At 60.6% G+C, this 230,686-nt stretch carries 208 protein-coding genes, 3 tRNA genes and 4 rRNA genes (2 of these 215 only partly in view); 116 read left to right on the forward strand and 99 right to left on the reverse strand.

What is annotated here, in order from left to right; all coding sequences use genetic code 11:
* Both BW992_RS06110 and BW992_RS06115 read left to right on the forward strand, forming a co-directional pair.
* Window positions 1-1,878, forward strand: partial view of an immunoglobulin-like domain-containing protein gene (locus tag BW992_RS06110; protein ID WP_076405769.1) — the 3' portion only. It extends 11,961 nt beyond the left edge of the window; 1,878 of the gene's 13,839 nt are visible here — the last part of the coding sequence; the start codon falls outside the window, past its left edge; the stop codon is at window positions 1,876-1,878.
* A 118-nt stretch (window positions 1,879-1,996) separates the two neighbouring features.
* Window positions 1,997-2,335 (forward strand): tryptophan synthase subunit beta, encoded by a 339-nt coding sequence (locus tag BW992_RS06115; protein ID WP_072398992.1) that lies wholly within the window; start codon window positions 1,997-1,999, stop codon window positions 2,333-2,335.
* A 54-nt stretch (window positions 2,336-2,389) separates the two neighbouring features.
* On the opposite strand, the gene lapD is transcribed toward BW992_RS06115, so the two are convergent.
* Together lapD and lapG are read right to left on the reverse strand one after the other, a co-directional pair.
* The gene (lapD, locus tag BW992_RS06120) at window positions 2,390-4,336 is read right to left on the reverse strand and encodes a cyclic di-GMP receptor LapD (RefSeq protein ID WP_072398991.1); all 1,947 of its coding nucleotides are present in this window, start codon (window positions 4,334-4,336) and stop codon (window positions 2,390-2,392) included.
* 14 nt (window positions 4,337-4,350) lie between these two features.
* On the reverse strand, window positions 4,351-4,971 hold the full coding sequence (gene lapG, locus BW992_RS06125; RefSeq protein ID WP_442961962.1) for a cysteine protease LapG: 621 nt from the start codon (window positions 4,969-4,971) through the stop codon (window positions 4,351-4,353).
* A 274-nt stretch (window positions 4,972-5,245) separates the two neighbouring features.
* Between lapG and BW992_RS06130 the strand changes: the two genes are divergently transcribed.
* From BW992_RS06130 to BW992_RS06150, 5 genes are all read left to right on the forward strand, one after another.
* A complete protein-coding gene (locus BW992_RS06130; RefSeq protein WP_072398993.1) occupies window positions 5,246-5,935 on the forward strand; it encodes a GntR family transcriptional regulator in 690 nt (229 codons plus the stop codon).
* Between the two features lie 676 nt (window positions 5,936-6,611).
* Window positions 6,612-7,388: a DUF3050 domain-containing protein gene (locus BW992_RS06135; protein ID WP_072398989.1), complete on the forward strand. Its 777-nt coding sequence runs from the start codon at window positions 6,612-6,614 to the stop codon at window positions 7,386-7,388.
* Window positions 7,385-8,317 carry a diiron oxygenase gene (locus BW992_RS06140; RefSeq protein ID WP_076405771.1) on the forward strand — a complete coding sequence of 311 codons (933 nt, stop codon included), beginning with the start codon at window positions 7,385-7,387 and terminating at the stop codon, window positions 8,315-8,317. The genes BW992_RS06135 and BW992_RS06140 overlap by 4 nt, the downstream gene beginning before the upstream one ends.
* A 10-nt stretch (window positions 8,318-8,327) precedes the next feature.
* Window positions 8,328-11,750, forward strand: a complete 3,423-nt coding sequence (locus tag BW992_RS06145) for an amino acid adenylation domain-containing protein (protein WP_076405773.1) — start codon at window positions 8,328-8,330, stop codon at window positions 11,748-11,750.
* A 31-nt stretch (window positions 11,751-11,781) separates the two neighbouring features.
* The gene (locus BW992_RS06150; protein WP_072398986.1) at window positions 11,782-12,246 is read left to right on the forward strand and encodes an SRPBCC family protein; all 465 of its coding nucleotides are present in this window, start codon (window positions 11,782-11,784) and stop codon (window positions 12,244-12,246) included.
* Between the two features lie 173 nt (window positions 12,247-12,419).
* On the opposite strand, the gene BW992_RS06155 is transcribed toward BW992_RS06150, so the two are convergent.
* Window positions 12,420-14,300 (reverse strand): methyl-accepting chemotaxis protein, encoded by a 1,881-nt coding sequence (locus BW992_RS06155; protein WP_076405775.1) that lies wholly within the window; start codon window positions 14,298-14,300, stop codon window positions 12,420-12,422.
* A gap of 254 nt (window positions 14,301-14,554) precedes the next feature.
* On the opposite strand from BW992_RS06155, the gene BW992_RS06160 reads away from it, so the two are divergent.
* The 3 genes from BW992_RS06160 (at window position 14,555) to BW992_RS06170 (ending at window position 18,621) form a co-directional block, all read left to right on the forward strand.
* Window positions 14,555-15,055: a sigma-70 family RNA polymerase sigma factor gene (locus BW992_RS06160; RefSeq protein WP_072398984.1), complete on the forward strand. Its 501-nt coding sequence runs from the start codon at window positions 14,555-14,557 to the stop codon at window positions 15,053-15,055.
* The gene (locus BW992_RS06165) at window positions 15,045-16,034 is read left to right on the forward strand and encodes a FecR domain-containing protein (protein WP_072398983.1); all 990 of its coding nucleotides are present in this window, start codon (window positions 15,045-15,047) and stop codon (window positions 16,032-16,034) included. Before BW992_RS06160 ends, BW992_RS06165 begins: the two co-directional genes overlap by 11 nt.
* Window positions 16,035-16,119: 85 nt before the next feature.
* A complete protein-coding gene (locus BW992_RS06170) occupies window positions 16,120-18,621 on the forward strand; it encodes a TonB-dependent siderophore receptor (protein ID WP_076405777.1) in 2,502 nt (833 codons plus the stop codon).
* Window positions 18,622-18,814: 193 nt separating this feature from the next.
* Here the strand turns inward: BW992_RS06170 and BW992_RS06175 are convergent, their stop codons facing one another.
* Window positions 18,815-19,888, reverse strand: coding sequence for a fatty acid desaturase (locus BW992_RS06175; RefSeq protein ID WP_076405779.1), 1,074 nt, complete (start codon window positions 19,886-19,888; stop codon window positions 18,815-18,817).
* A 100-nt stretch (window positions 19,889-19,988) separates the two neighbouring features.
* Between BW992_RS06175 and BW992_RS06180 the strand changes: the two genes are divergently transcribed.
* Window positions 19,989-20,993: an AraC family transcriptional regulator gene (locus BW992_RS06180; protein WP_072432203.1), complete on the forward strand. Its 1,005-nt coding sequence runs from the start codon at window positions 19,989-19,991 to the stop codon at window positions 20,991-20,993.
* 31 nt (window positions 20,994-21,024) lie between these two features.
* Here the strand turns inward: BW992_RS06180 and BW992_RS06185 are convergent, their stop codons facing one another.
* Entirely contained in the window at window positions 21,025-21,711 is a 687-nt protein-coding gene (locus BW992_RS06185; protein ID WP_072398979.1) for a Crp/Fnr family transcriptional regulator, read from the reverse strand.
* An 88-nt stretch (window positions 21,712-21,799) separates the two neighbouring features.
* Between BW992_RS06185 and BW992_RS06190 the strand changes: the two genes are divergently transcribed.
* Complete coding sequence (locus BW992_RS06190) at window positions 21,800-22,324, forward strand: Mpo1 family 2-hydroxy fatty acid dioxygenase (protein ID WP_072432201.1); 525 nt, start codon at window positions 21,800-21,802, stop codon at window positions 22,322-22,324.
* A 143-nt stretch (window positions 22,325-22,467) separates the two neighbouring features.
* On the opposite strand, the gene BW992_RS06195 is transcribed toward BW992_RS06190, so the two are convergent.
* From BW992_RS06195 to dibA, 9 genes are all read right to left on the reverse strand, one after another.
* The gene (locus BW992_RS06195; RefSeq protein ID WP_076405781.1) at window positions 22,468-24,687 is read right to left on the reverse strand and encodes a GMC family oxidoreductase; all 2,220 of its coding nucleotides are present in this window, start codon (window positions 24,685-24,687) and stop codon (window positions 22,468-22,470) included.
* Window positions 24,684-25,208: a sorbitol dehydrogenase gene (locus BW992_RS06200; RefSeq protein WP_076405783.1), complete on the reverse strand. Its 525-nt coding sequence runs from the start codon at window positions 25,206-25,208 to the stop codon at window positions 24,684-24,686. Before BW992_RS06200 ends, BW992_RS06195 begins: the two co-directional genes overlap by 4 nt.
* Entirely contained in the window at window positions 25,205-26,569 is a 1,365-nt protein-coding gene (locus tag BW992_RS06205; protein ID WP_072398975.1) for a cytochrome C, read from the reverse strand. Before BW992_RS06205 ends, BW992_RS06200 begins: the two co-directional genes overlap by 4 nt.
* 283 nt (window positions 26,570-26,852) lie before the next feature.
* Complete coding sequence (locus BW992_RS06210; RefSeq protein WP_072398974.1) at window positions 26,853-27,842, reverse strand: sulfate/molybdate ABC transporter ATP-binding protein; 990 nt, start codon at window positions 27,840-27,842, stop codon at window positions 26,853-26,855.
* Window positions 27,843-27,845: 3 nt separating this feature from the next.
* On the reverse strand, window positions 27,846-28,715 hold the full coding sequence (gene cysW / locus BW992_RS06215) for a sulfate ABC transporter permease subunit CysW (RefSeq protein ID WP_072432197.1): 870 nt from the start codon (window positions 28,713-28,715) through the stop codon (window positions 27,846-27,848).
* Window positions 28,716-28,728: 13 nt separating this feature from the next.
* Window positions 28,729-29,547: a sulfate ABC transporter permease subunit CysT gene (gene cysT / locus BW992_RS06220; protein WP_072398972.1), complete on the reverse strand. Its 819-nt coding sequence runs from the start codon at window positions 29,545-29,547 to the stop codon at window positions 28,729-28,731.
* A gap of 144 nt (window positions 29,548-29,691) precedes the next feature.
* Entirely contained in the window at window positions 29,692-30,705 is a 1,014-nt protein-coding gene (locus BW992_RS06225) for a sulfate ABC transporter substrate-binding protein (protein ID WP_076405785.1), read from the reverse strand.
* Between the two features lie 126 nt (window positions 30,706-30,831).
* Window positions 30,832-31,014, reverse strand: coding sequence for a sulfur starvation response protein OscA (oscA, locus tag BW992_RS06230; RefSeq protein WP_003186967.1), 183 nt, complete (start codon window positions 31,012-31,014; stop codon window positions 30,832-30,834).
* Between the two features lie 207 nt (window positions 31,015-31,221).
* Complete coding sequence (gene dibA, locus BW992_RS06235; RefSeq protein WP_072398970.1) at window positions 31,222-33,129, reverse strand: phosphodiesterase DibA; 1,908 nt, start codon at window positions 33,127-33,129, stop codon at window positions 31,222-31,224.
* Window positions 33,130-33,274: 145 nt separating this feature from the next.
* Between dibA and desA the strand changes: the two genes are divergently transcribed.
* Window positions 33,275-34,459, forward strand: a complete 1,185-nt coding sequence (gene desA / locus BW992_RS06240; protein ID WP_072432196.1) for a delta-9 fatty acid desaturase DesA — start codon at window positions 33,275-33,277, stop codon at window positions 34,457-34,459.
* Between the two features lie 198 nt (window positions 34,460-34,657).
* Entirely contained in the window at window positions 34,658-35,647 is a 990-nt protein-coding gene (locus BW992_RS06245; RefSeq protein ID WP_072398968.1) for a GGDEF domain-containing protein, read from the forward strand.
* Window positions 35,648-35,680: 33 nt separating this feature from the next.
* On the opposite strand, the gene BW992_RS06250 is transcribed toward BW992_RS06245, so the two are convergent.
* The 3 genes from BW992_RS06250 to gabD form a co-directional block, all read right to left on the reverse strand.
* On the reverse strand, window positions 35,681-36,898 hold the full coding sequence (locus tag BW992_RS06250; protein WP_072432195.1) for an HDOD domain-containing protein: 1,218 nt from the start codon (window positions 36,896-36,898) through the stop codon (window positions 35,681-35,683).
* Window positions 36,899-37,039: 141 nt separating this feature from the next.
* A complete protein-coding gene (gene gabT, locus BW992_RS06255) occupies window positions 37,040-38,317 on the reverse strand; it encodes a 4-aminobutyrate--2-oxoglutarate transaminase (RefSeq protein WP_072398966.1) in 1,278 nt (425 codons plus the stop codon).
* Window positions 38,318-38,486: 169 nt separating this feature from the next.
* Window positions 38,487-39,929 carry an NADP-dependent succinate-semialdehyde dehydrogenase gene (gene gabD / locus BW992_RS06260; RefSeq protein ID WP_072398965.1) on the reverse strand — a complete coding sequence of 481 codons (1,443 nt, stop codon included), beginning with the start codon at window positions 39,927-39,929 and terminating at the stop codon, window positions 38,487-38,489.
* A 350-nt stretch (window positions 39,930-40,279) separates the two neighbouring features.
* On the opposite strand from gabD, the gene BW992_RS06265 reads away from it, so the two are divergent.
* Window positions 40,280-40,356: transfer RNA gene (locus tag BW992_RS06265), tRNA-Arg, on the forward strand.
* A gap of 59 nt (window positions 40,357-40,415) precedes the next feature.
* Here BW992_RS06265 and BW992_RS06270 read toward each other — a convergent pair.
* From BW992_RS06270 to BW992_RS06290, 5 genes are all read right to left on the reverse strand, one after another.
* Entirely contained in the window at window positions 40,416-40,997 is a 582-nt protein-coding gene (locus BW992_RS06270) for a hypothetical protein (RefSeq protein ID WP_072432194.1), read from the reverse strand.
* Window positions 40,994-41,566, reverse strand: a complete 573-nt coding sequence (locus BW992_RS06275; RefSeq protein WP_072398963.1) for an RNA polymerase sigma factor — start codon at window positions 41,564-41,566, stop codon at window positions 40,994-40,996. Before BW992_RS06275 ends, BW992_RS06270 begins: the two co-directional genes overlap by 4 nt.
* Window positions 41,567-41,673: 107 nt before the next feature.
* Window positions 41,674-43,338: a vWA domain-containing protein gene (locus BW992_RS06280; RefSeq protein ID WP_076405787.1), complete on the reverse strand. Its 1,665-nt coding sequence runs from the start codon at window positions 43,336-43,338 to the stop codon at window positions 41,674-41,676.
* 142 nt (window positions 43,339-43,480) lie between these two features.
* Window positions 43,481-44,062 (reverse strand): hypothetical protein, encoded by a 582-nt coding sequence (locus BW992_RS06285; RefSeq protein ID WP_076405789.1) that lies wholly within the window; start codon window positions 44,060-44,062, stop codon window positions 43,481-43,483.
* Between the two features lie 167 nt (window positions 44,063-44,229).
* Window positions 44,230-45,222 carry a zinc-dependent alcohol dehydrogenase family protein gene (locus BW992_RS06290; protein ID WP_072432192.1) on the reverse strand — a complete coding sequence of 331 codons (993 nt, stop codon included), beginning with the start codon at window positions 45,220-45,222 and terminating at the stop codon, window positions 44,230-44,232.
* A gap of 107 nt (window positions 45,223-45,329) precedes the next feature.
* Between BW992_RS06290 and BW992_RS06295 the strand changes: the two genes are divergently transcribed.
* Window positions 45,330-46,208 carry a LysR family transcriptional regulator gene (locus BW992_RS06295; RefSeq protein ID WP_072398959.1) on the forward strand — a complete coding sequence of 293 codons (879 nt, stop codon included), beginning with the start codon at window positions 45,330-45,332 and terminating at the stop codon, window positions 46,206-46,208.
* A 41-nt stretch (window positions 46,209-46,249) separates the two neighbouring features.
* On the opposite strand, the gene BW992_RS06300 is transcribed toward BW992_RS06295, so the two are convergent.
* From BW992_RS06300 to BW992_RS06305, 3 genes are all read right to left on the reverse strand, one after another.
* Entirely contained in the window at window positions 46,250-47,563 is a 1,314-nt protein-coding gene (locus tag BW992_RS06300; protein ID WP_076405791.1) for an MFS transporter, read from the reverse strand.
* 35 nt (window positions 47,564-47,598) lie between these two features.
* Entirely contained in the window at window positions 47,599-47,772 is a 174-nt protein-coding gene (locus BW992_RS27055) for a hypothetical protein (RefSeq protein ID WP_168199064.1), read from the reverse strand.
* 132 nt (window positions 47,773-47,904) lie between these two features.
* Window positions 47,905-48,465 (reverse strand): YbhB/YbcL family Raf kinase inhibitor-like protein, encoded by a 561-nt coding sequence (locus BW992_RS06305; RefSeq protein ID WP_072398957.1) that lies wholly within the window; start codon window positions 48,463-48,465, stop codon window positions 47,905-47,907.
* A gap of 138 nt (window positions 48,466-48,603) precedes the next feature.
* Here BW992_RS06305 and BW992_RS06310 point away from each other — a divergent pair, with 138 nt between their 5' ends.
* Entirely contained in the window at window positions 48,604-50,139 is a 1,536-nt protein-coding gene (locus BW992_RS06310; RefSeq protein ID WP_076405793.1) for an FAD-dependent oxidoreductase, read from the forward strand.
* Between the two features lie 91 nt (window positions 50,140-50,230).
* Here BW992_RS06310 and pgaD read toward each other — a convergent pair whose 3' ends face one another.
* The 14 genes from pgaD to BW992_RS06385 form a co-directional block, all read right to left on the reverse strand.
* Window positions 50,231-50,731: a poly-beta-1,6-N-acetyl-D-glucosamine biosynthesis protein PgaD gene (gene pgaD, locus BW992_RS06315; RefSeq protein WP_072398955.1), complete on the reverse strand. Its 501-nt coding sequence runs from the start codon at window positions 50,729-50,731 to the stop codon at window positions 50,231-50,233.
* Window positions 50,728-52,083, reverse strand: a complete 1,356-nt coding sequence (gene pgaC / locus BW992_RS06320; protein ID WP_072398954.1) for a poly-beta-1,6-N-acetyl-D-glucosamine synthase — start codon at window positions 52,081-52,083, stop codon at window positions 50,728-50,730. The genes pgaD and pgaC overlap by 4 nt, the downstream gene beginning before the upstream one ends.
* Before the next feature lies 1 nt (window position 52,084).
* Window positions 52,085-54,082, reverse strand: a complete 1,998-nt coding sequence (pgaB, locus tag BW992_RS06325) for a poly-beta-1,6-N-acetyl-D-glucosamine N-deacetylase PgaB (protein ID WP_076405795.1) — start codon at window positions 54,080-54,082, stop codon at window positions 52,085-52,087.
* A gap of 12 nt (window positions 54,083-54,094) precedes the next feature.
* The gene (gene pgaA, locus BW992_RS06330) at window positions 54,095-56,575 is read right to left on the reverse strand and encodes a poly-beta-1,6 N-acetyl-D-glucosamine export porin PgaA (protein WP_076405797.1); all 2,481 of its coding nucleotides are present in this window, start codon (window positions 56,573-56,575) and stop codon (window positions 54,095-54,097) included.
* Window positions 56,576-56,815: 240 nt separating this feature from the next.
* Window positions 56,816-58,321, reverse strand: coding sequence for a YdgA family protein (locus BW992_RS06335; protein WP_076405799.1), 1,506 nt, complete (start codon window positions 58,319-58,321; stop codon window positions 56,816-56,818).
* A gap of 155 nt (window positions 58,322-58,476) precedes the next feature.
* Entirely contained in the window at window positions 58,477-59,112 is a 636-nt protein-coding gene (locus BW992_RS06340; protein WP_072398950.1) for an NADH:ubiquinone oxidoreductase subunit N, read from the reverse strand.
* Window positions 59,113-59,293: 181 nt separating this feature from the next.
* Window positions 59,294-59,409, reverse strand: a 5S ribosomal RNA gene (gene rrf / locus BW992_RS06345).
* Between the two features lie 108 nt (window positions 59,410-59,517).
* A 5S ribosomal RNA gene (rrf, locus tag BW992_RS06350) occupies window positions 59,518-59,633 on the reverse strand.
* Window positions 59,634-59,791: 158 nt separating this feature from the next.
* A 23S ribosomal RNA gene (locus BW992_RS06355) occupies window positions 59,792-62,683 on the reverse strand.
* Between the two features lie 251 nt (window positions 62,684-62,934).
* Window positions 62,935-63,010: transfer RNA gene (locus BW992_RS06360), tRNA-Ala, on the reverse strand.
* A gap of 27 nt (window positions 63,011-63,037) precedes the next feature.
* Window positions 63,038-63,114: transfer RNA gene (locus tag BW992_RS06365), tRNA-Ile, on the reverse strand.
* A 65-nt stretch (window positions 63,115-63,179) separates the two neighbouring features.
* Window positions 63,180-64,716 (reverse strand): 16S ribosomal RNA (locus tag BW992_RS06370).
* The 16S, 23S and 5S rRNA genes sit together here with 2 tRNA genes alongside, the layout of an rRNA operon.
* A gap of 615 nt (window positions 64,717-65,331) precedes the next feature.
* On the reverse strand, window positions 65,332-66,552 hold the full coding sequence (locus BW992_RS06380; RefSeq protein WP_076405801.1) for a CaiB/BaiF CoA transferase family protein: 1,221 nt from the start codon (window positions 66,550-66,552) through the stop codon (window positions 65,332-65,334).
* A 13-nt stretch (window positions 66,553-66,565) separates the two neighbouring features.
* The gene (locus tag BW992_RS06385; protein WP_076405803.1) at window positions 66,566-67,747 is read right to left on the reverse strand and encodes an acyl-CoA dehydrogenase; all 1,182 of its coding nucleotides are present in this window, start codon (window positions 67,745-67,747) and stop codon (window positions 66,566-66,568) included.
* A 156-nt stretch (window positions 67,748-67,903) separates the two neighbouring features.
* Between BW992_RS06385 and BW992_RS06390 the strand changes: the two genes are divergently transcribed.
* The 10 genes from BW992_RS06390 to BW992_RS06435 all read left to right on the forward strand — a co-directional run bounded on the left by BW992_RS06390 (window position 67,904) and on the right by BW992_RS06435 (window position 77,716).
* A complete protein-coding gene (locus tag BW992_RS06390) occupies window positions 67,904-68,818 on the forward strand; it encodes a LysR family transcriptional regulator (RefSeq protein ID WP_072459685.1) in 915 nt (304 codons plus the stop codon).
* A gap of 417 nt (window positions 68,819-69,235) precedes the next feature.
* Window positions 69,236-70,357: a Re/Si-specific NAD(P)(+) transhydrogenase subunit alpha gene (locus BW992_RS06395; protein ID WP_076405804.1), complete on the forward strand. Its 1,122-nt coding sequence runs from the start codon at window positions 69,236-69,238 to the stop codon at window positions 70,355-70,357.
* Window positions 70,358-70,372: 15 nt separating this feature from the next.
* On the forward strand, window positions 70,373-70,696 hold the full coding sequence (locus tag BW992_RS06400) for an NAD(P) transhydrogenase subunit alpha (protein ID WP_003187010.1): 324 nt from the start codon (window positions 70,373-70,375) through the stop codon (window positions 70,694-70,696).
* Complete coding sequence (locus tag BW992_RS06405; protein WP_072398026.1) at window positions 70,696-72,132, forward strand: NAD(P)(+) transhydrogenase (Re/Si-specific) subunit beta; 1,437 nt, start codon at window positions 70,696-70,698, stop codon at window positions 72,130-72,132. Before BW992_RS06400 ends, BW992_RS06405 begins: the two co-directional genes overlap by 1 nt.
* A 199-nt stretch (window positions 72,133-72,331) precedes the next feature.
* Window positions 72,332-73,825, forward strand: coding sequence for an acetyl-CoA hydrolase/transferase family protein (locus BW992_RS06410; protein WP_072459684.1), 1,494 nt, complete (start codon window positions 72,332-72,334; stop codon window positions 73,823-73,825).
* A 318-nt stretch (window positions 73,826-74,143) separates the two neighbouring features.
* Complete coding sequence (locus BW992_RS06415) at window positions 74,144-74,359, forward strand: DUF1127 domain-containing protein (RefSeq protein WP_072398028.1); 216 nt, start codon at window positions 74,144-74,146, stop codon at window positions 74,357-74,359.
* A 320-nt stretch (window positions 74,360-74,679) separates the two neighbouring features.
* Window positions 74,680-74,997: a DUF2388 domain-containing protein gene (locus BW992_RS06420; protein ID WP_072398029.1), complete on the forward strand. Its 318-nt coding sequence runs from the start codon at window positions 74,680-74,682 to the stop codon at window positions 74,995-74,997.
* A 105-nt stretch (window positions 74,998-75,102) separates the two neighbouring features.
* Window positions 75,103-75,411: a DUF2388 domain-containing protein gene (locus BW992_RS06425; protein ID WP_072398030.1), complete on the forward strand. Its 309-nt coding sequence runs from the start codon at window positions 75,103-75,105 to the stop codon at window positions 75,409-75,411.
* 26 nt (window positions 75,412-75,437) lie between these two features.
* Window positions 75,438-75,758 (forward strand): DUF2388 domain-containing protein, encoded by a 321-nt coding sequence (locus tag BW992_RS06430; RefSeq protein ID WP_072398031.1) that lies wholly within the window; start codon window positions 75,438-75,440, stop codon window positions 75,756-75,758.
* Window positions 75,755-77,716 (forward strand): DUF7844 domain-containing protein, encoded by a 1,962-nt coding sequence (locus tag BW992_RS06435; protein WP_076405806.1) that lies wholly within the window; start codon window positions 75,755-75,757, stop codon window positions 77,714-77,716. The genes BW992_RS06430 and BW992_RS06435 overlap by 4 nt, the downstream gene beginning before the upstream one ends.
* A gap of 120 nt (window positions 77,717-77,836) precedes the next feature.
* Here BW992_RS06435 and trpA read toward each other — a convergent pair whose 3' ends face one another.
* Window positions 77,837-78,649: a tryptophan synthase subunit alpha gene (gene trpA / locus BW992_RS06440; RefSeq protein ID WP_072398033.1), complete on the reverse strand. Its 813-nt coding sequence runs from the start codon at window positions 78,647-78,649 to the stop codon at window positions 77,837-77,839.
* The gene (gene trpB / locus BW992_RS06445) at window positions 78,649-79,881 is read right to left on the reverse strand and encodes a tryptophan synthase subunit beta (protein WP_072398034.1); all 1,233 of its coding nucleotides are present in this window, start codon (window positions 79,879-79,881) and stop codon (window positions 78,649-78,651) included. Before trpB ends, trpA begins: the two co-directional genes overlap by 1 nt.
* Window positions 79,882-79,992: 111 nt before the next feature.
* Between trpB and BW992_RS06450 the strand changes: the two genes are divergently transcribed.
* Entirely contained in the window at window positions 79,993-80,889 is an 897-nt protein-coding gene (locus BW992_RS06450) for a LysR family transcriptional regulator (protein WP_076405808.1), read from the forward strand.
* Here BW992_RS06450 and BW992_RS06455 read toward each other — a convergent pair.
* A complete protein-coding gene (locus BW992_RS06455; protein ID WP_072398036.1) occupies window positions 80,883-81,209 on the reverse strand; it encodes a DUF883 family protein in 327 nt (108 codons plus the stop codon). The genes BW992_RS06450 and BW992_RS06455 overlap by 7 nt on opposite strands.
* A gap of 153 nt (window positions 81,210-81,362) precedes the next feature.
* On the opposite strand from BW992_RS06455, the gene BW992_RS06460 reads away from it, so the two are divergent.
* A complete protein-coding gene (locus tag BW992_RS06460; protein ID WP_072398037.1) occupies window positions 81,363-81,578 on the forward strand; it encodes a dodecin in 216 nt (71 codons plus the stop codon).
* A 117-nt stretch (window positions 81,579-81,695) separates the two neighbouring features.
* Window positions 81,696-81,917 (forward strand): DUF1161 domain-containing protein, encoded by a 222-nt coding sequence (locus BW992_RS06465; protein WP_072398038.1) that lies wholly within the window; start codon window positions 81,696-81,698, stop codon window positions 81,915-81,917.
* 53 nt (window positions 81,918-81,970) lie between these two features.
* Here the strand turns inward: BW992_RS06465 and BW992_RS06470 are convergent, their stop codons facing one another.
* Window positions 81,971-82,972 (reverse strand): LLM class flavin-dependent oxidoreductase, encoded by a 1,002-nt coding sequence (locus BW992_RS06470; RefSeq protein ID WP_072459683.1) that lies wholly within the window; start codon window positions 82,970-82,972, stop codon window positions 81,971-81,973.
* Between the two features lie 238 nt (window positions 82,973-83,210).
* Here BW992_RS06470 and BW992_RS06475 point away from each other — a divergent pair, with 238 nt between their 5' ends.
* On the forward strand, window positions 83,211-83,642 hold the full coding sequence (locus tag BW992_RS06475; RefSeq protein WP_072398040.1) for an OsmC family protein: 432 nt from the start codon (window positions 83,211-83,213) through the stop codon (window positions 83,640-83,642).
* Between the two features lie 140 nt (window positions 83,643-83,782).
* Complete coding sequence (locus tag BW992_RS06480) at window positions 83,783-84,016, forward strand: DUF1161 domain-containing protein (protein ID WP_072432238.1); 234 nt, start codon at window positions 83,783-83,785, stop codon at window positions 84,014-84,016.
* A gap of 6 nt (window positions 84,017-84,022) precedes the next feature.
* Here the strand turns inward: BW992_RS06480 and BW992_RS06485 are convergent, their stop codons facing one another.
* Window positions 84,023-84,448 carry a PA0061/PA0062 family lipoprotein gene (locus tag BW992_RS06485; protein WP_072398042.1) on the reverse strand — a complete coding sequence of 142 codons (426 nt, stop codon included), beginning with the start codon at window positions 84,446-84,448 and terminating at the stop codon, window positions 84,023-84,025.
* A gap of 182 nt (window positions 84,449-84,630) precedes the next feature.
* Window positions 84,631-85,044 (reverse strand): PA0061/PA0062 family lipoprotein, encoded by a 414-nt coding sequence (locus BW992_RS06490; RefSeq protein ID WP_072398043.1) that lies wholly within the window; start codon window positions 85,042-85,044, stop codon window positions 84,631-84,633.
* A 61-nt stretch (window positions 85,045-85,105) separates the two neighbouring features.
* Here BW992_RS06490 and BW992_RS06495 point away from each other — a divergent pair, with 61 nt between their 5' ends.
* On the forward strand, window positions 85,106-86,200 hold the full coding sequence (locus tag BW992_RS06495) for an aminopeptidase (RefSeq protein ID WP_076405810.1): 1,095 nt from the start codon (window positions 85,106-85,108) through the stop codon (window positions 86,198-86,200).
* Between the two features lie 642 nt (window positions 86,201-86,842).
* Here BW992_RS06495 and BW992_RS06500 read toward each other — a convergent pair.
* The gene (locus BW992_RS06500) at window positions 86,843-87,283 is read right to left on the reverse strand and encodes a hotdog fold domain-containing protein (protein ID WP_072398046.1); all 441 of its coding nucleotides are present in this window, start codon (window positions 87,281-87,283) and stop codon (window positions 86,843-86,845) included.
* A 133-nt stretch (window positions 87,284-87,416) separates the two neighbouring features.
* Between BW992_RS06500 and BW992_RS06505 the strand changes: the two genes are divergently transcribed.
* On the forward strand, window positions 87,417-88,028 hold the full coding sequence (locus BW992_RS06505; protein WP_072398047.1) for a TetR/AcrR family transcriptional regulator: 612 nt from the start codon (window positions 87,417-87,419) through the stop codon (window positions 88,026-88,028).
* A 99-nt stretch (window positions 88,029-88,127) separates the two neighbouring features.
* Here BW992_RS06505 and BW992_RS06510 read toward each other — a convergent pair whose 3' ends face one another.
* Together BW992_RS06510 and BW992_RS06515 are read right to left on the reverse strand one after the other, a co-directional pair.
* A complete protein-coding gene (locus tag BW992_RS06510; RefSeq protein ID WP_076405812.1) occupies window positions 88,128-88,778 on the reverse strand; it encodes an HAD family hydrolase in 651 nt (216 codons plus the stop codon).
* 72 nt (window positions 88,779-88,850) lie between these two features.
* Entirely contained in the window at window positions 88,851-89,396 is a 546-nt protein-coding gene (locus BW992_RS06515) for a gamma carbonic anhydrase family protein (RefSeq protein ID WP_072398056.1), read from the reverse strand.
* A 62-nt stretch (window positions 89,397-89,458) separates the two neighbouring features.
* Between BW992_RS06515 and prlC the strand changes: the two genes are divergently transcribed.
* The 3 genes from prlC (at window position 89,459) to BW992_RS06530 (ending at window position 93,946) form a co-directional block, all read left to right on the forward strand.
* Window positions 89,459-91,537 carry an oligopeptidase A gene (prlC, locus tag BW992_RS06520; RefSeq protein ID WP_165888011.1) on the forward strand — a complete coding sequence of 693 codons (2,079 nt, stop codon included), beginning with the start codon at window positions 89,459-89,461 and terminating at the stop codon, window positions 91,535-91,537.
* Window positions 91,534-91,812 carry a YheV family putative zinc ribbon protein gene (locus BW992_RS06525; RefSeq protein WP_024778466.1) on the forward strand — a complete coding sequence of 93 codons (279 nt, stop codon included), beginning with the start codon at window positions 91,534-91,536 and terminating at the stop codon, window positions 91,810-91,812. Before prlC ends, BW992_RS06525 begins: the two co-directional genes overlap by 4 nt.
* Window positions 91,813-91,924: 112 nt before the next feature.
* Entirely contained in the window at window positions 91,925-93,946 is a 2,022-nt protein-coding gene (locus tag BW992_RS06530; RefSeq protein ID WP_076405814.1) for a M3 family metallopeptidase, read from the forward strand.
* Here the strand turns inward: BW992_RS06530 and BW992_RS06535 are convergent.
* On the reverse strand, window positions 93,927-94,601 hold the full coding sequence (locus BW992_RS06535) for a phosphatase domain-containing protein (RefSeq protein WP_076405816.1): 675 nt from the start codon (window positions 94,599-94,601) through the stop codon (window positions 93,927-93,929). The genes BW992_RS06530 and BW992_RS06535 overlap by 20 nt on opposite strands.
* A 194-nt stretch (window positions 94,602-94,795) precedes the next feature.
* Between BW992_RS06535 and BW992_RS06540 the strand changes: the two genes are divergently transcribed.
* From BW992_RS06540 to BW992_RS06550, 3 genes are all read left to right on the forward strand, one after another.
* Complete coding sequence (locus BW992_RS06540) at window positions 94,796-95,854, forward strand: PA0069 family radical SAM protein (protein WP_072398059.1); 1,059 nt, start codon at window positions 94,796-94,798, stop codon at window positions 95,852-95,854.
* Between the two features lie 212 nt (window positions 95,855-96,066).
* A complete protein-coding gene (locus BW992_RS06545) occupies window positions 96,067-96,798 on the forward strand; it encodes a carbonic anhydrase (RefSeq protein WP_072398060.1) in 732 nt (243 codons plus the stop codon).
* A 92-nt stretch (window positions 96,799-96,890) separates the two neighbouring features.
* Complete coding sequence (locus tag BW992_RS06550) at window positions 96,891-98,420, forward strand: SulP family inorganic anion transporter (protein WP_076405817.1); 1,530 nt, start codon at window positions 96,891-96,893, stop codon at window positions 98,418-98,420.
* Window positions 98,421-98,546: 126 nt separating this feature from the next.
* On the opposite strand, the gene BW992_RS06555 is transcribed toward BW992_RS06550, so the two are convergent.
* Window positions 98,547-99,197 (reverse strand): hypothetical protein, encoded by a 651-nt coding sequence (locus tag BW992_RS06555; protein ID WP_076405819.1) that lies wholly within the window; start codon window positions 99,195-99,197, stop codon window positions 98,547-98,549.
* Window positions 99,198-99,570: 373 nt separating this feature from the next.
* Between BW992_RS06555 and coxB the strand changes: the two genes are divergently transcribed.
* From coxB to BW992_RS06575, 4 genes are all read left to right on the forward strand, one after another.
* Window positions 99,571-100,698, forward strand: coding sequence for a cytochrome c oxidase subunit II (gene coxB, locus BW992_RS06560; protein WP_072398070.1), 1,128 nt, complete (start codon window positions 99,571-99,573; stop codon window positions 100,696-100,698).
* A gap of 82 nt (window positions 100,699-100,780) precedes the next feature.
* Complete coding sequence (gene ctaD / locus BW992_RS06565; protein ID WP_072398072.1) at window positions 100,781-102,373, forward strand: cytochrome c oxidase subunit I; 1,593 nt, start codon at window positions 100,781-100,783, stop codon at window positions 102,371-102,373.
* Between the two features lie 122 nt (window positions 102,374-102,495).
* Window positions 102,496-103,047, forward strand: coding sequence for a cytochrome c oxidase assembly protein (locus BW992_RS06570; protein ID WP_072398074.1), 552 nt, complete (start codon window positions 102,496-102,498; stop codon window positions 103,045-103,047).
* Between the two features lie 24 nt (window positions 103,048-103,071).
* The gene (locus tag BW992_RS06575; RefSeq protein WP_053149528.1) at window positions 103,072-103,959 is read left to right on the forward strand and encodes a cytochrome c oxidase subunit 3; all 888 of its coding nucleotides are present in this window, start codon (window positions 103,072-103,074) and stop codon (window positions 103,957-103,959) included.
* Between the two features lie 8 nt (window positions 103,960-103,967).
* Here the strand turns inward: BW992_RS06575 and BW992_RS06580 are convergent, their stop codons facing one another.
* Window positions 103,968-104,171 carry a twin transmembrane helix small protein gene (locus BW992_RS06580; protein WP_072398076.1) on the reverse strand — a complete coding sequence of 68 codons (204 nt, stop codon included), beginning with the start codon at window positions 104,169-104,171 and terminating at the stop codon, window positions 103,968-103,970.
* 70 nt (window positions 104,172-104,241) lie between these two features.
* On the opposite strand from BW992_RS06580, the gene BW992_RS06585 reads away from it, so the two are divergent.
* Genes BW992_RS06585 through BW992_RS06605 form a run of 5 tightly spaced genes read left to right on the forward strand, consistent with a single transcriptional unit; the run spans window position 104,242 to window position 108,147 of the window.
* Window positions 104,242-104,979 (forward strand): SURF1 family protein, encoded by a 738-nt coding sequence (locus tag BW992_RS06585; protein WP_076405821.1) that lies wholly within the window; start codon window positions 104,242-104,244, stop codon window positions 104,977-104,979.
* Window positions 104,945-105,538, forward strand: a complete 594-nt coding sequence (locus BW992_RS06590) for a hypothetical protein (RefSeq protein ID WP_072398080.1) — start codon at window positions 104,945-104,947, stop codon at window positions 105,536-105,538. The genes BW992_RS06585 and BW992_RS06590 overlap by 35 nt, the downstream gene beginning before the upstream one ends.
* 10 nt (window positions 105,539-105,548) lie before the next feature.
* Window positions 105,549-106,628, forward strand: a complete 1,080-nt coding sequence (locus BW992_RS06595; protein ID WP_072398090.1) for a COX15/CtaA family protein — start codon at window positions 105,549-105,551, stop codon at window positions 106,626-106,628.
* Window positions 106,616-107,515: a heme o synthase gene (gene cyoE / locus BW992_RS06600; RefSeq protein ID WP_072398092.1), complete on the forward strand. Its 900-nt coding sequence runs from the start codon at window positions 106,616-106,618 to the stop codon at window positions 107,513-107,515. The genes BW992_RS06595 and cyoE overlap by 13 nt, the downstream gene beginning before the upstream one ends.
* Window positions 107,512-108,147: an SCO family protein gene (locus BW992_RS06605; protein WP_076405822.1), complete on the forward strand. Its 636-nt coding sequence runs from the start codon at window positions 107,512-107,514 to the stop codon at window positions 108,145-108,147. Before cyoE ends, BW992_RS06605 begins: the two co-directional genes overlap by 4 nt.
* Window positions 108,148-108,299: 152 nt before the next feature.
* Here BW992_RS06605 and BW992_RS06610 read toward each other — a convergent pair.
* A protein-coding gene (locus tag BW992_RS06610) for an IS3 family transposase (RefSeq protein ID WP_231991107.1) occupies window positions 108,300-109,435 on the reverse strand; the annotation gives its coding sequence in 2 pieces (ribosomal slippage) (window positions 108,300-109,186 and window positions 109,186-109,435; 1,137 coding nt in all).
* A gap of 627 nt (window positions 109,436-110,062) precedes the next feature.
* On the opposite strand from BW992_RS06610, the gene BW992_RS06620 reads away from it, so the two are divergent.
* Window positions 110,063-110,425 (forward strand): DUF6124 family protein, encoded by a 363-nt coding sequence (locus BW992_RS06620; protein ID WP_072459507.1) that lies wholly within the window; start codon window positions 110,063-110,065, stop codon window positions 110,423-110,425.
* Between the two features lie 853 nt (window positions 110,426-111,278).
* On the opposite strand, the gene BW992_RS27170 is transcribed toward BW992_RS06620, so the two are convergent.
* The 3 genes from BW992_RS27170 to BW992_RS06630 form a co-directional block, all read right to left on the reverse strand.
* A complete protein-coding gene (locus tag BW992_RS27170; RefSeq protein WP_231991108.1) occupies window positions 111,279-111,635 on the reverse strand; it encodes an IS110 family transposase in 357 nt (118 codons plus the stop codon).
* Window positions 111,629-112,270, reverse strand: coding sequence for an IS110 family transposase (locus BW992_RS06625; protein ID WP_231991109.1), 642 nt, complete (start codon window positions 112,268-112,270; stop codon window positions 111,629-111,631). Before BW992_RS06625 ends, BW992_RS27170 begins: the two co-directional genes overlap by 7 nt.
* Before the next feature lie 200 nt (window positions 112,271-112,470).
* Window positions 112,471-113,622: an alpha/beta hydrolase gene (locus tag BW992_RS06630; RefSeq protein WP_083526390.1), complete on the reverse strand. Its 1,152-nt coding sequence runs from the start codon at window positions 113,620-113,622 to the stop codon at window positions 112,471-112,473.
* Between the two features lie 334 nt (window positions 113,623-113,956).
* On the opposite strand from BW992_RS06630, the gene BW992_RS06635 reads away from it, so the two are divergent.
* Window positions 113,957-114,652 (forward strand): DUF1963 domain-containing protein, encoded by a 696-nt coding sequence (locus BW992_RS06635; RefSeq protein WP_076405830.1) that lies wholly within the window; start codon window positions 113,957-113,959, stop codon window positions 114,650-114,652.
* Between the two features lie 73 nt (window positions 114,653-114,725).
* The gene (locus BW992_RS06640; protein ID WP_072459510.1) at window positions 114,726-115,208 is read left to right on the forward strand and encodes a hypothetical protein; all 483 of its coding nucleotides are present in this window, start codon (window positions 114,726-114,728) and stop codon (window positions 115,206-115,208) included.
* Between the two features lie 118 nt (window positions 115,209-115,326).
* Here BW992_RS06640 and BW992_RS06645 read toward each other — a convergent pair whose 3' ends face one another.
* Window positions 115,327-116,166 (reverse strand): SDR family oxidoreductase, encoded by an 840-nt coding sequence (locus BW992_RS06645; protein WP_076405832.1) that lies wholly within the window; start codon window positions 116,164-116,166, stop codon window positions 115,327-115,329.
* Between the two features lie 86 nt (window positions 116,167-116,252).
* Between BW992_RS06645 and BW992_RS06650 the strand changes: the two genes are divergently transcribed.
* The 3 genes from BW992_RS06650 (at window position 116,253) to BW992_RS06660 (ending at window position 118,508) form a co-directional block, all read left to right on the forward strand.
* Complete coding sequence (locus tag BW992_RS06650; protein WP_072459512.1) at window positions 116,253-116,651, forward strand: winged helix-turn-helix transcriptional regulator; 399 nt, start codon at window positions 116,253-116,255, stop codon at window positions 116,649-116,651.
* Window positions 116,652-116,893: 242 nt separating this feature from the next.
* Window positions 116,894-118,042 carry an ImmA/IrrE family metallo-endopeptidase gene (locus BW992_RS06655; RefSeq protein ID WP_076407329.1) on the forward strand — a complete coding sequence of 383 codons (1,149 nt, stop codon included), beginning with the start codon at window positions 116,894-116,896 and terminating at the stop codon, window positions 118,040-118,042.
* Complete coding sequence (locus BW992_RS06660) at window positions 118,029-118,508, forward strand: DUF4411 family protein (protein WP_072432252.1); 480 nt, start codon at window positions 118,029-118,031, stop codon at window positions 118,506-118,508. Before BW992_RS06655 ends, BW992_RS06660 begins: the two co-directional genes overlap by 14 nt.
* 66 nt (window positions 118,509-118,574) lie before the next feature.
* Here BW992_RS06660 and BW992_RS06665 read toward each other — a convergent pair whose 3' ends face one another.
* Entirely contained in the window at window positions 118,575-119,741 is a 1,167-nt protein-coding gene (locus BW992_RS06665; RefSeq protein WP_076405834.1) for an MFS transporter, read from the reverse strand.
* A 94-nt stretch (window positions 119,742-119,835) separates the two neighbouring features.
* Here BW992_RS06665 and BW992_RS06670 point away from each other — a divergent pair, with 94 nt between their 5' ends.
* Window positions 119,836-120,729 (forward strand): LysR family transcriptional regulator, encoded by an 894-nt coding sequence (locus tag BW992_RS06670; RefSeq protein WP_076405836.1) that lies wholly within the window; start codon window positions 119,836-119,838, stop codon window positions 120,727-120,729.
* A 164-nt stretch (window positions 120,730-120,893) separates the two neighbouring features.
* On the opposite strand, the gene BW992_RS06675 is transcribed toward BW992_RS06670, so the two are convergent.
* The 5 genes from BW992_RS06675 to BW992_RS06695 all read right to left on the reverse strand — a co-directional run bounded on the left by BW992_RS06675 (window position 120,894) and on the right by BW992_RS06695 (window position 125,653).
* Complete coding sequence (locus BW992_RS06675) at window positions 120,894-121,703, reverse strand: alpha/beta fold hydrolase (protein WP_076405838.1); 810 nt, start codon at window positions 121,701-121,703, stop codon at window positions 120,894-120,896.
* A 65-nt stretch (window positions 121,704-121,768) separates the two neighbouring features.
* Entirely contained in the window at window positions 121,769-122,635 is an 867-nt protein-coding gene (locus BW992_RS06680) for an alpha/beta fold hydrolase (RefSeq protein ID WP_072398150.1), read from the reverse strand.
* Window positions 122,636-122,744: 109 nt separating this feature from the next.
* Window positions 122,745-123,392: a ferric reductase-like transmembrane domain-containing protein gene (locus tag BW992_RS06685; protein WP_072398151.1), complete on the reverse strand. Its 648-nt coding sequence runs from the start codon at window positions 123,390-123,392 to the stop codon at window positions 122,745-122,747.
* 210 nt (window positions 123,393-123,602) lie between these two features.
* On the reverse strand, window positions 123,603-124,916 hold the full coding sequence (locus BW992_RS06690) for an ATP-binding protein (RefSeq protein ID WP_076405839.1): 1,314 nt from the start codon (window positions 124,914-124,916) through the stop codon (window positions 123,603-123,605).
* A complete protein-coding gene (locus BW992_RS06695; RefSeq protein WP_072398154.1) occupies window positions 124,913-125,653 on the reverse strand; it encodes a response regulator in 741 nt (246 codons plus the stop codon). The genes BW992_RS06690 and BW992_RS06695 overlap by 4 nt, the downstream gene beginning before the upstream one ends.
* 275 nt (window positions 125,654-125,928) lie before the next feature.
* Here BW992_RS06695 and BW992_RS06700 point away from each other — a divergent pair, with 275 nt between their 5' ends.
* Window positions 125,929-126,195, forward strand: coding sequence for a DUF2790 domain-containing protein (locus BW992_RS06700; protein ID WP_072398155.1), 267 nt, complete (start codon window positions 125,929-125,931; stop codon window positions 126,193-126,195).
* Between the two features lie 9 nt (window positions 126,196-126,204).
* Here BW992_RS06700 and BW992_RS06705 read toward each other — a convergent pair whose 3' ends face one another.
* From BW992_RS06705 to def, 5 genes are all read right to left on the reverse strand, one after another.
* Window positions 126,205-126,516 (reverse strand): tetratricopeptide repeat protein, encoded by a 312-nt coding sequence (locus tag BW992_RS06705; protein ID WP_072398157.1) that lies wholly within the window; start codon window positions 126,514-126,516, stop codon window positions 126,205-126,207.
* A 176-nt stretch (window positions 126,517-126,692) separates the two neighbouring features.
* Window positions 126,693-128,066 carry a Trk system potassium transporter TrkA gene (trkA, locus tag BW992_RS06710; protein WP_072398176.1) on the reverse strand — a complete coding sequence of 458 codons (1,374 nt, stop codon included), beginning with the start codon at window positions 128,064-128,066 and terminating at the stop codon, window positions 126,693-126,695.
* Between the two features lie 24 nt (window positions 128,067-128,090).
* On the reverse strand, window positions 128,091-129,401 hold the full coding sequence (gene rsmB / locus BW992_RS06715; protein ID WP_076405841.1) for a 16S rRNA (cytosine(967)-C(5))-methyltransferase RsmB: 1,311 nt from the start codon (window positions 129,399-129,401) through the stop codon (window positions 128,091-128,093).
* Window positions 129,398-130,357: a methionyl-tRNA formyltransferase gene (fmt, locus tag BW992_RS06720; protein ID WP_072459516.1), complete on the reverse strand. Its 960-nt coding sequence runs from the start codon at window positions 130,355-130,357 to the stop codon at window positions 129,398-129,400. Before fmt ends, rsmB begins: the two co-directional genes overlap by 4 nt.
* 71 nt (window positions 130,358-130,428) lie before the next feature.
* Window positions 130,429-130,935: a peptide deformylase gene (gene def / locus BW992_RS06725; RefSeq protein WP_072398190.1), complete on the reverse strand. Its 507-nt coding sequence runs from the start codon at window positions 130,933-130,935 to the stop codon at window positions 130,429-130,431.
* Window positions 130,936-131,113: 178 nt separating this feature from the next.
* On the opposite strand from def, the gene BW992_RS06730 reads away from it, so the two are divergent.
* The 3 genes from BW992_RS06730 (at window position 131,114) to BW992_RS06740 (ending at window position 133,952) form a co-directional block, all read left to right on the forward strand.
* Window positions 131,114-132,139: a LysM peptidoglycan-binding domain-containing protein gene (locus tag BW992_RS06730; RefSeq protein ID WP_076405842.1), complete on the forward strand. Its 1,026-nt coding sequence runs from the start codon at window positions 131,114-131,116 to the stop codon at window positions 132,137-132,139.
* Between the two features lie 80 nt (window positions 132,140-132,219).
* Complete coding sequence (dprA, locus tag BW992_RS06735) at window positions 132,220-133,320, forward strand: DNA-processing protein DprA (protein WP_072398194.1); 1,101 nt, start codon at window positions 132,220-132,222, stop codon at window positions 133,318-133,320.
* A 74-nt stretch (window positions 133,321-133,394) separates the two neighbouring features.
* Window positions 133,395-133,952 (forward strand): L-threonylcarbamoyladenylate synthase, encoded by a 558-nt coding sequence (locus BW992_RS06740; RefSeq protein ID WP_014335849.1) that lies wholly within the window; start codon window positions 133,395-133,397, stop codon window positions 133,950-133,952.
* Window positions 133,953-134,109: 157 nt separating this feature from the next.
* On the opposite strand, the gene BW992_RS06745 is transcribed toward BW992_RS06740, so the two are convergent.
* Window positions 134,110-135,087: an NADPH:quinone reductase gene (locus BW992_RS06745; protein WP_072398196.1), complete on the reverse strand. Its 978-nt coding sequence runs from the start codon at window positions 135,085-135,087 to the stop codon at window positions 134,110-134,112.
* 164 nt (window positions 135,088-135,251) lie between these two features.
* Here BW992_RS06745 and hemF point away from each other — a divergent pair, with 164 nt between their 5' ends.
* Together hemF and aroE are read left to right on the forward strand one after the other, a co-directional pair.
* Entirely contained in the window at window positions 135,252-136,166 is a 915-nt protein-coding gene (hemF, locus tag BW992_RS06750; protein WP_072398198.1) for an oxygen-dependent coproporphyrinogen oxidase, read from the forward strand.
* A gap of 13 nt (window positions 136,167-136,179) precedes the next feature.
* Window positions 136,180-137,001, forward strand: coding sequence for a shikimate dehydrogenase (gene aroE, locus BW992_RS06755; RefSeq protein ID WP_076405844.1), 822 nt, complete (start codon window positions 136,180-136,182; stop codon window positions 136,999-137,001).
* A gap of 128 nt (window positions 137,002-137,129) precedes the next feature.
* On the opposite strand, the gene BW992_RS06760 is transcribed toward aroE, so the two are convergent.
* The 3 genes from BW992_RS06760 to betC form a co-directional block, all read right to left on the reverse strand.
* On the reverse strand, window positions 137,130-138,698 hold the full coding sequence (locus BW992_RS06760) for a SulP family inorganic anion transporter (protein WP_072398202.1): 1,569 nt from the start codon (window positions 138,696-138,698) through the stop codon (window positions 137,130-137,132).
* Window positions 138,699-138,898: 200 nt separating this feature from the next.
* Window positions 138,899-139,819 (reverse strand): choline ABC transporter substrate-binding protein, encoded by a 921-nt coding sequence (choX, locus tag BW992_RS06765; protein ID WP_072398204.1) that lies wholly within the window; start codon window positions 139,817-139,819, stop codon window positions 138,899-138,901.
* Window positions 139,820-139,834: 15 nt separating this feature from the next.
* A complete protein-coding gene (gene betC, locus BW992_RS06770) occupies window positions 139,835-141,349 on the reverse strand; it encodes a choline-sulfatase (protein WP_072398229.1) in 1,515 nt (504 codons plus the stop codon).
* A gap of 114 nt (window positions 141,350-141,463) precedes the next feature.
* On the opposite strand from betC, the gene BW992_RS06775 reads away from it, so the two are divergent.
* Window positions 141,464-142,414 (forward strand): choline sulfate utilization transcriptional regulator, encoded by a 951-nt coding sequence (locus BW992_RS06775; RefSeq protein WP_072431298.1) that lies wholly within the window; start codon window positions 141,464-141,466, stop codon window positions 142,412-142,414.
* A 33-nt stretch (window positions 142,415-142,447) separates the two neighbouring features.
* Here BW992_RS06775 and BW992_RS06780 read toward each other — a convergent pair whose 3' ends face one another.
* Window positions 142,448-143,107, reverse strand: coding sequence for an NAD(P)-dependent oxidoreductase (locus BW992_RS06780; protein ID WP_076405846.1), 660 nt, complete (start codon window positions 143,105-143,107; stop codon window positions 142,448-142,450).
* A gap of 84 nt (window positions 143,108-143,191) precedes the next feature.
* Here BW992_RS06780 and BW992_RS06785 point away from each other — a divergent pair, with 84 nt between their 5' ends.
* The 10 genes from BW992_RS06785 (at window position 143,192) to BW992_RS06830 (ending at window position 154,270) form a co-directional block, all read left to right on the forward strand.
* Window positions 143,192-143,530, forward strand: coding sequence for a DOPA 4,5-dioxygenase family protein (locus BW992_RS06785; protein WP_072398234.1), 339 nt, complete (start codon window positions 143,192-143,194; stop codon window positions 143,528-143,530).
* A 428-nt stretch (window positions 143,531-143,958) separates the two neighbouring features.
* Window positions 143,959-145,266, forward strand: a complete 1,308-nt coding sequence (locus BW992_RS06790; protein WP_072398236.1) for a CitMHS family transporter — start codon at window positions 143,959-143,961, stop codon at window positions 145,264-145,266.
* A 75-nt stretch (window positions 145,267-145,341) separates the two neighbouring features.
* Window positions 145,342-146,109 carry a TerC family protein gene (locus BW992_RS06795; protein ID WP_072398238.1) on the forward strand — a complete coding sequence of 256 codons (768 nt, stop codon included), beginning with the start codon at window positions 145,342-145,344 and terminating at the stop codon, window positions 146,107-146,109.
* A gap of 311 nt (window positions 146,110-146,420) precedes the next feature.
* A complete protein-coding gene (locus tag BW992_RS06800) occupies window positions 146,421-148,079 on the forward strand; it encodes a Na/Pi cotransporter family protein (RefSeq protein ID WP_072398240.1) in 1,659 nt (552 codons plus the stop codon).
* A gap of 60 nt (window positions 148,080-148,139) precedes the next feature.
* Window positions 148,140-149,516 (forward strand): M16 family metallopeptidase, encoded by a 1,377-nt coding sequence (locus BW992_RS06805; protein WP_076405848.1) that lies wholly within the window; start codon window positions 148,140-148,142, stop codon window positions 149,514-149,516.
* A 158-nt stretch (window positions 149,517-149,674) separates the two neighbouring features.
* Complete coding sequence (locus tag BW992_RS06810) at window positions 149,675-150,700, forward strand: DUF5924 family protein (RefSeq protein WP_076405850.1); 1,026 nt, start codon at window positions 149,675-149,677, stop codon at window positions 150,698-150,700.
* Between the two features lie 52 nt (window positions 150,701-150,752).
* Entirely contained in the window at window positions 150,753-151,901 is a 1,149-nt protein-coding gene (locus tag BW992_RS06815) for an ABC transporter permease (protein ID WP_076405852.1), read from the forward strand.
* Window positions 151,898-152,701 (forward strand): ABC transporter ATP-binding protein, encoded by an 804-nt coding sequence (locus BW992_RS06820; RefSeq protein ID WP_072398264.1) that lies wholly within the window; start codon window positions 151,898-151,900, stop codon window positions 152,699-152,701. Before BW992_RS06815 ends, BW992_RS06820 begins: the two co-directional genes overlap by 4 nt.
* A gap of 1 nt (window position 152,702) precedes the next feature.
* Window positions 152,703-153,641, forward strand: coding sequence for an MlaD family protein (locus BW992_RS06825; protein WP_072398266.1), 939 nt, complete (start codon window positions 152,703-152,705; stop codon window positions 153,639-153,641).
* On the forward strand, window positions 153,638-154,270 hold the full coding sequence (locus BW992_RS06830) for an ABC-type transport auxiliary lipoprotein family protein (protein WP_072431300.1): 633 nt from the start codon (window positions 153,638-153,640) through the stop codon (window positions 154,268-154,270). Before BW992_RS06825 ends, BW992_RS06830 begins: the two co-directional genes overlap by 4 nt.
* Before the next feature lie 3 nt (window positions 154,271-154,273).
* Here BW992_RS06830 and BW992_RS06835 read toward each other — a convergent pair whose 3' ends face one another.
* The 5 genes from BW992_RS06835 to BW992_RS06855 form a co-directional block, all read right to left on the reverse strand.
* A complete protein-coding gene (locus BW992_RS06835; protein ID WP_072398269.1) occupies window positions 154,274-155,503 on the reverse strand; it encodes a nucleoside recognition domain-containing protein in 1,230 nt (409 codons plus the stop codon).
* A 285-nt stretch (window positions 155,504-155,788) separates the two neighbouring features.
* Entirely contained in the window at window positions 155,789-157,120 is a 1,332-nt protein-coding gene (gltP, locus tag BW992_RS06840) for a glutamate/aspartate:proton symporter GltP (RefSeq protein WP_072398271.1), read from the reverse strand.
* Between the two features lie 704 nt (window positions 157,121-157,824).
* On the reverse strand, window positions 157,825-158,289 hold the full coding sequence (locus BW992_RS06845) for an inhibitor of vertebrate lysozyme family protein (protein ID WP_072398273.1): 465 nt from the start codon (window positions 158,287-158,289) through the stop codon (window positions 157,825-157,827).
* Between the two features lie 2 nt (window positions 158,290-158,291).
* Window positions 158,292-158,456 (reverse strand): DUF1328 domain-containing protein, encoded by a 165-nt coding sequence (locus BW992_RS06850; RefSeq protein WP_003177151.1) that lies wholly within the window; start codon window positions 158,454-158,456, stop codon window positions 158,292-158,294.
* A gap of 81 nt (window positions 158,457-158,537) precedes the next feature.
* Window positions 158,538-158,825, reverse strand: coding sequence for a hypothetical protein (locus tag BW992_RS06855; protein WP_072398274.1), 288 nt, complete (start codon window positions 158,823-158,825; stop codon window positions 158,538-158,540).
* A gap of 471 nt (window positions 158,826-159,296) precedes the next feature.
* Between BW992_RS06855 and algB the strand changes: the two genes are divergently transcribed.
* Both algB and BW992_RS06865 read left to right on the forward strand, forming a co-directional pair.
* Window positions 159,297-160,643, forward strand: a complete 1,347-nt coding sequence (gene algB, locus BW992_RS06860) for a sigma-54-dependent response regulator transcription factor AlgB (protein WP_072398276.1) — start codon at window positions 159,297-159,299, stop codon at window positions 160,641-160,643.
* Window positions 160,644-160,653: 10 nt separating this feature from the next.
* The gene (locus BW992_RS06865; RefSeq protein WP_076405854.1) at window positions 160,654-162,444 is read left to right on the forward strand and encodes an ATP-binding protein; all 1,791 of its coding nucleotides are present in this window, start codon (window positions 160,654-160,656) and stop codon (window positions 162,442-162,444) included.
* 38 nt (window positions 162,445-162,482) lie between these two features.
* On the opposite strand, the gene BW992_RS06870 is transcribed toward BW992_RS06865, so the two are convergent.
* The 7 genes from BW992_RS06870 to BW992_RS06905 form a co-directional block, all read right to left on the reverse strand.
* On the reverse strand, window positions 162,483-164,096 hold the full coding sequence (locus tag BW992_RS06870) for an EAL domain-containing protein (RefSeq protein WP_072431374.1): 1,614 nt from the start codon (window positions 164,094-164,096) through the stop codon (window positions 162,483-162,485).
* A 75-nt stretch (window positions 164,097-164,171) separates the two neighbouring features.
* Window positions 164,172-164,951, reverse strand: coding sequence for an N-acetylmuramoyl-L-alanine amidase (locus BW992_RS06875; protein WP_072398284.1), 780 nt, complete (start codon window positions 164,949-164,951; stop codon window positions 164,172-164,174).
* 102 nt (window positions 164,952-165,053) lie between these two features.
* Window positions 165,054-167,057 carry a diguanylate cyclase gene (locus BW992_RS06880; RefSeq protein WP_076405856.1) on the reverse strand — a complete coding sequence of 668 codons (2,004 nt, stop codon included), beginning with the start codon at window positions 167,055-167,057 and terminating at the stop codon, window positions 165,054-165,056.
* On the reverse strand, window positions 167,054-167,932 hold the full coding sequence (locus BW992_RS06885) for an endonuclease/exonuclease/phosphatase family protein (RefSeq protein WP_072398286.1): 879 nt from the start codon (window positions 167,930-167,932) through the stop codon (window positions 167,054-167,056). The genes BW992_RS06880 and BW992_RS06885 overlap by 4 nt, the downstream gene beginning before the upstream one ends.
* 16 nt (window positions 167,933-167,948) lie before the next feature.
* A complete protein-coding gene (locus tag BW992_RS06890; RefSeq protein WP_072398287.1) occupies window positions 167,949-168,590 on the reverse strand; it encodes a thiol:disulfide interchange protein DsbA/DsbL in 642 nt (213 codons plus the stop codon).
* A 195-nt stretch (window positions 168,591-168,785) separates the two neighbouring features.
* Window positions 168,786-169,397: a c-type cytochrome gene (locus BW992_RS06900; RefSeq protein ID WP_072398289.1), complete on the reverse strand. Its 612-nt coding sequence runs from the start codon at window positions 169,395-169,397 to the stop codon at window positions 168,786-168,788.
* Between the two features lie 46 nt (window positions 169,398-169,443).
* On the reverse strand, window positions 169,444-169,734 hold the full coding sequence (locus BW992_RS06905; RefSeq protein WP_072398290.1) for a c-type cytochrome: 291 nt from the start codon (window positions 169,732-169,734) through the stop codon (window positions 169,444-169,446).
* A 191-nt stretch (window positions 169,735-169,925) separates the two neighbouring features.
* On the opposite strand from BW992_RS06905, the gene yihA reads away from it, so the two are divergent.
* Window positions 169,926-170,567 (forward strand): ribosome biogenesis GTP-binding protein YihA/YsxC, encoded by a 642-nt coding sequence (gene yihA, locus BW992_RS06910; protein ID WP_072398291.1) that lies wholly within the window; start codon window positions 169,926-169,928, stop codon window positions 170,565-170,567.
* A 371-nt stretch (window positions 170,568-170,938) separates the two neighbouring features.
* On the opposite strand, the gene polA is transcribed toward yihA, so the two are convergent.
* Complete coding sequence (gene polA / locus BW992_RS06915) at window positions 170,939-173,707, reverse strand: DNA polymerase I (RefSeq protein WP_072398292.1); 2,769 nt, start codon at window positions 173,705-173,707, stop codon at window positions 170,939-170,941.
* 74 nt (window positions 173,708-173,781) lie between these two features.
* On the opposite strand from polA, the gene BW992_RS06920 reads away from it, so the two are divergent.
* Together BW992_RS06920 and BW992_RS06925 are read left to right on the forward strand one after the other, a co-directional pair.
* Complete coding sequence (locus BW992_RS06920) at window positions 173,782-174,069, forward strand: DUF2782 domain-containing protein (RefSeq protein WP_072398293.1); 288 nt, start codon at window positions 173,782-173,784, stop codon at window positions 174,067-174,069.
* Between the two features lie 63 nt (window positions 174,070-174,132).
* Window positions 174,133-175,083 (forward strand): homoserine kinase, encoded by a 951-nt coding sequence (locus tag BW992_RS06925; protein ID WP_072398294.1) that lies wholly within the window; start codon window positions 174,133-174,135, stop codon window positions 175,081-175,083.
* A 172-nt stretch (window positions 175,084-175,255) separates the two neighbouring features.
* On the opposite strand, the gene BW992_RS06930 is transcribed toward BW992_RS06925, so the two are convergent.
* The gene (locus BW992_RS06930; RefSeq protein WP_072398295.1) at window positions 175,256-176,182 is read right to left on the reverse strand and encodes a zinc ABC transporter substrate-binding protein ZnuA; all 927 of its coding nucleotides are present in this window, start codon (window positions 176,180-176,182) and stop codon (window positions 175,256-175,258) included.
* 66 nt (window positions 176,183-176,248) lie between these two features.
* Here BW992_RS06930 and zur point away from each other — a divergent pair, with 66 nt between their 5' ends.
* From zur to BW992_RS06950, 4 genes are read left to right on the forward strand one after another with little or no spacing between them, the layout of a single operon-like run.
* Window positions 176,249-176,731, forward strand: coding sequence for a zinc uptake transcriptional repressor Zur (gene zur / locus BW992_RS06935; RefSeq protein ID WP_076405858.1), 483 nt, complete (start codon window positions 176,249-176,251; stop codon window positions 176,729-176,731).
* On the forward strand, window positions 176,731-177,513 hold the full coding sequence (gene znuC, locus BW992_RS06940; protein WP_072459528.1) for a zinc ABC transporter ATP-binding protein ZnuC: 783 nt from the start codon (window positions 176,731-176,733) through the stop codon (window positions 177,511-177,513). The genes zur and znuC overlap by 1 nt, the downstream gene beginning before the upstream one ends.
* The gene (gene znuB, locus BW992_RS06945; RefSeq protein ID WP_072431304.1) at window positions 177,506-178,294 is read left to right on the forward strand and encodes a zinc ABC transporter permease subunit ZnuB; all 789 of its coding nucleotides are present in this window, start codon (window positions 177,506-177,508) and stop codon (window positions 178,292-178,294) included. The genes znuC and znuB overlap by 8 nt, the downstream gene beginning before the upstream one ends.
* Before the next feature lie 37 nt (window positions 178,295-178,331).
* On the forward strand, window positions 178,332-179,045 hold the full coding sequence (locus tag BW992_RS06950; protein WP_072398299.1) for a PA5502 family lipoprotein: 714 nt from the start codon (window positions 178,332-178,334) through the stop codon (window positions 179,043-179,045).
* An 87-nt stretch (window positions 179,046-179,132) separates the two neighbouring features.
* Here the strand turns inward: BW992_RS06950 and katE are convergent, their stop codons facing one another.
* Together katE and BW992_RS06960 are read right to left on the reverse strand one after the other, a co-directional pair.
* Window positions 179,133-181,271, reverse strand: a complete 2,139-nt coding sequence (katE, locus tag BW992_RS06955; protein WP_076405860.1) for a catalase HPII — start codon at window positions 181,269-181,271, stop codon at window positions 179,133-179,135.
* Between the two features lie 220 nt (window positions 181,272-181,491).
* Complete coding sequence (locus tag BW992_RS06960) at window positions 181,492-183,378, reverse strand: RICIN domain-containing protein (RefSeq protein ID WP_148049133.1); 1,887 nt, start codon at window positions 183,376-183,378, stop codon at window positions 181,492-181,494.
* A gap of 403 nt (window positions 183,379-183,781) precedes the next feature.
* Here BW992_RS06960 and BW992_RS06965 point away from each other — a divergent pair, with 403 nt between their 5' ends.
* From BW992_RS06965 to BW992_RS06980, 4 genes are all read left to right on the forward strand, one after another.
* On the forward strand, window positions 183,782-184,789 hold the full coding sequence (locus BW992_RS06965) for a methionine ABC transporter ATP-binding protein (protein WP_072398302.1): 1,008 nt from the start codon (window positions 183,782-183,784) through the stop codon (window positions 184,787-184,789).
* Complete coding sequence (locus BW992_RS06970; protein ID WP_072398303.1) at window positions 184,789-185,463, forward strand: methionine ABC transporter permease; 675 nt, start codon at window positions 184,789-184,791, stop codon at window positions 185,461-185,463. The genes BW992_RS06965 and BW992_RS06970 overlap by 1 nt, the downstream gene beginning before the upstream one ends.
* Window positions 185,464-185,541: 78 nt before the next feature.
* Complete coding sequence (locus BW992_RS06975; RefSeq protein ID WP_072398304.1) at window positions 185,542-186,315, forward strand: MetQ/NlpA family ABC transporter substrate-binding protein; 774 nt, start codon at window positions 185,542-185,544, stop codon at window positions 186,313-186,315.
* 173 nt (window positions 186,316-186,488) lie between these two features.
* Entirely contained in the window at window positions 186,489-186,863 is a 375-nt protein-coding gene (locus tag BW992_RS06980) for a lysozyme inhibitor LprI family protein (protein ID WP_083526393.1), read from the forward strand.
* Window positions 186,864-187,017: 154 nt separating this feature from the next.
* Here BW992_RS06980 and BW992_RS06985 read toward each other — a convergent pair whose 3' ends face one another.
* On the reverse strand, window positions 187,018-187,728 hold the full coding sequence (locus BW992_RS06985; RefSeq protein WP_076405864.1) for a glutathione S-transferase: 711 nt from the start codon (window positions 187,726-187,728) through the stop codon (window positions 187,018-187,020).
* 148 nt (window positions 187,729-187,876) lie between these two features.
* On the opposite strand from BW992_RS06985, the gene BW992_RS06990 reads away from it, so the two are divergent.
* From BW992_RS06990 to BW992_RS07005, 4 genes are all read left to right on the forward strand, one after another.
* Window positions 187,877-188,440 carry a TetR/AcrR family transcriptional regulator gene (locus tag BW992_RS06990; protein WP_072431310.1) on the forward strand — a complete coding sequence of 188 codons (564 nt, stop codon included), beginning with the start codon at window positions 187,877-187,879 and terminating at the stop codon, window positions 188,438-188,440.
* A gap of 136 nt (window positions 188,441-188,576) precedes the next feature.
* On the forward strand, window positions 188,577-189,704 hold the full coding sequence (locus tag BW992_RS06995) for a GGDEF domain-containing protein (protein WP_072459532.1): 1,128 nt from the start codon (window positions 188,577-188,579) through the stop codon (window positions 189,702-189,704).
* Window positions 189,705-190,100: 396 nt separating this feature from the next.
* Complete coding sequence (locus BW992_RS07000) at window positions 190,101-190,520, forward strand: organic hydroperoxide resistance protein (RefSeq protein WP_072398308.1); 420 nt, start codon at window positions 190,101-190,103, stop codon at window positions 190,518-190,520.
* A gap of 33 nt (window positions 190,521-190,553) precedes the next feature.
* Window positions 190,554-190,922 (forward strand): hypothetical protein, encoded by a 369-nt coding sequence (locus BW992_RS07005; RefSeq protein WP_076405866.1) that lies wholly within the window; start codon window positions 190,554-190,556, stop codon window positions 190,920-190,922.
* 116 nt (window positions 190,923-191,038) lie between these two features.
* On the opposite strand, the gene BW992_RS07010 is transcribed toward BW992_RS07005, so the two are convergent.
* The 4 genes from BW992_RS07010 to tag form a co-directional block, all read right to left on the reverse strand.
* A complete protein-coding gene (locus tag BW992_RS07010) occupies window positions 191,039-191,827 on the reverse strand; it encodes an SDR family NAD(P)-dependent oxidoreductase (RefSeq protein WP_072397578.1) in 789 nt (262 codons plus the stop codon).
* A gap of 247 nt (window positions 191,828-192,074) precedes the next feature.
* Entirely contained in the window at window positions 192,075-192,800 is a 726-nt protein-coding gene (locus BW992_RS07015; RefSeq protein ID WP_076405868.1) for a hypothetical protein, read from the reverse strand.
* 342 nt (window positions 192,801-193,142) lie between these two features.
* On the reverse strand, window positions 193,143-194,030 hold the full coding sequence (locus BW992_RS07020; RefSeq protein WP_072397575.1) for a lysophospholipid acyltransferase: 888 nt from the start codon (window positions 194,028-194,030) through the stop codon (window positions 193,143-193,145).
* Between the two features lie 43 nt (window positions 194,031-194,073).
* Window positions 194,074-194,631: a DNA-3-methyladenine glycosylase I gene (gene tag / locus BW992_RS07025; protein WP_072397573.1), complete on the reverse strand. Its 558-nt coding sequence runs from the start codon at window positions 194,629-194,631 to the stop codon at window positions 194,074-194,076.
* 81 nt (window positions 194,632-194,712) lie between these two features.
* Between tag and glyQ the strand changes: the two genes are divergently transcribed.
* The 4 genes from glyQ (at window position 194,713) to BW992_RS07045 (ending at window position 199,119) form a co-directional block, all read left to right on the forward strand.
* A complete protein-coding gene (gene glyQ, locus BW992_RS07030) occupies window positions 194,713-195,666 on the forward strand; it encodes a glycine--tRNA ligase subunit alpha (protein ID WP_053253611.1) in 954 nt (317 codons plus the stop codon).
* Complete coding sequence (gene glyS / locus BW992_RS07035; RefSeq protein ID WP_072397562.1) at window positions 195,663-197,714, forward strand: glycine--tRNA ligase subunit beta; 2,052 nt, start codon at window positions 195,663-195,665, stop codon at window positions 197,712-197,714. Before glyQ ends, glyS begins: the two co-directional genes overlap by 4 nt.
* Window positions 197,715-197,724: 10 nt before the next feature.
* Window positions 197,725-198,258, forward strand: coding sequence for a D-glycero-beta-D-manno-heptose 1,7-bisphosphate 7-phosphatase (gmhB, locus tag BW992_RS07040; protein ID WP_072397560.1), 534 nt, complete (start codon window positions 197,725-197,727; stop codon window positions 198,256-198,258).
* Window positions 198,259-198,339: 81 nt separating this feature from the next.
* Window positions 198,340-199,119, forward strand: a complete 780-nt coding sequence (locus tag BW992_RS07045) for a lysophospholipid acyltransferase family protein (protein ID WP_072397558.1) — start codon at window positions 198,340-198,342, stop codon at window positions 199,117-199,119.
* 118 nt (window positions 199,120-199,237) lie between these two features.
* On the opposite strand, the gene BW992_RS07050 is transcribed toward BW992_RS07045, so the two are convergent.
* Window positions 199,238-200,779 carry a sensor histidine kinase gene (locus tag BW992_RS07050; RefSeq protein WP_072397556.1) on the reverse strand — a complete coding sequence of 514 codons (1,542 nt, stop codon included), beginning with the start codon at window positions 200,777-200,779 and terminating at the stop codon, window positions 199,238-199,240.
* 246 nt (window positions 200,780-201,025) lie between these two features.
* On the opposite strand from BW992_RS07050, the gene BW992_RS07055 reads away from it, so the two are divergent.
* A complete protein-coding gene (locus BW992_RS07055; RefSeq protein ID WP_072397591.1) occupies window positions 201,026-201,760 on the forward strand; it encodes a response regulator transcription factor in 735 nt (244 codons plus the stop codon).
* Window positions 201,761-201,837: 77 nt separating this feature from the next.
* On the opposite strand, the gene gabP is transcribed toward BW992_RS07055, so the two are convergent.
* From gabP to dnaA, 5 genes are all read right to left on the reverse strand, one after another.
* The gene (gene gabP, locus BW992_RS07060; RefSeq protein WP_072397554.1) at window positions 201,838-203,232 is read right to left on the reverse strand and encodes a GABA permease; all 1,395 of its coding nucleotides are present in this window, start codon (window positions 203,230-203,232) and stop codon (window positions 201,838-201,840) included.
* 307 nt (window positions 203,233-203,539) lie between these two features.
* Window positions 203,540-205,957 (reverse strand): DNA topoisomerase (ATP-hydrolyzing) subunit B, encoded by a 2,418-nt coding sequence (gene gyrB / locus BW992_RS07065; RefSeq protein WP_072397589.1) that lies wholly within the window; start codon window positions 205,955-205,957, stop codon window positions 203,540-203,542.
* A gap of 5 nt (window positions 205,958-205,962) precedes the next feature.
* Window positions 205,963-207,066: a DNA replication/repair protein RecF gene (gene recF, locus BW992_RS07070; RefSeq protein ID WP_072397553.1), complete on the reverse strand. Its 1,104-nt coding sequence runs from the start codon at window positions 207,064-207,066 to the stop codon at window positions 205,963-205,965.
* Between the two features lie 51 nt (window positions 207,067-207,117).
* On the reverse strand, window positions 207,118-208,221 hold the full coding sequence (dnaN, locus tag BW992_RS07075) for a DNA polymerase III subunit beta (protein WP_072397551.1): 1,104 nt from the start codon (window positions 208,219-208,221) through the stop codon (window positions 207,118-207,120).
* Between the two features lie 39 nt (window positions 208,222-208,260).
* The gene (gene dnaA, locus BW992_RS07080) at window positions 208,261-209,784 is read right to left on the reverse strand and encodes a chromosomal replication initiator protein DnaA (protein ID WP_072459073.1); all 1,524 of its coding nucleotides are present in this window, start codon (window positions 209,782-209,784) and stop codon (window positions 208,261-208,263) included.
* Between the two features lie 564 nt (window positions 209,785-210,348).
* Here dnaA and rpmH point away from each other — a divergent pair.
* The 21 genes from rpmH to glmS all read left to right on the forward strand — a co-directional run.
* Window positions 210,349-210,483, forward strand: coding sequence for a 50S ribosomal protein L34 (gene rpmH, locus BW992_RS07085; protein WP_003213577.1), 135 nt, complete (start codon window positions 210,349-210,351; stop codon window positions 210,481-210,483).
* A gap of 16 nt (window positions 210,484-210,499) precedes the next feature.
* Complete coding sequence (rnpA, locus tag BW992_RS07090; RefSeq protein ID WP_197685723.1) at window positions 210,500-210,901, forward strand: ribonuclease P protein component; 402 nt, start codon at window positions 210,500-210,502, stop codon at window positions 210,899-210,901.
* Window positions 210,894-211,139 carry a membrane protein insertion efficiency factor YidD gene (yidD, locus tag BW992_RS07095; protein WP_072397545.1) on the forward strand — a complete coding sequence of 82 codons (246 nt, stop codon included), beginning with the start codon at window positions 210,894-210,896 and terminating at the stop codon, window positions 211,137-211,139. Before rnpA ends, yidD begins: the two co-directional genes overlap by 8 nt.
* A gap of 2 nt (window positions 211,140-211,141) precedes the next feature.
* Window positions 211,142-212,824: a membrane protein insertase YidC gene (gene yidC / locus BW992_RS07100; protein WP_076405870.1), complete on the forward strand. Its 1,683-nt coding sequence runs from the start codon at window positions 211,142-211,144 to the stop codon at window positions 212,822-212,824.
* A gap of 78 nt (window positions 212,825-212,902) precedes the next feature.
* Window positions 212,903-214,273 (forward strand): tRNA uridine-5-carboxymethylaminomethyl(34) synthesis GTPase MnmE, encoded by a 1,371-nt coding sequence (mnmE, locus tag BW992_RS07105; protein ID WP_076405872.1) that lies wholly within the window; start codon window positions 212,903-212,905, stop codon window positions 214,271-214,273.
* A 672-nt stretch (window positions 214,274-214,945) separates the two neighbouring features.
* Window positions 214,946-216,838, forward strand: coding sequence for a tRNA uridine-5-carboxymethylaminomethyl(34) synthesis enzyme MnmG (gene mnmG, locus BW992_RS07110; protein ID WP_072459071.1), 1,893 nt, complete (start codon window positions 214,946-214,948; stop codon window positions 216,836-216,838).
* Window positions 216,835-217,479: a 16S rRNA (guanine(527)-N(7))-methyltransferase RsmG gene (rsmG, locus tag BW992_RS07115; RefSeq protein ID WP_072397511.1), complete on the forward strand. Its 645-nt coding sequence runs from the start codon at window positions 216,835-216,837 to the stop codon at window positions 217,477-217,479. The genes mnmG and rsmG overlap by 4 nt, the downstream gene beginning before the upstream one ends.
* 18 nt (window positions 217,480-217,497) lie before the next feature.
* Window positions 217,498-218,295, forward strand: a complete 798-nt coding sequence (locus tag BW992_RS07120) for a ParA family protein (RefSeq protein ID WP_072397510.1) — start codon at window positions 217,498-217,500, stop codon at window positions 218,293-218,295.
* A 9-nt stretch (window positions 218,296-218,304) separates the two neighbouring features.
* Window positions 218,305-219,177 carry a ParB/RepB/Spo0J family partition protein gene (locus BW992_RS07125; protein WP_072397508.1) on the forward strand — a complete coding sequence of 291 codons (873 nt, stop codon included), beginning with the start codon at window positions 218,305-218,307 and terminating at the stop codon, window positions 219,175-219,177.
* A 148-nt stretch (window positions 219,178-219,325) separates the two neighbouring features.
* On the forward strand, window positions 219,326-219,733 hold the full coding sequence (locus BW992_RS07130) for a F0F1 ATP synthase subunit I (protein WP_072397497.1): 408 nt from the start codon (window positions 219,326-219,328) through the stop codon (window positions 219,731-219,733).
* 16 nt (window positions 219,734-219,749) lie between these two features.
* Complete coding sequence (gene atpB / locus BW992_RS07135; RefSeq protein WP_072397495.1) at window positions 219,750-220,619, forward strand: F0F1 ATP synthase subunit A; 870 nt, start codon at window positions 219,750-219,752, stop codon at window positions 220,617-220,619.
* 134 nt (window positions 220,620-220,753) lie between these two features.
* A complete protein-coding gene (gene atpE, locus BW992_RS07140) occupies window positions 220,754-221,011 on the forward strand; it encodes a F0F1 ATP synthase subunit C (protein WP_003097235.1) in 258 nt (85 codons plus the stop codon).
* Window positions 221,012-221,069: 58 nt separating this feature from the next.
* Complete coding sequence (locus BW992_RS07145) at window positions 221,070-221,540, forward strand: F0F1 ATP synthase subunit B (protein ID WP_072397493.1); 471 nt, start codon at window positions 221,070-221,072, stop codon at window positions 221,538-221,540.
* 12 nt (window positions 221,541-221,552) lie between these two features.
* A complete protein-coding gene (locus tag BW992_RS07150; protein WP_072397491.1) occupies window positions 221,553-222,089 on the forward strand; it encodes a F0F1 ATP synthase subunit delta in 537 nt (178 codons plus the stop codon).
* 21 nt (window positions 222,090-222,110) lie between these two features.
* Window positions 222,111-223,655, forward strand: a complete 1,545-nt coding sequence (atpA, locus tag BW992_RS07155) for a F0F1 ATP synthase subunit alpha (RefSeq protein ID WP_072397489.1) — start codon at window positions 222,111-222,113, stop codon at window positions 223,653-223,655.
* 50 nt (window positions 223,656-223,705) lie between these two features.
* Window positions 223,706-224,566 carry a F0F1 ATP synthase subunit gamma gene (atpG, locus tag BW992_RS07160; protein ID WP_072397487.1) on the forward strand — a complete coding sequence of 287 codons (861 nt, stop codon included), beginning with the start codon at window positions 223,706-223,708 and terminating at the stop codon, window positions 224,564-224,566.
* 27 nt (window positions 224,567-224,593) lie between these two features.
* A complete protein-coding gene (gene atpD, locus BW992_RS07165) occupies window positions 224,594-225,970 on the forward strand; it encodes a F0F1 ATP synthase subunit beta (protein WP_053149215.1) in 1,377 nt (458 codons plus the stop codon).
* Window positions 225,971-226,015: 45 nt separating this feature from the next.
* Window positions 226,016-226,441 carry a F0F1 ATP synthase subunit epsilon gene (locus BW992_RS07170; protein ID WP_072397485.1) on the forward strand — a complete coding sequence of 142 codons (426 nt, stop codon included), beginning with the start codon at window positions 226,016-226,018 and terminating at the stop codon, window positions 226,439-226,441.
* Window positions 226,442-226,555: 114 nt separating this feature from the next.
* On the forward strand, window positions 226,556-227,923 hold the full coding sequence (gene glmU, locus BW992_RS07175) for a bifunctional UDP-N-acetylglucosamine diphosphorylase/glucosamine-1-phosphate N-acetyltransferase GlmU (protein ID WP_072397483.1): 1,368 nt from the start codon (window positions 226,556-226,558) through the stop codon (window positions 227,921-227,923).
* 201 nt (window positions 227,924-228,124) lie between these two features.
* Complete coding sequence (locus BW992_RS07180) at window positions 228,125-228,901, forward strand: DeoR/GlpR family DNA-binding transcription regulator (RefSeq protein WP_072397481.1); 777 nt, start codon at window positions 228,125-228,127, stop codon at window positions 228,899-228,901.
* Window position 228,902: 1 nt separating this feature from the next.
* Window positions 228,903-230,686 carry the 5' portion of a glutamine--fructose-6-phosphate transaminase (isomerizing) gene (gene glmS, locus BW992_RS07185; RefSeq protein ID WP_076405874.1) on the forward strand. The gene runs 49 nt beyond the window's last position, so 1,784 of the gene's 1,833 nt are visible here — the first part of the coding sequence; it begins with the start codon at window positions 228,903-228,905; the stop codon falls past the right edge of the window.

Genomic DNA, 230,686 nt, shown 5'->3' on the forward strand with positions numbered 1-230,686 from the left:
GGCGGCATGCCGCAAGGCAGTGTGCTGAGCGACGGCGACGGCCACACCGCGACCGTGGGCGCCAACGGCGAAGCCTCGGTCACGGGCTGGAACCTGGGCAGCCTCAACCTGACGCCTCCATCCTACTTCAACGGCCAGATCAACCTGACCGTGACGTCGACCTCCACCGAAGCCCTTGGCGGATCGGCGGTCACCACCGCGCAGATCCCGGTAACGGTGCATCCGGCGGTCTACAACGCGGCCACCGCCACCTCCGGCAGCGACAATTTCACGGGCACCGACGGCAACGACGTGATTGTCGCCGACATTGGCGGTCTGACCGTGGTACCGGGCGTCAACTACAACATTGCCTTCATGGTTGACAGCTCCGGCAGCATGAGCGAGTCGTCCCTGACTGCCGCCAAGAACTCGCTGACGTCGGTGTTCAACACCCTCAAGCAGAGCATGGGCAACAACTCGGGCACGGTGAACATCTTCCTGGCGGACTTCGACCGCCAGGTGAACAAGACCGTTTCGGTCAATCTCAAGGACCCGAATGCGCTGACCCTGCTCAAGAACGTCCTGGACTCCATGGTGTCCGGCGGCGGTACCAACTACGAAGACGTGTTCAAGACCACGGCCAACTGGTTCAAGAGCACCGAGGCCACGAGCAACACCGGGGCGAAGAACCTCACGTACTTCATCACCGATGGCCAGCCGACGTTCTACCAGGCCGGCGAGCAGACGAACCCCGACCTCTATAACGGCGTGAAGCTCGACAGCCTGATCACCACGACCAATTACAAGTTGGGCCAGACATTCAGCGCCGACCTGGACAGCACCCACCGTGTGCAGGTCGACGAGTCCGGCAATGTCTCGTTGCTGACCTGGAAAAAATCCTGGGGCGGCTACTGGAGCGAGGAGTCCCTGGGCACGCTGCACGCCCAAGGGGACGGTACCTACGAACTGTCGTACCGCGACGGCACCGGCAGCAGCACCGACTCGGCCACCACCAGCAACTCTCTCAGCGCTTTCGCGCTGCTGAGCTCGGTGTCGGGCGTGGAAGCGATCGGCTTGAACAAGGACGTCACCCTGACCGACCTCAAGCCGTACGACTCCGATGGCAAGCCGCAGACCAACATCGACCCCAAAGACCTGGCCAACTCCATCATTGGCCATACCGAAGCGACGCTCCCGGGCTCCGACACGGTCAATGGCGCCGACGGCAACGACATCCTGTTCGGCGACCTGGTGAGCTTCAACGGCATCGCCGGCGAGGGTTACCAGGCCATCCAGTCGTTCGTGGCCCAGCAAAGCGGCGTCGACGTCAGCAAGGTCACCACCGCCAACGTGCACCAGTACATCACCGAGCACTACACCGCGTTCGATGTGTCCGGTGCCCACGATGGCAACGACACGCTGCTGGGCGGCGCTGGCAATGACATTATCTTCGGCCAGGGCGGCAACGACTCGCTCGATGGCGGCAAGGGCAATGACATCCTGCTCGGCGGCAACGGCAACGACATCCTGATCGGCGGCAAAGGCAACGACACCCTGATCGGCGGCCTGGGCGGCGACACCTTTGTGTGGAAATCCGGCGACACCGGCACCGACGTGATCAAGGACTTCAAGGCCAGCGAAGGCGACCGGATCGACCTGAGGGATCTGCTGCAGGGTGAAACCGGCAGCACCATCGATCACTTCCTGAAGATCACCACGGTCGATGGGGTGTCGTCGTTGCAGGTCAGCACCACCGGCCAGTTCAACGCGGCCAACGGCGCAGCCGCCACGCCGGACGTGACGATCAAGCTCGAAGGCAACAACTGGTCGAACGTCAACCTCAACTCCCTGATCGCCGGCAGCGATCCGACCATCAAGGTCGATCACAACAACAGTTGACCTGAGCACACCCCAGGAGAGAGCGCTTGCTCCTTCTCCTGGGGATAAGGGTTCATACTCCCGCACAGTTGGCCTATGCTGCCCAGCATGACGCCGCTTCATACATGAGGGATGCCCGATGTTTTATGTGCAACGCGATGCACAAGGCCTGCTGGTGCGCGTGGAGGCCAGCGCTTATGCCGAGGCCACCGAAACCCTGCCGGCCGACAATCACGAGATCCAGGACTGGTTCGCCAACCAGGCGGTAGAGAACAGCCTCAAGCAGCTCAAGCAGAGCGACCTGGAGATGATTCGGGTACTCGACGACCTGATCCAGGTCCTGACAGCCAAGGGCGTCATCCGCGTCACCGACCTGCCGCCGGCGGCCCAGGCCAAGCTGATGGACCGCAACCAGGCCCGGGAAGCGCTGGGCGGGCTGAGCCGCTTGATCGATGACGATGAGAAAGGGTTGATCTAGCCGGGCTGACTGATCCTTCCCTTGCTCTGCATGGGAACGATCAGTGGTTCAGGATCACACCCAACGCCGGGGTTCGCCCACCAGTTGCCCCTGCACGCCGAACAACCCCATCTCGCGAATCACCGCCAGTTCCCCTTCGGTCTCCACCCGCTCGGCAATCAAGGGCAGGTCGATGCTGTGGGCGGCGCGCTGGATGGCTTCGATGAACAGACGCTTGTCGCTTTCCTGGTCGATGGCGCGGATGTAGCTGCCGTCGATTTTCAGGTAGGCCAGTCCCAGCCGCGACAGGTTGCCGATCATGCTGAACCGTCCACCGAAACGCTGCAGGCTCAGGGAGAAGCCCAGTTCGCGCAGGCGTCGGGTCAGTTGTTCCAGCACCGCTTGCTCGGGCAGTTGCTCTTCGCCGATCTCCAGCGTCAGGCGCGGCCCCAGGTTGGAATGGGCGCGCAGGATCTCGAAGATCCTGTTCAGTGCCTGGGGGTCGGCCAGGGTAGCGGAGGACAGGTTCAATGCCAGGGCTTGCTCGTGCCCGGCCATCTGCTTGAGCACCTGTTCGAGCATCAGGCGATCCAGCCGCGCAGTCCAGCCGAAACGCTCCAGCCAAGGCAGGAAGCGCCCGGCCGGGATGGTCTGGCCCTGGTCGTCGAGCAGCCGCGACAGCACTTTGTAATGCAGCACCAGCTGGGTGTCCTGGGCGGCCACCACCGGCTGGAAATACAACTCGAACCGCTGATTGCTCAACGCCTGGTCGAGCAGCGTGTGCCAGGCATGGTGATCGTCACCGACGCTGGCCGACGCGCTGTGTTCGAGACAGGCCCAACCGGGTTCACCCTGGCTTTCAGCCTGTGCCAGGGCCTGGTCGCCCAGTTGGAGCACCGCTTGTGGCGAATCGCCGTGGACGAACGGCGCCAGCCCGATGGAGGCCACCGACGCCACGTCGGTCGCGCCGGTGGCGTGAAGGCTTGCCAACGCCGCTTCGAGATTCTGCGCCAGCTGCAGCGCCTCTTCACGTACCAGGCCCGGCGCCAGCACGGCGAATTCGCCGCCGCGGATGCGGGTCACCAGGTTGTGGGTTTCAGGGTAGCGGGCACACTCACGCAGCAATTGTTCGCCCACGGCCTTGAGCAGTTGGTCGGTACGCTGCCCGCCCAGTCGCTGGTTCAGCCCGGCCAGGTCCTTGACCCGCAGCAGCAGCAGATAACCGGAACTGGCCTGCTCCGGATTGCTCACCCGGGCATTGAGCTGCATCTCGAAATAACGCCGGTTGGCCAGGCCCGTCAGGTTGTCCTGGTAGGACTCGACCCGCAGTTTTTCACTGCGCTCGGCCTGCTCCTCGAACAGCGCCTTGAGCTTCTCGACCATCTGGTTCATCGCCTGCACCACGCGACGCAATTCAGGGGTACGCGGCAGCTCCGGCAGGCTCAGGAACTCGCGACGAGCGATGGCATGGGACTGGTGCACCATGTAGTCCAGGGGCTTGAGCTGACGCCGCAGCAGCAAGGCCCCCAGCACCGCGCTCACGGCGCCGCACAGCAACAGCCAGCCCAGGCTGCCCAGGGCGCTCTGCCAGAGCTTGGCGAGGGCGAACATCGGGTGGCTGACCACTTCGACCCGCGCCGCCTGCTCCCAGCCGCGGCTGACGATGGCATCGCCACCGGCCGGCTCCAGGCCGATGAGCTTGACGAACCACTGCGGCACGCTGCCGGCGTCCGGCACGCCGGTGCGCTCGACGAGGGTCTTGTCGGTGGCCACGTCGACCACGCGGATGCTGGCGTAATAACCGCTGTCGAAGATGGAGCTGACCATCAGCTCCACCATCGCCGGATCGTCGATGTTCGGTGTCAACGACAGCGCCAGCGCCGTGGCCGCGTCCTGGGCATGGGAACGCAGCTGATTGACGTATTGGGTCCGCGAGCTCTCCAGGCTGACCATGAAGCTGCCGCTGAAGGCGACCACCAGGAACAGACAGATAGCGATCAACAGTTGTTTGAACAAGGACATCTGAGCGCGCGCTCCTAGTTAGTCTCGACCGGAAAACCTTCGGCCTGCATTTTCTTCAACACATCCTGCCACCGGGACAGGCGCTTGGTGTCACTCACTTTCTTGTTGCCCTTGGTGCCCGGCAGCCATAGCCCTTCGGCATTGAAAGAGTAGACCGGCAGCAGGTCGGTCCGCTGGCTGGCCGGCTGGATGCCGTCGATCAGGCTGTCGAGCACCAAGGGCATGGCATCGGGGGTGGCGTAGTAGGTCAGTACCATATGTGCCCGGTTCTGCCGCAGCGCCTTGACGTAGGTGATGCGCAGCTTGTCGCTGGACACCCCGAGATGGCGCAGGCTGAAATACTTGGCGATGGCGTAGTCCTCGCAATCGCCGGCGCCCTTCCACAGGGCCTGGATGGGGGTTTCCCAATAGTCGACTTCACGCCACAGGTCGATGTCTTCCACGTAGCGCACCTGCTTGTTGAAGAACAGGTTCACCACCTTGAGCTGTTCCAGTTCCGGGATCTGCTTCTGGGTCGCCAGCAGCTGTTGCCAGGCATCGATCCGTTGCTGTCCTTCGCCCAGCGGCCCGTACAACCCTTGGGCCCGCCGGCTGATCTGGGCGAAGTCCCAGTCGGCCCGCAGGCCACCCAGCATGAGGCCGGCCAGCAACAATGCCGAACACAACCAGCGCAAGGACCTGAGGACTGTGGAAGGTGCAGCCAAGGGAAATACGTCCGGAAAAGGGCCGTGGGGAAATTCGTTGGATGGTGCAGCCTGGCCCGGGAAAAGACAATGGCAGGGTGAAATCATCCCAGGCGCGCTAAACTTTAGTTCAGGAACCGGAGCCGTCAGATTTTGACGGCATGAGAAACTGTAACTAGTGTTGGCTTGGATCCAATTTCGTTACTACCAGCCAGGGTGCGTTGTCGTGACACAGAAGCCCAAGCCGTTAAGCACTATCCAGGTGAACAAGCCCGTCCCTGCGGCCCAGGCACGTTCGATCATCGAAGGCTCCCTGCGCGAGGCCATTCTCGATGGACGCCTGCCCCGTGGCACCGCCCTGCGCCAGCAGGAACTGGCCGACCTGTTCGGCGTGAGCCGCATGCCGGTGCGCGAGGCATTGCGCCAGCTCGAGGCCCAATCGCTGCTCAACGTGGTCCAGCACAAGGGCGCCGTGGTGGCCCCGCTGATCACCAACAATGCCATCGAGACCTATGCATTGCGCGCAGTCCTCGAAGCCTTCGCCTTGCGCCTGTCGATCCCGCTGCTCGACGCCGACGACCTGGCCCAGGCCGCTCGATACATCGACCAGTTGGAAGCGCAAACCGATCACGCCGAAATCGGCCGGCTCAACCGGCTGTTCCACATGTCGCTCTACCACAAGGCCCCCAACAGCAAGCTGTTGGACCTGGTGGAGCGCGAGCTCAATGAAGAAGAGCGTTTCCTGCGCTTCCACCTGTCTTCGATGGGGCTGGGCAAGCTGACCCAGGACGATCATCGTGCCCTGCTCGAGGCGGCGGCAGCCAAGGATATCGACCATGCGGTGGCGTTGCTGGAGCACCATCTGGAAAAAGCCTGCGTAACCATCCGACGGTACCTGGAGCAGTCGCAGGACTGACCTCACCCGCCAAGCCATCGACGTATCACTTTCTTACACATCCCTCCTACCCGTCTTGCCGCCTGCCTGACGGGCTTGGCCGCCGCCGCGCCTCATCGTCGCACCAGCCCAATGGCACTGCCGCCGATTTGGGCTCACTCTTGCGTTTGTCGATTCAAAAAACAGACCTGAAGAAGTCAGCGCCCGGCGTCAGCCAGGCGAATCGAAGCCACCACGCAAGGAGCGTCGCCCAACCGGCGGGAGGATCGTATGTCCGAACGACTTCCGGCCCTTAAAAACCCAAACTTCTTATTCCCTGTCCCCTGAAGTGCTCCGGGTGAGGCATTCACTCGAACTATTCGATTCTGATCGCTATAAATCGGAAGGAGCTTCTTCGCCCCAATAAAACTTATATAAAAAGTTTTACAAGCACTACTCGCACCCAATAAAAGTACAACTTCAAATAATTAAAAAAGTTCTTGCCGCTTACTTGTTTCGTGTATTAGTTTTTTCTACGTCGCGCTTCCATCGACGCTGAAAAACCTCACAGAGAAACCAGAAACAAAGGCCGCAAAGCCAGCAGCACGCAATTACTGCGAACACTTTAGTTATTCATGGACTCCGGTTCAGGCACCCGCTCGCCTTGATTAAATCTCGAGCCACCTTCCGGTCAAACATCATTGATGAGGACGTTCCAATGCAGCCAACCAAAGAGCAACTTATCCTGAAGAAACGTGAACTTGGCCTACATCCGGTTTTTTCCGAAATAACTTCAATCGACCTGTTGCGCCGCTTTATGGAAAGTCACGTGTTTGCCGTGTGGGACTTCATGTCGCTGACCAAGCGGCTGCAACGGGAACTGACCTGCGTCCAGCTACCCTGGCTGCCACCCGCCGACCCCCATGCCGCCCGGCTGATCAACGAGATCGTCCTGGGCGAAGAATCGGACGATCGTCCGGGGGCGGGCTATTGCAGCCATTTCGAACTGTACCTGGACGCCATGCGTGAGGTCGGTGCGGACACCCGGGCGATCGAGCGATTCATTGCCTTGCAACAGGAAGGCGTCAATCCCGATACCGCGCTGGACAGTGTCGAGGTGGAGCCAGCGGCGGCGCGGTTCGTCCGCCAGACCCTGCATACCGCCTTGCACGCCCCGGCCCACAGCGTGGCGGCCGCGTTCGTACACGGTCGTGAAAGCGTCATCCCGCAAATGTTCCAGCGGATGCTGGACGACTGGGGCATTGGCCTGGACCAGGCGCCGACGTTTCGCTATTACCTGCAACGGCACATCGAGGTGGATTCGGAAGATCACGGCCCGGCCGCGGAAAAACTGCTGGCCCGGCTGATCGACGGCGACCCGCAGCGCGAGACCGAAGTGCTGTCCGCCGCGCTCGCCGCGGTTCACAGCCGTGCGGCCTTGTGGGACGGCTTGCACGAAAGCATGACCCAACCGGTCGCGCAGGTGATGCCATGAGCGCGGTCCAGTACCAGTCCTTCGCCGACGCCTGGGAAACCCGCGCCACGATCCGCACCCGGCCTCGACGCTGCGTGGAAAACGACGACAAGTTGATTTTTCCCATGAGTCGTCAACCGCTGGTGCACAGCCAGACCTTTCTCAGTCATTGCCCGCAATTGCGCGACTTTGCCTTGGTGCAGAGTCTCTACAAATTCATCAACGATGTGGTGATCTTCGAGACTGAACTGGTGGACCACACCGCCCGGCGCATTGCCAAGAATCGTTTCGGCATCGAGTTCCCGTTCGCCTGCCGCTACGACGCGATGACGGTGGTGGTGGACGAGGACTATCACGCGCTGGTGGCCATGGATTTCATGCAGCAGACCATCGACATGACCGGCATAGAACCGATCCCGTTGCCTGCACAGATCGAGTTGAGTCGCGCCATACCGGCGACCCTGGCCCAGGCGCCCGGGCATTTGCTCAGCGCCGTGGAGCTGATCTGTATCGCCATTGCCGAAAACACCGTGACCAACGACGTGGCAGCCTTCGCCCGGGACGATTCGGTCAAGGCGTCGATCAAGGGACTGATGGCCGATCACCTGCTGGACGAAGGCCGGCACTCGGGTTTCTGGACGCGACTGGTGCAGATGTACTGGCGCACCGCTTGCGAAGAAGACCGCGAAGCGATCGCGCGCCTGATGCCCGGCTTCATCGTCCAATACCTGGCGAGCGACCTGCAGCAGGCTTTCGATTTCGAGTTGATCGCTCACCTGCCCGTCGACGAATCCGTGCGCCAGTCGCTGCGCGAAGAGGCCGGCGCACTGGCCTATCCCATCAATCGCTTTCACCCGCTGGTGGGCAACATCACGCGGTTTTTCCGCGGCAGCTCGATGCTCGCCTCGCCCTGCGTGCGTGAGGCCCTGGCCGACTACCTGACCCCATGAGGAGAAGCCGATGAGACGTCTCGAAATCGCAGTGTCTGGCACCAGCCTGGCCATGGCCGAACTGGCCCGCGAACTTGAATTGCACGGCCACGGTGTCGTCCACTTCCAATCTCCGGCCGACCCTGGCGCGGTCGACCTGTTGATCGACGATGCGACCGTGCCTGGCGCCATTGCCGCCCGTTCGCACCTTCACGTGCGGATGGCGTTACTGGCCGTGCCCGGCGAAGTCCTGCCGCAACCGGTGGTGGTGTTTCTCGACGCCGGGCAGCGTCCGTTATGCCGGGAGGTCGTCGCCCCGGAAAGCTCGGGCAACGGCCAGTCGTTGCGGTTGCGCACAGTGGCCGTGGTAGTGGAACACGCGGCGCGCCTGGTCAGCCATTTGTCACGGGACGAAGCCTGCTTCGCTCACTGGTCGACGGCCCCGGCCGATACCGTCGAGTCCCCCTTGCACGGCCTCGATATGCTGGAGGCGCTGGCCTTCGAGCACCGGCTCAACGGTCCAGCGGTGCCGTGGCTGCTGGCGGCCGCCGAGGTGCCGGTCATGCACGACATCGAACAGCGCATGCTCGATGACGCAACCCGATCGGCGCTTTGGGTCGAAGGCCGGCTCATCGATTACCGAGACTTGCGTAGCCTGGCGTTGAGGTTGCAGCAAGCGATACTGGAGCGGATCGGTCCATGCACTTCCCCCAGGGTGATCGGCGTCTGCCTGCCCAAGTCCGCGCCGCTGTATGCGGCCATTCTCGCGGTGCTCGGTTGCGGCGCCGTGTACCTGCCCCTGGACCCGCAACACCCGGCGCAGCGGCGGCGCTTCATCCTGGAGAATGCCGCCGCCGACCTGCTGCTGCACGATGGCGACTGCGACCTGGGCGAACTGGCGATGCCTGCGTTGGACGTGCAACGACTGCCATCGTCCCGGCCTGGCTTTCCCGCCTCGCTGATCCGCCGCAGGGTGGAGGTCGACGAGCCGGCCGTGGCGATCTACACCTCCGGCACCACCGGCCGGCCCAAGGGGGTATTGCTCAGCCATCGCAACCTCAGCCACTTCTGTGCCTGGTACGCCGATTATGTCGGGTTGCAGCGAGACAGCAGGGCCCTGCAGTTTTCCACCATCAATTTTGATGCGTCGTTGCTGGATATCCTGCCGACCTTCCGCCAGGGCGCGCTGTTGGTGATACCCGACGAGGACCAGCGTCGCGACCCGCGGCGGTTGGTGACATTGATTCGTGAGCAGCATGTCACCCACGCCTTCCTTCCGCCGGCGCTGCTGAGTGTGATGCCGCTGGATGCACCGCTGGGCCTGGAGCACCTGATCACTGGTGGGGATGTCTGCGAGCCGTTCGTGATCGAGCGCCTGGCGCCGCAGTGCCAGTTCCATAACATCTACGGCCCGACCGAAACCACCGTGCTCGCCACCACGCGACAATTCGCCGTGGGCGACAACAACCGCAACCTCGGCGTGGCCATCGCCAACGCTCGCCTGCTGATTCTGGATGAGCACCGGCAACCGGTGCCCCAGGGCACACCCGGCGAGCTCTACATCGCCGGACCGGGGGTAGGCCTGGGTTATCTGAATGACCCGGCGCTGACTGCGGGCCGCTACCTCGACCTCACACTGCCCGGCGAGAACACCCTGCGCACCTACCGTACCGGGGATATCGGCCAGTGGACCGACAACGGCATCGTGCTCTGCGGCCGGCGCGATAACCAGGTGAAGATCCGCGGCTTCCGGGTCGAGCCGGAAGAGATCGAGCATTGCCTGCGGCAAAGCCATTGGTTTCGGCAAGTGGCGGTGGGGGTGGATGAGCGGCGACGGATCCTGGCGTTTCTCGTCCATCCCCGGGAAGACCGGCCCGGCGCCGCGCTCCAGGCCTTGCGCGAGCATGTGCAACAGACGCTGCCCGCCTACATGCATCCCGCCGCCTACGTCGAATTGCCCAGCCTGCCCTACACCAGCAATGGCAAGGTCGACCGCCGGGCCCTGCTTGCCCTGCCGGTGCAGGTATCGTCCTCAGGAGAGCATCGACAGCCACAGAACCCACTGCAGGCACAGTTGCGACAGCTGTGGGCCGAGCTGCTGGAGTTGCCTGCCGAAGACATTGCCATCGATGAGAGCTTCTTCAACCTGGGGGGACATTCGATCCTGCTGTCGCAGATGTTGCTGAATATCCACCAGGCGTTCGGCCGCAGCCTGTCGATCAATCGCTTCATCGAAGCGCCCACCCTGATCACCCTGGCCAAGTTGCTCGACGATCCCGGAGCAAGTGGCGCATCGGTCCTCAGCCCGCAGGCGTTCATCGATGCCGAGGCCGAACTGGACATCGATCCGTTGCCCATCAGCCAGTGCGGGGATGTGCACAAGGTGGTGGTGACGGGAGCCAACAGCTTTCTCGGGGTGCACATTGTCGAGGCCTTGCTGGCCTGGGGTGCCACGGAGGTGGCCTGCCTGGTGCGTCCATCCGCCAGGCACAGCGCCGCCGAACGTTTTGCCCAAGCCTTGCAGGACAACCGCCTGACCCACCTGGACCTGAGTCGGGTCAGCGTCCATGCCGCCGACATCACCCAGCCGCAACTGGGCCTGCCCGATGACGTCTATGCCCGTATCGACCAGACCTTCGGCGCGCTGGTGCACAACGCTGCCCACGTCAATCACGTGCTCGACTACGAGTCGCTGGCACGGGACAACGTGGAACCGATCTTCGAATGCCTGCGCCTGTGCGAAGGACGCAGCAAGAAGGTCTTCAACTTCATCTCCACCCTGTCGGCCTCCAGTGCCCTGGACGCCGACGGCCAGGTCCTGGAGCAGCCCGCCGCAGCGACGCCGCCGATCTACATCAAGAACGGCTACAACCTGTCCAAATGGGTGGGCGAACGGATCCTGCAACGGGCCCGGGAGCGTGGCGTGCGGGTCAATCTGTTTCGCCCCGGCAACATCAGTTTCAACAGCCTGACCGGGGTCTGCCAGCCCCACAAGAATCGCCTGATGCTGATGCTCAAGGGCTCGATCCAGTTGGGCCAGGTACCGGCCCTGTCACTCAACTTCGACTTGATGCCGGTGGACTTCCTGGCCCGCTTCATCGCCTTCCACGCCAGTCGCTACCAGCCGACCCAGGCGGTGTTCAACCTGCACAATCCCGAGCCTTTGAGCTGGGACGCCTATGTGGCGTCGTTCCGTGAAAGCGGTCGCGAGTTTTCCCTGGTGAGCGTCGCGGACTGGCAGCGGCAACTGGGCCGCGTCGATGCCGACAACGCGCTGTTCGGGGTACTGGGCTTCTATCTCAACGGGTTCGAGGAAGACATCGGCGACATCTCGATGATCCGTCATGACAACGCCCGGACCGGCGTACGACAGATGGGCGCCCGCTACCCGGAAAAGTCCCCGGCGCTGCTGCGCCGCGGCGCCGACTACCTCAAGGCCATCGATTTCATCTGAAACACCCAACCGCAAAAAAAGGAGCAAGACCATGAAGACATTCCAACCCGACACCCTGATCAGGAACCCCCGGGCCTGCCACGTCGAAACCTCGGTGGAGGTCGCCGACGATGCGGCCCGCGTCTGGGAACTGGTGGGTGATTTCGGTGGCTTCAACCGATTCATCCCGGCGCTTGCGCGCATCGAAATGACCGGCGAGGGCGTGAGGTCCCTGCGCAAGAAATTCTTCGCCGATGGGCAGAACCTGGTGGTGGAGCAGCTCAACAGCCGCGACGACCAGGCCATGCACATGACCTGGACACTGGTCTACAACACCCTGGGCATCGATAACCTGTGGGCATCGATGCAGGTCGAGCCCTTGGCGCCGAAGCGCTGTCGCGCCACCTGGACCATCATCGCCGACCACACCGACGCCCATACGCCCTCGGGCTTCAGGGACTTCCTGCAGGGCTTCGCCGATGAGGCGATGGGCAATGTGCAGGGAATGTTCACGTAAGCACCAGCCCCTTGCTCGCGAAGGTGGTGATGCAGTCGGCGGTGATGCCCGCTGTACCGACGTCATCGCGAGCAAGCTTTCGCATTGAGTCGCAGCGAACTCAAGATCCAGGCTAACCGCCAATCCCCTTGGGGTGCGAGCTTGCTCGCGATGGCGGTGGCCCGGCGACTGGGTCAGATCTTGAAGCTGTCCACCAGTTGCTTCAGGCGGTTGGCCTGCTGGGACAAGGCATCGCAATCCTTGAGGGTCTCATTGAGATTGGCCACGCTTTGCTGGTTCAGCAGGTTGATCTGGCTGACGTCCATGTTGAGAGTTTCCACCACGGCGCTCTGCTCTTCGGTCGCGGCGGCGACCGACTGGTTCATGCCGTCGATTTCGCCGATGCGCTGCGTCACGCTGACCAGCCGCAGGCCGGCCTGGTTGGCGACCTCCACGCTTTCAGCGCTGGATGCCTGGCTGGCGTTCATCGTGGTCACCGCTTCACGGGAACCCACCTGCAGGGAGGTGATCATCTTGTGGATCTCTTCCGCCGACTCCTGGGTGCGGTGCGCCAGGTTGCGCACCTCATCGGCCACCACCGCGAAACCGCGCCCGGCTTCGCCGGCACGGGCTGCTTCGATGGCGGCGTTCAGGGCCAGCAGGTTGGTCTGCTGGGAGATGCCCTTGATCACATCCAGGATGTGCCCGATGTTGTCGGTGCTGGCGTTCAGCGTTTCGATCTGGGTGCAGGAGAGGCTGATTTTCTCCGACAGTTCGGACATCGCCTGGATGGTTTTTTCCACCACCTGGCGGCCGTCTTCAGCCTGTTCGCTGGCACCGCTGGCATGCTGCGAGGCATCGGCGGCGTTGCGAGCGATTTCCTGGGTCGCGGCCCCCAACTGATTGATGGCCGCCGCCACGCTGTTGGTGCGGGCACTCTGCTCATCCGAACCTATGATCGACGCGTTGGACGAAGTCATCACCCGCTGCGACAAGTCGTGCACCTGCCGGGTAGCGGAGGAGACTTCAGCGATCGAGGCGTGGATACGTTCCACGAACTGGTTGAACGAGCTGCCCAGCTCACCGAACTCGTCCTTGCTCTGCACCACCAGGCGCCGGGTCAGGTCGCCTTCGCCCTGGGCGATGTCCTGCATGGCGCGTCCCATGGTGGTGAGCGGGCGCATCAGCACCTGGATCAACAGGCTCAGCAGCAGCGCAATGGCCGCCACCGCGACGAACATCGCAATCAGCGCCGAGGTACGGAACTGGCTCAGCGGTGCATAGGCCTTGTCCTCATCGATCGACAGGCCGATGTACCACTGCGCATTCGGCAGGCCCGCCACCTGTGTGAACGAGAGGATCCGGTCCTGTCCGTTCAGTTCCACTTCCTGGATGCCTTTCTCGATGCGCACCGGCGTGCCGGGGTAGATGTCCTTGAGGTTCTTCATCACCTGGTCCTTGTCCGGACTGACGATGACCTGACCGTCGCCGCTGACCAGGAAGGCATACCCGATGCCGCCGAAATCCACCGAGTTGATGATTCTCACCAGGGTTTCCAGGCTCAGGTCACCGCCCACCACGCCCAGCAGCTCGCCGTTGCGTTTCACCGGCAGGGCAATGGTGACCACCAGGCCGCCGACCGCGGCCATATAGGGCGGGGTCAGCATGGTGCGGTCGGCGGCGACCGCCTGTTTGTACCAGGGACGCTGGCGCGGGTCGTAGCCGTCGGGCATCTTCGCGTCGGGGCGCTGGGTGAACACACCGTTGGCCTGGCCCACGTAGGTGAACTGGAAATTGGAGGTCAGCGCCGGCTGGTCCACAAGCCCCGGCAGGTCGGCACTGACGCCTTGATGGGCGATGTTCTGCGCCAGGTTTTCCAGCACCAGCACCCGGCCGCTCATCCAGTTCTGGACGCTGCTGGCCGTCAACTCGCCGGATTGCTCGATGGACGATTCGAGACTGCGGCCGATGGTGTTGCGCTGCAGATAATCGTTGTAGAGGGTGAACAGGGCGAAAGCCAACACTACTACACCAGAGGCGGCCAGCAGGATCTTATGGCTGAACTTTAGATTCATCGATGAGGACTTCTTCTGCAGAGAGTGGGGGTGCATTCCGGGTTGCAACATTCCATGTGACAGCGCGGGCGGGAGGGAACCCCGCTCCATTTTGGTGCACGCATATTCCTCTGTCGGCAAGTTCGGGAAAAAAATTAGGACTTTAAAAAACTGGGCGACGGAAGGCCGCGACAGTCGAACGGTGGTTGCAAATTCTCCGGACGCTGATGACAATGCGACCTATTATCATTTGTGACACCCAGGGCGTCGCGTTCATGTCATCTCCCGAGTTTGCAGTGCAGGCGCTCTACATCAACCATCACGGCTGGCTTCATACCTGGTTGCGCAATCGGCTCGGCAACGCCGCGGATGCGGCGGACCTGGCCCAGGATACGTTCGTGCGCCTGCTGCAGCGCACCGAGCGCCTGGAACTCAAGGCCCCGCGTGCCTTTTTGCGTACCATTGCCCAAGGCCTGGTCATCGACCACTGGCGGCGGGAAGAGATCGAGCGGGCATACCTCGAAACCATAGCCCATCTGCCGGAAGCCGAAGTCCCTGGCGCCGAAGCCCAGGCCCTGATCCTGGAACTGCTGGAGGCCATCGCCAGGATGCTCGAAGGCCTGAAGCCAAAGGTGCGCCGGGCCTTCCTGCTGGCCCAATGCGAAGGCCTGACCTACAAGCAGATCGCCGAACACATGGGCATTTCCCTGCGCTCGGTGGAACGTTATGTCGCCGATGCGCTGTATCACTGTTACGTGTTGCGCTATGACCACTGACCCCATGGGCCGCCGCAACGGACCCTCGCAGCAAGTGGTCAGGCAAGCGATCAATTGGGTGCTGCGCCTGCGCAACCACGCCGCTCATCCGAGCCTGCGTCAACAGTGCGAGGTCTGGCGCGCTGCCCATCCCGAACACGAACTGGCCTGGCAGCGGGTGCAATCGCTGCACAGCGAACTGACCTCGAACCTGCGAGCCGTGCCCGGCGCCCACATCGCCCTCGAAACCCTGGAGAACAGCGCCCGGCGACTCGACCGCAGGCAGGCCTTGAAACTGCTTTCTGGCGTGGCACTGGTGGGCTGCGCCGCGTGGTTGGGCAAAGACCTGGGCGGGCAGCCATGGACCGCCGATTTCGCAACCGCCACCGGCGAACGCCGAGGCTTCCAGTTGCCGGACGGAACACGGCTCGAACTCAACACCCACAGCGCCGCCGATCTGGATTACACCTCGCAGCAACGCCTGATCACCCTGGCCCGCGGTGAAATCATGGTCACCTGCGGGCGCGATCCGGCGCGACCGTTGCTGGTACGAAGCCGACAGGGATTGTTCGAAGGCCAGGAGGGACGCTTCATCGTGCGCCAGGACAGCGATTGCACGCGCCTGAGTGTCAGCAGTGGCCGGGTGGTGATCCGTTCCCACACTGGCAGCGATGGCGCGCCGATCCAGGTGAATGCCGGGCAGCACTATCTCGTTTCCGCCTCCACGGCGACCGTGGCACCGCCGCTGGACATGGACGCTGGTGCATGGGCGGACGGATTGATCGTCACCCGCAACATGCGCCTGGAGGACTTTCTCAACGAAGTAGGACGCTACCGCCGGGGCTACCTCACATGCGCCGCATCGATCGCCGACTTGCGGCTGTCGGGCGTCTTCCGCCTGGAGGACACCGACAGGCTGCTGGCCGTCCTGCCTCGCACGCTCGGGGTGCAGATACGTTATCGGACCCGCTGGTGGGTCACGGTGGAACGCCCTGCCTGATTTTTTGGCGGGTTTTGGGCGGCTGTCCGGCTAGGAAGGTAAGCAACGCTTTTCTGCCTTCAGCGACTCCAACGGAAACCTGTAAATGACTGAGCGCGTACACTTCAAGACCCCCTTTGGCGGCTCCTCGGACACCGGCCTGCTGCGCCAGGCCATCCGCGCCGCGCTACTGACCACGGCGCTGAGTGCCGGCGTCGCGCCGATGCTGGCGGTCGCCGCCGACAGCGTCAGCACCAGCCGCCAGAGCTACAACATTCCCGCCGGCCCCCTCAGCGATGTGTTGAACCAGTTCGCGCGCCAGGCGGGCATCACCCTGGCCAGTACCCCGGAGCAGACCCGTGGCGTGCAGTCCCCTGGCCTGCAAGGCGAATATTCGGCAGACCAGGCCCTGAGCCATCTGCTCAGCGGTTCAGGACTGGTTGCCGTCAGCCAGGACGGCAGCAGTTATGTCCTGCAGACCGAGGCCGAGGTCAGCACCCTGGCGCTGCCCACCACCGATATCAAGGGCTTTGCCCTGGGTAATGCCCTGGGCAGCATGGAGGGCTACAACGCCACCCACAGCCAGGTCGCCACCAAGACCAGTACCGCCCTGCGGGAAACCTCCCAAAGCGTATCGGTGGTCACCCGCGAGCAGATGGACGACCAGGGTGCACAGACCGTGTCACAGGCCATGCGTTATACCCCAGGCGTATTGACCAACCCCTACGGCGCCACCCACCGCTACGACTACGTGGCGATGCGCGGCTTCAACGATGGCTCGGTGGACAACATCTACCTCGACGGCCTCAAGTCCATGGGCGACAGCGGCACCTACAGTTCGATCCAGATCGATCCGTATTTCCTGGAGCGGGTCGATATCCTCAAGGGACCGTCCTCGGTGCTCTACGGTCGCAGTTCTCCTGGCGGACTGGTGGCGCTCACCAGCAAGAAGCCCTTGTACGAGGCCTATCACCAGATCCAGGCGTCGGTCGGCACCCAGGGCCAGCGCGGCATGGGCTTCGACTTCACCGGCCCGGTGGACGACGACAAGCGCATCGCCTATCGCCTGATCGGCCTGGCGGACACGTCCGACACCCAGTTCGACCATAACAAGGAAAAGCGCTTCGCCCTCGCGCCCACCGTGAGCATCGACTTCACCGAAGACACCTCGCTGACCCTCCAGGCCTACCTGCAACATGACCCCGACGGCGGCTACCATGGCGGCATGCCGGCCGACGGTACCCTGCACCAGCGCAACGGCCGACGGATTTCCGAGAATTTCTTCGAGGGCGAACCGGGGGTCGATCGCTATGAGCGTGACCAGCAATCGTTCGGCTACCAGTTCGAGCACCGTTTCAATGATGTCTTCACCGCCCGGCAGAACTTCCGCTACCTGGATTCGGAGGTCAAGAACGACCAGGTCTATGCCTACGGCTGGACGACGCCCACCAGCAACGAGCTCAATCGCTATTACACCGGCGCCGAAGAAAAGCTCCACGCCTTCATCGTCGATAACATGCTGCAAGCCGAATTCTTCACCGGCGCGACCAAACACACCGTGCTGATGGGCGCCGACTACCAGCGGCGCAAGACTGTGGTGGACTGGACCAGCGGCAGCCTGGCGCCGATCAACGCCTTCGATCCGGTCTACGGCAACTCGACCATCACCTACTCCAGCCCCACCAGCTATCTGCGGCGCCTGGAGCAGACTGGCGTCTACCTGCAAGATCTGGTGGAAATGGACAAATGGCGCTTCTCTCTCGGCCTGCGCCAGGACTGGGTCGAGACCTCGGATGAAAACCGCATCGCCGAATCCGGTCGCCCGCAAGGCACCGAAATCAACGACAAGCGCACCAAGCTCACCGGTCGCGCCGGCGCCTTGTACTTGTTCGACAACGGCCTGGCGCCGTACATCAGCTATTCCGAGTCGTTCAACCCCAACTCCTACGCCGACAGCGCCGGCAATCCACTGCCACCCACCGATGGCAAGCAATGGGAACTGGGCTTGAAGTACCAGCCACCGGGCACGGATGACTTGTACACGGCGTCGCTGTTCCGCATCGACCAGGAAAACCTGGCGACCAAGCTGCCCCAGGAGAACTTCTACCGCGCCGTGGGTGCCGTGCGCTCCCAGGGCCTGGAACTGGAAGCGCACCTGCAGTTGACCGAGCAGCTCAAGCTGCTGGGCAGCTACACCTTCACCGATATCGAATACTCGAAATCAATGGTCAGCACCCTGAGTACCCCCACCGACATCATCGAAAACAAAGGCAACTCACCGACCCAGGCCCCGCGCCACATGGCATCGGTGTGGGCCGACTACAGATTCGACAGCGGCGCCCTCGATGGCCTGCGACTGGGCGGTGGCGTGCGATATGTCGGCTACAGCTGGGCCGATGCGGAGAACACCATGAAAGTGCCCTCCTACACGCTGTTCGATGCTTCGGTGGGGTATGACCTGGGCAAGGTCGGCTTGAAGGGCATGGACGTTCGCCTGAACGCCAACAACCTGACCAACGAAACCTACGTGGCCTCCTGCGCCAGCTTGAGTTACTGCTACATGGGCGAAGAACGCAACGTGGCGGCTACGGTGAGTTATCAGTTCTGACTCATTCTTCAGGTCACCCACGCCCCCCCCTGTGGCGGGGGGATTTATCCCCGCTGGGCTGCGCAGCAGCCCTTTGACTGCCGCCTCGTGGTGTCAGGCCTGATTGCACTCAACCTTTTTGGGGCCGCTGCGCGGCCCAGCGGGGGTAAAGTCCCTCGCCACGGGTTGTTTTCCATCCCTGAAATTGTGCACCTCAAACCCGAACGGCCTTGCCTTCCTCCCGCACCACACCCTCCTGGCGCACGAACCGATTCGCCCGCCCGAACGTGCCAACGTCATTGAACCGCACGCCCATCTCCCGCATCACCTGGTGAGCCACCGGCACCGTCAGTTGGCGAATGTAGAACGGCTCCTTCACCACGAAATGATGGATCCCGTGACTACTGCCGAAGTTGAAGCAGAAAGCTTGCAACGGCCACAACCACCAGGGATTGAGCACCTGGGTCTGCTGGATGACATTGCCTGGCTCGATGTCGCCGTAGTAGTGCATGTTCGAGCTGATGAAGTGCAGGCAAAAGGTACGCAATACATTCGGGCCGATGATCACCACCGCGGCGATGTCGATCACGTGCATGACCGACAACGTGGTCGCCGACCAATCGATCGACGTACCCATCAGGCTCGCGACGCCGTTGGCCCCATGAAAACCGAGGAACACATACCAGGCGCCCCAGTGCAGCAACGCCAGCGGGAAGTACACCTTCAGCGTGCGCTTGAGAATGCTGCGCCTGTGGGCCCAGGTCCTGGCCCGAAGCAGGCGGATGAACGCCGACATGACGTTGTCCCCCACCATCAGCAGCCTCGCCAGCCCCCAGGGCTCGCCGTTGGTGATGGCCCGCTCTTCCAGGTCGGCTTCGCTGCCGGATACCTTGTGGTGATTGAGGTGCAGGTGGCGGCGGATCCACGGGTTGATGGTGCTCGGCCGCGCCAGCCAGACCAGCCCCATCATCAGGTTATGGGGCAGGCGTTGCTTGCGAAAATACATGCTGTGGATCAGGTCATGCTCCAGCTCATGGGTCAGGGAGGCGAAAAAGGCGTTGAGCAGCAAGCACGCCCAGCCGGCCAGATGCCCGTTGATATAGAGCAGCGCCGATCCGATCATCCCCGCCAGGGCGAACGTCAGGATGCCAGCTCCCATCGCATCCTGATGCCGCAGGATCGGATAACGCTGGCGTAACTCATCGCCCCGGGCCAGCACGACCTGGCGGATATGGGCGGCGCGTTGTTGTGCATTCAATCGGTCGGGACTTGCGCAAGTGCCGTGCATGGCTTACATCCTCTGATAACGATGTGCTCATCCTGACGGGCGTTGTTCCACAGGGTAGTAGCCGTAGACGCCAACCTGTTGACCGCAAGCGCCAATTGTCATGACTGAACCGACCACCCTTGCCAGCTGGACCCGGGCCCTGCGCAAACAGCTCGATGCGCTGGGGCTGGACAGCCACGCCCTGTGCCTGGAGGCCGGCCTCGACCCACAATTGATGGACGACCCGAACGCCCGCTACCCGCTCTCGGGCACCAGTCGCCTGTGGACCCTGGCCGTACAGGCCAGCGGCGATCCGGCCATCGGCCTGCGGGTATCGCGCTTCGTCAGTCCCACCACGTTCCACGCACTGGGTTACGCCCTGGTGGCCAGCGGCAGCCTGCGGGAAGTGTTCGAGCGGATCGTGCGCTACCACCCGGTGGTCAGCGACGCGCTGACGCTGCAATTGCGTCGCTGTGAAGACCGCTACCGCTTCAGCCTCGACACGCCCCAGGACCACCCGGCCCCGGCCTTCGAAGCCCTCGATGCATTCGCCGCGATCTATGTGCGCACCTGTCGCAACCGGCTGGGTCGCGACTATGCGCCGTTGGCAGTCTACCTGCGGCGGCCGGAGCCGGCGGACCCCGAGCCCTGGCATAAAGTGTTCCGCTCGCCGGTGCATTTCGCCGCCGCGCAGGATTGCCTGGAGTTCAGCCTCGCCGACTTCGACAGGCACCTGGACGACGCCAACCCGGAATTGGCCGAACACAACGAAACGGTACTCAAGCGCACCCTCGCCCAGCTCCAGCCACTGACCTGGGAACGCAAGGTGCGGGCCGCTATCGAGGCCCAGTTACCCGAAGGCGAACCCAGCGCCGAACGCATCGCCCAGACCATGCACCTGAGCCTGCGCAGCCTGCAACGACACCTGGCCGACGAAGGCTGTCGCTTCGATGCCTTGCTCAACGAATGCCGGGAGAACCTGGCGCTGCTGCACCTGCGCGATCCCCAGTGCTCGCTGAGCGAAGTCGGCTACCTGCTGGGCTTTGCCGATGCCAGCAGCTTCAGCCGCGCCTTCAAGCGCTGGACCGGCATGACCCCGGGGCAGTTTCGCGAGGGGCTGCGCTGAACCGGATGCGTGCGCCTCGAACTGCCGTCGTTCAGGTCCTGGTCAGGGCCCGCAAACCCTCGATGTCGAGAATCTCGATCTCGCCATAGCCCAGGTGAAGAATGCCCTGGCTCTGCAGGTCCTTGAGGATCTGGTTGGTGGTCTGGCGCGACAGCGATACCATCAGTGCCAGCTGCTCCTGGGGCAGTTGCAGGACCTGGCGCACCGCGTCGGTCTCGCCGTAGCCTTCGGCGATCAGCAGCAGGCGATGAGCCAGGCGAGCCGGGGCGGGCATCAGGCTCAGGTGCTCCAGGTTGATGAACGTGAGGCGCAGCTTGTGGCTCATCAACAGCGCAAGATGCCGCCAGTAGACCGGTTGCGCCTGCAGCAACGCCAACAGTGCCGCCTGGGGCAGGTGCAGCAGGGTGCACGGGCCGACACACACGGCGTCATGGGTCCGCGGCTGGCCGTCGAACAGGCAGATTTCCCCGAACCAGTGGGGCGCCTCGATCACACTCAGCAGTGCCTCCTTACCCTGCTCGTTCACCGCGCCTACCCGTACCGCGCCTTCCAGCACGGCATACAGGCCGCACGGCGGATCGCCGCGCTTGAACAGCCGATGGCCTGGCAGCAGGCGGCGCTCGCGGGCCATGTCCAGCAGGCTACTCTGTAACTCAACGGGCAAGTGGCTGTACCAGTGGCCGGCCATCAGCGGTAAGTGCCAGGGATGCGAATTCATGGAAACTCCGGGACAAGTGTCGGCTAACTGACAGAGCGTCGTGCAAGACCTGATGCATCATGCGGGCATCACCACAGGAGGAACAACAATGAAAAGCCTCGTCGATCATCTCAGTCAATACGCCACCTATCACCGCGATCCTCGCAATATCGCCACTCACTTCGTTGGCATTCCGCTGATCTTCGTCGCCGTCGCCGTGCTGCTGTCGCGGCCGGGCTGGTCGTTGGGTGCGCTCATGCTGTCGCCGGCCCTCCTGGTAGCGGCAGCCAGCGCCTGGTTCTATCTGCGGCTGGAGTTGCGCCTGGGTGCGCTGATGACCGTACTGCTGGGCCTGGCCGTATGGCTGGGCCAGATCCTGGCCATGCAAAGCACTCCTGTGTGGCTGGTCAGCGGCCTGGGCATGTTTGTGCTGGGCTGGGTGATCCAGTTCGTCGGCCACTATTACGAAGGCCGCAAGCCGGCATTCGTCGACGATCTCTCCGGCCTGATCGTGGGGCCGTTGTTCGTGGTGGTGGAAGCAGGTTTCCTGCTGGGGCTTCGCGGTGACCTGAAGCGGGCCATCGAAGAGCGCGCCGGGCCCGTGGCGATGCGCAACCAGCGCTCGGCGGCGTGAAAAGAACACGCCATATCCAACTGCCCCTCTGTGGAAGCGCGCTTGCTCGCGATTGCGCTCGGCCAGGCACATCCGTGCCGACTGACCCACCGCTATCGCGAGCAAGCTCGCTCCCACAGGAGTTAGGCCTTACCACTCAAGCGTTACAGCGCACCGAACTCGACCCGGATGGTCAGGGCGCCGGTGTTATCGCTCAAGCCAGCTCCGTGCTGCCCGGTCAAATCATCATTGATGCACAGTTGCAGTTCCCCTTGCTGGTTTCCTGGAACCTGCGCCAGATCCCCTACCAGGAACGGCGCTCCGCCGTCGCCCACACGACCGATCAGGGCGCCTTCGGCAGCACCGGGCAAGGCATAGCTGCTGTAGTCGATGTGCCTCGAACCACCCTTCCCATCGACATTGCCGCCTTGCGGGCTGGCACACCATAAGCCGCTGACGTAGCGAACCAGGCGCGGCACCAACCCGTTGACCTGCACACCGGTGCCCTGCCAGGCAACGTTGGATTGGACCTGCATCGTCACCGCCTTCAGGTCGTTGGCCACGGTGTCTGCGGCCAGGAACGACAACGCTGCGATGGTCAGGCTCGGATTCGAGGTCCCGCTACTGGGGAAAACACCATCGCCCACCAGGAACAGGTTCTTGTGATCCCAACTGCGCTGGTCCTTGTCGACCACCGATGTGGCCGGGTCACTGCCCATGCGATAGGTACCCATCAGGTGCCCGGCACCTTGGAAGCTCATAGGTTCGTTTCCGTAAGTGAACGTCCCTGGCGTAAGCGGTTTGGTCAGCTCCACGGCGCCGAGCAGGTCTTTGATAATGTGAGTGGCCAGCCGTTTTGCTTCCAGGAACCCCTTCTGGGTGTACTTGGACAATTCATAGTGGATTTCCGGCCGGGGGATACCGAGCAGGTCCTTGTAGTCGGCCGACGGCACGATGTAGCACTTGGCGTTATCCGGATCGTCTTCCACCTGCTCCACCAGGAACGCGATGCGGAACTGCCGGACGAAGATGTCGTTGAGTTTTTGCACCAGCGCTGTTCCATAAAGCGCCTCGGTAGCGGCTTTGGAGTCTTGGTCCGACTTCACCGGGTTGACGCCGTTGTTGTTCGTACCGTCGATAAAATCGGCCACCGTGTCGTAGGGATCGTTTGCCGGCCAGTTCCAGCCCTCGTTGCCGATCTCGATACGCCACGCCGCGCGTTCGCTGCGAAAGGCACCGTCACGCAAGCTCTCGATACCCGCGGTGGACAGGGGACCACGGTAGGGAAAAATCGCCTTGCCTTCAGGCATCAGCCCCCAAGCCAGGTAGATCGGGTGGTCGGCCAGGTTACGCCCCACCTGACCGCTGCTGTTGGCCACGCCCTTGGGCCAGGCGGGCGTGGCGGAGTTGAGCAATAGCTTGGGGGTTTCGATGGCATGGGCGGCGATGACATAACGTTGAGCAATGGCCTCGCCAAAGCCGGTCATCGGTCCATCACCCAATTGATACTGCTTGAATTCCACACCGAAGATGGTGCCGTCCAACCCTACGTTCAACTTGGTGGCAACCGTCCTGTACAGCACCTTGACCTTGCCGGTGGCCAGGGCCTTGTTCATCGTCACGGTGGCGTCGTACTTGGCCTGGATCGGGCAGATCGGTGTGCAGTTGGTATTGCCGGCACACACCCGGCGCCCCGCGTAGGGTTGGGAGTTGCGTCCGGCCGGCGTCGGGCTGACCACCAGCGGCAAGCCATCGAAGGTCTGCCCCGTCACCGCCGCGACAAAACTGCCGTCGACCAAGGACAACGGAATGCTGTGCATGGGAAATTCATAGCCCTCGGGAAACGTCATGCCCAGGTAGGCCTGGTCGGCGACGTTGGCCGAGACGCCGATTTCCGCTTCGGCCCGGCAATAGGCGCTCTGCAGGTCATCGTAGCCGATAGGCCAGTCCACCCCGACGTTGTATAGGGACCGCAGGCGAAAATCGTTCGGCACCATGCGCAGGCAGGTCCCGACCCAGTGCCAGGTGGTCCCGCCGCCGACTCGCTCATAAGTGCTGGTGAAAGGCATCGGGCCCTTTTGCACCAGGTAACTGACCTCTGGTTTGTCCCATCCCAGGATCAGGTCGGCGATGGTCGCACGCGGGGCGTTCTGGCCGGCCGGGTTGCGGGGCGGGTCCAGGGTGGTGACCGGTGGATAGGGCGATTCCGGGGTTTTCAGCGTGGTGGTGTAGAACCGCTCCAGGTATTGCGTCCGATTGGCAGGAATCTCCGGTCCCGACTCGAGCACCAGCACTTCCACGCCGGCCATGGCCAGTTGATAGGCAACGATACTGCCCGCCAACCCGGCGCCTACGATCACTACTTCGGCTTGTTCAATAGTCATGACCGGTCTCCTTGTTGTGCTTTGGAAGACGTGCTGGCGGGTACGCCGGTCAGGTCCTCCAGGCTCGACGGCTGTTCATTCCAGTAGCCGAAGAACGATTCGCTGTAACCCATGGGGTGGGCCTGGGCCACTTTCCACGCCCAGCTGTAGATGTAGGCCTGGTCGGATACCACCGCCGAGTCACCCTTTTTGTAGTTACCGGCGTCATAGGGTTGGTACCACACACCCAGAAACCACAGTTTCATGATGGCTCGCGCGGCTTGCGCGGCCTGGGTCGCCGCCGGCGCAGTCCCGGCCATCAGCACGCGCCGGGCGATCTCGTCCGGCGGCACCTTGTCGGCCGCCAGCGTGGCGTATTGCGCCAGCAGCGGGTCGAGTACCGCGTGGGTGATCCGTGGGGTGACGTAATCGAGAAAAAGCGGCGGCAAACCCACCGGATCGAGCTGTGGCGCCAGGCGTTCGACGGGAATACCGGTCAGGGCCGACGACAGGCCGACGAAATTGTCCAGGTCAACGCTCATTGCTTGGCTCCTTGTCCGGTGGTGGACTGTGCGCGTTCGAGCAAATAGGTGAAGTCCGCGAAGCTGGTACGCGGAGATTCGGTGACATGAGTAGCGGCGTTGCCATGGCAAGCCATGCAGCTGGAGGAAGCCTGGGGCGTGGTGCCCTGGATGTAGGTTTCCAACGTGGCATTGGCCAGGAACGACGGAGCAGGATTGCCCAGGGGGTTGGCGGCCGAGATCTGGCAGTCGGGCTGTGGTGTAGCGGTCGGCCACTGGGTGCTGATCAATTGATAATTGGCCCACACACTCTGCGGATTGACCGTGCGCAGCAGCGCCTGGTAGGTGGTGTTCAAGGCCTTGGTGGCGTCGGTCAACGGCACCTCGCGCACGATCTGCGAAGGTGTCGCCTTGACAGCCGGGTTCCAGGGCCGTGGCGGGGGCTGGTTGATCGTACTGTCGCTGGAGGCGTTGTAGAACAGGTACGGCCCTGTCCGCTGCGCCACTGGGGTGGATTGCTCCGGCACGTTGTTCACATGCTCGAATGTCGACCAGACCCACTGCGGTGCGCTGGCGGTCTTGTGGACGATGTGCAGGCCCACCAATCCGACCGACTGGGAGGCACACGACTGCTCGACAATCGGCCCGTGGCTCGGATCGCTGTTGCCCGGCGTGTAGACCAACGCATCGACCGTGTGGAAATCCTGCGGGCGGTCATTGGCACCCAGCACCTTCCACGAGGCCTTCACCATCACGGAACCGACCTGGCTCGTGTCGTTGGAGCCACAACTGAACGCCACCGCGTTTTTCGGGTTGCTGGCGAAGAACTTCTGCTGGCCTTCGATGCTGTACAGACCGTTGTCGACGATACCGTTGAACATCGATTGATTGACCACGATTTCGTTGCGCGTATAGACACCGTTCTGATCCACCAGCGGGCCGCTTTCGAAGGGCTGGATGAACTCATCCAGCACGTCGGGGACCTTGCCCATCTGTTGCAACAGGCGGCCCGGCTTGAGCTGCTTGCAGACTTCAGGAAGTGTCGCCGGAGCGTCCCAGGGCAAGGGCGCCTGCCCCTTGGCACGAAAGATCTGGTAGCTCTCCTTCCAGCTCTCCCAGACCGTGGCTCCATCCTGTTTCCCGATGGAAGTGCCGGTGTCGGGAGCGCCGTTATCCAGCGCAGGCCAGTTCAGGGCGATGAAGGTCTGCCACGACAGCGTGTCGAAATTGTCCTGCAGGCTGGCCAGCGAGATCGGTTGGGTGGCCGTGACATCGAAGGGTATCTGCGGTGATAGCGCGGGGGCGGCGCTGGCGGACGGGCACAGCAATACACTCAACAAGGCACAGCCCAGCGGGCCATGCCGACTGACTTCCATTCTCATGCTTTCTCTCCTTGGCATCAGGGTGCCAGGAGAAATCACCGGTCCGTCGTGGACTCTTACTTGCCTCCTGGCAGGTCAGAGTCTAGGTAGGGTTTGATGAGAGAATTGCGGCAGAAATAGAATCAATCGAAGCAAAGCCAGGCGGCATTATTCGGATCGCAGCGAACAGCGAGGACGCCATCGCAGGCGAGCCTCGCTCCCACACAAGGATTGAAGTGAATCCGGAATCTGCCCACGAGGCCGATCCATTGCGGGCTTGCTCCCCCAGGGATCAGCGCCGCCTTCACAGGTTGGCGACTTTCTGCCAGACCTTCGGCTTGAAGAACAGCGTCTCGCCCTTGGCCAGGCCCACCAGGCTGTCGTGATCCTTCACCACTTCGGCTTCGATCAGCTCGCTCTGGCCTTCCACTTTCAGAGTCACCCGGGTGGTCGCCCCCAGCGGACGGATATCCCGCACCTCGGCGGCATGGTGGTCTTCCAGTTCCGAGCGCGACAGCGAGACTTCATGGGGACGGAACAGCACATGCCGATCCTCACCCAGGTGCAGGCGGTTCGAGTCGCCGAGGAAGTGGTACACGAAATCGCTGGCCGGGTTCTCGTAGACGTCCCCCGGCGAGCCGATCTGCTCGATCACCCCCTTGTTCATCACCACGATCCGGTCAGCCACTTCCATGGCTTCTTCCTGGTCGTGGGTCACGAACACCGAGGTCAGGTTGATATCCTCGTGCAGCCGCGCCAGCCAGCGACGCAGCTCCTTGCGGACCTTGGCATCGAGGGCACCGAATGGTTCGTCCAGCAACAGCACCTTCGGTTCCACTGCCAGGGCGCGGGCCAGGGCGATACGCTGGCGCTGGCCGCCGGACAGCTGCTCGGGGTAGCGATCGGCGAGCCAGTCCAGTTGCACCATGTTCAACAGTTCGTGAACCTTGGTCGCGATCTGGCTTTCGTTCGGACGCTGGTTCTTGGGCTTCATCCGCAGGCCGAAGGCGACGTTGTCGAATACCGTCATGTGGCGGAACAAGGCGTAGTGCTGGAACACGAAACCGACATTGCGATCACGCACGTCATGGCCGGACACGTCCTCGCCGTGGAACACGATGTTGCCCTGGTCAGGGGTTTCGAGGCCGGCGATGATCCGCAGCAGCGTGGTCTTGCCACAACCCGACGGGCCCAGCAGCGCTACCAGCTCGCCGCTCTGGATGTCCAGGCTGATATTGTCCAGGGCCTTGAAGGCATTGAAATTCTTGCTGACGTTACGGACTTCGATGGACATGACTTATTCCTCCGCGGCGCTGGCGCGCAGGCGGTTGATTCGGTTTTCGCTCCACTGCTTGAGCAGCAGGATCAAGAGCGCCAGGATCAGCAACAGGCTCGCCACGGCGAACGCGGCCACATGGTTGTATTCGTTGTAGAGAATCTCGACGTGCAGCGGCAGGGTGTTGGTCACCCCGCGAATGTGCCCGGACACCACCGACACCGCGCCGAACTCGCCCATGGCCCGGGCGGTACACAGCACCACGCCGTAGATCAGGCCCCACTTGATGTTCGGGACGGTGACATGCCAGAACATCTGCCAGCCATTGGCCCCCAGCAGGCGCGCGGCTTCTTCTTCCTGGGTCCCTTGTTCCTGCATCAGCGGGATCAGCTCCCGGGCCACGAACGGAACGGTGACGAAAATTGTCGCCAGCACGATGCCCGGCAAGGCGAACACGATCTGGATGTCATGGTCCGACAGCCACGGCCCGAACAGGCCCTGGGCGCCGAACATCAGCACGTAGACCAGGCCCGCGATCACCGGCGATACCGAGAATGGCAGGTCGATCAGGGTCACCAGCATGCTCTTGCCGCGGAACGAGTATTTGCTCACGCACCAGGCGGCGCTGACGCCGAATACCAGGTTCAACGGTACCGAGATCAGCACCGCGATCACCGTAAGCTTGAGCGCCGACAGGGCGTCGGGTTCGAGGATCGCCGCGAAGAACGTCCCCAGGCCCGACTTCAGGCCCTGGGACACCACGATGAACAACGGCAACAGCAAAAACAGTGCAAAGATCAGCCAGCCGAGGCCGATCAGGATGCGCCGCGAAACCGCGCTGCCGCGACGGGCTGCGTTGGTGGAAGCGGCGGCAATGGACGATTGGGACATTTTTCGCGCCTCCTCAAGGGGTTTCGATGCGCCGCTGCAGCAAGTTGATCAGCAGCAACAGGACGAAGGAAACCACCAGCATCAGCACGCCGATGGAGGTGGCGCCGGTGTAGTCGTATTGATCGAGCTTGACCATGATCAGCAACGGCAGGATCTCGGTTTTCATCGGCATGTTGCCGGCGATGAAAATCACCGAGCCGTATTCGCCCACGCCACGGGCAAAGGCCAGGGCGAAGCCGGTCAGCCAGGCTGGCAGCAACGCCGGCATCAGGATGTGGCGGAACACCTGCCAGGGCTTGGCACCAAGACAGGCCGCCGCCTCTTCCACCTCACGGGGAATATCGGCCAGCACCGGCTGTACCGTACGCACCACGAACGGCAGCGTCACGAAGGTCAGCGCCAGGGTGATGCCCAGCGGGGTGTAGGCGATCTTGAAGCCCAGGTCGGTGGCGAACTGGCCGACCAGGCCGGTCGGCGCATACAAGGCGGTCAGGGCGATACCGGCCACGGCGGTGGGGAGGGCGAATGGCAGGTCGATCATCGCGTCGATGACCTTGCGGCCTGCAAAGGTGTAGCGCACCAACACCCAGGCCAGCAGCGTGCCGATCACGCCATTGATGATCGCGGCACACAGTGCCGTGCCGAAACTGAGTTTCAGCGCCGCCAGCACTCGTGGCGCCGAAATGATCGTCCAGAACTGATCCCAGGTGAGTTGGGCGGCATGCACGAACATGGCCGCCAGCGGTATGAGCACAATCAGACTGAGGTACACCAGGGTGTAGCCCAGCGTCAGCCCGAAGCCGGGTATGACGGGGGATATGCGACGCGACATAGAGGTCCTTGGTTTACTGTGGGAGCGAGCTTGCTCGCGATAGCGGTGCATCAGCCAACATCGATGCGTGAACCGACGCCATCGCGAGCTAGCTCGCCCCCACAGTTTGTGGCTTAACTGGCAGACACTAAGACAGACCGCAGCTTACTGCGCCTGATAGATCTGGTCGAACACGCCGCCATCGTTGAAGAACTTCGGCTGGGCGGTTTTCCAGCCACCGAAGTCCTTGTCGATGGTCACCAGCTCCAGTTTCGGGAACTGCCGGGCGTACTTGGCCGCCACTTCCTTGTCCCGGGGACGATAGAAGTTCTTCGCGGCAATTTCCTGTCCGGCCGGGCTATAGAGGTGCTTGAGGTACGCTTCGGCGATCTCCAGGTTGCCCTTTTTCTCGGCGTTCTTGTCCACCACCGCCACCGGTGGTTCGGCAAGGATCGACAGCGATGGGACGACGATGTCGAACTTGTCGGCGCCACCGTCCTCTTTCAATGCCAGGAAGGCTTCGTTTTCCCAGGCCAGCAGCACATCGCCCTGGCCGTTGTTCACAAACGTAATGGTCGAGCCGCGGGCACCGGTGTCGAGGATAGGTACGTGCTTGAACAATGCCTGCACGTATTCCTTGGCCTTGGCTTCGTCTCCGCCATTGGCCTTCAGGCCATAGGCCCAGGCTGCGAGGAAGTTCCAGCGAGCGCCGCCGGAGGTCTTGGGATTCGGGGTAATGACCGACACGTCGTTCTTGATCAGGTCGCCCCAGTCCTTGATGCCCTTGGGGTTGCCCTTGCGCACCAGGAATACGATGGTGGAGGTGTAGGGCGTGCTGGCCTCAGGCAGGCGCGTCTGCCAGTCCGCCGGCAGGGACTTGCCCAGCTTGGCGATTTCGTCGATATCCCCGGCCAGGGCCAGGGTCACCACGTCGGCCCGCAGCCCATCGATCACCGCCCGGCCCTGCTTGCCCGAACCACCATGGGATTGCTGGATCTTCACGGTGTCGTCCGGGTGCGCTTTCTTCCAGAAACTGGCGAATTCGGCGTTGTAATCCTGATACAGCTCGCGAGTCGGGTCGTAGGACACATTGAGCAGCTCGTAATCCTTGGCAACCGCGGAACCCGCGAAAACAGCGCTGGCCAGTGCGGCCAAGGCATAACGACGAATCGACGACATGGTGAAAGCTCCTGGGATTCTGGTTTTTATGGCTTTTTGAAATCGACTTGCCCGAAGAAAAGACCGCTGCCTGCGGCAGCTCTCTACGCCAAGCCCCCGGTAGAGGCAGCCGCAGGCGGCGATCCTTCAGCTCGGTTTATGACTGGGCTGCTGCAGACGGAATTTTTCCTTGCGCTCGATCTGGACCACCTGCGCGTTATGCACGGTGATTTCCACCGCGCCGAAACGCAGATCGCGCAATGCGCTCTGGATCTCCCGCAAAATGGTTGCTTCGTCCTGGCCGTCAACGCTACGTAGGGATGCGCTCATCATGCTGCTCCTTGAATGGATGCCGGGCAGTGGGCGGCACTGCGCGTGGCGTGGGAGCCATACTAGATAAGGCGGGATATTCTTAAAAATACTATTTAAGAATTTTTATATAACCAATTTTCAGGTAGCGTCAGAAGCGAGCCTGCTCATCAGGAGCCAGGCGCTTTTCCCCTGCCGATCCGCCATCGCGAGCAGCCTGCTGTAGCCTCAAGCGATGGCTGGAGCGTGCGCCCAATCCAGTTGCTGCATGGGCACGGGCCGGCCGAACCAGTAGCCCTGGCCCAATCCGCAGCCCTGCTCCAGCAGGAAAGCCGCCTGCTCGCGCTGCTCGATGCCTTCGGCATGCACCTGCATGCCCATGCTTCGGGCCAGGGCGATGATCACCCGGACGATAGCCGCGTCATCCTCATCCCACGGCAACCCGGCGACGAAGCCCTGGTCGATCTTGAGTTTCTGCACCGGCAAGCGCTTGAGCCGCAACAACGACGAATAGCCGGTGCCGAAATCGTCGATCGCCAGCCGCACGCCCAACTCCCGCAAGCGATGCATCTGCTCCAGCGCCACCTCAGGGTCATCCATCACCGCGCTTTCAGTCACTTCCAGCTCCAGAAACGCCGGATCCAGACCCGTGTCATGCAGCACACTGGCGACCTGTTCATACAGTTCGCGATGGGCAAACAATCGACTGGATACGTTTACCGCGACGAACGACAGCACCACGCCCTCCCGCTGCCACTGGCACATCTGCTGGCAGGCCTTGGCCATGACCCAGGCATCGATCTGGGCGATCAGGCCGGTGCGCTCGGCGATGGGAATGAACCCCGCCGGCGATATCAGCCCACGCACAGGATGCTCCCAGCGCACCAGCGCCTCGACACCGATCAGGCGACCGGAGGTCAAGTCATGCACCGGCTGGTAATGCACCCGCAATTCCTGCTGCTGGAGGGCGCGACGCAGTTCGGAAGCGATTTCCACACGTTGCTGGGCATGGGCGGTGAGTTCTTCGGTGTACAAGGCGTAGCCGTCGCGTCCGGCACTCTTGGCCTTGAACAGCGCCGAGTCGGCATTGCGCAGCAGTTGCCCGGCGTTCAGGGCATCGCCGGGAAACAGGCTGATGCCAATGCTGGCATTGATGAACAGGGCATGGCCGTCGAGCCGCAACGGCTCTCTCAAGCCATCGAGGATGCGCTGGGCAAGGACTGCCGCCTGGCCGGGCTGGGAACAGTTTTCCAGCAGCACGGCGAATTCGTCGCCGCCCAGGCGCGCCAGGGTGACGCCCGGCGCGAAAAGCCCGCGGAAGCGCTCGGCCACGCCTTTGAGCAACTCATCGCCGATGGTGTGCCCCAGGCTGTCGTTGATGTTCTTGAAATGATCCAGGTCCACCAGCAGCAGCGCACAACCACGCTTGTGCTGTTGCGCCGAGGCCAGGGCCTGTTCCGCACGGTCGGTGAACAGCACGCGGTTGGGCAGGCCGGTCAGCGGGTCGTAATGGGCCAGGTGGGCCAGCTCATGTTGAGAATCCTTGATCGCACTGATGTCGGAAAACACCGCGACGTATTGGCTGACTTGGCCGCTGTCGTCGGTGATGGCGCGGATCGTCTGCCATTGCGGGTAGATCTCACCGCTTTTGCGCCGGTTCCAGATCTCGCCGCTCCACTCACCGTTGTTTGCCAGGGACGCAAACATGTCCTGGTAGAAGTCCAGGCCGTGACGGCCTGACTTGAACAGGCTCGGACGCTGGCCCAGCACCTCGCCCCGGTCATAACCGGTGATCGCCATGAAGGCTCGGTTCACGTGCACGATCAGGCCGTCGCGGTCTGTCACCAGCACCCCTTCGCGGGTGCAATCGAAGACAGCGGCAGCCTGGCGCAGGCGCTCGCGATCGGCGCGCGGCACACCCTCTCCCACCGCCCGGGATCTGCGTACCCATACAAGGAACATCAGCCCGGCACTGATCAGGATCCAGGTATAGCCGTTGATCAGTTGCCAGCGAAGCCTGTCGGCGGATTGATCGAAGAAACTGCTCAATAAATAACCAACCAACTGCAGCCAGACGACTGACAGCACGAGATAGAGCAGTGTGCCCCGCAAGGCAATACGGTGATAAACAGTCATCGGTCGTCCATGTCCCTACCAAGAGGCCGGGATTATAGAGGAAGAAACATTCTGCCACTCTTATCTGAAAGGCCGACTGGTTTTATCTGCAGGGCCGGAGATAATGCAGCGGCTGTTTCTATCTTTATCGAGGGCCCTATAGCCTATGTGGTACGAAGGTTTTCTTGGCTTGTCGCCCTGGTCACTGGTGGCGGTCACCCTGCTGATGACCCATGTCACGATCATCAGCGTCACGGTCTACCTGCACCGTTATTCGGCTCATCGCTCCCTGGAGCTCAATGCCGGTCTCAAACATTTCTTCCGTTTCTGGCTGTGGCTGACCACAGGGCAGAACACCCGCGAGTGGACCGCCATCCACCGCAAGCACCACGCCAAGTGCGAAACCGTCGACGATCCCCACAGCCCGGTCGTCAAGGGGCTCTCCACCGTGCTGCGCAAAGGCGCCGAGTTGTACCGCGCCGAGGCGGAAAACCCGGAGACCCTGCGCATCTACGGCAAGAACTGCCCCGAGGACTGGATCGAGCGCAATCTCTACAGTCGCTTCCCGCTGCTGGGCGTGGCACTCATGGGCCTGATCGACCTGTTGCTGTTCGGCACCATCGGCATCACCATCTGGGCCATCCAGATGATGTGGATTCCGGTCTGGGCCGCCGGCGTGGTCAATGGCCTGGGCCATGCCGTGGGCTACCGCAATTTCGAGTGCCGCGACGCGGCCACCAACCTGGTACCGTGGGGCATCCTGATCGGCGGCGAAGAGTTGCACAACAACCACCACACCTACCCCAATTCCGCCAAGCTGTCGGTTCGCAAGTGGGAATTCGACCTGGGCTGGGCCTGGATTCGGGTATTCAGCTTCCTGGGCCTGGCCAAGGTCCAGCGGGTCGCGCCCATCGCCCACCGGATCAAGGGCAAGGGACACCTGGACATGGACACCGCCATGGCGATCCTCAACAACCGTTTCCAGATCATGGCCCAGTACCGCCGGCTGGTCATCGCGCCGCTGGTCAAGCAGGAGCTGGAAAAGGTCGATCACTCGGTACGCCACCAGTTCCACCGGGCCAAACGCCTGCTGTCGCGGGAAACCAGCCTGCTGGATGACCGCCACCATGTGCGCATCCAGAACATGCTGGAGCACAGCCAGGCGCTGAAGACAATCTACGAGAAACGGCTGGCCTTGCAGCAGATCTGGGTCAAGACAAGCAGCAATGGCCACGACATGCTCGCGGCCATCAAGGAGTGGGTCCACGAAGCCGAAGCCAGCGGCATCCAGTCCCTGCGGGACTTTGCCGACCAGCTCAAGACCTACTCGCTGCGTCCCGCCACGGCCTGACACTCATCTGTGGTGAGGGGATGAACCCCTCGCCACAGGTTCAGCAGTCATGACTTGGTTGACTGCCCCCGCCCTTCGTCGCCTGAAAAGGAACTTCGCCCGCAATCCCCTATCTCAAGAGCACTTCGCCATCCAGGCGGGCTTTGGAGCAAGCGCGTGCGAACCTACAACACTGCACGCTCTTTGAGATTTGTGCCGATGGTCGACAAGAACCTGCAGGATTCATCCCAACCTCATTGGCCGGAAGCGGCCCAGATGCTCATGGCGCTCATGCATGCCAAGGGCGAGGTGGCGCGCCTGAGCGAACGCGAACAACTGTTCAGCTCGTTGCTGGTCAGCGTCAATGCGGTGCTTTGGGCGTTCAACTGGGAAACCCGGCAGCTACTGTACGTCAGCCCCGCCTACGAGCGGATCTTCGGTCGCCCCGCCGGCCTGGTACTGGCTGATTTCAATGAGTGGCGCGATGCAATCTATCCCGACGACCTGGACTACGCCGAACGCAGCCTGGCCGAAGTCCTGGTGAAGGGGGCCGTGGAAGACCGCGAATACCGCATCATCGCCGCCGACGGCCAGATCCGCTGGCTGAGCGACAAATGCTTCATCAACCGCCAGGCCGACTCGGGACAACCGGTGATCGTGGTCGGCATCGCCGAAGACATCACCGAAAAGAAGCTGCTGGAAAGCGAGCTGCAACGGTTGGCCACCACCGATGTGCTGACCCAGAGCAGCAACCGTCGACACTTCTTCGAATGCGCCCACCGCGAATTCGAGCAGGCACGACTGCAGGGAACCCCCATGGCCTTCCTGTTGCTGGATATCGATGATTTCAAGGTGATCAACGACACGTACGGCCATCAGGAAGGGGATATCGTGTTGCAGAAAATCGCCGAATGCGGGCGGACCGTGCTCCGACGTGGCGACCTGTTCGGGCGCATTGGCGGCGAAGAATTCGCGGCGGTGTTTCCCGGCTGCCCTCCAGACATGGCGATGCAGGTGGCCGAGCGTCTGCAGAGGGAAATCCAGCGCCTGACCTTCCGCAATGGGGAGCAGGGCTTCGGGATTACCGTCAGCCAGGGCCTGACAGGCATCACCGACGAAGACCAGTCCCTCGACAACCTGTTCTCCCGCGCCGACGCCGCCATGTACGAGGCCAAGCGCCAGGGCAAGAATCGCATCATCGCCGCCTGAGTAACCTGCGTCCTGGAGAGTTGGCGGGTCAGCCTATTTTCGGCGCAAGCGCATCAACTCAGGCAACCCGATCTTCAGCAAACGCGCCGTACGGCCTCGAGCCAGTTCTTCGAGCCCCTCGTGCTCGGTCAGGCGGGCCATCTGCGCCGCCATGTTCATCACCAGCGCTTCACGCGAATACACCCCGCCCCCGAGACCATAGACCGCCGCGATCAGCTCCCGCAGTTCCAACGGCAGGCGCCAGCGGGTACGCAATGCCGAGCCGAAGCCGGCGCCATGCCGTTCCAGGGCGTTTCCCACTTCTTCCGGCTCATCCAGTTCGCCACCGGCCTGCTTCCACTCCTCCAGGCAACGCAGCACCGCCAGCTCGCCCAGGCGATGCAGCAGCCCGGCGCAATAACAGCGCTCCGGCTCCAGGTCCAGCAACCGGGCGATTGTCCGGGCATACTCGGCGGTGTGCAGCGACAACGCCCAATAACGTTCGGCGTACTCTGCCAGGCATGGGACGCTGAGTCGGGCACAGCGCTTGAGCGTCAGGCCGAGGATCAGGTTCATGCTCTGGCCGGTGCCGAGCTGGTGCAATGCCTGGGCGACAGTCTGCACCGGTCCGCCGCCCTGATGCTGGGCGGCGCTGTTGGCCGCCGCGATCAGCACGGCGGTGATCTGCGGATCGGTGCGCAGCTCCTCCTCCAGCAGCTTGAGGTCCAGTCCGCCGGGGTTGAGGCTGCGCTTGATCGCCACTTGCACATCGGCCAGCAGCGGCGCGCCTTCGGACAGATCGCGCCGACGTTCGAGAAACGCACCCAGGGTCTGCGCCGTGCCGGGAGCCGGCGCATCGCCAGGGGCTTCTTGCGCACCGCTTACCAACAAGCCTTGCAGACGCTGGGTCAGGTTTTCCCGGTTCAGAGGTTTGGTCAGATACGCCGTCGGCGCCAGCGGCAACACCTCACGCACGCTGGCGGTGTCGTTGCGCCGGCTCACCAGGATGAACGGCAATACCGGCGTGCGTTGCTGGTTGCGCAGCCCGCGCAGGATACTCAGGCCATCCACGCCCGGCAGTTCCCAGTCGGCGATCACCAGGTCGTATGGACTGTGCGCCAGTAGCTCAAGGGCCTTGCGCCCTTCGTCACAGGTGTCCACCTGCGCATCGCAGCGCACGTGCGAGAGCACCTCCTCCAGCAGCTCCCGGGACGCCGGGTCGGCCTCGGCGATCAGAACACGGGGTACAGCAGGTAAATCCACAGCAGTCATGCAGCATCGCTCCCTTGCCATACATGCACCTTAGACAATGGCAGCCATTCCAGACAGCTCAAAATCCCGGCATCGGCACCCAGGCATGAAAAAACCCGCTTCGCAGCGGGTTTTTTGTGGATCAACGCACAGCCCGGGGCATCAGAGTTCGGAGAAGCACTCTTCGATGATGGCCAGGCCCTTGTCCAGTTGCTCATCCGGCGACGTCAGTGGCACCAGCACGCGCAGGACGTTGCCGTAGGTACCGCAGGACAGCAGGATCAGCCCCTTGTCGCGAGCCTTGGCCACCACCTGCGCCACAGCCGCAGCGTTCGGCTTGTGGGAGTCGCCATCCTCGAACAGCTCCACGGCGATCATCGCACCCAGGGCACGGACTTCGCCGATCACCGGGTACTTCTTCTGGATGGCCTTCAGACCACTGACCAGACGTTCGCCCACGGCCTTGCAACGATCGAGCAAGTGTTCTTCTTCGAAGACTTCCATTACCGCCAGCGCGGCGGCGCAGGCAATCGGGCTACCGGCGTAGGTACCGCCCAGGCCACCCGGTGCGATGGCATCCATGTATTCGGCCTTGCCGCACACACCGGCCAGCGGGAAGCCGCCGGCGATGGATTTGGCGAACGTGGTCAGGTCGGCGGCAACGCCCATCTGTTCCATGGCGAAGAAGGTACCGGTACGGCCGGCGCCAGTCTGGACTTCGTCCGCGATCAACAGGATGCCATGCTGGTCGCACAAGGCGCGCAGACGCTTCATGAATTCCTTGGGCGCCACATAGAAGCCACCCTCGCCCTGTACCGGCTCGATGATGATCGCGGCGATGTCACGTGGCTCGGCGTCGTTCTTGAAGATGCGCTCGATGCTGGCGATGGAATCGTCGATGCTCACGCCGTGCAGCTCGTTCGGGTACAGCGCGCGGAAGATGCCGCCTGGCATCAGGCCCATGCCGGCCGAGTACGGTACGACCTTGCCGGTCAGGCCCAGGGTCATCATGGTGCGACCGTGGTAAGCACCGGTGAAGGCGATCACACCGGCACGGCCGGTGGCGGCACGGGCGATCTTCACGGCGTTTTCCACGGCTTCCGAACCGGTGGTCACCAGCAGGGTTTTCTTGGCGAAATCACCGGGCACCTTGGCGTTGATTTTTTCGCACAGTTCCACGTACGGCTCGTAGGCCAGGACCTGGAAGCAGGTGTGGGTCAGCTTGTTCAGCTGTTCGGTCACCGCGGCGATGATCTTCGGATGCACGTGGCCGGTGTTCAGCACGGCGATGCCACCGGCGAAGTCGATGAATTCACGGCCTTCGACGTCGGTTACCGTAGCGTTCTTCGCGGATTCGGCGAAGATCGGGTGGATCTGGCCGACACCACGGGGAACAGCAGCGGTGCGGCGGGCCATCAAGTCAGCGTTAGTCTTGCTCATTACAGTCCTCATTCGCAGCTCAGGGCGGCGCGGGTAAAGGAATACGCGGCGGGGAGGCCACGGCGACAGCATGCGATGATCGACTGTCGCGGGGTTCCGGCCGCAAGAAACAGAACGGGTGAAGCACGCAAAGGGACAGCGCTCTCGTGCCCTTTGCGCTTGAAGCGGATCAGATACCCAGGCAGAGGTACTTGATTTCCAGGTAGTCCTCGATGCCGTACTTGGAACCCTCACGGCCCAGGCCCGAAGCCTTGATGCCGCCGAACGGCGCGACTTCGTTGGAAATCAACCCGGTGTTGACGCCGACCATACCGTATTCCAGGGCCTCGGCCACGCGGAACACACGGCCCAGGTCGCGGGCATAGAAGTAGGAAGCCAGGCCGAACTCGGTGTCGTTGGACATCGCGATCACTTCGGCTTCGTCCTTGAAGCGGAACAGCGGCGCCAGCGGGCCGAAGGTTTCTTCCTTGGCCACGGCAGCGTCTTTCGGCACATTGGTCAGGATGGTCGGCTCGAAGAAGTTGCCTTGCATCGGCTTGCCACCGGCCAATACGGTCGCGCCTTTGCCGACGGCATCGGCAATGTGTTCCTGCACCTTGGCAACGGCTTTTTCATCGATCAGCGGACCGGTGGTGGTGCCATCGTCCAGGCCGTTGCCGATCTTGAGCTTGGCCACTGCCGCCTTGAGTTTTTCCGCGAAGGCGTCGTACACCGAATCCTGGATGTAGAGACGGTTGGCGCAGACGCAGGTCTGGCCGTTGTTGCGGTACTTGGAGATGATCGCGCCTTCGACGGCCTTATCCAGGTCTGCGTCGTCGAACACGATGAACGGCGCGTTGCCGCCCAGCTCCAGGGAAACTTTCTTGATGTCCTTGGCGCATTCGGCCATCAGTTGGCGACCGATCTCGGTGGAGCCGGTGAACGATAGCTTGCGCACGATGGGGTTGCTGGTCAGCTCGCCACCGATGTCGCCGGCGCTGCCGGTGACCACGCTCAGTACACCCTGTGGAATGCCGGCACGGTGCGCCAGCTCCACCAGGGCCAGGGCCGAGAACGGCGTCTGGGACGCCGGCTTGATGACCATGGTGCAACCCGCGGCCAGGGCAGGGCCGGCCTTGCGAGTGATCATCGCAGCCGGGAAGTTCCAAGGGGTGATGGCGGCGGTCACGCCGATCGGCTGCTTGATCACGATCAGGCGCTTGTCGGGCTGGTGCCCGGGAATCACGTCGCCGTAGATGCGCTTGGCTTCTTCGGCGAACCATTCGATGAAGGAAGCGGCATAGACGATTTCGCCCTTGGCTTCGGCCAACGGCTTGCCCTGCTCCAGGGTCATCAGACGACCGAGGTCGTCCTGATTTTCGATCAGCAGTTCATACCAGCGGCGCAGCTTGTTGGCGCGTTCCTTGGCGGTCAGGGCACGCCAGGCCGGCAGCGCCTTGTCGGCGGCTTCGATCGCGCGACGGGTTTCGGCAGCGCCCATCTTCGGCACCGTGCCCAGCACTTCGCCCGTAGCCGGGTTGGTGACTTTGATTGTCTGACCATTGTCCGCATCGACCCAAGCGCCATCGATAAAGGCTTGCTGGCGGAACAACTGGGTGTCTTTAAGCTGCATGTCGGCTTTCCTTAACAGCACCGCGCGCACGCGGAGCGAATTAGAGTTGTAGAAAGGCGCCTTATGGGCTGCCGTCAGGGAAATCATTCACCGGGCTGAAGCACAGAAATAACGCACAACAAGCATAGACGTGCGGTTCAGCACCCAGACAAGAGCGTTTGAAATCTCAAACGAATCCTAGGGCCGATAGGGGTGAAGGACAATAGGCTGTTCGAAAAAAAGAACGAAAAAGCCGAATTTGCCTGTTTTTTCTGATCAGCGTAGCCGATGCCCGCCCAAGGGCAGGAAAACACCGGCGAATCAGCAGCATGGACGCCCGGCATGCTTATGAGTATCATGGCGCCCGCGTTGCACCAGTAGCTCAGCTGGATAGAGTACTGCCCTCCGAAGGCAGGGGTCGTGGGTTCGAATCCCGCCTGGTGCGCCATATACAGCAAAGCCCCATGTCGCCAGACCTGGGGCTTTTTTGTGGGCGTCGAAAAAGCCTTAACGCCCCTGCAACGCCTCCAACCGCGCCGGCAGGTCTTCCTGGGGAAAGCGCGCGTGCAGCGCCAGCAGTTTCTCATCGGCAGCCCTGTTCTGCCCCGCCTGGCGCAAGCGCAGGATTTCCAACAGCTCGTTCTCCAGCGACAGCGGTGCGGCGGGTTTGCTCATCTTCGCCGCGGGCCGATCCGCGGGGACCTGGGCCATTTCCGCCTGGGGCGCCATGCGCGCCATTGGCGCGGGAGCGGGCGCAGGGGGTGGTGCCTCCGCGATAACCGCAGGGGCCTGTCGGTCGGCGGAAAAGTCCAGCGTTGCTGGCGCTTGCCGGGGCTCAGGCGCGCGCAGTACCAGGCCGATCATCAGCGCCACACCGGCCAGGCTGGCGAACGCGACCTGCCAGCGGGGCCGTTGGCAGGCCAGCAGCCAGCGCTGCCACAGGCTCGGCTTGGGTGCCGGCGCCTCGCGGCGGGCGGCGGCCAGGATGAATGCGTCCAGCGAGGCGGGCGGCTCGCCGCCGGCATGTTCGCGAAAATGCTCGATCATCAGGTCGTCCTGGGGATCCTGGGTGTGTCTGGAGTCGTTCATGCGGGTACCTCATCGGCCAGCAGCCGATGCAATTTCTGCTGGGCGTAACGCAGGCGGCTTTTCACCGTTTCCAGCGGGGCGCCGGTCAGGGTAGCGATCTGTGGCAGTTCCAGTTCGCCGTGCAGGCGCAACAGGAAGACTTCCCGCTGATCCTCGGGCAGGGCCTGCAAGGCAGCGTCCAGGCGAGCCTGGTCGCGACTCAGGCTCAACTGCCGTTCGGGACCGTCGGCGTCGTCGGGTTGCCTGTGAAGCTGTTCGTCGTAGCTGTCGTGCAGCGGGTTATGAACGCCGTGTTTGCGCCAGTGGTCGATCAAGCGATTGCGCGCAATCTGGAACAACCAGGTACGAAAACTCGCCTGTCCTTGTGGCTGGGTGGAACTGCGGATCAGGCTGAGCCAGGTGTCCTGGAAGACCTCTTCGGCCAGCTCGGCCTTGTTGCTCAATGACAGTAGGAAACGATAAAGCCCCTGCCGATGGCGGGCGTACAAAGCTTCAAAACATGCCCCGTCGCCGTTGCGGTAACGGGCCAGCAGCGATTCGTCGCTGGGAGAATCCATCGTAGCGGGCATGTGGGTGGCGAACTCCTTTCGGTGTGGACGCAGTCTTGCAGACAACAAGGGCCAACTGTGGGAGCGAGCAGGTTCGCTCCCACAGTTGGTCCTCGTTGTGCTTGGGATCAGTGCTTGGCCGCAGGCTTGAGGCTCTGGGCCAACTCGACCATCTGCACGAACTCGGCACGCAGCCCGAACGGGTCATCGCCCCGGGCGGAGCGGGCCAGTCGAGCGGTGTCCTTCAAGCTCATGGCGCCAGTGTAGCGTCCATCGCCCTTGAGCTGCTGGGCGAAGGCGGCCACGGCGGCCGAGAAGCGCAAGTCTTCGCTGGCCTCGCCCTTTTCCTGCGCCGCAACCACAGGATGCTCGATCAACCGGCTGACACCGCCCTCGGCGGGCTTGTAGCGTACCCGCAACATGGCCAGCTCCCCCGATTGAACGTCCTGCCTGGCAACGCTGCCGTAGCGCAACGGCTCCAGCCAACCCTGCTCGCCCTTGGGCACGATTTCATACAACGCCGTCACGGTGTGCCCGGCACCGATTTCGCCGGCATCGACCTTGTCGTTGTTGAAATCCTCGCGCTTCAGTGCACGGTTCTCATAACCGAGCAAACGGTATTCGCTGACCTGGGCCGGGTTGAACTCCACTTGCAGCTTCACATCCCGCGCCACCACCGCCAGGGTCGAGCTGAGCTGGTCCACCAGCACCTTGCGCGCTTCGAGCAGGTTGTCGATGTAGGCGTAATTGCCATCCCCGGCGTCGGCCAGTTGCTCCATCAGGTGTTCGTTGTAGTTATCCACGCCAAAACCCAGCGTGGTCAGGGACACGCCGCTTTTGCGCTGGTCCACCGCCATCTGCTTGAGGCTGTCGAAGTCACTGATGCCGACGTTGAAGTCGCCATCGGTAGCCAACAGGATGCGGTTGATGCCGTTGTCGATATAGCTCTCCCGGGCCAGCTGGTACGCCAGCTCGATGCCCGAGGCGCCAGCGGTGGAACCGCCCGCGTTCAGTTGATCGATGGCAGTGCGGATCCTGGCCTTGTCCCGACCCGAGGTGGGTTTGAGCACCACCCGCGATTCGCCGGCATACACCACCAGGGACACACGATCCTGGTCGCGCAGTTGGTCCACCAGTAGCTTCAAGGTGCTTTTGACCAGCGGCAGGCCCTCGCGACGATCCATGGAACCGGAAACGTCCACCAGAAAGACCAGGTTGGCCGGCGCCAGCTCCGCCACCGCACGATCGGAAGCCTTGATGCCGATGCGCAGCAGACGGGTATGAGGATTCCAGGGCGAGGGTGCTACCTCGGTGGTCACGCCGAACGGCGAGCCGTCGGTGGGCAGCGCGTAATCGTAGGGAAAGTAGTTGACCATTTCCTCCAGTCGCACAGCGCCTTCAGGCGGCAGGCGGCCCTGATTGAGGAAACGTCGCACATTGGCATAGCTGCCGGTGTCGACATCCGCACCGAAGGTCGACACGGGGGTTTCGGCGACACTATGGACAGGGTTATCCGGCAGCTTCTCGTATTGCTCCCGCGGTTCGGTGCGGTAATCCCCGACGATGGCATCGTTCGCCACACTCGGGGCGACCACCGATACCGGGGCGGCCATGCGCTTGGTCAGCGGTTGGCGAGTGTGGGCAGCCTCGTTTTGTAGCACCGGGCTGGGAGCCACCGGTTCGACCGGCTTGGGGGCCTCTCGGGAAGACAACCCACAACCGGCCAGCATCACCAATAAGGTCATGGCAAAGCCCTGGGCAGCGGGACGCAGGAATGGACAGGGACGGGACATGGGCTGAACCTCGTGAATGAATGATCCGTTCACAAGCTCAGACGAGGGGTATCGGGGATTCGGGTTAAGTGCCGGGCATTATTTTACGGCGCTCTGCAATCGCAGGCCCGGCCCCCCGAAGGCGACCAGGCATGCAAACCGACTAGCGGGACGGAATGGCCTGCAGGTCATCGGCGATAAAGCGGCTCAGCACCCCGGTGTAGTAACCCTCGACGTCGGCATTACCTTTGTTGGTCAGCGCCCCCATCATGCTTTTCATATTCTGCATCTGGCCCATCGCGCCTGCAGGCATCAGCCCTTCGCGGGCCTGGGCAAAGTGCAGTACTTCGGCACCGGCCTTCTTGACCTTGACCTGATAGCTGAAATCGACGCTGGCGAGGTACGTGCCGTCGGCAACGATCTTGCTCATGAAGCCGCCCTGGGTGTCCTGGATACGGCGTGTGTAGACGGCGTTCACATCCAGCAGGTAATCGGCGGTTTCCTTGCTGTCGGCATAGCGATTACCGTCGAGCAGGCGGACGATCAGGTCGGAGTGCAGCTGGTCACGGACTTTGTCGTCAGGCAGAAAACGCTCGTTCTTGCCTACGACTTCAACATTGAACGTGTCGATCCAATAGGTGGCGGTCTTGGGGATGGTCAGGGGGGCGGGAGAAATATAGTAGTCCGGCTTGGAGGCACAGCCCGCCATGAGGCAAGCGGCAAGCAACAGTGCAAAAACGCGCATGTCTGAATTCGTCCCTGGAAAGTGAAGAGTAAAAACCGGCGGCATTCTAAGGGAGCCGAGCGTTTCTCACGTCACCTTTTTCACTTGCATGCGCATTTTTTCAGCGAAACGTCATCAAGCCAGCAAAGCCCAGGTCCTGGAGACTGGGCTTTGCTGGCTTCCATGGCTCACATGTCAACCACCGTCTTCCCTGCGCCAAGCCCCTGGGCCACTTGCTTGAACGCGTCGTTCACGTCGTCCAGGCCAAACCGATGTACGTCCACCTTGATCCGCAGTTGTCCGGCTTCGACCAGTGCCGCCGCCTGCCGCAGGATCTGCCCGTGGTGCTCGCGCCCCTTGCCGGTCAGCAGGGGCATCAAGGTGAACACCCCAGAATAACTCGCGCCTCGAAACGACAGCGGTGCCAGGCTGTGCTGCCCCCACCCCAGGCAACTGAGCACGTGACCGGTGTACGCCTTCACGGCGCTGAACGACGCATCCAGGGTCGAGCCGCCAACGGTGTCGTAGACAATATCGAAGCCTTCGTCATCGGTGTGCAGGCGCACGTAGCTGTCGGTGTCCTGGATCCGGTAATCGATGGCGGTGGCCCCCAGCTCGCGAATGAAGTCCAGGCTGCCGGCCGAGCCGGTGGCATAGACCTTGGCGCCTCGGGCCTTGGCGATTTGCACGGCCATCTGGCCGACACCGCCGGCGCCGCCATGGATCAGCACCTGTTGACCGGCCCGGACGTTGGCGCGATCGACCAGGCCTTCCCAGGCCGTGATGAAGACCAACGGCAAGGCTGCTGCTTCACGCATGCTCATCGACCGGGGCTTGGGTGCGATCAGCGACGCATCGACGGCAACGTATTGGGCCAGGGCGCCCTGGATTCCGCCGATTCCGGCAGCCATGCCAAATACCTCATCTCCACGGGTGAAGTCAGTGACGCCATCGCCCAGCTCGACGACCGTGCCGGCCAGGTCGATTCCCAGCACTGCGGGCAGCGGTTGACGGGCATGGGCGCCGCCTCCCGTCGCTATCTTGGTATCCAGCGGATTGATGCCGGCGGCATGGACCTTGATCAAGACCTGTCCCTTGCCGGGCACGGGCCGGGCAACAGGGCGGACGACCAAAGGGGCCTGGGCGGTTTCAGCGATGGCGGCGAGCATGGTGTCGTTCATGTCAGTGACCTCCAATGAGTGGGTGGAGTACATGTTGCAACCCACGATGCATTCCGATAAGTAAGCAAGCACGGATAGGTTTTATTCCATGAAGAGGCCAAATTCCGATGGATCTGTTCGACGCGATGCAGGTATTCGTACGGGTGGTGGAGCGCGGCTCGTTCTCGGCTGTCGCCAGGGAACTGAACCTGGGCCAACCGGCGGTGAGCAAGCAGGTCCGTGCGCTGGAGCGGCATCTGGGTGGCGCGTTGCTTGCCCGCAGCACCCGCCAGCTTGCGCTGACCGACCAGGGCCAGCGTTTCTACGCGCAAAGCAAGGAGATACTCGCCAGCCTGGACGCGGCCCGGCTCAGTTTCGCCAGCGGACAGGAAGAGATCGCCGGCCCCTTGCGTGTGGCGGCGCCAGTCAGCTTCGGGCGGCTATGCATCGCGCCGCTGCTGGGCGAGTTCCTGGCGCGCCATCCCAAGGTGCGGATCGACCTGCGGCTCAATGACCAGAACGAAGATGTGCTGAAGGAAAACATCGATCTGGCCATTCGCATCGGCGCGGTTAAGAACGAAGGGCTGGTGGCCGTCTCCCTCGGCGACAGTCCGCGCCGGGTCTACGCGTCTGCGGCCTATCTGCAGCGATACGGCACGCCGCTCGAGCCGGCGGATCTGATCCACCATAACTGCCTGGGCTTTACACTGCTGGAGCACTACGACACCTGGCGTTTCGACCAGGAAGGCAGGCAACACTGCGTGACGATCAAGGGCAACGTCACCAGCAACAGTAGCGAGGCCATTCGGGAAATGGTGCTGTCGGGCCTGGGCATTTGCCTTTCACCCCAGTGGTTGTTTGCCGCCGACCTGCGTCAGGGAGCCGTGTCGCAGCTGCTTGAGGATTACCAACCAACCGCCCTGCCCATCAACGCAGTCTTCAGCAGCGACCGCCGACGCTCGGCACGTACCCGGGCCTTTGTGGACTTTCTGCGCGAACGCCTCTGATGAGGCTGACCGGGCCCGCGGCAGGGCGTCGTCGCGCAAACCTAGGACTCACACACCAACGGCGATAGCGCCGACTTCGTGGCCCGCCCCGAAAAATACGCCGCCGCACCCACCCCCACCGCGCCCATGACCCCGCAATAGGCCACACACACCCATGGGCTCCAGGGCACCAGCGCAATCAGCAGCAACGGCGTCATGCTGGCCCATAGCGCATAGGCGATGTTGTAGGTGAACGAGATGCCGGACACACGGATCCTGGCCGGGAACAGGTTGACCATCACCGAAGGCACCGCCCCCACCACGCCACAGCACAGGCCTGCCACAGCGTAGGCCAGGCCCAGCCAGGCACCGCCGCCGATCAGGCTGGCGTAGAGCAGCGCAATGCCCAGCGGCAGCAGCAGACTGTAGAGCATGACCGCGCGCCAGGCGCCGATGCGGTCGACGATAAGGCCGGCGAGGACGCAGCCGATGTTCAGGAAAACGATGCCCAGGCTACTCAGGGCGAACGTCTGGCCAGGAGTCATGCCGAAGCTCTTCTGCATGACGGTCGGGGTGATGACCACGAACACCACCACGGCGGAGGTCAGCACGCATGTAAGGATGGCGGCAGGCAACAAGGCGTGGCGATAGTCGCGCAGCACGGTGCGCAGGGGCAGTTCCGCCGCGCCTTCACGGTTGGCTTGCAGGGCCATGAAAATCGGTGTTTCGCTCAGCCAGCGACGCAGCCAGACTCCGATCACACCAAAGACGCCACCCAGCAGGAAAGGCAGCCGCCAGGCATAGTCGAGAATTTCCTCAGGAGTGAACAGCCGTGCCAGCGCCGTGGCGGTCAAGGCGCCCAACAAGTAGCCGAACGTCAGGCCGGCCTGGAGGAAGCCCAGGGCGTAGCCTCGGTGTCGCGGCGGTGCGTGTTCGGCCACGAACACCCAGGCACTCGGCACCTCGCCCCCTACCGCCGCCCCTTGCAGGATGCGCAACGCCAGTAACAGCAACGGCGCGAAATAACCGATTTGCGCGTAGGTCGGCATCACACCGATGAGCAGGCACGGCAAGGCCATCATCAGGATGCTCAGGCTGAACACCCGCTTGCGTCCCAGGCGATCGGCAAAATGCGCCATGAGAATGCCGCCCAAGGGGCGAGCCAGATAGCCGGTGGCAAAGATTCCGAAGCTTTGCAGCAAGCGCAACCATTCGGGCATTTCCGGGGGGAAGAACAGCTGGCTGAGCGTCAGGGCGAAGAAGACGAAAATGATGAAATCATAGATCTCCAGCGCGCCGCCGAGGGCGGCCAGGCCCAGGGTCTTGTAGTCGGACCGGCTGAATCGGTCGCCTGGTAGATGAGTTGTGGCAGTCATAGGCAGATAGCAGAAAGTTGAGTGAGGACGACCGTTCAGTCGTCGCCCCGGTTGTCCATGGGTCGAACCGGTGGTTGACCTGGCTCGGCGTCTTCGGCCTCATCTTCAGGCAGGTAATCCTTGCGACTGCGCGCGATGGCCTGGCGTATTTCGTCGCCCTTGGTGGGGCAGTTCTTCAGGCGGGCGATGCCGTCGGGTTTCTGCGTCATCGCCATCTCCGGCAGTGATCAGGGGCTCGATAGTGCTCGCTTTTGCCGCCTGATGCCAATTTTGTGATGAGGGCCGCCTGGCGGCCCGGGGAATATCGGCCTTCCCGCCACGAATGACGGGGGCGTTCCGGATCAGCGGTGGTAACGACGCACCACGCTGCTGTTGCGCAACACATGGCCTTTGATCTTTTCCATCAATTGGGCACGGGTCAGGCCGGCAGGCAGCGCTTCGGGTGGCAAGTCCAGGGCGTAGATCTGGATCAGGTAATGGTGGGCGCTGTCACCGACAGGTGGACAAGGGCCGATATAGCCATGGGTATTCTTGCTGTTGGTGCCGCTCACGCCTTCCAGCGCCGACTTGGCACCCACGCCTGCCGGAATCTGCCGCGTGGAGGCCTTGATGCCGTAATGCACCCAATGGTCGACGCCCTGGCCTTTCTGACCATCCGGATCATGCATGACGATGGCGTAGCTGAGGGTGCCGGGCGGGCCGGCGTTCCAGCTCAGGGCCGGGGAAACGTTCTTGCCGCCGCAATTGTTCGCATCGCTGGCGGCCGCTGCGGTGAAGAGGCGGTCGTCCGACACACCGGGAATGCTGAGGGTGAAGCGCTCCTGCGCCTGGACGGTTGCCTGTGCGCACAACACGAGGGCAACGGCGGCCAGCCAGGGAGCAAGTGAGGTCAATCGAGTCATACCGGGCACCTTATGCGGTTCAGGCCATGGACGGCTTGCGAACTATAGCCGCAGCGCCCGCCGGGTTGCAGTGACAATTACGCTGAACCTCGTTCCGGTCCTTCGGTTCTAATGGGAAACGCCTGCCGGAGACCGACCATGCCTGTGCATCAAGTCGCCCGCTTCGCGGATGTGCGCGAGGACCGCGGCCTCGAAGTGAAGATCAACGACTCGACCATCCTGCTGCTGCGCGCAGGCGACCAGGTACGTGCTTTCCAGGGCAGATGCCCACACGCCGGGGCGCCCTTGGCCAAGGGCGCGGTGTGTCATGGAAGGCTGATCTGTCCCTGGCACAAGGCGGCGTTCCGGGCAGAAGACGGCGCCCTGTGCGAACCGCCGGCCTTCGATAGCCTGGCGCGCTATCACGTCGAAGTGAAAGGCGACGAGGTCTGGGTCGATGATCAACCGTTGCCGGCCGAGAAAATCCCGCCGGCCGACGACTCACGCACCTTTGTCATCATCGGCGCCGGTGCCGCCGGTACGGCTTGCGCGGCGGCGTTGCGGGAGAAAGGCTTCGGCGGCCGCATCCAGATGATCGACCGTGAAGCGGGGGCCGGATATGACCGCACCGTGCTGAGCAAATATGTCCTGGCCGGCGACATGAGCGTCGACGAAACGCCACCGCTGCGCGATGACACTTATTTCATCCAGCAACGTATCGAACGGATCCAGGGCGAAGTCACTGGCCTGGATTGCGACTCCCGCCGGATCAGGCTCGCCGATGACCGGTGGCTGGAATACGACGCCGTGCTGATCGCCACCGGCGGCTCCCCCAGGATTCCGGATCTGCCGGGCATCGATCTGCCGCAGGTGTTCGTATTGCGCAACCTGGAACATACCCGGCAAATCCTTGAGAACGCCCGAGCGGGTCAACGAGCGGTGATCATCGGCGACAGTTTCATTGCCATGGAGGTTGCCTCATCGCTGCGCAAGCGCGAGCTGAGCGTCACCGTGCTGGCTCGCCATCCCGTACCGTTCGCCAAGCAGTTGGGCGAGAGCGTCGGTCAGGCGATCCTGGCCCGCCATCGGGCCAATGGCGTGGTGTATCACACCGATGGCGAAGCGGCGCGGATCGAAGGCCGCGGCCAGGTGGAAGCCGTGGTGCTGGATAACGGCCAGCGCTTTGCAGCGGACCTGGTGATTGTCGGTATCGGCGTGCGTCCGGCCACCGAGCCGTTCATTGAACTGCCCAGGGAAAAGGACCAGTCTGTGAGGGTCGACGCGGGCATGCGCGTGACCGATGGGGTATGGGCCGTCGGCGACATCGCGACCTTTCCCCTCGACGGCCAGCCCCGACGCATCGAACACTGGCGCCTGGCCCAGCAACAGGCGCGCATCGCCGCCGCGAACATGCTCGGCGGGGATGAACACTACCTGGATGTACCGTTTTTCTGGACCTATCACTTCGGCAAACGCTACGACTACCTCGGCCATGCCGAGCAGTGGGACGAGGTGCAATTCAAAGGCACGCCTGAACATCCGCCCTTCATCGGCCTGTTGGGCAAGAACGGCGTCGTCGCCGCCGCAGTGGCCTGTGATGAAGGCCGGGCCATGGCGGCGTTGGCCCAGCGCATGAAGCAACCATTGCCGGTAGACGAGGCGTGGCGACTTATTCGTGACTTCTCGACGCTTTGAGCCGACCGGCGCAGCAAACCGTGACGTTCGTGCCTTGTGCTGCATTGCCCCATCCTTGGAGCGGGCTTGCCTGCGAAGGCGATACCAACCCCTACGCGGGATGATCAGCCAGATGGATCACTCCCGAATGCTCCAGCGGCGCCAAAGGCGGCGGTTGCAGTTCCTTGGGGAGCACATGGAAATGCGGCACGACATGGCTGATGTCGCCGTCCTGGTTGTTATGAATGATCTTCGAACCAGGCTGGCGCAGGGTGTCCAGGCGCTCATCGGTCAATTTGAAACTCTCGCTCAGGCGTCGATCGTCCACCACCGGCGCCGGTAGCCGGCGCTGGGCGAAACGGCCGCTCTTGCGCTGCTGGTAACGTGCCCAGCCAATCAGGATCAGCGCATTGACCAGCGCCACCCAACCGTAGATCTGCAGCGTCCCGAGGGTTTCCAGCCACGCGCCTCCCAGGCGTGGGCCTGCGTGGCCGTCGAATAGCGGCCATAACCCGTTGATCAGCAGGTACAGCAGTCCGATCCACGCAAGCACGGTAAAACACACATCGATGATGACCAGAAAAGGTCGCTGGCGGGTCCTGATAATTTTCATCGGATCACTTCCTCTTCTTGCTCACCGAACGGTTTGATGCCGCGGTCCGGACTGATCCAGCGCGCACGCTTCTGATGCTGTCCGAACAATACTTTGGGAAAGCTCACCAGGGTCGTGAACAGGCTGATCAGCCAGAACACCAGTGGATACCAGACCACCCAGAACATGATGTGCCACAGGCCTTTTTCGTAGCGGCGATCGATCAGGATGCTCACGGCGAACTGCATCAGGCACACCACCGCCAGCAACAGTCCGGTGAAGGCCGGCGGCATCAGGTGGTCCACGGCGATGGCCGCCGGCATCTCGACGAATTTGCCGGCGCCCCAGAAAACCACCGACAGCAGGAAGGTGAACGCCCACCCGGTGGACAGGCAATATTCGAACAGCAGCGGCCACAGGTAACGATGCCGGTATTGCCAGATGCCGCGAATGTTCTTGAACAGCACCTCGGCACCGCCCTGGGCCCAGCGCAGCCGTTGCCGCCACAGACCGCGCAGGGTTTCGGGCATCAGGATCCAGCACAGCGCCCGGGGCTCGTAGAAGATGCTCCAGTGATCCAGTTGCAGCTTCCAGCTGATGTCGATGTCCTCGGTGATCATATCCGGGCTCCAATAGCCGACCCGGTGCAGGGCCGTGCGCCGGAAGGCGACGATCACGCCGGAGACGGTGAAGATCCGTCCGAAGACCCGCTGCGTTCGCTTGATCAAGCCAATGATCGAAGAAAACTCCCCCACCTGGACCCGGCCCACCAAGGTGGAGCGGGTGCGGATGCGCGGGTTGCCGGTCACGGCGCCAAGGCGGGCATTGTCCAGCATCGGCGCCACCAGGTAGGCGCAGGTATTGGGCGCCAGCAGCGCGTCACCGTCGATGCACACCAGGTATTCGCTGCGCGCGGCGATGGCGCCCATGCGCAGGGCCACGGCCTTGCCCTGATTCTCTGCCAGGTGCAGCACGCGCAGGCGTGGGTCTTGCGTCGCCAACTGATCCAGTACCGCGCCGGTGCTGTCCTTGGAGCCATCGTTGATGGCGATCACTTCGATGTTCGGGTAGTGCTGGCCCAACGCTGCGTGGATGGTATCGGCAACGTTGTCGCCTTCGTTGAAGCATGGAACCAGGATGCTGATCAGCGGCTCGCCGGCCAGGGGCGGCGGCAGGGTGTCATCCTTCCATGGCCAGTGGCGCTCCCAGTGCAGCCAGAAATACAGGCCACCGGCAATCCATAAACCGGACATGAACAGCGGGTAGAAGAATACGAAGTCCATCAGAAATTGCCCGGTGACCAGGAAGATCAGGCCCAGGGGTACCCCAAGGACAATCGCCAGCACCAGCAGGGCGAGCAGTCTGTCGAGCATGTCAAGGATTCCACTTGTTGGAGAGCGCAGGGCGCACGGTTTTCACGGCGGGCTGGTCTTCGATGAAGTTGTCCGGGTAGTAGCCGAAACTGGTCACGCCCTGGCGTTTCAACACGCCCATCCATTCGGCCAGTTGTTCACCGTCGATGTCCTTGGCCGGTTGGCTGTGCCAGTCCCGTGCCTGCAGTTCGAACACGGTGCGCTGGAGCGCGCCGGGACGAGCCTTGACCGTGTTGACCAGGCGTTCGAGCCAGGGGCCGGACTGCCGGCGAGTCTGCTTTTCCATCAACGGCATGGCCATCGGTGCCGTCCAGTCGTAGGCACCAAGGAAGTCGTCGAGATTCTGGGCAAACCAGGCCTCGCTTTCAGGGTTGAGCATGGGCTCGGCGAACAGATTGCGGGCCGTCTGCACCTGCGGGCCACGGATCGCCCGGACCTTGGCAGTGAGCTCCTGGGTGAAATCGATCAGGTAGCGACTCTTGAAGCGAGTCCAGCGCTGCATGGCCGCCGGATCGTCCCGCAGGGCTGCGATGGAGGTCGAGAGGCCGTTGGCGGCATAGACCTTCAAGGCAGCGGGGCCGGCATCCTCGAAGTCGGAGAACACCGCGTCGTCATGGTACAGAACGCCGTCCACCGAACTCATTCGCGCCATGTCCTCGTAGATCTCGCCGATCACATGCCGAACCTTCGGGTCGAAGGGTGACAAGCGGACGTACTGATCCTTGGCGATGCCGGTCCTGCCAGTCTCCGGGTCCCAACGCTGCACGCGCGGCAGCTTCGAGTCCAGGGCAAAACCGAGCACGGGCATCCAGGCGAAAACCTTGGCGTTCGCTCGGGTTTTCAGTTGCCATGCCACCCGGTCGAACAAGTCTGCCCGTACGGGCAGGTGACGGTTGGGGAAGTACAGCGAGTGCACCAGGCCGTCACCTTTAGGGTCGGCGAAAGCCTGCAGGAACACGGTATTGGCGCCCAGGTCATAGATGCGCTGGATCAACTTGCCGACGTTGGCTTCCTGTTGCACGGGATCCGGGTCATAGACGTAATCCAGGTCGACATGGACCACTCGCATCGGGTCCATCGTCTGCACCGAAACCATGCTTTCGGCGAAGTGCGCGCCATCCGGATCGGAAGCCACCAGGAAGCGCGGCCCGCTCATCAGGTTGGAGAGGCTGTCGAGGCCATCCTCCAGCGTCAGGGCCATCTGATAGCCGTGGTCGCCAATCACCTGCAATGCGGTACCGTCCGCTTCCCCGTACGGCCAGACCCAGACGCGCGGATTGTAGCCGGCAACCTTGCGGATCTTTTCGGAAATCGCCGCCACGTCCTGGCGCAGGCGAGCCTGGAAGTCGGCTTCGGTTTCATAGCGTCCGGTGGCGGGATCGTAGCGTCGGGTTGTCGCCGCGGGCTGCTGGTTGCCTTGCGGATTGGCAAGCACGCCTTTGTGATTGGCATCGGTATGCGCGGCGATTTCCACCAGGCCAGACTTGGAGACCTCGCGGATCTGCTCCCAGGTGAGGAACTCCGAACGCTTGCGCGGCACACCGGCGAAGTCCACCGTCTGGTTCGACGGCGTATCGATCCAGCTGCCCACCGGAGCCAGGATCGCCGGCCAGTTATAGGCACGCAGGATCGGCATCACGCGGGTGTAGAAACTGGAGTAACCGTCGTCGAAACTCAGTAACACCGCCCGTGGCGGCAACTGCGGACCGCCGTTGCGGGCTGTGATGATCTGGTCCACCGTGACCGGCTGATAGTTGTTTTCCCGCAGCCAGGCCAACTGTTCGATCAGGCGCTCGGTGCGCACGGCCACCAGCGCCTGGTCCGGATCACGGTCGTTCACATCGTGGTAGGCGATGCCAAGTACGTGGTTCTTTGGCCAGGGCGCCTCGTTGGCCGCCAGCGGGCGCTGCGAAGGGGGCGTGAAGGCCGGGGCCTGCTGGGCACAGGCGCTGACCAGCAAGACGCCCAGCAGAAGGATGAATCGCGAAATGACAGGCATCTTCAAACTCTTCTAGAAGCGATAGGTGAGGTCGACAAGCAGGCGCAGATCGCTCTCGCGATCGCCGTCGTAGGGGCGGTTGAGCCAGCTCAGCGCGGCACCGGCCTCGAGCACATCGTTCCAGATCAAACGCTGGCCGTAGCCCAGCAGGCCCATGGCACCCGTACCATGGTCGCGCTGGCTGTAGGTGCCGGCGCCGACCTGGAACTGCTGGCTCCAGGTGGTCTCATAGCGGCGGTGCAAAACATGGTTGGCGGTCAGGGTGGGCATCACGCCCAGGTCCGACTTGGGGTTGAAGTACGGGACTTGGTCGGTTCCACTGTTGCGGCTGGCGCTCACTTCCAGGCCCAGCTCCACCTGCAGCCGAGGGGCGCTGTAAAGTCCTTCGCGGCCACTCAGCAAAGCCTCGAGACGATTGTTGCCATCGCTGAAATGGGACGGGCTGACGGTCAGTCGCCACTCACGACTCTCATGGGCACGCCAGCGAACGAAACCACTGCCACCGTTGGCGCGGATGCCGCTGTTGAGGGCTCTCAACGGCGTGTTCGCCGAGAGGTAATCCAGGCTGCCGCCGTACTGCCAGTGATCGTCGATATCCCGGGCCACGGCCAAGCGTGCGCCCTGTTTATCGCCAGAACCGTAGGCGTGATTCGAGACTTCCGCCTCCAGCGTCATGTCCCGGGTGCGCCGTTCCACACCAAGGCGCTGCCAGCGGTGATGGCCGGTCCCTTCCTCGAAATCCCCCGTGGCGTAGCCGGCGCCGCCGAACAGTCGCCAGTCTTCGTCGATGGGTGGGCTATAAAGCAAGGTCTCGATGCCAAAATCCCGGCTGCCGGTCACCGCGCCGGCCTCACCGTTGCCACCACCGTAGCTCTTGCCGGTGTAGGCTTCGATACGCAGCTCGGCCATGTCGTGCACCTCGCGCTGGCGTTGCAGGCGCTTGACGTGAGCGTTCTCCGGGTAGCGGGCCACCACATCGTCAGTCAGCGCATCCAGTTGCCGCCACTCCTGCAACTCCATGGCGGTGCGGGCCTGGGCGACCTCCAGGTCGCGGTTGCGCGGGGTGGTCGTCTCGACCTCCTTGAGCAGGTTTTCCGAGCGTCGCGGCCATTCGCGGGCCCGGTACAGATCGGCCTGGGCCAGGCGCAAGCCGATGTTGCCCGGTCCCTGATTGACCAAGGTGTCCAAGCTCGCTTCGGCAGAGGGATAATCCGCACCGTAGGTACCAGCCTGGGCAGCCAGCAGCTGGGCATCCATCCATTCATCGTTGGGGTTACCGATGGGCAGCCCCTTGAGCTCGACGCGCGGACGCTGGGACTTTGCCAGATCCTCGGCCAAGGCCCGGGCCTCCTCTGACTTTTCGCTTTCCAGCAGGGCGTAATAAAGTGCCGTGCTGTCCTCGAAGCGATCCGCCGCATCGGCGTCCGGCGCCGTCAGGACCTGACGATAGAGATCGACGGCGATTTCGGGCTGGCGTTGCTCGAGATAGGAGGACGCCACCCAGCGCAACGCATACGTGGGGATGCTCACTCCCTCGGCGCGCAACTTCTGGTATTCGGCGATCACCTCTGCCCGATAAGCGCGAGCGTTCAGAGCGCCCATGCGGTCGATACGCCAGCGGAGCACATCATCGTGAGCCTCGGCTACCGGCGTCCAGGTCGCAAGCAATTTGTCGTAATCGGCCAAGGCACGATCAGCGATGACAAAACGCTCTTTTTCACTGCGGGTGGCCATGTCCGCCAGGCGAACCCGCTCAGCGGCCACATCGCCTTCCAGGCGCCGCTGTACACCACGCTCGATCAACCCTGGCTGCAGACGGGCCAGGCGCAACGCCGGCTCCGGCAGACGAGCCCGTTGCAGGGCGTCGATATATTCCCGGGCGATTTCAGGCTTGTTGCCGGCGCGAGTGAAGGCCTGGTCATATTCGAACAGCGCCTCATGGGGATTGCCGGCACGTGTCAGTGCATAGCCCAGGGCCATGCGACGCATCGGATCTTCGGGCTTGGCGGCAACCATGGCCCTGGCACGAGCAACGGCTTCGTCGGGCTTGCCCGCGTCAGCCTGGGTCAATGCCAGGCCGAGCTGCAGGTCGGGGTTGCGGGGATCTTTCAACAGCGCCTGGCGATAGACTTCGACAGCCAGATCCCAGCGTTTGAGATTACGATAAGCCCGAGCCGTAGCGCTCAGCGCCTGGACTGGCAGATCGCGATAGCGACCCTGGCTTTCATAAACCTGCACCACTTCGGCATCCAGACCGGCCCAGCTGGCGATCTGCAGATGATCGCTGATCTGCGCGGTACTGGCCTGGCCGACCGGCACCCCGCGCAACGCAACCAAGGCGGGCGCATGACGACCGGCACGGGCGTCACGAACCGCTTCGTCATAGGCGGTATCGGCAAAGCCCAGTACAGGCCAGCACAATTGGCTGCACAGCACGACGCCAAACAACGGGCGCAAACCACATTGAATAAAAGGACCTACGGTACGCGGCATTCGTCAGCACCCTTACATGGCCAGCCGGGTCGCAGTGCCCCCTTGCCCATCACACAGGAAGCCGGATCAAAGGAATCCAGCCAAGCTCTAATGGGCTAAGTCTTGCATCCCCATGCGGGTCATTTTTCGGAACGCAACAATTCTTCAGAATCCGTCAGATTTGCTAACCCCTTGTGAGCGGACAAAAAAAACCGGCCCGTGCGCAATGCACGGACCGGTTCTGGATGTCGCTGGCGAGAATTACTGAACAGCGACGCCGCCACCTACCTGATTCATCACGAAAGTGGTGAACTGCTCTACAGTCATCTTCTGGCCATTGAAGTCGACCTGATCGTTGGCATAGCGCAGCCTGGTCACCACGTCATTGCCTTCCAGGGTAGCCAGCTGAGTGCCGACTGCCATCGCACTGAACATGTCGCTGGTGGCCGTCGCCTGATCGGCGATCAACTTGGCGTCGGTCTGACCTTCCATTCGTGCCTGTACGGTCGCCAGGTCAGCCAGCATCGGCTTGGACACCTTCACGTTGAGCTCCAACAGTGCGAGCAGTTGCCGCCCCAGTTCGTCAGGTGGCAGGTCCATGGACTGAGGCTTGGCCAGGTTAATGACCAGGCTGGCGCTGCTCTCGCCGTTAGGAGTGCTGAACGCCAGTTTTTCCACCGCCACTTGAGGACTGCCGGCCAGGATCTTTTCAAGATCAGCCTTGACCTGCTTCTCTTCTGCCTCGGTCAGGTTCAGCTCTGGAGCCGGCTCGCCTGCTTCAGCGGCCTCGGCTGCGGCCTTTTCATAAGGCTGCAGCTTGGTCTGATAGAGCTGCATCAGTGACATCGTAGCGGGAACGTCCAGGTTCTTCAGGCTCAGCGCCATGTGTGCCGAGCCGATAGCCTTCTCGTTGAACGACAACTCGCCGATTTTGTAATCGGCACGCCCCGAAGCATTGGTGCCGCTCTCGGTGCTGCTGTTCTTCATCTCCAGATTCTTCAAGCCCACCACCGACTTCTGCTCACCGAAGATGGCCTTGGTATTGCTCAGGATCACGGCGTTCTCACCCAGGTAATAGCCGTAAGAACTCTTGCTCAGGTTGCTGGCGAGCGTCAGCCCGTTGAGTTCAACCTGTACCGGGCTTTGATCCTCTGCGACGGTGGTCAGCTTGAGGTTGTCCATGTAGCCATCGAGCTTGATCTTCTCGGCCTGGGCGCTGGCGGCCAGGTCAAACTTGAGGCCAGAGAAGATCAGATGGGATTGCTCATCCAGCTTGGTGTCCAGGGGCAGCAGCTCCAAGGTACCGTTGACCGACTGATCGTAACCCAGGTTGAACACGCCTTTGACCGGCGACTTATCCTTGGCGGCGGCAAACCATTTATCGGTCAGCGGGTTGCGCTCGATTTCTGTATGGCTGGTCGCCATGACCGGCAGCCACTTGAGTGTCATCAAGCGCGAAAATGGCAGCGGTCCATGTTCGATATTGTCTACCAGCTGCAACTCGACCGCTTCGCCGCCAAACATCTCGCCTTCACCCTTGAGGCGATAACGGGCGGTGCTGCTGAAAATCCCTCGCTCCAGCGAAACCAGTTCAATGGAGGACGAACTGTTGGAACCGGTCAGGGCAATCGCCATCTGCTTGTTACTGTCGGCAATCGCGTTCTGCAGCACTCCTTCGAGCTTGGTGCCGGTGTACCAGGCGCCGCCCGCGCTGATCGCACCGACAACCACAACGATTCCCAGGAGTACGCTTGCTGATTTATTCATGAGTGACCCGATCGATATCCATTGGTTGAAAGTCGCCGTCTTCCCTGGCCCGCGAAAGGGGGTGGCTCGACGCCGTGAAGTGCGGGGGAGATTACCATCAGGCCCCTTGGAGGCCCAATGTTTAAAGGGGGAAAAGCGAATTCTTGAGAGGTGGTCTACGAATATTGGACTTCAATCTCGTCGAGTTGGTGATCGAAAGTCCTGAGCCGTGCCGTCCAGGTGTACACCAACACTTCAAAGTCGCGGTTGATCACCGCAGCGCCCGATGACTCGGCGCGAGGGTCACAGAAGTCCAGTTGATAACGCTCACGAGCCATAGCGTTGGCGACATCACACAACTCACGGGCATTGTTGAGCCAATGCCAACCTTCTTGCGCGACTTGCTTATCCAGGGCAGCGCATTGGACTTTCAGGGCCTCGAGACTTTTTTCCAGCGGGGTGCCGGTGAGTTCCCCCATGACCTCCTGGAATGTACGGCCTGGCTGCCAGTAACTGCCCCAGAAGTAACGATCGAACACTGTTTCGACCCGCCGTAACGCTACCTTGGTATCCCAGATCAGCACCAGGGTCTTGCCTTGGTCCAGGTGTTTCTTCTTGATGCGTTGGCCTTGCACCGATGCCCAGGCCACGACAGCGATGGAAATTACGCCAATGAGGGCGGAAGCGCTGTCTAAAAAAATCAGTGCTTTTTCGATCTGGTGAGTCAGCATGACACCATAGAAATAAGTAGCCGAAAGCAGCACCAATGCCGCGATAGCGCACCAGAACCCGGGAGCATAAGGGTTTTTCATTATTGGAATCCCCATGACCAGTGGCACATAGACCTCACGGGCTTGTTTTTTTGCCGATGCCCGACATTCACAGCATAGCAACGGCCTCGGAGTTTGCTGGTCGTCGGGCGTCTCTCCGATCACCGGGCCCAAACGACAAAACCCCTGTCTACGTCAGCAGACAGGGGTTTTGGGAATTCAATCTTGACGATGACCTACTCTCACATGGGGAAACCCCACACTACCATCGGCGATGCATCGTTTCACTTCTGAGTTCGGGATGGGATCAGGTGGTTCCAACGCTCTATGGTCGTCAAGAAATTCTGTGACCGGCCCGTCCAACGGCAACGTGCCGGTAAAAAATCAGCAACTTCTACTAAAACAAAACCCCTACCTGCGTCAGCAGATAGGGGTTTTGGAATTTAATCTTGACGATGACCTACTCTCACATGGGGAAACCCCACACTACCATCGGCGATGCATCGTTTCACTTCTGAGTTCGGGATGGGATCAGGTGGTTCCAACGCTCTATGGTCGTCAAGAAATTCGGTAGCCAGCGCGTGCCTTACGGTCACGTTCCAGCGAATGGGTATGCGATAGTTTGTGTGTTGCCTGCAGCACGTTCGAACTTTCGGTTCGTTTCGTCTTCACAACACCGCAATCTGGTCTCTGTCGAGTCGACAGATTGCTTGGGTGTTATATGGTCAAGCCTCACGGGCAATTAGTACAGGTTAGCTCAACGCCTCACAGCGCTTACACACCCTGCCTATCAACGTCGTAGTCTTCGACGGCCCTTCAGGGAGCTCAAGGCTCCAGTGAGATCTCATCTTGAGGCAAGTTTCCCGCTTAGATGCTTTCAGCGGTTATCTTTTCCGAACATAGCTACCCGGCAATGCCACTGGCGTGACAACCGGAACACCAGAGGTTCGTCCACTCCGGTCCTCTCGTACTAGGAGCAGCCCCTCTCAAATCTCAAACGTCCACGGCAGATAGGGACCGAACTGTCTCACGACGTTCTAAACCCAGCTCGCGTACCACTTTAAATGGCGAACAGCCATACCCTTGGGACCGGCTTCAGCCCCAGGATGTGATGAGCCGACATCGAGGTGCCAAACACCGCCGTCGATATGAACTCTTGGGCGGTATCAGCCTGTTATCCCCGGAGTACCTTTTATCCGTTGAGCGATGGCCCTTCCATACAGAACCACCGGATCACTAAGACCTACTTTCGTACCTGCTCGACGTGTCTGTCTCGCAGTCAAGCGCGCTTTTGCCTTTATACTCTACGACCGATTTCCGACCGGTCTGAGCGCACCTTCGTACTCCTCCGTTACTCTTTAGGAGGAGACCGCCCCAGTCAAACTACCCACCATACACTGTCCTCGATCCGGATAACGGACCTGAGTTAGAACCTCAAAGTTGCCAGGGTGGTATTTCAAGGATGGCTCCACGCAGACTGGCGTCCACGCTTCAAAGCCTCCCACCTATCCTACACAAGCAAATTCAAAGTCCAGTGCAAAGCTATAGTAAAGGTTCACGGGGTCTTTCCGTCTAGCCGCGGATACACTGCATCTTCACAGCGATTTCAATTTCACTGAGTCTCGGGTGGAGACAGCGCCGCCATCGTTACGCCATTCGTGCAGGTCGGAACTTACCCGACAAGGAATTTCGCTACCTTAGGACCGTTATAGTTACGGCCGCCGTTTACCGGGGCTTCGATCAAGAGCTTCGCGTTAGCTAACCCCATCAATTAACCTTCCGGCACCGGGCAGGCGTCACACCCTATACGTCCACTTTCGTGTTTGCAGAGTGCTGTGTTTTTAATAAACAGTCGCAGCGGCCTGGTATCTTCGACCGGCGTGGGCTTACGCAGCAAGTGCTTCACCCTCACCGGCGCACCTTCTCCCGAAGTTACGGTGCCATTTTGCCTAGTTCCTTCACCCGAGTTCTCTCAAGCGCCTTGGTATTCTCTACCCAACCACCTGTGTCGGTTTGGGGTACGGTTCCTGGTTATCTGAAGCTTAGAAGCTTTTCTTGGAAGCATGGCATCAACCACTTCGTCACCCAGAGGGTAACTCGTCATCAGCTCTCGGCCTTGAAACCCCGGATTTACCTAAGATTTCAGCCTACCACCTTAAACTTGGACAACCAACGCCAAGCTGGCCTAGCCTTCTCCGTCCCTCCATCGCAATAACCAGAAGTACAGGAATATTAACCTGTTTTCCATCGACTACGCTTTTCAGCCTCGCCTTAGGGACCGACTAACCCTGCGTCGATTAACGTTGCGCAGGAAACCTTGGTCTTTCGGCGTGGGTGTTTTTCACACCCATTGTCGTTACTCATGTCAGCATTCGCACTTCTGATACCTCCAGCAAGCTTCTCAACTCACCTTCACAGGCTTACAGAACGCTCCTCTACCGCATCACTTACGTGATACCCGTAGCTTCGGTGTATGGTTTGAGCCCCGTTACATCTTCCGCGCAGGCCGACTCGACTAGTGAGCTATTACGCTTTCTTTAAAGGGTGGCTGCTTCTAAGCCAACCTCCTAGCTGTCTAAGCCTTCCCACATCGTTTCCCACTTAACCATAACTTTGGGACCTTAGCTGACGGTCTGGGTTGTTTCCCTTTTCACGACGGACGTTAGCACCCGCCGTGTGTCTCCCATGCTCGGCACTTGTAGGTATTCGGAGTTTGCATCGGTTTGGTAAGTCGGGATGACCCCCTAGCCGAAACAGTGCTCTACCCCCTACAGTGATACATGAGGCGCTACCTAAATAGCTTTCGAGGAGAACCAGCTATCTCCGAGCTTGATTAGCCTTTCACTCCGATCCACAGGTCATCCGCTAACTTTTCAACGGTAGTCGGTTCGGTCCTCCAGTCAGTGTTACCTAACCTTCAACCTGCCCATGGATAGATCGCCCGGTTTCGGGTCTATTCCCAGCGACTAGACGCCCTATTAAGACTCGCTTTCGCTACGCCTCCCCTATTCGGTTAAGCTCGCCACTGAAAATAAGTCGCTGACCCATTATACAAAAGGTACGCAGTCACCCAACAAAGTGGGCTCCCACTGCTTGTACGCATACGGTTTCAGGATCTATTTCACTCCCCTCTCCGGGGTTCTTTTCGCCTTTCCCTCACGGTACTAGTTCACTATCGGTCAGTCAGTAGTATTTAGCCTTGGAGGATGGTCCCCCCATATTCAGACAAAGTTTCTCGTGCTCCGTCCTACTCGATTTCACTTCTAAGATCCTTTCGCGTACAGGGCTATCACCCACTATGGCCGCACTTTCCAGAGCGTTCCGCTAAAATCAAAGAAGCTTAAGGGCTAGTCCCCGTTCGCTCGCCACTACTAAGGGAATCTCGGTTGATTTCTTTTCCTCAGGGTACTTAGATGTTTCAGTTCCCCTGGTTCGCCTCTTGCACCTATGTATTCAGTGCAAGATAACCATCTTGTGATGGCTGGGTTCCCCCATTCAGACATCTCCGGATCACAGTCTGTTTGCCGACTCCCCGAAGCTTTTCGCAGGCTACCACGTCTTTCATCGCCTCTGACTGCCAAGGCATCCACCGTATGCGCTTCTTCACTTGACCATATAACCCCAAGCAATCTGGTTATACTGTGAAGACGACATTCGCCGAAAATTCGTACGCTTGCTCTACGAGCAACTCACAAATTTTACCTTAGCCTGAACCGTTACCAGTGAAAGTAACGTCCAGTCTATCTTTCTATCACATACCCAAATTTTTAAAGAACGATCTAATCAAAAGACTAGAAATCAACATTCATCACCGTTCGGTGGAATGCTCATTTCTAAGCTTTAAACGTTGGTGCCAATCGGTAATGGTGGAGCCAAGCGGGATCGAACCGCTGACCTCCTGCGTGCAAGGCAGGCGCTCTCCCAGCTGAGCTATGGCCCCGTATCGCTACAGGGTACACCATGAAATTGGTGGGTCTGGGCAGATTCGAACTGCCGACCTCACCCTTATCAGGGGTGCGCTCTAACCAACTGAGCTACAGACCCAATCGTCTTCTTCAATGAATCAAGCAATTCGTGTGGGAGCTCATGCAGCAGCTGCTGTCGTCGATTAAGGAGGTGATCCAGCCGCAGGTTCCCCTACGGCTACCTTGTTACGACTTCACCCCAGTCATGAATCACACCGTGGTAACCGTCCCCCCGAAGGTTAGACTAGCTACTTCTGGTGCAACCCACTCCCATGGTGTGACGGGCGGTGTGTACAAGGCCCGGGAACGTATTCACCGCGACATTCTGATTCGCGATTACTAGCGATTCCGACTTCACGCAGTCGAGTTGCAGACTGCGATCCGGACTACGATCGGTTTTGTGGGATTAGCTCCACCTCGCGGCTTGGCAACCCTCTGTACCGACCATTGTAGCACGTGTGTAGCCCAGGCCGTAAGGGCCATGATGACTTGACGTCATCCCCACCTTCCTCCGGTTTGTCACCGGCAGTCTCCTTAGAGTGCCCACCATTACGTGCTGGTAACTAAGGACAAGGGTTGCGCTCGTTACGGGACTTAACCCAACATCTCACGACACGAGCTGACGACAGCCATGCAGCACCTGTCTCAATGCTCCCGAAGGCACCAATCCATCTCTGGAAAGTTCATTGGATGTCAAGGCCTGGTAAGGTTCTTCGCGTTGCTTCGAATTAAACCACATGCTCCACCGCTTGTGCGGGCCCCCGTCAATTCATTTGAGTTTTAACCTTGCGGCCGTACTCCCCAGGCGGTCAACTTAATGCGTTAGCTGCGCCACTAAGAGCTCAAGGCTCCCAACGGCTAGTTGACATCGTTTACGGCGTGGACTACCAGGGTATCTAATCCTGTTTGCTCCCCACGCTTTCGCACCTCAGTGTCAGTATCAGTCCAGGTGGTCGCCTTCGCCACTGGTGTTCCTTCCTATATCTACGCATTTCACCGCTACACAGGAAATTCCACCACCCTCTACCATACTCTAGCTCGACAGTTTTGAATGCAGTTCCCAGGTTGAGCCCGGGGCTTTCACATCCAACTTAACGAACCACCTACGCGCGCTTTACGCCCAGTAATTCCGATTAACGCTTGCACCCTCTGTATTACCGCGGCTGCTGGCACAGAGTTAGCCGGTGCTTATTCTGTCGGTAACGTCAAAACAATTACGTATTAGGTAACTGCCCTTCCTCCCAACTTAAAGTGCTTTACAATCCGAAGACCTTCTTCACACACGCGGCATGGCTGGATCAGGCTTTCGCCCATTGTCCAATATTCCCCACTGCTGCCTCCCGTAGGAGTCTGGACCGTGTCTCAGTTCCAGTGTGACTGATCATCCTCTCAGACCAGTTACGGATCGTCGCCTTGGTGAGCCATTACCTCACCAACTAGCTAATCCGACCTAGGCTCATCTGATAGCGCAAGGCCCGAAGGTCCCCTGCTTTCTCCCGTAGGACGTATGCGGTATTAGCGTCCGTTTCCGAGCGTTATCCCCCACTACCAGGCAGATTCCTAGGCATTACTCACCCGTCCGCCGCTCTCAAGAAGTGCAAGCACCTCTCTACCGCTCGACTTGCATGTGTTAGGCCTGCCGCCAGCGTTCAATCTGAGCCATGATCAAACTCTTCAGTTCAAACATCTTTGGGTTTTGAGAAAACCCTAAACTTGGCTCAGCAATCGTTGGTTACATCTTTGATTTCTCGCGGAGTAACTTGTGATGCTGATAATCTGTTGACTAGCAGTCTGACTCCACAAGCACCCACACGAATTGCTTGATTCAGTTGTTAAAGAGCGGTGGGTTGAGCCTTTCGTCTCAACCGAGGCGCGCATTCTACAGCGCCCCGTACATCTGTCAAGTGGTTATTTTCAGAAGTTTTCAAAGTTTCCTTTGCAACTTCAACCACTTGCGCTTTCGATCTCTCGTCAGCGGGAGGCGAATTCTACAGCGTTAGCCGCTGCTGTCAACACCTCTTTTCCAGCGTCTTCGATCGCGAAGATCGAAGTGCCGACGGGACTTGACTGCAACCCTGTCGACCCCTTCCGGACTTCGATGATTTGAAGTCCTGCACACCCGAAAACTTCATAACTTATTGAATCTCAAGAAGTTTTCCGTTTCGACTGCGCCGGAAGTGGGGCGAATTATAGAGACTCAGAATCTGCCGTCAACCTTTATTTTCTTTTTTAATCAAGGCGTTGCAACAGCGAGCGAAAACGCATCCCAAACCACCTTCTTATAATAGAAGAGAAGTCAAACGACACCGGCTTCTCTAAAGGCCGCCACCGCCGCCTCATCCAACCCCAACACTCGTCGCAGCACCTCAAGCGTATGCTCGCCTAATAAAGGAGGCGCGCTTCGGTATTCCACTGGCGTCTCGGACAGCCGAATCGGACTGGCGACCTGTGGCACCTTACCGCCCAACCCGTGAGGCAACTCGATCGCCAGCCCACGAGCCTGAACCTGCGGATCAGCGAACACCTGTGCCAGGTCGTTGATCGGTCCGCAGGGGACGCCGGCACACTCCAACTGAGCGACCCATTCGGCGGTAGTCTTGAATACCGTCGCCTGACGAATCAGTGGGATCAATATCGACCTGTTCGCCACTCGCTGCTTGTTTGTCGCAAAACGGGGGTCGTCGGCCCAGCGTGGCTGGCCGGCGACCTCGGCAAATTTGCGGAACTGACCATCGTTGCCCACGGTGAGAATGAAATCGCCATCGGCGGTAGGAAAATCCTGATAAGGCACGATATTCGGATGAGCGTTGCCCAAGCGCTTCGGCGCATGACCTGTCGTGAGGTAGTTCATTGCCTGGTTAGCCAGGCAAGCTACCTGTACGTCCAGCAGAGCCATGTCGATGTGCTGTCCGCCACCGGCGTGATCGCGGTGGGCCAACGCCGCCAGGATGGCGGCGGTGGAATAGAGTCCGGTCAGGATATCCGTCAGCGCGACACCGACCTTCACCGGCCCCGCGCCCTCCTCGCCTTCGGGGCGCCCAGTGAGGCTCATCAGCCCCCCCAACCCCTGGATCATGAAGTCATACCCGGCACGCTTGGCATAAGGACCAGTCTGACCAAATCCAGTAATCGAGCAGTAGATCAACCGTGGGTTGATTGCCTTCAGCGAATCGTAATCCAGGCCATAGGCAGCAAGCCCACCCACCTTGAAGTTTTCAATCAAAATATCGGACTTGGCCGCAAGCTCCCGCACGAGCTTTTGCCCCTCGGGCTGCGTAAAGTCGATGGTGACCGATTGCTTGTTGCGATTGGCGGACAGGTAATAAGCCGCCTCGGTCGTATTCTCGCCATTCGCATCCTTCAAGAAGGGCGGCCCCCAGGCACGCGTATCGTCGCCATTGCCGGGGCGTTCGACCTTGATAACCTCAGCCCCCAGGTCCGCCAGGATCTGTCCGGCCCACGGCCCGGCCAGCACCCTCGATAAATCCAGTACCCTCAGGTGCGAAAGCGCGCCCATGGCCGTCTCCTTATCAATAGAACGCCTGGATACCGGTTTGCGCACGCCCCAGAATCAGAGCGTGAACATCGTGCGTACCTTCATAAGTGTTCACCACTTCCAGATTCACCAGATGACGAGCGACCCCGAACTCATCGGATATGCCATTGCCGCCCAGCATGTCCCGCGCCATGCGGGCAATCTCCAGCGACTTGCCACAGGAGTTGCGTTTCATGATCGAGGTGATCTCCACCGCAGCCGTACCCTCATCCTTCATGCGACCCAGGCGCAGACAGCCTTGCAAGGCAAGAGTGATTTCGGTCTGCATATCGGCCAGCTTCTTCTGGATCAGCTGATTAGCCGCAAGAGGACGGCCAAACTGCTGACGATCCAGCGTGTATTGGCGAGCGGTGTGCCAGCAGAATTCAGCGGCCCCCAAGGCGCCCCAGGAAATCCCGTACCGCGCCGAGTTGAGGCAGGTGAAAGGCCCCTTCAAGCCCCGCACATCAGGAAAGATGTTCTCTTCCGGAACGAATACGTTATCCATGACGATTTCACCGGTGATCGAAGCTCGCAACCCGACCTTGCCATGAATGGCCGGCGCGCTCAGCCCCTTCCAGCCCTTCTCCAGCACAAAACCACGGATATCGCCGGCGTCGTCCTTGCCCCATACGACGAATACGTCGGCGATCGGACTGTTGGTAATCCACATCTTGCTGCCCGTCAGGCTGTAGCCGCCTTCGACTTTGCGTGCACGAGTAATCATCGCGCCCGGGTCGGAGCCGTGATTTGGCTCAGTCAGACCGAAGCAACCGATCCACTCGCCGGAGGCCAGCTTCGGCAGATACTTCTGCTTTTGCGCCTCGGTACCAAACTCATTGATCGGCACCATGACTAGCGAGGACTGCACACTCATCATCGAGCGATAACCGGAATCGACACGCTCCACTTCGCGAGCGATCAGGCCATAGCTGACGTAATTCAGCCCACTGCCACCGTATTGCTCGGGGATCGTCGCGCCGAGCAACCCCATGTCACCCATCTCACGAAAGATCGACGGGTCGGTTTTTTCATGACGGAACGCCTCCAAGACCCTCGGCGCAAGCTTCTGCTGGGCAAACTGCTCGGCAGTGTCGCGAATCATGCGTTCTTCTTCAGTGAGTTGCTGGTCCAGCAACAATGGATCGATCCAGTTGAAGCTCGCTTTAACGGCCATGACAAAACCTCGCCAATCGAGTGAGAAATCGTGGATTGATCCTAGGCGCGGTTTCCTACCAGAGCAAACGAGGATTCCGCATGCTGTTGTGCTAATTTCTCACTCCGTAAACGCCAAAGACCTCGTTTACAACATCCATCAGTGAGGTGAGCGTATATGCGTCGGAAGATCCCCAGCACTGCCGCCTTGGTCAGCTTCGAGGCGGCCGCACGTCATGAAAGCTTCACCAAGGCCGCGCAAGAGCTTTCTCTTACCCAAGGGGCCATATGTCGACAGATCGCCAGCCTGGAGGATTTCCTCGGAGTGGAGCTGTTCCGGCGCTCTCGCCGCGGCGTCAAACTCACCGAAGCCGGTATTTCCTATAGCCGTCGGATCGCTACCCAACTGGACGCAGTCGAGCGCGACACGCTTTCGGTGATGGGGCACACCGGCGCGAATGTAATCGAGCTGGCGGTAGTGCCGACATTCGGCACTCAATGGCTACTACCGCGCCTGAAGGATTTCCAGCAGCAACACCCGGAAGTCACCGTCAACCTGACTAACCGCACCCGTCCATTTCTCTTTGCGGACACCGAATTCGACGCGGCTATCTATTTCGGCGATGCAGACTGGTCCGGTACCGAGTCCCACAAGCTCATGGGTGAAAATCCGATGCCGGTTTGCAGCCCCGCTCAGCTGGGTAATCAGACTCACCTGACAGCGGAAGCAATCGCCGAGCTGCCGCTCCTCCAACAAACCACCCGCCCATACGCATGGCGCCAATGGTTCAATGCCCAGGGCCTCAACGTCGCCCGAGACCTGACAGGACCGCGTTATGAACTATTCTCCATGCTTGCCCAAGCAGCCATGCACGACATGGGGATAGCCTTGATTCCACCCTTTCTCATACAGCGCGAGCTGGCGGAAAAACGCCTGGTCGTGGCCAATCCCAACGCGCTGTCGAGCCTCAAGGCGTATTACTTGATGATCCCCGAACGAAAAGTGGAATCGGCATCCTTGCGTGCTTTTCGGGATTGGCTGGTCAATCAAGCGAGGAGCTATCAGCTTGATATACAAGGAAAAGTTATATAATCGAGTCCGGTAGTCAGCTAACCAAAAGCGCTACAGATATAAGTTTTTGTCGCATACAGTCAATCTGTTATGAAATCGGTACAGTAGTCTCAGAACCGTTCAAATACGTGGCTTTGAGCCATATTGCGCAACCCATGTGTGCTCATTCATCCAGCCAATGGGAAATTTTATCGATTTGCGCCTGAATCCTTGAAAAGCACGGCCTGCACGGGATCAAGCCTAGTGATTGCGACATTCAGTCACAGGGTGACTTGTAGTTAATTTTTCGTCACCAGTCATAATCCCTTGATGGGCTGAATTTTCGCCTGCAAAATGCCGCGCCCCGCCTGATTCGGCGGGATCGTGCTGATCCGCCGCCCCAGCAGCACCATCCGAAGTGCCTGGGCTTACTCAATAAGATCACGCAGGAGATTTGACGTGCACATTGGTGTTCCTCTCGAAACCCAAACGGGTGAAACACGGGTTGCTGCTACCCCGGAAACCATCAAGAAGCTGATCGGCCAGGGTCATAAAGTCACTGTTCAAAGTGGCGCGGGCGTCAAAGCCAGCGTTATCGACAGTGCCTACGAAGCAGCAGGCGCGACCATTGGCAGCGCCAATGACGCATTCGGGGCCGAACTGATTCTCAAGGTGGTCGCTCCCAGCGACAGCGAGCTGATGCTGGTCAAGAGCGGCACCGTTCTGGTGGGTATGCTCAATCCATTCAACAACGACATCATTGCCAAGATGGCCGAACGCGGCATTACCGCTTTCGCCCTCGAGGCCGCGCCACGGACCTCCCGCGCCCAAAGCCTGGATGTGCTGTCGTCCCAGGCGAATATCGCTGGCTATAAAGCGGTGTTACTGGCGGCTCATTACTATCCACGCTTCATGCCGATGCTCATGACCGCCGCAGGCACCGTGAAAGCGGCGCGGGTGCTGATCCTGGGCGCCGGCGTGGCCGGGTTGCAGGCGATCGCCACCGCAAAGCGTCTGGGCGCGGTGATCGAGGCTTCGGACGTAAGGCCCGCGGTCAAGGAACAGACCGAATCCCTCGGCGCCAAGTTCGTCGATGTGCCTTATGAAACTGATGAAGAGCGTGAATGCGCAGTCGGTGTTGGCGGCTATGCCCGCCCCATGCCGGCGAGCTGGATGCAGCGCCAGGCCCAGGCCGTGCACGAGCGCGCCAAACAGGCCGACATCGTCATCACCACCGCACTGATCCCGGGCCGCAAGGCACCGACCCTGCTGAGCGCGGAAACAGTCGCACAGATGAAACCCGGCTCGGTGGTCATCGACCTCGCCGCAGCCCAGGGTGGCAACTGCCCGCTGACGGTGGCTGACCAGGTAGTCGTCGAACATGGCGTGACCATCGTCGGTCCGACCAACCTGGCCGGTGAAGTCGCGGCTGACGCTTCGGCGCTGTACGCCCGCAACCTGCTGGACTTCCTGAAGCTGGTCTTCACCAAGGAAGGTCAGTTCGACGTGAACCTGGAAGACGACATCGTCGCCGCGTGCCTGATGTGCCGCGATGGCCAAGTCATCCGTAAAAACGCCTAAGCAGGGATTCAGACAATGGAAGAGCTTATCTCCCCCGGTATCTACAACCTGATCATCTTCGTGCTGGCGATCTATGTCGGTTACCACGTGGTCTGGAACGTTACACCCGCGCTGCACACGCCATTGATGGCAGTCACCAATGCCATCTCGGCCATCGTGATCGTCGGCGCCATGCTCGCCGCTGCGCTGACCGTCACACCACTTGGCAAGACCATGGGCACCCTTGCCGTGGCCCTGGCCGCAGTTAACGTGTTCGGTGGTTTCCTGGTCACGCGCCGGATGCTCGAGATGTTCAAGAAAAAAGCCCCGAAAGCCGTAAAAGAAGAGGCGCCCAAGTAATGAGCATGAACCTGGTAACGACGCTCTACCTGATCGCGTCCGTTTGCTTCATCCAAGCCCTCAAAGGCCTGTCGCACCCCACCACGTCCCGCCGCGGCAACCTGTTCGGCATGCTCGGCATGGCCTTGGCGGTGCTGACCACTGTCGGGCTTATCTATAAGTTGGGCGCCGAGCTCGCAACCGCAGGCATCGGTTACGTCATCGTCGGTCTGTTGGTGGGTGGCACCGCCGGTTCCATCATGGCCAAGCGTGTCGAGATGACCAAGATGCCGGAACTGGTGGCGTTCATGCACAGCATGATCGGCCTGGCAGCGGTGTTCATTGCCATCGCAGCTGTCGTCGAGCCTCAGTCTCTGGGCATCGTCAAGCAGTTGGGCGATTCGATTCCGGCCGGTAACCGCCTGGAGCTGTTCCTGGGTGCAGCCATTGGTGCAATCACCTTCTCCGGTTCGGTGATCGCCTTCGGCAAGCTGTCGGGTAAATACAAGTTTCGCCTGTTCCAGGGCGCACCGGTACAGTTTGGCGGCCAGCACAAGCTCAACCTTATCCTGGGCCTCGCTACGCTGGGCCTGGGCCTGACCTTCATGTTCACTGGCAACCTGGGCGCCTTCGCCCTGATGCTGGCCCTGGCATTCGTGCTGGGCGTGCTGATCATCATCCCGATCGGCGGCGCGGACATGCCGGTAGTAGTGTCGATGCTCAACAGCTATTCGGGCTGGGCAGCGGCGGGGATCGGCTTCTCCCTGAACAACTCGATGCTGATCATCGCCGGCTCCCTGGTGGGCTCCAGTGGCGCGATCCTGTCGTACATCATGTGCAAGGCCATGAACCGTTCGTTCTTCAACGTGCTGCTCGGTGGCTTTGGCAACAGCGCCGATGCCGGCGGCCCGGCGGGCTCGAAAGAGGCGCGCCCGGTGAAATCCGGTTCTGCCGACGATGCCACGTTCCTGCTGACCAACGCCGATACGGTCATTATCGTCCCGGGTTACGGCCTTGCGGTGGCTCGCGCGCAACACGCACTGAAAGAGCTGACCGAGAAGCTGACCCATCATGGAGTGACCGTGAAATACGCAATCCACCCGGTAGCCGGACGCATGCCCGGACACATGAACGTCCTGCTGGCCGAGGCCGAAGTGCCCTATGACCAGGTGTTCGAGATGGAGGACATCAACTCCGAGTTCGGCCAGGCAGACGTGGTGCTGGTGCTGGGCGCCAACGACGTCGTCAACCCGGCGGCGAAGAACGATCCGAAGTCGCCTATCGCCGGCATGCCGATCCTCGAGGCGTTCAAGGCCAAGACCATCATCGTCAACAAGCGCTCGATGGCCAGCGGGTACGCTGGCCTGGATAACGAGCTGTTCTACCTGGACAAGACCATGATGGTGTTTGGCGACGCCAAGAAAGTCATCGAAGACATGGTCAAGGCAGTCGAATAAAACCTGCGCGATTCACCCAAAACGCCCCGACTTGTCGGGGCGTTTTGATTTGTATCAAGCCCATTCGTTACCGATCCGGTAATAATGTTTTGCCTGAAACGCCCGTAATAGACGCCTCAAATGCGACTTTTGTAGCGGGACGGGCACGGAGTGAATTCACTAGACTGCGCATCCTGCTTCCAGCCCGAGATAGCCCCCCATGTACCAAGATCGCATCCGCCTGCCTTCGTTGTCGAATAAAGTGATGAGCGCTGCTGACGCAGCTTTGTTGATCGAGGACGGCATGACCGTAGGCATGAGCGGCTTTACTCGCGCTGGCGAAGCGAAGGCCGTGCCTCACGCCCTCGCCGAGCGTGCCCGGATCTCGCCGCTCAAAATCAGCCTGATGACCGGAGCGAGCCTGGGCAACGACCTGGATAAACAACTCACCGAGGCCGGTGTACTGGCGCGACGCATGCCTTTCCAGGTCGATAGCACCTTGCGCAAGGCGATCAATGCCGGCGAGGTAATGTTCATCGACCAACATCTTTCCGAAACCGTCGAGCAACTTCGCAACGCTCAGCTCAAACTGCCCGATATCGCCGTTATCGAAGCGGTGGCTATCACCGAACAGGGCCATATTGTACCAACGACGTCAGTAGGCAATTCGGCCAGCTTTGCCATCTTCGCCAAACAGGTAATTGTCGAGATCAACATGGCCCACAACCCGAACCTGGAAGGGTTGCACGACATCTATATCCCGACCTATCGCCCAAGCCGCACCCCCATCCCCTTGGTAAAGGTCGATGATCGTATCGGCAGCACCGCCATTCCGATCCCGCCCGAAAAAATCGTTGCCATCGTCATCACCAATCAACCGGACTCGCCTTCCACCGTTCTGCCACCGGACAGCGACACCCAGGCCATTGCCGATCACTTGATCGATTTTTTCAAGCGGGAAGTTGCCGCCGGACGCATGACCAACCGGCTCGGACCGTTGCAGGCCGGGATCGGCAACATCGCCAATGCGGTGATGTGCGGCTTGATCGACTCCCCGTTCGAAGAACTGACCATGTATTCCGAAGTGCTGCAGGACTCTACGTTCGACCTGATCGACGCCGGCAAGCTGAGCTTCGCATCGGGCAGCTCCATCACCCTGTCCAGCCGTCGCAATGCCGATGTGTTCAGCAACCTCGAGAGATACAAGGACAAGCTGGTCCTGCGACCGCAAGAGATTTCCAACCATCCGGAAGTGGTACGCCGCCTGGGCATCATCGGCATCAATACCGCGCTGGAGTTCGACCTGTACGGCAACGTCAACTCCACCCATGTCTGTGGCACCCGGATGATGAACGGTATTGGCGGATCGGGTGATTTCGCCCGCAACGCACACTTGGCGATCTTCGTCACGAAGTCGATCGCCAAAGGGGGGGCAATCTCCAGCGTCGTGCCGATGGTCAGTCACGTGGACCATACCGAGCATGACGTCGATATCCTGGTCACCGAGATTGGTTTGGCCGACCTGCGGGGCCTTGCGCCACGGGAGCGGGCACGGCAGATCATCGACAATTGTGTGCATCCCTCCTATCGCCAGGCCTTGAACGAATACTTCGAAGCTGCCTGTGCCCTGGGTGGGCATACGCCACACATCCTGCGTGATGCACTGAGCTGGCACCTGAACCTGGAAGAAACCGGGCGCATGTTGGCGGTTTGATACAGCTGGAATACCGGTGTCGCGAGTACAGTTTTTGCTGGCCATGAAATTCAATGCAGTCCTGGCAAAATCTGTACTGCTGTACCGGTGTTTTCCTACAAGGTATTCCTACCAGAGCTCCTAAAATAACCAAAAACGCACCAAATAAGTGCGAACAAGTACAGTTGCCTCAATATTGACCAGCACACCCCTATTTAACAGTTAACTGGTCTCGCACAATACAGATGAACTGTATCTACAGAGACTGGCTAAACGAGAGGATCATGGGCACCAGTCAAGCCACTACCTGATCCCGCCAAAAGCGGAAGGATGTCAACCATGGAACGTACACTCAGTTCCGAGCTGTTTTTCGAAGACAAAGCTGCAAAAAACCAGGCTTCCCTGCCTCTTCGCGTTATCGCCAACCTGATGCTGTGGCAGCGTCGCATTGCCAGCCGCCATCAACTGGCTCGTCTGGATTCGCGCCTGCTGGCCGATGCCGGTATCAGCGAAGCACAACGCTACGAAGAGCTGAGCAAGCCGTTCTGGCGCTAACTCAGCGTCGCTGGCCCTGACCCGTCGGGTCCACCGCCAGCATCGAATTGAACAAACAAAACCCGTCGCGGGAAACCGCGACGGGTTTTGTCGTTTAAAGGCGTTTCGATTCACTGAGACCTCGAACAAAACAGTTTAAATAAATTGCACGACAGACCAGTACAGTCAGAAGAGCGGAAGATTAAAGCATCCAAATCTTTTGAGAGCTGCCATCTCTCCCGTTCTGACTTAATATCTGGTTGACCGTGGCGAAGCGAGCCGAGCCTGCGTCTGCTCAGGTACCTGCATCGGCGTCACCCCACAACTCAAGGAGTTTCATCATGATCCGTCTTCGTCTGCTCAGCGCCGCGACCCTGCTGGCCATAGCCGCCCAAGCCAATGCCAGCAGTTTCATCGTCACCACCGATTCCATCGTAGGCGCCCTCAAGGCCACGTCCGACGTGACCTCCGATGCCACCTCCTCGCTGCGAGACAACAAAATCGTTCAGGCGGCCCGTGACGACGCTGCCAGCTTCGTGGCCAGCGAAGGCGCAATCCGCGGCGTCAAGCTGGAAAGCGCGCTGGATTACATCCGTCAGCAAGCCCCACAGTTGAAAGCCACCGACGCGCAATTGGCCCAAGCCATATTGGTGATCTGAGCTACATGAAACATCGGGACGCCAAAGGTGTTCCGATGTTTCAGCGCTGGCTCTGGCCCGCCGGTTTGCGCTAGCCTTCAGGTTCGTCATCAACCGTCGAGTCCCATGCGTTTCCATTCGAATCTGTTCGTCACCGCTGTCTTCACCACTGTCTGCTGGTCCGTTCCGGCCCATGCCCTGGATGTCTCCACCCAACAATTGGTCGCCAGCGGCTACGCCACGAGCATGGTGACCTCAGCGCCCTTCGACCATAAAATAGTCGCCGCCGCCCGCGACGACGCCGCGGCATTCATAGCCAGCGACGGGCAATTGCGAGGTGCACGACTGGAATCGGCCCTGGGTTACCTGCGCCAGAACCAGCCAAAACTTCATGCCAGCGACCTTGAACTGGCACAGGCAATTCTCGTCCAATAGTCATCCTTATCTTTCGGAGTCGTTCCATGCGTAGCCCGCTGATTGCTGCCGCCCTTGGCCTGTTGGTATTGGCCGATATGGCCCAGGCGCATACCCTGGTAGCCACCAGTAACATCATCGTCCGCGCCTCCCAGCGCTCGATCGATTTCACCTCCGATACCACCACTTCCATCCGTGACTCGAAAATCGTGCGCGAAGCCCATGACGATGCCGCCAGCTTCGTTGCCAGCAACGGTGAGATCCGTGGCGCACACCTCGAGGCCGCTTTCGATACCCTGCGTGCCCGCGTGCCGGAAGCCCGCGACGCCAGTGACCAGGTTCTCGCCGAAGCCATCCTCGCATTGTGAGGCGGCTCGCCGCCTGGTTGACGACCGGGGTGCTGCTGCTCATGGGCAGCACCGCCCAGGCCGGCCTGCAACTGCACCTCAATACTGAAGGCTTGAGCCCGGCAGAGCAGCAGGCCAGCCAGGCGCTGCTCGATGAAGCCATGCAGGCCTTGCCGCCGCGCTTCATTGAACAGTTGGATCGACGCATCGATGTCGGCTGGACCGACCAGATGCCAGCCAATGCCTATGGCCAGGCCGCGCTGGTGTCGCAGCTCGACCTCAACAGCAATTTGCTCGAAAGCCTCACTGACGGCAGCGCTGCCACGCAGAAGACCCACCGTCCCCACGGCACCGTTAGGCGGGAATTGCTCGCCACCGTCCTGCATGAGCTGACTCATATCTACGACCGCGCGCGCTTGTGGCCCGATGCCGAACGCACGCAGATCCAGCGCTGTACCCGTCGCACCGCAAGTTCCGGGCTGATCGGCCTGCCTGACAATTGCCGAGGCCAGAACGACCGTCGCTTTACCCTCAGCGATGATCCGCGCCTGCTGGATCTCGCCGGCTGGCCGCAATATGTCGGTCGTCGCGGCGAACGCGAACAGCACAACCGCCAGGTCGCCCGCAGCCCGGATCTCTACGAGACCAGCAGCCCCAAGGAATTTGTCGCGGTCAACATGGAGTACTTCCTCCTGGACCCAAGCTACGCCTGCCGCCGGCCCGCCCTGTATCGCTATTACCAGCAGCATTTCGGCTGGGCTCCTGCTGCCAGGGATACCTGCGCCAAATCGTTCGCGTTTCTCAACGCCGGCAATGATTTCGCCAGGACGCCGCTGGGCAAGGTCGATCCGGAACGCGTCTACGCCGTCGACTACCTGCTGGCCGAAGCCAACCAGAACTGGGTCAGCCGTTGGGGGCACAGCATGCTCCGGCTGGTGATCTGCGCACCGGATCGCCCCCGTGGGCCGGATTGCCGGTTGGATCTGGACCAGCATCTGGTGCTGTCGTACCGGGCGTTCGTGGGCGACGTACAACTGTCGAGCTGGGATGGACTGGTGGGCAAGTACCCTTCGCGCCTGTTCGTGCTGCCGCTGGCCCAGGTGATCGATGAATACACCAAGACTGAACTGCGCAGCCTGGCATCGGTGCCCTTGAACCTGTCGCGTACCGAAATCGAGAAAGTAGTCGAGCATGCCGCCGAAATGCACTGGAGCTACGACGGCAACTATTACTTCCTGTCCAACAACTGCGCCGTGGAAAGCCTGAAACTGCTGCGCAGCGGAAGCGACAACGAGCAACTCAAGGGGCTGGACAGCATCATGCCCAACGGCTTGCTCGAAGTGCTCAAGGGTCGCGGGCTTGCCGACACCAGCGTGCTCGACGACCCCAAGGAAGCGTTGCGGCTGGGCTACCGCTTCGACTCATTCCGCGAACGCTACCAGGCCATGTTCGAAGTGCTGAAAAAGCACTTGCCCATCAAGCAACAGACGGTGGAGGACTGGCTGGCCCTGGACGCCGCAGAGCGTCGCGTGTGGTTCGAAAAGGCCGACCTGCGTACCAGCGCAGCGTTGCTGCTATTGGAACAGGCCAGCTATCGTCGTCAGTTGCTGCTGGCCCAGGATGAAGTCAAGCAGCGTTACCTGGGTGCCCGCGAACTTCAGAACGGCGGTATGGAAAGGGCCAACGCTACGCTGCAACAGATCCTCGCCAATAGCGGCTTCCTCAGTCGTCCTGCAGAACTGCTGGGCAGCAGCGGCTATGGCTTGCCACAACCCAGCGAATGGCAGCGGCTGGAATCGGAAAGCAGCTTGCGTCAAAAGCAGCTTCAGACACTGACCGGGGATCTGGACAAGGAAGTCAGGGCCTTGCTCGAGCCAGGTCGGGCCGCAGAAATCAACGCGAACGAAGCCAACGTCAAGGCCATCGGCGAGCATCTGCGCAAACTGCACAAGGCCGGCGGCGGGCTGGAGTTGCCCTGATTATGTGACGCTCTGAAAGGCGTCGAATCTCAGGCTAAGCCAGTCATCTGTCCGTGCTTATGAAAAAAGGGTTCAGAACCAGGTCCTGAACCCTTTTTTCATGACCAAAAACCGCTCCAATCAGCTGAGGCGTGCTTTCTGCACTCCGTCGGCCAGGGCGGCACACAAACTCAATACGCCATCAATCGCCTGCTCCGGGGTGTCGGCGCTGGCGATATGGTCGATCAGTGCGGAGCCCACCACGACACCATCAGCCAACCGCGCAATAGCGGCGGCTTGCTCAGGCGTACGAATGCCGAAGCCGATGCTGATTGGCAAGTCGGTGTGCCGCCGCAGACGTGTGACGGCCTCTTCCACATGCTCCAGCGTCGCGGCACCAGCGCCGGTCACGCCCGCCACCGATACGTAGTACACGAAGCCCGAGCTACCGTTGAGCACCGTAGGCAAGCGCACATCGTCAGTAGTCGGCGTGGTCAGGCGGATGAAATCCAGCCCAGCCGCCTGGGCCGGCTCGCACAGCTCGCTGTTGTGCTCGGGCGGCATGTCCACGACGATCAGGCCGTCGACCCCACTGTCCAGTGCCTCGCCGATGAAACGCTGCACGCCATAACGATGGATCGGGTTGAAATAACCCATCAGCACCAGAGGGGTCTGGGTGTTGTCCTTGCGGAACTCGCGAACCATCTGCAAGGTTTTGGCCAGATCCTGCCGAGCCCCCAGCGCACGGATGTTGGCCAACTGAATAGCCGGGCCGTCGGCCATCGGATCGGTGAAGGGCATGCCCAGCTCGATCACATCAGCGCCGGCCGCAGGCAGGCCCTTGAGAATTGCCAGCGAGGTGTCGTAGTCCGGGTCTCCGGCGGTGACGAAGGTCACCAGGGCGGCACGGTTCTGTTCCTTGAGTTCGGCAAAACGGGTTTGCAGGCGGCTCATCAGTGTTTCTCCTGCTGGGACTGTTCCATGTGGTGCATTACGGTTTGCATGTCTTTGTCGCCACGGCCGGAAAGGTTGACCACCATCAAGTGGTCTTTCGGCAGGTTCGGCGCGCGTTTGAACACTTCCGCCAGGGCATGGGAGCTTTCCAGGGCCGGAATGATCCCCTCCAGGCGGCAGCACTTATGGAACGCATCAAGGGCTTCGGCATCGGTGATCGAGGTGTACTGGACACGGCCGATGTCGTGCAACCAGGCGTGTTCAGGGCCGATGCCCGGGTAGTCGAGGCCGGCGGAGATCGAATGGGCGTCGATGATCTGGCCGTCTTCGTCCTGCAGCAGGAACGTGCGGTTGCCGTGCAACACGCCGGGGACACCGCCGTTCAGGCTCGCCGCGTGCTTGCCGGTCTCGATGCCGTAGCCCGCCGCTTCGACGCCGATGATTTCGACGCTCTTATCGTCCAGGAATGGATGGAACAGGCCCATGGCGTTGGAGCCGCCGCCGATGCAAGCCACCAGGCTATCCGGCAGACGGCCTTCCTGGGCTTGCAGCTGATCGCGGGTTTCCTTGCCGATCACTGCCTGGAAGTCGCGAACCATGGCCGGGTACGGGTGCGGGCCGGCCACGGTGCCGATCAGGTAAAACGTGCTATCGACGTTGGTGACCCAATCGCGCAGGGCCTCGTTCATCGCATCCTTCAGCGTGCCGGTGCCGGCGACCACCGGGATCACCTCGGCGCCGAGCAGCTTCATGCGAAACACGTTGGCCTGCTGGCGTTCGATGTCGGTGGTGCCCATGTAGATCACGCAATCCAGACCGAAACGCGCGGCCACGGTAGCGGTCGCCACGCCGTGCATGCCAGCGCCTGTCTCGGCGATGATGCGTTTCTTGCCCATGCGCCGCGCCAGCAGGATCTGGCCGATGCAGTTGTTGATCTTGTGGGCGCCGGTGTGATTCAGCTCTTCGCGCTTGAGATAGATTTTTGCGCCACCGCAGTATTCGGTCAGGCGTTCGGCAAAATAGAGGGGACTTGGACGACCGACATAGTCACGCTGGAAGTAGGCCAGTTCCTCGAGGAACGCAGGATCCTGCTTTGCCACTTCATATTCGCGGGCCAGATCCAGGATCAGCGGCATCAGGGTTTCGGCCACATAACGGCCACCGAAGGCACCGAACAGGCCGTTGGCGTCGGGGCCGCTGCGAAGGTTGAAAGGGGTCGTAGGCTGGGTCATCGGGGCGCTCCAGGCAATGCGTAGAAGAACAATGAGCCCACTCTACCCCTGACATGCCACGCTGAAAACCGATAAGATCGCCGCAACCTGTCAGGAAATCTCACATATAAAATGAGTCATGACCTTCCCCCACTCAATGCCCTCAGGGCGTTCGAAGCCACCGCCCGCTTGAACAGCGTAAGCCAGGCGGCCGAGCAGCTTCACGTTACCCATGGGGCCGTCAGTCGACAACTGAAGGTGCTGGAGGAGCATCTGGGCGTCAGCCTTTTCGTCAAGGAAGGGCGCGGCCTTAAACTCACAGATGCCGGCGTTCGCCTACGCGACGCCAGCGCCGAAGCCTTCGAGCGGCTACGTACCGTTTGCGCCGAACTGACGCGAAGCACGGCGGATGCGCCTTTCGTATTGGGATGTTCGGGCAGCCTGCTGGCGCGCTGGTTCATTCCGCGGCTGGGCCGGCTCAATGCCGACCTGCCGGACTTGCGCCTGCATCTGTCCGCTGGCGAGGGCGACCTGGACCCCAGGCGGCCGGGACTGGATGCCTTGCTGGTGTTCGCCGAGCCACCCTGGCCAGTGGACATGCAGGTGTATGAACTGGTCAGCGAGCGGATCGGCCCGGTGATGAGCCCCCGTTATGCCGGCTTCGCTCGTTTACAGGCCGCACCGCCAAGGGCCCTGTCGGACGAGCCGTTACTGCATACCACCTCACGCCCCCAAGCCTGGCCGACCTGGGCACGACAAAACGGCCTCGACCCACAAACCCTGAGGTTGGGCCAAGGTTTCGAGCATCTCTATTATCTTCTGGAAGCTGCTGTCGCAGGGCTGGGCGTGGCAATCGCTCCCGAGCCGCTGGTCGCCGAAGATGTGCGCGCCGGACGCCTGGTCGCGCCATGGGGCTTCGATGAAACCCCGGCGCGACTGGCGTTATGGCTACCCAAGCGGGCGGCGGATGGCCGGGCGCGGCAATTGGCCCAGTGGCTCAGGCACGAGTTGAATCAACCGGCTCAGTGACCGCGTTTGCACAGCAGATAGGCGGCGAGCAAACCAATCGCCCCCACCGCGACACCTGCCGTGGTCCATGGGTGCTCCTGGGCGTAGTCACGGGTAGCGAGCCCGGTTTCACGGGTTTTCACCTTGACTTCCTCGTAGGCGTCGCTGAGCAGATGACGAGAATGTTTCAGCGCATTTTCGGCATTGGCCTTCAACGACTTGAGGGTCTTACGCGACTCGTCCGAAGCGTCGTCCTTCAGGGTCTCCAACGACTTGAGCAGACTCTCGATCTCCGCTTCCATGCTTTGCAACGAGGCTTTACGTAATGAAGTGCTGGCCATGGTGGCTCTCTCCTGCAGTGGTTGAGTGCGTGTGAAGTTGGGACTGCGAGGGTTTGTGAAAGTGCAGTAAATCTGAACTTCGAAGCGTAAACGGCACCACACGTAAGGCGAAAAATCGCTGCTAGGCTGTTAAAGACAACCAAGGAGAACGTCATGAGTGATCATCACACCTATAAGAAAGTCGAGCTGGTCGGCTCGTCTGCTACCAGCATCGAAGATGCCATCAACAATGCCCTGGCCGAAGCCAGCAAGAGCCTCAAGCACCTGGAATGGTTCGAAGTCACGGAAACCCGTGGTCATATCGAAAACGGCCGGGCCGCGCATTTTCAGGTGACACTCAAAGTCGGGTTCCGGATTGCAAATAGCTGATGAAGCTGTGAACTTGCACGCTGGCGGAGTGCCATAGGGAATGGCGATGCGCTATCCGACAAGCGCATCCGCTTTCTCGATACCAGCCCAGTCTGATCCGACCAAGGAGTGCGAGCGATGAAAAAGTTGATGGTGGCCCTGGGGTTACTGAGCCTTGCAGGTTCTGCGTTTGCGGCCGGTAAACCCTGCGAAGAGCTCAAGGGCGAAATCGCGGCGAAGCTTGATGGTAAAGGCGTGTCAGGTTATTCGCTGGAGATCGTTGATAAAGGCACAGCGTCCGATGGGGAAGTCGTCGGCAGCTGCGAAGGTGGTACAAAGGAAATCGTCTATAAACGTTGATTTCGCGTGTATGCAAAGCCGACGCATTGCGTCGGCTTTTTCATGGGCGCGATTCAGCCTTTCATGACCTGGGCCAGCACTTCATAGGAATGCAGGCGGTCGGCATGTTCATACAGGTCGCTGGTGAAGATCAGTTCGTCTGCCTGGGTCTGCTCGATCAACACCTCCAGTCTGGCGCGGATCTTCTGCGGTCCACCCACCATGGCCAGGCCCAGGAAGTCGCCCACCGCTTCCTTCTCGTGGGGCAGCCACAGACCATTCATGGTTTCCACCGGAGGGCGCTGCACCAGGCTCTGGCCACGGATCAACGCCAGGATGCGCTGGTACACCGAGGTCGCCAGGTAATCGGCCTGTTCGTCAGTGTCCGCCGCCACTAACGGTACGCCAAGCATCACGTACGGCTTGTCGAGCGTCGCCGACGGCTTGAAATGGTTACGGTAGATGCGAATCGCCTCGTGCATGAAGCGCGGTGCGAAATGGGATGCGAAGGCGTAGGGCAAACCGCGTTCACCGGCCAGCTGCGCACTGAACAGGCTCGAACCCAACAGCCATACCGGCACGTTGGTGCCGGTACCGGGCATGGCGATGATCCGCTGATCGGGAGTGCGTGGGCCGAGGTAGCGCATCAGTTCGGCGACGTCATCCGGAAAATCATCCGCACTGCCGGAGCGTTCGCGGCGCAAGGCCCGGGCGGTCATCTGGTCGGAGCCTGGCGCGCGCCCCAGGCCCAGGTCGATCCGGCCAGGAAAAAGGCTCTCCAGCGTGCCGAACTGTTCGGCGATGACCAACGGCGCATGGTTGGGCAACATCACTCCGCCGGAGCCGACGCGAATGGTCGAGGTACCCCCTGCCAGATAACTCAGCAGCACCGCTGTCGCTGAACTGGCGATGCCATCCATGTTGTGATGCTCGGCCACCCAGAAGCGCGTATAGCCGAACTTTTCCACGTGCTGCGCCAAATCCAGGGAGTTGCGCAAGGACTGGCCGGCGTTGCCGTCCGCACGGACAGGGACCAGGTCGAGGGTTGAGAATTTCACGTCGGACAGCTGTTTCATGGGCCAGGATCTCCAACGGCGCTGGGGCTTTTCCACGGGCAAAAGCCTGCCGTTTACTAAAGGTGTGTTCCATGCAATGTGGGCATATACCCGAGTTTCAATAGCTGGATCGAATTTTCCTACTAAATCGGTCAGCTAATCGACAGGATGAACTTTATCGACCGGTCTATCCTCACAACCCTGACAACGGAAAACACCCTGGCGCGAATTCCTCGCGCCGGTTCTTGAGGAGGCAAACATGGCTATCGTTAAGAAAGCATCGGCACACTGGGAAGGTGACCTGAAAACCGGCATCGGCTCCATCTCGACGGAAACCGGCGTGTTGCGCGAAGCCCCTTATGGCTTCAAGGCGCGCTTCGAAGGCGGCAAGGGCACCAACCCTGAAGAATTGATCGGCGCGGCCCATGCGGGCTGCTTCTCCATGGCGTTTTCGATGATCCTGGGGGATGCCGGGCTCAAGGCCGACAGTATCGACACCAATGCCGAAGTGACCCTGGACCAGGTCGATGGCGGCTTTGCGATCACGGCGGTCAAGCTGATTCTCAAGGCGAAGATCCCCGGCGCGAGCCAGCAGCAGTTCGAAGAACTGAGCAACAAGGCCAAGGAAGGATGCCCGGTCTCCAAGGTGCTTAACGCCAAGATCACCCTCGACGCAACGCTGGTGGGCTGACGCGTGGAAACGGTCGCAGCCTTCAGGCGATAAAGGCTGCGACCTTGCAGGGTATCTGTCAGCCCCGCTCAAATTGTGGTCGAATGCACGCCAGCAGTTTCAGCGCCCAGGCAGTGCGCGCTGCAATGAGGAATTCGAGCATGAAACGACTTGCCCTGATGGTCATCGGTTGCGCATTGGCCTCATCGGCGCTCGCCGCACCCAGGTCCTGCGAAGAACTGAAGGTGAAAATCGAAGCGAAGATCCAGGCCAACAACGTGTCTTCCTACACCCTGGAAATCGTCGCCAACGAAGAAGTCCACGACGAGAACATGGTGGTGGGCAGTTGCGAAAATGGCACCAAGAAAATCATCTACCAGAAGAACGACCGTTAGAACACTTCAGGGGATACAACGGGCCTGGCGATCCTCGGCCACGATTTCCCGCCTGGCGTTATAGAGCCGGGCGCTTGGGGTGTAGGCCAGGTTACGCGCTTCCAGGCGATAGCGCTGGCCCGCCTCGAAATGATCGTACCGCACGGTCAGGTAGCACAGCCGTTCTTGCGGCTCGCTCAGCATTCCCAGGCCACCGCCGCTGAACACTTCAAAATCGAAGCGCGCTTCCAGTTCGTGACTGCCCGGCGAAACCTGGAAGAAGCGTCCGTCCTGCAGTCGCTGACCATCCAGCTTCTCGGCCATCAGCACCTTGCCACCTGGCATGGGCGTCGAAAAATCGATCCAGGCCATGTTCGGATCAACCGCAGGCAACGGGCTCGTGGCGCAACCGCCCAAAGCAGCGAGGGCGAATAACAGCATATGAATGCGCATGATCCAGGCTCTGTTCGAAAAGTCTTGAGACGAAGGTCAAGCAAGGCCGAAACAGCCGAGCAAGCGCAGTGTAGTGGAGTCCATGAGCATTGCGAGGCAGTTTTCAACGCAGCATGAACGAGTGTCAGGGCTTTGCGTACAGAGCCGGGACCTGGGCAGTCAGGCCCTGGGCACAGCGCCGATCAGCTTTGTTGGCAGCCCGCCGGCGTACCTTGACCTACCACTTTGCGCTGTTGGTCATAAAGCTTGGCCCAGGGCCGAAATCCAATGTTGCCGGCCTGCAATTGATAGCGCTGGCCTGCGTTGAAATCCTCGAACTTCACATTCAGACGACAATCGCGCCACAACGGCTCGGCATCCGGGCCGATATTGCCGGGCTCGACGGCGAACTGATAACGCACCGTCAGCTCATGGCTGCCGGGCTGCACTTCGAAATAGCGTCGGTCGACGGATGTCATGTCATCGACCTCCAGAGCCTGCAGTGCGGTGTTCTGCTGGTTTCCCAGGTCGATCCAGGCTTGGGACGGATCAGGGTCAGGCAGACCGGCACAGCCGGTCAGCAACAACAGGCCACTTGTCAGCATCAAGACGCGCATAGCGAAGCTCCGGGCAGGCGGGATAGTCTTGTTAGTCAGACTTTTCCCAAGGTGATTCCAATTGATCAGGCCGCGTTCAAGCCATCGGTTACTCGACCGCGTTTTCCGGATTTTGTTTCCAGGCCTCCTGCTTTTGTTACTCAACGGTTGCTCCAGCGCCGGTTACTACAGCCAGCTCGTCGGTGGACAGCTGCGGCTGCTGCAGGCCCGCGAGCCTATCGACCAGGTCATCGCCGACCCGGCGCGCGATCCCCAACTACGGGCGCATCTGGTCCAGGCCCGGGCAGCCCGGGAGTTCGCCAGTTCGCACCTGCACCTGCCCGAGAACCAAAGCTATCGCCTGTATGCAGACATTGGCCGGCCATTCGTAGTCTGGAATGTCTTCGCCACGCCTGAATTTTCCCTGGCACCGCAAACCCACTGCTTCCCCATCGCCGGTTGCGTGGCGTATCGCGGTTACTACAGCCAGGGCGCCGCCCGTGGCGAGGCCGCGCTGCAGCGCCTGAAGGGCATGGACGTGGCGATTGGCGGTGTAGAGGCCTATTCGACGCTAGGCTGGTTCGACGACCCGATCCTCAGTTCGATGATGCACTGGGGCGATGAGCGCCTGGCAACGCTGATCTTTCACGAATTGGCACACCAGCGCTTCTACATAAAGGACGACACGGAATTCAACGAGTCCTTCGCCACCTTCGTCGAACAGGAAGGCACTCGCCAATGGCGGGCGAGCCGCGGGCTGGCGCCGGACACCGGTAAACGAATGCGTCAGCGCGATCAATTCATCCAACTGGTCCTCGACACACGTCAGCGGCTCGAACAGCTCTACACCCAACCTCTACCGGCCGAGCAGATGCGCCAGCGCAAGGCCCAGGAGTTCCAGCGCCTGCGCACCCACTATGAACACCTGCGCGACAGCCAATGGGCGGGTGACAAATACTTCGACGCGTGGGTCTATGCGCCGCTGAACAACGCGCGACTGTTGCCGTTCGGATTGTATAGCCGATGGGTGCCGGCTTTTGCGGCATTATTCAAGCAGGTAGACGGCGATTGGCTAGCGTTTTATACCGAGGTCGAAAAGCTGGGCAGGCTTGGGGCTCAAGAACGCAAAGCGGCACTGGAGGCGCTGATGGAGCAGGCCACTTCGCGAGCGAGCTGACTTCGCATTCGGTTGTTGGCAGTCATGCTTTGGGCTTATAGCCAAGCCTTTATAGACCAGATGACTGGCGAGAACAGACCCGCCAAATGCGGTCATTGCCGAACCAGCATCCCGGCTCATTGAACATAAATGCAGACGGGCACAGTGCAAGCGCCATGCTCGCCCGTTACGGTGATGTATTTGATAAGGCTGTTTTGAACGGCCTTTCTGGCTGACTTCAATGGGTACTTTGCTTCTGTTCCAGACCTGCGCCGTCACCGGCTTCGTGACATCCGGAGGCTGGACAGTAGCCGCAGGCGTTTCGCCTTCGGGTAGGCCGGCGGGTGCAACCGTTGTATCAGCATGGGTAGGTTGCAGGTATGACGCAAAGAGCAGGACCACCCAGCAGTGTCTTTTGACGTCCATTTCCGGTTCCCTTGGTCAGGTTGGAAAGTGCACAAAGCCAACGCGCATCATGGCCTCGATTAAACAATCCGTTTGACCGGCCGTCACCTGTAAGAACTAACAGGGCCTCTAGCGAAAAACGCGATCTTTCCAGGGTCTGGAAACCCTGAAGCTCCAAATGGAAAACCTGCACGTAGCTGGCGTGCAGGTGCACATTGCAAAGACCTGAGCTTGGCAACACCCAGGTCGTAGCCGGTCCTATGCCGTTTTCACGTTCATGGTGATCTTCGCGGTAAACACCTTCACATTCCCTTCATCAAAGATATCCACAGGAACGATCTTGTCTCCGGCTGTCTCCCAATCGATGCCATTGCCATCCGCAACGGCGCGAACATCTGATTTAGCTTTCGCCAGGTATTGCACCGTCATGCCCTTGGGAATCCATCTGGCGCCCGAAGGGATGGAGGCGTCGGTCATCATCCCGCCCGCCAATTCGGCGGCGTTGCACAGCGCGATGGCGTGTACCGAGCCCAGGTGGTTGGTGATTTCCTTGCGAAAGGGAACATTCACCACCGCATGCCCCTGGCTCAGCTCGGAAATTTCGGGCGCGATAGTGCTGAAGTAGGGCGCCATCTGACACGCCAGCTGACTGAACGCAGCGGGACCAACGCTGTTAAACATGCTTAGAGCCTGGCTCATAGGATTTCCTCTTGTTAGTTACAGAATAATATTCTGTAACGGAACAATATTCCGCATTTTCCAGGCCTGTCAAGCATCACTTTCCTCGCCAATCGATGTACCTTTACGCCTCTGGCAACCCGGCATTTTCTTTATGCATTCAAACGATCTGATCGAACGCGCCTTCCCCGGCAGGCGAGGCGAGCTCAAGCGCAGCATTCTGCGCCAGGCACTGGCCTGCTTTAACGAGACAGGTATCGAAGCGACAAATATCGAAACGATCCGCGCGAAATGCGAAACGAGCGTGGGGGCGATCTATCACCATTTCGGTAATAAAGAGGGCATTGTCGCCACTCTGTTTTTCACAGCCCTGGAGGATCAAGGCGCCCTGCGCGACAGCTATCTGCAAAAGGCCCAAACCGCTCAAGAGGGCGTCGTTGCCCTGGTTCACAGCTATGTCGAGTGGGTAGATGAGCATCCAGACATGGCGCGCTTCGTGTTCCAGAGCCGTTTTGCCGTTTCAAGCGGCCCGTTCCAGCAGCAATTGCTTTCGCGTAACAAACAGCGCAATAAGCAGCTACTGGAATGGATAAATGTGGAAGGTCGTAAAGAGTATTTCCGCCATATTCCCGCCGAGCTCTTGCCGTCGCTCATCATCGGTGCTGCAGAAAACTATTCGCGGGCCTGGCTTTCCGGAAGGGTCAGCAAGAGCCCTCGTGAATACAAGGATCTTCTGGCAGAAGCAGCCTGCAGAGCCATCATCTGATCTGCAGGCTTGCCTGCGCCTGCTCGGCAATCTGGTCTCTATCCGTTGTTGCCTGGCCGTGTCACGCGGTGACGGACGAGCACCTGAGGAGCATGCCTGTCACCCGCGCATGAATGCCTGGTGCAACGCTTCCAAGGTCTGGAAGTGGAACGCCGGGTTTTGCGCGCTCAACTCTTCATGGCTTCCAAACCCATACCCCACCGCTGCCGCATCCAGCCCATTGCTGCGGGCACCAATCAAATCGTGCTTGCGGTCACCGATCATCAGGGTATTGGCCGGATCCAGGCCTTCCTCAGCCATCAAGTGAGCAATCAACTCGACTTTATTGGTACGGGTGCCGTCCAGCTCACTGCCGTAGATCACCTTGAAATGCCGGGCAAAGTCGAAGTGCCGGGCGATTTCCCGGGCGAAGACCCAGGGTTTGGAGGTAGCGATGTACAGCTGCCGGCCCTGCTCGCCCAGGGTTTGCAGTAAGGGCATCACGCCGTCGAAGACCCGGTTTTCGTACAGCCCGGTGACCTTGAAGCGCTCGCGGTAGAAGTTGACCGCTTCCCAGGCCCTGGCTTCGTCGAAGTCATAGAACTGTATGAATGCCTGCAGCAGCGGTGGACCGATGAAATGTTCCAGGCGAGAGAGGTCGGGCTCGTCGATGCCCAGTTTGCCCAGGGCGAACTGGATCGAACGGGTAATGCCCTCGCGCGGGTCGGTGAGGGTGCCGTCGAGGTCGAAGAGTACGGTCTGGTAATGCATGGCAATTCCTGGGGCAGCGTCACGATGTTTGCGAGAGCAGGCGCCCTCGCCACAATGGAAGGTTCGAACGACTCAGGCCTGGTCGTAGCCTTCGGCCAGGTGCAGATCCTTGAGTTTTACGTAGTTGGCTGCGCTGTAGGTGAAAAAGGCGCGCTCCTTGTCCGTGAGTGGCCGGGCCTGCTTGACCGGGCTGCCCACGTACAGAAAGCCGCTTTCCAGGCGTTTGCCCGGCGGTACGAGGCTGCCGGCGCCGATAATCACGTCGTCTTCGACAACCGCACCGTCCATGACGATGCTGCCCATGCCGATCAGCACCCGGCTGCCCACCGAGCAACCATGGAGCATGACTTTGTGGGCGATGGTTACATCATCGCCCACCAGCAAGGGGAAGCCATCGGGGTTGAAGGGGCCGGCGTGGGTGATGTGCAGCACGCAGCCGTCCTGGACGCTGGTGCGGGCACCGATACGGATGCGGTGCATGTCGCCGCGAATGACCGTCAGCGGCCAGACGGAGCTGTCTTCGCCGATTTCGACGTCGCCGATCACCACCGCGGTGCTGTCGACAAAAGCGCCACGGGCGAGCCGCGGGGTGTGATTCTGGTACGTGCGGAGGGTCACGATAGGCTCTCTCTTCTGTATTGATAGCTGCGGTGAGGGGCGATTGTAATTAAGATGGGGCCATGTTTCTTCCAGCCAAGGTGCCCACCGTGAGCGTGAACAACCCTCTTTTGCAGCCCTACGACCTGCCGCCATTCTCGGCGATCCGTGCCGAACATGTGCAACCGGCCATCGAACGGATCCTGGCTGACAACCGTGCCGCCATCGCTGAAATTCTCAAGACCCAGGGCAACCAGCCTACCTGGGCCGGCCTGGTACTGGCCATGGACGAGCTCAACGATCGCCTGGGCGCGGCCTGGAGCCCGGTGAGCCATTTGAATGCCGTTCGCAACAGCCCGGAACTGCGCGAGGCCTATGAGGCCTGCCTGCCGGCATTGAGTGCCTACTCCACGGAACTGGGTCAGAACCGCGAGTTGTTCCAGGCCTACGAGGCGCTGGCCAACAGCCCCGAAGCCGCCAGCTTCGACGTGGCACAGAAAACCATCCTGGAACATTCCCTGCGTGACTTCCGCCTGTCGGGCATCGACCTGCCGCCCGAACAGCAGAAGCGCTACGCCGAAGTACAAAGCAAACTGTCCGAACTGGGCAGCCGTTTCTCCAACCAACTGCTGGATGCCACCCAGGCCTGGACCAAGCACATTACCGAGGAAGCCGCCCTCGCCGGCCTGACCGACTCGGCCAAGGCGCAAATGGCCGCCGCAGCCCAGGCCAAGGAACTGGACGGCTGGCTGATCACACTGGAATTCCCCAGCTATTACGCGGTGATGACCTACGCCGAAGACCGCGCCTTGCGCGAAGAGGTCTACGCCGCGTACTGCACCCGGGCGTCCGATCAGGGCCCCAACGCCGGCCAGCACGACAACGGCCCGGTGATGGAGCAGATCCTCGACCTGCGCCAGGAACTGGCCCAACTGCTGGGCTTCGCCAATTTCGCGGAGTTGAGCCTGGCGACCAAGATGGCCGAGTCCAGCGATCAGGTCCTGGGCTTTCTGCGCGACCTGGCCAAGCGCAGCAAGCCGTTTGCCGCGCAGGACCTGGAACAGCTCAAGGCCTATGCCGCCGAGCAGGGCTGCCCCGACCTGCAAAGCTGGGACAGCGGTTTCTATGGTGAAAAACTGCGCCAGCAACGCTACAGCGTGGCCCAGGAAGCCCTGCGAGCCTACTTCCCGATCGACAAGGTACTGAGCGGCCTGTTCGCCATCGTGCAACGCCTCTATGGCATCGAGATTGCCGAACTGAAGGGCTTCGACAGCTGGCATCCGGACGTGCGCCTGTTCGAAATCAAGGAAAACGGCCAGCACGTCGGCCGCTTCTTCTTCGATCTCTATGCCCGCGCCAACAAGCGCGGCGGCGCCTGGATGGACGGCGCCCGGGACCGTCGCCGCACGATCGATGGCGTGCTGCAGAGCCCGGTCGCCAACCTGGTGTGCAATTTCACCCCGGCCGACAGCGGCAAGCCGGCACTGCTGACCCATGATGAAGTCACCACGCTGTTCCATGAGTTCGGCCATGGCCTGCACCACCTGCTGACCCGCGTCGAACACGCCGGTGTGTCCGGCATCAACGGCGTGGCCTGGGACGCGGTGGAGCTGCCGAGCCAGTTCATGGAAAACTGGTGCTGGGAGCCAGAAGGCCTGGCACTGATTTCCGGCCACTACGAAACCGGCGAGCCGCTGCCTCAGGACCTGCTGGAAAAAATGCTCGCGGCGAAGAACTTCCAGTCGGGACTGATGATGGTCCGTCAGTTGGAGTTCTCGCTGTTCGACTTCGAACTGCACGCCACCCATGGCGATGGCCGCAACGTCCTGCAGGTGCTCGAAGGTGTGCGCGACGAGGTGTCGGTGATGCGTCCGCCGGCCTACAACCGCTTCCCCAACAGCTTCGCCCATATTTTCGCCGGTGGTTACGCGGCGGGTTACTACAGCTACAAATGGGCTGAAGTCCTGTCGGCCGACGCGTTCTCCAAGTTCGAAGAGGACGGCGTGCTCAACCCCGACACGGGCCGCGCCTTCCGTGAGGCGATTCTGGCCCGCGGCGGTTCCCGGGAACCGATGGTGCTGTTCGTCGACTTCCGTGGCCGCGAGCCATCGATTGACGCACTCTTGCGCCATAGCGGCCTGAGCGAGGACGCGGCAGCATGAGCGAGGGGCCTGTGATCACGAAGAAACGCTTTATCGCCGGGGCGGTCTGCCCGGCGTGCAGCGAGCCGGACAAGCTGATGATGTGGAACGAAGACGGTGTACCACATCGCGAATGCGTGGCTTGCGGTTATTCCGATACGCTCAACGAACAAGGCCTGTCGGTGCCCAAGGAACTGGGTACCCGGGTCAATACATCGGCGCTCAAGGTGCCCGATGCGAAGGTCCAGGCGGTGCAGTTCTTCCCCAATCCCAAGTTGAAGAAAAAGACCGACTGACACGTCATGTATCACCTGCGGGCCGTCCGGGTCGCAGGCGATACATATATACCGCCAACCCGCGCGCCTTCCTGCCCAGACTGTCCCTCCAGTCCAGACAGAAAGGTTTCCCATGCGCGACGATGACAATCCGCTGTTGCAGGCCCATGACCTGCCGCCCTTTGAGCAGATCCAGGCCAAACATTTCCTGCCGGCCCTCGAGCGGATCCTTGCGCAAAGTCGTGCCCAAGTGGCCGCGATCATCAAGACCCAAACGCCGTTTCCCACCTGGGATGACCTGGTATTGGCCATGGACGAAATCCATGCGCGCCTGAAAACCTTCGACTACGTCCTCGATACCCTGGCCTCCACCCGAACGGATGACGCCTGGACCCAGGCCTCACTGGACTGCCGGGAGCGGCTACACGACTTCCAGCAATCACTGGCGAGGAATCCCGATCTGTTGCGCCTCTACCGACAATTGGCGGACAGCCAGATCGCCAGGCACTTCGAACCCGCGCGAAAGCGAGCCCTGGAAAAGATCCTGCAGCGTTTTCGCCAGCAAGGCCTGAACGGCTTGCCGGACGCTGTCCAGGCAGACTTGAACGCCTTGGAAAAGCGAATGCAGACGGCTCGGAATCTGTTTCTCGATCACTTGCACCAGGCCAACAAGGCCTGGAACACATCACTTGTCGATGAGGCTCAGTTGAGCGGCCTGCCACAGGGTTTCAGGCAGCGAATGGCGAACCAGGCACGGGAAGCCGGGCGCCCGGGTTGGTTGCTGACGCTCGATGATGAGTCGTTCGGCATCGTCACAACCTATGCCGACAGTCGCCTTCTGCGCGAACAGATCTACCTCGCCTACAGCACACGCGCATCAGATCGAGGGCCCCACGCCAGTCAGTTCGACAACGGCCCCGTCCTCTGGCAACTGCTGCAGGACCGCCGTCGCTATGCCAGCTTGCTGGGCTACACGGACTTTGCCCAGATGGCTATCGAGCCGGAACAAGCCGAGTCCACGGCGCAGGTCATGGCCTTCCTGCACGAGCAGCTCCAACGGCACCAGGACGCGTTCAGAGGAGATACCCAACAGCTCGAGGCATTCGCCGCCCGGCAAGGTTTCAGCGAGCTCCACCCATGGGATTACCCCTACCTGGCGGAAAAACTCCGCGAGCATACGACGGGCCTTTCAAGGCAGGCCCTGAGCGCCTGGTTCCCGATGCAATCTACGTTTTCACAATTGCTGCTGATCGCCAAGGACCTGTTCGGCGTGGAGTTCATCGAGCGCCGGGATGTGCCGACCTGGCATTCGGACGTTCGCCTTTTCGAAGCCAGGGAATGGGGAGAAACCATCGGCCATCTCTATTTCGACCCTTTCGAAGAGCCCGGCCGGGACGGTTATCCCAACACCACCACACTGCGCAATCGCCGCATCACCGCGGAGGGACGCCCCCGGCACCCGATCGCGGTCCTGCATGGCTGGTTGCCGCGCCCTGCCGACGACAAGCCGGTGTTGCTCAACCATATGCAGCTGCGCATCCTGTGCCATGAGTTCGGCCATTGCCTGCACCACCTGCTGACACGGGCAGAATATCGCGACATTTCGGGCATCACGGAACTCTCTCGCGATACCTGCGAGTTCGCCGGCATGTTGTTCGAGCAGTGGTGCTTCACCCGCGAGGGCCTGGTCCGCTTGTCGAGCCATCACCCGTCCGGAAAACCGCTGCCCGAGGAAGTCGCCGACCGGATACTGGCCTTCGTCGACACCCAGGCCAGCTGGGAAACCGCCGCGCTCTTGCGTAATGCGTTGTTCGATATCGAGCTGCACCGAAGCCACGGCGACGGGCGGACCGTCCAGCAAGTGTTCGACCAGATCAGTGCACAGGTGGGGCATCTGCCCACCACTGGCCAAGAACGTTGGCCCAACGCCCTGGATTACATGGTGACCGGCTACGCAGCCCGGATCTATGCCTATGTCTGGTCGAAGGAACTGGCCCTGAAAACGTTCCAGAGGTTCAAGCGCGACGGACTGTTCAACGGCACGACTGGCCGGGAGCTGCGTGAAACGGTCTTCGGCCCCGGCGATTCACGGCCGCTGTCAGAATCCGTCAGAGTATTTACCGGATCGGAGGCGATCATTGCCCCGGCAGCGTGAGATGCGGGGCCAGGGGTTGGGCCGTCGTAGTCGAGTTGACCCAGCTCTTGAGGGAGCAAAGGGCGAAGACGCTGGTACTGCAGTCACCGTTCGCCAACGCGGCGCGGAGCTTCTTGACTTCTGCGTGCATGACATAACGAATCCCGTCCTTGAAATGATGACTGTCACCAAAGCCACCTTCGGTCATTTCGTTCAAGGCATCCTCCTTGCTCCAGCCCTGCACCACCACCCGGTACATGGCAGCCACCAGCCCAGTGCGGTCGGAGCCGTGCTTGCAATGCATCAGCACGGCCCCCTTGGCTTCACCCGCCTGGATGGCCCGCAAGGCGCTGAGTATGTCGCTGTCATCGACATGATTGGTGCGGTAAGGCAGTTGCACACGGTCTATACCGGGCGTGGATAACCAATCGGCATCCGAGTCGGGCAGGAACGTGATGACCGTGCCGACCCCGAGCTTCGTCAATAACGGCACCGCAGAGCCATCCGGCAAGGCGCTGCGGTAGAGGGTTGGCGACATCTGATACAGGTCGTAGCGCCTCGCCACCGATCGAGCCCATTCGGCAGGCCGCGTCTCAACGGAGTCAGCCGCCTGGGCAGCGGGCTCGGCCAACGCGATAAGCAACGCCAGGCAGAACAATGAATGGAGCTTGAACATGTAGGGCGACCGGACCTGGAGGATTCGAGGCGTCCAGTTTCGGCCCCGGCCGGTTAAAAACCTGTCGGCCAGACGTCAAAGCCGTGTCAACGGATACCCGATCGGGTCTCGACTCGGCCGGGCTGCTCAATGGCACTGGTCTAAATGAATTCCAGCGAATACTGTATGTACATACAGCTTAGCGGAGTATCCCCATGTCAGCCTCTCTTCCACCCCGCGGTCGTGGCACCGCCGCCAACCCGCACAACCGCTTCGCGCCGAGTCGCTCGGTGGCCGAGGACGATGGCTGGTATCAGGAAGTACCGCCGACCCAAGGCACTGAAGTGCGCATCGAAATGGCGAAGACCATCATTACCCGCAACACCTCACCGGACATCGGTTTCGACCGCTCCATCAACCCCTACCGGGGTTGTGAGCACGGCTGCATCTACTGTTATGCACGGCCCAGCCATGCCTACTGGGACATGTCGCCCGGGCTCGACTTCGAGACAAAACTGATCGCCAAGACCAACGCCGCCGATGTGCTGGAAGAGCAATTGTCCAGGCGCGGTTATCAATGCGCGCCCATCGCCCTGGGCTCCAACACCGATCCTTACCAGCCGATCGAGCGCGAACAGCGCATCACCCGACAGATCCTCGAGGTGTTGCTGCGCTACCGTCACCCGGTGACGATCGTCACCAAGGGGTCGCTGATCCTGCGTGACCTGGACCTGCTGAGCGAGCTGGCCCGACAGCGCCTGGTCAGGGTCATGATCAGCCTGACCACCCTGGACGATGAGCTCAAGCGCATTCTCGAACCGCGCGCGGCGGCGCCCAAGGCTCGGCTGCGGGCAATCAGGGTCATGCGCGAGGCCGGTATCGCGGTGGGCGTGTTGTGTTCGCCGATGATTCCGATGATCAATGACAGCGAAATCGAAAGCCTGCTGGCCGAGGCCCATGCCGCCGGCGCGCAAAGCGCGTCCTATATCATGTTGCGCTTGCCGCTGGAGGTCGCACCGCTGTTCGAAGACTGGTTGCAGGCCCACTATCCGCAACGCGCCGCCCATGTCTTGAGCCTGGTGCGCCAGAGCCGCGGCGGCGAGCTCTACGACAGCCGGTTCGGGACGAGAATGCGCGGTGAAGGACCGTTCGCCGACCTGCTGGCCCAACGGTTCGCCAAGGCGCTCAAGCGCCTGGGCCTGGAGCGACGAGGGGGTTACGATCTCGATTGCGACGCCTTTTGTCCGCCGGGCCGACAGATGTCGTTGATTTGATTAAAGTTGACCTTGTGACATGGGCTGAGGATGATCGCACCTGCACTTTAGGTCATGCCTGTAATCCTTGTTCTAGAGCCATCGATTCAGTTTGAGTTAAGTTTCGGTCGCTACCTTGTCCATCGAGTGACTGACAGGTCGGGCAATTCGACCTGGACGTTTTTTAAACAGCCACTAGTGGCCACACAGGCCCCCGTCAAAGAGGATGAATCATGAGTGACAAGGATAAACAGCCGTTGGCTGCGTCGGCTTCAGCCCAACCCGAGGCGGAAACCGCCGATGCAGCGCTGCAGCATATTGTTGACGGCTTTTTGCATTTCCATCACGAGATCTTTCCGCAGCAGGAAGAGCTCTTCAAGAAACTCGCCACCGCCCAGAAACCCAGGGCGATGTTCATCACCTGCGCCGACTCGCGCATCGTGCCCGAGTTGATCACCCATAGTTCTCCAGGCGATCTGTTCGTGACCCGAAACGTCGGCAACGTCGTTCCACCTTACGGACAGATGAACGGCGGCGTCTCCACCGCCATCGAATACGCCGTGCTGGCCCTCGGGGTGCAGCACATCATCGTCTGTGGCCATTCCGATTGCGGCGCCATGCGCGCGGTACTCAACCCCGATACCCTGGAAAAGATGCCCACCGTCAAGGCCTGGCTGCGCCACGCCGAAGTGGCCAAGACCATGGTCCACGACAATTGCCCGTGCGGCGACGAAAAACAGACCATGCCCGTGCTCACCGAAGAGAACGTGATCGCGCAGCTGCAGCACCTGCGAACGCATCCTTCGGTGGCTTCTCGCATGGCCAGCGGCCAGTTGTTCATCCACGGCTGGGTGTACAACATCGAGACCAGCGAGATCAAAGCCTTCGATGCGGACAAGGGATGTTTCCTGCCGCTTGATGGCAGCCATCCGATTCCGGTGGCGACGCCCAAAGCGCGCTTCTAACCACTCCTAAACATCCTTGCATGGTTCAAGCCTTGCTGCTCTTCGAGCGGCCGGGCCTTGCCATGCCTGAAGAAAACTGCGGGAGAGTCGCCATGCGTGCTGCTCAATTGAAAGCTGTTCTGCCACGGGAGCTATTGGCTTCCGTGGTTGTGTTTCTGGTGGCGCTGCCGTTGTGCATGGGCATCGCCATCGCATCCGGCCTGCCGCCAGCCAAGGGGCTGATCACCGGTATCGTCGGTGGCCTGGTGGTGGGTTTCCTCGCCGGTTCCAAGCTGCAGGTCAGCGGGCCGGCTGCGGGCCTGGCGGTGTTGGTTTTCGAGCTGGTGCGCCAACACGGCGTAGGCATGCTCGGGCCGATCCTGCTGCTGGCCGGTTTTCTGCAATTGCTGGCCGGGCGCTTTCGCCTGGGGTGCTGGTTCCGCGTAACGGCGCCGGCGGTGGTGTACGGGATGCTGGCGGGTATCGGCGTGCTGATCGTGCTGTCCCAGGTCCATGTGATGCTCGATGCGGCACCCAAGCCGTCGGGCCTGGATAACCTGGCCGCGTTCCCTGGCGCGGTGGCCCAGGCGTTGCCGTCCTTCGGCTGGCAGGCCGGATTGCTCGGGCTCTTGACGATTGCAGTGATGTGGCTGTGGGAAAAACTGCGTCCCCACAGCCTGCGCTTCATTCCCGGTGCTTTGCTGGGTGTCGGCCTGGCGACCGTCGCCAGCCTGCTGCTGGCTTTGCAGGTCAAGCGTGTGGAAGTGCCGGCGAACATGGCCGAAGCCATTGATTGGCTGCGCCCCGCGGACCTGCTGAACCTGGCCGACCCCGCCGTACTGATCGCCGCATTCGCAGTGGCCTTCATCGCCAGCGCCGAAACCCTGCTGTCAGCAGCCGCCGTCGATCGCATGCACAGCGGTGAACGTGCCGACTTCGACCGGGAACTGTCGGCGCAAGGTATCGGCAACATGCTGTGCGGCCTGCTCGGCGCCCTGCCGATGACCGGCGTGATCGTGCGCAGCTCGGCCAACGTCCAGGCCGGCGCCACCACGCGGATGTCGACGATTTTCCACGGCCTGTGGTTGCTGCTGTTCGTGTTGTTGCTATCCAGCGTGCTGCAAAGCATTCCGGTGGCGAGCCTGGCGGGTGTGCTGGTGTACACCGGTTTCAAACTGGTGGACCTCAAGGCCTTTCGCGGCCTGGGCCGTTACGGCCGGATGCCGATGTTCGTTTACGCCGCGACGGCGTTGGCGATCATCTTCACCGACCTGCTGACCGGTGTGCTGATCGGTTTCGGCCTGACCCTGGCGAAACTGGCCTGGAAAGCCTCGCGCCTGAAAATCAGCCTGATCGACTTGCCCCAGGACGGTGAGATGGAACTGCGGTTGGTGGGTGCGGCGACCTTCCTCAAGGTGCCAGCCCTGACCCAGGTGCTGAACACCATTCCAGAAGGTGCGACGGTGCATGTGCCGCTCAACAACCTGAGCTACATCGACCACTCCTGCCTGGAACTGCTCGAAGAATGGAGCCGGGCCAATGCCAGCAAGGGTTCGAAGCTGCTGATCGAATCCCGCGGGCTCAAGCGCAGGCTGGAGGGGCGATTGCGCACGACCGTGGGGGTTGGCGCGGCTTCTGCCTGACACCCAGGAAATCCTGTGGGAGCGAGCATGCTCGCGATAGCGACGTGTCAGCCAGCTGCGAGGTGGCTGGTCCAATGCCATCGCGAGCAGGCTCGTTCCCACAAAGATTTAAGTTGCCCTGATGGATCAAGCCGCCGGCTGGTCCAACTCCAGCCCCACGCCCAGGCGCCGGGACATGCACGGCCAGCGCTTCCAGGCCGCGCCGGTTTCCGGGCTGCTGAGCTTCTCGCGGTAGCTCTCTACCGACTCCAGTGCAAACGTCTCGTCGTTGAGCATCTCATCGAACGTGTGATGCACCACTTCATCGAGTTGGTTGGCGAATTGCTCACCGATCAGCTGGTGAGCAATCAGATTGGCGACCGTCATGTCCAAGGGGATCAGTGGCTGGCCGAAATGCTTGATGTACAGGTCGTTGACCTCTTCGACAAACCGGTGCGCCAGGTAGGCTTCGTCCAGCAGGCTGTCGAGCCCGACGTGCCCGGCCATGATGGTCGGCGGCTGGAGGAAGTACTGTTCGGCGATCTTCAGTACCGGTTTGATCTGCGACTCGATACCCGCTTCCCTGGCGACATCGTTGGCGGCGTCCAGCAGGTCGGGTACTTCGTCGATATAGGCGGCGACAAAACGCGCCAGGACGTCGTTGGCGTTCGCGTCCGGCAATTGAATGGCACGGTGCAGGTTCGGCAGTTGCTCCGTCAATTGACGGGTCAACTGGCCGGTCTCGGCTTCATGTTGTTGGGCTTTTTGGATCTGCTCGCGCAATGCGGCGGTGTTCATGACAACTCCAGGAAAACAAAGGCAATGAAATAGGGAAGACATAACTTAGCTGGCGTAAAAACACTCCTAAGACCCATTTGTCATAAATACCCCTTGCTTGATGCATCGGCGCTATATCGATTTGCCATCACTCAGGTTCGCATCCTTCTCCATTCGCGGGCTCGGGCGCAAGTCTCGTCTGTTTCAAGCGATTTACGCCATCGCGTTGCGAGGTTGCAGTCGCTGTCTATACTCGGGTTGGAATGGAGTTAGCTGATGAACCCGATGTTAGGCAGCAAGGCAACGGCGCAATGAGTTCGTAGTCTGATGTAGCCGCTCCCTTGCCGAAGGCGTGACGCCTACGGGATAACAAGAACGATAAGGGGAACCCGCAATGATGCGACATCCACATGTATGGATGGGCCTCCTGTTGTGTTCGATTTTCAGCCAGGCACAAGCGGCCTGGACTGTGAATATGGCGCCTGGAGCGACACAGATCAGCAATGCAGTATTCGACCTGCACATGACCATCTTCTGGATCTGTGTAGTGATCGGCATCATCGTCTTCGGGGCCATGTTCTGGTCGATGATGATGCACCGCCGCTCGACGGGCCAGAATGCGGCCCACTTCCACGAAAACACCCGCGTCGAAATCCTCTGGACCATCGTGCCGTTCCTGATCCTGGTGGCCATGGCGGTTCCCGCCACCGCCACGCTGATCAAGATGTACGACTCCAGCGAATCGGAGATCGACATCCAGATCACCGGGTATCAGTGGAAATGGCACTACAAGTACCTGGGCCAGGACGTGGAGTTCTTCAGCAACCTGGCCACCCCCACCGAACAGATCCATAACCAGAGCGCCAAGGGCGAACACTACCTGCTGGAGGTCGACAAGCCGCTGGTGCTGCCGGTCGATGCCAAGGTGCGCTTTTTGGTGACCTCCGCCGACGTGATCCACTCCTGGTGGGTGCCGGCCTTCGCGGTCAAGCGCGATGCGATCCCCGGCTTCGTCAACGAAGCCTGGACCCGCGTCGACAAGCCCGGCCTGTACCGTGGCCAATGCGCCGAGCTGTGCGGCAAGGACCACGGCTTCATGCCCATCGTGGTAGAGGTCAAGAGCAAGCCCGACTATGAAAAATGGCTGGGCGAACGCAAGGCCGAAGCCGCGCAGCTCAAGGAGCTGACCAGCAAGGAATGGACCCTCGAAGAACTCAAGGAACGTGGCGACAAGGTCTACCACACCACCTGCGTGGCCTGTCACCAGGCTGAAGGCCAGGGATTGCCGCCGATGTTCCCGGCGCTCAAGGGGTCGAAGATCGCCACCGGGCCGATCAAGGATCACCTGAACATTGTCTTCCACGGCAAACCCGGCACCTCCATGGCCGCGTTCGGCAAACAGTTGTCGGAAGTCGATATCGCCGCGGTCGTGACCTATGAACGCAACGCCTGGGGCAACAACAAGGGCGACATGGTGACGCCCAAAGAAGTGCTGGAACTCAAACAGGCGCAAAGCCAATGAGCCGGCCTGACGTGTGTTCCCGCAACCGGGCGGGGCTCGTTGCCCCGCGCCGTCCAGCCCATTCGTTCGAAGGAGACAGGACATGAGTGCTGTGATCGATGACCACGGTCATGCCGGCGCCGACCACGCCCACGGCCCCGCCAAGGGCCTGATGCGCTGGGTACTGACCACCAACCACAAGGATATCGGCACGCTGTACCTGTGGTTCGCATTCTCCATGTTCCTGCTGGGCGGCTCGTTCGCCATGGTGATCCGCGCCGAGCTGTTCCAGCCCGGCCTGCAGATCGTGCAGCCGGAATTCTTCAACCAGATGACCACCATGCATGGCCTGGTGATGGTCTTCGGCGCGGTGATGCCGGCCTTCGTCGGCCTCGCCAACTGGATGATCCCGCTGATGATCGGCGCGCCGGACATGGCCCTGCCGCGCATGAACAACTTCAGCTTCTGGCTGCTGCCGGCGGCGTTCCTGATGCTGGTGTCGACCCTGTTCACCCCCGGGGGCGGGCCGAACTTCGGCTGGACCTTCTATGCGCCGCTGTCCACCACCTACGCACCGGAAAGCGTGACGTTCTTCATCTTCGCCATCCACCTGATGGGGATCAGCTCGATCATGGGCGCGATCAACGTGATCGCCACCATCCTCAATCTGCGCGCCCCCGGCATGACCCTGATGAAGATGCCACTGTTCGTCTGGACCTGGCTGATCACCGCGTTCCTGCTGATCGCGGTGATGCCGGTGCTGGCCGGCTGCGTGACCATGATGCTGATGGACATCCACTTCGGCACCAGCTTCTTCAGTGCCGCCGGCGGCGGTGATCCGGTGCTGTTCCAGCATGTGTTCTGGTTCTTCGGCCACCCCGAGGTGTACATCATGATCCTGCCGGCCTTCGGTGCCGTCAGCTCGATCATCCCGGCCTTCGCCCGCAAGCCGCTGTTCGGCTATACCTCGATGGTCTACGCCACGGCGGCCATTGCGTTCCTGTCGTTCATCGTCTGGGCGCACCACATGTTCGTGGTGGGCATTCCGCTGGTGGGCGAGCTGTTCTTCATGTACGCCACCCTGCTGATCGCCGTGCCCACCGGGGTGAAGGTGTTCAACTGGGCCAGCACCATGTGGCAAGGCTCGCTGACCTTCGAGACGCCGATGCTCTTTGCCGTGGCGTTCGTGATCCTGTTTTCCATCGGTGGTTTCTCCGGGCTGATGCTGGCCATCGCACCGGCGGACTTCCAGTACCAGGACACCTACTTCGTGGTCGCCCACTTCCACTACGTGCTGGTGCCCGGTGCGATCTTCGGCATCTTCGCCTCGGCCTACTACTGGCTGCCGAAATGGACCGGCCACATGTACGACGAAACCCTCGGCAAGCTGCATTTCTGGCTGTCCTTCGTGGGCATGAACCTGGCCTTCTTCCCGATGCACTTCGTGGGGCTGGCGGGCATGCCACGGCGGATTCCCGACTACAACCTGCAGTTCGCCGACTTCAACATGGTCTCGTCCATCGGCGCGTTCATGTTCGGCACCACGCAGATCTTCTTCCTGTTCATCGTGATCAAGACCATCCGTGGCGGCGAGCCGGCACCGGCCAAGCCGTGGGATGGCGCCGAAGGACTGGAATGGAGCGTGCCGTCGCCGGCGCCGTATCACACCTTTACCACGCCGCCGGAAGTGAAATGAGATGACTCATGCAACCCCTGTGGGAGCGAGCTTGCTCGCGATAGCGGTCTTCCTCGCACACCGCGTCGCCTGCATCGCGAGCAAGCTCGCGCCCACAGGAATACGGATGAGGAACGAGGATCATGGCTGATTCGATTTCACTGAAAAAACTGGTCACCCGGCTGTTGCTGGTGGTGGTGGCAATGTTTGTCTTCGGATTCGCCCTGGTGCCGATCTACGACGTGATGTGCAAGGCGTTCGGCATCAACGGCAAGACCGGCGGACAGTACGAAGGCGAGCAGACCGTCGACGAGTCGCGGCAGGTGCGCGTGCAGTTCCTGTCGACCAACGCCGTGGACATGGTCTGGGACTTCTACCCCAGGGGCGATGAGCTGGTGGTCAAGCCCGGGGCGGTGAACGAAATGGTCTTCGTGGCCCACAACCCCACCGACCGGCCAATGAGTGCCCAGGCCGTGCCGAGCATTTCACCGAGCAACGCGGCGGCCTATTTCCACAAGACCGAATGCTTCTGTTTTACCCAGCAAGTGCTGCAACCCGGCGAGCGTATCGAAATGCCCATGCGCTTCATCGTCGACCGGGAAATGCCCAAGGAAGTGAAGCACCTGACGCTGTCCTACACGCTGTTCGACATCACTGCTCGTCATCCACCGGTGGCCGTAAACACTGACCGATAGCGTGCCCGATAAGGAGAACAATAAATGGCAACTCATGAGCACTATTACGTTCCGGCCCAGAGCAAGTGGCCGATCATCGCCACAGTCGGGATGTTCGTCACGGTGTATGGCCTGGCGACCTGGTTCAACGACCTGAAAGCCGCGCGCCCGGATTCCCACGGCCCGCTGATCTTTTTCGTCGGTGGCCTGTTGCTCGCCTACATGCTCTTCGGTTGGTTCGGCGCGGTCATCAAGGAAAGCCGCGCCGGCCTGTACAGCGCGCAGCTCGACCGCTCGTTCCGCTGGGGCATGAGCTGGTTCATCTTTTCCGAAGTGATGTTCTTCATCGCGTTCTTCGGCGCCCTGTTCTATGTGCGCATGGTGTCGGCGCCGGGCCTGGCCGGCGAAGGCAGCAAGGGCCTGTCGGAGATGCTCTGGCCGAACTTCGAATACGTCTGGCCGCTTTTGAACAACCCCGATCCGAAACTCTTCCCGCCGCCCAAGGACGTGATCAGCCCCTGGGGCCTGCCGCTGCTCAACACCGTGTTGCTGGTCAGCTCCAGCGTCACCGTGACCATCGCCCACCATGCCCTGAAGAAAGGCCATCGCGGCGCGTTGAAACTCTGGCTGGCGATCACCGTGCTACTGGGGTGCGCGTTCCTGGGCTTCCAGGCCGAGGAATACATCCACGCCTATAAAGAGCTGGGCCTGACCCTGGGTTCGGGGATCTACGGTGCGACGTTCTTCATGCTCACCGGCTTTCACGGCGCCCACGTCACCATCGGCACGATCATCCTGTTCGTGATGCTGATGCGCATCATGCGCGGGCACTTCGACAACGAACACCAGTTCGGCTTCGAGGCCGCGAGTTGGTACTGGCACTTCGTCGATGTGGTGTGGATCGGCCTGTTCATCTTCGTCTACGTGCTCTGAGACCACCGTCACCAAGGCGCGTGAGAGACCAACTGGCCGCTGAAAAAACCCCAGGCGATCAAGCCGACGGTGACAGCGGCCAGGCCGACCCGCACCGCCAGGGCGATGACCAGGCGATTGGAATCGCTTTCGTCCTTGACCAGAAAAAACAGGCCACTGAACAGGCTGGCAATCGTGGCAATCAGCATCAGGACGATGGCTGCTTTGAGCATCAGGAACACTCCGGGGGGACGCGATGCACGTGAGTATAGCTATCTCGTTCGACAGCTTTGGGGCGGCGCCATGAAAGGCTTCCGGCCAGGCATCGTGCCGTCGCTGGTGGTGGCCGTGCTGGTACCGGTGATGGTGTGCCTGGGGTTCTGGCAACTGAGCCGGGGCGAACAGAAACGCGTGCTCATGGACACTTATGCCGAGCGCCGGGTGGCGCCGCCGATGGCCAGCGTCGAACTGCCGCAAACCCAGGATCCGGCCTTTCGCAGGGTCAGCCTGCACGGCCAGTTCGACGCCGCCCACAGCATCCTGCTGGACAACCGCCAGCACGACGGCAAGGTGGGCGTCGAGTTGCTGCAACCTTTTCTCGACCAGGCGAGCGGACAGTGGCTGCTGGTCAATCGTGGCTGGCTGCCCTGGCCCGACCGCCGCACCCCACCGGTCTTCAGCACCCCCGAACAACCGGTGAGCCTGCAGGCCTGGGTCTACGTCGCGCCGGGCGCCACCTTCCAGCTCCACGCCGACCCGGTGGATGCGCCGTGGCCGCGACTGGTCACCGCCATCGAACCGGACAAGCTCTGGGCCGAACTGGATCGCCACGGCTTCGCCTATGAACTACGGCAACAAAGCGGCCCCGGCGCCTACCGGACCGATTGGCCGGTGGTGGCCATGGGGCCGGAAAAACACCTCGGCTACGCCGTGCAGTGGTTCGCCATGGCGTCCGCGCTGTTCGGCCTGTTTCTTTATCTTGGATGGCATAACGCAGGGAGACACCATGGGAACCACCATGAATCCAACCAACACGTCTGAGGCCGCCACCGCGCGCAATCGGCGCAAAGGACGCGTGCAGTTGCTGTTGATCGTGCTGGGGGTGATCGGTCCGATGATCCTGGCCACCGGCATGTACAAATTCCAGTTCTGGGTACCGGAAAGCCGCAGCTACCACGGCGAGCTGATCGGCACCGGCCAGACCCGCGCCGAAATCGGCGTACAGGCCGACGAACAGCGCTGGCAGATCCTCGTCACCGCGCCGCAGGAATGTTCGGTGGACTGCCGGCAGCTGGTGTACCTGGCCCGGCAGGTGCAGATCGGCCTGGGCCGCGATGCCTCCCGCGCCAGCCACGCCCTGGCGGCCGCCCAACCGCTGGATGCCGAATACGACGCCCAGCTGCAGCGCGAATACCCGCAACTGCAACGCTACCCGCTGGACCTGCCGGCCTATCAGAAAGGCGCCCAGGGTTCCGGCGGTGCCCAGCTGTGGATCATCGATCCCCACAGCAACCTGGTGCTGCGCTATGACGCCCGGGTCAAGGGCAAGGACCTGCTCAACGACCTGCGACACCTGCTGAAACTGTCGAACATCGGATGAGGGCATCGACATGGCCAAACCAGGATTTCGCCTCGCGCTGTTTGCCACACTGCTGGCACTGATCGTCGTACTGCTGGGCGCCTACACCCGACTGACCCACGCCGGCCTCGGTTGCCCCGACTGGCCCGGTTGCTACGGCTTCATCAGCGTGCCCAAGAGCGAAGCCCAACTGGCCCATGCCGAACTGCACTTTCCCGACGCGCCGGTGGAAGCCCACAAGGGCTGGAACGAGATGGTCCATCGTTATTTCGCCGGCGCGCTGGGGTTGATGATCGCAGTGCTGGCCGCCCGCGCCTGGATGGACCGGCGTCGTCCCGGCCAGCCGTTGAAGCTGCCGCTGTTCCTGCTGGCGGTGGTGTTCGCCCAGGCGGCGTTCGGCATGTGGACCGTGACCCTGAAGCTCTGGCCCCAAGTGGTCACCGGACATCTGCTGGGTGGGTTCGCCACCTTGAGCCTGCTGTTCCTGCTCACCTTGAGATTGTCCGGCGTACTGCCGGCGCTGACCGTGCCCAAGCGCCTGCAACACTGGGCCACCGCCGGGCTGCTGCTGGTGATCGGCCAGATCGCCCTCGGCGGCTGGGTCAGCTCCAACTACGCCGCCGTGGCCTGCATCGATTTCCCCACCTGCCACGGCCAATGGCTGCCACCGGCCGACTTCGCCAACGGCTTTCACCTGACCCAGCACATCGGCCCGAACTACCTGGGCGGGCAACTCGATAGCGACGCCCGCACCGCCATCCACCTGACCCACCGCATCGGCGCGTTGCTGGTGACGCTGGTGCTGCTGGGCCTGGCCTGGCAGTTGAAGAGCGTCGGCATGACCCGGCTGGCCGGCCTGGTGCTGGCGGCCCTGGCGGCGCAGATCACCCTGGGCATCAGCAACGTGCTGTTCCACTTGCCGTTGCCGGTGGCCGTGGCCCACAACGCCGGGGGCGCCGCACTGCTGCTGACCCTGGTGCTGGTCAATTATCACGCCCGCACCAGCCTGGTCCGGGTCAAGCATCAGGTCCCGCTGCGCTGGCGGTTCAACCCGCATAAACACGGCGTCGCCCCCATCACGATAAAAGGAGAGATGCCATGGCAACCTTGACCGGTGAACGCCACAGCCAGGCGATCTGGCGCGATTACCTGGAGCTGACCAAACCCAAGGTCGTGGTGCTGATGCTGATCACCTCCCTGGTGGGCATGTTCCTCGCCACCCGCGCCGGCGTACCGTGGACGGTGCTGGTGTTCGGCAACCTGGGCATCGCCCTGTGTGCCGGCGGCGCGGCGGCGGTGAACCATGTGGTGGACCGGCGCATCGATGCGGTGATGGCCCGTACACACAAGCGACCACTGGCCGAAGGCCGGGTCTCGCCGGCCGCGGCCCTGACGTTCGCCCTCGCCCTGGCGGTGGCCGGACAGGCCTTGCTGCTGGCCTTCACCAACCCGCTCACGGCGTGGCTGACCCTGGCTTCGCTGCTGGGTTATGCGGTGGTCTATACCGGGTTCCTCAAGCGGGCGACGCCCCAGAACATCGTCATCGGCGGCCTGGCCGGCGCGGCGCCACCGCTGCTGGGCTGGGTGGCGGCCACCGGGCATGTCAGTGCCGAGCCGCTGCTGCTGGTATTGATCATCTTCGCCTGGACCCCACCGCACTTCTGGGCCCTGGCGATCCACCGCAAAGAGGAATACGCCAAGGCCGATATCCCGATGCTGCCGGTGACCCATGGCGAGCACTACACCAAAGTGCATATCCTGCTGTACACCCTGGTGCTGCTGGCGGTGAGCCTGATGCCCTTCGTGATCCAGATGAGCGGCCTGCTCTACCTGGTTTGCGCCCTGGTACTCGGCGCCCGGTTCCTGCAATGGGCCGTGGTGTTGTACCGTGGCAGTCGGCCGCACGCGGCGATCAACACGTTCAAGTACTCTATCTACTATTTGTTCCTGCTGTTCATCGCCCTGCTTGTCGATCACTACCTATTGTTGAGCCTATGACCCGAACCCAGAAAACCGTCTTCATCCTCGCGGCCGTGATCGCACTGATCCTGGGCCTGACCATCAATAAGGTGCTGTCCGGCAAAGGCCAGGGCGACCCGACGGGGTTGATCGACGCCGGCATCATCCTGCTGCCCCAGAGCCGCAACCTGCCGGACGTGAAAATGACCGACCAGGACGGCCAGCCCGTGGCGATGGACGAGCTCAAGGGCAAATGGAGCCTGCTGTTCTTCGGCTACACCTTCTGCCCGGACATCTGCCCGACCACCCTCGCCCAACTGCGCCAGATCAAGAGCGAGCTGCCGCCCGAGGCGGTGGACAAGTTGCAGATCGTACTGGTGAGCGTCGACCCGAACCGCGACACGCCCAAGCAGCTCAAGCAGTACCTGGGTTACTTCGACCCGCAGTTCAAAGGCCTGACCCCTTCATCCATCGAAGACCTGCAAAAACTCGCCAACGCTGTGAGCATTCCCTTCATCCCGGCGGACACCAGCAAGCCCAACTACACGGTGGATCACAGCGGCAACCTCGCCGTCATCGGCCCGGACGGTAAGCAACGCGGGTTCATCCGCGCGCCGTTGAATAATCAGAAGCTGGTGGCGCAGTTGCCGGAGATGCTGAAGCGCAAATAGCGCCTCCAGAGGCACACCGCTCAGCTAAACCATGCCGATTCCTTGTGGTGAGGAAGTCCCTTGTGGCAATGAAATCCATTGTGGCGAGGGAGCTTGCTCCCGCTGGGTTGCGCAGTGAACTGGTCAAGTAATTCTGGACACCAGTTAAGGTTTCACGCCGCCAGTTTCTCCATAGCTACCGGCGACCGGTAGTCGTTGTAGCTATGGAGCCTGACGTTGTTGTAACGCATCACATAACGTTGTATATCCACACGAGCTTCGTGCTCCGAGTTGTAACCATTCTCTGGCACCCACTCCGACTTCAAGCTTCCAAAAAAACGCTCCATTGGGGCGTTGTCCCAGCATTCACCTTTACGACTCATGCTGTGCACAAGCCCGTGCCTATTTATTTCATTCCTGAATTTATGGCTGGTGTACTGGCAGCCTTGATCAGAATGAAACAGCACTCCCTTTGGGCGGCCTCGCAACTCGACCGCCATCCGCAGTGCCTCGCAAGTCAGCGCGGCGTCAGAAATCAACGAGAAAGACCAGCCCACGATCCGGCGAGCGTACAAATCCAGAACAGCCGCAAAATACAGCCACCGATTGCCGACCTTGATGTACGTCACATCGCCACACCACACCTGGTTGATCGCCGTGACATCAAACTTGCGTTTGAGCAGGTGCGGCGTCACCAGGGCTTCCACACCGGAAGATTTGTACTTGTGCCGTCGACGCTGCCGACTCGCAACACCGGCTTCACGCATCAAACTGCGAGCCATATGTCGCCCGACACGATGCCCCTTTGCTTGCAGCTCCTTGGAAAGGGTGCGAGCCCCCGCGGATGCTCTGGATTCCTTGTGATGCTCGACCAGCACGGCTTTAAGTTTCTCCCGCTCAGGCTTCACCTTGCCTTGGCGCTGCCGCCAAGCGTAAAAGCTGCTGCGGTTGACTCCAAACGCCCGACAGCAATTGTTAACGCCGTACTGCTCGTCCAGCTCATCGATCAACGAGAATGATCTTTGGAGTCCAAAAGCAGGAGAGCACTGGCCTTTTTTAGGATTTCAATGTCCAGGTCTTTTTGCCTGAGCAACGCTTTGAGCCGCTGAATCTCTCGCTGATCGGCGGTAATCGCCTTGGCCCCTTGCGGGGTTGAGCCCAAGCGTTCTTGACGCACCTGATCGACCCAACGGCGCAAGGCCGTTGGGCCAATATCCAAACTGGCACAGACCTCTGGGACCGACTGGCCCTCGTCCAGCACCAAGCTGGCAGCCTTGAGCTTGAATTCCCTGGAATAAGATTTACGCATAGCCAAACACCTCAGATTTGAGCGCCATCATAGCGCCCGATTGAAGTGTCCAAAATCATTAGGCCAGTTCACAGCAGCCCCCCAAAAGGCTGAATGCGATCTACATGGCACAACGCGGCGGCCGGGTTCAGGGCGAGAGGCCTCCTGCCCCCAATCTCTCTGTGGGAGCGGGTGTTGGCGACACAGCATCTGCAACAGCCCCCCAATCCCTGTGGGAGCGAGCTTGCTCGCGATGAATCGACACGGTTCCAGACCAAAACAAGTCTCCCGCATCGCCGGTAAACCCGGCTCCTACAGCCCCCACCTACACACCTCCACCAAGCTACGCATCCTTGCGCCTTTGCCTACAACTACGCCAGAATCCGCCCGCTTGTGCGCCTTGTCCCGGGGTTCTATTGTTTTCCTGCCACTGCCCATCAGTGGTCGGGTTTAGTAGCCCGGTTAAGGATACGGTCGCATGAGTCTCATCAGTCGGGCATTGCCCGCACTTGATGGTGGCTGTGCGCATGGCGCCTTCGGGCGCGCCGGGTTTTCCGTTTTCCTACCGGTCTACTAACTTGCGCACAGCTGCCTCCCTTTCGTTTAGTAGCGAGACGGTAGCGGCCTACTAACAAAGGAAACGTGAAAATGTTCAAAGCAACTCCAAATCCCCCAGATGCAGACCCCACCCCGCAATCCGCAAAATCCAAAGCCAAGCAGCAAGACGAAACCACCAAACGTGTGCTCGATCACTACCTGCTACCGAAATCGGAAAAATCTCAAGACGACCCCAAACCGGGCCAGCTATTCACCGTCGTGAAAGGCCTCGATAACGAATGCTTGCTCGCTAATCTCAGTGAGACGCTGGCTTCGGCTGATGCCATGGTGAGTGATCTGGCGTTTGATCTGGATGGATCACGGCGTCATGTGGCACTGGGGATTCAGCAGTTGATTGAGCTGGGTTCGTTGTTGGCGAATCGGGTGTTGGATAACGTGGAGCCGCGGCAGTAGTATTTTTTTCTCCAATGAAAAAACCCGACGTTTTGCGTCGGGTTTTGGTTATTTAAAGCCATGGGAATTTACCGGCAGCTAGTTGGGACGGGTTTCACATTCTGCTTCGCGCCAGCTGCATGTGCTATCAGGTTTTACTGCTTTTAGTTTCCGACACCATGGCTGGCCCCGTCGAAGCCTTGCCGAAAGTTGCAAGAACGTCGTGGCGGTCTATGCTCAGGCTGCCGAACATAGTCTAAGAATCCACGGTGGACTTTATGACAAAGCCTCTTCGCTATCTGTCCATTCTTTACCTAGTGCAAGCACCACACCTAGCTATCGCGCAAGACGCCGCTCCGAGTTTCCATCAAATGACAACCACGCCAGAGAATGCAAGATTCGAAATAGTTCATTCACCGCTGGCAGCCAAATGGACTTTTCGCTTGGATCGATACACTGGAAATATCGGACAGTTGGTAAAGACGGCTTCCGGAGGAAGTGCGTGGGATTCTATGAATGTAATCGGCCTACCTAAGGTGGATAGCACATATGGCCCCAGGTTTGTTTTACTTACTTCAGGGCTGGCCGCTAGATTCACGTTCCTGATGGATACTCAAAGTGGCAGGACTTGGGAGCTAACAAACCTCAGCAAAGGAAATGAAGAGCCAGAAACTGCATGGCAACCGTTCGACTAGTAACAAAATTGTTCAAAAGGGGACTCCCATTAGCCGGTCTCAAGTCAAGGCTAAAAGCCAACTTGCCCTGCAGCTTTTAACTGCTGGGTTCCCCCTTATCCCAACCTGCCTGGTTGAACCTGTCGTACTCGTTTTCTCATCAATGGCTACGACCGAGTCGTGCCTGACACCCATATGGATCAAGCGGTAGCGATAAATCTTGCACCGCCCTGGCAGTGAACTGCCCCAGAGAAACGTTGGTGCCGCCTCGCCACCACACCATTTGTCTTGGCTTTCTTTTTCTCGAAAAATCGTTTGGCATCTTCGCTGAATCGCCGGGCAAAATTGGCCGCTTCAATGAAGCTCCAGATCAGGTAAGCGTTGCCGTTTTTAGCGTTGCCTTCACCTTTCTTTTTACCATTGGAGTAATGGGCACTTTCTACGCACCGAGCATAGGAAGCAAAGTTACCTACCTGCGCAAAACGTCCGATATCACCCGTTTCCAGCATGATCACCGTCGCGAGCACTTCACCTACCCCCGGCATCGTTTTCAGCAAGGAATACTCAGGTCGTAATTTGACCTGTTGAAGCAGTCGCTCTCCAGGCCAGCGATTTGGACCTCAAGCGCCTGGATAACGGCAACATTGGCCTTCATCGCCAAGGCTACATCCGTTGACAGGCCCAGCCTGTCAACGGATGTAGCCGAAAAGCCTTTGACCTCATTACAGCTGAAGCTATGCCCAAGCTGGCGTGCCGCAATGTTTTCAACGGCCAGGATGTGCTGGGTTCTTGTACGTACCAACTGAATTCGTTTACGCGCCAAATCTCGTAGCGCTCGTTCGTGCGGTGGATGAATATAGCCCGTCGGCAGAATCCCTAGGCGCAGCAAATGCGCGAGGAATGCTGCATCATTCCTATCGTCCGAATGCTTTAAACCGTCATAGCGTTTCATTGCCACCGGGTTCGCCAATTTGACGTCAAAACCCACAGCCATAAGGCCGTCGACCAGCCAATACCAGTTGTACGTTGACTCAACCACCACGCCAACCAGCTCATCACGGTGTGGTTCGAGGAGTGAGAGAATCGGCTTAAGCTCATTGGGACAGCGTCGGCTAATCAGGACTCTGTCCGCTTCGTCGGTTACCACCACAACGCTGTTGTTCGAATGCAGATCTATGCCACAGAATTTCATCACGGCCTCCTCAGCAAAAGTCTAAGTTCGCACCTTGAATTTTGCGCCACCTCTGTGAGGTGGGGAGGCCGGCCAGATGATTCTCAGATTTATTTCAGAATAATACCCCCTTCTTTAGAGTTCGCGTAATACACCCAGCTCACCGATTCATATTTTAATCAGAGTAGCGTCCGCGCCTTTCCACGTTTTTCTGAGAGCAACTACTTTATTTCCCAGTATGGCCCTACCTGGCCTGCCCTTACGCGCAAACCACTTCTACTATCTGGACGGTCTCCACTAAATAAATTAAGAATATCGCCTATAACAGACCTAGACTCCGACACATAAGAGTGGTTTAAAAAGTCCGTCTTAACAGCGCTCGCATCAATAAATTCAATACCACTGTATATTTTTATGATTTCTGGCACATCCCCGGCGCGCTTGTAATGGTGAAGCATCTTTGAAGTCAGCAAAGCCTTATCATTACTTGAAGCGTACAAAGTAATCGGAGCATTCACGTCAGCTATCTTCGGAATTATTATATCGACAAACTGTTCAGAATCTACATCTGGAGCAGCCAAGACGACCTCCTTCAGCTTGTAGCGCAAATCTGGGTGCTCAAGTTTTAAACGCGCCAATGAGCTCAAGACTGCTCTATTCCCCATACTGTGAGCAATTAAAAAAGTCTTTTCTATCTTGGGATTAGAAAGGTGATCCACAAGGAAGTTGTACAGTGCAGGCTCTGACCATTCGACACTAGCCTCATCCGCAGCGTACGAGAGTACCTTCCCATTTGCTGGCCAGCTAAAAAATAAGGGAACGCCGGAAAAGTTCAGATCATAAGCCATTTGTGCGGTGCGCTTTGCTGCATCAGCAAAACTGACATTGTAGCCATGCACAAAGAGTAGCGTAGAATTCGACTTATTAACCAATCCCAAATTTAGTATTTTATCAAACTCTTGTTTACTGATCGTCTGTCCTCCCAAAAGCATCACATGCTTATCAGGATCCTCCTTTAACTGATACCATCTTTTCTCCTCAACCACTCCAACTTTATGCCCAACCGGAATTGAGACCATACAATACCCGTACTTGGTATCTCCAAAGCTGCCCCGGCGGCCACTATATGCCTCTGTACAGCGTTCGGGGTCTAGTTGCTTTCTGTTCGTTGCAAATAGGACCTTAACCAACCCATGAGCACCATCAGCGGCTGGCCGAATAACTCCTAGCTCACCGTTATCAACTGCACCTGTATTTGCTCCATAGCCCGCATTGGGTTCAACTACGCCGCCATCATTGACAACATCAGATTTTAATTGGCAGCCACTCAAGATAAATAAAACGAGAATGTGAAGTAGCAAAAATGGTTTCATGTTTTCCTCCTTGATAAGAAACGATCTAGAGCATTATGGATTAGGAGTGTGATATGTCAAAAAGCCACTGCCGACAGAATCCGCCGACTTTGCAGCCTTGCCCTCGGACTCTATCGTTTCCTTACCACTGACCGAGCCGGTATCGATAACACTCAGGTACGCTAGGAGCCCTCGGGAAAGTCATTGGCCCGGGGGAGTAGAGGAAGGCCCACCCTCTTATTCCGTGAAGCACACTAATGTGACCTAGCTCGGGCAGAAAAGCGCTGCTATCCACCCTCGTACACTGCCAATCTGCTGCCTTAATGCCTGTAGTAAAAAGGAGGTTTACATCGCCATGGACATCCAGGAAATCAAGCAACGCCTAGCCCGCCCCGCCGTGAAGCTCATTGCCGGCGGCTTTCGTCCTGCCGGCACCGATGAAGAAAGCTGGCTGGGCAACGTCTTCCTGTTCCGGCCTGATGAAGATGTACCCACCAACCAGGCGGGGCAACCGTTGCTCCCCTATGCGCAGTTTTACCTGCCTGCCCTGCCAGTCCACAGCCCGCTGCTGTCGGGAGTTCGTGTATTGACGGTGTTCATTTCAAACCCGTTCCCCGAGCACTTTGAGCCGATGGGGAATAATTGGGTCATCCGCGAATATGGGCCGGACGATGTGTTGGTGCGCAAGTCTTTGCCGGTGGCAGGTACATTCCTCAAACCCTTCCCACTGACGGCACAAGCGGTGCCGGAGGACTTTCCACTGTGGGATGGCGGTGGTGTCCCGGAGGACCTTGAGCAAGCAATCCTCAGGCTGGAACGCGCGGGCGAGATACAGAGCTATTACGACTTGATCACCCACACCTACGAACACAAAATCGGCGGTTACCCTTCGTTTTGCCAGTCGGGTGTTGATCCAGGTGAAGGGTTCGAGTTTGTGTTCCAGATCTCATCGGACGCGAAGATCAATCTGAATGTGGTCGACAGTGGGAGCCTGATGTTCTGGAAGCACAACGAAACTGGGGACTGGGCGCTTTATTACGACTTTTACTAGGAATAGGGGAACAGATTTATTTTCAGAAAATAAATCCCCTTTTTGTCCATCGCTGATCCTCAAAGGAAGATGTATGGCAACCGCACTGCATACCGGGACGCACGCCGGCTATAGCACTCTTGATTGGAACGATGGATACGACGTTAACCTGGGCGAACTCATTCGCCAGCTTCCTCAGCTCGTACGTGGCCGTTATGTGGCAATTGCTGCGTCGGATAGCGGGCCCTATAACCTTAGCGCTGCTGAGATTGCTAGCGGATGGCAACGTGTAGGTGACTTGGCGATCAGCCCTATCATTACGGATATCGCTCAGCTGCCCACACCGGGCTTTGATGAGTGGTATGTTTTTGAGCGCTTACCTGATCAGGTAAGGCTCTCCAAATTTAGCAGCGCTATCGCATTTCAACCGTTCGGAGAGAGCGATAAGGTCGACGAGTTCTGGTCACAAATTGAAGATTTACAACCAGTACATGCTCTGCTTGGCGGCTGTAGCCTCTTACTGATAACTCAAGACGCCGCAATACATGAGAACGTACTTACGTTCTATTCAACCTAAGGGCTGAGGCGATGTCTTGCACAGATCTGCAGGAATAAGGGGATAGCGCCGTCAGCACTGCGTGCCGGTTGATGTCGGTCGGCACGCGTGTCCATTGTCCTGGCCTTGGTTTGGCTGCTTAACTTAAAGACTCCGCAACCGAAGCAGTCCCCCGCCCAATCAACCGCCCCAACACCCCACTCTCATCAAACAACGCCCCCTTCTCCGCCGCCGCATCAGAATCCGCCAGCAACGCCGCCAACCCCGCCGGCAATCCCACACTGACCAGCACCCCCTCAAACTCAGCCTGCGGCAAATTCTGATAAACCACCGGCTTACCGGTTTTCTCACTGATCAACGCAGCCAGCTCAGTCAAGGTGTAGCTGCTATCCCCCGCCAGTTCATAGACTTTGCCCGCCTGCCCCTCAGTAGTCAGCACCACCGCTGCGGCTTGGGCGTAGTCGGCACGGGGCGCGGAGCTGATGCGGCCCTCGCCGGCGCTGCCGAGCAGGACGCCATGTTCCACGGCGCTCGGCACGTTCGCCAGGTAGTTTTCGGTGTACCAGCCGTTGCGCAGCAAGACGTGGGGCACGCCCGAGGTTTTCAGGGCGGCTTCGGTATCGCGATGTTCAGCGGCCAAGCCCAGGGTGGAGATGTCGGCGTGCAGGACGCTGGTGTAGGCCAGGAGCGAGACACCCGCGGCCTTGGCGGCATCGATCACGGCGCGGTGTTGGGCGGCGCGGCTGCCCAGTTCATTGGAGGAGATCAACAGCAGTTTATCGACGCCTTTGAGCGCGGCAGTCAATGTGGCCGGCTGGTTGTAGTCGGCGGTGCGTACCACCACGCCCCGTGCGGCCAGGTCCTGGACTTTGCCGGGGTCTCGGACCAGGGCGACGATTTGCCCGGCTGGCACGCGTTCAAGCAGGGACTGGATAACGAGACGGCCCAGTTGGCCGGAGGCTCCGGTGATGGCGATCATGACAAATACCTTGATGGGGAAAGGACGAAAAGCCATCCTAGGGACCAAGGTAACTTTTTGTAAGTACGTACATAAAGGTAAGTATCGTGGACACAGCCACCGGAAATTCCGAGTCGTTCAGCGCCGCTGTTCGACGCGGCGATGTACTGAGCGCCGACTGCCCTTCTCGGGAGGTCCTCAAGCACATGACCAGCCGCTGGGGCGTGCTGGTGCTGGTCATCCTGCTGAGCGGAATGCACCGCTTCAGCGAGCTGCGCCGCAAGATCGGCGGGGTCAGTGAGAAGATGCTGTCGCAGACGTTGCAGGAGCTTGAAGCGGATGGGTTGGTCAACCGCAAGTCGCTGCCGGTGGTGCCGCCGCATGTGGAGTACCGCTTGACGCCGTTGGGGCGGGAGGCGGCGGAGCATCTTGAGGTGATGGTGAATTGGATCGAGGAGAAGATTCCGCAGATTATGGCGGTGCGGCGGGGTCGGTTGGGGGTCTGACCACCGCACCTCCAAGCCACATATCCTTGCGCCTTTGCCTACAACCGCACCAGAATCCGCCGGCTTCTCAGCCCTGCCCTCGAACTCTATCGTTTCCTTAACACTGGCCGAGCCGGCATCGATGACACTCAGGCATGCTAGCTCCCCTCGGGAAAGTCATAGGCCCGGCCGCATCCAGCTTTCGGCAGCTAGCTTTTTGGTGGCTCATGTTCACCGGTACACACCGTCTATATACTCAAATCATGGAACGTATCCAATCAATCAATCTCGCGCGGATAGACTGGTGTTGTACCGATCACGGTATGACGCGGGACGAGCTCGCCCGTGAGATCGGTATAGCACCTGCCAGCTTTGAAAAAGTGATGGCCGGCGAGACGGGACTGACCTTCAACCAGTTGCGTAAGCTGGCAGCCTTTTTCGGGCGAGGCACCTTGTTTTTCATGGAGCCAGGGCCGGTCAACGAGGCAAAGGTGCACTCGCCGCAGTTCCGCACCTTGAGCAATCAGAAACCGGAACTTTCGCACCGCCTGAAGCTGCTGGTTGAGCGAGTGGAGCGTCAACGCGCAGTGTTCCTTGCACTACGTGAGGAGCTTGATCCGACAGAGGTCGTACGCTTCTCGCCGCCCGACCTGGCAGGCCTGAGCATTCCTGACGCGGCCAACCGTGTGCGTGAATGGCTGGGGCTGGCGAACCGTAATAATTTCGACAGTTATCGTAAGGCCATCGAAGCGCGCGGCCTGTTGGTCTTCCGCAGCAATGGCTACACCGGTAAATGGCAGATTGCGAAAGAAAGCCCGATTCTCGGTTTTTCGCTCTACGATCCTGATTGCCCGGTAATCGTCATCAAAAAGCAAGATGCAGATACCCGCCAAAGCTTCACGTTGATGCATGAGTTGGGGCACCTACTTATTCATCGTGCAAGCTCGATTGACGATGAAGAGGATTTGTATTCGGCGAACGATGAAGAGCAAGAGGCGAATGCTTTTGCCGGCCATCTATTGGTCCCCGATCGGTTTCTATTAAGCATTCATGACGATGAGCGCCCTGTTGAGGCGGCCGAATTTGATGGCTGGCTGGAACCACAACGCAGGGCGTGGGGTGTGAGCGGCGAGATGATCCTACGGCGCCTGATGGATGCCGGACGTTTGCCAAACGAAGCCTATGCCGCATACCGACGGTGGAGCCAGCAACGAGTGATGCCTGAAAAAGAGGGTGGCAGCCGAGAGCACCGCAATCGCGAACCCCGGCACATTTTCGGCGATGGTTACGTCCGCACAGTGCTGGATGCCATGAACGCTCGTCGTATCACTCTCGCCAAGGCAAGCAGCTATCTCGACAACCTTAAGATCTCGGACCTGCACAAGCTGGAACGCTTCTATGCAGGTGTTTGATGCCTCATCCATGCTTTACGCATGGGATAACTACCCTATCGCGCAGTTTCCGGGTCTTTGGGCATGGATGGCGGACCGAGTGATGCAAGGGGTGATTCGGATGTCCGAGGTTGCCGCCGAAGAGGTTGGACACAAAGCCCCGGAGTGCGTGACTTGGCTGAAGGATTCAGGTCTGCAAAAGATGCCTGTGACCGAGGCGATCCTGTTGGAAGCCTTTCGTATAAAAGGATTGCTCGAGATCGAAGAAGACAAATACGGTGCTGGGGTCGATGAAAACGATCTATACATCATTGCGACCGCGAAGCTCAATGGCTGCGAGTTAGTCACGGATGAGGCGTTTCAGCCTTCTGCGAACAAGCAAAAGCGCAATTGGAAAATTCCTGCTGTTTGCAACATGGAAAGTGTGCAAACCCCTTGGATCAACTTCCTCGACTACATCAAACGATCCCAAGCGGTTTTTGGGTGACTTCAACTGATTGAGTACAAAACGGGACAGATTTACTTTCAATCAATAAACCCGCCCCCTTCCCTATCAAACCACCGAAGCCTCAACCCCTCTGGAACGCCAGGCAAAACCCAGCACCATCAGCAGCCCCACCCCCGCCATCGCCGCGCCGGCCAGGGGGATCGCCGGGTAGCCCAGCCCGGCGTTGATCACCGCGCCACCCAGGGCCGCGCCGATGGCGTTGCCGAAATTGAAGGCCCCGATATTCACCGCCGAGGCCAGGTTGGGAGCGTCCTTGGCGGCTTCCATCACGCGCATCTGCAAGGGCGGTACCAGGGCGAAGCTGGCGATGCCCCAGACCAGGATGGCCACGCTGGTCGGCAGCGACCAGCGCATCAGGACGGTGAACGCCAGCAAGACGACGATGAGCACGCTCAGGGAAACGATCAGGGTGCGGTCTATCGAACGATCGGCCGCCCTGCCGCCCCACATGTTGCCCAGTGTCAGCCCCACGCCAAACAGCACCAGCATGGCAGTGATGAAGGCGGTGGATGCGTGGGTCTCGCTGCTCAGGATCGGCGCAATGTAAGTGAAGACGGTGAACATCGCCCCCGAGCCGACCACGGTGAGGGCCAGCGCGGCCAGTACCGGGCCACGGCCGAGCACGCGGATTTCCGCCGCTGCGCCGCCGCTTTTCGGCAGGGGCACATCGGGCAGGGCGAACCACAATGCGACCATGGCCAGCACGCCGAGACCGGTGATGCCCCAGAAGGCCGTGCGCCAGCCGAACAGATCGCCAAACCAGGCGGCCAGCGGCACGCCGCCGATGGTCGCCAGGGTCAGGCCCATGAACATGGCGGCGACCGCTCCTGCGCGTTTTTCCGGGGCGACCACGCTGGCGGCGACGATGGAGCCGACGCCAAAGAACGCGCCGTGGTTCAGCGAGGTCACCACCCTGGCCGCCAGCAGGCTGTAGTAGTCGGTCGCCAGCGCCGACATCAGGTTGCCCAGGGTGAATATGGCCATCAACCCGATCAGCAGATAGCGCCGGGGGACCCTGCCGGTGGTCAGGGTCATCAGCGGCGCGCCCAGCAGCACGCCCATGGCGTAAGCACTGACGAGCAAGCCTGCCGCCGGAATGGAAACGCCGAGGTCCGCCGCGATGCCGGGCAACATGCCCATAGGGGCGAACTCGGTGACGCCGATGCCAAAGGCACCGATAGCGAGTGCGACGAGTGGAGGATTGATCTGCATGGAAGACTCCTTATCTGTGCCGCAGATGCTACGATCCTGGATTTCCTGGCGGTAGATCGCTTTTTCTACAAACACTTATGCGCAAGGAGCACAAATGGACATTCAGGGCCGGTCAGGTGAAATGACGGTGTTCGCCACGGTGGCCCAGGAAGGCAGCCTCTCGGCGGCGGCGCGAGCGCTGGGGCTGACTCCCTCGGCGGTCAGCCGGATCATCGCGCGCACCGAGCAACGGCTTGGCACCCGCCTGCTGTTGCGCACGACCCGGGCGATCACGTTCACCATCGAGGGCGAGGCTTACCTGCGCGCCGCCCGGCGGATCCTGGCCGACATGGCCGAGGTCGAAGAAGCCATTGCCGACCAGGGCGTACCCAAGGGGCGTCTGCGGGTCAGTGCGGCCCTCGGCCACGGGCGGCAGACCATCGTTCCGCTGGTGGCGGCGTTCAGTGCCCGCTACCCGAATATCGTCATCGACCTCAGCCTGGGGGACGAAGTGGTGGATATTCTCGCCGGTCAGGCCGACGTGGCAGTGCGCTTCGGCCATTTGCCCGACAGCCCGCTGACGGCACGCAAGATCGGTGAAACCGGCCAGGTGGTGGTGGCCTCGCCGCAGTACCTGGAGCGCCATGGCACACCTCAGGAGCCGGAAGAGTTGTTGAGCCACAACTGCCTGCGCTTCAACTTCCGCCGCGCCGAACCCAACTGGCCGTTCATCCGCAACGGGAAAGCGTTTTCCCTGAAGGTCAGCGGCAATATCGAATGCAGCAGTGGGGAGGCCCTGGCGCAACTGGCCCGGGTAGGCGCCGGCATCGCCCGTATCGGCGAATTCAGCGTGGCCGAGGATCTGCAGCGCGGCGACCTGGTACCGCTGCTGGAGCCTTGGAACCCCGGCGATAGGGAACCGATCCATGCCGTGTTCGTGGGCGGTGCGGCGATGCCGGCGCGGGTGCGGGTGTTCGTGGATTTCCTGGTGGAGCATCATCGGATGTAAGCCGACCCAACCCTCTTTGGCCCTCATCGCCGGCAAGCGCCCTCGCCACGAAACGCTTCCCAATGAAAAAAACCGGCCTACCGAGCCGGGTTTTGGGTGCTTCTCGAAACAACAGACGGATAAGCGAACCGGGCCTTTGGCGCCCAAGACCCGGTTCAGTGGAGTCAGCCCTTGGAACTGGCTTGGGCCGCTTCGATGATCAGCTCCGCGACTTTATCCGGGTTGGACGTCATCACCACGTGGGAGGCGCCCTGGACGGTGACGGTCTTTTTCGAGCCCGCACGGTCGGCCATGAACTTAAGGGCAGCTTCGGGGATGTTTTTGTCCGCCGAACCGTAGATGAACCAGGACGGCGTTTTTTTCCAGGCCGGTTCGCCAGACGCTTCCTTCAAGGCCGCCTCGCTGATGGGCCGTTGGGTGGCGGCCATCAATGCGGACTCGGCCACCGGCACGTCGGCGGCAAACTGTTGGCCGAATTTGTCCTGCTGGATGTAGAGATCCTTGTTGCCGTCGTCCAACTGCACCGGAGCGGCCAGGGTCGGTCCGAGGGTACCGCCAGGGTAGCGGCCGGACAGCTCGATGGCGGTTTCGCCTTTGTCCGGCGCGAAAGCCGCGACATAGACAAGCGCCTTGACCCGTGGGTTGCCGTGCACCGCGTTGGTGATCACGGCGCCACCGTAGGAGTGACCCACCAGGATCACCGGGCCAGGGGTCTGCTCGACGATGTCGGCGACGTAGTCGGCGTCCTGCTTCACACCACGCAGCGGGTTGGCGGCGGCCACCACCGGGTAACCCTGGTTCAGCAACCGGGCGGCGACGCCATTCCAGCTGGACGACTCGGCGAACGCGCCATGCACCAGCACGACGGTAGGCTTGGTGGCATCGGGTTGCGCGGCGGCGCTGTGGAGCGATGTCAGAGCCAATGCGGCGGTGACGGTGACGGCCAAGAGCGATTTGAGCTTGAACATGATCATTCCTTTTCTGTTATGGCTATTGTTGTGCTCATGTCCCGGGCGGCACATGAGCGGATGCGATGGGCTTACTTGCCCAGGAAGTCCAGCAGATCCTGGTTGAGGCGGTCCTTGTGGGTGTCGGTCAGACCGTGCGGCGCGCCCGGATAGACGATCAACTCGGCGTTGCGCACCAGCCTGGCGGCGGCATGGGCGGAGGCGTCGATCGGGACGATCTGATCATCGTCGCCGTGCACGATCAGTGTCGGGACGTCGAACGTGGCCAGGTCGGCGCGAAAGTCCGTCGCCGAGAACGCCGCGATGCAGTCATAGGTGTTTTTGTGGCCCGCTTGCATGCCCTGCACCCAGAACGAATCGATCAGCCCCTGGGAGACTTTCGCCCCGTCGCGGTTGAAGCCGAAGAACGGACCCGACGCGATGTCGCGATACAGCTGCGAGCGGTTGTCCAGCGAGGCCTGGCGCAGGCCGTCGAACACTTCGATCGGCAGGCCGCCTGGGTAGTCTTCGGTCTTGAGCATCATCGGCGGAACGGCGCTGATCAGTGCGGCCTTCTTCACTCGGTCGGTACCGTGGCGGCCGATATAGCGGGTGATTTCGCCGCCACCGGTGGAGAACCCCACCAGGGTGATGTCGTTGAGGTCCAGGGTGTCGATCACGGTGGCCAGGTCATCGGCGTAGTGATCCATGTCGTTACCTTCCCACGGCTGGCTGGAGCGGCCATGGCCGCGACGGTCGTGGGCGATCACCCGATAGCCTTTGTCAGCCAGGAACAGCATCTGGGATTCCCAGCTGTCGGAATTCAGCGGCCAGCCGTGGCTGAAGGTGACGACTGGCCCATCTTTCGGGCCCCAGTCTTTGTAGTAGAGCTGTACGCCGTCCTGAGTGGTGATATAGCTGCCGGCCTGGGCCTGAGGAGTCTGGGTGCGAGTGCTCATTTTTGTTTCCTTGTTTTTAGGCAGTCGGAATGACTGCTTCCGAGAAATCTATCGAAGCGATATGTCGTGTCTGAGAAGGCGGCTTCGTTTGCTGTGGATCGCAGGTCTATCAGGAGGCGACCGCCCCTCGGCGCATCGACGCCTGCCTGGCTTGGCTGCGTTTGTTGGCCATGGCCAGCTTGCCCACCAGGCGGATCGCCACGGCGGCGCAGGTGATGCCGAAGGGCAGCACGTACCAGTCGCTCATCGGGATGCGTTTGAAGTTGGAGAAGGCAAACACAGCGGCGATGATCCACATGCCGGTGACGTGCAATGTCTTCCATGCCTTGGGTCCCAGCAGTCGGGCTGGCCCTTTGAATGACGTCAGTGCCATCAGCAGGATGAAGGCGTAGGCGGTGCCGCCCGGGATGTTGTTGGCAACGGTGCGGGCCGGCCAGAACTCGGTGTTGAGCTGCCCATACCCGTAGATCAGTACGGCATGTATCAGGTGGGAGAAGGCAAAGGCGAGGCCGATGAAGCGCCTCTCACGAACCAGTGCCTTGGAAAGTGGTGAAGGCACCAGTACGGCGAAGGCCGATGCGGTGAACGCGATCAGGAACAGTACGAAGGAAGAACGGGCGGTGGCGCGGATGGCGCTGCGCAGTCCCTCCACCAGATCAGGTTGCACCGCCACGGTCGCGATGCTCATCGCCACCACCAGGGCGGCGATCAGGCCGAACAGTTGCCAGCCCTGGGGGCGGTAGGATTGGGTATTCATCGCAAGTTCTCCTGTCGTGAGGGCTCGCCATTCGGGGATCCGGTGGCGAGTCGATGGGGAGAATTCTTGCAGCGGCATGTATACCGGCTATGTTCGACAACCGGCGGTTATACGTTCTTATGAGTATGTGAATGGGCTGGATACAGTGGCTTACAAATGGCCCCTGGATCCGGCCGGTAGAGGCTGCACACAAGGTGCAGCCAGCACGGCCTACCGATCGACGCTGAAGTCGAGGGTCACGCAAAGACCACCGCCGTCGCGGTTGCGCAGGCTCAGCGAGCCGCCAATCGCGTTGGCCAACTGCTGAGCGATGGCAAGGCCCAGGCCGGTGCCGCCAGTGCTGCGGTTGCGTGAGCTTTCCACCCGGTAGAACGGCTTGACCACCTCGGCCAGGATCTCCTCGGGAATCCCCGGCCCTCGGTCAAGCACCTTGATGGAAACGCCTGTGCTGGCGTTGCCGCAGATTTCCACTTCGGCGGTGCCGGCGTACTTCAGCGCGTTATCCACCAGGTTCACCAGGATACGACGCAGGGCATGGGGTCTTGTCTCGATGACCGCGCCGTTCTTGCCGATCAGGCTGACCTCTCGACCGGTGTCCTGGTAGTCGCACACCAGGCTGTCGAGAAAGGAGTCCAGGCTGATACGGCAACTGGTTTCAGTCGCGCCATGGACGCTGCGCGCATAAGCGACACCTTCACGCACCAGGTGCTCGATTTCGTCCAGGTCGTTGCCCAGTTTGTCTTTCTCGACCGAGTCATCCATGAACTCGGCGCGCAGCTTCATGCGCGTAATGGGCGTCTGCAGGTCATGGGAAATGGCCGCGAGCAATTGCATGCGTTCTTTCAGGTACGCGGCGATACGCGCCTGCATGCTGTTGAAGGCCCGGGCGGCATACGCCACTTCCCGGGGGCCGTTTTCATCCAACTGCACCGGGTGTGCGTTCGGGTCGAGGTTCTCGACCGCCTCGGCCAGGCGGCTGAGGGGGCGGATCGCGATCCGCACGGCAAGCCAGGTACAGCCGATCATCAACACCAACTGACCGAACAGGACAAAGGGCAACCAGGGCGACAACGGCCTGACCGAAGGGCGCACATCGATGGTGACCGGGCTGCCGTCAGCCAGTCGCACCTGGGCCTGGAAATGCTGGCGAGGGCCGGGGATCTCGACGAAGGTCAGGTCATAGTTGCGGCCCAGGGAGGCCTGCAGTGACTGCGCCGCAGTCGCAGCGAGATCGTTCGAGGTCAGTGCAATGCCAGGGTCGTGCTCGCGCAGCAGATAGTCGTAGTTGCGACGCTGCAGGCGTTTGGTCCACTCCAGGCGCTCGGCGGCCGGCAGACGGTCGAGAATGGCGATGGACGTCGCTGTGTCGTGTTCGAAGTTGCCCAGCATCGCCGTCTTGGTGCTCTGGTAGCGTTCGTAGTACTGGGCTGCGAACGTCAGGGATTGGGCGAGGATCAGACCGACAAGGAACACCAGCCACAGCCGCGAGGCCAGCGTGCGGGGCCATTGCAAGGCGAGCTTCATGCCTGTTCCCCAAGCACTTCCACTGCAAAGGTAAAGACGTAGCCTTCGTTGCGCACAGTCTTGAGGTAGAGGGGTTCGCGCGCGTCATCCATCAAACGCTGCCGCACGCGGCTGACCAGCAGGTCAATGGAGCGATCGAAGATGTCCGCGTCACGGCCCTGGGTCAGGTTGAGCAGTTGGTCGCGACTCAGTACCCGCTGGGGATGATCGAGAAATACCCGCAGCAGCCTGTACTCGGCGCCGCTCAGGGAGACGAGCGTGTCGTCTTCATCGAGCAGATGGCGGGCGGTGGTATCCAGGCGCCACCGGCCGAACTTGAGCAGCCGGCCGCTTTCGGTGACGACGAAGTTGGGCGGCAGCATGCGGGTACGCCGAAGCACGGCATTGATCCGCGCCAGCAGCTCCCGGGCAGCGAAGGGTTTGGCCAGGTAGTCGTCGGCCCCCATCTCCAGGCCAATGATGCGGTCGGTCTCGTCGGTGCGAGCCGTCAGCATCAGCACGGGGGTCGCCTTGTGTTTTCCGGCGCGCAGTTCGCGACACAGCAGCAGCCCGTCATCCCCCGGCATCATGATGTCGAGCACGATCAGATCCACCTGGTTGGTTTCGAGAAAGGCCCGCATCTGGCGCCCATCGGCAACCACGGTGGTGCGCAGACCGTTTTTCTTCAGGTAGTTGCCGACCAGCTCCCTGATTTCCCGATCATCATCCACGATCAATACGTGATCGACATGTTCCATGCCCTGCTCTCCGAAATGCGCGCATCAGTTGCGCAGTATGGCGATGCTTTGCTGCCGGATGGCAGGGCACCGCAGTTCAGCCTGTCCAGACCGAGGCCAAGCAAAAACAGTGGCGATTGTATCGCTCTGTATCGCAACCCACCTCAGATACGTAACCCATCCAACCGAGGTATTTCTCGACACAGCCGAGATACCTCCCAGGCCTTTAATGAGCTCCATCGAGACAACATGAATCGCCTCGATGACGCCATCGAACTCATTGAAGGAAAACGACCATGAACCTGAAAACCATTGCCACTGCTTGCCTGATGACCGCCCTGAGCGCCGGCGCATTACCCGCCATGGCCCAAGCCAACGCAGCAAGCGAAACCTACTCCTACGGCACCCACCTGGACATTGCGAAAGTGGTTTCGCTGACCGAAGACGCTGGCCAGACCTGCGGGTTGGTGAATGCGCACATCACCTACCTCGACTCCATGGGCGAACAGCGAGCCCTGACATACCTCAAGCAGGCAGCCGATTGCAACAATCAAGGGGGCTGAGGTGGGAGCTCAGGGATGGCGATCCAGTTTCCTGAGGAACACCGCCATCTCTTTTTCCGCCTGTTTGTCGCCATGGGCGCGGGCGGCCTCAAGGCCTTGTTCCCAGGCACGACGTGCTGCCGCCAGGTCGCCTTGCCCTTGATGAGCCTTGCCCAGCAGTTTCCATGCGGCTGAATATTTGGGATCGAATTCGACGCAGCGCTGCAGGTGTTCGGCGGCGCGGGTGAATTCGCCGAGGTCCAGGTACCCCTTGCCCAGGCCGAAGCGCAGCAGTGCGTTATCCACGCCCTTGGCGAGCATTTTTTCCAGGGAGTCGAGCATGGCGGCGTCCTTATTGGTTGTGTCAGGGGTTGATCCGTTGGCTGCTAGATAGCTATCGCGAGCAGTCTGGCTCCCACAGGGGTCGGCGTTGTTCACAACATTTGTGAGCAATGAAGATCCTCTGTGGGAGCGAGCCTGCTCGCGATGAGGCCCTTTGCGTCACTGCGCATCCCGGATCAGAAGAAACTCAACCCCACGTGGAACAGCTTCTCGACGTCGCGAATGTGCTTCTTGTCCACCAGGAACAGGATCACATGGTCGCCGGCCTGGATCATGGTGTCGTCATGGGCGATCAGCACTTCTTCATCGCGGATGATCGCGCCGATGGTGGTACCCGGTGGCAGGCCGATGTCGCGGATGGCCTTGCCGATGACCTTGCTGGACTTGGCGTCGCCGTGGGCGATCGCCTCGATGGCCTCGGCCGCGCCACGACGCAGGGAGTGCACGCTGACAATGTCGCCACGCCGCACGTGGGCCAGCAGGGTGCCGATGGTTGCCAGCTGCGGGCTGATGGCGATGTCGATCTCGCCGCCCTGGATCAGGTCGACATAGGCCGGGTTGTTGATGATGGTCATCACCTTCCGCGCCCCCAGGCGCTTGGCCAGCAGCGACGACATGATGTTGGCTTCGTCGTCGTTGGTCAGGGCCAGGAAGATGTCGGCGTCGGCGATGTTTTCTTCCAGCAGCAGGTCACGGTCCGAGGCGCTGCCTTGCAATACCACGGTGCTGTCGAGGGTGTCCGAGAGATAACGGCAGCGCGCCGGGTTCATCTCGATGATCTTCACCTGGTAACGGCTTTCGATGGCTTCGGCCAGACGCTCGCCGATCTGCCCGCCACCGGCGATCACGATGCGCTTGTTTTTCTCGTCGAGGCGACGCATTTCGCTCATCACCGCGCGGATATTGGCCTTGGCGGCGATGAAGAACACTTCGTCGTCGGCTTCGATCACCGTGTCGCCCTGAGGCAGGATCGGCCGGTCACGTCGGAAAATCGCCGCGACCCGCGTTTCCACATTGGGCATGTGCTGGCGCAGCTGGCGCAACTGCTGCCCTACCAACGGGCCGCCGTAGTAGGCCTTGACCGCCACCAGTTGCGCCTTGCCTTCGGCAAAGTCGATTACCTGCAAGGCGCCGGGGTGCTCGATCAGGCGCTTGATGTAGTTGGTCACCACCTGCTCGGGGCTGATCAACACATCCACCGGAATCGCTTCGTTGTCGAACAGGTCGGCGCGGGTCAGGTAGGCCGCTTCCCGCACCCGGGCGATCTTGGTCGGGGTGTGGAACAGGGTGTGGGCCACCTGGCAGGCCACCATGTTGGTTTCATCGCTGTTGGTCACGGCCACCAGCATGTCGGCATCGTCGGCGCCGGCCTGGCGCAGCACTGTCGGCAGGGAACCGCGTCCTTGCACGGTACGGATATCGAGACGATCGCCCAGGTCCCGCAGGCGCTCGCCGTTCGTGTCGACCACGGTGATGTCATTGGCCTCGCTGGCCAGATGCTCAGCCAGCGAACCCCCCACCTGCCCTGCACCGAGGATGATGATTTTCATCCGGTCACTCCTATCGAATCGGTCTTAACCGCGTGTGGCGGCGATCTTGATCAGCTTGGCGTAATAAAACCCATCGTGGCCGCCCTCCTGGGCCAGCAACTGGCGGCCGTGTGGCTGCTTCAGGCCGGCCTGGCTGGCGATGTCCAGCTCCCGGGCGCCCGGAGTCCGGGCGAGGAAGGCGTCGATCACCTCGGTGTTCTCGGTCGGCAACGTCGAACAGGTGGCATAGAGCAGGATGCCGCCCACCTCGAGGGTCAACCACAGGGCATCGAGCAATTCGCCCTGCAGAACCGCCAACGCGGCGATGTCGTCCGGCTGGCGGGTGAGCTTGATATCAGGGTGGCGACGGATCACGCCGGTGGCCGAACACGGTGCATCCAGCAGGATCCGCTGGAACGGCTTGCCGTCCCACCAAGAAGCGGTGTCGCGGCCATCGGCAGCGATCAGCTCGGCTGCCAGGCCCAGGCGTTCGAGGTTCTCCTTCACCCGCACCAGGCGCTTGGCTTCCAGGTCCACGGCCACCACACCGGCCAACCCGGGCTCGGCTTCGAGGATGTGGCAGGTCTTGCCCCCCGGGGCGCAGCAGGCGTCCAGCACCCGTTGGCCTGGCGCCAGGTCCAGCAGGTCGGCGGCCAGTTGCGCGGCTTCGTCCTGGACGCTGATCCAGCCCTCGGCGAACCCCGGCAGCGTGCGTACGTCCCCCGGAGTTTCCAGCAGGATGCCGTCGCGGCTATAGACGCAGGGCCTGGCCGGGATGCCCGCCTCGCCCAGCAAAGCCAGGTAGGCATCGCGGGTGTGATGGCGGCGGTTGACCCGCAGGATCATCGGCGGATGGGCATTGTTGGCGGCGCAGATGGCCTCCCATTGCTCGGGCCAGAAGGCCTTCAGGGACTTCTGCAGCCACCGCGGATGGGCGGTGCGCACCACCGGGTCATGTTCCAGCTCGGCCAGCAGGCTTTCGCTTTCGCGCTGGGCGCGGCGCAGCACGGCATTGAGCAGGGCCTTGGCCCACGGCTTCTTCAACTTGTCGGCGCAGCCTACGGTCTCGCCGATGGCGGCGTGGGCCGGAACGCGGGTGTAGAGCAACTGATAGAGCCCCACCAGCAGCAGGGCTTCGACGTCGGCATCGGCAGCCTTGAACGGTTTCTGCAAGAGCCTGGCGGCCAGCGCTGACAACCTCGGCTGCCAGCGGGCGGTGCCGAAGGCCAGGTCCTGGGTGAAACCGCGGTCGCGGTCTTCGACCTTGTCCAGCTGGGTCGGCAGGGAACTGTTGAGCGAGGCTTTGCCACTGAGGACCGCGGCAAGCGCCCTGGCGGCGGCCAGACGCGGGTTCATGAGGCGTCCGCCACGTGGCCCAGCACGGTGCCGACGGCAAATTTCTCACGGCGACTGTTGTACAAATCGCTGAAATTCAGCGCCTTGCCGCCGGGCAATTGCAGACGCGTCAGACACAAGGCCTGCTCGCCGCACGCGACAACCAGACCGTCCTTGCTGGCATCGAGGATCTGCCCGGGGGAGCCCGCACCTTCGGCGAGGCGGGCGGCCAGCACCTTCAGCGTCTCGCCGCCCAGCGTGCTGTGGCAGATCGGCCAGGGATTGAAGGCGCGCACCAATCGCTCCAGCTCGATGGCCGGACGGCTCCAGTCGATGCGGGCCTCATCCTTGTTCAACTTGTGGGCGTAGGTGGCAAGGCTGTCATCCTGCACTTCGCCGGCCAGCGTACCGGCAGCCAGGCCGGCGATGGCCTGGACCACGGCCGGCGGGCCGATGAGCGCGAGACGGTCATGCAGGCTGCCGCCGGTATCGTCGGCGCCGATGGGGGTCGTCACCTTGAGCAGCATCGGCCCGGTGTCCAGGCCGGCTTCCATGCGCATCACGGTCACGCCACTCTCGGCATCGCCCGCTTCCACGGCGCGCTGGATCGGCGCCGCACCGCGCCAGCGCGGCAACAGTGAAGCGTGGCTGTTGATGCAACCCAGGCGCGGAATGTCCAGCACCACCTGAGGCAGGATCAGGCCATAGGCGACCACCACCATCAGGTCCGGCTTCAGCGCGGCCAGTTCAGCCTGGGCCTGTGGGTCACGCAGGGTCGGCGGCTGCGAGACGGGCAGGCCATTTTCCAGGGCCAGTTGCTTGACCGGGCTGGGCATCAGTTTCTGCCCGCGACCGGCGGGCCGATCCGGCTGGGTGTAGACCGCAACGATGTCATGGGGGCTGGCCAGCAGGGCCTTGAGGTGTTCGGCGGCGAACTCGGGCGTGCCGGCAAAGACGATGCGCAGTGGCTCAGTCATGGGAAGCTCTCGATTACAAAGCGGTCGCATAAAGAAAAAGGCTTGCCGCGGCAAGCCTTTGAAGGGGGGCATCAAGCATTCTGGCGATGGATCTTTTCCAGTTTTTTCTTGATCCGGTCACGCTTGAGCGTAGACAGATAATCCACGAACAGCTTGCCGTTGAGATGGTCGCATTCGTGCTGGATGCACACCGCCAGCAAGCCTTCGGCGATCAGTTCGTACGGCTTGCCGTCACGGTCCAGGGCCTTGATCCTGACCTTCTGCGGGCGGTCGACGTTTTCGTAGAAGCCTGGGACCGAGAGGCAACCTTCCTGGTACTGCTCCATCTCGTCGGTGAGGGTTTCGAACTCCGGATTGATGAACACCCGCGGCTCGCTGCGGTCTTCGGAGAGGTCCATCACCACGATACGCTTGTGTACGTTGACCTGGGTCGCGGCGAGGCCGATGCCTGGCGCTTCATACATTGTTTCAAACATGTCATCGACCAACTGGCGCACTTCGTCGTCCACTACGGCCACCGGTTTGGCGATAGTGCGCAGGCGCGGATCGGGAAACTCGAGAATGTTCAAAATGGCCATAAGCTTGATAAATGCACGTGTGAGGTAAAGTCGGGTGGCTGGCCTGGCGTGTCTTGGGATGCAGGCTACCGTTGTAAAACGTCGCTCTTGGAGCTGCCCTGAAACGCAGCAGCCCACGGAGCGAGCCATGGGGGCTCTGGCGTTTTACGCGAACGCACATGATAAAGGGATTCACCGCATGAGGAAATCACTACTCGCCCTGCTCCTTCTGGCCTCGGCCGGCATCGCGCACGGGCAAGTGCAACTTAGGGAAGGTTTTCCGCAGCAATACACAGTGGTGCCGGGGGACACGCTGTGGGACATTTCCGGCAAATACCTGCGCGAGCCCTGGAAATGGCCCGAGCTCTGGCAGGCCAACCCGCAGGTCGAAAACCCGAACCTGATCTACCCCGGCGACACCCTGTCGCTGGTCTACGTCAACGGCCAGCCCCGATTGACCCTCAGCCGCGGCGCCTCGCGGGGCACCATCAAGCTGTCGCCGCGCGTGCGCAGCTCGCCGGTGGCCGATGCCATCCCCAGCATACCGCTGCAAGCCATCAACAGCTTCCTGCTGAGCAACCGCATCATCGACAGCGCCGAGGACTTCGACAAGGCCCCCTACGTGGTCGCGGGCGACGCCGAACGGGTCCTCAGCGGCATGGGCGACCGGATCTTCGCCCGCGGCACGTTCGATGCAAACCAGTCGGCGTACGGCATCTTCCGTCAGGGCAAGGTCTACACCGATCCCGAAACCAAGGAATTCCTGGGCATCAATGCCGACGACATCGGCGGCGGTGAAGTGGTCGCCACCGAAGGCGACGTCACCACCCTGGCCCTGCAACGCACCACCCAGGAAGTTCGTCTCGGCGATCGTCTGTTCAGCGGCGAAGAACGGGCCATCAACTCCACCTTCATGCCCAGCGCACCGAAGTCGCAGATCGACGGACTGATCCTCGACGTGCCCCGGGGCGTGACCCAGATCGGCGCCCTGGATGTGGTGACCCTGAACAAGGGTCGCCGCGACGGCCTGGCCGAAGGCAACGTCCTGGCGGTGATGAAGACCGGGGAAACCGTACGCGACCGCATCACCGGCGAACCGGTGAAGATTCCCGACGAAAGGGCCGGCCTGCTGATGGTTTTCCGCACCTACGACAAGCTCAGCTATGGCCTGGTGCTGTATGCCTCGCGGTCGCTGGCGATCCTCGACAAGGTGCGCAATCCATAACGGGTCTCACAAGTTACCAACAGAGTTATCCACAGCTTGTTCCCGTTTGTTCGGGGCTAATAACGATCAAGGATGATCCGATGTCATTGCCTGAATTCGCTTCGGTTTCCCCGGCGGAACTGGAAGCTCGCCTACGCCTGCACCGCTTGCCGGAGCTTGGGCCCAGACGTTTCATGACCCTGATGGAGGCCTTCGGTTCGGCCTCCAGCGCCGTCAGCGCGCCGGCCAGCGCGTGGCGTGCGCTGGGGTTGCCCATGGCCTGTGCCGAGGCGCGCCGCAACCCGGATGTACGCGATGGCGCCGCCCATGCATTGGCCTGGCTGGAGCGCGCGGGCCAGCATTTATTGATGTGGGACCAGCCTGAGTACCCGGCATTGCTGGCGCAGATCAGCGATGCGCCACCGCTGCTCTTCGCCGCCGGCGACCCCGGGATCCTGGAAAAACCGCAACTGGCCATGGTCGGCAGTCGTCGCGCCTCGCGGCCGGGCATGGATACCGCGGCGGCCTTTTCCCGGAGCCTGGCCAGCGCCGGCTTCGTCATTACCAGCGGGCTGGCCCTGGGTATCGATGCGGCGGCCCATCAAGCGGCGCTGGACGTCGGAGGGCAGACCGTCGGCGTGCTGGGCACCGGGCTGGAAAATTTTTATCCACAGCGCAATCGTCGGCTGGCCGACGCCATGATTGCCCAAGGCAGCGCAGTGCTTTCGGAATTCCCACTGGACGCTCCACCCCATGCCGGCAACTTTCCACGTCGCAACCGGATCATCAGCGGCCTGTCCCTCGGCGTGCTGGTGGTGGAGGCCAGTGTCGCCAGCGGTTCACTGATCACCGCACGGCTCGCCGCGGAACAGGGCCGCGAGGTCTATGCCATTCCAGGGTCGATCCATCACCCGGGCGCGCGGGGCTGTCACCAATTGATCCGCGACGGAGCGGCGCTGGTGGAAACCGTCGAGCATATCCTCGAAGCCTTGCGGGGCTGGCAGCGTCTCCCGTCGACCTGGGAGCCGGTCGCCTCGGCGCACCCGCTGTTGCGCCTGCTCCACGCCGCGCCGCTTACCAGCGAGGCCCTGGCCGATGCCAGCGGCTGGGCATTGCCCAAAGTGCTGGCGGCACTGACCGAACTGGAGATGCAAGGGCTGGCCGTGTGTGACAACGGACGCTGGCTTGCGCGGGCCGGTTAGGTTTACCTGCTGGGTTTTATGGGGAAGATCGGTAAACTGCACGCAGCCTTAATTGTGTGTTGCGGAGAACTTTCATGGTCAACAGTTGGCGTGTGCAACAAGCCGCGCGAGAAATTCGCGCCGGGGCGGTGATTGCCTATCCAACCGAAGCGGTCTGGGGCCTGGGCTGCGATCCGTGGAACGAGGAGGCGGTGGAGCGCCTGCTGGCGATCAAGTCGCGGCTGCCCGACAAGGGCCTGATCCTGGTGGCCGATAACATCCACCAGTTCGATTTCCTGTTCGAAGACTTCCCCGAAACCTGGATGGACCGCATGGCCAGCACCTGGCCGGGGCCCAATACGTGGCTGGTACCTCACCAGAACCTGCTGCCGGAATGGATTACCGGCGTGCACGACACGGTAGCCCTGCGGGTCAGCGATCACCCCACCGTACGAGACCTGTGCTCGCTGGTCGGGCCGCTGGTGTCCACCTCGGCCAACCCTCAGGGTCGCCCGGCGGCGCGCACGCGGATTCGTGTCGAGCAGTACTTCCGTGGGCAGATCGACCTGGTACTCGGCGGCAACCTGGGTGGGCGCAAGAACCCCAGCGTGATTCGCGACCTGGCGACAGGGAAGGTCGTGCGCCCGGACTGAGGCGGGATACAAATTCTGCATCCTGCACAGAACCCCCTGTGGGAGCGAGCTTGCTCGCAATAGCGTCAGGCCAGCCAACATTGAAGTCGACTGATACGCCGCCATCGCGAGCAGGCTCGCTCCCACAGGTTCTGCAGGACACCTTCGTCCGTGTAGCTCAAGGCAGGAGGATGGTCGACCCCGTCGTCCGCCGCGCCGACAGTTCGGTCTGGGCCTTGGCCGCTTCCGCCAGCGGATACCGCTGGTTGATATCCACCGTGAGCTTGCCGCTGCTGATCATCCCGAACAGTTCGTCGGCCATGCGCTGCAGGTTTTCGGCGTTGTTGGCGTAGGTTGCCAGGGTCGGGCGGGTGACATACAGCGAGCCTTTGGCCGAGAGGATCCCCAGGTTCACACCGTCCACCGCACCCGAAGCGTTGCCGAAGCTCACCACCAGGCCACGGGGAGCGACGCAGTCCAGGGAGGTCAGCCAGGTGTCCTTGCCCACCCCGTCGTACACCACCGGGACTTTCTTGCCGTCAGTCAATTCCAGCACACGCTGTACGACGTTTTCCTTGCTGTAATCGATGGTTTCCCAGGCGCCATGGGCCTTGGCGACAGCGGCTTTTTCCGGCGAGCTGACGGTACCGATCAACTTCACGCCCAGGGCCTTGGCCCATTGGCAGGCCAGGGAACCCACGCCCCCGGCGGCGGCATGGAACAGGATGGTTTCGCCCGCCTTGATTTCATAGGTCTGGCGCAGCAGGTACTGCACGGTCAGGCCCTTGAGCATCACGCCGGCGGCCTGTTCGAAACCGATGGATTCGGGCAGATGCACCAGGTTGGCTTCGGGCAATACATGCACATCGCTGTAGGCGCCCAGCGGACCGCTGCCATAGGCCACCCGGTCGCCCACCTTGAATCGCGTGACAGCACTGCCGACCGCTTCCACCACACCCGCCCCTTCGGAACCCAACCCCGAAGGCAACGCCGGTGGTGGGTAGAGGCCGCTGCGGTAGTAGGTGTCGATGAAATTCAGGCCGATCGCCCGATTGCTGACGCGCACCTGCTGCGGCCCCGGCTCGGCAGGCTGGTAGTCCACGTACTCGAGTACCTCGGGACCGCCGTGGGAACTGAACTGGATACGTTTGGCCATCTTCACTTTCTCCTTGTCGCGGGCTTTTTACCAAGCCTGCTATCGGACTCCTAAGCCTGGCCTTCGTCAACTGTGGCGTTGCCGAACGCGATGTTATCCTGTGCGCCCATTTGCCACCCGGCCCGTCGTACGCCGCGTAGCCCAGCCCTGATCAAGGTGATGTCATGACCACTCGCACCGAGGCCGTGAAAGCCTATCTGCTCGACCTGCAAGACCGTATCTGTGCCGCCCTGGAGACCGAGGACGGCGGCACTCGTTTCGTCGAAGACGCCTGGGCCCGGCCTGCCGGTGGTGGCGGTCGTACGCGGGTGATTGAAAACGGTACGGTGATCGAAAAGGGCGGCGTCAACTTTTCCCACGTCTTTGGCAGCGGCCTCCCACCGTCGGCCAGCGCCCACCGGCCGGAACTGGCCGGGCGCGGTTTCGAGGCACTGGGGGTGTCGCTGGTCATCCACCCCCACAACCCCCATGTACCGACCTCCCACGCCAACGTGCGTTTCTTCATCGCCGAAAAGGAAGGCGAAGAGCCGGTCTGGTGGTTCGGCGGCGGCTTCGACCTGACGCCTTACTACGGTGTGGAAGAAGACTGCGTGCATTGGCACCGTGTGGCCGAGCAAGCCTGCGCCCCGTTCGGCCCGGAGGTCTATCCGCGCTACAAGGCCTGGTGCGATAGCTATTTCCACCTCAAGCACCGGAACGAACCCCGGGGCATCGGCGGCCTGTTCTTCGACGACCTCAACGAGTGGGATTTCGACACCTGCTTCGCGTTCATCCGCGCCATCGGCGACGCCTACATCGATGCCTACCTGCCCATCGTGCGCCGCCGCAAACATGATCCCTTCACTGCCAAGCAGCGCGAATTTCAGGAGTTCCGCCGTGGACGCTACGTGGAATTCAACCTGGTCTACGACCGCGGCACCCTGTTCGGGCTGCAATCGGGCGGCCGGACCGAATCGATCCTGATGTCCCTGCCACCACAGGTGCGCTGGGGCTACGACTGGAAAGCCGAACCGGGCAGCGAAGAGGCGCGGCTGACCGAGTACTTCCTGCAGGATCGTGATTGGCTGGCGACAGCCTGAACGGGGAACGACCATGGACCGCTACGTTGTAATGGGTAACCCGATCGGCCACAGCAAGTCGCCGTTGATCCATCGCCTGTTTGCCGAGCAGACCGGACAGACGCTGGACTACAGCACCCTTCTGGCCCCCCTGGACGATTTTGCCGGTTGCGCACGGGAATTTTTCCGCGAAGGTCGCGGGGCGAATGTCACGGTACCGTTCAAGGAAGACGCCTTCCGACTGGCCGACAGCCTGACCGAGCGGGCGCAGCGGGCCGGGGCGGTCAACACCCTGAGCAAGCTGGACGACGGCCGCCTGCTGGGCGACAACACCGATGGTGCCGGGCTGGTGCGGGACCTCACCGTCAACGCCGGCTTCAGCCTCAAGGGCAAGCGCATCCTGTTGCTGGGCGCGGGCGGGGCCGTGCGTGGTGCCCTGGAACCGCTGCTGGCCGAAGCGCCGGCCTCGGTGATCATCGCCAACCGCACGGTGGAAAAAGCCGAATTGCTGGCGGAGCTGTTCGCTGACCTGGGCCCCGTCTCGGCCAGTGGCTTCGATTGGCTGCGAGAGCCGGTGGACCTGATCATCAATGCGACGTCTGCAAGCCTGTCCGGAGACGTACCGCCGATTGCCGCAAGCCTGATCGAACCCGGCAAGACCTTCTGCTACGACATGATGTATGGCAAGGAGCCGACTTCGTTCTGCCGTTGGGCCCGTGAGCAAGGCGCGGCGGTGGCGATGGATGGCCTGGGGATGCTGGCCGAACAGGCCGGCGAAGCGTTTTTTCTGTGGCGCGGGATACGCCCGGACACGGCGCCGGTACTGGCGGAGCTGCGCCGCCAGTTGGCCCTGTAGGCTTTTGGCTTGTGGCGAGGGGATTTATCCCCGTTGGAGTGCGAAACAGTCCAAAAAAAGCGGAGCGATGCGACGTTCCGCTAAATCCCCTTCCACAGGCGTATGGGCCTTGAGCTCTCTGCGCGCCTTCAGTCTTCGAAGAGAATCGGGCAGTGCTGCGGCCCCTCCAGCTTCATCAACTCCTCCACCACATGGGGCCTGGCCTTGCGCAAGGTCAGGCGGCGTCCCTGGGTGCGCAGCCGGCGGGCTTCCTGATGGAGCATTTCCACCCCGGAATAATCGATGAAGTTGATCTGCTGGGCATCGATCACCACCTGTTGCGCCTGCAAACGTTGCAGGCGTACCTGCAGGTAATGGCTGGCCCCGAAAAAGATCGAACCACCGACCCGCAGGATATCGGCGTCCCCTTCGCGGGAGTGCTGCACTCGGGGCTGCGAGGTGCGCTTGAGGTAAAAAAACAGCGAGGCCAACACACCGGCATAGATGGCGGTCTGCAGCTCCAGCAGCAAGGTGGCCAGGCACGTCAGGCCCATCACCATGAATTCGGAGCGGCTTACCCGGTACAACGCCCGGATGCCACGATGGTCCACCAATCCCCAGGCAATCAGCAGAATGCTGCCGGCCATGGCCGGAATAGGGATGTGCGAGATCAGCTTCGCACCGGCCACCGCGAACAAGGCCACCCACAATGCCGAGAACACCCCGGCCAGGGGCGAACAGGCCCCCGCTTCATAACTGAGGCCGGAGCGAGTGAAGGAACCGGCCGACAACGAGCCGGAAAAGAAACCTCCCACGATATTGGAAAGGCCCTGGGCCCTGACTTCCTGGTTCGCATCGAGCAATTGCCCGGAGCGTACCGACAGCGAACGGGCAATGGACAAACTGGTCACCAACCCCAGCATGCCCACCGCAACGGCCCCGGGTAGCAGACGCAGTATCAGCTCCAGGTCCAGCGGCAGCGGCGTGAAGGGCGGCAGGCGCCCGACAAAGGCACTGACCAGCGCCACATGCCCGAACATCGTCGGCCACAGCCAGACCACCAGACTGCTGATGACCAGGGTTATCAACAGGCTCGGCCAGCGCGGCAGCAGCCGCTTGAGCACCACACCCAGCACCAGTGTTGCCAAACCCAGCAGCAAGGAAGGTTTATCCACAGCCTGGATATGGCTGAGCAACATCAACAGGCCCTTCAGCGCCGTGGCTTCGTTCGGCAGGTCCAGGCCCAGCAGGTTGGGCAATTGCCCAAGGGCGATGACCACCGCCGCGCCCAGGGTGAAACCCAGCACCACCGAGTGCGAAACGAAATTCACCAGGGCGCCGAAACGCAACAGCCCCAGCAACCATTGGAAAATGCCCGCCAGTACCGTCAGCAGCAGGATCAGGGTGATGTAGTCCTGGGAAGCCGGCACGGCCAGAGGGCTGACGCTGGCGTACAAGACGATGGAGATCGCCGCCGTAGGCCCGCAGATCAGGTGCCACGACGATCCCCACAGGCAGGCGATCAGCACCGGCACGATGGCCGCGTACAAACCGTACTCCGGGGGCAAGCCGGCAATCAGGGCGTAGGCGATGGATTGCGGCAACGCGAGAATCGCACCGCTCAGGCCGACGATCAGGTCGCGGCCGACACTCTGGCGGGTCTGCCGGGGCAGCCAGCTCAGGAAGGGAAAGAGTGAATGGCGCGTGGGGATTGCCATGGGGCCTCAGGGATGGGGTTTGGCGAAAGAGTAACAGGACAGCGCGCCGCTCTCTCTGTGAAGGTCATATCTGTGGCGAGAGGATTTAACCCGCTGGGTTGCGAAACCTCCCCGATCGGTTGGCGCCATCCCTGGCACGCTGGGGGGCTTCAGGGCTGCTTCGCAGTCCAACGGTGATAAACCCCCGCCACAGGCCGGCCTTACAGCTTGGCTTTCACCGCCGCCAGCGCATCCTTGCCATCCAGGGTCTTCACGCCGTCCAGCCATTTGTCCAGCACCGCCGGGTTGGCCTTGATCCAGGCCTTGGCCGCTTCGGCGTTGCTGACCTTGTTGTTCACCACGTCGGCCATGATGCTGTTTTCCATTTCCTGGGTGAAACTCAGGTTGGTCAACAGCTTGCCAACGTTCGGGCAGGCCTGTGCATAACCCTTGCGGGTCAGGGTATAGACACTGCCTGTCTCGCCGAAATATTTCTCGCCACCCTTGAGGTAATGCATCTTGAGCTGCACGTTCATGGGGTGCGGCGTCCAGCCGAGGAAAGTCACGAATTTCTGTTTCTTCACGGCCCGGGACACTTCCGCCAGCATCGCCTGTTCGCTGGACTCCACCAGTTTCCACTCGCCCATGCCGAAATCATTGGTCTTGATGATTTCCTTCAAGGACAGGTTGGCCGGGGCGCCAGAACCGATGCCGTAGATTTTCTTGTCGAACTTGTCGGCAAATTTGTTCAGGTCGGCAAAGTTATGCACACCTGCATCCCACACGTAATCCGGAACCGCCAGGGTGAACTCGGTGCCGTCCAGGTTCTTGGCCAACTGCGTGACATCGCCCGTGGCCACGAACTTGTCATAGAAGCCCTGCTGCGCCGGCATCCAGTTACCCAGGAAGACGTCGACCTGACCGTCCTTGAGGCCGCCGAAGGTGATCGGCACCGCCAGGGTATCCACTCTGGGCTTGTATCCCATGCCGTCCAGCAGCAAACCGGTAATGGCGTTGGTCGCCGCGATATCGCTCCAGCCCGGGTCGGCCATCTTCACCGTTTCGCAGCTCTGCTCGGCCCACGCCGAAGCACTGCTCAACGCCAACAGCCCGGCGGTCAGTACTGTGGATAACTTTTGCATGTGCTTCCCCTTACGTTATTGGTTTTGGCAGGGTTGTGGATAACGGGCCTTGCGCTCCAGATCGTCGAGGTCGATGTGATTGCGCATGTACTGCTGGCTGGCGTCCACCAGCGGCTGGTGATCCCAGCTCTTGAGTTTGCCCAGGGTCAGCGCCTGGGCGACGAAACGACGGCGCCGCTGACTGGCGAGCACCTGTCGATGAATGCCTGGGATGTCCCACTTGGCTCGCGCTTCGGCGAGAAAATCGGCGAATAGCTGCTGGTGATCCGGCGATTGGCTGAGATCCTCCAGTTCCCTGGGATCGTTTCGAACATTGAACAGCAGGCACGGGTCGTCTTCGCTGTAGATGAATTTCCACGGACCACGACGGATCATCATCAAGGGACTGATGGTGCCTTCGGCCATGTATTCACCGAACACTTCATCGTGCCCGCCCTGCCCTTGCAGGTGCGGCACCAGCGACCGGCCATCCAGGGGCAGGCCCGGCTCCAGGGTGCCGCCGGCCAGTTCCACCAGGGTCGGCAGCAGATCGGCAGTGGACACCGCCGCGCCGACGCGACCGCTGGCGAATTGGCCAGGCGCACTGATCAGCAGCGGCACACGAGCGGCCATCTCGAACCAGTGCATTTTGTACCAGAGGCCTTTCTCACCGAGCATGTCCCCGTGATCGCCGGAGAAGATGATGATGGTGTCGTCCATCAGGCCGGTATCCTCCAGGGTCTGCAGCAGCTTGCCGATGTTGCTGTCGATGTAGCTGCACGCACCGAAGTAGGCACGACGGGCATCGCGAATCTTATCCACAGGCAGGGGCTTGTCCCACAGATCATAGACTTTCAACAGGCGCTGGGAATGCGGGTCGAGCTCGCTTTGCGCCGGCGTGTGGGGCAGCGGGATGTCCTTGTCTTCATACAGGTCCCAGAAGGTCTTGGGAATCGTGTACGGGTCATGGGGGTGGGTCATCGACACGGTCAGGCAGAACGGCTGGTCGCCGTCCTCGCGGATGTGGTCGAACAGATACTGCTGGGCCTTGAAGACCACCTCTTCATCGAAGTCCAGCTGATTGGTTCGTACGCAAGGCCCGGCCTGCAACACCGAAGACATGTTGTGGTACCAGCTCGGCCGCACGTCCGGTTCGTCCCAGTTCACGGCCCAGCCGTAGTCGGCGGGGTAGATATCACTGGTCAGGCGTTCTTCGTAGCCGTGCAACTGGTCGGGTCCGCAAAAGTGCATCTTGCCGGACAGCGCCGTGCGATAGCCCAGGCGTCGCAGGTAATGGGCATAAGTCGGGACATCAGCGGGAAAATCCGCCGCGTTGTCGTAGGCGCCGATCTTGCTGGGTAACTGGCCGCTCACCAGGGTAAAGCGCGACGGTGCACACAGCGGGCTGTTGCAATACGCGGCGTCGAATACCACGCCCTGGTCGGCCAGGCGTGACAGGTTTGGCAGCTTGATCGGCGAAGAGCCATAGATCGGCAACATTGGCGCGGCCATCTGATCGGCCATGATGAAAAGAATGTTCTTGCGCTTCATGTGTTCGCGGCATTCCATAGTGAGCGGTTATGGGAAATTGCTGCGATCGAGCATGTGCCCCGTGTCTGTTACGGTAAAGCCCATGCAGAACAATGACTAGGATAAGCACAGCTTATGTATGACGCCTTGGGTGACCTGTCCCTGGACCTGTTCCGTGCCTTTGAAGCCGCGGCTCGCCAACGCAGCTTCACGGCGGCGGCCGTCGAGCTGGGGACCACGCAGCCGGCCATCAGCCAGCAGATCAAGCGCCTTGAAGAACAGCTGGGCACGCGCCTGTTCGACCGGATCTATCGCGGGATCGAGCTGACCGAGGCCGGCACGATCCTGTTCGAACAAGTGCAGGCGGGGCTGCAGAACATCGACGAGGGACTCAACGCCATCACCGCTCAACGCCAGCACGAAGTGCTGCAGGTGGCCACGGACTTCGCTTTCGCGGCCTATTGGCTGATGCCGCGCCTGCACCGTTTCCATGCGGCCAACCCACAGGTGGATGTCAGCCTGGTGACCAGCGAGCGTAACCACAACATGCTGCGTACCGATATCGACGTTGCTGTGCTGTTTGGCGACGGTCGCTTTAAACAAGGCGAAAGTCGCTGGTTGTTCAGCGAAGAAGTATTTCCGGTGTGCAGCCCGCTGCTGCTCAAGGAACGTCCCCTGCCCTTGTCCGCCCAGGCGTTGTCCGAGCTGCCCTTGCTGCACTTGCGAGGCAGTAACAGCAGCAACTGGTTCGACTGGAGCGGCGTGTTCCGGGAACTGGGCATCACCTCGCCACCGGCCCCCGGGCAACTGCGTTTCGACAACTACACCCTGCTGATCCAGGCGGCGATTGGCGGCCAGGGCGTCGCCATTGGCTGGCGGCACCTTGTGGATAACTTATTGGCCCAAGGCCTGCTCTGTCGTCCGATTACCGAGACGGTGCTGTCGCGGCTGGGGTACTACGTCGTCTTGCCCCAGCGCAAAAGACGCGGCGTCCTGATCAAGCAGTTCGTGGACTGGCTGATGGAAGAACAGGCCAACAGTGGCGAGTCGCTTACCGGCTTGCCATTACCGTCGATTGCCGTCTGAGTGGCCAGGGCGCTCGCTCGTCGGGGCTGGGGATCAGGTGGCAGCCATGAAATTCACATGTTCGCCCACATGCAGGTTCAGGCGCAGCTCATCGGCAATGCCGACCGCCACACGGTTGAGCCTTTCGAGGGACTCGGCCACGCCGGGTTCCAGGCTGGTGCTGACCTGGCTGAAATGCTCGATACTCAACCCGGCGGCGGCATAGGGTGAGTTGACGAGGGTCCATTGCAGCGAGCTGTGTCGCAGGGCATCGAGGATCTCCTCGGCGGCATGACGCTGCAGGTCATCTTCGACCTGTTCCTCGTCCAGCACAGCGAAATCCCCCACCAGGAACAACCGGGAAACCTTGACCGCCTGCATCCCGGCAATCAAGGCATCCACCGCCAGCACCTGTTCCACCGGGCCCGGAATGAGCGTGCGCTCCACCTGTTCGCTGTTCATCGGCAAACCCGGAGCGTTCAGCAGACACACCACCGCGTCGGTACCGGCGACGCTCTGCTTGACCCGTTCGGGATCATAGAGATCCCCCGTCTTGGCCCGCAGGCCCGGACGCGGCGCCAGCGCCGTGAGATCATCGAGAATGGCAATGACTTCATGCTGGCGCCGCAGCATCTCAGCCATCAACGCACTGCCGAGGCTGCTCATGGCACCATAGAGCACCACTTTGATGACCGGGGTTTCGGCGTTCTTCATGGCTGTTTTCCTTTTTTACCGCATGTAAGCCTCTGACCCGTGGAAAACCCGGAGGGTTCGGCCTTGCAGGACAAGGAGTGAAAGATGCAACGGATCAAGGGCTATCATGCCCACGTCTATTTCGATGCCAGCACCCTGGACCAGGCCCGGGCACTGTGTGAGGAAGCGGCGCAGCTGTTTGCGCTGAAGATGGGCCGGGTCCACCAGCGTCCGGTCGGCCCTCATCCGGACTGGAGTTGCCAGCTGGCGTTCGACCCGCAGTACATCGGCGTAGTCCTGCCGTGGCTCGCGCTCAATCGCAATGGCCTGGTGATCTTCCTGCACCCGGACACCGGCGATGACCTGAAGGACCACACCGACCATGCGATCTGGATGGGCGCGATGCGGCCGTTGAATCTTTCGGTGTTTGCCGCAAGAACTTGATTGCTCCTGTGGCGAGGGGATTTATCCCCGCTGGACTGCGCAGCAGGCCCAAAAGGGCAGAGTGCATTCTCCGGGTATTACACGATGACAGGTTTCATGGCCGCTTCGCGCCCCAGCGGGGATAAATCCCCTCGCCACAGCAGTGCCGCCTAACAAGGTCATCATCTGCGGCTCGTCCCCCATTTACCCTGCGAAAGCTTGATGAAAGCTAGCGCGATTAGGATCGCCCCCACTCCCGGCAAAAGACCGGCGGCCCGAGACGCAGCTCGAATGCGCGTCTGGCCTTTTTAACAACAACAATGGTGACCCTGATGTCCTCTGCTATTCATCCCGTCGTACCCACTCCATCCGTCCGTTCCGTGCCTCTCGTTCTGCGCTGACCTCTGCGGTTCGCCTTTACCCGCCACGCCACGCCTGGAGTATTCCCCATGCTGACTTTCCTTGGCTTCGCCATGGTCATCACCTTCATGTTCCTGATCATGACCAAGCGCCTGTCCGCGCTGATCGCCCTGATCATCATTCCGATCCTGTTCGCCCTGTTCGGTGGTTTTGCGCCGAAAATCGGCCCGATGATGCTCGAAGGCATCACCAAGCTCGCCCCGACCGGGGTGATGCTGATGTTCGCGATTCTGTATTTTGCGCTGATGATCGATTCCGGCCTGTTCGACCCGGCCGTGCGCAAGATTCTCAAGCTGGTCAAGGGCGACCCGCTGAAAGTTTCGGTCGGTACCGCCGTTCTGGCGCTCGTCGTCTCCCTCGATGGCGACGGCGCGACCACTTATATGATCTGCGTGGCCGCGATGCTGCCGCTCTACAGCCGCATCGGCATGAGCCCACGGATCATGGCCGGCCTGATCATCCTCGCCGGCGGCGTGATGAACATGACCCCTTGGGGCGGCCCGACGGCGCGTGCGGCCAGTGCGTTGCATGTCGACCCGTCCGACATCTTCGTTCCGATGATCCCGGCGATGGCCTTCGGTGTCGTGGCGATCCTGGTGATTGCCTATATGTACGGCAAGCGCGAGCGTGCGCGCCTGGGTGAACTGCACCTGGTGGGCGAGGAAATGGATCACAGCGAGATCAGCGTTTCCCAGTTCCCGGACGCCCGCCGTCCGAAGCTGATCTGGTTCAACGGCGCGCTGACCCTGGGCCTGATGTGCACCCTGATCGCTGGCCTGCTGCCGCTGCCGGTGCTGTTCATGGTGGCCTTCAGCATCGCGATGATCGTCAACTACCCTTGCCTGCAGCAGCAGAAAGACCGCGTTGCGGCGCATGCCGGTAGCGTACTGGCGGTGGTCGGGCTGATTTTCGCGGCGGGTATCTTCACCGGCATCCTGTCCGGTACCGGTATGGTCGACGCCATGTCCAAGAGCCTGTTGGCCGTGATCCCGGATTTCCTCGGCCCGTACCTGGCCGTGATTACCGCGCTGGCCAGCATGCCGTTCACTTTCTTCATGTCCAACGACGCATTTTATTACGGGGTGTTACCGGTGCTGGCCGAAGCAGCCAGTCATTACGGTATCTCGCCGGTTGAAATGGCACGTGCCTCCATCGTTGGCCAGCCCGTGCACCTGCTGAGCCCGCTGGTTCCGTCCACCTACCTGCTGGTAGCCTTGGCCGGGATCGAGTTCGGCGACCACCAGCGCTTCACGCTGAAGTGGGCAGTACTGGTTTGCCTGTGCATAATGTTCGCCGCCTTGCTGATGGGGATTTTTCCGCTGTTCAGCACTCTATAAAAGCAACACATGACGCTGCGTCGCTCTCGTACGAACCGAAGCGACGCGGCCTAACAAACGCTCAAAGGAACTCACATGGAATGGCTGACCAACCCGGAAATCTGGGTTGCCTTCTTTACCCTGACGGCCCTGGAAATTGTCTTGGGCATCGATAACATCATCATGATTTCGATCCTGGTCAGCCGCATGCCCAAGCACATGCAGGCGCGCACCCGGATTTTCGGTCTGGCCCTGGCCATGATCACGCGGATCCTGCTGCTGTTGTCCATCACCTGGGTCATGCGCCTGACCACCGATTTGTTCGAAGTGTTCGGCAAGGGTATCTCCGGTCGTGACCTGATCCTGTTCTTCGGTGGCCTGTTCCTGCTGTGGAAAAGCTCCCAGGAGATGTACCACGCCCTGGAAGGTGAAGACGAAAGCAACGAGGCGCCTGCGGGCAAGGGCGGCAGCTTCATCTACACCATCATCCAGATCGCGATCATCGACATCGTGTTCTCCCTGGACTCGGTCATCACCGCCGTGGGCATGGTCTCCCATGTACCGGTCATGGTGGCGGCGATCATCGTGGCGGTCCTGGTGATGATGCTGGCCTCGGGCACCATCAGCCAGTTCATCGACAAGCACCCGTCGCTGAAAATGCTGGCGCTGTCGTTCCTGCTGGTGGTCGGTACCGTGCTGATCGCCGAGTCCCTCGATGTGCATGTACCTAAGGGCTACGTCTACTTCGCCATGGCGTTCTCCCTGGCGGTGGAAGCCATCAACATCAAGATGCGCACCGCGATGGCCCGCAAGCGCAAGCAGCAGGATCCAGTGAAACTGCGCAAGGATGTTCCCGGTCAGTAACGATACGGGGCAATGAACGAAGGGGCTCTCTGGAGCCCCTTTTTCATGCCCGGAGAAAGGCCCCTGTGGGAGCGAGCTTGCTCGCGATAGCGGTCTGTGGGCAATGAAGAGGTTGAATGTCGGGGCCCCATCGCGAGCACGCTCGCTCTCACTGGAGCTGAGGGGGTATTTTTATGACAGTTTTGTTTCAAACGATTCTTTAGCTGTGTAATGCTGGCGTCCGAACCGTTCGCCAACTACAGCTTAAATACAAGAACGAAGAATGTGGCACCGTCAATTTGTCCCTTTGGGACGCTAACAGGGGGCTTCTCATGCTGACCCTGCTCAACTTGCTCTCCGCCGTGGCCCTGCTGATCTGGGGCACGCACATTGTCCGTACCGGCATCCTGCGGGTCTACGGCTCGAACCTGCGGCACGTCATCAGCCAGAACATGTCCAGGCGCTGGCTGGCTTTCATCGCCGGTATCATGGTCACGGCCATGGTCCAGAGCAGCAATGCCACCGCCATGCTGGTCACCTCCTTCGTCGGCCAGGGCCTGATGGCATTGACTCCTGCCCTGGCGACCATGCTGGGCGCCGACGTCGGCACGGCACTGATGGCCCGGGTGCTGACCCTGGACCTGTCCTGGCTGTCGCCCTTGCTGATTTTCCTCGGGGTGATTTTCTTCCTGTCGCGCAAGCAGACGCGCGTCGGGCAGATGGGGCGGGTGGGCATCGGCCTGGGCCTGATCATCCTGGCGCTGCAATTGATCGTCGAGGCCGCCGCGCCCATCACCCACGCCCAGGGCGTGAAAGTGATCTTCGCTTCGTTGACCGGTGACATCCTCCTCGACGCCCTGGTCGGTGCGGTCTTTGCCATGGTGTCCTACTCCAGCCTGGCCGCCGTGCTGTTGACCGCCACCCTGGCCGGCGCGGCGGTGATCAGCCTGCCGGTCGCCATTGGTCTGGTGATCGGCGCCAACATCGGCAGCGGTGTGCTGGCCTTCCTGGGTACCAGCATGCAGAACGCCGCCGGCCGCCAGGTGGCACTGGGCAGCTTGCTGTACAAGCTGATCGGGCTGTTGCTGATCATTCCGGTGCTCGATCCGCTGGTAGGCTGGCTCGACAGCCTGGACTTCAGCCCCCAGGAAACGGTCATCGGCTTCCATCTGCTCTACAACGCCGTTCGTTGCCTGGTCCTGCTGCCCAGCGTCGCCCCCATGGCGAAACTCTGCGCCTGGCTGCTGCCAGACCGTCCAGACACCAATGGCACGGCCAAGCCACGCCACCTGGACCCGGCCGCCCTCGCCACCCCAAGCCTGGCCCTGGCGAACGCGGCCAGGGAAACCTTGCGCATCGGCGACCAGATCGAAAACATGCTCGAAGCCATGCTCGACGTGCTGCGCGGCCAGCAGACGGCCGTCACCCAGGAGGTCCGGCGTGTCAGCGACGACGTCGAAGCCTTGTGCAGCGCCATCAAGCTGTACATGGCCCAGATGCCCCGCGAGGACCTCAGTGAACAGGACAGCCGCCGCTGGGCGGAGATCATCGAGCTGGCCATCAACCTGAAGCTGGCCAGCGACCTTATCGAACGCATGCTGCGCAAGGTCCAGCAGCAGAAGACCTCGCAGCGGCGGTCCTTTTCCGAGGTGGGCCTGGAGGAGTTGGCGGGGCTGCACAGCCATCTGATCGCCAACCTGCGCCTGGGGCTGTCGGTGTTTCTCAGTGGCGACCGGGAAAGCGCCCGTCAATTGCTGCGTGAGAAACGGCGTTTTCGCGCCCAGGAAAGGCGCATGGCCCATGCTCACGTCAGTCGTTTGCAGCGCAAGGTCATACAAAGCCTGGAGACCAGTTCCCTGCACTTGGATCTGATTGCCGACATGAGGCGTCTCAACTCGCTGTTCTGCGGCAGTGCCTATGTGGTGCTGGAAAGTGCCGAGATCGGCGCCCTGGCGGCCGATGAAATCTCGGACATCACCCATTCGCCTTGAACATCTGGCGCGTTGTCCAGTCAACAAGGTTGGACTGTCAGTCGCCAGGATGCTCATTTTATGCGTGGTCTGTTACTCGCCCTCCTCTTGCTAGGCTCGTTGCCCGTGGCGGCCCTGGATCGGTTCCAGGTCGAAGGGTATACGCTGCCCAACGGCATGCAGCTATTGCTCAAGCCCGGCAGCGAACGCGGGCATGTCGCGATCCGGCTGGTGATTGGCGTGGGCCTGGACGATTTCAGTTGCGCCGACAAGGAGCTGCCGCACCTGCTCGAGCATGCGCTGTTCAGCGGGATCGACGAGGGTGGCGAGGGCGCGCTGGAAGAGCGCATGCAGGCATTGGGCGGCGAGTGGAACGCCTTCACCAGTAACGCCGACACCACTTTTGTCATCGAAGCGCCGGCGAGCAACCAGCGCAAGGTGCTGGACCTGCTGCTGGCGGTGCTGACCCGCACCCGCATCGACGACAAGGCCCTGGAAGCGGCCAAGCGGGTGGTCGAACGCGAGGATGGCGGCCACTACACCCACCTGCAACGCTGGCTCGACCGTCAGGACCTGGGCCACAGGGCCAGCAATCAGCTGGCGGTGGAACTGGGCCTGCGCTGCGCGGAGCGGGCCGAGGTGGGGCAACACTCCCTCGCCCGCCTCGAACAGGTTCGCAAAAGCTGGTACGCACCGAACAACATGACGCTGATTGTCGTCGGCGATCTCGACCGGGTGCTGCCGGCCTATCTGGAACGCACCTTTGGCGCGCTCGAACCGGTCGAGCCCAGCGCCCACAAACCGCTGCCGCAGATTCGCTACAGCGCGGTCACCAAGCGCAACCTGATCCGCGGCCTGTCAGGGGATGGCGCCAAGCTGCACTGGCTGTTCCCGGAGCCGGTGCTGGACCAGCAGCACGACGAAACCTTCGATCTGCTCAAGGACTACCTGGACTGGGCGCTCTATCGCCAACTGCGCCTGGCCAGTGGCCTGTCCTACGGCCCCTGGGTGGAGCGGGAAGTGTTCGGTGGCGTCGGTTTCTTCAGCCTGAACGCAGACCTGGCCCGCGAGGACCTGCCAGAAGCCGAGGCGGCGCTCGAGGCGCTGCGCAACACGTTGCTCAAGGACGGACTGGATCCCGACACGTTCATGCGCATCAAGCGCGCGGCCATCGCCCATCAGTCCTGGGCGGTACAAGGCAACAGCGCACTGGCCGATTACTACTGGGGCGCCCTGGGCGACTACGAGGACGGTCGCTTCGCCAACCCCGCCGTGCGCCTGCAGGCGGTGAGCCTGGAACAGGCCAACCAGGCCCTGGACGAACTGCTCAAGGATCCGGGTTACCTGCGCATCGAAAAGCCGCTGCTCAGCGACGATGAACTGGTATGGACCCTGGTCGCCTTGATGGGGCTGCTGCTGGCCTGGGTGGCGTGGCGCCTGCGCCGACGCAGGGCCTGACCCGCCCGGCCGGTATCATGGGTAGCGAACGGGTTTATCCCAATCGGCCGCCGGGCGGAACACTTCCCGCGACACAGGTGATCACGAGCCTCGCCATGCCGATGCCCGGACGATACTCTATCGGGGATATTTCCTACGTCTTGATGTGAAACCGCCGAATGCAAAACCTGACTCACTATATCCAGCGCCTTCTTGAACTGATGAAGCGCTACCCGGGGGTCATCGCGCTGGGCGGTTTCGTGTCCGGGATCGGCAGTTTCATGCTGGTGGACCGCCAGCAGGGCCTGGCGAGCTGGATCGCCATCGTGATGTTGGTGAGTTGGCTCTGGCTGATGCTGGAAAACAGCCTGACCCGCCTGTTCGCGCGGGTTTTCAAACGGGAAATTCCCCAGCCGCTGTTGCGTTACGCCACGCAGATGATCCACCAGGAAAGCCTGTTCTTCGTCCTGCCGTTTTTCTTCGTCACCACCACCTGGAACAGCAGCCAACTGCTTTTCACCGGCCTGCTCACCGCGGCGGCACTGATTTCCATCATCGACCCGCTGTACTACAAATGGCTGGCGCCCCGGCGCTGGGCCTTCCTGGCGTTGCACACCCTGACGCTGTTCGCCGCCCTGCTCACCGCATTGCCGGTCATCTTGCACCTGACCACCGACCAGAGCTTCAAGCTGGCCCTGGGCACGGCCATGCTGCTGTCGTTTCCCAGCCTCGCTTCGATCTTCCCGATCCGCACCGTGCGCAACGCCCTGGCGATCCTGTGCATCACCCTGGGCATTGGCGCTGCCGGCTGGGTGCTGCGTTCCTGGGTACCGCCCGCGACATTGTGGATGACCGAAGTGGCGATCAGCACTCAGCTGGAAGACCGCACACCCGGCGCCAGCCTCAAGGAAGTCAGCGCCGCCCAGATCCGTGGCAACGGCCTGTACGCCTACACGGCGATCAACGCACCACGCGGGCTCGACGAGCGGATCTATCACGTCTGGCAATTCAACGGCAAGGAAGTCGATCGCATCGCCCTGGACATCCACGGTGGGCGCAAGGAAGGCTATCGCGCCTGGACCCACAAGCAGAACTTCCCGGATGACCCGGCAGGCAAATGGCAGGTGCGGGTGCTCACGGAAAATGGCCAGGTGATCGGTGTGCTGCGTTTCAATGTGAGCGCCGCTGCGCCCGCAGCAAAATAATGACAGTCATGCTATTAGGTAGCGCTGTTCAAACCGAACGAGCATGGAGCTTATGACCCCCAGCCCCCCTATGGGCAGTGCCCGACTCGACACGTCCGGCTCGCCGGCGCAACTGTGGATCAGTGGCGACTGGACCCTGGCCCATTACGCCCAGCTCAAGCGCTTGAGCGAATCGCTGCGCGGCCAGTACGACGAAAACGCCCGGATCGATCTCAACGGCCTCGGCGCCCTCGACACCGCCGGAGCCTCGCTATTGGTGGAGCTGCTGGGTTCGGAAAGGCTGGGCAAGACCGCCGAACACCCGGACTGCAGCCTGCCGGCAGCCGAGCGCGCCCTGCTGCAGACCGTGTATTGCTCGCTGACGGATTTCTGCGTACCGGACAAAGAGCCGAAAGTCAGCGTCGTGACCCAATTGCTGACACGCATCGGACGGGCCGTGGAGAAGGTCTGGCAGGACACCCTGCAGTTGCTCGGCTTTGTCGGCCTGATCCTGGAAACCCTGGCCCGCGGCCTGTTCCACCCACGGCGCTGGCGGATTACCCCAATGGTGGTTCACATCGAGCAGACCGGCCTGGACGCGGCACCCATCGTGGCCTTGCTGACGTTCCTGGTGGGAGCGGTGGTGGCCTTCCTCGGGGCGACGGTGCTGGCGGATTTCGGCGCCAGTATCTTCACCGTGGACTTGGTGGCGTTCTCGTTTCTGCGTGAATTCGGCGTGTTGCTGACGGCGATCCTCATGGCCGGTCGTACCGCCAGCGCATTCACCGCGCAGATCGGCTCGATGAAGGCCAACGAGGAAATCGACGCCATCAGGACCCTCGGCCTCGATCCTGTCGAGTTGCTGGTGCTGCCCAGGGTGCTGGCCCTCCTGGTGGCGCTGCCCATGCTGACATTCGTGGCCATGCTCGCGGGCATCATTGGCGGCGGCGTGGTGTGCGCCCTTTCCCTGGGCATCTCTCCGGCCATGTTCCTGTCGCTGCTGCAATCGGACATCGGCGTGCAGCACTTCGTGGTGGGCATGGTCAAGGCGCCGATCTTCGCGTTTCTGATCGCTGCCATCGGCTGCCTGGAAGGCTTCAAGGTCAGCGGCAGTGCCGAATCGGTCGGGGCCCACACCACCTCCAGCGTAGTGCAGTCGATTTTCGTGGTGATCGTGCTGGATGCCGTGGCCGCGCTGTTTTTCATGGAGATGAGCTGGTGAGTCGACCTCGTGCTACACCCGCCGACGCGGTGATCCAGGTGCGCGGCCTGTGCAATCGCTTTGGCCGCCAGAGCGTGCATGAAAACCTCGACCTGGACGTCTACAAAGGCGAGATCCTCGCCGTGGTGGGCGGCTCCGGCAGTGGCAAGTCGGTGCTGCTGCGCAGCATCGTCGGCCTGAACCAGCCCAGCGAGGGTTCGGTGCGGGTGTTCGGCCAGGACTTGCCAAGCCTGCCCCCGGCACAACGCTCACGGGTGGAACGACGCTTTGGCGTGCTGTTCCAGAAGGGCGCGCTGTTTTCGTCCCTGACGGTGACAGAGAACGTCGCCCTGCCGCTGATCGAACATGCCGGCCTCAGCCGGGCCGACGCCGAACACCTGGCGGCGGTGAAACTCGCCCTGGCCGGACTGCCGCTCTCGGCCGCGGACAAGTACCCCGCGTCGCTGTCCGGCGGCATGATCAAGCGGGCCGCCCTGGCCCGTGCGCTGGCCCTGGACCCGGACATCCTGTTTCTCGACGAACCCACTGCCGGACTCGACCCCATCGGCGCGGCGGCCTTCGACCAGTTGATCCTGACGCTGCGCGACGCCCTGGGCCTGAGCGTGTTCCTGGTCACCCACGACCTGGACACCCTCTACACCATCACGGATCGAGTAGCGGTGCTGGCCCAGAAAAAAGTCCTGGTGGCTGATGTCATCGACAAGGTGTCGGAAACCGACGATGCCTGGATTCATGAATACTTTCATGGCCCTCGCGGCCGCGCGGCGCTGTCGGCCGCTACACAGTCCAACGAGGTTTGACATGGAAACCCGAGCCCATCATGTGCTGATCGGCCTGTTCACCGTCATTGTGGTGGTCAGCGCCCTGCTGTTCGGCCTCTGGCTGGCCAAGTCCAGCGTGGACAGCGAGTTCAAGGATTACGAAGTGGTGTTCAACGAGGCTGTCAGCGGCTTGTCCCGAGGCAGCTCGGTGGAATACAGCGGCATCAAGGTCGGGGACGTGGTGAACCTGCGCCTGGATCCGAACGATCCGCGCCGGGTGCTGGCGCGAGTGCGCTTGAGCGGTGAAACGCCGATCAAGCAGGACACCCAGGCCAAGCTGGCACTGACGGGCATCACCGGCACCTCGATCATCCAGCTCAGTGGCGGCACGCCCCAGAGCCCGCCATTGACCGGGCACGACGGCGAACCGCCGGTGATCGTCGCCGCGCCCTCACCCATCGCCCGCCTGCTCAATAACAGCGACGACGTGATGACCAACATCAACCTGCTGCTGCACAACGCCAACGAGGTGTTTTCCTCCGACAACGTCCAGCGCCTGAGCAATACCCTGGATCATCTGGAACAAACCACCGGGGTCATTGCCGATCAGCGTGGCGACATTCGCCAGGCCATGCAGCAACTGGCGTCCATCGGCAAACAGGCCAGCGCCACGCTGGAGCAGACCACCGCGCTGATGCGCAACGCCAATGGGCTGCTCAACGACCAGGGCAAACAGGCGTTCGGCAATGCCGGCCAGGCCATGGAGTCCCTGGCTCGCAGCACGGCGACCCTCGACAGACTGCTGGACGACAACCGCGACGCGCTGAACAACGGCATGCAAGGCCTCAACGCCCTGGCGCCGGCCGTGCGCGAGCTGCGGGAAACCCTGAGTGCCCTGCGCGGTATATCCCGGCGCCTGGACGCCAACCCCAGCGGCTATCTGCTGGGCAATGACAAGGATAAGGAGTTCACGCCATGAAGCCGTTCAATCGATTCGTCTGTCCGGCGCTGGTGCTGACAGCGTTTATCCTGCTGACCGGGTGTTCGATCCTGCCCAAGGCCGAGCCGTCGGACATCTATCGGCTGCCCGCCAGCCAGGCGTCGGCCTCGGCCGGCACGCCGGTGAGCTGGTCGTTGCGCCTGGCCAGCCCGCAGGCCAGCGAAGTGCTCAACAGCCCGAAAATCGCGGTCATTCCCCAGGGCAACCTGTTCAGCAGCTACGCCGCCTCGCGCTGGAGCGATCCCGCCCCGGTGTTGCTGCGCAATCGCTTGCTCGACGGCTTTGCCCAGGACGGACGGGTCAGGCTGCTGAGTGTCGCCGACAGCAACCTGCAGGCAGACCTGGAACTGGGCGGGCAATTGCAGGCGTTCCAGACCGAATACCAGGGCTCGGCCGCCAGCGTGGTGGTTCGCCTGGATGCATTGCTGGTGCGTGGTTTCGACCAGCGCATCCTGGCCAGCCGCCGCTTCGAAGTGCGCCAGCCCTTGAGCGATGTGAAGGTACCGGCGGTGGTGGATGGCTTTGGCCGGGCCAGTGACCGGCTGACCGCCGAGGTGGTGAACTGGACGCTGGAGCAGGGTCAGCGCTTCGCGACCCCGGCGCCCTGAACCTCAGCCAAAGAACCAGTAGCACACGCCGATCGCCCCCAGCACGCCGGCCAGCTCCGCCAGCAGCGCGCACCCCACCGCATGCCGCGCCCGCTGGATGCCCACGGCGCCGAAGTACACCGCCAGCACATAGAAGGTGGTTTCCGTGCTGCCCTGGATGGTGGCTGCCACCAGGGCCGGGAAGCTGTCCACCCCGGAAGTCTTCATGGTTTCGATCAGCATCGCCCGGGCGGCGCTGCCGGAGAAGGGCTTGACCATGGCCGTGGGCAAGGCGTCGACGAAACGCGTGTCCCAACCCGCCCACTGCACCAGGTGCCGGATGCCATCCAGGCCGAAATCCAGCGCGCCCGAAGCCCGCAGCACGCCCACGGCGCAGAGCATGGCCACCAGGTAGGGCAGCAGGCCCTTGGCAACGTCGAACCCTTCCTTGGCACCTTCGACGAACGCTTCGTAGACCTTGACCTTGCGCAGCGCGCCGATCACCAGGAACAGGATGATCAGGCCGAACAACGTCAGGTTGCCCAGGATCGATGACAACCCCGCCAAGGCCGTGGCCGAGAGCGTCGTCAGCATGGCCATGAAACCGCCCAGCACCAACGCACCGGGCACCAGGTACGCCAGCACTACCGGGTCCCACAGACGAAGACGCTGCATGAACGCCACCGACAGCAGCCCCACCAGGGTCGAGCAACTGGTGGCGAGCAGGATCGGCAGGAACACCAGGGTCGGGTCCGGCGCACCTTGCTGGGCGCGGTACATGAAAATCGTCACCGGCAGCAGCGTCAGCGACGACGCGTTGAGCACCAGGAACAGGATCTGGGCATTGCTGGCGATGGTCGGGCTGGGATTGAGGTCCTGCAGGGCACGCATGGCCTTGAGGCCGATGGGGGTGGCGGCGTTATCCAGTCCCAGCCCGTTGGCGGCGAAGTTGAGGGTAATCAGGCCGATCGCCGGATGGCCCGGCGGCACTTCCGGCATCAGGCGCAGGAACAGCGGGCCGAGGGCCTTGGCCAGCCAGTCGACGATGCCGGCCTTTTCGGCGATGCGCAGGAACCCCAACCAGAGGGTCAGGGTGCCGAACAGCAGGACCATGACCTCCACCGACAGCTTGGCCATGGCAAAGATGCTTTCCACCATGGCCGCGAAGATCCCGGCGTTGCCGCCGACCAGCCACTGCACCAGCGCCGATACGGCCGCCACGATAAAGAAGCCAAGCCACAGGCCATTGAGCATCGGTTAAATCCCCCGGAAGATGCGGCGAATGATAGCGGGGCTGGCAGAAACGACAAACCCCGGATTTTCCCGGGGTTTGCCTGGATGTTGAATGTGCCGTCGCCATCGCGGGCCTTGAAGCCTGATGCCGATCAGTCAACTGGCACACAACCCGCTGGGCTGCGGAGCAGGCCTGAAACCGGACGACGCGCTAGGTCTGGTCAATGACATCGGCAATGGTGGGGCCGCTTGGCGGCCCAGCGGGGGATAAATCCCCTCGTCACAATCCTGGCCTCAAGGCAGGCATCAATGGCTGGAAGGCTCCCCCGCCGGCAGCGGCTCCTTGCTGCGCCAGTGTGGCAGGGAGTTCCAGTAGCGCTGGCCCTTGGCATCGTCGTACATGCCTTCCCAACGAGCGATCACCAGCACCGCCAGGGCGTTGCCGATCACGTTCAGCGCGGTACGGGCCATATCCATGATGCGGTCGACACCGGCGATGAAGGCCAGGCCTTCCAAGGGAATACCGACACTGCCGAGGGTGGCGAGCAGCACCACGAAGGATACGCCCGGCACGCCGGCGATGCCCTTGGAAGTGACCATCAGGGTCAGAACCAATAGCAGTTGCTGGCTGATGGACAGGTCGATGCCATACAGCTGGGCGATGAAGATCGCCGCGATGCTCTGATAGAGGGTCGAACCATCGAGGTTGAACGAATAACCGGTGGGCACCACGAAGCTGCAGATGGCTTTCGGTGCGCCGTAGGCTTCCATCTTCTCGATCACCCGCGGCAATACCGTTTCGGAGCTGGCGGTGGAGTAGGCCAGCACCAGTTCGTCCTTGAAAATGCGCATCAGCTTGAGCACCGAGAAGCCGAACAGGCGCGCAACCAGGCCCAGTACCACGAAGGCGAAGAAGGCGATGGCGACGTAAACCAGGATCACCAGTTTTGCCAATGGCAGCAGGGAAGCGAAGCCGAAGTTGGCGACGGTCACCGCGATCAGTGCGAAAACGCCGATCGGCGCGTAGTTCATGATCATGTGGGTGACCTTGAACATGCTTTCCGACACGCCCTGGAACATTTTCACCAGCGGGTCGCGCAGGTCCGGCTGCAGGCTGGAAAGACCGAGGCCGAACAGAACGGAGAAGAAAATGATCGGCAGCATCTCGCCGCGAGCGGCCGCTGCGAAGATGTTTGACGGGATCAGGTTGAGGATGGTCTGGATAAAGGCATGTTCATGCTGGACTTCGGCGGCCGTGGCCTGGTACTTGGAAATGTCCACGGTACCCAGGGTGCTCATGTCGATGCCGCTGCCTGGATGGAAGAAGTTGGCCAGCAGCAGGCCGACAACAATAGCGATGGTGGTGACGACTTCGAAATAGACGATGGTCTTGAAGCCGATACGCCCGAGTTTCTTGGCGTCACCGACCCCGGCAATGCCGACGATCAGGGAGGAAATCACGATCGGGATCACGATCATCTTGATCAGGCGAATGAAGATATCGCCTGCCGGTTGCAACACGTTGCTGATCCACCAGGCCTTTTCGCCACTGAAATGGTTGAGCAGCGCGCCGAGTGCAATCCCGAGCACCAGGCCGATGAGAATCTGCCAGGCGAGGCTTAGTTTTGCCTTCTTCATATCATTACCCTTACTTCGATTGGACACGGACAAAAGCATGGAAGGGACCGCTCATGGCGACACGAATCCGCGCTTTTGCCCCCGTATAAGGTCACCCCGAGCACGCGCTGGCGGCTGACTGGCGGGCGAAAAAAGGCGCAACTATTGCGAGGCGAGGGGGGATCGTCTAATGCCGTAACCGCCTACCCCATGCCGAATCGGCATGAGTTTTTCCAAACAAAACGCGCGTCCCAACCGGTTCGAATGTGCCAATTAGGCAGGCAAAAGCGCCGTGAACCGGCCATTTCAGCGTAGCCTGCGCCTTTTTCAGCGCCAGGAAAACCGCCAGGGCTCAGACAAATTGTCGCAACGTCATTTAATGAAATAGCGCGAACCTTCTCCGATTAACGGTCAGGTCCGGAAGGGAAAGAGCGCTGGAAGGGCAAAAAACCGCAGGGGATGGGGCACGGCTGGGATAAAAATGACCAGGCGCTCTGGCTCAAGCCTCTTGCGTTGAAAAGCTCTCCGCAGGTTCGCCCAGCCCCAGGGACTTTGCGAACCTGCGTCGCAGCTTTTACCTGACCCGGCCCTTTCGCAGGCACCCCTTGTGCCCGTAGGTCACTCCGACCCTCAATGGTCAGAACGTCCCAGCCCCCTGGTCATGCAACAGCCCTCTTCAGGCTGTGCAGAGGGAAAAGCAAGACTGCTGTTCCCGTTGTCGAAACTCAGTACCAGTTAGGATCCTTCTTGAGTTGCTCCATTAACATTTCCTGCATACCTTCGTCCGGGTTACCCAGGAAACGATAGTCGGCGTGGCGGGTCGGCGATTTGTCGGCAGGCAGTCCGGCGGGTACCTCGACCAGCAAGGCGTAGGCCTCGTCCTTATCGAAACTGAAGGCCACGAACAGGCGCTTGCTGCGACAGGTGGCCTGGGTCTCGCACAGCGGACCGACCAGATACTTGTCGCCGTCTTCTTCGACAGCGTTCATCTGTTCCGAATCGCCGGACAGGTTCATGACCCATTCCGGCAAGCGTTCTTCTTTCTTGACGACCTGCTGCCAGGTCTCGCGGTATTGCGGGTCTGACTCGAGCAACTGGTTGACCCGCATCTGTCCGTCATTGGCAGCCATTGCCAGGGTGCTGCCGCCCAGGAGCAGGGCGGCTACCCATCCTTTCAACGAAACGCTCATGGTCAGCCTCGACCGCGACGGCCAAAGAAGAAGGAAGCGATGAACATCACCAGGAATACGACAAAGAGAATCTTGGCGATGCCCGTGGCGGTGCCTGCGATACCACCGAAGCCCAGGACGGCGGCGATGATGGCAATGATCAGGAATGTAATAGCCCAGCTCAACATGGTGATTCTCCTTACGCTTTTCTATTTAGTTTGGGTCTGGCGGAGATGGTTCCATGCGCCAAGGACGCAGGGATCATCGAGTTAAAACACCCAGCGTTCCTGGCGCGGCATGTCGGCCACAGGCTGTGCCTGATCGACGTCCATCATGCGCATCGAAGCGGAAGCCTGGGCGACGTTGCCCACGGGGCTGAAATGGGTTTGGGGAGCTCTTTGAACCGACACCAGAGGGGCTTCGGGCTGCTGGCTGTAATGCCAGAGAAGCAATTGCTGACCCACCACGAGGGTCACAAGCAAAGCCAGAACAGCCCACAACCCCTGCTGTACGCGCAGGGAAGTGATTGAAAATCGGGCGGCACGTTGACGATTCATCCTGGAATTCCTCCCCACCCCGGGTGGTGATCTGGTTGGGCGTTTGCACGCTACGTTGATCAGACCATTGCAGGCGGCATGCCAGATTTTTTTATAGAAAAAACTCTTTTAAATCATAGAGTTATATTAGCCGCAAAAAGACTGGAGAACGCATCCTGCACGATGCTCCAATCTGCGGCCGTGCGTATTGCACGAATGCCCGCGCCCCTGCCTCTGATATGCAGGCCTTCGTATGCAAGGAAAGTGTCGATCCGGATTCTTTTTGAATTGCCGCTCGCCAATCGATGTCGGAATGGCGTGCCAGACCATTCGACACAGGCACAGGGCAAGAAAGGAGATAAATCAGGCTTTTATAATCCCGCCATCCACAGCGAGGCTGCCGATAGGTAGTATTCGCTCAGAATCGACCATGCAACTTGCCCGATTTTTCTGACACTAACCAACATCATTCATTAAAGGAGCGTAGGAAAAATGGAATCCGCCACTGAGCATCAAGGCCGCATTCTGCTGGTAGACGATGAGTCTGCCATCCTGCGTACCTTCCGCTATTGCCTGGAAGACGAAGGCTATACCGTCGCCACCGCCAGCAGCGCCGCCCAGGCCGACGCCTTGTTGCAACGCCAGGTATTCGACCTGTGCTTTCTAGATCTGCGCCTGGGGGAAGACAATGGACTGGATGTACTGGCCCAGATGCGCATCCAGGCCCCCTGGATGCGGGTGGTGATCGTCACCGCCCACTCGGCGGTCGATACGGCGGTCGATGCGATCCAGGCCGGCGCCGCCGATTATCTCGTCAAGCCCTGCAGCCCGGATCAGTTGCGCCTGGCGACTGCCAAACAGCTGGAAGTACGTCAATTGTCAGCCAGGCTGGAAGCCCTGGAAGGCGAGATGCGCAAGCCCAATGACGGCCTGGACTCCCATAGCCCGGCGATGAAGGTTGTCCTGGAAACCGCCCGCCAGGTCGCCAGCACCGACGCCAACATCCTGATCCTGGGTGAGTCGGGCACTGGTAAGGGCGAGTTGGCCCGGGCCATCCACGGCTGGAGCAAACGTGCGAAGAAGTCCTGCGTCACCATCAACTGCCCTTCGCTGACGGCAGAGCTGATGGAGAGCGAACTGTTCGGCCACAGCCGGGGGGCGTTCACCGGGGCCAGCGAGAGCACCCTGGGACGGGTCAACCAGGCGGATGGAGGCACGCTGTTTCTCGACGAGATCGGCGATTTTCCCCTGACATTGCAGCCCAAGCTGCTGCGTTTCATCCAGGACAAGGAATACGAACGGGTCGGCGATCCGGTCACCCGCCGGGCCGATGTCCGGATTCTCGCGGCCACCAACCTCAACCTCGAGGACATGGTGCGCGACGGCCGTTTTCGCGAAGACTTGCTGTATCGCCTGAACGTCATCACGCTGCATCTGCCGCCGCTGCGCGAGCGCGCCGAAGATATCCTCACCCTGGCCGATCGTTTCCTGGCGCGCTTCGTCAAGGAGTATGCCCGCCCGGCCCGTGCGTTCAGCGACGAGGCCCGCGAAGCGCTGCTAGGCTATCGCTGGCCTGGCAATATCCGCGAGCTGCGCAACGTGGTGGAGCGCGCCAGCATCATTTGCGCCCAGGAAAAGGTGGAAATCAGTCATCTGGGCATGGCCGAACAGCCCGTCAACAACGCGCCGCGCATTGGCGCCGCGCTGAGCCTCGATGAGCTGGAAAAAGCCCACATAGGGGCGGTACTGGCCACGGCCGATACCCTCGACCAAGCGGCCAAGACCCTGGGCATCGACGCGTCAACGCTGTATCGAAAACGCAAGCAGTACAACCTTTGAACGGTAGCTTATGAAACTGGCGATGAAGCTGCGCACCCGACTGTTTCTCAGTATCTCGGCCCTGATCACCGTGGCATTGCTGGGGCTGTTGCTTGGCCTGGTGAGCGTGATGCAAATGGCCAGTACCCAGGAGCGAGCGGTTCGCGACAACTTCGTTCTGCTGGACCTGGGCCTCAAGTTGCGCCAGACCCTCGGTGACCAGTTCATGATCATGCTGGACGAAAAGCCTGATCTGGCAGCGCTGGAAGATTCCAAGCGACATTACTTCGAGCTGCTTGAAGAGGGTATCGCCCACGAACAGAGCCTGGACGATCCGGCGGGCAGCTTCAGCCAGTCCAAGACCGATTATCAGCGTTTTCTCGACTCATTCGCCGCTTTTCGCCAACAATCGGCCCCACTTGTAGGTATCCAGGACCTCACGGACAAGTTCAATGTGCTACGCAACGGCCTCATCGAGGATTATCGACGCGCGCTGAACAATATCGGCAAAGCCCAGGCCGAAGCCCAGGATCGGGCACTGCTCATTGCCGGCCTGCTGGGGCTGGTAGGGCTGGCGGTCCTGATCATCGGCTTCGTTACTGCCCATGGCCTCGCCCGACGTTTCGGCGCGCCGATCGAAGCACTAGCGGCAGCGGCGGATGACATCGGCCAGGGCAACTTCGAGGTAACGCTGCCGGTTTCCTCCGCAGCCGAGTTGAACCTGCTGACGCGACGCTTCGGGATCATGGCCCAGGCACTGCGCGAGCACCAGGCGATGAACGTCGACGAGTTGCTCGCCGGCCAGCAGCGCTTGCAAGCGGTACTGGACAGTATCGATGACGGTTTGCTGATGATTGATCGCCAAGGCCAGTTGGAGCACCTCAATCCGGTGGCCCAACGTCAACTGGGCTGGGATGAGGAACGTCTGGGCCTGGGTCTGGGCGAAGCCCTTGGGCGTCAGGAGCTGGACGAAGAACTGCAGTTGGTCCTGCGGGGCGGAACCCTGGAAAGGGCGCCGGAAGACCTGAGTATCGAAGTGGATGGCGAGTCCCGGCTGCTGACTTACAGCCTTACCCCCGTCAGCCATACCCAGGGGCATATCCTTGGCGCCGTCATGGTGCTGCACGACGTCACCGAACAGCGCGCCTTCGAACGGGTACGCAGCGAATTCGTGCTGCGGGCCTCCCACGAACTGCGCACACCGGTGACAGGCATGCACATGGCGTTTGGCTTGTTACAGGAGCGCGTGCATTTCCCGGAGGACTCCCGCGAAGCGGACTTGCTCAACACCGTCAACGAAGAAATGCAGCGGTTGATGCAACTCATCAATGACTTGCTGAATTTCTCCCGCTACCAGAACGGCCTGCAGAAACTGACATTGGCGCCTTGTTCCATCGAAGACCTGCTGGAAGCGGCGAGGCTGCGGTTTGCCGTCCAGGCCCAGGCCAAGGGCATCGAATTGCTCGTGGCGATCCAGGGTCCGCTACCGCGCGTGCACGCCGATGCCGCGCAACTGGACCGGGTGCTGGATAACCTGATCGACAATGCCATGCGCCATACCGGCGACCATGGCCAGATCCGCCTCCAAGCACGGCGCCACGGCGAGCGGGTGATCATCAGTGTCGAAGACAACGGTGAAGGCATCGCCTACGGCCAGCAAGGCCGGATCTTCGAACCTTTCGTCCAGGTCGGCCGCAAGAAAGGCGGCGCCGGCCTCGGCCTGGCACTGTGCAAGGAGATCGTTCAGCTCCATGGCGGACGCATGGGGGTTTATTCAAGACCCGGGCAGGGCACCCAGTTCTATATGGCGCTGACGGTCTGAAGCCTGGGCTCTGCGCGCCGACAAGTTTCAGACGGGGCCTAGGCCTCATCGTCCAGGCGCCGCCCCAACCGTCGTCGTCCTCGTGTGATCAGCTCGATGAGCTGCACCGCACTGAGGGCATGGGCAAACAGCCAACCCTGGCCGAACGTGACCCCTTCGCTGCTCAGGTAGGAAACCTGGGCCTCATGCTCGATGCCTTCGGCAATCACCTTGAGCTCCAACGCATGGGCCATACGGATGATATGCGGTGCGACACCACTGCTGGCGGCGTCGTGACCGAGTGCATCGATGAACGCCTTGTCGATTTTCAGGCAGTCCACCGGCAGGGTCTGCAAGTAGGCCAGGCTGGAATAACCGGTGCCGAAATCGTCGATCAATACCTGATGGCCCAGATCACGCAGCGATTGCAGGTTATCCCGGGCTACCAGCACATCGATCAGCCCGCGCTCGGTCACCTCGAAGGCAATCTGATGCGCCGACACCCGATGCCGCTCCAACAGGCGTGCGATCACTTCACCGATGCGCGGCACCATCACGTCACAGGCCGCCAGGTTCACGGATATATAGAGGTGCGGGTTGGCCCGTAACAGTTGACCCAACTGATCGAACAGTCTTTGCAGCACAAAATCGGTGATTTGCCGGATCTGCCCCGTATCTTCCGCCATCGGAATAAACAGGTCCGGGCTGGTCAAGGTACCGTCGGGTCGGCGCCAACGCAGCAATGCCTCGGCGCCGACACAGTTGCGACTGCGCAGATCGAAAATCGGCTGGTACAGCACCTGCAATTCACCACGCCGGATGGCACCGTGCAGCTCGGCGTCCATGGATTGGCGATGACGAGCCAGGAGAAGGACCTGGAAACCGATCCCCAGACCCAGTACCAGGCTGATGGGCAGCATCCACCAGGCATTGGCCGGTATCTGGAAACCGTCGCGTGGGGCGATCAGCACCAATTGGTATTCAGGGTTGTCAGTCTGCATTCGATAGATCAGCCGGGTGGCCGTCACTTGCAAGGCATTGCGACTTTTCGCGGGCCAGGGCTCCGTCGGTGGCCAGTATTGTTCGGAGCCCAATACGGGAATGGCTCGCTTGCCATTGTCCAGGACCACCAGCAGGCTACTGCCGGACGGCAGGTCGACCACATCGGTCAGATGTCCGCGAGAGGTGGCGACCCGGAAGTTGCCACGACCAAGCATCAACGCAGCGCGGTTCTCGTCGGGTTCGGTGGTGGTGTTGAGCCAATAACTGTAGGTGGGCCCCCAGATATCAGGCGGGCGAGTCACGGACAGGCCGGTTTGACGCGGGCGATTGGAGCAGACGCCGCGACTGTCGATATAAGCCGCCTCATAGACGAAGCGGTAGTTGAAGCTGACCTGCTGCAGCGTCGCGATCATGTCATCATCGCAACCACGCAAGGGCTGCGTCTGCAGATCGTCGAGGCCTTCGCGCAACTGGCCGAACAGCTGTTCCAGTCGCTGCAGGAAGCGCTCACCTTGAGCATTCATCTGGTCACTTTCACGCTGCTTGACCTGCTGTACCACCACAAACAGGCTTGCGGCCAATAGCAGGGCCGTACTCAGGGCAGCCGCCACCATCGCCAGAAAAAGAGGGCGATGGAGCCAGCTCTGCAGGGCTTCGCGGGTAGCCGTCATCATGGGTAATCCGAAAGTTACCAATGAGTTATAGCTTCTGATTTGACTTTGGGTGTTATCGGCAGACCAGCGTCATTATTTTGTCTGGTTGAGCACCTGCAAAATCGCCGCGCTTTGCGCATCCGGCGTGCCGTCGAACCGGGCTGGTCGATACCGCATCTGGAACGCCGCCAATACATGGCGGGTGGCCACGTCCCATTCACCGGTCTGGGGCGTTGGGTAGCCGAGCCGAGCCAGCTCGGCCTGGAACCAACTGGCACTGGGCAGCTGGGCTGCGAAAAGCACCTGCTGGCGCGCCACGGCCCGTTCATCCGGCCATACTCCCAAGCCTGCCTGGGCCAGGCGCTTCCAGGGAAACAGCGGCCCGGGATCGAGCTTGCGCAGGGGGGCGATGTCACTGTGGCCGATGATGTTGCTCGGGTTGATCGCGTTGCGTCGGGTGATGTCCTTCAGCAGAACGATCAAGGATTGCACCTGGGCTTCGCTGTAGGGGTACCAGAGGCGGCCAGTGGGTGTGTCGACGAAACCCGGATTGACGATCTCGATGCCGATTGAGCTGGAATTGAGCCAGGTCCGCCCCTGCCATTCGCTTTCCCCGGCATGCCAGGCGCGCCGGCTTTCATCCACCAGTTTGTAGATGGTCGCGTTCCTGTCGTCGCCGATCAGGTAATGGGCACTGACCTCGCCATGGGTCAACAGGGCCAGGGAGCGCTCCAGGGAAGCCGAGGTGTAGTGGACCACCACGAACTGCACCCGGTTGTCCTGGTTGGCCGAAGGATGGCTGGTATCCAGCCTCGGGCCGCTGGTGCAACCGACCAGGGCCAGCAGAAAAGCAATAAGAGGGAAGAATTTCATGGCACAGGGCGTTTACGGGTGGAAAATAATGCAACAGTGTAACGTATCGCCTGGTGATGATCCGATCCGCCTCCGGATATTAAACAAATTGGAACAATTGACTCAGCCCAGCTCCACCCGGTTACGCCCGGCAGTTTTTGCTCGGTAAAGCGCCTGATCGGCTCTTTTGAGCACCTGATCACTGCTTTCTCCCGCCCTGAACGCGGTCAGGCCCATGGAGACCGTAATCGTGACCGGCTCGCCCTTGAAATGGAACGGGCAGGCTTCGATGGCGGCCCGCAGTTTCTCGGCCAGCTTCGCGCCAGCCGCCAACGGTGTGTCCGGCACCATCAGGACGAACTCTTCGCCGCCGAAACGGGCAATGAAGTCGCTGCCACGCAGGCGTTTACGCAACACCGTAGCGATGATTTTCAACACCCTGTCGCCCGCCAGATGGCCATAGTTGTCATTGATGCGCTTGAAGTGATCGAGATCGAGCATGGCCAGCAGCAGGCTGTTGCCTTGCCGTTGCCATTTGGCGACTTCATGCTCGAGACGTTCGCTCCACGCGGCGCGATTGGGCAGCCCGGTGAGGGGGTCGATCAGGGCCTTTTGCCGCTGCTCTTCAAGATTCTCGCGGACGACCTGGGCTTCCTGCTCCATGATCGCGACCCGCTCGGCCAGGCTCTTGAGGCGCTCGGAAACTTCCTGCTCGCGCTGGTCCCGTTGCATGCGGTGCTGGTCCATCGTACCGAGCAAGCCTTCGAGATGGTTCTCCAGCACTTGCTTGAGGCCCTCCAGGTCATCGGCTTCCTGCATGCTGCTTTGCAAGCCATCGACCTGCTCGCGAATCTGGGTGTCCATTTCCCTGGAAGCGCAAAGATTGTCGGCATGGCCTTCACTGGCGGCTCGCAGGCTGCTCTGGAATGATTCCAATCGATCATTGAGGCGCTGCAGATAGGCTTCGAATTCATGCTGCCCGCTGTCGGTGATGGCCAGCATGAGCGTGGCGAAATCATCGAGGATCGGTAGCAACTCATACCAGTTCAGGCCATTTCGCAGCCGCTCTCCCATCGCCTCGGCCTGCGGGCGATGACGTTCGGGCAGGGTCAGGTCACCCAGCAGGCCCAACAGTGTGTCTTCGATATGCTTGGCCACTGAGCTGTAGGAAGGCTCCGGCGAATCGGGCAAGGCATAGTGGGAATCTTCCGGATCGACGGGCAACGACTCGACGATTTCCGGCTCATCGGCTCCCGCGGCTGATGGCTGCTGCCCGGCTTCCAGAGGCACCTCGCAGACCAGCTCATCGGGGTTCGACGACGCCGGGGCGGGCACCGGATCTTGCGTCTGGACCGGAGCCGGCGCGACCGGCTCGGTCATCGGATGCGAAACGTCGGCTACAGGGACCGGAGTGGACTCAGGCATCGGCGGGATGAAAGCGGCCGGTTCCACGGTTTCGTCGACGGGCCGTACCGGCTGCGCCGCCAGAGGGACGGGCACGGGCTCCACGGGCGGCGACACCAGCGTCGCTGGCGCAGCCTCGGAGGCGGGTTCGGCGGCGCTCGTGGCAGGCTCATGGGCCTGGGGTGGGGCGTCTTCCTGGCCGTGGCCACCAAACAACCGCTGCAACAGCCCAGGGCGATGAGCTTCAGCGGGAGTCTCCAGCACGCTCAAGGCCTTGCCCTGCAAACCACTCAGTTCACTGAGCAGCAGCGGAATCTCCCGAGCCTGGCCGACTCGTGCCTCCAGGTGTTTGGAAAACTTCTTCAGCGGCCGACTGACTTCCTTCGGCAACGGCAGGCTCTGCAGCTGAGCGACCAGGGCCGTCAGGGCCGTGCTCATCTGTTCGATCCGGGTCTCGCGGCGCTGCTCGGATTCCAGCACAGCCTTTTCCAGGCGCGGCAACAGAGCGGCAAGGGCAGCATCCATCTCATCGGTGCGTACCACTTCGCGCATTTCTTTCATGCATTGATCGACAGCCCTGTCCGTGCCCTCAGCGGCCAGGGTGCTGCGCACCAGGCCACGACGCAAGAGGTCGAGCCGGGCATTCCAGCGTCGTTCGAGCTTCTCCTGCTGTTCGATGCTCCTGAGGTACTTCTCTCTCCAGCGTTCGGCGTCGTCGCTCATTCATCGGATCCGCAAGGGGCAGGACTCAGCGCAGGGAAGGCATCGGCCGTGAGCGAACCCGGCAGACGAATTTCAACCGCGACCGGCAGGTGATCGGAAATGGGTTGAGCCAACACTTCGAACCGTTCGAGGGCCAACGTGGGGCTCAGCAGGATATGGTCCAGGCAGCGCTGAGGGCGCCAACTGGGGAACGTGGCTTCCAGTTGCGGGGCGAGGAGGCCAAGGTCGCGCAGGGGGGAGGTCTGCAGCAGGTCATTGGCATGGGTATTCATGTCGCCCATCAGTACCTGATGCTTGTAGCCACTGATCAACTCACGAATGTAGGCCAATTGCATCGTTCGGGTCCGAGCCCCGAGGGCCAGGTGCATCATCACCACCACCAGCGCCTCCGGACCTTCACCGAAACGCGCCAGGATCGCCCCGCGCCCCTTGGGCCCCGGTAGCGGATGATCTTCGATGGCCCAGGGCCGCAGGCGACTCAACACACCGTTGCTGTGTTGGCCGAGACGACCGAGATTGCGATTGAGTTGCTGGTACCAATAAGGAAAGGCGCCCAGTTGAGCGAGGTGTTCGACCTGATTGACGTAGCCGGAGCGCAGGCTACCGCCGTCGGCCTCCTGCAGGGCCACCAGGTCGAAATCCTTGAGCAGCTCACCGATCTTCTGCAGGTTGTCGGCCCGTCCGGTGTGAGGCAGCAAATGCTGCCAGCCCCGGGTCAGGTAGTGCCGATAGCGCTCGGTGCTGATGCCCACCTGGATATTGAAGCTGAGCAGCCGCAGACGATTGTCAGCGGGCAGGCCCGTAGACGCGATGTGATGCTCGTTGACCCGCGGCTCATGCAGGCCAACGATGCGTTCGGTGCTCCAGCGGGCCATGGGGGTGGGGCCGCGCTTAGTTGGCGGCAGCCTTGGTGGCCGCTCGCTCTTTGGCGATCAGTTGGTCGGCCAGTTGAAGTGCTTGTTCGGCACCGCCAGCGGAGCCGATATCAAAGCGGTACTTGCCGTTGACGATCATGGTCGGTACGCCGGTGATCTCGTACTTCTTCGCCAGATCCTTGGCCTTGACGATCTGACCCTTGATGGCGAATGAATTGAAGGTCGCCAGGAACTTGTCCTTGTCGACGCCTTGTGTGGCAAGGAACTCGGCCATTTCCTCAGGATTGGTCAGGCGCTTTTTTTCATTCTGGATCGCGTTGAACACTGCGGCGTGAACCTTGTGCTCGACGCCCATGGATTCCAGGGTCAGGAACATCTGGCCGTGGGCATCCCAGGGGCCGCCGAACATGGCAGGGATACGCACGAAGTTGACGTCAGACGGCAGTTTCTCGACCCATGGGTTGATCACCGGTTCGAAAGCGTAGCAATGCGGGCAGCCATACCAGAACAGCTCCACCACTTCGATCTTGCCAGGCGCCGCCACCGGAACGGGGTTGGCCAGTTCGACATAAGGTGCGGCTGGCTTTTCAGCCGCTTGGGCAGTCATGCCGAACAGGCTGGCGACGACGAGCGCGGCGCTGATGATCAGATTACGCATGCTTTACTCCTGGACAATAAGTGGCCTCGCGAGGCGTGTTTTTCAGACAGGCCGTGGCGGGTTCAAGTTCGTAGTGTAACGGCAGCGGCCACAAAAAAGGGCGGCCAAAGCCACCCTTTTGATGTTTGCATCGACAGATTAATCGAGCGTTAACGTTGCAAGGGCCAGGCGCCCTCGCAACGCAGGACAATGCACTCAGTGCAGGCCCTGGATGTAGCTGGCTACTGCCGCGATGTCTTCGTCGCTCAGTTTGCGGGCGATGGTGCGCATGGTCATCGCATCGCCGTCGTTGGCGCGGCCGCCTTCTTCCTTTCGGAAATCGGTCAATTGCTTGGTCACGTACTGGGCATGCTGGCCGCCCAGGTGCGGGAAGCCGGCAGCGGCGTTGCCCTTGCCGTCAGGGGAGTGGCAGCCAGTGCAGGCTGGCAGACCTTTGCTCAGGTTGCCACCACGGAACAGCGCTTCACCCCGTGCCACGAGCTTTGGATCGGCAGCACCCACGCTACCTTTCTGGCTGGCGAAATAAGCCGCGATGTCCGCCAGGTCCTGATCGCTCAGGTTGTTCAGCAGGCCGGTCATTTCCAGCACGACACGCTTGCCGTCCTTGATGTCCTTCAACTGCTTGGTCAGGTAACGCTCGCCCTGGCCCGCCAGTTTCGGAAAGTTAGGCGCCATGCTGTTGCCATCCGGGCCATGGCAGGCTCCGCATACGGCGGCTTTCGCCTGGCCGGCGGCGGCATCGCCAGCGGCATGGGCTATACCGGATATCCCCAAGGTCAACAGCAGACTCACGATCAGTTTGTTCATCAGCTAATCCAACTACGGCTAAGGGTTGAAGAGTTATGGACCGGGTTCACTCGCTCATCCACTGGATGATGGCTCGGTAATCCTCGGCACTGCAGTCCATGCACAAACCACGCGGCGGCATCGCCTTGAAACCCTGGGTCACGTGTTGCACCAGCGTCTCCATACCTTTCGCCAACCTCGGCGTCCAAGCTTCCTGATCACCCTTGCGGGGTGCCATGGGGAGTTGGCCGGAATGACAGGCACCACAAACACGGTTGTACACAGCTTCCGGATCCTGTGTAGCCTGAGCGCTGTAAAGCGGTATCAGGACACCGGCAGCTAGCAGCCATTTCGTCATAAAACGACCTTTTCAGGGTTGAGAGCGAGCTGCGTTCTGATGCGCAACTTCAGTCTATCGCTCTCGTGAGCCTCATCCTACGCTGGGACAAAGCGCACACAAAATCTGCGGCATTATATACTGGCGTCACTGAAACGGAAACGACACAGCTTGCCGCGTCCATTCCCGACGCCGCTCACATCGGAAATCCCATGCAACTGAAGAACCCCATCCTTGGCCTGTGCCAACAGTCCACCTTCATGCTCAGCGCCGCCAAAGTCGATCAATGCCCTGACGACGAAGGCTACGAGGTGGCTTTTGCCGGGCGTTCCAACGCTGGCAAATCCAGCGCGCTGAACACCCTGACCCATGCCAGCCTGGCGCGAACCTCCAAGACGCCGGGTCGCACGCAGCTATTGAACTTCTTCAAGCTAGACGATGAACGCCGTTTGGTCGACCTGCCTGGCTACGGCTATGCCAAAGTACCGATTCCCCTCAAGCAGCATTGGCAGCGCCACCTGGAAGCCTACCTGGGCAGCCGCGAGAGCCTCAAAGGCCTGATTCTGATGATGGATATCCGCCATCCGATGACTGACTTCGATACCCTGATGCTCGATTGGGCCGTTGCCAGCGGCATGCCGATGCACATCCTGCTGACCAAGGCCGACAAACTCACCTACGGCGCGGCAAAGAACACCTTGCTCAAGGTGCAGTCGCAGATCCGCAAGGGCTGGGGCGAGGCGATCACGATCCAATTGTTCTCGGCGCCCAAGCGCATGGGCCTGGAAGAAGCCTACGGCGTTCTGGCCAACTGGATGGAACTGGCGGACAAGGGCAGCGAAACGGCCGAATAGCCGAATCGCAGGCAAAAAAAACCCCGGACTTCGTATGGGGAGGGGGAAGTTCGGGGTCCAAGTTCCGGACCGCTAGGGCGGGGTCCAGATATCTGCCAACACTTAACACAACATAGGAGCATTGAAGGGCTTCACCAGCCATTCAGAATCTCTGAGTAGCAATTCACGGGTTTAGTTCAGATTATTTTTGGAAATAACCTTAGGAATTTTCCGAACTAACCCGGATTCTCACGTGGCGAGGGGATTTATCCCGTTGGGCTGCAGAGCAGCCCAGGTGCCTGCGGGACATGCCCGGCGGTGGCGGAACACTGATTTGGGGCCGCTGTGCCCAATGGGGATCAATCTCCTCGCCAAGGGGGTGATTGCTGGGCTCAGTGCGCCTCGTCCCAGTTGTTCCCCACGCCCACTTCCACCAGCAGCGGTACGTCCAGTGTGGCGGCGGCACTCATGTGCCGGCGGATGTCCTCGCGCACTTGATCCACCAGATCCTCGCGCACCTCCAGTACCAGTTCGTCGTGAACCTGCAGGATGACCTTGGCATCCAGCCCCGAGGCAGTCAGCCAGCGATCCACGGCCACCATCGCTTTCTTGATGATATCGGCCGCCGTGCCTTGCATCGGCGCGTTGATCGCCGTGCGCTCGGCGCCCTTGCGCAGCGCGGGGTTCTTCGCGTTGATGTCCGGCAGGTACAGCCGGCGGCCGAAGATGGTTTCGACGAAGCCTTGCTCGGCGGCCTGGGTGCGGGTGCGCTCCATGTAGGCCAGTACGCCTGGGTAGCGGGCGAAATAACGATCGATGTAGGCCTGGGATTGCTTGCGATCGACGCCGATCTGCTTGGCCAGGCCAAACGCGCTCATGCCGTAGATCAAGCCGAAGTTGATCGCCTTGGCGCTACGGCGCTGGTCATGGGTAACCGCGTCCAAGTCGACGCCGAACACCTCGGCGGCCGTGGCCCGGTGCACGTCCAGATCATTACGAAACGCGTGAAGCAACCCTTCGTCCTTGGCCAGGTGCGCCATGATCCGCAGTTCGATTTGCGAATAGTCCGCCGCCAGCAGCTTGTAGCCTTTCGGCGCGACGAACGCCTGGCGGATGCGTCGGCCTTCGGCCGTGCGAATCGGGATGTTCTGCAGGTTCGGATCGATGGACGACAGACGACCGGTCGCGGCGACGGCCTGCTGATAATTGGTATGGACCCGGCCTGTGCGACTGTTGATCTGCTCCGGCAGGCGATCGGTGTAGGTGCTCTTTAGCTTGCTAAGGGAGCGGTACTGCATCAGCACCTTGGGCAGTGGATAATCCTGCTCCGCCAGCTCGGCCAGCACCGCTTCGGCGGTGGACGCCTGGCCCTTGGCGGTCTTGCTGAGCACCGGCAAGCCGAGTTTTTCGTACAGGATCACGCCCAGTTGCTTGGGCGAGCCCAGGTTGAATTCCTCGCCAGCGATGGCAAAGGCCTCACGCTCAAGGGCCACCAGCTTCTCGCCCAGTTCGACGCTTTGCACCCCCAGCAGGTTGGCGTCGACCAGCGCCCCCTGACGTTCGATACGCGCCAGGACCGGCATCAGCGGCATTTCAATTTCAGTGAGCACCTTGTTCAGGCTCGGGATCGCCACCAGTCTTTCCTGCAAGGCCTGATGCAGGCGGAACGTCACGTCCGCGTCTTCGGCCGCGTAGGGACCGGCCAGTTCCAGGGCGATCTGGTCGAAGCTCAGCTGCTTGACCCCTTTGCCGGCAATGTCCTGGAGATCGGTCTTGCTCTGCCCCAGGTACTTGAGCGCCAGGCTGTCCATATCGTGACGGGTCGCCGTGGAATCCAGCACATAGGATTCGAGCATGGTGTCGAACGCGATGCCCTGCACCATGATGCCGTTGCCCTGATCTCCACCGATTGCACAGTTGGCCAGGATGTTGGTCTCGAACTTGGCGTGCTGGCCGACCTTGGGTTTGTCCGGGTTTTCCAACAGCGGCTTGAGAGCCTTGAGCACTGTGTCGCGGTCCAGTTGCTCGGGCACGCCCATGTAGGAGTGGGTCAGCGGGATGTAGGCGGCTTCGAAGGCTGCGACGGAAAACGACAGCCCCACCAGTTGCGCCTGCTGGGCGTCGCCGCCATTGGTTTGCGTGACGAAAGCGAACAGCGGCGCCTGTTCGAGCTTGGCCAGCCAGGCATCGAAACGCGCCTGGTCGAGAATGACCTCGTACTTCGCTTCGGCGCCAGCGGGCTGTTCGTCAGCGATTTCGACGATCTCCTGGCCGGCGCGCTTGGCGTCACGCTGGTTTTCCTCGAACCAGCTCTTGAACTCCAGCAGCGTATACAGCTCAGCCAGCTTCTCGTGATCCGGTGCGCCCATCTGCAGGTCGTCGAGGCCGATATCCAGCGGGACATCGGTCTTGATGGTGGCCAGTTCGTAGGAAAGAAACGCCATTTCCTTGTGCTCTTCGAGCTTGGCCGGCAGGGTCTTGGCGCCTCGTATCGGCAGCGTGGGCACGATATCCAGTTGCGCATACAGCTCGGTGAGGCCGCCGTTGACGCCCACCAGCAAGCCGGCCGCGGTCTTCGGACCGATACCCGGCACGCCGGGGATGTTGTCGGAGGAATCGCCCATCAACGCCAGGTAATCGATGATCTGCTCCGGAGCGACACCAAATTTCTCCTTCACGCCAGCCACGTCCAGCGAGCTACCGGTCATGGTATTGACCAAGGTAATGTGCCCGTCGACCAACTGCGCCATGTCCTTGTCGCCAGTGGAGATCACCACCGGGCGATCGGCCGCGGCGCTGCTGCGGGCCAGGGTACCGATTACGTCATCGGCCTCGACGTTGTCTACGCACAGCAGCGGGAAACCCAGGGCCTTGACGCTGGCATGCAGCGGCTCGATCTGCACGCGCATGTCGTCGGGCATGCTCGGGCGGTTAGCCTTGTATTCGGCGTACAGCGCATCGCGAAAAGTCCCACCCTTGGCGTCGAACACCACGGCGAACGGGCTGTCCGGATACTGCTTGCGCAGGCTCTTGAGCATGTTCAACACGCCCTTGACCGCGCCAGTCGGCAGGCCTTTGGACGTGGTCAGCGGTGGCAGCGCATGAAAGGCGCGGTACAGATAAGAAGAACCGTCCACCAGGACGAGGGGGGCTTGGCTCATGAGCAGGATCAACCTTTTCGGCGGGTCCGGGGCTAGAATAGCGGGACCGTTGACGACAAAGGGACAAGGTTATCATGCGTACACTAAATCGCCTGTTACTGGCTGGCTTGTTTGCAATGACACCGCTGGCCATCATGGCGGCGGACGAAGCACCTTCGGCGGACCCGGACGTGACCATTCGCACGGAAGGCGACAAGACGATCCAGGAGTATCGGCAAAACGGCTTTCTGTACGCGATCAAGGTCACGCCCAAGAACGGCAAGCCTTATTTCCTGGTGCGTGCCGATGGCAGTGATGCAAACTTCATCCGCTCGGATCAGCCGGATATGCTGATTCCGTCGTGGAAAATCTTCGAGTGGTGATGCCGCTCCCGACTTCAACAACCGGCGCCCACTGAAGGGCGCCCGTACTGGCAGTTTTTAACCATGTCTGTGTTCACGCCCCTGGCTCGGCCCGAGCTGGAAACCTTTCTTGCCCCTTATGGGCTCGGCCGCCTGCTTGATTTCCAGGGGATCGCCGCCGGCAGCGAAAACACCAATTTCTTCATCAGCCTGGAGCAGGGCGAATTCGTCCTGACCCTGGTCGAGCGCGGTCCGGTGCAGGAGATGCCGTTCTTCATCGAACTGCTGGACGTTTTGCACGAAGCCGACCTGCCCGTGCCCTACGCCTTGCGCACCAGCGACGGCATCGCCCTGCGCGAGCTGGCCGGCAAGCCGGCGCTGCTGCAGCCCCGCCTGGCAGGCAAGCACATCAAGCAGGCCAACGCACAGCACTGTGCCCAGGTCGGCGAGCTGCTGGCGCACCTGCACGTGGCCACGAAGGACAACATGATCAAGCGCAAGACCGATCGTGGCCTGGACTGGATGCAGGAAGAGGGCACGAAACTGCTGTCACATCTCGATGCGCAGCCGCGTCGGTTGCTTGAGGCAGCACTGGCGGAAATTTCAGCGCAGAAAACAGGCATCCTGGCATTGCCGAGGGCCAACATCCACGCGGACCTGTTCCGCGACAACGCAATGTTCGAAGGCACCCACCTGACTGGCCTGATCGACTTCTACAACGCCTGCTCCGGGCCGATGTTGTATGACGTTGCCATTGCCTTGAATGACTGGTGCTCGGATGACGACGGCGTGCTCGATGGCCCTCGGGCGCGTGCGCTACTGGGGGCCTACGCGGCTCTGCGGCCCTTCACCGCCGCCGAGGCGCAGCTATGGCCGACCATGCTGCGCGTGGCGTGCGTGCGGTTCTGGCTGTCGCGACTGATCGCCGCCGAATCGTTTGCCGGGCAGGATGTGTTGATTCACGACCCGATGGAATTCCAGCAGCGCCTGGCGCAGCGGCAGAAGGTCAGCACGTTGCTGCCCTTCGCCCTGTAACAGCAGACAAGCCGAACTGGTTTCTCTTGTGGCGAGGGGATTTATCCCCATTGGGGCGCGCAGCGGCCCCCAAGAAATATCTGCCGCCACGGTCCCTCAGATCGAAAGCATGGGCTGCTTCGCAGCCCAACGGGGATAAACCCCCTCGTCACAGGTTTGTGCATCGACGACGTTATAGCGACTCCAGGCACCCCGCCAGATCATTCCCCAATTTCTCCAGCAGTTGCTCGTATCCCTGTGCCGTCGCCGGGGTATAACCGCCAAGTGCGTCCAGTTCTGCCAACTTCACCGGCAAGCCTGCCACCAGGGTTTCAGCCAGGCGCGGGCGCAAAGGCGGTTCGCTGAACACGCAGGTCTTGCCCACGGCCTGCAATCGCGTGCGCATCGCCGCCACATGCTGGGCCCCCGGCTGCACCTCGGCGGCCACGGCGAAGACTCCGGCGTGCTTGAGGCCGTAAGTGTCCTCGAAATAGTCGAACGCTTCGTGGAAGACGAAATATGGCTTGTCCGCGATACCGGCCAGACGCGACTTCAGGCGGGCGTCCAAGGCGTCGAGACGCTGGTTGAATCCCTTGAGATTGCTCTGGTAGCGGGCGGCATTGGCAGGATCGGCACTGCTCAGGTCCGCCGCCATCCTGGCGGCGATCACCCGCGCATTGGTCGGCGAAAGCCACAAGTGAGCATCGATCGTGCCGGGGCGATGGTCGTGGTCGTGCTCGTCGTCATGATCGCCTTCGGCGTGGGAATGGCTGTCTTCGCCGAAGTGCCGAAGCTTGAGGCCCGGCAGTTCCTGCACCGCCACGGAGGGCAGCGTGCGACCGTTCAGCACACGGGGCAGGAAACCTTCCATGTCCGGGCCGATCCAGTAGAGCAGGTCTACTGATTGCACTTTCCGTACGTCGGATGGGCGCAAGGCGTAGTGATGGGGCGATGCACCGGGCGGCAGCAGCACCTCCGGGACGGCCACGCCGTCCTGCACCGCGGCGGCAATCAGCTGCAGCGGCTTGATGCTGGCAAGGACTTTCACTTCGGCCTGGGCTGGACCGATCAGCAGAAAACTTGCGACAAAAGCGACAAAGATCGAAAAAAGTCGGGACACGATGACCACTCAATGAGGCGAGAACGGGTAACATAATAACGTCTCTCACTAAACTCGTCGCTGCCCATGCCTATTACACCCCTCGCCAGTCGTCCCCACGATCACTCTCATTGCGTGCACAGCGCGCTGTCCGAGGCCGACGCCATCTGCGCACGCCAAGGGTTGCGCCTGACCGCCTTGCGTCGGCGCGTGCTGGAACTGGTCTGGCAAAGCCACAAGCCGCTGGGTGCCTATGACATCCTGGCGGTACTCAGCGAGCAGGACGGCCGTCGCGCCGCGCCACCCACGGTTTACCGAGCCCTGGATTTCCTCTTGGAAAACGGCCTGGTGCATCGCATCTCCTCCTTGAATGCCTTTATCGGTTGCAACCATCCGGAGCACGCCCACCAAGGCCAGTTCCTGATCTGCCGCGAATGTCACACCGCCATCGAGCTGGAGCAGAAGTCCATCAGCGATGCCATCGTGACCAGCGCCGAGGAAGTCGGCTTCCAGGTCGATGGCCAGACCGTCGAAGTGGTCGGCCTCTGCTCCGGTTGCCGGGAGGCCTGATGAGCAAAGCGTTGATCCGCCTCGAGCAGGTGGCCGTGACGTTCGCCGGGCAGAGCGTGCTGGACAATATCCATCTGAGCGTCGAACCAGGACAGATCGTCACCCTGATCGGCCCCAACGGCGCCGGCAAGACCACCCTGGTGCGCGCCGTGCTGGGGTTGCTCAAGCCGGACAGCGGCAGTGTCTGGCGCAAGCCCAAGCTGCGGGTCGGCTATATGCCGCAGAAGCTGCATGTCGACCCGACCTTGCCGCTGTCGGTGTTGCGCTTCCTGCGCCTGGTGCCCGGCGTGGATCGCGGGCGGGCCTTGGCGGCACTCAATGAAGTGGGTGCCGAACAGGTCATCGACAGCCCGGTGCAGAGCATTTCCGGTGGTGAAATGCAGCGTGTGCTGTTGGCCCGGGCCCTGCTGCGCGAACCGGAGCTGCTGGTACTCGACGAGCCGGTGCAGGGCGTCGATGTGGCCGGCCAGGCCGAGCTGTACAGCCTGATCACTCGTCTGCGCAACCGTCATGGCTGCGGCGTACTGATGGTGTCCCATGACCTTCACCTGGTCATGAGCACCACCGATCAGGTGGTCTGCCTCAATCGTCACGTCTGCTGTTCCGGGCATCCGGAGCAAGTCAGCGGCGACCCGGCGTTCGTCGAATTGTTCGGCAAGAACGCCCCCAGCCTGGCGATCTACCACCACCATCACGATCACGCCCACGACCTGCACGGTTCGGTGGTCGTGGATCCTTCCGCTTCTACCCATGTGCATGGAGACGGCTGCAAGCATGGCTGATTTTCTGTTGTATGCCCTGCTCGCAGGCCTGGCCCTCGCGCTGGTGGCCGGTCCCCTGGGCTCGTTCGTGGTCTGGCGCCGCATGGCCTATTTTGGCGATACCCTGTCCCACGCGGCGTTGCTCGGCGTGGCCCTGGGGTTCCTGCTGGATATCAGCCCCACGGTGGCGGTGACCGTCGGCTGCCTGCTGCTGGCGGTGGTGCTGGTGACCTTGCAACAGCGCCAGCCACTGGCGTCCGATACGCTGCTGGGGATCCTCGCACCCAGTACCCTGTCCCTCGGACTGGTGGTGCTGAGCTTCATGCACGACGTGCGAGTCGACCTGATGGCCTACCTGTTCGGCGACCTGCTGGCGATCAGCCCGATGGACCTGTCGTGGATCCTGGGCGGCAGCGCCGCGGTCCTGTTGTTGCTGGTTGCACTTTGGCGTCCATTGCTGGCCGTCACTGTGCACGAGGAACTGGCGCGGGTCGAAGGCCTGCCCGTGGTGGGCCTGCGGCTGGCGTTGATGCTGCTGATCGCGGTGGTGATCGCCGTGGCGATGAAGATCGTCGGTGTGCTGCTGATCACCTCGCTACTGATCATCCCGGCAGCCGCGGCCCAACGTCACGCCCGCTCTCCGGAGCAAATGGCCCTGGGCGCCAGCCTGCTGGGCATGCTCGCGGTGTGTGGCGGGCTGGCGCTGTCGTGGTTCAAGGACACCCCGGCCGGCCCGTCGATCGTGGTCAGCGCCGCCGCGTTGTTTCTGCTGAGTTTTGTCCTGCCCCGCCGAGGGGTGTAGACTTGCTCGCTTTTTGCGCAAATAGAGAGTCGCAGGAATGAAGCCGTTCGCCTCCCGTTATCTGCTCCTTGTCGCATTTTCATTGTTGCTGGGCGCATGCAAGAGTTCGCCGCCGGTGACCCAGGCCCCCGATACACGGGGTCCGGCCATCGCGCAGCTGGAACAAAGCCTGGCCAGTAACGAACTGGCCACCGCTGAAGACCAATTGGCTGCCTTGCAGGCCGGTACCCCCGCGGATCCGGCGCTGGAACCCTATCAACGGCAACTGGCCGAGGCCTACCTGCGCCGCAGCCAGATCGATCTGCAAAAAGGTGACGTAAACGCCGCCGCCACTGCCCTGAGCCGTGCCCGTGCGCTGATGCCCAAGGCGCCCGCCCTGACCGGTGAGGTCAACAGCGCGATCGCCGAGGCCCGCAAGGCCGAGCTGGAAAAAGCCGAGGCCGACCTCAAGGCCGCCGAAGCCAAACCGGTGGCCAAGGTGCTGGATCTCAGCGCCGCAAGCACGACGGTGACGCTTAACCTCGGGGATATGCAGCAGATGCGTCGGCAATTGGATGCCATTGCCGCCGATACTGTTAATTTCAATTGCGACGTCAGCATCCAGGCACCGCGCACCGACGATTACCCGTGGTTGGCGACATTGCTGACCAAGCGGGTCAGGAAACTCGATCCGGACTTCGATTTGAAGGTGCAGAAGCAGATCCTGCGCAGTGTGCCGGCGCAGGTGGTGCTGACTCCGCGTAACCCCTAGCAGCATCGCAAGCCAGCTCGCCTCCACAGAAAAATGGCATTACTGTGGGATCGAACCGGCTCGCGATAGCGTCCTCCAGGCTTGCGCTTAGGCCGGAATCGCCTTGGCCTTGGGCTCCCGCGCCCACACCCGATGCTGGGCAATCGCATCGAAGAACGCCTTGAACTTGCCGGCATCCACATCCGCGATCAACCCCGCATCCGCCTCCAGCTTCAACAACACCAGCAATTGCCGGGCTTCGCCGTTAAGGGCGATGGCCTTCAGGTGCTTGTAGGCTTCCAGTATGTAATGCAAGGCCACGCCGTCGCTGCTCAGGGCCTTGATCGATTGCGCTCCGCCCGGGACGAACACCGCGTCGAAGGCGATCGATGGCATCCCCTCCATGGAAGCATCCACCGCCAGGGTTTTCCCATCGAGGGTGGTGACCGGCGCGCTGGTCGGTCCAAGAATCTTCGCATGGGCGCCGTTGGCCTCAAGCTCCTGTTTGAGCGCATCGATGATTGTCCCATCGACACCGTCGGCCACCAATACCGCAACCTTGCGAGTCTTGATGTCGCCGGAGAGCAGGTTCGCCTGGCTCAAGGCCGGGGATTTCTCCAGGGATGGGGTAGGTACATCGACGGTGCCGCAGGTCGGTGCCGGCAGACCGAGGTTTTTCGCCACCCGGGCGGCCAGTTCCAGATCGATATTGGCAAGGATCTCGTTGACCTGCCGCGCCCTGATGAACTCACGCTCCACCTTGCCCAGCTCGAAGCTGTAGGCCGCAATGATGTGCTCCTGCTCGTGGGCGCTCATGCTGCGATAGAACAGCCGTGCCTGGGAGAAGTGATCGCCGAACGAATCGCTGCGCTGGCGGATCTTGCAGGCATCGATGCGTTCCGGGTAGCTCTCGAAACCGCCGTCCTGCGGGCCGGAAGGGGTTTCCTTGGGCCACCCGCCATCGATGGAATTGGGCTCGTAGGACGTACGCCCCTTGTCGATGGTGGTGCGGTGCATGCCATCACGCTGGCCGTTGTGCACCGGCGTGATGGCGCGGTTGATGGGCAACTCATGAAAATTCGGTCCGCCGAGTCGGCTGATTTGCGTATCGGTGTAGGAAAAGAGTCGGCCTTGCAGCAGCGGATCGTTGCTGAAATCGATACCCGGCACGATGTGCCCCGGGCAAAACGCGACTTGCTCGACCTCGGCAAAGAAATTGTCCGGGTTGCGATTGAGCACCATCTTGCCCAGCGGCGTAACGGGTACCAGTTCTTCCGGGATGATCTTGGTTGGGTCGAGCAGGTCGAAGTCGAACTTGTGTTCGTCTTCCTCGGCGACAATCTGTACGCCAAGTTCCCATTCTGGGTAGTCCCCCATCTCGATCGACTCCCAGAGATCGCGACGGTGATAGTCCGTATCTTTCCCGGCCAGTTTCTGCGCTTCGTCCCAGACCAGCGAACAGGTGCCAGCCGTTGGGTGCCAATGGAACTTGACGAAACTGCTCCTGCCCTCGGCGTTGATCATGCGGAAGGTATGCACGCCGAAACCCTGCATGGTGCGCAGGCTTTTGGGGATGGCCCGGTCGGACATCGCCCAGATCACCATGTGGGCCGATTCGGGCACCAGGGAGACGAAGTCCCAGAAGGTATCGTGGGCCGAACCGCCGGTGGGAATCTCGTTGTGGGGCTCGGGCTTCACCGCGTGGACGAAGTCAGGAAACTTCACCGCATCCTGAATGAAGAACACCGGCATGTTATTGCCCACCAGGTCGAAATTGCCTTCTTCGGTGAAAAACTTCACCGCGAAGCCCCGTACGTCCCGTACCGTGTCGCCAGAGCCGCGTGGCCCTTGGACGGTGGAAAAACGCACGAATACCGGCGTTTTCTTGCTCGGGTCCTGTAGGAAACCCGCTTTGGTCAGCGCTGAATGCGCCTCATAGGCCTGAAAATAGCCATGAGCACCGGTACCGCGGGCGTGGACGATACGCTCGGGGATACGCTCATGGTCAAAGTGCGTGATTTTTTCACGCATGATGAAATCTTCCAGCAGCGAAGGCCCGCGGGCCCCGACGCGGAGGGTGTTCTGGTTGTCGGCGATCTTCACGCCCTGGTTGGTGCGCAGCGCCTGCTCGGTAGCGTCGGAACGAAACGGCTCCAGGCTTTCAAGCTTGTCGTTGGTGTTGCCGCGGTCCAGGGTGTCGGTCCCGGCCAGTTGGCTCTTGTTGACCGGTGGCTTGTTGGTACTCATCAGATAACTCCTCGTTTCGGTCCTTTCCAGACAGAGGCCTCCAGACGGGCTAGCGCCAGGCGGTGGCATCCAGGCATTGGGAGTGGCTTTTGCAATGGCTTATGTAGTGACTGATGAGGGTCCGAGCCGTTCCATCGCAACGCTCACGGATTTTCAAGGACGGCGCCAACCGCCCCATGATCGATACCGGGCATGGGGCGGCAGGGTGAGGGCGGGGGGATCAGATGCCATCCCGCAGGATTTCGATGCGCCACCTCTGACGGGTGTCCACGCCTTGGTACCTCTCGACCCATTCCGGGCTGATCTGCGGCGAATTGCCCAGGTGGTTAGGCATCACATCGTGCAAGGACGGCGCTCGCGGATAGCTGGCCCAGGGAATGTTCAACGGGTTGAACACGTTCTTGGGCGTGTCCTGAAAGTGCATGGAATCATCCGGAATGACTTTCAGGCGGCTGTTTTCGGAATACAGGCGCCAGTCACGGTTGTACAGCGAATGAAGACGGTCTGCCTGCCATTCCCATTGCTGGCGGTTATCCAGGGCACAGGTCTGGGTGACCAGGGCGCCGTCCGTTTCGCGCACACTCAGGCATCGCTGCGACGCCCTGTTGACGTAACGGTTCTCGGAATCCAGGCCCCATAGCTGACTGCCATTCGAGGCCGCGCATGATTGGAGGGAAACATGAGCATCGGCCCCTTCGGCCATGCACTTGCCAACGCCCTCGGCAGAACGAATCAGCACGGTCATCTCCCGAGTCAGGAACGGGCTGTTCAAGTCCAGCGTGTACTGTTCAGCGGCTTCGTAGAGATCGGTCACCTGGCGAGATCGCACCTGAGTCCTGTCCCACCACCATTCCCGACGGTTCAGGTCGTAACCGCCGCCGATACTGACGGTTGCCTGGCCTGTGTAGTTGCCAGGCAATTCCCACAATGTGTAGGACTCCAACGGCGCCGAGCGCATCATCGGCGTCATGCGCTCTTCGGACAGAATGGGCATGCCAGCGGTAAACCGATCCACCAGGATGCCCTTGAGCTTGGGATCGATTGGCGCGTTCCAGGTCAGCTTCGAACCATTCTGGGAAGTGATCAGAGAGTAATCCTTGAAGTCATAACTCAGCGACTTGGAATGCGAATAGTTGAGGCCGAAGTTGACATTGAACGGTGACTTGGCGGCATAGGTGATGTTTTCCGCTTTCGTCGCACCAAACTCGCTGCCCAATGTTCCGCCGATGGCCAGCCCGTTGGTTTTAGTTTCGCTGAACTTGAACTCGGTTCTTGAATCACTGGCGGGTGCCGAGTTGACCAATACCGGAACAATCTGTTGCGCGCTCAGCTGATGAGTAAACCGATAGGCATGGGGCAGGTAGGCGCCCCATAGATTCTCTCCGGTGCCACCGGGCCCGAATCCGCCAATGGTGATTCCGTTTTTCATGGAGCGAACAGTGGTCGGTGAAGTCTTTATGGAAACGAATTTCTTGTCCTGACTACGCTCCGCACTGCGAATGACATCGATATTCACCACGGACGTCATTTCCTGGCTCGGGCTCTGAAGGTTGATGTTGTAAGTCAACTTTGGCAGCCCGATGAACTCGCTTTCATCCTTCAACGACCTGCTCTGCACCTGCAACTGGGTAATCAACTGCCGCACGGCATCCAGGATGGCCTCGTCCTCATAGCCCTCCAGGCGGTAGACGTTGATCTGGGAACCGTTCGCCCGATGGAACAAGGCATAGTCGAACGCACCGGAAATCCCAAAGATACTGCCGACTTTTTCCATGGCTTCAGGGGTTTGCCTGCCCATTTTCAACAATATCGGCCTGCCCGAGCGAAAGATGTCCGTGGCTTTCTCGATCGCTGATTCGTCTTGCCCTGTCGCAGCAATGTCCAGATAAGCCATGGACGAAAAAGCGTCATTGGCCAGCAGTTCATTGAACGCTTCCCTGGACAGATTGGATATCGACATTTCCTTGAACTGAGAAGACTCAGGACTTTTGCCAGGAAGTTGGCCGAACGTCATCAGCGTGTTAAAAAATACAGAACTTTCAGCCATTGCACTGGCCGTTAGGCTCAGCGCAAACAATCCTGCAAAAACAGCGTTATGCCTTTTCACATTTAATTCCCTTTAATAGTTATCCATCAGCAACGTGTTAGTTGCACTTTACTGCCGTTGTCAGCGACGGGCCGTAAACTACCAGATTGCATTTCCCGTGCAATTGGAAGTGCGCCTCAAAAATGAAACCGGTTATGTGGTTATATTCAACAACACACTTTCATTATTTGGAAAAGCGCAGGGGGACGGGAGCCTGCCAAATATCCTTGGGCGTCAGTTCGGATCATTCGCTGGCTGGATGCGGCCCCAACGGTCCCTCACAGCCTGGCCACCTTCCATCGCCTTATTGCCAAAAGGCAGCGTCGCCGTGAAATTAATGCTAATGCCCTCTATACAGACAGGCTAAAATGCGCGGCCGGCTAACCGCTGATTCTTTTCCAACGCGCCCCACAAGGTTCGCTACGTGATCGAGTTTCAAAACGTCCATAAAACCTACCGCGTCGCCGGTAGGGACATCCCCGCGCTGCACCCGACCAGTCTGACGATAGAGAACGGTCAGGTCTTTGGTCTGATCGGCCACTCCGGTGCGGGAAAAAGTACCCTGCTACGTCTGATCAATCGCCTGGAAGACTCCAGCGGCGGCAAGATCATCGTCGATGGCGAGGAAGTCACCGCCCTGGACGCCAGCGGCCTGCGGCGGTTCCGCCAACAGGTCGGGATGATTTTCCAGCACTTCAACCTGCTGGCATCCAAGACCGTGGCCGACAATGTGGCTTTGCCGCTGACATTGGCCGGGGAATTGTCCCGCAGCGAAATCGACCAGCGTGTCGCCGAATTGCTGGCGCGGGTGGGCCTGTCCGACCACGCCAGGAAATACCCGGCGCAGTTGTCTGGAGGCCAGAAGCAGCGCGTCGGCATCGCCCGCGCCCTGGCCACCAAGCCCAAGATCCTGCTGTGTGACGAAGCGACCAGTGCGTTGGATCCGCAAACCACGGCATCCGTGTTGCAGTTGCTGGCGGAAATCAACCGCGAGCTGAAGCTGACCATCGTGCTGATCACCCATGAAATGGACGTGATCCGCCGGGTCTGCGACGAAGTCGCGGTGATGGACGCCGGTGTCATCGTCGAGCAGGGGCCGGTGGCCGAAGTTTTCCTGCACCCCAAGCATCCGACTACCAAGCGCTTCGTCCAGGAAGACGAGCAGATCGACGAGAGCGAGCAGCGCGACGACTTCGCCCATGTACCGGGGCGCATCGTGCGTCTGACGTTCCAGGGCGAAGCGACCTACGCGCCATTGCTAGGCACCGTCGCCCGCGAAACCGGCGTGGACTACAGCATTCTGGCCGGCCGCATCGACCGCATCAAAGACACCCCCTACGGACAATTGACCCTCGCCATCACCGGCGGTGACCTGGAGGCGGCATTTGCCCGCTTCACTGCGGCCGATGTCCACATGGAGGTGCTGCGCTGATGGAACTGTTGACTGCTTTTTTTGCAAATATCGACTGGCTGGAAATCTGGCTGGCGACCGGCGACACCCTGTTGATGCTGTTCGGCTCGTTGCTGTTCACCGTATTGCTCGGCCTGCCACTGGGCGTGCTGCTGTTCCTGTGCAGCCCCCGGCAACTGCTCGAGGCCCGCGGTGTGTATGCGCTGCTGTCGTTGATCGTGAACATCCTGCGCTCGCTGCCGTTCATCATCCTGCTGATCGTGATGATTCCGTTCACCGTATTGATCACCGGCACCTCCCTGGGCGTGGCCGGGGCGATCCCGCCACTGGTAGTAGGGGCAACGCCGTTCTTCGCACGGTTGGTGGAAACCGCCCTGCGCGAAGTCGATCGCGGCATCATCGAAGCGACCCAGGCCATGGGCGCGACGACCCGGCAGATCATCGTCAACGCCTTGCTGCCGGAAGCCCGTCCGGGCATTTTTGCGGCAATTACGGTGACAGCGATTACGCTGGTTTCCTACACGGCCATGGCCGGTGTGGTGGGAGCCGGTGGTCTGGGCGACCTGGCGATCCGTTTCGGTTACCAGCGTTTCCAGACCGATGTGATGGTGGTCACGGTGGTGTTGCTGCTGGTGCTGGTCCAGGTGCTGCAAACCGTGGGTGACAAGCTGGTTGTGCATTTCTCTAGAAAATAAGGCCTCGCGCCAATAAACCATGAGCCAGCCATTCGCTGGCAGGCGCCGAGAGCGGGCGCCTCACAAGGAGTTAGCTGAATGAAGAAACTACTGGTTGCCTTTGCTGCCGCTGCAGCTTTTTCCGCCCATGCCGCCGACACCCTGACCGTCGCGGCCACACCGGTCCCGCACGCGGAAATCCTCGAATTCGTCAAACCGGCATTGGCCAAGGAAGGCGTAGACCTCAAGGTCAAGGTCTTCACCGACTACATCCAGCCGAACGTGCAGGTTGCGGAAAAGCGCCTGGACGCCAACTTCTTCCAGCACCAGCCGTACCTGGATGAATTCAACAAAGCCAAGGGCACCCACCTGGTGAGCGTGGCCGGTGTGCACCTGGAGCCTCTGGGCGCGTACTCCAGCAAGTACAAGGCACTTACAGAACTGCCAGGCGGCGCCAACGTGGTGATCCCGAACGACGCCACCAACGGCGGCCGTGCGTTGTTGCTGCTGGCTAAGGCTGGGGTGATCAAGCTGAACGATCCTGCCAATATCCTGTCGACAACCAAAGACATCACCGAGAACACCAAGGATCTGAAGTTCCGTGAACTGGAAGCCGCGACCATTCCTCGTGTGCTGACCCAGGTGGACCTGGCCTTGATCAACACCAACTATGCATTGGAAGCCAAGCTCGATCCCTCCAAGGATGCCCTGGTGATCGAAGGCAATGATTCGCCGTATGTGAACATCCTGGTGGCCCGCGAGGAAGACAAGGACAGCGACGCGATGAAGAAGCTGGCGGCGGCCTTGCACACTCCGGAAGTGAAGGCTTTCATCTTGGAGAAGTACAAAGGGGCGGTTCTGCCGGCGTTTTGATTTGACCAGGTGGTGAAAAAACGGGGCTGCATCGAAGTGCAGGCCCGTTTTTTTTGCTCGCCATAAATGACCTGTCTCCTCGTCACAGGATCTGCTTCATAGTTCTACGAGCCCCATGCTAAATTCTTCGCCGCAACCTCTAATGAGTAGAGGGCATTCAGGGAGAGAAGTGTGTGATCAAGTCTTTGTTGGTTGGGGCATTGCTGGCAATGGCATCAGCATCGGCATCTGCGATGAGTTGCGATAACCCTAGAAACGCCTATGACAGAACATATTGCGCATCGCTGAAAATGGTTCAGTCGGATCAGGAAATCAATGATCAATACAAAAAGACCATGAGTGCCCTGAACCCGGATCAAAAGAAGACAGTGAAAGCGGCTCAAATCCAGTGGATCAAGATTCGTGACAACGCCTGTTCCAACGATGGCCTGCTCTACCTGGACTGTGCCAACGAGAAGACCGAGGCACGCATCGTCATACTCAAAGCGATCGAGCGCGAATGCCGTGCTGCCGGTTGCGACGATGCCAAGCTGTCGCAAGTCGAGTAACCCGTAAACAACGTCGGGCTTGCAGGCGTATCCCACGAAAACCCGACGTAAAGCGCCGGGTTTTTCTTTGGTGGGTTCATCCGTTACCCAATCCGATTCACCAGCAACGACCCCAACACACCCTTGCCCCTTCTTTCAGCCTGGCGCAGGTAAGTCATGATCGGTGCTGCGCAGCGCCACGCTCGACCATGGCACGCCATGCCTGGACGCTGGGGCGCTCCTGCATCCTGGCATGCCAGGCTCGAAGCGCCACGCACTCTTCAGGTACCGGAAGCTGCACCAGTGAGGCGAAGATCATGCCGCCCAGTACCGCAATGTCAGCCATCGAAAACTTCTCGCCCGCCACAAAGGGCTGGTCGTTGAGAAGTCTGTCGAAATAACGCATGCCTCTGATCGCCTTATCGCGCATCCGGGCGCCCCACTCGGCGTTCTGGTACAGCTCGACATCTGGGCCGAGTCCTGGCGTGGCATGGTGGAAGTACACACTGACGGCATCGAGAAACTCGATTTCGGCACGTTTGGTCATCATATGGATGATGCCTTTTTCAACAGGCGTTTGCCCCGTCAGCGTCGGGTGTCCGTCCAGGCTATCCAGGTATTGGGTAATCGCCGTGCACTCAGCGATCCGAGTCCCGTCTCTAAGCTCAAGCACCGGGAGCGTGCCGGAGTAATTGATGGCCAGGAATTCAGGTTGCTTGTGCTCACCGGCCCAGAGATTGACCGATACGAATTCAACGTTCGACAGCAAACCCTTTTCCGCCAGCGCGATGCGCACCCGGGCAGGGTAGGGTCCGTTGAACCAATCGTAGATTTTCAGTGTGGAAGTCGTTGGAACAGCGTCGCTGCGTTCCTGTGGAGAGGTCATGAGCCGATACCTGCCTGTCAGTTGGTAGGTAAAGACTGAATCGTTTTTTTCTCACCGTCAACTCCCTACCTGACAATTGGCAGGTAGCCAGTCGTACGCGTAGAATCCCTGCCCCTGATCCATTTGGTCTCGAAGCGAGGGTGGCAACGTGAACGAAAATGCTCGAGAAGCCATTTTGGCAGCGGCCAGATCCGCAGCCCAACTGCATGGTTACAGCGGTATCAATTTCCGAAGCATTGCTGAAGAAGTGGGCATCAAGAATGCGAGCATCTACTACCACTTTCCGAGCAAGGCGGCCCTGGGCGCTGCGGTCGCCGAACGTTATTGGCAAGAAGCGCAGCGGGCGCTTGAAGCGATACGTGAGGCCAACCCTGACCCGAATCGGTGTCTGCAGCTTTATCCATCGATTTTTCGAAAGTCTCTCCAGGATGGCAACAGACTCTGTCTGTCCAGCTTCATGGCGGCCGAGTACGAAGACCTTCCCGAGGAAGTCATGCGTGAGGTCAAGGCGTTTGCGGACCTCAACGTGATGTGGCTCGCCCAGATGCTGGCGAATGCCAGCACAGGCAGCACCGAGAAATGTGAACGTCGGGCCCTCGCCATCTACACCGCAGTAGCGGGCGCCCAGTTGATTGCGCGAACCCGGATGGACATCAACCTGTTCGACGATCTGATAGAGAGCTATCAAGAGGCGGGATTGATTCCAGCCTGACTGTGTACGCCGCTTTTCTTCTCAAACCGGGCCGTTCTCCAAAGCTTCACGAAGGCCAAGCTTAATCTGGGTTGTGAGCGTTGCTGGCAGGGTGCCACAATCGTTCCTTTAGTTGCATCACGATCAGGTGGATCACATGCATGGCCAAGGATCTCGGAATGATCAGGATTTTTTCATAGCCGAGCAGGTGCGAACCGACCGACTGCAGCAACTGTTTCGCCAATCGATCACGGCGGTATTTGGTAGCTATCTCGCGGCCGTCATGTTGTGTTGGCTGTGCTGGGACCGCTTTGAACACAGCGTCGTCCTTGTGTGGCTAGCCTTACTGACGGGATCGACGCTTTTACGCATCGCGTTGTTCCTTGCCTATGTCCGCAGCGATGAAAGCAAGCGCACACCTCAACGCTGGGAGCGCAAGTACTGGATCACGTTGGTGTTGTCCGCCAGCATCTGGGGGGGAGGTGCCCTGGCGGTCATGCCGGCGGACGATCTTCTGTCCCAGGCACTGGTCATGCTTTTTACTGTGGGGATGTCCGTCAGCGCGGTGTCCTGCTACTCGGCCTACCGCGATATGACGCTCGTCTCCATTGGCCTGGTCCTGTTGCCCTGCACCGCCTGGCTGCTGTTGCAACCATCGCAGCTTCAAGTCGGCATGGCGCTCTGCATCCTGGTGTTCGCGGCGTTCGTAGCCCGCGCAACACACAAAATGTCCCAGGCACTGGAAACCGCCTTCAGGCTCACCCGTGAAATGGAGCAGGCTAACAGCATTTCAACCCGTGCCGCGCAAACCGATGAACTGACCGGCCTCAAAAGCCGGCGCGCTTTCTTCGAACATGCCCAGCAGCTCTATAACGAGTGCAGAACCAATCGGTTGGAACTGTGTGCCGTCATGTTGGACATGGATCATTTCAAGCACATCAACGACACCTACGGCCATCAAGTGGGCGACCAGGTTCTGCGGCAGATGGGCATGGTCATCAATTCATCCTTTCGCGCCACGGATATCCACGGCCGGTTAGGCGGAGAAGAATTTGCCATTCTGCTTCCCAACACCTCGATCGAGGTCGCAACCGAGATTGCCGAAGAGCTTATCCAGACCATCGGCGGATTGATGATCGAGCCCGTCAACTGCGTGACGGCCAGCCTTGGCGTGGCGTCCACGCAGGCGGGACACAAGGATCTGCATAGCCTGATGAATAACGCTGACCAGGCGCTGTATCGGGCCAAGGCGTTGGGGCGCAATCAAGTCGCGGTTGCCCGATAGCGCGGCTCCTGGTTGAACATATCCTCCTTGGTGGCCGTCTTTGCGACAAGCAGATATCCAGCTGGATTCGATGCGGTTTCCAGATTTGTCGACGCAGCTCGCTTCGCCCTGTAGCCATCGCCCGCCTTTGACTTTCCCTCTCTGCGAAAGCCTGTGTTGCTTGGCTGATCCCCTCACGCCTTGCGCGTCCCCGGCTGAGGCGGGGAGATATCTCGCAGGTTAGGAAATAAATTTCCTTCTCTATCAATCTCTTAGCAATAAAGCAGAGAATTTTTAAAAAATTTATCTTGCGCGCAAAGTATTTGAGCGTTAACTTTATCTCAACTGGTTAGCGCACAAACATTTGGCGCATACCAAACTAAGACTCGATCAGCCCATTCAGCAAGAGGAAACATCATGAACGTTCTCTATACCGCAGTCGCAACCTCCACCGGTGGCCGTGATGGCCGTGCTGTTTCCAGCGACAAGATTCTCGACGTGAAACTGGCCACCCCAAAAGCCCTGGGCGGTACCGGTGGTGAAGCCACCAACCCTGAGCAACTGTTCGCAGCCGGCTACTCGGCTTGCTTCATCGGCGCACTGAAGTTTGTCGCCAGCCAGAGCAAACGCAGCATTCCTGCCGATGCCTCGATCACCGCACACGTCGGCATCGGCCAGATCCCTGGCGGTTTCGGTCTGGACATCGACCTGCACATCAACCTGCCAGGTCTGGATCAAGCCGATGCCCAAGCGCTGGTCGACGCGGCTCACCAGGTTTGCCCGTACTCCAACGCGACTCGCGGCAACGTCGACGTCCGCTTGCACGTCACCGTCTAACTCACTTCATCTACGAATAAAAAGGATCAGGACATGAACACTTTCCGCAAAACGCTCGTTGGCTCGCTTCTGGCACTGTCCCTCGGCAACGCGTTCGCAACTTCTTTTGTTCAACCTGCGTTCGCTGAGGGTGGTTCGGATCGACTGATCGAAAACCGTGTAGCCGAAGGCGGCTCGGACCGACTCATCGAAAACCGGGTAGCCGAAGGTGGCTCGGATCGACTGATCGAAAATCGTGTGGCCGAAGGCGGCTCGGACCGACTCATCGAAAACCGCGTGGCCGAAGGCGGCTCGGATCGACTCATCGAAAACCGCGTGGCCGAAGGCGGCTCGGATCGACTCATCGAAAACCGTGTGGCCGAAGGTGGCTCGGATCGACTGATGGAAAACAGAGTGGGCTGAAAAAACCCTTCACCACTTCAAAGCCGGTCGAATCACCCCATGTTGCTTCCAAAACAAAAGACGCCGCTTATCTCTCACGAGGAAGCGGCGTTTTTTTGCAACGTGTCATAGGCATCCTAAACGATGCTATCCACCACACCACCATCGACACGCAGCGCCGCTCCAGTGGTGGCCGAGGCCTGCTCCGAACTGGCATAGATAATCATGTTGGCAACCTCCTCGACGCGTGCCGCGCGCTGGATGATCGAGGTGCTGCGGTGCTGGTTGACGAAGTCTGCCGCGACCTTTTCCAGGCTTTCCCCAGTGCGCTCGACGTCTGCCTTGAGCATCTGGGCAACCCCTTCGGAAAGCGTCGGCCCGGGCAATACCGAGTTTACCGTCACGCCCGTACCAGCGAGGCGCTTGGCCAGGCCGCGAGCGATGGACAGTTGGGCGGTCTTGGTGAAGCCGTAGTGGATCATGTCGGCAGGAATGTTCACGCCCGATTCCGACGAGACAAACACGATCCGTCCCCAACCACGCTCGACCATGCCCTGCGCGTAGGCCCTGGAAACACGCACACCCGACATGACGTTGGTTTCGAAGAAGCGTTGCCATTCGCTGTCCGGCGTTTCGAAAAAATCTTCCTGTTTGAAGATGCCCAGGTTGTTGATGACGATATCGAAGCTGGGGTGCTTGGCTATCAGTGCCTGGCAGCCCGTCGAGTTGCTGAGATCGCCCACAAAGCCGGTCGCCCTTGAGGCAAGCGCGCCCAAGCGCTGCAGCGCGTCCGCCACGCTGCTCTCGCTTCGACCGTTGATGACCACGTGAGCACCGGCTTCGAGAAAGCCTTTGGCGGTAGCGAAACCGATACCGCTGGTGGATCCGGTGACCAGGACCTGACGTCCGGTGAAATCGATGTTCATGAGGGGACTCCTTGATTAATGAACCAGAGGAAGTGCGATATTTCTGACTGGACGGTAGTCCGACGGATTTGCAGATGGCTTTGCCATTCCAACGTCGCCGATATCGCAGGCCCTTAATCATGGACACGATTGAGGCTTTGCGCCTCCTCGTGGTCAATCAACCATCAGGAAGCCGGCCGCACCGCCAGTTCATAGTCGGTCCTGGGGGAGCAAGCGTCCTCGCCACGAGACTCGGTAGACCCGGCTTTCAGGCCTGCGCGCTGAATCGCTGCGCAGCACGCCGTTCAAGCATCGCGGCTTCCGTTTCTTGGGTCGCCAGTTCGCCTTTGTGCGCCAGTTGGGTGAAAAACAGCCCGTCCGAAAATTCCTGGGGCGGCACCGAGCCGGCGCGCTTGAGCAGCGGTGCCAGGTCGATGGTGCTGGCGAAGTTTTCCTTGGTCAGATTGTAGCGGCCCAGGTAGCTGCCAGACCAAGGCGAGTCGGCATCCACCATGTCGATGGAGGCGTCGCGCAAGGCGCTGGCTGCGGCTTTCAAATCAGTGGATTCATTGAGCAGATCGGTGAGGCGCTGGGTCTGCGAGGTGCTGAGCTGCCCGGCGGTGTTGAGCACTTTCAACTTGCCATCGGCCTCGACGGTGAAGCCGTATTTCTTGCTGGCCAGATCCGGGTCGGTTGCCGACAGCGTTGACTGGAATGCCTCGAAGGAGGTTTTCAAGGTGTTTTTCGCGCTCTCGGTGATCGCGACATAGCGAGGAAAATCTGGCGATTGGGATCGACCGACCCAGGTGGTAATGGCCACCAGTGGTTGCTCCACGGTCTGGGTTTCTTCACTGGGGTGGTAGATGGCTGCTGGGCCAGCGCTTGCCAGTTCCTTTACAGAGCCTGTTGGAGGATGAGTGACCAACTTCTGATCGGAGCGGGTGAGGTGGGTGTTGGGGGGTGCAATAGAGGCAGCGCTAAGAGAGAGTTCCATTTCATCGGTCCATGATTGGCGGATACATCGGGTTATCGACAGCCGCGGACCGAGCTTTAGGAAGTGAGAGGACATGGGGTGAGGTCAATTAGTCATGTGGCGGCTGTTAGGGCGCTATCGCGAGCAAGCTCGCTCCCACAGGAATTCATGAATGGGCGCAATGTCTGTAAACAGCCCGGAAAAAACTGTGGAAGCGAGCTTGCTCGCGATAGCGTTGGGCCTGCTTGCATCGATGTTGAGTGTGCCGCCGTCGTCGCGAGCAAGGGCTCCCACATAGGGACTTGGGTGTTCACAGATCCTGCATTCACCACCAGATCCCCGCTTATATGAAGCAACAGATCTTCAATACCACCGCGCCTCACCCGGCGGGCGCTTCTTGAAGCGTTTCATGCTCCACATGTACTGGCTGGGATAGGCCCGTACGTAGCGTTCCACCACCTGGCTCATGGCCGCGCAGGCGGTTTCGGTGTCGGTGCTGTACATGGCTTCGGGCGCGGCTTCGAGGATAACCTTGTAGCCGGAGCCGTCCGGCAGGCGCAGGGCGTGGAGGAAGACGCCGACCGCCTTGCCGCCGGCGAGCATGTTCGGTACGAACTTGCTGGTCAGGGCCTGAGTGGCGAAGAAGGGCACGAAGATACCAGCGGATTCGGCCGGTTCCGGGTCGGCGGGGATGCCCACCTGGCCGCCCTTGCGCACTTCCTTGATGACACTGAGGATGCCTTCCTTGGTGGACGCCGCGACTTTGTTGCCCAACTGCACCCGCTGCTTCTGCAGCAGTTCATCCACCGCCTTGAGCTTGGGCGGCCGATAGAAAATGATCGGTTTGCACTGGCTGCAATAGAAGTGGTTGAGCACCTCCCAGTTGCCCAGGTGGCTGGTGATGCCCACCACGCCCTTGCCCGAGGCCAGCGCCTCCTTCAACACCTCCAGGCCCTCGACTTCGCGCACCAGTTCGATGGAACGCTGGGCCGGCCAGATCCAGGCGCAGGCACTTTCGGTCAAGGATTTGCCGATGTCCTTGAGGCTCTGGCCCACCAGGCGTTCGCGCTCGGCCGGGTCCATCTCGGGAAAGCACTTGGCGAGGTTGATCCGCACCACGTCGCGGGAGCGATTGGGAAATTTCCACATGAGCCAGCCAATGGCAGAGCCCACCGCCTGCACCGCCCGCCAAGGCAGCAGCGCAAACAACCGCAGAGCGCCGACCAGCAAGGCGCCTTTCAACTTATCCACAGGTCACTCCTGAATTCTTCGGTCGTGTTGCGAGCCGGCTATTCTAACCACCGTTTGCCAGCTCAGCGTAGCGGTCGCAATCCCTTGTGTGGTCCATCACCATGCCCGAGGCCTGCATGAAGGCGTAGCAAATGGTGGGGCCGACGAACGTGAAGCCGGCTTTTTTCAGACCCTTGCTCATTTCGATGGCCTGGGGGGTGATGGCCGGTACTTCGGTGCGGTCCCTGAAGTGGTTGATGACGGGTTTATCACCCACGAACGACCACAGGAACGCCACCGGGTCTTCCAGCGCCAACCAGGCCTGGGCATTGCGACGGGCGGCCTTGAGCTTGAGCCGGTTGCGGATGATGCCAGGGTCGAGCATCAGATCATCGATTTCGGCATCGCTCATCTGCGCCACCCGCTGCACATCGAAGCCATAGAGCACCTTGCGGTAATGTTCACGCTTGCGCAGCACGGTGATCCAGGACAACCCGGCCTGGAACCCTTCGAGCAAAAGCAACTCGAACAAACCCTGCGCATCGCGCAGCGGCGTCCCCCACTCCTGATCGTGATAAGCCATGTACAACGGATCGTCAGAACACCAAAAGCAGCGTGGCATAAGGCTCCAGGGGGCGTGCGCACGAACGAATCGGGTATACTCCCGCTCTTTAAATCGCAGCCCAAGAAACAGGTGAATTTCGTGAGCCAGCCTACGCCAGCCGTGCGTACCTTCCAAGACTTGATCCTCGCCCTCCAGCAATACTGGGCCGAGCAAGGTTGCGTGGTACTTCAGCCCTACGATATGGAAGTAGGCGCCGGCACTTTCCACACTGCCACGTTCCTGCGTGCCATCGGCCCGGAAACCTGGAACGCCGCCTACGTACAGCCCAGCCGCCGCCCGACTGACGGCCGCTACGGCGAGAACCCGAACCGCCTGCAGCATTACTACCAGTTCCAGGTGGTCCTGAAGCCCAACCCGGACAATTTCCAGGAGCTGTACCTGGGATCGCTCAAGCACGTGGGCCTCGACCCGTTGGTGCATGACATCCGTTTCGTCGAAGACAACTGGGAGTCGCCGACCCTGGGCGCCTGGGGCCTGGGCTGGGAAGTCTGGCTCAACGGCATGGAAGTGACCCAATTCACCTACTTCCAGCAGGCGGGCGGCATCGAGTGCTACCCGGTGACCGGCGAAATCACTTACGGCCTGGAACGCCTGGCCATGTACCTGCAAGGCGTGGATTCGGTCTACGACCTGGTGTGGGCCGACGGTCCGTTCGGCAAGGTGACCTACGGCGACGTGTTCCACCAGAACGAAGTGGAGCAGTCGACCTACAACTTCGAACACGCCAATGTCGAGAAGCTGTTCGAACTGTTCGATTTCTATGAAAGCGAGGCCAAGCGCCTGATCGAGCTGGACCAGCCGCTGCCGTTGCCGAGCTATGAAATGGTGTTGAAGGCCTCCCATACCTTCAACCTGCTGGACGCACGCCGGGCGATTTCGGTGACCGCGCGTCAGCAATACATCCTGCGTGTGCGCACCCTGGCGCGTTCCGTCGCGCAAGCCTACCTGATGGCCCGTGCCAAGCTGGGCTTCCCGATGGCGACCCCGGACCTGCGTGATGAAGTGTTGGCTAAGCTGGAGGCTGCACAATGAGTGCTCAAGATTTTCTGGTTGAACTGGGCACCGAAGAACTGCCACCCAAAGCCCTGAACACCCTGGCCGATGCGTTCCTGGCCGGTATCGACAAAGGCCTGCAAGCCGCCGGACTGAACTTCGAGACCAAGCACGTCTACGCCGCGCCGCGTCGTCTGGCCGTGCTGATCACCGGCCTGGCGACCCAGCAGCCGGATCGCAGCATCAACCTCGACGGCCCGCCACGCCAGGCCGCATTCGATGCAGACGGCAACCCGACCCAGGCTGCCCTGGGCTTCGCCAAGAAGTGCGGCGTGGACCTGAGCGAAATCGACCAGAGCGGTCCGAAGCTGCGCTACAGCCAGAGCATCAAGGGCAAGCCGACCGCCAGCCTGCTGCCGACCATCGTCGAAGACTCACTCAATGACTTGCCGATCCCCAAGCGCATGCGCTGGGCCGCGCGCAAGGAAGAGTTCGTGCGTCCGACCCAATGGCTGGTGATGCTGCTCGGTGACCAGGTCATCGACTGCACCATCCTGGCCCAGAAGGCCGGTCGCGATTCCCGCGGCCATCGTTTCCACCATCCACAGAGCGTGCGCATCACTTCGCCGGCCAACTACCTGGCCGACCTGCGTGCCGCCTATGTGCTGGCCGATGCCAACGAGCGTCGCGAGCTGATCAGCAAGCGCACCGAAGAGCTGGCGACCCGCCAGGAAGGCACCGCCATCGTGCCGCCGGACCTGCTGGACGAAGTGACTGCCCTGGTGGAATGGCCAGTGCCGCTGGTGTGCTCGTTCGAGGAACGTTTCCTGGAAGTGCCGCAGGAAGCGCTGATCACCACCATGCAGGACAACCAGAAGTACTTCTGCCTGCTGGACGCCGAAGGCAAGTTGCTGCCGCGCTTCATCACGGTCGCCAACATCGAGAGCAAGGACCCGCAGCAGATCGTCGCAGGTAACGAAAAAGTCGTTCGCCCGCGCCTGACCGATGCCGAGTTCTTCTTCAAGCAAGACAAGAAGCAGCCGCTGGAAAGTTTCAACGAGCGCCTGCAGAACGTGGTGTTTCAGGAAAAACTCGGCAGCGTCTACGACAAGGCCGAGCGGGTTTCGAAGCTGGCCGCGTTCATCGCTCCGCGTATCGGCGGCGATGCCCAGCGCGCAGCCCGCGCCGGCATCCTGTCCAAGTGCGACCTGTCCACCGAGATGGTCGGTGAGTTCCCGGAGATGCAAGGCGTCGCCGGCTACTACTACGCCCTCAACGACGGCGAGCCACAAGACGTTGCCCTGGCCCTGAACGAGCAATACATGCCTCGCGGTGCCGGTGCTGAACTGCCGACTACCCTGACCGGCGCGGCCGTGGCCATCGCCGACAAGCTCGACACCCTGGTCGGCATCTTCGGCATCGGCATGCTGCCCACCGGCAGCAAGGACCCGTATGCCCTGCGTCGTGCGGCACTGGGGGTGTTGCGTATCCTGATCGAGAAGCAACTGGACCTGAACCTGAACGACGCCGTGGCCTTCGCCGTCAACGCGTTCGGCAGCAAGGTCAAGTCTGCCGGCCTGGCCGATGCGGTGCTGGAATTCATCTTCGACCGCCTGCGTGCGCGTTATGAGGACGAAGGCGTCGATGTGGCGACCTACCTGTCGGTGCGAGCCCTCAAGCCAGGTTCCGCACTGGACTTCGACCAGCGCGTACAAGCCGTACAGGCCTTCCGCAAACTGCCGGAAGCCGCTGCGCTGGCCGCTGTGAACAAGCGCGTGTCGAACCTGCTGTCCAAGGCCGAGCCGACGGTCAATGCGCCTGAAGCCCGCTACTTCGATAATGCCGTGGAATTTTCGCTCAACTCGGCGATTCAACAGGCCTATGCGTCGGTGCAACCGCTGATGGAAAAACGCGAATACGCCGAAGCGCTGGCGCGCCTGGCGGCATTGCGCGAGCCTGTCGATGCGTTCTTTGACGCCGTGATGGTGAATGCGGACAACGAAGACGTGCGCAGGAACCGCTATGCATTGCTGGCCCGCCTGCGCGGGCTGTTCCTCAACATCGCCGATATTTCCGTGCTGGGTTGAGGAGCCGCTGTTGAAACTGCTGATTCTCGATCGGGATGGGGTGATCAATCACGACTCCGACGCTTACATCAAATCGGTGGAGGAGTGGTTGCCGATCCCCGGCTCGATCGAAGCCATCGCGCAGTTGAGCAAGGCCGGCTGGACGGTGGCGGTCGCCACCAACCAGTCGGGCATTGCCCGCGGTTATTATGACCTCGCGGTACTGCATGCCATGCATGAGCGCTTGCGCGACCTGGTGGCCGGGCAGGGCGGCGAAGTCGGCCTGATCGTCTACTGCCCCCACGGGCCGGATGACGGTTGCGATTGCCGCAAGCCCAAGCCAGGCATGCTCAAGGCCATAGCAGCGCATTACGACGTGCCGCTTGCGGGCGTGTGGTTCGTTGGCGACAGCCTCGGTGACCTGGAGGCGGCCAAGGCCGTCGATTGTCAGCCAGTTTTGGTAAAGACCGGGAAAGGCGAAAAGACTCTGGGCAAGACCCTACCGGTGGGCACTTTGATTTTTGACGATTTGGCGGCGATTGCCGCTGAACTTATCCACAACTAGGGCTCCCAAGACATCCTGATCAAGGATTGTTCGGGAAGCGCTTGAACAGGCGGGCACCGCCCCGCAACGGTAAATGCCGCCATGTCGATATTGCAGGCCATCAGAACCTTTCTCTTTTACCTGCTACTGGGCACCAGCTCCCTGCTGTGGTGCACCCTGAGTTTCTTTATCGCGCCGTTCATGTCGTTCCGGGCGCGCTACCGTTTCATCAATGTGTACTGGTGCCGCTGCGCGCTGTGGCTGAGCAAGGTATTCCTGGGCATCCGCTACGAAGTGAAGGGTGCCGAGAACGTGCCTGACAGGCCCTGTGTGATCCAGTCCAACCACCAGAGCACTTGGGAAACCTTCTTCCTGTCGGCTTATTTCGAGCCGTTGAGCCAGGTACTCAAGCGCGAATTGCTGTTCGTGCCGTTCTTTGGCTGGGCCATGGCGATGCTCCGTCCGATCGCCATCGACCGCGACAATCCCAAGGCCGCGCTCAAGCACGTGGCGAAGAAGGGCGACGAGTTGCTAAAGGACAATGTCTGGGTATTGATCTTCCCTGAAGGCACCCGTGTTCCCTATGGAACCATCGGCAAGTTCTCCCGCGGCGGTACCGCATTGGCGGTCAATGCCAACCTTCCTGTATTGCCGATTGCACACAATGCCGGCAAATTCTGGCCCAAGGCGGGCTGGGTCAGGAAGCCAGGCTTGATCACCGTAGTGATTGGCCCCCCCCTGTACGCCGAAGGTAGCGGGCCTCGGGCTATCGCCGACCTCAACGACCGTGTCCAAGCCTGGAATGAACAGGCACAACGGGAAATGGGTTCACTTCCTCCGGCACCGGCAGCCCCCATTGCTTCGGACCAGATCGCTGTCTGATTTCTGTGGATAAGCTGTGTACCGATTTTCCTGAAAGCCTTTCCAGTTTCATATAACTATTTGTTTTTTATACATATTTCATAAACACATAAAACCTCGGGAAAGGTGCATAAGTTTTTTATAGCACCACCGAAGGTTGTGCCTTTTCAGTGTCTAGCAAGGCCAAACCAAAACTGAACGTCGTGCCTTCACCGACCACACTACGGCATTCGATCTGTCCGCCGTGACGGTCCACAACCGCCTTGACCATGGACAACCCCAGGCCTACGCCGTCTACACCATGAGCCGATGAGAACCGTCGATACTGACTGAACAGATCCGGCAGCTCCCCAGCCTCGATGCCTTTGCCCTGGTCCACGAGATCGCAGGTCAAACGCCCCTCGGCGCAACGAACCCGCACCACGATGCGGGTGGCGGGTGGGCTGTACTTGATGGCGTTCTCCAGTAGATTGAACAAGGCGCGGGTCAACAAGGCCTGGTCGGCACTCACCATCGCTTCTTCGTCGTCGATGTCATGGGCGATCTGGATATGCTTGGCCTGGGCCAGAGGCAGGGCTTGGTCGAGCACGTCCAGGACCAGCATGGCGAACAGTGTCGGTCGGAACTGATAGACCTCCGATTCGGCCCGCGCCAGTTGCACGAAGCCGTCTGTCAACGCCAGGGCACGCCGCACCTGACGTTCGATCTGGTCGAATACAGGATCGGTCGTACCTGCCTGGTGCCGCTGCACGTCGAGCAGCGCCAGGATCGCAGAATGTGGGGCGCGCAGGTCGTGGGACAGGAAACGCAGCATGATATTGCGCTGCTCTTCAGCCTCCCGCTCCGCGCTCAGGTCAGTCAGGCTCAGCAACCAACCCACGGGCACATCACCATCGGCCGGCAACAGGGAGGCCCGTTCCAGGCGCAGGCTGCGGTCCCGGACATCGCGAAACTCCAGCAACGGCAATGTGGATAACCGGTGCGGGCAGCCGGGTACCAACCCCGGATAACCCAGCTGTGCGAGGTGTTCCACCACATCTTCACCGGCCAGGCCATGACCGAAGAGCTCCCGCGCCTTACGGTTACCGAGCAAGACCTTGCCATGGGGGTCGCTGATCATGGTCGCCACCGGCAGGTATTCCAGGCCATCGGCTATGAACCGCCGGGTATCCCGCGTGCGACTCATGGCCTGCTCAAGGGCCATGACCTGGCCTTGCAAGCGATCGCTGCCGGTGTAGGGCGCGCGACGACGCTCCGGGAACACCTTCGGTTCCGCGTCCAGGCGGGCCAGCTCCCAACCGAAATACGCCAGCACGACGCTCAGCCGTCGCCAGTTCCAGATCAGGTAGCCAAACAACATGCCCAGCACACTGGCCAGGGGAGACCACCACCAGCCCTGCGCGCCCAGCACGGCGCTGAGGGTCAGTGCCAGGCCCATTCCACCCACTGTCGTCCATAACGCCAGACGCGGACGCAGGAGCAGCAACCCCAGCACACAGGCCACCAGACACACCGACAACAGTGCAGCAGGCCCGTTGCGTGTCGGTTGGGCGCTGAACGACAACAGAGCCGTCAGGGGCAGCAACAACAGACTTATCCACAACCATTCGCGCACCAACTGTCGAAACAGGCGTTGGGCTTGGGTCGGTTCACGGCTTTCACGGCGGCGCTGATGACTCATAAGGTCCTTGTACGAGCAAAAGGGCAGAAGGGATTGTTCATTTGATAGGCGACGAACCCACGAGCTGGGCAGCTCGAGACTATAGCGGACTCGATAGGCGGCGTGCTGCTGCCTTTCCCTTCACGGCTTGAGCCGGTATTGTCGCAGCCTGCGACAGCAAGCCTCGCCGCTAGCCAGCCAAGGCTGGACCGTTTGGGTGGCCTGCTGATGATGTTCGTTACTTTCGAGATCAAGGAATCGCGTCCCATGCGTGTCGCCATACTGGATGACGAACCGGCCGAGCTGCGCCGGGTGGAGCAGACATTGCAACAGATCCCCGGCCGGGGTGAGCAAGCCTGGACCCTGCACAGTTTCGAGCGCGGCGAAGACCTGCTGCGGCAACTGCGTCGGGAAACCTTCGACCTGTTGATACTCGACTGGCAGTTGCCCGGTATCAGTGGCCTGTCGCTGCTGCGCTGGACACGCGAACACATGGACTCGCCTCCGGCCGCCATCATGCTCACCAGCCGCGACGGCGAGCAGGATATCGTCCAGGCCCTCAATGCCGGCGCCGACGATTACGTGAGCAAACCCTTCCGACCCAACGAGCTCAAGGCCAGGGTCAGCGCCGTGCTACGCCGGCACAACCTGCAACGTGCTCCGGCCAGCGATGTACGAGTCTTCAATGACCTGGCGTTCGACGATGCCGAACTGACGGTCACCCGCGCCGGCGTGCCCATCAACCTGACCGAGCGGGAATACCGACTGGCCCGCTGCCTGTTCGCCAATCTGGGGCGTCCATTGTCCCGGGAATATTTCTACGAACGTTTCTGGACCCACGAGGAAATGACCTCGTCCCGCCCCCTCGACACCCACATCTATCGCCTGCGCAACAAGCTTGGCCTGACGGCTGATCGAGGTTGGCAGTTATTGACTATCTATGGGTATGGGTATCGCCTGGAAAGCGTATCGGCGGACAGCGAAACGTCGGTAGCGAGTTGAGCCAGGCAAGCTCCGCGTCCCGAAAGCGAACGCGGAGCTTGTGTTGAAGCGTCCCACGCGTGGCGTGGGAAGCATGACTAGTTGGCCATCTGCAGTGCTTTGCCAGCCTTCCCGACCCGACGACGCTGCACCAGCAACCCGGACGCGACCACCAGCAGGCTGAGCAGCCCCGTGGCGAGGATCTCCACCCGGTGGGCTTCCTGGAACAGCATGATCGTCAGGGCACCGATGATGAATACGATCACCAGGTACGTTAGGCCCGGGAACAGCCACATGCTGAAGGCAATCTTTTCCCCACGAGCCATGCGCTGCTTACGCATGCGCAGCTGCGAGAATGCGATCACCAGGTAAACCAGCAGTGCGATGGCGCCGGAGCTGGCGAGCAGGAATTCGAACACGGCAGCCGGGGCCACGTAGTTGGCGAACACCGCCAGGAAAGCGGCTGCGGTGGACAGCATCACAGCCCAGTAAGGGGTGCCGCTCTTGTTGGTACGCTGGGAAACCGCCGGCGCATCGCCACGCTTGCCCAATGAGAACATCATGCGCGAGGCGGTGTAGAGCGCGGAGTTGAGGCAGCTTGTCACCGCGACCAGCACGACGATATCGACAATCAGCTTGGCATTGGGGATACCCATGCGCTCCAGCACGGTCTGGTAGGAACCCACGCTGGCCAGCAGCGGATCGTTCCATGGCACCAGGGCCACGACGATAAAGATGGAAACCAGGTAGAACAGGCCGATCCGCCAGATCACCGAGTTGGTCGCCTTGGAGATCTGTTGGCCTGGGTTCTTCGACTCAGCGGCCGCGATGGTCACGATCTCGGTGCCCATGAACGAAAACATGGTGGTCAGGATCGCTCCCAGTACCGCGCCCATGCCGTTGGGCAAAAAACCCTGAGTGTCGAATAGATGGGAAACACCGCTGACCTGGCTGCTGGGCAGCCAACCGGAAATTGCCAGGATCCCAAGGACGATGAAACCGATGATCGCCACCACCTTGACCAGGGCAAACCAGAACTCGAATTCACCATAGTTCTTCACACTGAACAGATTGGTGGCCGTCAGCAGCAGGGTGATGACCAGGGTGAAGGCCCAGATCGCCACGTCCGGGAACCAGGCGTGCAATATGGTCGCTGCAGCGTTGGCCTCCAACGGGATCACCAGCACCCAGAACCACCAGTAGAGCCAACCGATCGTGAAGCCAGCCCAGCGCCCGATCGCCCGATCAGCGTAGGTGGAAAAGGAACCGGTGTCCGGAGACGCGACCGCCATTTCGCCCAGCATACGCATCACCAACACCACCAGCGCGCCGGCGGCGGCGTAGGCCAACAGCACGGCCGGGCCTGCCGCTGCGATAGCGTGGCCGGAGCCAACGAAAAGGCCGGCGCCGATCACACCAGCGATAGAGAGCATCGTCACATGTCGTGGCTTGAGCCCTTGTTCCAGGTTGTTGGAAGTTTGCGTACCGCTCATTGAGACTACCCTTGGTATTTAGATTTATTCATTCCATCTCGGACTGTCGCTTCTTTTGTAAAAATAAAAAAACGACATGTAATTTATTTAACACGCAAGATCTGCGCCAGGCTTCCTGTGGTCCCCGTATTCCGGGGGCCAAGCAGATATTCCAAGTCCTTGAGATTAAAAGCTTTTGCCTGAGGTGTTACTGGGTTACACGCTTTCTGACCCATAGGTCTGGTAGGAAACAGGCTGAACTGGGGGTGTAAAAAAAGGCCAACGCTTGCGCGTTGGCCTTTTTTTTGGAGGGGTGTTCTGCTTGGTATCAGAAGTCCAGGTTGGACACCGCCAGGGCGTTGCTCTCGATGAAGTCACGACGAGGTTCAACCGCATCACCCATCAGGGTGTTGAAGATCTGATCCGCACCAATGGCGTCTTCGATAGTGACCTTCAGCATCCGACGCGAGCCCGGGTCCATGGTGGTTTCCCACAGCTGATCCGGGTTCATTTCCCCCAGCCCCTTGTATCGCTGGATGGTGTGGCGTTTGGTGCTTTCTGCCATTAACCACTCAAGGGCTTCCTTGAACTCGGTCACGGACTTCTTGCGCTCGCCGCGCTGGATATAGGCACCTTCATCCAGCAGCGTGCTCAACTGTGCACCGAGAGAGACCACAGTCTTGTAGTCGTTGCTGCTGAAGAAGTCGCGGTTGAAGGTGACGTAGTTCGACAGGCCATGGGAAATCAACTCGACTTCCGGCAGCCAGACGTTACGTTCACGGTCTTCGCGCAGGCTGGCCTTGTAGACCAGGCCAGACTTCTCGACAGTGCGCAGGCGGACTTCGTACTGGGCCAGCCAATCCTGCATCGCTGCGTGGTCGGACAGTTGCTCCATGCTGACGGCCGGCAGGTAGATGAAGTGCTCGGTCAACTCCTGTGGGTAAAGTCGCGACAGGCGCTTGAGCGTCTTCATCACCAGGCGGAAGTCGTTGACCAGGCGCTCGAGAGCTTCCCCGGAAATGCCTGGGGCGTCTTCGTTCAGGTGCAGGCTGGCATCTTCCAGGGCCGACTGCGTCATGTATTCTTCCATGGCGTCGTCGTCCTTGATGTACTGCTCCTGCTTGCCTTTCTTGACCTTGTACAGCGGCGGCTGGGCGATGTAGATGTAGCCGCGCTCGATCAGCTCGGGCAACTGACGGAAGAAGAACGTCAGCAGCAGGGTACGGATGTGCGAACCGTCGACGTCAGCATCGGTCATGATGATGATGTTGTGATACCGCAGCTTGTCGATGTTGTACTCTTCACGACCGATGCCGCAGCCCAGGGCGGTGATGAGGGTGCCGACTTCCTGGGACGAGATCATCTTGTCGAAACGTGCCTTCTCGACGTTCAGGATCTTGCCCTTGAGCGGCAGGATGGCCTGGGTCCGGCGGTTACGGCCTTGCTTGGCAGAACCACCGGCGGAGTCACCTTCCACGAGGTACAGCTCGGACAGGGCAGGGTCCTTTTCCTGGCAGTCAGCCAGCTTGCCTGGCAGGCCAGCGATGTCCAGCGCGCCTTTGCGGCGTGTCATCTCGCGGGCCTTGCGCGCGGCCTCACGGGCACGGGCGGCGTCGATCATCTTGCCGACCACCAGCTTGGCTTCGTTCGGGTTCTCCAACAGGAAGTCGGAAAAATACTTGCCCATCTCCTGTTCGACCGCGGTCTTCACTTCGGAAGACACCAGCTTGTCTTTGGTCTGGGAGCTGAACTTCGGATCAGGCACCTTCACCGAAATGATCGCCGTAAGGCCTTCGCGGGCATCGTCACCCGTGGTGGCGACCTTGTGCTTCTTCGCCAGGCCTTCCTGCTCGATGTAGTTGTTCAGGTTACGGGTCAGCGCCGAACGGAAGCCCACCAGGTGAGTACCGCCGTCGCGTTGCGGAATGTTGTTGGTGAAGCACAACAGGTTCTCGTTGAAGCTGTCGTTCCACTGCAGGGCGATTTCCACGCCGATGCCATCTTCACGCTGGACATTGAAGTGGAACACCTGGTTGACCGCGGTCTTGTTGGTGTTCAGGTATTCAACGAACGCACGCAGGCCACCTTCGTACTTGAACAGCTCTTCCTTGCCGCTGCGCTCGTCCTTGAGGACGATGCCGACACCGGAGTTGAGGAAAGACAGTTCACGAATCCGCTTGGCCAGGATGTCCCAGCTGAAATGGATGTTCTTGAAGGTTTCGGCCGATGGCTTGAAATGGATCTGGGTACCGGTGGTTTCGCTGTCGCCAACGATTTTCATCGGCTCCTGCGGAACGCCGTGGACATAGGTCTGTTCCCAGATCTTGCCGCTACGGCGAACGGTCAGTACCAGCTCTTCGGACAGCGCGTTCACGACCGAAACACCTACCCCGTGCAGACCGCCGGAGACCTTGTAGGAGTTGTCGTCGAACTTACCGCCGGCGTGCAGCACGGTCATGATGACTTCGGCAGCGGAAACGCCTTCTTCCTTGTGCACATCGACCGGGATGCCACGGCCGTTGTCGCGTACGGTGATCGACTCGTCCGGATGGATGATGACGCTGATGTCGTCACAATGGCCGGCCAGCGCTTCGTCGATGGAGTTGTCGACCACCTCGAACACCATATGGTGCAGACCGCTGCCATCGTCGGTGTCACCAATGTACATACCGGGACGTTTGCGTACGGCATCCAGGCCTTTCAGCACTTTAATGCTCGTTGAGTCGTACGTATTTTCTTCGCTCAATGCCTTCACTCCCGATGGTCGTGGGTCTGGGTGATACGGCCCTGTTCCACGTGGAACAGGGCGACTGGCGTTTCCGTCTGCCAGCCTTCCCTCAATAATTCGTGGTCTACACAGGTGATGAAAACCTGGCAGCGTAAGTCTTCCAGCAAACGGCAAAGCGCTCGACGGTGGGCCTCGTCCAGTTCGGACGGCAAGTCATCCACCAGATAAATACACTGACCGCGACGGGCCTGGCTTACCAGGTGCCCCTGGGCGATACGCAAGGCACACACCACCAACTTCTGCTGCCCCCGGGACAAGATATCCGCGGCGTTATGCGCGCCCAAGCGAAGGCGCAAGTCAGCGCGTTGAGGGCCAGCCTGGGTGTGTCCCATTTGCTGGTCCCGTTGCAGCGAGCCGGCCAGTACGGCGCTCAGTTCCCGGTCCTTGTCCCAGCCTCGGTAATAGCTGAGCGTCAGGCCCTCAAGCTCAACCAGTTCGCTCAAGGTCTGCTCGAAGACCGGTTTCAGGGCTTTAATGTAAGCGCGGCGGTATTCATCGATTTCAGCGCTGGCCTGGCACAGTTCCCTGTCCCAAACCGCTTGCGAAACGGCGTCAAGTGTACCATGTCGCAGCCAAGAGTTTCGCTGGCGCAGCGCCTTCTGCAAGCGCTGCCAGGTTGCCATGAAACGAGGCTCGACATGGAACACCCCCCAGTCGAGGAATTGCCGGCGAATCTTGGGTGCCCCTTCCAGCAGACGGAAGCTGTCGGGGTTGATCAATTGCAACGGCAGGATTTCAGCCAGTTGCGCGGCACTGCGGGCGTTCTGTCCGTCGATGCGAATCTGGAACTCGCCTTGACGGTCCCTTGAAATGCCCAGCGCGCTATGCCCCCCTTCCGCCAGCTCCACCTGCCCGAACACGGTGCAGGCCAACTGATCGTATTGGATAACGGGTGACAGGCGGGTGCTGCGAAACGACCGGGCAAGCCCCAGCAGGTGGACAGCCTCCAGGACACTGGTCTTGCCGCTGCCGTTGGCGCCGTAAAGGATATTGATACGGGGGGAGGGGGCGAAGGTCACCGGGTGCAGATTGCGCACCGCGGTGACCGAGACGCGACTTAAGGACATCCAGTGGCCTGTACGGTTAATTGAGTACTCGAATTAGCCACAGGCCACTAATTACAGACGCATCGGCATGACAACGTAGGCCGAATCGTCGTTGTCGGACTCCTGCAGCAAGGCACTGCTGTTGGAGTCAGACAGGATCAGGCGAACCTGTTCGGTGGTCATTACACCCAGCACGTCGAGCAGATAGCTGACGTTGAAGCCGATTTCCAGGGAACCGCCGTTGTATTCAACGCCGACTTCTTCTTCCGCCTCTTCCTGTTCCGGGTTGTTCGCCTGGATCTTCAGTTGACCGTTGGCCAGTTGCAGACGGATACCACGGTACTTTTCGTTGGAGAGAATGGCAGTACGGCTGAACGCTTCACGCAGCGCCTGACGGTCGCCCAGGACCAGCTTGTCGCCCCCCTTGGGCAGTACGCGCTCATAGTCTGGGAATTTGCCGTCTACCAGTTTCGACGTGAAGGTGAACTCGCCGGTAGTGGCACGGATGTGGTGCTGGCCCAGGACGATGCTGACGTTGCCATCCGGCTCGGTCAGCAGACGCGCCAGTTCCAGGATACCCTTGCGCGGCACGATCACCTGGTGGCGATCCGGCTGACCGATATCGGCCTGCATCGAACACATGGCCAGGCGATGCCCGTCGGTGGCAACGGCGCGGATAATGCCGGCAGAGACTTCGAGCAGCATGCCGTTGAGGTAATAACGCACGTCCTGCTGAGCCATCGCGAAGCTGGTGCGCTCGATCAAACGGCGCAGACGGCTCTGCTCGAGACTGCAGGTCAGCGAGCCTGGGCCTTCTTCCACGGTCGGGAAGTCGTTGGCCGGAAGGGTCGAGAGAGTGAAGCGGCTGCGACCGGCCTTGACCACGAGTTTCTGGTCGTCGACCTTGATGTCGATCAGCGCATCGTTGGGCAGGCTCTTGCAGATATCCATCAGCTTGCGCGCCGGCACCGTGATGGAGCCCGGATCGGCCGGCTCTTCAAGTTGCACACGACCCACCAGCTCGACTTCCAGGTCGGTACCGGTCAGCGACAGTTGCTGGCCTTCGACAACCAGCAGCACGTTGGAAAGTACCGGCAAGGTCTGGCGGCGTTCGACGACGCCTGCGACCAGTTGCAGGGGTTTCAACAGGGCTTCGCGTTGAATGGTGAAATGCATGGTCTAGTCCCTTGCCTTAATAAGCTGCGCTGGTGGTCATCAAGTGGTCAATGTACGCAGCAGGTTCTTGTAGTCCTCGCGGATGTCCGCGTCGGATTCCTTCAGTTCGTTGATCTTGCGGCAGGCGTGCAAAACGGTCGTGTGGTCGCGCCCGCCAAACACATCGCCGATTTCCGGCAGGCTGTGGTTGGTCAGTTCCTTGGACAAGGCCATGGCCACTTGCCGTGGCCGGGCTACCGAACGCGAACGGCGTTTGGAGAGCAGGTCGGAAATCTTGATCTTGTAATACTCAGCAACGGTTCGCTGAATGTTATCCACAGAGACCAGCTTGTCCTGGAGTGCCAACAGATCCTTCAAGGACTCGCGAATCAATTCGATGGTGATATCGCGCCCCATGAAGTGAGAGTGAGCGATAACACGCTTGAGCGCACCCTCGAGCTCACGCACGTTTGAGCGAATACGCTGGGCGATGAAGAACGCCGCATCGTGAGGCAGCTCGACCTTGGCCTGATCGGCCTTTTTCATCAGGATCGCAACCCGGGTTTCCAGCTCAGGCGGCTCGACAGCCACCGTCAGGCCCCAGCCGAAACGCGACTTCAGGCGTTCTTCCAGGCCTTCGATTTCCTTCGGATATCGGTCGCTGGTGAGAATTACCTGTTGCCCGCCTTCGAGCAGGGCATTGAAGGTGTGGAAAAACTCCTCCTGGGAGCGTTCCTTGCGTGCGAAGAACTGAATGTCGTCGATCAGCAAGGCGTCCACCGAACGGTAGAAGCGCTTGAACTCGTTGATTGCATTCAGTTGCAGGGCCTTGACCATGTCCGCCACGAAACGCTCGGAATGCAGGTACACGACCTTTGCATTCGGATTCTTCTTCAACAGATGGTTGCCCACCGCATGCATCAAGTGGGTTTTACCCAGGCCCACGCCACCATAAAGGAACAAGGGGTTGTAGCCATGCTTGGGATTGTCGGCAACCTGCCAGGCCGCGGCACGAGCCAGTTGGTTGGACTTACCCTCGACGAAGTTCTCGAAGGTGAAGGTGCGGTTCAGGTAGCTGGTGTGCTTGAGCGCGCCTTCGACCTGGACGGTGCGCTGCTCTGCGCGTACCGGTGCCTGTTGTGAGCTGGCGCCGGCCATTGGATCGAAGCTGTCTCGGGAAGGCTCTTCGCTGGTTTCGGCGACTTTCTGTGCGCTTCGCTTGCTCGGAGCCGGCGTTGAAGCCGCAGGGGCAGCGTGGACCGGCGCCGGAGCAGCCTGGACCTGGGAAGCCGCGGCAGCCGCCAACGGGGCGTTCGGCGCGGCGCGGGGTGCAGAACTGCGTTTGCTACCTATTAATAAGGACAGCGCTGGTGCCATGCCATTGCCATGCTCGTCGAGCAGTTCCAGGACCCGGCCCAGGTACTTTTCGTTGACCCAGTCGAGGACGAAACGGTTCGGTGCATAGACACGCAACTCGTCGCCTTCGGCTTCGACCTGTAGTGGACGGATCCAAGTGTTGAATTGTTGGGCAGGCAGCTCATCGCGCAAAAGCTCCACGCACTGCTGCCAAAGTTCCACTGACACGGATATCCCCTAAGTTGAAAGCCGGTGAGGCAAAAACAAGCGGCCATTGTAGCGAGCAGACGTTCACTTATCCACACGCAGGTTGATCATCGACCATGATTTATCAAAGCCTTAAGCACAAAAAAGGTGACAGGCGGTCGGTGGATAAGCTCTGTGGATAACCACCGTTGAGAGCATGGGACAAGTGCTACCGAAACCCAGTGGATAACCCGCCTGTGGATAACCCGCCATTCCGCGCACAGCTTATCCGATAGCGCAGCACAGCCTTACCACCGCTTTCCCGCCTAGTTGTCCTTCTCTGTACATATTGATTCATAAGGGCTCAGGCCAGTTATCCACAGATGGCTGCCAGCGTTGCTTTTATAAGCTCTACAGAAAAGCTTTAAATAATTCCCTTCTTTTTATATCTATGAACGGGCGCTTGGCGAACCGATTCGTCGACGCGTATCTATTTAAAGGAAACGCTGGTTGGAAATTGACCTAGGGTCTTGCTTTCTCTAGAATCCCCGGTCTCTTAAAACAGGGGCCATTCCGGCCCGTTGTGGACGAACCAGGTAACACGACATGAAACGTACTTTCCAACCAAGCACTATCAAACGCGCTCGTACCCACGGTTTCCGTGCTCGCATGGCTACCAAGAACGGTCGTGCCGTCCTGTCGCGTCGTCGCGCCAAAGGTCGTGCACGTCTGGCAGTTTGATAATCCGGCACTGGAGGTGAGTCAGGACTTCAGTCGGGAAAAGCGTCTGCTTACACCCCGGCATTTCAAGGCAGTCTTTGACTCCCCTACCGGCAAGGTTCCGGGGAAAAATCTCCTGCTCCTTGCGCGCAGCAACGATCTCGATCACCCCCGTTTAGGGCTGGTTATCGGGAAAAAGAGCGTCAAGCTCTCCGTGCAGCGCAATCGCCTCAAACGTCTGATGCGCGAATCGTTTCGCCTGAACCAGGATTCTCTGGTCGGCTGGGACATCGTTATCGTCGCGCGCAAAGGTTTGGGTGACGTAGAAAACCCCGAATTGATTCAGCATTTCGGCAAGCTCTGGAAACGCCTGGCGCGCAACAAGCCAGCTCCGGCGGTCAACACCGAAACTGTAGGGGTAGACAGTCCCGATGCGTAAACTGGCACTCGTTCCGATCCAGTTTTATCGCTACGCCATTAGTCCCCTGATGGCCAGTCACTGTCGTTTCTACCCCAGTTGTTCCTGCTACGCGTACGAAGCCATAGAAAAACATGGCCTTTTGCGCGGTGGCTGGCTGACCTTTCGTCGTTTAGGTCGCTGTCATCCGTGGAATCCCGGTGGCTATGACCCGGTTCCGCCTATCCCTACCTCCCGTTCTTCTTCGATGGCCGAGTAATCATGGATATCAAACGCACGATCCTGATCGTCGCCCTGGCAATCGTGTCTTACGTCATGGTTCTTAAATGGAACCAGGACTATGGCCAGGCTGCCCTGCCGACTCAGAATGTTGCAGCCAGCAATACCGCACCGAGCCTGCCAGACACCGCTTCTGGCAACAACGCTGCCAGCAGTGATGACATTCCGCGCGCGACAAACGATACCAGTGCTCCTGCTGAAGCCCCTGTGGCTGCAAGCAAGGATCTCATCCAGATCAAGACCGACGTGCTGGAACTGGCAATCGATCCACAGGGCGGTGACGTTGCCCAATTGAAGCTGCCGCTCTATCCACGCCGCCAGGATCATCCGGATATCCCGTTCCAGCTGTTCGACAACGGCAACGAGCGGACCTACCTGGCCCAGAGCGGGCTGATTGGTAGCAATGGCCCCGATGCCAACCCGGCGGGTCGCCCGGTCTACTCGGCCGAGAAGAAGACTTACCAACTGGCCGATGGGCAGGATCAACTGGTCGTCGACCTGAAGTTCAGCAAGGACGGCGTCAACTACATCAAGCGCTTCACACTCAAACGTGGCCTGTATGACGTGGTCGTGTCCTATGTGATCGATAACCAGAGCGCGCAGCCCTGGTCCGGCGCTATGTTCGCCCAGCTGAAACGCGACGCCAGTGACGATCCTTCCTCCAGCACGGCCACCGGCACCGCGACTTATCTGGGCGCCGCCCTGTGGACAAGTTCCGAGCCCTACAAGAAAGTGTCCATGAAAGACATGGACAAGGCTCAGCTCAAGGAAACCGTTCAAGGTGGCTGGGTGGCCTGGCTGCAGCACTACTTCGTGACGGCCTGGATTCCGCAGAAGGGCGAAACCAATGTCGTCCAGACTCGTAAGGACAGCAAAGGCAACTACATCGTCGGCTACACCGGCCCGGCGTTGACCGTGGCCCCAGGCGCCAAGGCCGAGACCAGCGCCATTCTGTATGCCGGCCCGAAAAGCCAGGCTGTGTTGAAAGAGTTGTCCCCAGGTCTGGAACTCACTGTCGACTACGGTTTCCTGTGGTTCATTGCGCAACCGATCTTCTGGCTGCTGCAACATATCCACAGCATTGTTGGTAACTGGGGTTGGTCGATCATTTTCCTGACCATGCTGATCAAGGGCATCTTCTTCCCATTGTCGGCAGCCAGCTACAAATCCATGGCCCGCATGCGCGCCGTGGCACCGAAGCTCGCTGCCTTGAAAGAACAACATGGCGATGACCGGCAGAAAATGTCCCAGGCCATGATGGAGTTGTACAAGAAAGAGAAGATCAACCCCCTGGGTGGTTGCTTGCCGATTCTCGTACAAATGCCCGTATTCCTGGCGCTCTACTGGGTTCTGCTGGAAAGCGTGGAGATGCGTCAGGCACCGTTCATGCTGTGGATAACCGACCTGTCGATCAAGGATCCGTTCTTCATCCTGCCGATCATCATGGGCGCGACCATGTTCATCCAGCAGCAGTTGAACCCGACGCCTCCGGATCCAATGCAGGCGAAGGTCATGAAAATGATGCCGATCATCTTCACCTTCTTCTTCTTGTGGTTCCCGGCCGGTCTGGTGCTGTACTGGGTTGTGAACAACGTGCTGTCCATTACTCAGCAGTGGTACATCACGCGTAAGATCGAAGCGGCTACGAAAAAAGCCGAGGCGTAACTTGCACTGTGGATAACCACACAAAACGCCCCCTAGTGGGGCGTTTTGCTATCTGCCACTTTTGTCTGGATATCGGTTATGAGCGCACCTCGTGAAACCATCGCCGCCGTTGCCACTGCCCAGGGGCGAGGCGGCGTCGGCATCGTCCGAATCTCCGGTCCCCTGGCCAGCGTCGTGGCCAAGGCCATCAGTGGGCGCGAGCTCAAGCCACGGTTCGCTCACTATGGCCCATTTTTCAGCGATGACCGGCAAGTGCTCGATGAAGGACTCGCGCTCTATTTTCCAGGGCCTAACTCTTTCACTGGGGAAGACGTGCTGGAACTGCAGGGCCATGGCGGCCCAGTAGTGCTGGATATGTTGCTCCACAGATGCCTTGAGTTGGGCTGCCGCCTGGCGCGGCCGGGTGAATTCAGCGAGCGAGCGTTCCTCAACGACAAACTCGACCTGGCCCAGGCTGAGGCGATCGCCGACCTGATCGAAGCCAGTTCAGCACAGGCTGCGCGCAACGCACTGCGTTCTCTGCAGGGCGCTTTTTCCCAGCGTGTGCATAACCTCACCGAACAGTTGATTGGCCTGAGGATCTATGTCGAAGCGGCGATCGATTTTCCCGAGGAAGAAATCGACTTCCTTGCCGATGGCCATGTGCTGAGCATGCTCGACAAAGTACGCGATGAATTATCCACAGTCCTGCGGGAAGCCGGACAAGGTGCCTTATTGCGAGACGGCATGACCGTGGTGATCGCAGGACGGCCCAATGCCGGCAAATCGAGCTTGCTCAATGCCCTGGCCGGTCGTGAGGCGGCGATTGTCACCGAGATCGCCGGTACTACCCGGGATATCCTGCGCGAACATATCCACATCGACGGCATGCCTCTGCACGTTGTGGACACCGCAGGTTTGCGCGATACCGACGACCAGGTGGAGAAAATTGGCGTCGAACGGGCGTTGAAAGCCATTGGTGAAGCTGATCGAGTACTGCTGGTAGTCGACGCGACCGCCCCGGAAGCAGGCGATCCTTTTGCCTTGTGGCCTGAATTTCTCGAAGTGCGCCCGGATCCGGCGAAGGTTACGCTGATCCGCAATAAAGCCGACCTTACGGGAGAAGCGATAGCACTCGAGGTCAGCGACGACGGCCACGTGACTATCAGCCTGAGCGCGAAAGCAGCAGGAGAGGGCCTGGAGTTGCTGCGTGAACACCTCAAGGCTTGCATGGGCTATGAGCAAACCTCGGAGAGCAGCTTCAGCGCCCGACGCCGGCACCTCGAGGCGTTGCGCCATGCCAGCGCGGCGTTGGAACACGGTCGTGCTCAGCTGACATTGGCTGGCGCCGGTGAGCTGTTGGCCGAGGATCTTCGTCAGGCCCAGCACTCATTGGGTGAGATCACGGGCGCCTTCAGCTCCGATGACCTCCTGGGAAGGATCTTTTCCAGCTTCTGCATCGGCAAATAGCACCAGGGCTGTGGGCAGTCTATCCACAGTCCTGGTTTGAATAATTGCCCGTAGGAATCCCACCGGCCTGCTCGCTGGCCGTCATAGCGCCCTGGATCGTTATCCCAATCTTCTCTAGCCGGTCCTGGCAACCCGGGCGGCACTCCCTCGCCCATCTTTCTTGGTGGGTGTGGTTACGCAGCACATCGATCCTTCGATGCTGTTACCCGCCAAATAGTCTGCATTCCCTCTCCCAGGCCTGTTCGATGACAGGATCAAGCCCTGTGAATAACCGCGCCTGAGATCCGTTGATAACCCCCCCGAAAAGCCGAGGATAATCGCCTCTGTGGATAAGCTATCTACTAATCCACAGGCTTACGGCAGTTATCCAACCCCCTCCCAGCTACATGACCACAGGCTTTTGAAACTCTGTACACCTTGAAAATCGTAGCCTACAGAGATTTATCCACAGGCGGGTGGTTGCATAAGAATAAACATAAAAACAAAGGTTTTATAAATTTCTCTCTTTTTTAATTTTTTAACCGCGAGTTCTCCACAGCTGGTTAAATTTTGTGCAAAGGGTTCTTTAGGAAGGGCGAAGTCCCTATACTTGCCGACCTGGTTCAGAAAACACCCAGGCCAGACTCATAACCTTTTCCGAATTACCTGAATTAAGCAGGCACGAGGTGCGTGGTGGATTTCCCTTCCCGTTTTGAAGTGATCGTCATCGGCGGCGGTCATGCCGGTACCGAGGCAGCACTCGCCTCAGCACGCATGGGCGTCAAAACCCTGCTGTTGACGCATAACGTGGAAACCCTTGGGGCCATGAGCTGCAACCCGGCCATTGGTGGCATAGGCAAGAGCCATCTGGTCAAGGAAATCGATGCCCTTGGCGGCGCGATGGCCATGGCCACCGATAAAGGCGGCATTCAGTTCCGCGTATTGAACAGCCGCAAGGGCCCGGCGGTACGGGCGACTCGCGCCCAGGCCGATCGGGTCCTGTACAAGGCGGCTGTCCGTGAAATCCTGGAAAACCAGCCGAACCTGTGGATATTTCAACAAGCGGCAGACGACCTGATCGTTGAACAGGATCAGGTCCGAGGTGTCGTGACCCAGATGGGTCTGCGTTTCTTCGCCGAATCCGTGGTATTGACCACAGGGACTTTCCTTGGCGGACTTATCCACATTGGCTTGCAGAATTATTCTGGTGGTCGCGCGGGTGATCCGCCGTCCATCGCACTGGCCCAGCGTCTGCGGGAGTTGCCATTGCGTGTCGGACGCCTGAAGACAGGCACCCCGCCGCGTATCGATGGGCGGTCTGTGGATTTCTCGGTCATGACCGAACAGCCGGGCGATACCCCAATACCGGTCATGTCGTTCATGGGTTCGAAGGAGCAGCACCCGAAACAGGTGAGCTGCTGGATCACCCATACCAATGCCCGTACCCATGAAATCATTGCTGCCAACCTGGATCGCTCGCCGATGTATTCCGGTGTGATCGAGGGGGTGGGCCCCCGTTACTGCCCGTCCATCGAAGACAAGATCCATCGTTTTGCAGACAAGGAAAGCCATCAGGTCTTCATCGAGCCGGAAGGCCTGACTACCCATGAGCTTTACCCGAACGGGATTTCCACTTCCCTGCCGTTCGATGTGCAGCTGCAGATCGTGCAATCGATCCGGGGCATGGAAAACGCCCACATCGTTCGCCCAGGTTATGCCATCGAGTATGACTATTTCGATCCACGTGACCTGAAGTACAGCCTGGAAACCAAGGTCATTGGTGGTCTGTTCTTCGCTGGGCAGATCAACGGCACCACCGGCTACGAAGAAGCCGGGGCCCAAGGCCTGCTGGCCGGGACCAACGCCGCACTGCGGGCCCGCGGCCAGGACAGCTGGTGCCCACGACGCGATGAAGCGTACATCGGTGTTTTGGTGGACGACCTGATTACCCTGGGTACCCAGGAACCGTATCGGATGTTCACTTCCCGTGCGGAATATCGCCTGATCCTGCGTGAAGACAACGCCGACTTGCGCCTGACCGAGAAGGGACGCGAATTGGGGTTGGTAGACGATGTACGTTGGGCGGCGTTCTGCAAGAAACGCGAAAGTATCGCGCTGGAAGAGCAGCGCCTGAAAAGTACCTGGGTTCGTCCCGGTACCGAACAGGGTGATGCCATCGCGGCCAGGTTCGGTACGCCGCTGACCCATGAATACAACTTGCTCAACCTCTTGAGCCGCCCGGAAATCGATTACGCCGGGTTGGTGGAGGTCACGGGCGAGGGCGCCCAGGACCCACAGGTTGCCGAGCAGGTCGAGATCAAGACCAAATACGCCGGCTACATTGACCGCCAGCAGGACGAGATTGCTCGTCTGCGCGCCAGTGAGGACACGAAATTGCCTGTGGATATCGATTACACGGTCATATCCGGGCTGTCGAAGGAAATCCAGAGCAAGCTCGGTGCGACTCGTCCGGAGACGTTGGGCCAGGCTTCGCGTATCCCTGGGGTGACTCCGGCAGCGATTTCCCTGTTGATGATTCATTTGAAAAAACGCGGCGCGGGCCGTCAGTTGGAGCAAAGCGCTTGAGTTCGTTGGTCACCTCGCAACACGCCGAAGAGTTATCCACAGGTGCTCGCCAACTTGGGGTATGCCTGAGTGAAACCCAGCATGCGCAACTACTGGATTATCTGGCGCTGTTGATCAAATGGAACAAGGCTTACAACCTGACTGCCGTACGCGATCCGGATGAAATGGTGTCTCGGCATCTGCTCGATAGTCTCAGTGTGATGTCTTTCATCGAAAATGGCCGGTGGCTTGATGTCGGCAGCGGTGGAGGCATGCCCGGGATCCCCTTGGCGATCCTGTTTCCAGAGGCGCAAGTGACGTGCCTGGACAGTAACGGCAAGAAAACGCGCTTCCTCACGCAGGTCAAACTCGAGCTCAAGTTGGATAACCTCCAAGTTATCCACAGTCGCGTGGAAGCGTTCCAGCCTGCACTGCCGTTCGACGGGATCATTTCCCGGGCATTCAGCAGCATGGAAAACTTCACCAACTGGACTCGCCACCTCGGCGGTGGGAATACGCGCTGGCTGGCAATGAAGGGCGTTCATCCGGCCGATGAGCTGGTAGCATTGCCGGCAGACTTCCACCTCGATAGCGAACACGCCTTGGCCGTACCTGGTTGCCAAGGCCAACGCCATCTGCTGATACTGCGCCGCACGGCATGATTGGGAACACAAGCAAGAATGGCTAAGGTATTCGCGATAGCGAACCAGAAAGGTGGTGTGGGCAAGACCACCACCTGCATCAACCTCGCAGCATCCCTGGTCGCGACCAAGCGCCGGGTGTTGCTGATCGATCTCGATCCACAGGGCAACGCCACCATGGGCAGCGGTGTGGATAAACATGGCCTGGAAAATTCCATCTACGATGTTCTGATCGGTGAATGCGATCTGGGCCAGGCCATGCATTTCTCCGAACACGGCGGTTATCAACTGCTCCCGGCGAACCGTGACCTGACGGCGGCCGAGGTGGTGCTGTTGGAAATGCAGATGAAGGAAAGCCGCCTGCGCAGCGCCCTGGCGCCCATCCGGGAAAACTACGACTACATCCTGATCGACTGCCCACCATCGTTGTCGATGCTGACACTGAACGCCCTGGTGGCCGCCGATGGGGTCATTATCCCGATGCAGTGCGAATATTTTGCATTGGAAGGGTTGAGCGACCTTGTGGATAACATCAAGCGCATCTCCGAATTGCTGAACCCGGAGCTGAAAGTCGAAGGCTTGCTGCGGACCATGTACGACCCGCGCCTGAGCCTGATGAACGATGTTTCTGTCCAGCTCAAGGAACATTTCGGCGAGCAGCTCTACGATACGGTCATTCCGCGTAACATCCGCCTGGCCGAAGCGCCGAGCTACGGGATGCCGGCCCTGGCCTATGACAAACAATCCCGTGGTGCGCTGGCTTACCTGGCCCTGGCGGGCGAAATGGTTCGCCGTCAGCGCCGTAATCCACGCACCGCCGCCGCCCAGCCAACTTAAGGAAACCCCATGGCCATCAAGAAACGTGGGCTCGGACGTGGACTGGATGCGCTGCTCAGCGGTCCCACCGTCAGTACGCTGGAAGAACAGGCCGTGCAGGCCGACCAGCGCGAATTGCAGCACCTGCCGCTGGACCTGATCCAGCGTGGCAAATACCAGCCGCGCCGGGACATGGACCCGCAGGCGCTGGAGGAACTGGCTCAATCGATCAAGAGCCAGGGCGTGATGCAACCCATCGTGGTGCGCCCGATAGACGGCGGCCGGTATGAGATCATCGCAGGCGAACGCCGCTGGCGTGCGAGCCAGCAGGCTGGTCAGGAAACCATTCCGGCGATGGTACGCGACGTACCGGATGAAACCGCCATTGCCATGGCGTTGATCGAAAACATCCAGCGTGAAGACCTCAATCCGATCGAAGAGGCAGTTGCCCTGCAACGTTTGCAACAGGAGTTCCAGCTGACCCAGCAACAGGTGGCCGAAGCGGTGGGCAAGTCCCGCGTGACCGTGGCCAACCTGTTGCGGCTGATCGCCTTGCCGGAGGTTATCAAGACCATGCTGTCCCATGGCGACCTGGAAATGGGTCATGCACGGGCTCTGCTCGGTTTGCCGGAAAATCAACAGGTTGAAGGGGCGCGACATGTTGTCGCACGAGGCCTCACCGTGCGCCAAACCGAGGCACTGGTTCGCCAGTGGCTCAGTGGTAAACCGGCCCCTGTCGAAGCCCCCAAACCCGACCCGGATATCGCTCGCCTGGAACAGCGCCTGGCCGAGCGCCTGGGCTCTGCGGTGCAGATTCGCCACGGCAAGAAGGGAAAAGGCCAATTGGTGATTGGCTATAACTCCCTGGACGAGTTGCAGGGCGTTCTTGCGCACATCCGCTGAAACAATTGCTCTTGTAGCGCCCAGTCGGAAATCACTACCCGGCAGTTGAATAGGGGCAGAACCGCCCCTATACTCTGCGCGCATTTTGTCGGCACAAATTATGCCAAGTTATTGATTTCAGGCAGCCGACCACTGGAGAGCAAAAGCGATGGAAACCCGCACGCCAAACCGCTTGCCGTTCCATCGTCTGGCAGTTTTTCCGGTCTTGATGACACAGCTCGCCGTTGTACTGATCGCCACGTTGGCGCTCTGGCAATGGAAAGGAGTCGTCGCCGGATACTCGGGTCTTTGCGGAGGCCTGATAGCCTTGCTTCCCAATATTTACTTCGCTCACAGGGCATTTCGGTTTTCCGGCGCCCGAGCAGCCCAGGCTATCGTCCGGTCTTTTTATGCCGGCGAGGCGGGGAAACTGATTTTGACGGCAATGCTGTTTGCATTGACGTTCGCAGGTGTGAAGCCATTGGCGCCGCTGGCTGTATTCGGCGTCTTCGTGCTGACCCAACTGGTCAGCTGGTTCGCTCCCCTGCTGATGAGAACAAGACTTTCGAGACCTTAGGGCGTTTGAGGCACACATGGCAGAGACAACCGCTTCGGGCTATATCCAGCACCACTTGCAGAACCTGACCTTCGGTCAGCTACCCAACGGCGGCTGGGGCTTTGCCCACACCGCAGCAGAAGCCAAGGAAATGGGCTTCTGGGCTTTCCACGTCGATACCCTCGGCTGGTCGGTCGCGCTGGGTCTGATCTTCGTCTTCCTCTTCCGCATGGCAGCGAAGAAGGCCACTTCGGGTCAGCCAGGTGCGTTGCAGAACTTCGTCGAAGTCCTGGTCGAGTTCGTCGATGGCAGCGTGAAAGACAGCTTCCATGGCCGTAGCCCGGTCATCGCGCCATTGGCATTGACCATCTTCGTCTGGGTGTTTCTGATGAACGCCATCGACCTCATCCCGGTCGACTGGATTCCTCAACTGGCCATCCTGATTTCCGGTGATTCGCATATCCCGTTCCGCGCCGTGTCGACCACCGACCCGAACGCGACCCTGGGCATGGCGTTCTCGGTCTTCGCACTGATCATTTTCTATAGCATCAAGGTCAAGGGTATCGGCGGCTTCATCGGCGAACTGACCCTGCATCCGTTCGGCAGCAAGAACATCCTCGTTCAAGCCCTGCTGATCCCGGTGAACTTCCTGCTGGAATTCGTGACCCTGATCGCCAAGCCGATCTCTCTGGCTCTGCGTCTGTTCGGCAACATGTATGCCGGCGAGCTGGTGTTCATCCTGATCGCCGTGATGTTCGGCAGCGGCCTGCTCTGGCTCAGCGGCCTGGGCGTTGCACTGCAGTGGGCGTGGGCTGTGTTCCACATCCTGATCATCACCCTGCAGGCGTTCATCTTCATGATGCTGACCATCGTCTACCTGTCGATGGCGCACGAAGAAAACCATTAAGGCCAGTCTCGACTAGTCTGATGTCCTTCCCGGTCAAACGGGAGGGGGCCGGAACAGGCCACGATGAAACGATTTGTTTTACCGCTTTAAATTAAAAAAACCTAAACCATACGACGTAAAAGTCGGGAGGAAAGATGGAAACTGTAGTTGGTCTAACCGCTATCGCTGTTGCACTGTTGATCGGCCTGGGCGCACTGGGTACCGCAATTGGTTTCGGCCTGTTGGGCGGCAAGTTCCTGGAAGGCGCTGCTCGTCAGCCAGAAATGGTTCCAATGCTGCAAGTCAAGATGTTCATCGTTGCCGGTCTGCTCGACGCCGTAACCATGATCGGTGTTGGTATCGCTCTGTTCTTCACCTTTGCGAACCCGTTCGTTGGTCAGATCGCTGGCTGATTACTCGGATTCTCCGAGTAGATTGGTGTGATGGACAACGTAACTGCGAGGTGTTGGCGTGAACATTAATGCGACCCTGATTGGCCAGTCCGTTGCGTTCCTGATTTTTGTATTGTTCTGCATGAAGTTCGTATGGCCTCCGGTCATCGCGGCTCTGCACGAACGTCAAAAGAAGATCGCAGATGGTCTGGACGCTGCCAGCCGTGCAGCTCGCGACCTGGAGTTGGCCCAAGAGAAAGTGGGTCAGCAACTGCGCGAAGCGAAAGCCCAGGCAGCTGAAATCATCGAGCAAGCCAAGAAACGCGGTACTCAGATTGTCGACGAAGCCCGTGAACAGGCTCGCGTCGAAGCTGAACGTGTGAAGGCCCAGGCTCAAGCCGAGATCGAACAGGAACTCAACAGTGTCAAAGACGCGCTGCGTGCCCAAGTGGGTAGCCTGGCCGTTGGCGGTGCTTCGAAGATCCTGGGTGCCACAATCGATCAAAACGCGCACGCAGAGCTGGTAAACAAACTGGCTGCTGAAATCTAAGCGAGGGCGATCATGGCAGAACTGACCACGTTGGCCCGACCTTACGCTAAGGCGGCCTTCGAGCACGCTCAGGCCCACCAGCAACTGGCCAATTGGTCAGCCATGCTCGGCCTGGCGGCAGCGGTGTCGAAAGATGACACCATGCAGCGCGTGCTCAAGGCCCCGCGACTGACGAGCGCAGAAAAGGCCGCCACGTTCATTGACGTGTGCGGCGACAAGTTCGATGCCAAGGCACAGAATTTCATTCACGTCGTTGCCGAAAACGACCGTCTCCCGCTTCTGCCGGAGATCGCCGCCCTGTTCGACCTGTACAAGGCCGAGCAGGAGAAGTCGGTAGACGTGGAAGTGACCAGTGCTTTTGCATTGAACCAAGAACAGCAAGACAAACTCGCCAAGGTTCTCAGTGCACGACTCAACCGGGAAGTGCGTCTGGACGTTACGGAAGACCCTGCCTTGATTGGTGGTGTCGTTATCCGCGCCGGTGACCTGGTTATCGATGGCTCGATTCGCGGCAAACTCGCGAAACTTGCCGAAGCATTGAAATCTTGAGTTTGAAGGGGCAGCAGAGCAATGCAGCAACTCAATCCTTCCGAAATAAGTGAAATTATCAAGGGCCGCATCGAAAAGCTCGATGTGACCTCCCAAGCCCGTAACGAAGGCACTGTCGTCAGCGTATCTGACGGCATCGTGCGGATTCACGGTCTGGCCGACGTCATGTACGGCGAGATGATCGAGTTTCCGGGCGGCGTCTACGGTATGGCCCTCAACCTGGAGCAAGACTCCGTAGGTGCCGTTGTACTGGGTGCCTACACGACTCTGGCTGAAGGCATGAGCGCCAAGTGCACCGGCCGCATCCTTGAAGTTCCGGTAGGTAAGGAACTGCTGGGTCGCGTCGTCGATGCGCTGGGTAACCCTGTTGACGGCAAAGGTCCGCTGAACAACACCGAGACCGATGCGGTCGAGAAAGTTGCTCCAGGCGTGATCTGGCGTAAGTCGGTAGACCAGCCTGTACAGACTGGCTACAAGGCAGTCGATGCCATGATCCCTGTCGGCCGTGGCCAGCGTGAGCTGATCATCGGTGACCGTCAGATCGGTAAGACCGCTCTGGCGATCGACGCGATCATCAACCAGAAGAACAGCGGTATCTATTGCGTATACGTGGCAATCGGTCAGAAGCAATCGACCATCGCCAACGTGGTTCGCAAGCTGGAAGAGAACGGTGCACTGGCTAACACCATCATCGTTGCCGCCAGCGCCTCCGAATCGGCCGCACTGCAATTCCTGGCACCATACTCCGGCTGCACCATGGGCGAGTTCTTCCGCGATCGCGGTGAAGACGCGCTGATCGTCTATGACGATCTGTCTAAGCAAGCAGTGGCCTACCGCCAGATTTCCCTGCTGCTGCGCCGTCCGCCAGGACGTGAAGCCTACCCAGGTGACGTGTTCTATCTCCACTCCCGTCTGCTGGAGCGCGCATCCCGCGTTTCGGAAGAGTACGTAGAGAAGTTCACCAATGGCGCCGTCACCGGCAAGACCGGCTCCCTGACCGCCTTGCCGATCATCGAAACCCAGGCTGGCGACGTTTCCGCGTTCGTTCCGACCAACGTGATCTCCATCACCGACGGTCAGATCTTCCTGGAATCGGCCATGTTCAACTCGGGCATCCGTCCTGCTGTGAACGCCGGTGTTTCGGTATCCCGTGTGGGTGGTGCCGCTCAGACCAAGATCATCAAGAAGCTGTCCGGTGGTATCCGTACCGCCCTGGCCCAGTACCGTGAACTGGCGGCATTCGCCCAGTTCGCTTCTGACCTGGACGAAGCGACCCGTAAGCAACTTGAGCATGGTCAGCGCGTTACCGAGCTGATGAAGCAGAAGCAATACGCACCTATGTCGATCGCTGACATGGCGCTGTCGCTGTATGCCGCTGAGCGTGGGTTCCTGACTGACATTGAAATCGCCAAGATCGGCAGCTTCGAACAAGCGCTGATTGCTTTCTTCAACCGCGATCACGCCGATTTGATGGCCAAGATCAACGTGAAGGGTGACTTCAATGACGAAATCGACGCTGGCCTCAAAGCCGGTATCGAGAAGTTCAAGGCCACCCAAACCTGGTAAGCCGCAGCGGGAGCCGCAAGGCTCCCGCTTGCTAACCTGATAGGTGTTACATGGCAGGCGCAAAAGAGATTCGCAGTAAGATTGCGAGCATCAAAAGCACGCAAAAAATTACCAGCGCCATGGAAAAAGTGGCGGTCAGCAAAATGCGCAAGGCACAAATGCGCATGGCTGCTAGCCGTCCTTATGCGGAGCGCATCCGCCAGGTGATTGGTCATCTGGCCAACGCCAACCCGGAATATCGCCACCCGTTCATGATCGAGCGCGCCATCAAGCGCGTTGGTTACGTTGTGGTGAGCAGTGACCGTGGTCTGTGCGGTGGCTTGAACACCAACCTGTTCAAGGCCCTGGTCAAGGACATGGCGGTAAACCGCGAACAAGGCGTCGAGATCGATCTGTGCGTGGTCGGTAGCAAGGGTGCGGCTTTCTTCCGCAACTTCGGCGGTAACGTCGTCGCCGCTATCAGCCACCTGGGTGAAGAGCCGTCGATCAATGACTTGATCGGCAGCGTCAAGGTGATGCTGGATGCTTATCTGGAAGGCCGGATCGACCGCCTGTCCGTGGTATCCAACAAGTTCATCAACACCATGACGCAACAGCCAACCGTGGAGCAGTTGATTCCACTGGTGGCGACCCCGGAACAGGAACTCAAGCACCACTGGGACTATCTCTACGAACCCGATGCCAAGGAGCTGCTTGACGGCTTGATGGTCCGCTACGTGGAGTCGCAGGTGTACCAGGCGGTGGTCGAGAACAACGCAGCCGAACAGGCCGCGCGGATGATCGCGATGAAGAACGCTACTGACAACGCCGGTGATCTGATCAGCGATTTGCAGCTGATCTACAACAAGGCGCGTCAGGCTGCGATCACCCAAGAGATCTCGGAAATCGTCGGCGGCGCTGCCGCGGTTTAACGGTTCAAATATTCAGAGGATCCAGCTATGAGTAGCGGACGTATCGTTCAAATCATCGGCGCCGTTATCGACGTGGAATTTCCACGCGACAGCGTACCGAGCATCTACGACGCCTTGAAGGTTCAAGGCGCCGAAACCACCCTGGAAGTTCAGCAGCAGCTGGGCGACGGCGTGGTTCGTACCATTGCGATGGGCTCCACCGAGGGCTTGAAGCGCGGTCTGGACGTCAACAACACTGGCGCAGCCATCTCCGTACCGGTCGGTAAAGCGACCCTGGGCCGGATCATGGACGTACTGGGCAACCCGATCGACGAAGCTGGTCCGATCGGCGAAGAAGAGCGTTGGGGCATTCACCGTCCTGCGCCGTCCTTCGCTGAACAGGCTGGCGGCAACGACCTCCTGGAAACCGGCATCAAGGTTATCGACCTGGTCTGCCCGTTCGCCAAGGGCGGTAAAGTCGGTCTGTTCGGTGGTGCCGGTGTAGGCAAGACCGTGAACATGATGGAACTGATCCGTAACATCGCCATCGAGCACAGCGGTTATTCCGTGTTCGCCGGTGTGGGTGAGCGTACTCGTGAGGGTAACGACTTCTACCACGAGATGAAGGATTCCAACGTTCTGGACAAAGTGGCACTGGTCTACGGCCAGATGAACGAGCCGCCGGGAAACCGTCTGCGCGTAGCCCTGACCGGCCTGACCATGGCCGAGAAGTTCCGTGACGAAGGTAACGACGTTCTGCTGTTCGTCGACAACATCTACCGTTACACCCTGGCCGGTACCGAAGTATCCGCACTGCTGGGCCGTATGCCTTCGGCAGTAGGCTACCAGCCGACCCTGGCTGAAGAGATGGGCGTGCTGCAAGAGCGCATCACTTCGACCAAGCAAGGTTCGATTACTTCGATCCAGGCCGTATACGTTCCTGCGGACGACTTGACCGACCCGTCGCCGGCGACCACCTTCGCCCACCTCGACGCCACCGTCGTACTGTCTCGTGACATCGCTTCCCTGGGTATCTACCCAGCGGTAGACCCACTGGACTCGACTTCGCGTCAGCTGGACCCGAACGTGATCGGCAACGAGCACTACGAAACCGCTCGCGGCGTTCAATACGTACTGCAGCGCTACAAAGAGCTGAAGGACATCATTGCGATCCTGGGTATGGACGAGCTGTCGGAAACCGACAAGCAGTTGGTTGCCCGTGCTCGTAAGATCCAGCGCTTCTTGTCGCAGCCGTTCTTCGTGGCTGAAGTCTTCACCGGTGCTTCGGGTAAATACGTTTCCCTGAAAGACACCATTGCTGGCTTCAAAGGCATCCTCAACGGTGACTACGACCACCTGCCAGAACAAGCGTTCTACATGGTCGGCGGCATCGAAGAAGCGATCGAGAAAGCCAAGAAACTGTAATCCCGGCGCCCGGCAACGGGCGCTAATTTAGGTTGAGGCAATCAGATGGCTATGACAGTCCATTGCGATATCGTCAGTGCGGAAGGAGAAATTTTCTCCGGTCTGGTCGAGATGGTGGTTGCGCATGGTGAGCTGGGGGATCTTGGTATCGCCCTGGGTCACGCACCGCTGATCACGAATCTGAAACCAGGTCCGATCCGCTTGATCAAGCAGGGCGGGGAAGTCGAGGTGTATTACATCTCCGGTGGTTTCCTCGAGGTTCAGCCGAACATGGTCAAGGTCCTTGCCGACACCGTGCAACGTGCTGCCGACCTGGACGAAGCCTCCGCTCAGGAAGCCGTCAAGGCTGCCGAAAAGGCGCTGAGCGAAAAAGGCGCAGACTTCGACTACGGTTCTGCTGCTGCACGTCTGGCCGAGGCTGCAGCCCAGCTGCGCACCGTCCAGCAGATCCGCAAGAAGTTCGGCGGTTAAGCCGTCAGCTTTCTGTGCGATTGATTAAAAAGGGTAGCCTCGGCTACCCTTTTTTCTTTTCTGACACTCATTATCTGGTCGCAGCCGCTGACCACCCAGGATTGGTAGCCAGTCATGTCTCTCGAAATCGTTATCCTCGCGGCCGGTCAAGGCACTCGCATGCGTTCGGCGCTGCCCAAGGTCCTGCACCCGGTTGCCGGTAATTCCATGCTTGGCCACGTTATCCACAGCGCCCGCCAACTCGATCCACAGCGAATCCATGTGGTGATCGGCCACGGTGCCGATGCGGTTCGCGAACGCCTGGCGGCTGATGACCTGAATTTTGTCCTGCAGGACAGGCAACTGGGTACCGGCCACGCGGTGGCCCAGGCCGTGCCGTTCATCAGCGCCGATACCGTACTGATTCTCTACGGCGACGTGCCGTTGATCGAAGTCGATACCTTGCAGCGCCTGCTCGAGCATGTCACCCCGGACCAACTGGGTCTGCTGACCGTCGAGCTGGACGACCCGACCGGTTATGGCCGCATCGTGCGCAATGCCGCTGGCCAGGTTACGGCTATCGTCGAACAGAAAGACGCCAATGAAGCCCAGCGGGCTATCACCGAGGGCAACACCGGGATCCTGGCCGTACCGGCCAAGCGCCTGGATGGCTGGCTGAGTCGCCTGTCGAACGATAACGCACAAGGTGAGTACTACCTGACCGATGTGATTGCCATGGCTGTCGCTGACGGCCTGGTGGTGGCCACCGAACAACCCCTGGACGCCATGGAAGTGCAGGGGGCCAACGATCGCCGGCAGTTGGCCGAGCTGGAGCGCCACTACCAATTGCGCGCGGCCCGTCGCCTGATGGCCCAAGGCGTGACCCTGCGTGATCCCGCCCGTTTCGATGTACGTGGAGAGGTCAGCGTGGGCCGCGATGTGGTCATCGACATCAATGTCATCCTCGAAGGCAAGGTTGTCATCGAAGACGACGTGGTCATCGGCCCGAACTGTGTCATCAAGGACAGTACCTTGCGCAAAGGCGCGGTGATCAAGGCCAACAGCCACCTTGAAGGCGCGGTGATGGGAGAAGGCAGCGACGCCGGCCCGTTTGCCCGCCTGCGCCCTGGCAGCGTGCTGGAAGCCCGCGCCCATGTGGGTAACTTCGTCGAGCTGAAGAATGCTCATCTGGGGGAAGGCGCCAAGGCCGGGCACCTGACCTATCTGGGAGACGCGGAGGTTGGCGCTCGCACCAACATTGGGGCCGGCACCATCACCTGCAACTACGACGGGGCCAACAAATGGAAAACCGTGTTGGGCGAGGATGTGTTCATTGGCTCGAACAATTCCTTGGTAGCGCCTGTGGATATCTCCAGTGGTGCGACCACCGCAGCCGGTTCCACCATCACCCAGAATGTGGATAACGCCCAATTGGCGGTGGGACGGGCTCGTCAACGTAACATCGATGGCTGGAGACGACCGGAAAAGATCAGGAAGCCCTGAAAGTTATCCACAGTCCCATTTGAAAGCGGGCTTGCCTGCGAAATGGTGTGTCATTTCACTGCTCCAGTGTCTGACATGCCCCTTCGCGAGCGAGCCCGTTTCTGCATCGAATTTCTGAATTTTTCTTCCTCCGCCTTGACGGAAACTCCGCAATGGGTTTTGATTAGTTACGTTATCTTTCAAATCGAAACTTAGGCCGTCATGTCCAAGCGCAACACACCACAACGTCGCCACAACATCCTGGCGCTGCTTCAAGAGCAGGGCGAGGTGAGTGTGGATGAGTTGGCCAAACGCTTCGAAACCTCAGAAGTTACGATTCGCAAGGATCTGGCCGCCCTGGAGACCAATGGCCTGCTGCTGCGCCGTTACGGTGGTGCTGTACCAATGCCGCAGGAGCTGGTGGCGGAAAACGGTCAAACCGTTTCCAAATACAAACAGGCCATTGCCCGGGCCGCCGTGAAGCGGATCCGCGAACACGCGCGGATCATCATCGACAGTGGCAGCACCACCGCCGCCATGATCCCTGAACTCGGCTTGCAGCCTGGGTTGGTGGTGATGACCAATTCCCTGCACGTCGCCAATGCCTTGAGCGAACTGGAACACGAACCGGTGCTACTGATGACCGGTGGCACCTGGGACCCTCATTCCGAATCGTTCCAGGGCCAGGTTGCCGAGCAAGTTTTGCGTTCCTATGACTTCGACCAGCTGTTCATCGGTGCCGACGGCATCGATCTGGTTCGCGGTACGACCACCTTCAACGAACTGCTGGGCCTGAGCCGCGTGATGGCTGAGGTCGCTCGCGAAGTGATCGTGATGGTGGAGGCCGACAAGATCGGTCGAAAGATCCCCAACCTGGAACTGCCGTGGAGCAGCGTCCATACCCTCATTACCGATGATCGCCTGCCCGTGGAGGCACGCGATCAGATTCAGGCCCGCGGCATCCATGTGATCTGCGCGTCTGTCAGCCAGGAGAAATAACATGTGTGGAATCGTCGGTGCCGTCGCTGAACGCAACATCACGGCCATCCTGCTCGAAGGCCTCAAGCGCCTGGAATACCGCGGCTATGACAGCGCCGGCGTGGCGGTTTTCACCAACGATGAACAATTGATGCGCATGCGTCGTCCGGGCAAGGTCAGCGAGCTGGAGCAAGCGCTGGACGCCGAGCCACTGATCGGTCGCCTGGGCATCGCCCACACCCGCTGGGCCACTCACGGAGCGCCTTGCGAGCGTAATGCCCACCCGCATTTCTCCGGTGATCTGGCGGTGGTGCACAACGGCATCATCGAAAACCACGAAGCCCTGCGCGAACAGCTCAAGGCCCAGGGCTATGTCTTCACGTCGGACACCGATACCGAAGTCATCGCTCACCTGCTCAACCACAAGCTCAAGGAACTGGCTGACCTGACCGTGGCGCTCAAGGCGACTGTCAAGGAACTGCACGGTGCCTATGGCCTGGCGGTGATCAGCGCCAGTCAGCCAGATCGCGTGGTGGCGGCCCGCAGCGGCAGCCCGCTGGTGATCGGCCTGGGCCTGGGGGAAAACTTCCTGGCGTCCGATCAGTTGGCGCTGCGTCAGGTCACCGACCGTTTCATGTACCTGGAAGAGGGTGACATCGCCGACATCCGCCGGGACAGCGTGCAGATCTGGGACCTCGATGGCAAAGCCGTCGAGCGCGAGACCGTCCAGTACCGTGACGGCGCCGAGGCCGCCGACAAGGGCGAGTTCCGCCATTTCATGCTCAAGGAAATCCACGAGCAACCGGCCGTGGTGCAACGCACACTCGAAGGCCGCATGAGCCAGAACCAGGTGCTGGTCCAGGCGTTCGGTCCACAAGCGGCCGAGTTGTTCGCCAGGGTTCGCAATGTGCAGATCGTCGCCTGCGGCACCAGTTATCACGCCGGCATGGTTGCCCGTTACTGGCTGGAAGAGCTGGCGGGTATTCCGTGCCAGGTCGAAGTGGCCAGCGAATTCCGCTATCGCAAGGTGGTGGTACAGCCGGACACCTTGTTCGTCACCATTTCCCAGTCCGGCGAAACCGCCGATACCCTGGCGGCGCTGCGCAACGCCAAGGAACTGGGTTTCCTCGCCAGCCTGGCGATCTGCAACGTCGGCATCAGTTCACTGGTGCGTGAGTCCGACCTGACCCTGCTGACCCAGGCCGGCCGGGAAATCGGCGTGGCGTCCACCAAGGCGTTCACCACCCAACTGGTGGGCTTGCTGTTGCTGACCCTGTCCCTGGGCCAGGTACGTGGCACGCTGGCGGCGGGCGTCGAGGCAAGGCTGGTGCAAGAGTTGCGTCGTCTTCCGGCTCGCCTGGGCGAGGCGCTGGCGATGGACAGCACCGTGGAAAAAATCGCCGAGCTGTTCGCCGAGAAGAACCACACCCTGTTCCTCGGGCGTGGTGCGCAGTTTCCTGTGGCGATGGAAGGAGCGCTCAAGCTCAAGGAGATTTCCTATATCCACGCCGAGGCCTATCCGGCCGGCGAGCTCAAGCATGGTCCGCTGGCGCTGGTGGACAACGACATGCCGGTGGTCACCGTGGCACCGAACAATGAACTGCTGGAAAAGCTCAAGTCAAACCTGCAGGAAGTGCGTGCCCGTGGGGGCCAGTTGATCGTCTTCGCCGACGAAAAGGCCGGGATGAGCAATGGCGAAGGCACCCACGTGGTGCATATGCCGCACATCCACGACATCCTGTCGCCGATCCTCTACACCATCCCGCTGCAGTTGCTGTCGTACTACGTCGCGGTGCTCAAGGGCAC

This window comes from Pseudomonas sp. 7SR1, assembly GCF_900156465.1.
In the GTDB taxonomy this organism is placed as follows: Bacteria; Pseudomonadota; Gammaproteobacteria; order Pseudomonadales; family Pseudomonadaceae; genus Aquipseudomonas.

Bases quoted from the DNA above. Each gene is read 5' to 3' on its own strand.
- BW992_RS06115 (WP_072398992.1), top strand. From the start codon at position 1,997: ATGTTTTATGTGCAACGCGATGCACAAGGCCTGCTGGTGCGCGTGGAG.
- lapD (WP_072398991.1), bottom strand. From the start codon at position 4,336: ATGTCCTTGTTCAAACAACTGTTGATCGCTATCTGTCTGTTCCTGGTG.
- lapG (WP_442961962.1), bottom strand. From the start codon at position 4,971: ATGCTGGGTGGCCTGCGGGCCGACTGGGACTTCGCCCAGATCAGCCGG.
- BW992_RS06135 (WP_072398989.1), top strand. From the start codon at position 6,612: ATGCAGCCAACCAAAGAGCAACTTATCCTGAAGAAACGTGAACTTGGC.
- BW992_RS06140 (WP_076405771.1), top strand. From the start codon at position 7,385: ATGAGCGCGGTCCAGTACCAGTCCTTCGCCGACGCCTGGGAAACCCGC.
- BW992_RS06145 (WP_076405773.1), top strand. From the start codon at position 8,328: ATGAGACGTCTCGAAATCGCAGTGTCTGGCACCAGCCTGGCCATGGCC.
- BW992_RS06150 (WP_072398986.1), top strand. From the start codon at position 11,782: ATGAAGACATTCCAACCCGACACCCTGATCAGGAACCCCCGGGCCTGC.
- BW992_RS06155 (WP_076405775.1), bottom strand. From the start codon at position 14,300: ATGAATCTAAAGTTCAGCCATAAGATCCTGCTGGCCGCCTCTGGTGTA.
- BW992_RS06160 (WP_072398984.1), top strand. From the start codon at position 14,555: ATGTCATCTCCCGAGTTTGCAGTGCAGGCGCTCTACATCAACCATCAC.
- BW992_RS06165 (WP_072398983.1), top strand. From the start codon at position 15,045: ATGACCACTGACCCCATGGGCCGCCGCAACGGACCCTCGCAGCAAGTG.
- BW992_RS06170 (WP_076405777.1), top strand. From the start codon at position 16,120: ATGACTGAGCGCGTACACTTCAAGACCCCCTTTGGCGGCTCCTCGGAC.
- BW992_RS06175 (WP_076405779.1), bottom strand. From the start codon at position 19,888: ATGCACGGCACTTGCGCAAGTCCCGACCGATTGAATGCACAACAACGC.
- BW992_RS06180 (WP_072432203.1), top strand. From the start codon at position 19,989: ATGACTGAACCGACCACCCTTGCCAGCTGGACCCGGGCCCTGCGCAAA.
- BW992_RS06185 (WP_072398979.1), bottom strand. From the start codon at position 21,711: ATGAATTCGCATCCCTGGCACTTACCGCTGATGGCCGGCCACTGGTAC.
- BW992_RS06190 (WP_072432201.1), top strand. From the start codon at position 21,800: ATGAAAAGCCTCGTCGATCATCTCAGTCAATACGCCACCTATCACCGC.
- BW992_RS06195 (WP_076405781.1), bottom strand. From the start codon at position 24,687: ATGACTATTGAACAAGCCGAAGTAGTGATCGTAGGCGCCGGGTTGGCG.
- BW992_RS06200 (WP_076405783.1), bottom strand. From the start codon at position 25,208: ATGAGCGTTGACCTGGACAATTTCGTCGGCCTGTCGTCGGCCCTGACC.
- BW992_RS06205 (WP_072398975.1), bottom strand. From the start codon at position 26,569: ATGAGAATGGAAGTCAGTCGGCATGGCCCGCTGGGCTGTGCCTTGTTG.
- BW992_RS06210 (WP_072398974.1), bottom strand. From the start codon at position 27,842: ATGTCCATCGAAGTCCGTAACGTCAGCAAGAATTTCAATGCCTTCAAG.
- cysW (WP_072432197.1), bottom strand. From the start codon at position 28,715: ATGTCCCAATCGTCCATTGCCGCCGCTTCCACCAACGCAGCCCGTCGC.
- cysT (WP_072398972.1), bottom strand. From the start codon at position 29,547: ATGTCGCGTCGCATATCCCCCGTCATACCCGGCTTCGGGCTGACGCTG.
- BW992_RS06225 (WP_076405785.1), bottom strand. From the start codon at position 30,705: ATGTCGTCGATTCGTCGTTATGCCTTGGCCGCACTGGCCAGCGCTGTT.
- oscA (WP_003186967.1), bottom strand. From the start codon at position 31,014: ATGAGCGCATCCCTACGTAGCGTTGACGGCCAGGACGAAGCAACCATT.
- dibA (WP_072398970.1), bottom strand. From the start codon at position 33,129: ATGACTGTTTATCACCGTATTGCCTTGCGGGGCACACTGCTCTATCTC.
- desA (WP_072432196.1), top strand. From the start codon at position 33,275: ATGTGGTACGAAGGTTTTCTTGGCTTGTCGCCCTGGTCACTGGTGGCG.
- BW992_RS06245 (WP_072398968.1), top strand. From the start codon at position 34,658: ATGGTCGACAAGAACCTGCAGGATTCATCCCAACCTCATTGGCCGGAA.
- BW992_RS06250 (WP_072432195.1), bottom strand. From the start codon at position 36,898: ATGACTGCTGTGGATTTACCTGCTGTACCCCGTGTTCTGATCGCCGAG.
- gabT (WP_072398966.1), bottom strand. From the start codon at position 38,317: ATGAGCAAGACTAACGCTGACTTGATGGCCCGCCGCACCGCTGCTGTT.
- gabD (WP_072398965.1), bottom strand. From the start codon at position 39,929: ATGCAGCTTAAAGACACCCAGTTGTTCCGCCAGCAAGCCTTTATCGAT.
- BW992_RS06270 (WP_072432194.1), bottom strand. From the start codon at position 40,997: ATGAACGACTCCAGACACACCCAGGATCCCCAGGACGACCTGATGATC.
- BW992_RS06275 (WP_072398963.1), bottom strand. From the start codon at position 41,566: ATGCCCGCTACGATGGATTCTCCCAGCGACGAATCGCTGCTGGCCCGT.
- BW992_RS06280 (WP_076405787.1), bottom strand. From the start codon at position 43,338: ATGTCCCGTCCCTGTCCATTCCTGCGTCCCGCTGCCCAGGGCTTTGCC.
- BW992_RS06285 (WP_076405789.1), bottom strand. From the start codon at position 44,062: ATGCGCGTTTTTGCACTGTTGCTTGCCGCTTGCCTCATGGCGGGCTGT.
- BW992_RS06290 (WP_072432192.1), bottom strand. From the start codon at position 45,222: ATGAACGACACCATGCTCGCCGCCATCGCTGAAACCGCCCAGGCCCCT.
- BW992_RS06295 (WP_072398959.1), top strand. From the start codon at position 45,330: ATGGATCTGTTCGACGCGATGCAGGTATTCGTACGGGTGGTGGAGCGC.
- BW992_RS06300 (WP_076405791.1), bottom strand. From the start codon at position 47,563: ATGACTGCCACAACTCATCTACCAGGCGACCGATTCAGCCGGTCCGAC.
- BW992_RS27055 (WP_168199064.1), bottom strand. From the start codon at position 47,772: ATGACGCAGAAACCCGACGGCATCGCCCGCCTGAAGAACTGCCCCACC.
- BW992_RS06305 (WP_072398957.1), bottom strand. From the start codon at position 48,465: ATGACTCGATTGACCTCACTTGCTCCCTGGCTGGCCGCCGTTGCCCTC.
- BW992_RS06310 (WP_076405793.1), top strand. From the start codon at position 48,604: ATGCCTGTGCATCAAGTCGCCCGCTTCGCGGATGTGCGCGAGGACCGC.
- pgaD (WP_072398955.1), bottom strand. From the start codon at position 50,731: ATGAAAATTATCAGGACCCGCCAGCGACCTTTTCTGGTCATCATCGAT.
- pgaC (WP_072398954.1), bottom strand. From the start codon at position 52,083: ATGCTCGACAGACTGCTCGCCCTGCTGGTGCTGGCGATTGTCCTTGGG.
- pgaB (WP_076405795.1), bottom strand. From the start codon at position 54,082: ATGCCTGTCATTTCGCGATTCATCCTTCTGCTGGGCGTCTTGCTGGTC.
- pgaA (WP_076405797.1), bottom strand. From the start codon at position 56,575: ATGCCGCGTACCGTAGGTCCTTTTATTCAATGTGGTTTGCGCCCGTTG.
- BW992_RS06335 (WP_076405799.1), bottom strand. From the start codon at position 58,321: ATGAATAAATCAGCAAGCGTACTCCTGGGAATCGTTGTGGTTGTCGGT.
- BW992_RS06340 (WP_072398950.1), bottom strand. From the start codon at position 59,112: ATGAAAAACCCTTATGCTCCCGGGTTCTGGTGCGCTATCGCGGCATTG.
- BW992_RS06380 (WP_076405801.1), bottom strand. From the start codon at position 66,552: ATGGGCGCGCTTTCGCACCTGAGGGTACTGGATTTATCGAGGGTGCTG.
- BW992_RS06385 (WP_076405803.1), bottom strand. From the start codon at position 67,747: ATGGCCGTTAAAGCGAGCTTCAACTGGATCGATCCATTGTTGCTGGAC.
- BW992_RS06390 (WP_072459685.1), top strand. From the start codon at position 67,904: ATGCGTCGGAAGATCCCCAGCACTGCCGCCTTGGTCAGCTTCGAGGCG.
- BW992_RS06400 (WP_003187010.1), top strand. From the start codon at position 70,373: ATGGAAGAGCTTATCTCCCCCGGTATCTACAACCTGATCATCTTCGTG.
- BW992_RS06405 (WP_072398026.1), top strand. From the start codon at position 70,696: ATGAGCATGAACCTGGTAACGACGCTCTACCTGATCGCGTCCGTTTGC.
- BW992_RS06410 (WP_072459684.1), top strand. From the start codon at position 72,332: ATGTACCAAGATCGCATCCGCCTGCCTTCGTTGTCGAATAAAGTGATG.
- BW992_RS06415 (WP_072398028.1), top strand. From the start codon at position 74,144: ATGGAACGTACACTCAGTTCCGAGCTGTTTTTCGAAGACAAAGCTGCA.
- BW992_RS06420 (WP_072398029.1), top strand. From the start codon at position 74,680: ATGATCCGTCTTCGTCTGCTCAGCGCCGCGACCCTGCTGGCCATAGCC.
- BW992_RS06425 (WP_072398030.1), top strand. From the start codon at position 75,103: ATGCGTTTCCATTCGAATCTGTTCGTCACCGCTGTCTTCACCACTGTC.
- BW992_RS06430 (WP_072398031.1), top strand. From the start codon at position 75,438: ATGCGTAGCCCGCTGATTGCTGCCGCCCTTGGCCTGTTGGTATTGGCC.
- trpA (WP_072398033.1), bottom strand. From the start codon at position 78,649: ATGAGCCGCCTGCAAACCCGTTTTGCCGAACTCAAGGAACAGAACCGT.
- trpB (WP_072398034.1), bottom strand. From the start codon at position 79,881: ATGACCCAGCCTACGACCCCTTTCAACCTTCGCAGCGGCCCCGACGCC.
- BW992_RS06450 (WP_076405808.1), top strand. From the start codon at position 79,993: ATGAGTCATGACCTTCCCCCACTCAATGCCCTCAGGGCGTTCGAAGCC.
- BW992_RS06455 (WP_072398036.1), bottom strand. From the start codon at position 81,209: ATGGCCAGCACTTCATTACGTAAAGCCTCGTTGCAAAGCATGGAAGCG.
- BW992_RS06460 (WP_072398037.1), top strand. From the start codon at position 81,363: ATGAGTGATCATCACACCTATAAGAAAGTCGAGCTGGTCGGCTCGTCT.
- BW992_RS06465 (WP_072398038.1), top strand. From the start codon at position 81,696: ATGAAAAAGTTGATGGTGGCCCTGGGGTTACTGAGCCTTGCAGGTTCT.
- BW992_RS06470 (WP_072459683.1), bottom strand. From the start codon at position 82,972: ATGAAACAGCTGTCCGACGTGAAATTCTCAACCCTCGACCTGGTCCCT.
- BW992_RS06475 (WP_072398040.1), top strand. From the start codon at position 83,211: ATGGCTATCGTTAAGAAAGCATCGGCACACTGGGAAGGTGACCTGAAA.
- BW992_RS06480 (WP_072432238.1), top strand. From the start codon at position 83,783: ATGAAACGACTTGCCCTGATGGTCATCGGTTGCGCATTGGCCTCATCG.
- BW992_RS06485 (WP_072398042.1), bottom strand. From the start codon at position 84,448: ATGCGCATTCATATGCTGTTATTCGCCCTCGCTGCTTTGGGCGGTTGC.
- BW992_RS06490 (WP_072398043.1), bottom strand. From the start codon at position 85,044: ATGCGCGTCTTGATGCTGACAAGTGGCCTGTTGTTGCTGACCGGCTGT.
- BW992_RS06500 (WP_072398046.1), bottom strand. From the start codon at position 87,283: ATGAGCCAGGCTCTAAGCATGTTTAACAGCGTTGGTCCCGCTGCGTTC.
- BW992_RS06505 (WP_072398047.1), top strand. From the start codon at position 87,417: ATGCATTCAAACGATCTGATCGAACGCGCCTTCCCCGGCAGGCGAGGC.
- BW992_RS06510 (WP_076405812.1), bottom strand. From the start codon at position 88,778: ATGCATTACCAGACCGTACTCTTCGACCTCGACGGCACCCTCACCGAC.
- prlC (WP_165888011.1), top strand. From the start codon at position 89,459: ATGTTTCTTCCAGCCAAGGTGCCCACCGTGAGCGTGAACAACCCTCTT.
- BW992_RS06525 (WP_024778466.1), top strand. From the start codon at position 91,534: ATGAGCGAGGGGCCTGTGATCACGAAGAAACGCTTTATCGCCGGGGCG.
- BW992_RS06530 (WP_076405814.1), top strand. From the start codon at position 91,925: ATGCGCGACGATGACAATCCGCTGTTGCAGGCCCATGACCTGCCGCCC.
- BW992_RS06535 (WP_076405816.1), bottom strand. From the start codon at position 94,601: ATGTTCAAGCTCCATTCATTGTTCTGCCTGGCGTTGCTTATCGCGTTG.
- BW992_RS06540 (WP_072398059.1), top strand. From the start codon at position 94,796: ATGTCAGCCTCTCTTCCACCCCGCGGTCGTGGCACCGCCGCCAACCCG.
- BW992_RS06545 (WP_072398060.1), top strand. From the start codon at position 96,067: ATGAGTGACAAGGATAAACAGCCGTTGGCTGCGTCGGCTTCAGCCCAA.
- BW992_RS06550 (WP_076405817.1), top strand. From the start codon at position 96,891: ATGCGTGCTGCTCAATTGAAAGCTGTTCTGCCACGGGAGCTATTGGCT.
- BW992_RS06555 (WP_076405819.1), bottom strand. From the start codon at position 99,197: ATGAACACCGCCGCATTGCGCGAGCAGATCCAAAAAGCCCAACAACAT.
- coxB (WP_072398070.1), top strand. From the start codon at position 99,571: ATGATGCGACATCCACATGTATGGATGGGCCTCCTGTTGTGTTCGATT.
- ctaD (WP_072398072.1), top strand. From the start codon at position 100,781: ATGAGTGCTGTGATCGATGACCACGGTCATGCCGGCGCCGACCACGCC.
- BW992_RS06570 (WP_072398074.1), top strand. From the start codon at position 102,496: ATGGCTGATTCGATTTCACTGAAAAAACTGGTCACCCGGCTGTTGCTG.
- BW992_RS06575 (WP_053149528.1), top strand. From the start codon at position 103,072: ATGGCAACTCATGAGCACTATTACGTTCCGGCCCAGAGCAAGTGGCCG.
- BW992_RS06580 (WP_072398076.1), bottom strand. From the start codon at position 104,171: ATGCTCAAAGCAGCCATCGTCCTGATGCTGATTGCCACGATTGCCAGC.
- BW992_RS06585 (WP_076405821.1), top strand. From the start codon at position 104,242: ATGAAAGGCTTCCGGCCAGGCATCGTGCCGTCGCTGGTGGTGGCCGTG.
- BW992_RS06590 (WP_072398080.1), top strand. From the start codon at position 104,945: ATGGGAACCACCATGAATCCAACCAACACGTCTGAGGCCGCCACCGCG.
- BW992_RS06595 (WP_072398090.1), top strand. From the start codon at position 105,549: ATGGCCAAACCAGGATTTCGCCTCGCGCTGTTTGCCACACTGCTGGCA.
- cyoE (WP_072398092.1), top strand. From the start codon at position 106,616: ATGGCAACCTTGACCGGTGAACGCCACAGCCAGGCGATCTGGCGCGAT.
- BW992_RS06605 (WP_076405822.1), top strand. From the start codon at position 107,512: ATGACCCGAACCCAGAAAACCGTCTTCATCCTCGCGGCCGTGATCGCA.
- BW992_RS06620 (WP_072459507.1), top strand. From the start codon at position 110,063: ATGTTCAAAGCAACTCCAAATCCCCCAGATGCAGACCCCACCCCGCAA.
- BW992_RS06625 (WP_231991109.1), bottom strand. From the start codon at position 112,270: ATGAAATTCTGTGGCATAGATCTGCATTCGAACAACAGCGTTGTGGTG.
- BW992_RS06630 (WP_083526390.1), bottom strand. From the start codon at position 113,622: ATGAAACCATTTTTGCTACTTCACATTCTCGTTTTATTTATCTTGAGT.
- BW992_RS06635 (WP_076405830.1), top strand. From the start codon at position 113,957: ATGGACATCCAGGAAATCAAGCAACGCCTAGCCCGCCCCGCCGTGAAG.
- BW992_RS06640 (WP_072459510.1), top strand. From the start codon at position 114,726: ATGGCAACCGCACTGCATACCGGGACGCACGCCGGCTATAGCACTCTT.
- BW992_RS06645 (WP_076405832.1), bottom strand. From the start codon at position 116,166: ATGATCGCCATCACCGGAGCCTCCGGCCAACTGGGCCGTCTCGTTATC.
- BW992_RS06655 (WP_076407329.1), top strand. From the start codon at position 116,894: ATGGAACGTATCCAATCAATCAATCTCGCGCGGATAGACTGGTGTTGT.
- BW992_RS06660 (WP_072432252.1), top strand. From the start codon at position 118,029: ATGCAGGTGTTTGATGCCTCATCCATGCTTTACGCATGGGATAACTAC.
- BW992_RS06665 (WP_076405834.1), bottom strand. From the start codon at position 119,741: ATGCAGATCAATCCTCCACTCGTCGCACTCGCTATCGGTGCCTTTGGC.
- BW992_RS06670 (WP_076405836.1), top strand. From the start codon at position 119,836: ATGGACATTCAGGGCCGGTCAGGTGAAATGACGGTGTTCGCCACGGTG.
- BW992_RS06675 (WP_076405838.1), bottom strand. From the start codon at position 121,703: ATGATCATGTTCAAGCTCAAATCGCTCTTGGCCGTCACCGTCACCGCC.
- BW992_RS06680 (WP_072398150.1), bottom strand. From the start codon at position 122,635: ATGAGCACTCGCACCCAGACTCCTCAGGCCCAGGCCGGCAGCTATATC.
- BW992_RS06685 (WP_072398151.1), bottom strand. From the start codon at position 123,392: ATGAATACCCAATCCTACCGCCCCCAGGGCTGGCAACTGTTCGGCCTG.
- BW992_RS06690 (WP_076405839.1), bottom strand. From the start codon at position 124,916: ATGAAGCTCGCCTTGCAATGGCCCCGCACGCTGGCCTCGCGGCTGTGG.
- BW992_RS06695 (WP_072398154.1), bottom strand. From the start codon at position 125,653: ATGGAACATGTCGATCACGTATTGATCGTGGATGATGATCGGGAAATC.
- BW992_RS06700 (WP_072398155.1), top strand. From the start codon at position 125,929: ATGAACCTGAAAACCATTGCCACTGCTTGCCTGATGACCGCCCTGAGC.
- BW992_RS06705 (WP_072398157.1), bottom strand. From the start codon at position 126,516: ATGCTCGACTCCCTGGAAAAAATGCTCGCCAAGGGCGTGGATAACGCA.
- trkA (WP_072398176.1), bottom strand. From the start codon at position 128,066: ATGAAAATCATCATCCTCGGTGCAGGGCAGGTGGGGGGTTCGCTGGCT.
- rsmB (WP_076405841.1), bottom strand. From the start codon at position 129,401: ATGAACCCGCGTCTGGCCGCCGCCAGGGCGCTTGCCGCGGTCCTCAGT.
- fmt (WP_072459516.1), bottom strand. From the start codon at position 130,357: ATGACTGAGCCACTGCGCATCGTCTTTGCCGGCACGCCCGAGTTCGCC.
- def (WP_072398190.1), bottom strand. From the start codon at position 130,935: ATGGCCATTTTGAACATTCTCGAGTTTCCCGATCCGCGCCTGCGCACT.
- BW992_RS06730 (WP_076405842.1), top strand. From the start codon at position 131,114: ATGAGGAAATCACTACTCGCCCTGCTCCTTCTGGCCTCGGCCGGCATC.
- dprA (WP_072398194.1), top strand. From the start codon at position 132,220: ATGTCATTGCCTGAATTCGCTTCGGTTTCCCCGGCGGAACTGGAAGCT.
- BW992_RS06740 (WP_014335849.1), top strand. From the start codon at position 133,395: ATGGTCAACAGTTGGCGTGTGCAACAAGCCGCGCGAGAAATTCGCGCC.
- BW992_RS06745 (WP_072398196.1), bottom strand. From the start codon at position 135,087: ATGGCCAAACGTATCCAGTTCAGTTCCCACGGCGGTCCCGAGGTACTC.
- hemF (WP_072398198.1), top strand. From the start codon at position 135,252: ATGACCACTCGCACCGAGGCCGTGAAAGCCTATCTGCTCGACCTGCAA.
- aroE (WP_076405844.1), top strand. From the start codon at position 136,180: ATGGACCGCTACGTTGTAATGGGTAACCCGATCGGCCACAGCAAGTCG.
- BW992_RS06760 (WP_072398202.1), bottom strand. From the start codon at position 138,698: ATGGCAATCCCCACGCGCCATTCACTCTTTCCCTTCCTGAGCTGGCTG.
- choX (WP_072398204.1), bottom strand. From the start codon at position 139,819: ATGCAAAAGTTATCCACAGTACTGACCGCCGGGCTGTTGGCGTTGAGC.
- betC (WP_072398229.1), bottom strand. From the start codon at position 141,349: ATGAAGCGCAAGAACATTCTTTTCATCATGGCCGATCAGATGGCCGCG.
- BW992_RS06775 (WP_072431298.1), top strand. From the start codon at position 141,464: ATGTATGACGCCTTGGGTGACCTGTCCCTGGACCTGTTCCGTGCCTTT.
- BW992_RS06780 (WP_076405846.1), bottom strand. From the start codon at position 143,107: ATGAAGAACGCCGAAACCCCGGTCATCAAAGTGGTGCTCTATGGTGCC.
- BW992_RS06785 (WP_072398234.1), top strand. From the start codon at position 143,192: ATGCAACGGATCAAGGGCTATCATGCCCACGTCTATTTCGATGCCAGC.
- BW992_RS06790 (WP_072398236.1), top strand. From the start codon at position 143,959: ATGCTGACTTTCCTTGGCTTCGCCATGGTCATCACCTTCATGTTCCTG.
- BW992_RS06795 (WP_072398238.1), top strand. From the start codon at position 145,342: ATGGAATGGCTGACCAACCCGGAAATCTGGGTTGCCTTCTTTACCCTG.
- BW992_RS06800 (WP_072398240.1), top strand. From the start codon at position 146,421: ATGCTGACCCTGCTCAACTTGCTCTCCGCCGTGGCCCTGCTGATCTGG.
- BW992_RS06805 (WP_076405848.1), top strand. From the start codon at position 148,140: ATGCGTGGTCTGTTACTCGCCCTCCTCTTGCTAGGCTCGTTGCCCGTG.
- BW992_RS06810 (WP_076405850.1), top strand. From the start codon at position 149,675: ATGCAAAACCTGACTCACTATATCCAGCGCCTTCTTGAACTGATGAAG.
- BW992_RS06815 (WP_076405852.1), top strand. From the start codon at position 150,753: ATGACCCCCAGCCCCCCTATGGGCAGTGCCCGACTCGACACGTCCGGC.
- BW992_RS06825 (WP_072398266.1), top strand. From the start codon at position 152,703: ATGGAAACCCGAGCCCATCATGTGCTGATCGGCCTGTTCACCGTCATT.
- BW992_RS06830 (WP_072431300.1), top strand. From the start codon at position 153,638: ATGAAGCCGTTCAATCGATTCGTCTGTCCGGCGCTGGTGCTGACAGCG.
- BW992_RS06835 (WP_072398269.1), bottom strand. From the start codon at position 155,503: ATGCTCAATGGCCTGTGGCTTGGCTTCTTTATCGTGGCGGCCGTATCG.
- gltP (WP_072398271.1), bottom strand. From the start codon at position 157,120: ATGAAGAAGGCAAAACTAAGCCTCGCCTGGCAGATTCTCATCGGCCTG.
- BW992_RS06845 (WP_072398273.1), bottom strand. From the start codon at position 158,289: ATGAGCGTTTCGTTGAAAGGATGGGTAGCCGCCCTGCTCCTGGGCGGC.
- BW992_RS06850 (WP_003177151.1), bottom strand. From the start codon at position 158,456: ATGTTGAGCTGGGCTATTACATTCCTGATCATTGCCATCATCGCCGCC.
- BW992_RS06855 (WP_072398274.1), bottom strand. From the start codon at position 158,825: ATGAATCGTCAACGTGCCGCCCGATTTTCAATCACTTCCCTGCGCGTA.
- algB (WP_072398276.1), top strand. From the start codon at position 159,297: ATGGAATCCGCCACTGAGCATCAAGGCCGCATTCTGCTGGTAGACGAT.
- BW992_RS06865 (WP_076405854.1), top strand. From the start codon at position 160,654: ATGAAACTGGCGATGAAGCTGCGCACCCGACTGTTTCTCAGTATCTCG.
- BW992_RS06870 (WP_072431374.1), bottom strand. From the start codon at position 164,096: ATGACGGCTACCCGCGAAGCCCTGCAGAGCTGGCTCCATCGCCCTCTT.
- BW992_RS06875 (WP_072398284.1), bottom strand. From the start codon at position 164,951: ATGAAATTCTTCCCTCTTATTGCTTTTCTGCTGGCCCTGGTCGGTTGC.
- BW992_RS06880 (WP_076405856.1), bottom strand. From the start codon at position 167,057: ATGAGCGACGACGCCGAACGCTGGAGAGAGAAGTACCTCAGGAGCATC.
- BW992_RS06885 (WP_072398286.1), bottom strand. From the start codon at position 167,932: ATGGCCCGCTGGAGCACCGAACGCATCGTTGGCCTGCATGAGCCGCGG.
- BW992_RS06890 (WP_072398287.1), bottom strand. From the start codon at position 168,590: ATGCGTAATCTGATCATCAGCGCCGCGCTCGTCGTCGCCAGCCTGTTC.
- BW992_RS06900 (WP_072398289.1), bottom strand. From the start codon at position 169,397: ATGAACAAACTGATCGTGAGTCTGCTGTTGACCTTGGGGATATCCGGT.
- BW992_RS06905 (WP_072398290.1), bottom strand. From the start codon at position 169,734: ATGACGAAATGGCTGCTAGCTGCCGGTGTCCTGATACCGCTTTACAGC.
- yihA (WP_072398291.1), top strand. From the start codon at position 169,926: ATGCAACTGAAGAACCCCATCCTTGGCCTGTGCCAACAGTCCACCTTC.
- polA (WP_072398292.1), bottom strand. From the start codon at position 173,707: ATGAGCCAAGCCCCCCTCGTCCTGGTGGACGGTTCTTCTTATCTGTAC.
- BW992_RS06920 (WP_072398293.1), top strand. From the start codon at position 173,782: ATGCGTACACTAAATCGCCTGTTACTGGCTGGCTTGTTTGCAATGACA.
- BW992_RS06925 (WP_072398294.1), top strand. From the start codon at position 174,133: ATGTCTGTGTTCACGCCCCTGGCTCGGCCCGAGCTGGAAACCTTTCTT.
- zur (WP_076405858.1), top strand. From the start codon at position 176,249: ATGCCTATTACACCCCTCGCCAGTCGTCCCCACGATCACTCTCATTGC.
- znuC (WP_072459528.1), top strand. From the start codon at position 176,731: ATGAGCAAAGCGTTGATCCGCCTCGAGCAGGTGGCCGTGACGTTCGCC.
- znuB (WP_072431304.1), top strand. From the start codon at position 177,506: ATGGCTGATTTTCTGTTGTATGCCCTGCTCGCAGGCCTGGCCCTCGCG.
- BW992_RS06950 (WP_072398299.1), top strand. From the start codon at position 178,332: ATGAAGCCGTTCGCCTCCCGTTATCTGCTCCTTGTCGCATTTTCATTG.
- katE (WP_076405860.1), bottom strand. From the start codon at position 181,271: ATGAGTACCAACAAGCCACCGGTCAACAAGAGCCAACTGGCCGGGACC.
- BW992_RS06970 (WP_072398303.1), top strand. From the start codon at position 184,789: ATGGAACTGTTGACTGCTTTTTTTGCAAATATCGACTGGCTGGAAATC.
- BW992_RS06975 (WP_072398304.1), top strand. From the start codon at position 185,542: ATGAAGAAACTACTGGTTGCCTTTGCTGCCGCTGCAGCTTTTTCCGCC.
- BW992_RS06985 (WP_076405864.1), bottom strand. From the start codon at position 187,728: ATGACCTCTCCACAGGAACGCAGCGACGCTGTTCCAACGACTTCCACA.
- BW992_RS06995 (WP_072459532.1), top strand. From the start codon at position 188,577: ATGCATGGCCAAGGATCTCGGAATGATCAGGATTTTTTCATAGCCGAG.
- BW992_RS07000 (WP_072398308.1), top strand. From the start codon at position 190,101: ATGAACGTTCTCTATACCGCAGTCGCAACCTCCACCGGTGGCCGTGAT.
- BW992_RS07005 (WP_076405866.1), top strand. From the start codon at position 190,554: ATGAACACTTTCCGCAAAACGCTCGTTGGCTCGCTTCTGGCACTGTCC.
- BW992_RS07010 (WP_072397578.1), bottom strand. From the start codon at position 191,827: ATGAACATCGATTTCACCGGACGTCAGGTCCTGGTCACCGGATCCACC.
- BW992_RS07015 (WP_076405868.1), bottom strand. From the start codon at position 192,800: ATGGAACTCTCTCTTAGCGCTGCCTCTATTGCACCCCCCAACACCCAC.
- tag (WP_072397573.1), bottom strand. From the start codon at position 194,631: ATGCCACGCTGCTTTTGGTGTTCTGACGATCCGTTGTACATGGCTTAT.
- glyS (WP_072397562.1), top strand. From the start codon at position 195,663: ATGAGTGCTCAAGATTTTCTGGTTGAACTGGGCACCGAAGAACTGCCA.
- BW992_RS07045 (WP_072397558.1), top strand. From the start codon at position 198,340: ATGTCGATATTGCAGGCCATCAGAACCTTTCTCTTTTACCTGCTACTG.
- BW992_RS07050 (WP_072397556.1), bottom strand. From the start codon at position 200,779: ATGAGTCATCAGCGCCGCCGTGAAAGCCGTGAACCGACCCAAGCCCAA.
- BW992_RS07055 (WP_072397591.1), top strand. From the start codon at position 201,026: ATGCGTGTCGCCATACTGGATGACGAACCGGCCGAGCTGCGCCGGGTG.
- gabP (WP_072397554.1), bottom strand. From the start codon at position 203,232: ATGAGCGGTACGCAAACTTCCAACAACCTGGAACAAGGGCTCAAGCCA.
- recF (WP_072397553.1), bottom strand. From the start codon at position 207,066: ATGTCCTTAAGTCGCGTCTCGGTCACCGCGGTGCGCAATCTGCACCCG.
- dnaN (WP_072397551.1), bottom strand. From the start codon at position 208,221: ATGCATTTCACCATTCAACGCGAAGCCCTGTTGAAACCCCTGCAACTG.
- rpmH (WP_003213577.1), top strand. From the start codon at position 210,349: ATGAAACGTACTTTCCAACCAAGCACTATCAAACGCGCTCGTACCCAC.
- yidD (WP_072397545.1), top strand. From the start codon at position 210,894: ATGCGTAAACTGGCACTCGTTCCGATCCAGTTTTATCGCTACGCCATT.
- yidC (WP_076405870.1), top strand. From the start codon at position 211,142: ATGGATATCAAACGCACGATCCTGATCGTCGCCCTGGCAATCGTGTCT.
- mnmE (WP_076405872.1), top strand. From the start codon at position 212,903: ATGAGCGCACCTCGTGAAACCATCGCCGCCGTTGCCACTGCCCAGGGG.
- BW992_RS07120 (WP_072397510.1), top strand. From the start codon at position 217,498: ATGGCTAAGGTATTCGCGATAGCGAACCAGAAAGGTGGTGTGGGCAAG.
- BW992_RS07125 (WP_072397508.1), top strand. From the start codon at position 218,305: ATGGCCATCAAGAAACGTGGGCTCGGACGTGGACTGGATGCGCTGCTC.
- BW992_RS07130 (WP_072397497.1), top strand. From the start codon at position 219,326: ATGGAAACCCGCACGCCAAACCGCTTGCCGTTCCATCGTCTGGCAGTT.
- atpB (WP_072397495.1), top strand. From the start codon at position 219,750: ATGGCAGAGACAACCGCTTCGGGCTATATCCAGCACCACTTGCAGAAC.
- atpE (WP_003097235.1), top strand. From the start codon at position 220,754: ATGGAAACTGTAGTTGGTCTAACCGCTATCGCTGTTGCACTGTTGATC.
- BW992_RS07150 (WP_072397491.1), top strand. From the start codon at position 221,553: ATGGCAGAACTGACCACGTTGGCCCGACCTTACGCTAAGGCGGCCTTC.
- atpA (WP_072397489.1), top strand. From the start codon at position 222,111: ATGCAGCAACTCAATCCTTCCGAAATAAGTGAAATTATCAAGGGCCGC.
- atpG (WP_072397487.1), top strand. From the start codon at position 223,706: ATGGCAGGCGCAAAAGAGATTCGCAGTAAGATTGCGAGCATCAAAAGC.
- atpD (WP_053149215.1), top strand. From the start codon at position 224,594: ATGAGTAGCGGACGTATCGTTCAAATCATCGGCGCCGTTATCGACGTG.
- BW992_RS07170 (WP_072397485.1), top strand. From the start codon at position 226,016: ATGGCTATGACAGTCCATTGCGATATCGTCAGTGCGGAAGGAGAAATT.
- glmU (WP_072397483.1), top strand. From the start codon at position 226,556: ATGTCTCTCGAAATCGTTATCCTCGCGGCCGGTCAAGGCACTCGCATG.
- BW992_RS07180 (WP_072397481.1), top strand. From the start codon at position 228,125: ATGTCCAAGCGCAACACACCACAACGTCGCCACAACATCCTGGCGCTG.